The 226,764-nt window shown below is 70.4% G+C and carries 202 protein-coding genes, 5 tRNA genes, 37 pseudogenes, 1 riboswitch and 2 other annotated features (2 of these 247 only partly in view); of the genes and pseudogenes, 105 read left to right on the plus strand and 139 right to left on the minus strand.

From position 1 onward, the window contains the following. A protein-coding gene (locus QQK49_RS07930) for a 5'-3' exonuclease (protein WP_348536134.1) crosses the window boundary here: on the minus strand, positions 1–136 show its beginning. 845 nt of this gene lie to the left of the window's left edge; the window shows 136 of its 981 coding nt (coding positions 1–136); the start codon lies at positions 134–136; the stop codon falls past the left edge of the window. A 54-nt stretch (positions 137–190) separates the two neighbouring features. Then, on the minus strand, positions 191–649 hold the full coding sequence (locus QQK49_RS07935; RefSeq protein WP_348536135.1) for an aminoacyl-tRNA deacylase: 459 nt from the start codon (positions 647–649) through the stop codon (positions 191–193). 389 nt (positions 650–1,038) lie between these two features. Here QQK49_RS07935 and QQK49_RS23200 point away from each other — a divergent pair. From QQK49_RS23200 to QQK49_RS07960, 6 genes and pseudogenes are all read left to right on the plus strand, one after another. Further along, positions 1,039–1,329: pseudogene (locus QQK49_RS23200) on the plus strand (apolipoprotein N-acyltransferase); the annotation flags it as partial. 74 nt (positions 1,330–1,403) lie between these two features. Continuing rightward, the gene (locus QQK49_RS23205) at positions 1,404–1,805 is read left to right on the plus strand and encodes a carbon-nitrogen hydrolase family protein (protein WP_431310578.1); all 402 of its coding nucleotides are present in this window, start codon (positions 1,404–1,406) and stop codon (positions 1,803–1,805) included. Beyond that, positions 1,784–1,939 carry a hypothetical protein gene (locus tag QQK49_RS07945; protein ID WP_284305979.1) on the plus strand — a complete coding sequence of 52 codons (156 nt, stop codon included), beginning with the start codon at positions 1,784–1,786 and terminating at the stop codon, positions 1,937–1,939. Before QQK49_RS23205 ends, QQK49_RS07945 begins: the two co-directional genes overlap by 22 nt. A gap of 56 nt (positions 1,940–1,995) precedes the next feature. Then, a pseudogene (locus QQK49_RS07950) lies at positions 1,996–2,574 on the plus strand (apolipoprotein N-acyltransferase); the annotation flags it as partial. An 85-nt stretch (positions 2,575–2,659) separates the two neighbouring features. After that, complete coding sequence (locus tag QQK49_RS07955; protein ID WP_284303469.1) at positions 2,660–3,421, plus strand: polyprenol monophosphomannose synthase; 762 nt, start codon at positions 2,660–2,662, stop codon at positions 3,419–3,421. 8 nt (positions 3,422–3,429) lie between these two features. Then, entirely contained in the window at positions 3,430–4,002 is a 573-nt protein-coding gene (locus QQK49_RS07960) for an FxsA family protein (RefSeq protein ID WP_284303470.1), read from the plus strand. A 74-nt stretch (positions 4,003–4,076) separates the two neighbouring features. Here the strand turns inward: QQK49_RS07960 and QQK49_RS07965 are convergent, their stop codons facing one another. Together QQK49_RS07965 and QQK49_RS07970 are read right to left on the minus strand one after the other, a co-directional pair. Continuing rightward, entirely contained in the window at positions 4,077–4,433 is a 357-nt protein-coding gene (locus tag QQK49_RS07965; RefSeq protein ID WP_284303471.1) for an RNA polymerase-binding protein RbpA, read from the minus strand. A gap of 98 nt (positions 4,434–4,531) precedes the next feature. After that, entirely contained in the window at positions 4,532–5,767 is a 1,236-nt protein-coding gene (locus QQK49_RS07970) for a M15 family metallopeptidase (protein WP_284303472.1), read from the minus strand. A 204-nt stretch (positions 5,768–5,971) separates the two neighbouring features. On the opposite strand from QQK49_RS07970, the gene QQK49_RS07975 reads away from it, so the two are divergent. Further along, positions 5,972–6,145 carry a CsbD family protein gene (locus QQK49_RS07975; protein WP_284303473.1) on the plus strand — a complete coding sequence of 58 codons (174 nt, stop codon included), beginning with the start codon at positions 5,972–5,974 and terminating at the stop codon, positions 6,143–6,145. 87 nt (positions 6,146–6,232) lie between these two features. Here QQK49_RS07975 and QQK49_RS07980 read toward each other — a convergent pair whose 3' ends face one another. Further along, complete coding sequence (locus QQK49_RS07980; RefSeq protein ID WP_284303474.1) at positions 6,233–6,763, minus strand: glycine cleavage system transcriptional repressor; 531 nt, start codon at positions 6,761–6,763, stop codon at positions 6,233–6,235. Positions 6,764–6,865: 102 nt separating this feature from the next. On the opposite strand from QQK49_RS07980, the gene QQK49_RS07985 reads away from it, so the two are divergent. The 3 genes from QQK49_RS07985 to QQK49_RS07995 all read left to right on the plus strand — a co-directional run bounded on the left by QQK49_RS07985 (position 6,866) and on the right by QQK49_RS07995 (position 10,774). Beyond that, positions 6,866–7,420, plus strand: a complete 555-nt coding sequence (locus QQK49_RS07985; RefSeq protein ID WP_284303475.1) for an NUDIX hydrolase — start codon at positions 6,866–6,868, stop codon at positions 7,418–7,420. Between the two features lie 53 nt (positions 7,421–7,473). After that, positions 7,474–8,319 carry an undecaprenyl-diphosphate phosphatase gene (locus tag QQK49_RS07990; RefSeq protein WP_284303476.1) on the plus strand — a complete coding sequence of 282 codons (846 nt, stop codon included), beginning with the start codon at positions 7,474–7,476 and terminating at the stop codon, positions 8,317–8,319. 82 nt (positions 8,320–8,401) lie between these two features. After that, the gene (locus QQK49_RS07995; RefSeq protein ID WP_284303477.1) at positions 8,402–10,774 is read left to right on the plus strand and encodes an ATP-binding cassette domain-containing protein; all 2,373 of its coding nucleotides are present in this window, start codon (positions 8,402–8,404) and stop codon (positions 10,772–10,774) included. Here the strand turns inward: QQK49_RS07995 and QQK49_RS08000 are convergent. The 3 genes from QQK49_RS08000 to QQK49_RS08010 all read right to left on the minus strand — a co-directional run bounded on the left by QQK49_RS08000 (position 10,728) and on the right by QQK49_RS08010 (position 12,973). Further along, positions 10,728–11,069: a GNAT family N-acetyltransferase gene (locus tag QQK49_RS08000; RefSeq protein WP_284303478.1), complete on the minus strand. Its 342-nt coding sequence runs from the start codon at positions 11,067–11,069 to the stop codon at positions 10,728–10,730. The genes QQK49_RS07995 and QQK49_RS08000 overlap by 47 nt on opposite strands. 633 nt (positions 11,070–11,702) lie before the next feature. Then, on the minus strand, positions 11,703–12,539 hold the full coding sequence (locus QQK49_RS08005; protein ID WP_284303479.1) for a cytochrome P450: 837 nt from the start codon (positions 12,537–12,539) through the stop codon (positions 11,703–11,705). Next, positions 12,458–12,973: a cytochrome P450 family protein gene (locus QQK49_RS08010; protein ID WP_284303480.1), complete on the minus strand. Its 516-nt coding sequence runs from the start codon at positions 12,971–12,973 to the stop codon at positions 12,458–12,460. The genes QQK49_RS08005 and QQK49_RS08010 overlap by 82 nt, the downstream gene beginning before the upstream one ends. A gap of 157 nt (positions 12,974–13,130) precedes the next feature. Between QQK49_RS08010 and QQK49_RS08015 the strand changes: the two genes are divergently transcribed. The 3 genes and pseudogenes from QQK49_RS08015 (at position 13,131) to QQK49_RS08025 (ending at position 17,712) form a co-directional block, all read left to right on the plus strand. Beyond that, positions 13,131–15,140: an ABC transporter ATP-binding protein gene (locus QQK49_RS08015; protein WP_284303481.1), complete on the plus strand. Its 2,010-nt coding sequence runs from the start codon at positions 13,131–13,133 to the stop codon at positions 15,138–15,140. Continuing rightward, positions 15,074–16,839 (plus strand): annotated as a pseudogene (locus QQK49_RS08020) (ABC transporter ATP-binding protein). Before QQK49_RS08015 ends, QQK49_RS08020 begins: the two are co-directional and overlap by 67 nt. Before the next feature lie 12 nt (positions 16,840–16,851). Beyond that, a complete protein-coding gene (locus QQK49_RS08025; RefSeq protein ID WP_284303482.1) occupies positions 16,852–17,712 on the plus strand; it encodes an alpha/beta fold hydrolase in 861 nt (286 codons plus the stop codon). Here QQK49_RS08025 and QQK49_RS08030 read toward each other — a convergent pair. Beyond that, a pseudogene (locus tag QQK49_RS08030) lies at positions 17,693–18,636 on the minus strand (ketopantoate reductase family protein). The gene QQK49_RS08025 and the pseudogene QQK49_RS08030 sit on opposite strands and share 20 nt — an antisense overlap. An 18-nt stretch (positions 18,637–18,654) precedes the next feature. Between QQK49_RS08030 and QQK49_RS08035 the strand changes: the two are divergent. The 5 genes and pseudogenes from QQK49_RS08035 to QQK49_RS08050 all read left to right on the plus strand — a co-directional run bounded on the left by QQK49_RS08035 (position 18,655) and on the right by QQK49_RS08050 (position 21,169). Beyond that, the gene (locus tag QQK49_RS08035; RefSeq protein WP_284303483.1) at positions 18,655–19,323 is read left to right on the plus strand and encodes a class I SAM-dependent methyltransferase; all 669 of its coding nucleotides are present in this window, start codon (positions 18,655–18,657) and stop codon (positions 19,321–19,323) included. Positions 19,324–19,470: 147 nt separating this feature from the next. Next, a complete protein-coding gene (locus QQK49_RS08040; protein ID WP_284303484.1) occupies positions 19,471–19,833 on the plus strand; it encodes a type II toxin-antitoxin system Phd/YefM family antitoxin in 363 nt (120 codons plus the stop codon). Further along, the gene (locus tag QQK49_RS08045) at positions 19,833–20,030 is read left to right on the plus strand and encodes a PIN domain-containing protein (RefSeq protein ID WP_284303485.1); all 198 of its coding nucleotides are present in this window, start codon (positions 19,833–19,835) and stop codon (positions 20,028–20,030) included. Before QQK49_RS08040 ends, QQK49_RS08045 begins: the two co-directional genes overlap by 1 nt. 204 nt (positions 20,031–20,234) lie before the next feature. After that, positions 20,235–20,354: pseudogene (locus QQK49_RS23210) on the plus strand (YbfB/YjiJ family MFS transporter); the annotation flags it as partial. Continuing rightward, entirely contained in the window at positions 20,336–21,169 is an 834-nt protein-coding gene (locus QQK49_RS08050; RefSeq protein ID WP_284305850.1) for an MFS transporter, read from the plus strand. The pseudogene QQK49_RS23210 and the gene QQK49_RS08050, both read left to right, overlap by 19 nt. On the opposite strand, the gene QQK49_RS08055 is transcribed toward QQK49_RS08050, so the two are convergent. The 3 genes from QQK49_RS08055 to QQK49_RS08065 form a co-directional block, all read right to left on the minus strand. Continuing rightward, positions 21,147–22,700 (minus strand): HNH endonuclease, encoded by a 1,554-nt coding sequence (locus QQK49_RS08055; protein ID WP_284303486.1) that lies wholly within the window; start codon positions 22,698–22,700, stop codon positions 21,147–21,149. The genes QQK49_RS08050 and QQK49_RS08055 overlap by 23 nt on opposite strands. A 116-nt stretch (positions 22,701–22,816) precedes the next feature. Continuing rightward, on the minus strand, positions 22,817–25,333 hold the full coding sequence (locus QQK49_RS08060) for a PEP/pyruvate-binding domain-containing protein (protein WP_284303487.1): 2,517 nt from the start codon (positions 25,331–25,333) through the stop codon (positions 22,817–22,819). 93 nt (positions 25,334–25,426) lie between these two features. Further along, positions 25,427–26,107 carry an HAD family hydrolase gene (locus QQK49_RS08065; protein WP_284303488.1) on the minus strand — a complete coding sequence of 227 codons (681 nt, stop codon included), beginning with the start codon at positions 26,105–26,107 and terminating at the stop codon, positions 25,427–25,429. Between the two features lie 144 nt (positions 26,108–26,251). Between QQK49_RS08065 and QQK49_RS08070 the strand changes: the two genes are divergently transcribed. Together QQK49_RS08070 and QQK49_RS08075 are read left to right on the plus strand one after the other, a co-directional pair. Next, on the plus strand, positions 26,252–27,115 hold the full coding sequence (locus tag QQK49_RS08070) for a hypothetical protein (protein ID WP_284303489.1): 864 nt from the start codon (positions 26,252–26,254) through the stop codon (positions 27,113–27,115). Between the two features lie 110 nt (positions 27,116–27,225). After that, a complete protein-coding gene (locus tag QQK49_RS08075) occupies positions 27,226–27,414 on the plus strand; it encodes a PspC domain-containing protein (protein ID WP_284303490.1) in 189 nt (62 codons plus the stop codon). A gap of 67 nt (positions 27,415–27,481) precedes the next feature. Here QQK49_RS08075 and QQK49_RS08080 read toward each other — a convergent pair whose 3' ends face one another. Then, on the minus strand, positions 27,482–27,637 hold the full coding sequence (locus QQK49_RS08080) for a hypothetical protein (RefSeq protein WP_284303491.1): 156 nt from the start codon (positions 27,635–27,637) through the stop codon (positions 27,482–27,484). A 15-nt stretch (positions 27,638–27,652) separates the two neighbouring features. Then, positions 27,653–27,820, minus strand: a complete 168-nt coding sequence (locus QQK49_RS08085) for a hypothetical protein (RefSeq protein ID WP_284303492.1) — start codon at positions 27,818–27,820, stop codon at positions 27,653–27,655. A 126-nt stretch (positions 27,821–27,946) separates the two neighbouring features. On the opposite strand from QQK49_RS08085, the gene QQK49_RS08090 reads away from it, so the two are divergent. Together QQK49_RS08090 and QQK49_RS23215 are read left to right on the plus strand one after the other, a co-directional pair. Then, entirely contained in the window at positions 27,947–28,387 is a 441-nt protein-coding gene (locus QQK49_RS08090; RefSeq protein ID WP_284303493.1) for a hypothetical protein, read from the plus strand. A gap of 44 nt (positions 28,388–28,431) precedes the next feature. Beyond that, positions 28,432–29,193, plus strand: a complete 762-nt coding sequence (locus QQK49_RS23215; protein WP_431310579.1) for a GDSL-type esterase/lipase family protein — start codon at positions 28,432–28,434, stop codon at positions 29,191–29,193. Here QQK49_RS23215 and QQK49_RS08105 read toward each other — a convergent pair. From QQK49_RS08105 to QQK49_RS08205, 21 genes and pseudogenes are all read right to left on the minus strand, one after another. Then, positions 29,121–29,639 carry a MaoC/PaaZ C-terminal domain-containing protein gene (locus tag QQK49_RS08105; protein WP_284303496.1) on the minus strand — a complete coding sequence of 173 codons (519 nt, stop codon included), beginning with the start codon at positions 29,637–29,639 and terminating at the stop codon, positions 29,121–29,123. The two genes, QQK49_RS23215 and QQK49_RS08105, sit on opposite strands and share 73 nt — an antisense overlap. Further along, positions 29,639–30,079, minus strand: coding sequence for an OsmC family protein (locus tag QQK49_RS08110; RefSeq protein ID WP_284303497.1), 441 nt, complete (start codon positions 30,077–30,079; stop codon positions 29,639–29,641). The genes QQK49_RS08105 and QQK49_RS08110 overlap by 1 nt, the downstream gene beginning before the upstream one ends. 65 nt (positions 30,080–30,144) lie before the next feature. Next, entirely contained in the window at positions 30,145–30,396 is a 252-nt protein-coding gene (locus QQK49_RS08115) for a hypothetical protein (protein ID WP_284303498.1), read from the minus strand. A gap of 118 nt (positions 30,397–30,514) precedes the next feature. Next, positions 30,515–31,447, minus strand: a complete 933-nt coding sequence (locus QQK49_RS08120; protein WP_284303499.1) for a cation diffusion facilitator family transporter — start codon at positions 31,445–31,447, stop codon at positions 30,515–30,517. A gap of 82 nt (positions 31,448–31,529) precedes the next feature. After that, positions 31,530–33,473 carry an FG-GAP-like repeat-containing protein gene (locus tag QQK49_RS08125; protein WP_284303500.1) on the minus strand — a complete coding sequence of 648 codons (1,944 nt, stop codon included), beginning with the start codon at positions 33,471–33,473 and terminating at the stop codon, positions 31,530–31,532. A 261-nt stretch (positions 33,474–33,734) separates the two neighbouring features. Further along, a complete protein-coding gene (locus tag QQK49_RS08130; protein WP_284303501.1) occupies positions 33,735–34,964 on the minus strand; it encodes a pyrophosphate--fructose-6-phosphate 1-phosphotransferase in 1,230 nt (409 codons plus the stop codon). Between the two features lie 82 nt (positions 34,965–35,046). Further along, the gene (locus QQK49_RS08135) at positions 35,047–36,537 is read right to left on the minus strand and encodes a glutamate-cysteine ligase family protein (RefSeq protein WP_284303502.1); all 1,491 of its coding nucleotides are present in this window, start codon (positions 36,535–36,537) and stop codon (positions 35,047–35,049) included. A gap of 102 nt (positions 36,538–36,639) precedes the next feature. Next, positions 36,640–39,508 (minus strand): annotated as a pseudogene (gene gcvP / locus QQK49_RS08140) (aminomethyl-transferring glycine dehydrogenase). An 89-nt stretch (positions 39,509–39,597) separates the two neighbouring features. After that, a riboswitch (glycine riboswitch) is annotated at positions 39,598–39,703 on the minus strand. A gap of 45 nt (positions 39,704–39,748) precedes the next feature. After that, a complete protein-coding gene (locus QQK49_RS08145) occupies positions 39,749–40,327 on the minus strand; it encodes a MerR family transcriptional regulator (RefSeq protein WP_431310580.1) in 579 nt (192 codons plus the stop codon). A gap of 294 nt (positions 40,328–40,621) precedes the next feature. Then, positions 40,622–40,960: pseudogene (locus QQK49_RS08150) on the minus strand (bifunctional nuclease family protein); the annotation flags it as partial. A gap of 61 nt (positions 40,961–41,021) precedes the next feature. Continuing rightward, complete coding sequence (ftsR, locus tag QQK49_RS08155) at positions 41,022–41,672, minus strand: transcriptional regulator FtsR (protein WP_284303503.1); 651 nt, start codon at positions 41,670–41,672, stop codon at positions 41,022–41,024. A 55-nt stretch (positions 41,673–41,727) separates the two neighbouring features. After that, positions 41,728–42,126 (minus strand): FHA domain-containing protein, encoded by a 399-nt coding sequence (locus QQK49_RS08160; protein WP_431310581.1) that lies wholly within the window; start codon positions 42,124–42,126, stop codon positions 41,728–41,730. A gap of 227 nt (positions 42,127–42,353) precedes the next feature. Beyond that, positions 42,354–42,743: a glycine cleavage system protein GcvH gene (gene gcvH, locus QQK49_RS08165; protein ID WP_284303505.1), complete on the minus strand. Its 390-nt coding sequence runs from the start codon at positions 42,741–42,743 to the stop codon at positions 42,354–42,356. Between the two features lie 40 nt (positions 42,744–42,783). Next, positions 42,784–43,530, minus strand: coding sequence for a DUF881 domain-containing protein (locus tag QQK49_RS08170; protein WP_284303506.1), 747 nt, complete (start codon positions 43,528–43,530; stop codon positions 42,784–42,786). Between the two features lie 5 nt (positions 43,531–43,535). Continuing rightward, positions 43,536–43,868, minus strand: a complete 333-nt coding sequence (locus QQK49_RS08175; RefSeq protein ID WP_284303508.1) for a small basic family protein — start codon at positions 43,866–43,868, stop codon at positions 43,536–43,538. After that, positions 43,865–44,746 carry a DUF881 domain-containing protein gene (locus tag QQK49_RS08180; RefSeq protein WP_284303509.1) on the minus strand — a complete coding sequence of 294 codons (882 nt, stop codon included), beginning with the start codon at positions 44,744–44,746 and terminating at the stop codon, positions 43,865–43,867. The genes QQK49_RS08175 and QQK49_RS08180 overlap by 4 nt, the downstream gene beginning before the upstream one ends. Positions 44,747–45,053: 307 nt before the next feature. Then, positions 45,054–45,127 (minus strand) — tRNA-Pro (locus QQK49_RS08185). A gap of 102 nt (positions 45,128–45,229) precedes the next feature. Beyond that, a pseudogene (der, locus tag QQK49_RS08190) lies at positions 45,230–46,728 on the minus strand (ribosome biogenesis GTPase Der). A 22-nt stretch (positions 46,729–46,750) separates the two neighbouring features. Further along, positions 46,751–47,497 (minus strand): (d)CMP kinase, encoded by a 747-nt coding sequence (gene cmk, locus QQK49_RS08195; RefSeq protein ID WP_284305852.1) that lies wholly within the window; start codon positions 47,495–47,497, stop codon positions 46,751–46,753. Further along, the gene (locus QQK49_RS08200; RefSeq protein ID WP_284305980.1) at positions 47,494–47,730 is read right to left on the minus strand and encodes a hypothetical protein; all 237 of its coding nucleotides are present in this window, start codon (positions 47,728–47,730) and stop codon (positions 47,494–47,496) included. The genes cmk and QQK49_RS08200 overlap by 4 nt, the downstream gene beginning before the upstream one ends. A 148-nt stretch (positions 47,731–47,878) precedes the next feature. After that, positions 47,879–48,136 (minus strand): annotated as a pseudogene (locus QQK49_RS08205) (pyridoxamine 5'-phosphate oxidase family protein); the annotation flags it as partial. Between the two features lie 194 nt (positions 48,137–48,330). On the opposite strand from QQK49_RS08205, the pseudogene QQK49_RS08210 reads away from it, so the two are divergent. Then, positions 48,331–48,918: pseudogene (locus tag QQK49_RS08210) on the plus strand (carbonic anhydrase); the annotation flags it as partial. A 264-nt stretch (positions 48,919–49,182) separates the two neighbouring features. Here the strand turns inward: QQK49_RS08210 and QQK49_RS08215 are convergent. The 9 genes and pseudogenes from QQK49_RS08215 to QQK49_RS08255 all read right to left on the minus strand — a co-directional run bounded on the left by QQK49_RS08215 (position 49,183) and on the right by QQK49_RS08255 (position 57,438). Then, on the minus strand, positions 49,183–50,274 hold the full coding sequence (locus QQK49_RS08215) for a prephenate dehydrogenase (RefSeq protein ID WP_284303510.1): 1,092 nt from the start codon (positions 50,272–50,274) through the stop codon (positions 49,183–49,185). A gap of 3 nt (positions 50,275–50,277) precedes the next feature. Next, positions 50,278–51,096, minus strand: a complete 819-nt coding sequence (locus QQK49_RS08220) for a pseudouridine synthase (protein WP_348536138.1) — start codon at positions 51,094–51,096, stop codon at positions 50,278–50,280. 131 nt (positions 51,097–51,227) lie between these two features. Next, positions 51,228–51,848 carry an SMC-Scp complex subunit ScpB gene (scpB, locus tag QQK49_RS08225; RefSeq protein ID WP_284303512.1) on the minus strand — a complete coding sequence of 207 codons (621 nt, stop codon included), beginning with the start codon at positions 51,846–51,848 and terminating at the stop codon, positions 51,228–51,230. Then, a complete protein-coding gene (locus QQK49_RS08230; RefSeq protein WP_284303513.1) occupies positions 51,845–52,750 on the minus strand; it encodes a segregation and condensation protein A in 906 nt (301 codons plus the stop codon). Before QQK49_RS08230 ends, scpB begins: the two co-directional genes overlap by 4 nt. Further along, a complete protein-coding gene (locus tag QQK49_RS08235; RefSeq protein ID WP_284305853.1) occupies positions 52,734–53,570 on the minus strand; it encodes a ParA family protein in 837 nt (278 codons plus the stop codon). The genes QQK49_RS08230 and QQK49_RS08235 overlap by 17 nt, the downstream gene beginning before the upstream one ends. A gap of 223 nt (positions 53,571–53,793) precedes the next feature. After that, a pseudogene (locus QQK49_RS08240) lies at positions 53,794–54,746 on the minus strand (site-specific tyrosine recombinase XerD). Then, on the minus strand, positions 54,743–55,360 hold the full coding sequence (locus QQK49_RS08245) for a hypothetical protein (protein ID WP_431310518.1): 618 nt from the start codon (positions 55,358–55,360) through the stop codon (positions 54,743–54,745). Before QQK49_RS08245 ends, QQK49_RS08240 begins: the two are co-directional and overlap by 4 nt. 23 nt (positions 55,361–55,383) lie before the next feature. Then, a complete protein-coding gene (gene hisS, locus QQK49_RS08250; protein ID WP_431310582.1) occupies positions 55,384–56,697 on the minus strand; it encodes a histidine--tRNA ligase in 1,314 nt (437 codons plus the stop codon). A 42-nt stretch (positions 56,698–56,739) separates the two neighbouring features. After that, positions 56,740–57,438, minus strand: a complete 699-nt coding sequence (locus QQK49_RS08255; RefSeq protein ID WP_284303515.1) for an MBL fold metallo-hydrolase — start codon at positions 57,436–57,438, stop codon at positions 56,740–56,742. Positions 57,439–57,618: 180 nt separating this feature from the next. Between QQK49_RS08255 and QQK49_RS08260 the strand changes: the two genes are divergently transcribed. Next, positions 57,619–59,214, plus strand: a complete 1,596-nt coding sequence (locus QQK49_RS08260) for a DUF349 domain-containing protein (protein ID WP_284303516.1) — start codon at positions 57,619–57,621, stop codon at positions 59,212–59,214. Between the two features lie 30 nt (positions 59,215–59,244). On the opposite strand, the gene QQK49_RS08265 is transcribed toward QQK49_RS08260, so the two are convergent. The 13 genes and pseudogenes from QQK49_RS08265 to pgsA all read right to left on the minus strand — a co-directional run bounded on the left by QQK49_RS08265 (position 59,245) and on the right by pgsA (position 71,921). After that, positions 59,245–61,611, minus strand: a complete 2,367-nt coding sequence (locus QQK49_RS08265; RefSeq protein ID WP_431310519.1) for a RelA/SpoT family protein — start codon at positions 61,609–61,611, stop codon at positions 59,245–59,247. Positions 61,612–61,628: 17 nt separating this feature from the next. After that, the gene (locus tag QQK49_RS08270; RefSeq protein ID WP_284303517.1) at positions 61,629–62,156 is read right to left on the minus strand and encodes an adenine phosphoribosyltransferase; all 528 of its coding nucleotides are present in this window, start codon (positions 62,154–62,156) and stop codon (positions 61,629–61,631) included. A gap of 18 nt (positions 62,157–62,174) precedes the next feature. Then, entirely contained in the window at positions 62,175–63,182 is a 1,008-nt protein-coding gene (gene secF / locus QQK49_RS08275) for a protein translocase subunit SecF (protein WP_284303518.1), read from the minus strand. Positions 63,183–63,365: 183 nt separating this feature from the next. After that, on the minus strand, positions 63,366–65,372 hold the full coding sequence (secD, locus tag QQK49_RS08280) for a protein translocase subunit SecD (RefSeq protein WP_284303519.1): 2,007 nt from the start codon (positions 65,370–65,372) through the stop codon (positions 63,366–63,368). Positions 65,373–65,374: 2 nt separating this feature from the next. Continuing rightward, on the minus strand, positions 65,375–65,815 hold the full coding sequence (yajC, locus tag QQK49_RS08285; RefSeq protein ID WP_284303520.1) for a preprotein translocase subunit YajC: 441 nt from the start codon (positions 65,813–65,815) through the stop codon (positions 65,375–65,377). 131 nt (positions 65,816–65,946) lie between these two features. Next, positions 65,947–67,071, minus strand: a complete 1,125-nt coding sequence (ruvB, locus tag QQK49_RS08290) for a Holliday junction branch migration DNA helicase RuvB (protein ID WP_284303521.1) — start codon at positions 67,069–67,071, stop codon at positions 65,947–65,949. Then, positions 67,068–67,669: pseudogene (gene ruvA / locus QQK49_RS23220) on the minus strand (Holliday junction branch migration protein RuvA). The gene ruvB and the pseudogene ruvA overlap by 4 nt, the downstream one beginning before the upstream one ends. Continuing rightward, a complete protein-coding gene (ruvC, locus tag QQK49_RS08300; RefSeq protein WP_284303522.1) occupies positions 67,666–68,205 on the minus strand; it encodes a crossover junction endodeoxyribonuclease RuvC in 540 nt (179 codons plus the stop codon). The pseudogene ruvA and the gene ruvC overlap by 4 nt, the downstream one beginning before the upstream one ends. Before the next feature lie 97 nt (positions 68,206–68,302). Continuing rightward, complete coding sequence (locus tag QQK49_RS08305) at positions 68,303–69,076, minus strand: YebC/PmpR family DNA-binding transcriptional regulator (RefSeq protein WP_284303523.1); 774 nt, start codon at positions 69,074–69,076, stop codon at positions 68,303–68,305. 160 nt (positions 69,077–69,236) lie between these two features. Further along, positions 69,237–69,833, minus strand: a complete 597-nt coding sequence (pdxT, locus tag QQK49_RS08310) for a pyridoxal 5'-phosphate synthase glutaminase subunit PdxT (protein ID WP_284303524.1) — start codon at positions 69,831–69,833, stop codon at positions 69,237–69,239. A gap of 32 nt (positions 69,834–69,865) precedes the next feature. After that, positions 69,866–70,201, minus strand: coding sequence for a hypothetical protein (locus QQK49_RS08315; protein ID WP_284303525.1), 336 nt, complete (start codon positions 70,199–70,201; stop codon positions 69,866–69,868). A gap of 104 nt (positions 70,202–70,305) precedes the next feature. Further along, entirely contained in the window at positions 70,306–71,226 is a 921-nt protein-coding gene (gene pdxS / locus QQK49_RS08320; RefSeq protein WP_284303526.1) for a pyridoxal 5'-phosphate synthase lyase subunit PdxS, read from the minus strand. An 81-nt stretch (positions 71,227–71,307) separates the two neighbouring features. Then, a pseudogene (gene pgsA / locus QQK49_RS08325) lies at positions 71,308–71,921 on the minus strand (phosphatidylinositol phosphate synthase). A 155-nt stretch (positions 71,922–72,076) separates the two neighbouring features. Here pgsA and QQK49_RS08330 point away from each other — a divergent pair. Continuing rightward, positions 72,077–74,182 carry an elongation factor G-like protein EF-G2 gene (locus QQK49_RS08330; RefSeq protein ID WP_284303527.1) on the plus strand — a complete coding sequence of 702 codons (2,106 nt, stop codon included), beginning with the start codon at positions 72,077–72,079 and terminating at the stop codon, positions 74,180–74,182. 51 nt (positions 74,183–74,233) lie between these two features. On the opposite strand, the gene QQK49_RS08335 is transcribed toward QQK49_RS08330, so the two are convergent. Then, the gene (locus QQK49_RS08335) at positions 74,234–74,821 is read right to left on the minus strand and encodes an HIT family protein (RefSeq protein ID WP_284303528.1); all 588 of its coding nucleotides are present in this window, start codon (positions 74,819–74,821) and stop codon (positions 74,234–74,236) included. Positions 74,822–74,964: 143 nt separating this feature from the next. Between QQK49_RS08335 and QQK49_RS08340 the strand changes: the two genes are divergently transcribed. Then, positions 74,965–76,155 carry an NnrS family protein gene (locus tag QQK49_RS08340; RefSeq protein ID WP_284303529.1) on the plus strand — a complete coding sequence of 397 codons (1,191 nt, stop codon included), beginning with the start codon at positions 74,965–74,967 and terminating at the stop codon, positions 76,153–76,155. Positions 76,156–76,190: 35 nt separating this feature from the next. Continuing rightward, a complete protein-coding gene (locus QQK49_RS08345; RefSeq protein WP_284303530.1) occupies positions 76,191–77,759 on the plus strand; it encodes an acetate--CoA ligase in 1,569 nt (522 codons plus the stop codon). Here the strand turns inward: QQK49_RS08345 and QQK49_RS08350 are convergent. The 3 genes and pseudogenes from QQK49_RS08350 to QQK49_RS08360 all read right to left on the minus strand — a co-directional run bounded on the left by QQK49_RS08350 (position 77,713) and on the right by QQK49_RS08360 (position 80,833). Next, complete coding sequence (locus tag QQK49_RS08350; RefSeq protein WP_284303531.1) at positions 77,713–78,216, minus strand: GNAT family N-acetyltransferase; 504 nt, start codon at positions 78,214–78,216, stop codon at positions 77,713–77,715. The two genes, QQK49_RS08345 and QQK49_RS08350, sit on opposite strands and share 47 nt — an antisense overlap. Positions 78,217–78,265: 49 nt before the next feature. Beyond that, positions 78,266–80,352, minus strand: a pseudogene (gene thrS, locus QQK49_RS08355) (threonine--tRNA ligase). A 121-nt stretch (positions 80,353–80,473) separates the two neighbouring features. Beyond that, positions 80,474–80,833 (minus strand): hypothetical protein, encoded by a 360-nt coding sequence (locus QQK49_RS08360; protein WP_284303532.1) that lies wholly within the window; start codon positions 80,831–80,833, stop codon positions 80,474–80,476. 84 nt (positions 80,834–80,917) lie between these two features. Here QQK49_RS08360 and QQK49_RS08365 point away from each other — a divergent pair, with 84 nt between their 5' ends. Further along, on the plus strand, positions 80,918–81,751 hold the full coding sequence (locus QQK49_RS08365; RefSeq protein ID WP_284303533.1) for a putative RNA methyltransferase: 834 nt from the start codon (positions 80,918–80,920) through the stop codon (positions 81,749–81,751). Between the two features lie 20 nt (positions 81,752–81,771). Then, complete coding sequence (locus tag QQK49_RS08370; protein ID WP_284303534.1) at positions 81,772–82,272, plus strand: hypothetical protein; 501 nt, start codon at positions 81,772–81,774, stop codon at positions 82,270–82,272. Here QQK49_RS08370 and QQK49_RS08375 read toward each other — a convergent pair. After that, entirely contained in the window at positions 82,262–82,405 is a 144-nt protein-coding gene (locus QQK49_RS08375; RefSeq protein WP_169516871.1) for a hypothetical protein, read from the minus strand. The genes QQK49_RS08370 and QQK49_RS08375 overlap by 11 nt on opposite strands. A gap of 403 nt (positions 82,406–82,808) precedes the next feature. Between QQK49_RS08375 and QQK49_RS08380 the strand changes: the two genes are divergently transcribed. Beyond that, a protein-coding gene (locus QQK49_RS08380) for an IS3-like element ISTesp3 family transposase (protein WP_284303535.1) occupies positions 82,809–84,070 on the plus strand; the annotation gives its coding sequence in 2 pieces (ribosomal slippage) (positions 82,809–83,157 and positions 83,157–84,070; 1,263 coding nt in all). Here the strand turns inward: QQK49_RS08380 and QQK49_RS08385 are convergent. The 4 genes and pseudogenes from QQK49_RS08385 to QQK49_RS08400 all read right to left on the minus strand — a co-directional run bounded on the left by QQK49_RS08385 (position 84,071) and on the right by QQK49_RS08400 (position 88,000). Next, a pseudogene (locus QQK49_RS08385) lies at positions 84,071–85,360 on the minus strand (IS1380 family transposase). 133 nt (positions 85,361–85,493) lie between these two features. After that, entirely contained in the window at positions 85,494–85,880 is a 387-nt protein-coding gene (locus QQK49_RS08390) for a sulfate permease (protein ID WP_284303536.1), read from the minus strand. Between the two features lie 262 nt (positions 85,881–86,142). Beyond that, positions 86,143–87,278, minus strand: a pseudogene (locus QQK49_RS08395) (sensor histidine kinase). Further along, a complete protein-coding gene (locus QQK49_RS08400) occupies positions 87,275–88,000 on the minus strand; it encodes a response regulator transcription factor (protein ID WP_029212954.1) in 726 nt (241 codons plus the stop codon). The pseudogene QQK49_RS08395 and the gene QQK49_RS08400 overlap by 4 nt, the downstream one beginning before the upstream one ends. Positions 88,001–88,174: 174 nt before the next feature. Here QQK49_RS08400 and QQK49_RS08405 point away from each other — a divergent pair, with 174 nt between their 5' ends. From QQK49_RS08405 to QQK49_RS08420, 4 genes are all read left to right on the plus strand, one after another. Next, positions 88,175–88,411, plus strand: a complete 237-nt coding sequence (locus tag QQK49_RS08405) for an SHOCT domain-containing protein (RefSeq protein ID WP_029212955.1) — start codon at positions 88,175–88,177, stop codon at positions 88,409–88,411. A gap of 28 nt (positions 88,412–88,439) precedes the next feature. Further along, entirely contained in the window at positions 88,440–89,933 is a 1,494-nt protein-coding gene (locus tag QQK49_RS08410; RefSeq protein WP_034254532.1) for a multicopper oxidase family protein, read from the plus strand. 8 nt (positions 89,934–89,941) lie between these two features. Further along, positions 89,942–90,829: a F510_1955 family glycosylhydrolase gene (locus QQK49_RS08415; protein ID WP_029212957.1), complete on the plus strand. Its 888-nt coding sequence runs from the start codon at positions 89,942–89,944 to the stop codon at positions 90,827–90,829. Between the two features lie 116 nt (positions 90,830–90,945). Next, on the plus strand, positions 90,946–91,215 hold the full coding sequence (locus QQK49_RS08420) for a hypothetical protein (protein WP_029212958.1): 270 nt from the start codon (positions 90,946–90,948) through the stop codon (positions 91,213–91,215). Positions 91,216–91,278: 63 nt separating this feature from the next. On the opposite strand, the pseudogene QQK49_RS08425 reads toward QQK49_RS08420, so the two are convergent. Further along, a pseudogene (locus QQK49_RS08425) lies at positions 91,279–92,509 on the minus strand (IS3 family transposase). Further along, positions 92,076–92,210, minus strand: a sequence feature (AL1L pseudoknot). (Overlaps the previous pseudogene by 135 nt.) Before the next feature lie 54 nt (positions 92,510–92,563). Here QQK49_RS08425 and QQK49_RS08430 point away from each other — a divergent pair. The 4 genes from QQK49_RS08430 to QQK49_RS08445 are packed head-to-tail and all read left to right on the plus strand — an operon-like array spanning position 92,564 to position 95,528. Beyond that, a complete protein-coding gene (locus QQK49_RS08430; RefSeq protein WP_284303537.1) occupies positions 92,564–92,905 on the plus strand; it encodes a hypothetical protein in 342 nt (113 codons plus the stop codon). 36 nt (positions 92,906–92,941) lie between these two features. Beyond that, positions 92,942–93,634 (plus strand): RAD23 family protein, encoded by a 693-nt coding sequence (locus QQK49_RS08435; protein WP_284303538.1) that lies wholly within the window; start codon positions 92,942–92,944, stop codon positions 93,632–93,634. Between the two features lie 11 nt (positions 93,635–93,645). Beyond that, complete coding sequence (locus tag QQK49_RS08440) at positions 93,646–95,262, plus strand: M23 family metallopeptidase (protein ID WP_284303539.1); 1,617 nt, start codon at positions 93,646–93,648, stop codon at positions 95,260–95,262. Next, a complete protein-coding gene (locus QQK49_RS08445) occupies positions 95,262–95,528 on the plus strand; it encodes a DUF6112 family protein (protein ID WP_284303540.1) in 267 nt (88 codons plus the stop codon). Before QQK49_RS08440 ends, QQK49_RS08445 begins: the two co-directional genes overlap by 1 nt. Before the next feature lie 14 nt (positions 95,529–95,542). Here QQK49_RS08445 and QQK49_RS08450 read toward each other — a convergent pair whose 3' ends face one another. Beyond that, a complete protein-coding gene (locus QQK49_RS08450; protein ID WP_284303541.1) occupies positions 95,543–96,409 on the minus strand; it encodes a TIGR02391 family protein in 867 nt (288 codons plus the stop codon). Between the two features lie 189 nt (positions 96,410–96,598). Here QQK49_RS08450 and QQK49_RS08455 point away from each other — a divergent pair, with 189 nt between their 5' ends. The 5 genes and pseudogenes from QQK49_RS08455 to QQK49_RS08475 all read left to right on the plus strand — a co-directional run. Further along, on the plus strand, positions 96,599–96,895 hold the full coding sequence (locus QQK49_RS08455; RefSeq protein WP_297105607.1) for a DUF6112 family protein: 297 nt from the start codon (positions 96,599–96,601) through the stop codon (positions 96,893–96,895). Between the two features lie 30 nt (positions 96,896–96,925). Next, a complete protein-coding gene (locus QQK49_RS08460; protein WP_284303542.1) occupies positions 96,926–98,311 on the plus strand; it encodes a conjugal transfer protein TrbL in 1,386 nt (461 codons plus the stop codon). Between the two features lie 3 nt (positions 98,312–98,314). Next, positions 98,315–99,490 (plus strand): annotated as a pseudogene (locus QQK49_RS08465) (SCO6880 family protein); the annotation flags it as partial. A gap of 54 nt (positions 99,491–99,544) precedes the next feature. Further along, positions 99,545–100,812, plus strand: a protein-coding gene (locus QQK49_RS08470) for an IS3 family transposase (protein ID WP_284303543.1) whose coding sequence is annotated in 2 segments (ribosomal slippage) — positions 99,545–99,848 and positions 99,848–100,812 — 1,269 coding nt in all. Because the reading frame shifts where the segments join, the coding sequence is not laid out codon by codon here. After that, positions 99,844–99,978: a sequence feature (AL1L pseudoknot), on the plus strand. (Overlaps the previous gene by 135 nt.) Positions 100,813–100,843: 31 nt before the next feature. Then, positions 100,844–101,140, plus strand: a pseudogene (locus QQK49_RS08475) (SCO6880 family protein); the annotation flags it as partial. A gap of 21 nt (positions 101,141–101,161) precedes the next feature. On the opposite strand, the gene QQK49_RS08480 reads toward QQK49_RS08475, so the two are convergent. Continuing rightward, positions 101,162–101,974: a hypothetical protein gene (locus QQK49_RS08480; RefSeq protein WP_284303544.1), complete on the minus strand. Its 813-nt coding sequence runs from the start codon at positions 101,972–101,974 to the stop codon at positions 101,162–101,164. Between the two features lie 53 nt (positions 101,975–102,027). On the opposite strand from QQK49_RS08480, the gene QQK49_RS08485 reads away from it, so the two are divergent. Genes QQK49_RS08485 through QQK49_RS08500 form a run of 4 tightly spaced genes read left to right on the plus strand, consistent with a single transcriptional unit; the run spans position 102,028 to position 106,662 of the window. Next, a complete protein-coding gene (locus QQK49_RS08485) occupies positions 102,028–102,861 on the plus strand; it encodes a hypothetical protein (protein ID WP_284303545.1) in 834 nt (277 codons plus the stop codon). Then, positions 102,858–104,342 (plus strand): ATP-binding protein, encoded by a 1,485-nt coding sequence (locus QQK49_RS08490; protein ID WP_284303546.1) that lies wholly within the window; start codon positions 102,858–102,860, stop codon positions 104,340–104,342. The genes QQK49_RS08485 and QQK49_RS08490 overlap by 4 nt, the downstream gene beginning before the upstream one ends. Then, positions 104,339–104,890 carry a hypothetical protein gene (locus tag QQK49_RS08495; protein WP_284303547.1) on the plus strand — a complete coding sequence of 184 codons (552 nt, stop codon included), beginning with the start codon at positions 104,339–104,341 and terminating at the stop codon, positions 104,888–104,890. Before QQK49_RS08490 ends, QQK49_RS08495 begins: the two co-directional genes overlap by 4 nt. Then, positions 104,887–106,662, plus strand: a complete 1,776-nt coding sequence (locus QQK49_RS08500) for a type IV secretory system conjugative DNA transfer family protein (protein ID WP_284303548.1) — start codon at positions 104,887–104,889, stop codon at positions 106,660–106,662. The genes QQK49_RS08495 and QQK49_RS08500 overlap by 4 nt, the downstream gene beginning before the upstream one ends. Before the next feature lie 182 nt (positions 106,663–106,844). On the opposite strand, the gene QQK49_RS08505 is transcribed toward QQK49_RS08500, so the two are convergent. Both QQK49_RS08505 and QQK49_RS08510 read right to left on the minus strand, forming a co-directional pair. Then, on the minus strand, positions 106,845–107,780 hold the full coding sequence (locus QQK49_RS08505; protein WP_284302823.1) for an IS3 family transposase: 936 nt from the start codon (positions 107,778–107,780) through the stop codon (positions 106,845–106,847). A gap of 2 nt (positions 107,781–107,782) precedes the next feature. Then, complete coding sequence (locus QQK49_RS08510) at positions 107,783–108,073, minus strand: transposase (protein WP_182818941.1); 291 nt, start codon at positions 108,071–108,073, stop codon at positions 107,783–107,785. A 148-nt stretch (positions 108,074–108,221) separates the two neighbouring features. Between QQK49_RS08510 and QQK49_RS23225 the strand changes: the two genes are divergently transcribed. Further along, positions 108,222–108,494, plus strand: coding sequence for a single-stranded DNA-binding protein (locus QQK49_RS23225; RefSeq protein ID WP_431310520.1), 273 nt, complete (start codon positions 108,222–108,224; stop codon positions 108,492–108,494). A gap of 16 nt (positions 108,495–108,510) precedes the next feature. After that, positions 108,511–108,735, plus strand: a pseudogene (locus QQK49_RS23230) (hypothetical protein); the annotation flags it as partial. 42 nt (positions 108,736–108,777) lie between these two features. Here QQK49_RS23230 and QQK49_RS08520 read toward each other — a convergent pair. Next, positions 108,778–110,015, minus strand: a protein-coding gene (locus tag QQK49_RS08520; protein ID WP_284303549.1) for an IS3 family transposase whose coding sequence is annotated in 2 segments (ribosomal slippage) — positions 108,778–109,700 and positions 109,700–110,015 — 1,239 coding nt in all. Because the reading frame shifts where the segments join, the coding sequence is not laid out codon by codon here. 72 nt (positions 110,016–110,087) lie between these two features. On the opposite strand from QQK49_RS08520, the pseudogene QQK49_RS08525 reads away from it, so the two are divergent. The 8 genes and pseudogenes from QQK49_RS08525 to QQK49_RS08560 all read left to right on the plus strand — a co-directional run. Continuing rightward, positions 110,088–110,456, plus strand: a pseudogene (locus QQK49_RS08525) (hypothetical protein); the annotation flags it as partial. Positions 110,457–110,460: 4 nt separating this feature from the next. Next, positions 110,461–110,688, plus strand: a complete 228-nt coding sequence (locus QQK49_RS08530; protein ID WP_284303550.1) for a hypothetical protein — start codon at positions 110,461–110,463, stop codon at positions 110,686–110,688. Between the two features lie 183 nt (positions 110,689–110,871). Next, positions 110,872–111,750, plus strand: a complete 879-nt coding sequence (locus QQK49_RS08535) for a recombinase family protein (protein ID WP_284303551.1) — start codon at positions 110,872–110,874, stop codon at positions 111,748–111,750. Positions 111,751–111,775: 25 nt separating this feature from the next. Continuing rightward, positions 111,776–112,066, plus strand: a pseudogene (locus QQK49_RS08540) (transposase); the annotation flags it as partial. A gap of 85 nt (positions 112,067–112,151) precedes the next feature. Then, the gene (locus QQK49_RS08545; RefSeq protein WP_182818941.1) at positions 112,152–112,442 is read left to right on the plus strand and encodes a transposase; all 291 of its coding nucleotides are present in this window, start codon (positions 112,152–112,154) and stop codon (positions 112,440–112,442) included. A 2-nt stretch (positions 112,443–112,444) separates the two neighbouring features. Continuing rightward, complete coding sequence (locus tag QQK49_RS08550) at positions 112,445–113,380, plus strand: IS3 family transposase (RefSeq protein ID WP_284302823.1); 936 nt, start codon at positions 112,445–112,447, stop codon at positions 113,378–113,380. Positions 113,381–113,396: 16 nt separating this feature from the next. Further along, positions 113,397–114,260, plus strand: coding sequence for an IS3 family transposase (locus QQK49_RS08555; RefSeq protein WP_284305857.1), 864 nt, complete (start codon positions 113,397–113,399; stop codon positions 114,258–114,260). Positions 114,261–114,331: 71 nt separating this feature from the next. After that, positions 114,332–115,156, plus strand: coding sequence for a recombinase zinc ribbon domain-containing protein (locus tag QQK49_RS08560; protein WP_284305858.1), 825 nt, complete (start codon positions 114,332–114,334; stop codon positions 115,154–115,156). Here QQK49_RS08560 and QQK49_RS08565 read toward each other — a convergent pair. From QQK49_RS08565 to QQK49_RS08595, 7 genes are all read right to left on the minus strand, one after another. Continuing rightward, positions 115,116–115,189 (minus strand) — tRNA-Val (locus QQK49_RS08565). The genes QQK49_RS08560 and QQK49_RS08565 overlap by 41 nt on opposite strands. 67 nt (positions 115,190–115,256) lie before the next feature. Beyond that, positions 115,257–115,781 (minus strand): TIGR02611 family protein, encoded by a 525-nt coding sequence (locus QQK49_RS08570; RefSeq protein WP_284303552.1) that lies wholly within the window; start codon positions 115,779–115,781, stop codon positions 115,257–115,259. A gap of 159 nt (positions 115,782–115,940) precedes the next feature. Next, positions 115,941–116,156: a hypothetical protein gene (locus QQK49_RS08575; protein WP_284303553.1), complete on the minus strand. Its 216-nt coding sequence runs from the start codon at positions 116,154–116,156 to the stop codon at positions 115,941–115,943. A gap of 193 nt (positions 116,157–116,349) precedes the next feature. Then, positions 116,350–116,904, minus strand: a complete 555-nt coding sequence (locus tag QQK49_RS08580; protein ID WP_284303554.1) for a Uma2 family endonuclease — start codon at positions 116,902–116,904, stop codon at positions 116,350–116,352. Between the two features lie 137 nt (positions 116,905–117,041). Next, a tRNA-Val gene (locus QQK49_RS08585) sits at positions 117,042–117,116 on the minus strand. Positions 117,117–117,142: 26 nt separating this feature from the next. Beyond that, positions 117,143–117,213: transfer RNA gene (locus QQK49_RS08590), tRNA-Cys, on the minus strand. Between the two features lie 43 nt (positions 117,214–117,256). Further along, positions 117,257–117,329: transfer RNA gene (locus QQK49_RS08595), tRNA-Gly, on the minus strand. 369 nt (positions 117,330–117,698) lie between these two features. On the opposite strand from QQK49_RS08595, the pseudogene glgX reads away from it, so the two are divergent. Then, positions 117,699–119,989 (plus strand): annotated as a pseudogene (glgX, locus tag QQK49_RS08600) (glycogen debranching protein GlgX). An 87-nt stretch (positions 119,990–120,076) separates the two neighbouring features. Here glgX and QQK49_RS08605 read toward each other — a convergent pair. Genes QQK49_RS08605 through QQK49_RS08615 form a run of 3 tightly spaced genes read right to left on the minus strand, consistent with a single transcriptional unit; the run spans position 120,077 to position 122,239 of the window. After that, positions 120,077–121,009 carry a PPK2 family polyphosphate kinase gene (locus tag QQK49_RS08605; protein WP_284303555.1) on the minus strand — a complete coding sequence of 311 codons (933 nt, stop codon included), beginning with the start codon at positions 121,007–121,009 and terminating at the stop codon, positions 120,077–120,079. Further along, entirely contained in the window at positions 121,002–121,922 is a 921-nt protein-coding gene (locus QQK49_RS08610) for an alpha/beta hydrolase family protein (protein ID WP_284303556.1), read from the minus strand. Before QQK49_RS08610 ends, QQK49_RS08605 begins: the two co-directional genes overlap by 8 nt. Then, positions 121,817–122,239 carry a DUF8805 domain-containing protein gene (locus QQK49_RS08615; RefSeq protein WP_284303557.1) on the minus strand — a complete coding sequence of 141 codons (423 nt, stop codon included), beginning with the start codon at positions 122,237–122,239 and terminating at the stop codon, positions 121,817–121,819. The genes QQK49_RS08610 and QQK49_RS08615 overlap by 106 nt, the downstream gene beginning before the upstream one ends. Positions 122,240–122,333: 94 nt before the next feature. Here QQK49_RS08615 and QQK49_RS08620 point away from each other — a divergent pair, with 94 nt between their 5' ends. Next, positions 122,334–123,395 carry an ATP-dependent DNA ligase gene (locus QQK49_RS08620; protein WP_284303558.1) on the plus strand — a complete coding sequence of 354 codons (1,062 nt, stop codon included), beginning with the start codon at positions 122,334–122,336 and terminating at the stop codon, positions 123,393–123,395. A gap of 16 nt (positions 123,396–123,411) precedes the next feature. Here QQK49_RS08620 and QQK49_RS23235 read toward each other — a convergent pair whose 3' ends face one another. Together QQK49_RS23235 and QQK49_RS08625 are read right to left on the minus strand one after the other, a co-directional pair. Further along, entirely contained in the window at positions 123,412–123,555 is a 144-nt protein-coding gene (locus QQK49_RS23235) for a hypothetical protein (protein WP_431310521.1), read from the minus strand. Between the two features lie 107 nt (positions 123,556–123,662). After that, positions 123,663–124,477: pseudogene (locus QQK49_RS08625) on the minus strand (DNA polymerase domain-containing protein); the annotation flags it as partial. Positions 124,478–124,537: 60 nt separating this feature from the next. Here QQK49_RS08625 and msrB point away from each other — a divergent pair. Then, positions 124,538–124,957, plus strand: a complete 420-nt coding sequence (gene msrB, locus QQK49_RS08630; RefSeq protein ID WP_284303559.1) for a peptide-methionine (R)-S-oxide reductase MsrB — start codon at positions 124,538–124,540, stop codon at positions 124,955–124,957. Positions 124,958–124,970: 13 nt separating this feature from the next. On the opposite strand, the gene hemQ is transcribed toward msrB, so the two are convergent. The 3 genes from hemQ to hemE form a co-directional block, all read right to left on the minus strand. After that, positions 124,971–125,684, minus strand: coding sequence for a hydrogen peroxide-dependent heme synthase (hemQ, locus tag QQK49_RS08635; RefSeq protein WP_284303560.1), 714 nt, complete (start codon positions 125,682–125,684; stop codon positions 124,971–124,973). 11 nt (positions 125,685–125,695) lie between these two features. After that, positions 125,696–127,012 (minus strand): cation:proton antiporter, encoded by a 1,317-nt coding sequence (locus tag QQK49_RS08640; RefSeq protein ID WP_284303561.1) that lies wholly within the window; start codon positions 127,010–127,012, stop codon positions 125,696–125,698. 83 nt (positions 127,013–127,095) lie between these two features. Continuing rightward, a complete protein-coding gene (gene hemE, locus QQK49_RS08645) occupies positions 127,096–128,175 on the minus strand; it encodes a uroporphyrinogen decarboxylase (RefSeq protein WP_284303562.1) in 1,080 nt (359 codons plus the stop codon). A gap of 71 nt (positions 128,176–128,246) precedes the next feature. On the opposite strand from hemE, the gene QQK49_RS08650 reads away from it, so the two are divergent. The 5 genes from QQK49_RS08650 (at position 128,247) to QQK49_RS08670 (ending at position 135,463) form a co-directional block, all read left to right on the plus strand. Then, entirely contained in the window at positions 128,247–128,828 is a 582-nt protein-coding gene (locus tag QQK49_RS08650; protein WP_284303563.1) for a DUF3000 domain-containing protein, read from the plus strand. Between the two features lie 10 nt (positions 128,829–128,838). Then, positions 128,839–130,233 (plus strand): HRDC domain-containing protein, encoded by a 1,395-nt coding sequence (locus QQK49_RS08655; RefSeq protein ID WP_284303564.1) that lies wholly within the window; start codon positions 128,839–128,841, stop codon positions 130,231–130,233. A gap of 106 nt (positions 130,234–130,339) precedes the next feature. Continuing rightward, positions 130,340–131,599, plus strand: a complete 1,260-nt coding sequence (locus tag QQK49_RS08660) for a thiolase family protein (protein WP_284303565.1) — start codon at positions 130,340–130,342, stop codon at positions 131,597–131,599. Continuing rightward, entirely contained in the window at positions 131,596–133,728 is a 2,133-nt protein-coding gene (locus QQK49_RS08665; RefSeq protein WP_284303566.1) for a 3-hydroxyacyl-CoA dehydrogenase NAD-binding domain-containing protein, read from the plus strand. Before QQK49_RS08660 ends, QQK49_RS08665 begins: the two co-directional genes overlap by 4 nt. 205 nt (positions 133,729–133,933) lie before the next feature. Further along, entirely contained in the window at positions 133,934–135,463 is a 1,530-nt protein-coding gene (locus QQK49_RS08670; protein ID WP_284303567.1) for a helix-turn-helix domain-containing protein, read from the plus strand. Positions 135,464–135,490: 27 nt separating this feature from the next. Here QQK49_RS08670 and dxs read toward each other — a convergent pair whose 3' ends face one another. Next, entirely contained in the window at positions 135,491–137,443 is a 1,953-nt protein-coding gene (gene dxs, locus QQK49_RS08675; RefSeq protein WP_284303568.1) for a 1-deoxy-D-xylulose-5-phosphate synthase, read from the minus strand. Between the two features lie 154 nt (positions 137,444–137,597). Between dxs and QQK49_RS08680 the strand changes: the two are divergent. The 3 pseudogenes from QQK49_RS08680 to QQK49_RS08690 form a co-directional block, all read left to right on the plus strand. Continuing rightward, a pseudogene (locus tag QQK49_RS08680) lies at positions 137,598–138,515 on the plus strand (phosphoenolpyruvate carboxylase); the annotation flags it as partial. 149 nt (positions 138,516–138,664) lie between these two features. Further along, positions 138,665–140,325 (plus strand): annotated as a pseudogene (locus QQK49_RS08685) (phosphoenolpyruvate carboxylase). Positions 140,326–140,395: 70 nt separating this feature from the next. Beyond that, positions 140,396–140,967: pseudogene (locus tag QQK49_RS08690) on the plus strand (IS5 family transposase); the annotation flags it as partial. Positions 140,968–141,093: 126 nt separating this feature from the next. On the opposite strand, the gene QQK49_RS08695 reads toward QQK49_RS08690, so the two are convergent. Continuing rightward, complete coding sequence (locus QQK49_RS08695) at positions 141,094–141,333, minus strand: hypothetical protein (RefSeq protein ID WP_284303569.1); 240 nt, start codon at positions 141,331–141,333, stop codon at positions 141,094–141,096. A gap of 358 nt (positions 141,334–141,691) precedes the next feature. Further along, positions 141,692–142,063, minus strand: coding sequence for a hypothetical protein (locus tag QQK49_RS08700; protein ID WP_284303570.1), 372 nt, complete (start codon positions 142,061–142,063; stop codon positions 141,692–141,694). A 68-nt stretch (positions 142,064–142,131) separates the two neighbouring features. On the opposite strand from QQK49_RS08700, the gene QQK49_RS08705 reads away from it, so the two are divergent. Further along, positions 142,132–142,569, plus strand: coding sequence for an HIT family protein (locus tag QQK49_RS08705; protein ID WP_284303571.1), 438 nt, complete (start codon positions 142,132–142,134; stop codon positions 142,567–142,569). On the opposite strand, the gene QQK49_RS08710 is transcribed toward QQK49_RS08705, so the two are convergent. After that, on the minus strand, positions 142,545–143,351 hold the full coding sequence (locus QQK49_RS08710; RefSeq protein ID WP_284303572.1) for an alpha/beta fold hydrolase: 807 nt from the start codon (positions 143,349–143,351) through the stop codon (positions 142,545–142,547). The genes QQK49_RS08705 and QQK49_RS08710 overlap by 25 nt on opposite strands. 159 nt (positions 143,352–143,510) lie before the next feature. Here QQK49_RS08710 and QQK49_RS08715 point away from each other — a divergent pair, with 159 nt between their 5' ends. The 6 genes and pseudogenes from QQK49_RS08715 to QQK49_RS08740 all read left to right on the plus strand — a co-directional run bounded on the left by QQK49_RS08715 (position 143,511) and on the right by QQK49_RS08740 (position 148,070). Then, on the plus strand, positions 143,511–144,515 hold the full coding sequence (locus tag QQK49_RS08715) for an ABC transporter substrate-binding protein (RefSeq protein WP_284303573.1): 1,005 nt from the start codon (positions 143,511–143,513) through the stop codon (positions 144,513–144,515). Further along, positions 144,515–144,910, plus strand: a pseudogene (locus tag QQK49_RS08720) (iron chelate uptake ABC transporter family permease subunit); the annotation flags it as partial. The gene QQK49_RS08715 and the pseudogene QQK49_RS08720, both read left to right, overlap by 1 nt. A gap of 98 nt (positions 144,911–145,008) precedes the next feature. Further along, positions 145,009–145,545, plus strand: a complete 537-nt coding sequence (locus QQK49_RS08725) for an iron chelate uptake ABC transporter family permease subunit (RefSeq protein WP_284303574.1) — start codon at positions 145,009–145,011, stop codon at positions 145,543–145,545. Positions 145,546–145,617: 72 nt separating this feature from the next. After that, positions 145,618–146,553: an iron chelate uptake ABC transporter family permease subunit gene (locus QQK49_RS08730; protein WP_284303575.1), complete on the plus strand. Its 936-nt coding sequence runs from the start codon at positions 145,618–145,620 to the stop codon at positions 146,551–146,553. Then, positions 146,550–147,332: an iron ABC transporter ATP-binding protein gene (locus QQK49_RS08735; protein ID WP_284303576.1), complete on the plus strand. Its 783-nt coding sequence runs from the start codon at positions 146,550–146,552 to the stop codon at positions 147,330–147,332. The genes QQK49_RS08730 and QQK49_RS08735 overlap by 4 nt, the downstream gene beginning before the upstream one ends. Before the next feature lie 63 nt (positions 147,333–147,395). Next, positions 147,396–148,070 (plus strand): hypothetical protein, encoded by a 675-nt coding sequence (locus tag QQK49_RS08740; RefSeq protein ID WP_284303577.1) that lies wholly within the window; start codon positions 147,396–147,398, stop codon positions 148,068–148,070. A gap of 20 nt (positions 148,071–148,090) precedes the next feature. Here the strand turns inward: QQK49_RS08740 and QQK49_RS08745 are convergent, their stop codons facing one another. The 5 genes and pseudogenes from QQK49_RS08745 to QQK49_RS08765 form a co-directional block, all read right to left on the minus strand. Further along, positions 148,091–148,756 (minus strand): HAAS signaling domain-containing protein, encoded by a 666-nt coding sequence (locus tag QQK49_RS08745; protein ID WP_284303578.1) that lies wholly within the window; start codon positions 148,754–148,756, stop codon positions 148,091–148,093. Beyond that, positions 148,753–149,118, minus strand: a complete 366-nt coding sequence (locus QQK49_RS08750) for a PadR family transcriptional regulator (protein ID WP_284303579.1) — start codon at positions 149,116–149,118, stop codon at positions 148,753–148,755. The genes QQK49_RS08745 and QQK49_RS08750 overlap by 4 nt, the downstream gene beginning before the upstream one ends. 107 nt (positions 149,119–149,225) lie before the next feature. Continuing rightward, positions 149,226–152,003: an aconitate hydratase AcnA gene (acnA, locus tag QQK49_RS08755; RefSeq protein ID WP_284303580.1), complete on the minus strand. Its 2,778-nt coding sequence runs from the start codon at positions 152,001–152,003 to the stop codon at positions 149,226–149,228. Between the two features lie 195 nt (positions 152,004–152,198). After that, positions 152,199–153,485 (minus strand): class I SAM-dependent RNA methyltransferase, encoded by a 1,287-nt coding sequence (locus tag QQK49_RS08760; RefSeq protein WP_284303581.1) that lies wholly within the window; start codon positions 153,483–153,485, stop codon positions 152,199–152,201. Between the two features lie 62 nt (positions 153,486–153,547). Further along, a pseudogene (locus QQK49_RS08765) lies at positions 153,548–155,570 on the minus strand (APC family permease). Between the two features lie 70 nt (positions 155,571–155,640). Here QQK49_RS08765 and QQK49_RS08770 point away from each other — a divergent pair. Together QQK49_RS08770 and QQK49_RS08775 are read left to right on the plus strand one after the other, a co-directional pair. Then, positions 155,641–156,306 carry a potassium channel family protein gene (locus QQK49_RS08770; RefSeq protein WP_284303582.1) on the plus strand — a complete coding sequence of 222 codons (666 nt, stop codon included), beginning with the start codon at positions 155,641–155,643 and terminating at the stop codon, positions 156,304–156,306. 25 nt (positions 156,307–156,331) lie between these two features. Beyond that, positions 156,332–157,042, plus strand: coding sequence for a potassium channel family protein (locus tag QQK49_RS08775; protein ID WP_284303583.1), 711 nt, complete (start codon positions 156,332–156,334; stop codon positions 157,040–157,042). A gap of 51 nt (positions 157,043–157,093) precedes the next feature. On the opposite strand, the gene QQK49_RS08780 is transcribed toward QQK49_RS08775, so the two are convergent. The 4 genes from QQK49_RS08780 to QQK49_RS08795 form a co-directional block, all read right to left on the minus strand. Next, positions 157,094–157,273, minus strand: coding sequence for a single stranded DNA-binding domain-containing protein (locus tag QQK49_RS08780; protein WP_284303584.1), 180 nt, complete (start codon positions 157,271–157,273; stop codon positions 157,094–157,096). Positions 157,274–157,473: 200 nt separating this feature from the next. Continuing rightward, positions 157,474–158,220 carry a DUF3710 domain-containing protein gene (locus QQK49_RS08785; RefSeq protein WP_284303585.1) on the minus strand — a complete coding sequence of 249 codons (747 nt, stop codon included), beginning with the start codon at positions 158,218–158,220 and terminating at the stop codon, positions 157,474–157,476. A gap of 73 nt (positions 158,221–158,293) precedes the next feature. Beyond that, positions 158,294–158,764 (minus strand): dUTP diphosphatase, encoded by a 471-nt coding sequence (gene dut, locus QQK49_RS08790; RefSeq protein ID WP_284303586.1) that lies wholly within the window; start codon positions 158,762–158,764, stop codon positions 158,294–158,296. Continuing rightward, the gene (locus tag QQK49_RS08795) at positions 158,752–159,054 is read right to left on the minus strand and encodes a DUF4193 domain-containing protein (protein ID WP_284303587.1); all 303 of its coding nucleotides are present in this window, start codon (positions 159,052–159,054) and stop codon (positions 158,752–158,754) included. Before QQK49_RS08795 ends, dut begins: the two co-directional genes overlap by 13 nt. A gap of 338 nt (positions 159,055–159,392) precedes the next feature. Here QQK49_RS08795 and QQK49_RS08800 point away from each other — a divergent pair, with 338 nt between their 5' ends. Then, entirely contained in the window at positions 159,393–159,584 is a 192-nt protein-coding gene (locus QQK49_RS08800) for a hypothetical protein (RefSeq protein WP_284303588.1), read from the plus strand. A 142-nt stretch (positions 159,585–159,726) separates the two neighbouring features. Here QQK49_RS08800 and QQK49_RS08805 read toward each other — a convergent pair whose 3' ends face one another. Both QQK49_RS08805 and QQK49_RS08810 read right to left on the minus strand, forming a co-directional pair. Then, positions 159,727–160,590, minus strand: coding sequence for an inositol monophosphatase family protein (locus QQK49_RS08805; RefSeq protein ID WP_284303589.1), 864 nt, complete (start codon positions 160,588–160,590; stop codon positions 159,727–159,729). 232 nt (positions 160,591–160,822) lie between these two features. Continuing rightward, positions 160,823–161,686: pseudogene (locus tag QQK49_RS08810) on the minus strand (ferrochelatase); the annotation flags it as partial. A gap of 278 nt (positions 161,687–161,964) precedes the next feature. Here QQK49_RS08810 and QQK49_RS08815 point away from each other — a divergent pair. Both QQK49_RS08815 and sepH read left to right on the plus strand, forming a co-directional pair. Continuing rightward, positions 161,965–162,129, plus strand: a complete 165-nt coding sequence (locus tag QQK49_RS08815; protein WP_284305859.1) for a DUF3071 domain-containing protein — start codon at positions 161,965–161,967, stop codon at positions 162,127–162,129. Further along, a pseudogene (sepH, locus tag QQK49_RS08820) lies at positions 162,123–163,565 on the plus strand (septation protein SepH); the annotation flags it as partial. The gene QQK49_RS08815 and the pseudogene sepH, both read left to right, overlap by 7 nt. Before the next feature lie 62 nt (positions 163,566–163,627). On the opposite strand, the gene QQK49_RS08825 reads toward sepH, so the two are convergent. From QQK49_RS08825 to QQK49_RS08850, 5 genes and pseudogenes are all read right to left on the minus strand, one after another. Continuing rightward, on the minus strand, positions 163,628–164,713 hold the full coding sequence (locus tag QQK49_RS08825; protein ID WP_348536140.1) for an alkaline phosphatase family protein: 1,086 nt from the start codon (positions 164,711–164,713) through the stop codon (positions 163,628–163,630). 4 nt (positions 164,714–164,717) lie between these two features. Further along, complete coding sequence (locus tag QQK49_RS08830) at positions 164,718–165,311, minus strand: DUF5998 family protein (protein WP_284303590.1); 594 nt, start codon at positions 165,309–165,311, stop codon at positions 164,718–164,720. A gap of 29 nt (positions 165,312–165,340) precedes the next feature. Then, positions 165,341–166,605: pseudogene (locus tag QQK49_RS22715) on the minus strand (acetate--CoA ligase family protein). 145 nt (positions 166,606–166,750) lie between these two features. Next, positions 166,751–167,560, minus strand: a pseudogene (locus QQK49_RS08845) (CoA-binding protein); the annotation flags it as partial. Continuing rightward, positions 167,557–168,030: a GNAT family N-acetyltransferase gene (locus QQK49_RS08850; protein ID WP_284303591.1), complete on the minus strand. Its 474-nt coding sequence runs from the start codon at positions 168,028–168,030 to the stop codon at positions 167,557–167,559. The pseudogene QQK49_RS08845 and the gene QQK49_RS08850, both read right to left, overlap by 4 nt. Before the next feature lie 161 nt (positions 168,031–168,191). On the opposite strand from QQK49_RS08850, the gene QQK49_RS08855 reads away from it, so the two are divergent. From QQK49_RS08855 to QQK49_RS08900, 10 genes are all read left to right on the plus strand, one after another. Next, positions 168,192–168,953: a DeoR/GlpR family DNA-binding transcription regulator gene (locus tag QQK49_RS08855; RefSeq protein ID WP_284303592.1), complete on the plus strand. Its 762-nt coding sequence runs from the start codon at positions 168,192–168,194 to the stop codon at positions 168,951–168,953. Then, positions 168,950–169,903, plus strand: coding sequence for a 1-phosphofructokinase (gene pfkB / locus QQK49_RS08860; RefSeq protein WP_284303593.1), 954 nt, complete (start codon positions 168,950–168,952; stop codon positions 169,901–169,903). The genes QQK49_RS08855 and pfkB overlap by 4 nt, the downstream gene beginning before the upstream one ends. Positions 169,904–169,918: 15 nt before the next feature. Next, a complete protein-coding gene (locus QQK49_RS08865) occupies positions 169,919–170,374 on the plus strand; it encodes a PTS sugar transporter subunit IIA (protein WP_284303594.1) in 456 nt (151 codons plus the stop codon). Next, positions 170,371–172,284, plus strand: coding sequence for a PTS fructose-like transporter subunit IIB (locus QQK49_RS08870; protein ID WP_284303595.1), 1,914 nt, complete (start codon positions 170,371–170,373; stop codon positions 172,282–172,284). Before QQK49_RS08865 ends, QQK49_RS08870 begins: the two co-directional genes overlap by 4 nt. Positions 172,285–172,332: 48 nt before the next feature. Then, positions 172,333–172,602, plus strand: a complete 270-nt coding sequence (locus QQK49_RS08875; protein WP_284303596.1) for an HPr family phosphocarrier protein — start codon at positions 172,333–172,335, stop codon at positions 172,600–172,602. 7 nt (positions 172,603–172,609) lie between these two features. Beyond that, the gene (gene ptsP / locus QQK49_RS08880) at positions 172,610–174,328 is read left to right on the plus strand and encodes a phosphoenolpyruvate--protein phosphotransferase (protein WP_284303597.1); all 1,719 of its coding nucleotides are present in this window, start codon (positions 172,610–172,612) and stop codon (positions 174,326–174,328) included. A 226-nt stretch (positions 174,329–174,554) separates the two neighbouring features. After that, positions 174,555–175,319 (plus strand): SDR family NAD(P)-dependent oxidoreductase, encoded by a 765-nt coding sequence (locus tag QQK49_RS08885; protein WP_284303598.1) that lies wholly within the window; start codon positions 174,555–174,557, stop codon positions 175,317–175,319. Between the two features lie 212 nt (positions 175,320–175,531). Further along, positions 175,532–176,035, plus strand: a complete 504-nt coding sequence (locus QQK49_RS08890) for an RNA polymerase sigma factor (RefSeq protein ID WP_284303599.1) — start codon at positions 175,532–175,534, stop codon at positions 176,033–176,035. Continuing rightward, on the plus strand, positions 176,032–176,715 hold the full coding sequence (locus QQK49_RS08895) for a hypothetical protein (protein ID WP_284303600.1): 684 nt from the start codon (positions 176,032–176,034) through the stop codon (positions 176,713–176,715). Before QQK49_RS08890 ends, QQK49_RS08895 begins: the two co-directional genes overlap by 4 nt. Before the next feature lie 130 nt (positions 176,716–176,845). After that, complete coding sequence (locus QQK49_RS08900; RefSeq protein ID WP_431310522.1) at positions 176,846–179,797, plus strand: DNA gyrase/topoisomerase IV subunit A; 2,952 nt, start codon at positions 176,846–176,848, stop codon at positions 179,795–179,797. Here the strand turns inward: QQK49_RS08900 and QQK49_RS22720 are convergent. Continuing rightward, positions 179,781–180,509, minus strand: a pseudogene (locus tag QQK49_RS22720) (methyltransferase domain-containing protein); the annotation flags it as partial. The gene QQK49_RS08900 and the pseudogene QQK49_RS22720 sit on opposite strands and share 17 nt — an antisense overlap. A gap of 522 nt (positions 180,510–181,031) precedes the next feature. Between QQK49_RS22720 and QQK49_RS08910 the strand changes: the two are divergent. Next, positions 181,032–182,597, plus strand: coding sequence for an HNH endonuclease (locus tag QQK49_RS08910; protein WP_284303601.1), 1,566 nt, complete (start codon positions 181,032–181,034; stop codon positions 182,595–182,597). 80 nt (positions 182,598–182,677) lie between these two features. Here QQK49_RS08910 and QQK49_RS08915 read toward each other — a convergent pair whose 3' ends face one another. The 4 genes from QQK49_RS08915 to QQK49_RS08930 form a co-directional block, all read right to left on the minus strand. Then, on the minus strand, positions 182,678–183,958 hold the full coding sequence (locus QQK49_RS08915; protein WP_284303602.1) for an MFS transporter: 1,281 nt from the start codon (positions 183,956–183,958) through the stop codon (positions 182,678–182,680). After that, positions 183,955–185,145: an acetylornithine deacetylase gene (argE, locus tag QQK49_RS08920; protein WP_284303603.1), complete on the minus strand. Its 1,191-nt coding sequence runs from the start codon at positions 185,143–185,145 to the stop codon at positions 183,955–183,957. The genes QQK49_RS08915 and argE overlap by 4 nt, the downstream gene beginning before the upstream one ends. 88 nt (positions 185,146–185,233) lie before the next feature. Continuing rightward, entirely contained in the window at positions 185,234–185,860 is a 627-nt protein-coding gene (locus tag QQK49_RS08925; protein WP_284303604.1) for a helix-turn-helix transcriptional regulator, read from the minus strand. A gap of 58 nt (positions 185,861–185,918) precedes the next feature. Then, positions 185,919–186,155 carry a hypothetical protein gene (locus tag QQK49_RS08930; protein ID WP_284303605.1) on the minus strand — a complete coding sequence of 79 codons (237 nt, stop codon included), beginning with the start codon at positions 186,153–186,155 and terminating at the stop codon, positions 185,919–185,921. 192 nt (positions 186,156–186,347) lie between these two features. Between QQK49_RS08930 and QQK49_RS08935 the strand changes: the two genes are divergently transcribed. Further along, entirely contained in the window at positions 186,348–186,629 is a 282-nt protein-coding gene (locus QQK49_RS08935) for an SRPBCC family protein (RefSeq protein ID WP_348536142.1), read from the plus strand. A 29-nt stretch (positions 186,630–186,658) separates the two neighbouring features. Here QQK49_RS08935 and glpK read toward each other — a convergent pair whose 3' ends face one another. The 3 genes and pseudogenes from glpK to QQK49_RS08950 all read right to left on the minus strand — a co-directional run bounded on the left by glpK (position 186,659) and on the right by QQK49_RS08950 (position 190,914). Next, positions 186,659–188,209, minus strand: coding sequence for a glycerol kinase GlpK (glpK, locus tag QQK49_RS08940; protein WP_284303606.1), 1,551 nt, complete (start codon positions 188,207–188,209; stop codon positions 186,659–186,661). A gap of 123 nt (positions 188,210–188,332) precedes the next feature. Beyond that, positions 188,333–189,091 (minus strand): MIP/aquaporin family protein, encoded by a 759-nt coding sequence (locus tag QQK49_RS08945; RefSeq protein ID WP_284303607.1) that lies wholly within the window; start codon positions 189,089–189,091, stop codon positions 188,333–188,335. A 77-nt stretch (positions 189,092–189,168) separates the two neighbouring features. Further along, positions 189,169–190,914, minus strand: a pseudogene (locus tag QQK49_RS08950) (glycerol-3-phosphate dehydrogenase/oxidase). A 94-nt stretch (positions 190,915–191,008) separates the two neighbouring features. Between QQK49_RS08950 and QQK49_RS08955 the strand changes: the two are divergent. After that, complete coding sequence (locus tag QQK49_RS08955) at positions 191,009–191,974, plus strand: sugar-binding transcriptional regulator (protein ID WP_284303608.1); 966 nt, start codon at positions 191,009–191,011, stop codon at positions 191,972–191,974. Beyond that, positions 191,971–192,996: a ferredoxin family protein gene (locus QQK49_RS08960; RefSeq protein WP_284303609.1), complete on the plus strand. Its 1,026-nt coding sequence runs from the start codon at positions 191,971–191,973 to the stop codon at positions 192,994–192,996. Before QQK49_RS08955 ends, QQK49_RS08960 begins: the two co-directional genes overlap by 4 nt. A 17-nt stretch (positions 192,997–193,013) precedes the next feature. Here the strand turns inward: QQK49_RS08960 and QQK49_RS08965 are convergent, their stop codons facing one another. After that, positions 193,014–194,483, minus strand: a complete 1,470-nt coding sequence (locus tag QQK49_RS08965; RefSeq protein WP_284303610.1) for an APC family permease — start codon at positions 194,481–194,483, stop codon at positions 193,014–193,016. Positions 194,484–194,557: 74 nt separating this feature from the next. Further along, the gene (locus QQK49_RS08970) at positions 194,558–196,666 is read right to left on the minus strand and encodes a DNA gyrase/topoisomerase IV subunit B (protein WP_284303611.1); all 2,109 of its coding nucleotides are present in this window, start codon (positions 196,664–196,666) and stop codon (positions 194,558–194,560) included. A 269-nt stretch (positions 196,667–196,935) separates the two neighbouring features. Between QQK49_RS08970 and QQK49_RS08975 the strand changes: the two genes are divergently transcribed. Together QQK49_RS08975 and QQK49_RS08980 are read left to right on the plus strand one after the other, a co-directional pair. Beyond that, positions 196,936–197,142 carry a DUF7455 domain-containing protein gene (locus tag QQK49_RS08975; protein ID WP_284303612.1) on the plus strand — a complete coding sequence of 69 codons (207 nt, stop codon included), beginning with the start codon at positions 196,936–196,938 and terminating at the stop codon, positions 197,140–197,142. Between the two features lie 80 nt (positions 197,143–197,222). Further along, the gene (locus QQK49_RS08980; RefSeq protein ID WP_284303613.1) at positions 197,223–197,744 is read left to right on the plus strand and encodes a DUF456 domain-containing protein; all 522 of its coding nucleotides are present in this window, start codon (positions 197,223–197,225) and stop codon (positions 197,742–197,744) included. Between the two features lie 60 nt (positions 197,745–197,804). On the opposite strand, the gene QQK49_RS08985 is transcribed toward QQK49_RS08980, so the two are convergent. From QQK49_RS08985 to QQK49_RS09010, 7 genes and pseudogenes are all read right to left on the minus strand, one after another. Next, positions 197,805–198,233, minus strand: coding sequence for an SCO2097 family morphological protein (locus tag QQK49_RS08985; protein WP_284303614.1), 429 nt, complete (start codon positions 198,231–198,233; stop codon positions 197,805–197,807). Between the two features lie 173 nt (positions 198,234–198,406). Then, positions 198,407–199,632: pseudogene (gene dinB / locus QQK49_RS08990) on the minus strand (DNA polymerase IV). Positions 199,633–199,662: 30 nt separating this feature from the next. Continuing rightward, entirely contained in the window at positions 199,663–200,433 is a 771-nt protein-coding gene (locus QQK49_RS08995) for a methyltransferase domain-containing protein (RefSeq protein WP_284303615.1), read from the minus strand. Between the two features lie 252 nt (positions 200,434–200,685). Continuing rightward, positions 200,686–203,886, minus strand: coding sequence for a DNA polymerase III subunit alpha (dnaE, locus tag QQK49_RS09000; RefSeq protein WP_348536143.1), 3,201 nt, complete (start codon positions 203,884–203,886; stop codon positions 200,686–200,688). Between the two features lie 188 nt (positions 203,887–204,074). After that, positions 204,075–204,185, minus strand: a pseudogene (locus QQK49_RS22725) (hypothetical protein); the annotation flags it as partial. A 47-nt stretch (positions 204,186–204,232) separates the two neighbouring features. After that, a complete protein-coding gene (locus tag QQK49_RS09005; RefSeq protein ID WP_284303616.1) occupies positions 204,233–204,649 on the minus strand; it encodes an SAV_6107 family HEPN domain-containing protein in 417 nt (138 codons plus the stop codon). Positions 204,650–204,674: 25 nt separating this feature from the next. Then, entirely contained in the window at positions 204,675–204,974 is a 300-nt protein-coding gene (locus QQK49_RS09010) for a DUF6504 family protein (RefSeq protein ID WP_284303617.1), read from the minus strand. Between the two features lie 265 nt (positions 204,975–205,239). Between QQK49_RS09010 and QQK49_RS09015 the strand changes: the two genes are divergently transcribed. After that, positions 205,240–206,370: a polyprenyl synthetase family protein gene (locus QQK49_RS09015; RefSeq protein ID WP_284305863.1), complete on the plus strand. Its 1,131-nt coding sequence runs from the start codon at positions 205,240–205,242 to the stop codon at positions 206,368–206,370. A 33-nt stretch (positions 206,371–206,403) separates the two neighbouring features. Here the strand turns inward: QQK49_RS09015 and QQK49_RS09020 are convergent, their stop codons facing one another. Next, positions 206,404–206,808, minus strand: a complete 405-nt coding sequence (locus tag QQK49_RS09020) for an Rv2175c family DNA-binding protein (protein WP_284303618.1) — start codon at positions 206,806–206,808, stop codon at positions 206,404–206,406. 76 nt (positions 206,809–206,884) lie between these two features. Between QQK49_RS09020 and pknB the strand changes: the two genes are divergently transcribed. Next, positions 206,885–208,918, plus strand: coding sequence for a Stk1 family PASTA domain-containing Ser/Thr kinase (gene pknB, locus QQK49_RS09025; protein WP_284303619.1), 2,034 nt, complete (start codon positions 206,885–206,887; stop codon positions 208,916–208,918). Positions 208,919–208,950: 32 nt separating this feature from the next. Here pknB and QQK49_RS09030 read toward each other — a convergent pair whose 3' ends face one another. The 6 genes from QQK49_RS09030 to QQK49_RS09050 all read right to left on the minus strand — a co-directional run bounded on the left by QQK49_RS09030 (position 208,951) and on the right by QQK49_RS09050 (position 213,854). Next, on the minus strand, positions 208,951–209,547 hold the full coding sequence (locus QQK49_RS09030) for a molybdopterin-dependent oxidoreductase (RefSeq protein WP_284303620.1): 597 nt from the start codon (positions 209,545–209,547) through the stop codon (positions 208,951–208,953). A 9-nt stretch (positions 209,548–209,556) separates the two neighbouring features. Continuing rightward, on the minus strand, positions 209,557–210,921 hold the full coding sequence (locus QQK49_RS09035) for a class II 3-deoxy-7-phosphoheptulonate synthase (protein WP_284303621.1): 1,365 nt from the start codon (positions 210,919–210,921) through the stop codon (positions 209,557–209,559). Positions 210,922–211,018: 97 nt separating this feature from the next. Further along, positions 211,019–211,222, minus strand: a complete 204-nt coding sequence (locus QQK49_RS22730) for a response regulator transcription factor (protein ID WP_348536144.1) — start codon at positions 211,220–211,222, stop codon at positions 211,019–211,021. Further along, a complete protein-coding gene (locus tag QQK49_RS09040) occupies positions 211,207–211,716 on the minus strand; it encodes a response regulator (RefSeq protein ID WP_348536145.1) in 510 nt (169 codons plus the stop codon). Before QQK49_RS09040 ends, QQK49_RS22730 begins: the two co-directional genes overlap by 16 nt. Then, complete coding sequence (macS, locus tag QQK49_RS09045; protein ID WP_284303622.1) at positions 211,713–212,903, minus strand: MacS family sensor histidine kinase; 1,191 nt, start codon at positions 212,901–212,903, stop codon at positions 211,713–211,715. Before macS ends, QQK49_RS09040 begins: the two co-directional genes overlap by 4 nt. Positions 212,904–212,906: 3 nt before the next feature. After that, positions 212,907–213,854 (minus strand): lysophospholipid acyltransferase family protein, encoded by a 948-nt coding sequence (locus QQK49_RS09050; RefSeq protein ID WP_348536255.1) that lies wholly within the window; start codon positions 213,852–213,854, stop codon positions 212,907–212,909. A gap of 124 nt (positions 213,855–213,978) precedes the next feature. Between QQK49_RS09050 and QQK49_RS09055 the strand changes: the two genes are divergently transcribed. Further along, entirely contained in the window at positions 213,979–214,572 is a 594-nt protein-coding gene (locus tag QQK49_RS09055) for a hypothetical protein (RefSeq protein ID WP_284303623.1), read from the plus strand. 21 nt (positions 214,573–214,593) lie between these two features. On the opposite strand, the gene QQK49_RS09060 is transcribed toward QQK49_RS09055, so the two are convergent. From QQK49_RS09060 to QQK49_RS09075, 4 genes are read right to left on the minus strand one after another with little or no spacing between them, the layout of a single operon-like run. Beyond that, positions 214,594–215,568: an ROK family glucokinase gene (locus QQK49_RS09060; protein ID WP_284303624.1), complete on the minus strand. Its 975-nt coding sequence runs from the start codon at positions 215,566–215,568 to the stop codon at positions 214,594–214,596. Then, on the minus strand, positions 215,565–216,521 hold the full coding sequence (locus QQK49_RS09065; protein WP_284303625.1) for an ROK family glucokinase: 957 nt from the start codon (positions 216,519–216,521) through the stop codon (positions 215,565–215,567). Before QQK49_RS09065 ends, QQK49_RS09060 begins: the two co-directional genes overlap by 4 nt. Then, entirely contained in the window at positions 216,518–216,940 is a 423-nt protein-coding gene (locus tag QQK49_RS09070; protein ID WP_284303626.1) for a hypothetical protein, read from the minus strand. The genes QQK49_RS09065 and QQK49_RS09070 overlap by 4 nt, the downstream gene beginning before the upstream one ends. Further along, positions 216,937–217,377 (minus strand): SRPBCC family protein, encoded by a 441-nt coding sequence (locus QQK49_RS09075; RefSeq protein WP_284303627.1) that lies wholly within the window; start codon positions 217,375–217,377, stop codon positions 216,937–216,939. The genes QQK49_RS09070 and QQK49_RS09075 overlap by 4 nt, the downstream gene beginning before the upstream one ends. An 84-nt stretch (positions 217,378–217,461) precedes the next feature. Between QQK49_RS09075 and QQK49_RS09080 the strand changes: the two genes are divergently transcribed. Next, positions 217,462–219,255, plus strand: coding sequence for an AMP-dependent synthetase/ligase (locus QQK49_RS09080; RefSeq protein ID WP_284303628.1), 1,794 nt, complete (start codon positions 217,462–217,464; stop codon positions 219,253–219,255). Here the strand turns inward: QQK49_RS09080 and QQK49_RS09085 are convergent. Together QQK49_RS09085 and QQK49_RS09090 are read right to left on the minus strand one after the other, a co-directional pair. After that, positions 219,246–220,175 (minus strand): hypothetical protein, encoded by a 930-nt coding sequence (locus tag QQK49_RS09085; RefSeq protein ID WP_284303629.1) that lies wholly within the window; start codon positions 220,173–220,175, stop codon positions 219,246–219,248. The two genes, QQK49_RS09080 and QQK49_RS09085, sit on opposite strands and share 10 nt — an antisense overlap. Before the next feature lie 109 nt (positions 220,176–220,284). After that, the gene (locus tag QQK49_RS09090; RefSeq protein WP_284303630.1) at positions 220,285–220,503 is read right to left on the minus strand and encodes a hypothetical protein; all 219 of its coding nucleotides are present in this window, start codon (positions 220,501–220,503) and stop codon (positions 220,285–220,287) included. A 217-nt stretch (positions 220,504–220,720) separates the two neighbouring features. Between QQK49_RS09090 and QQK49_RS09095 the strand changes: the two genes are divergently transcribed. Both QQK49_RS09095 and QQK49_RS09100 read left to right on the plus strand, forming a co-directional pair. Further along, complete coding sequence (locus QQK49_RS09095; RefSeq protein WP_284303631.1) at positions 220,721–222,514, plus strand: DEDD exonuclease domain-containing protein; 1,794 nt, start codon at positions 220,721–220,723, stop codon at positions 222,512–222,514. A gap of 13 nt (positions 222,515–222,527) precedes the next feature. After that, positions 222,528–222,806 carry an Lrp/AsnC family transcriptional regulator gene (locus QQK49_RS09100; RefSeq protein WP_284303632.1) on the plus strand — a complete coding sequence of 93 codons (279 nt, stop codon included), beginning with the start codon at positions 222,528–222,530 and terminating at the stop codon, positions 222,804–222,806. A gap of 38 nt (positions 222,807–222,844) precedes the next feature. Here the strand turns inward: QQK49_RS09100 and trpD are convergent, their stop codons facing one another. Further along, on the minus strand, positions 222,845–223,921 hold the full coding sequence (gene trpD, locus QQK49_RS09105; protein ID WP_284303633.1) for an anthranilate phosphoribosyltransferase: 1,077 nt from the start codon (positions 223,919–223,921) through the stop codon (positions 222,845–222,847). A 7-nt stretch (positions 223,922–223,928) separates the two neighbouring features. Continuing rightward, entirely contained in the window at positions 223,929–224,414 is a 486-nt protein-coding gene (locus QQK49_RS09110; RefSeq protein ID WP_284303634.1) for a PleD family two-component system response regulator, read from the minus strand. Between the two features lie 234 nt (positions 224,415–224,648). On the opposite strand from QQK49_RS09110, the gene ctaE reads away from it, so the two are divergent. From ctaE to qcrA, 3 genes are all read left to right on the plus strand, one after another. After that, positions 224,649–225,323, plus strand: a complete 675-nt coding sequence (gene ctaE / locus QQK49_RS09115; protein ID WP_431310523.1) for an aa3-type cytochrome oxidase subunit III — start codon at positions 224,649–224,651, stop codon at positions 225,321–225,323. A gap of 79 nt (positions 225,324–225,402) precedes the next feature. Continuing rightward, complete coding sequence (gene qcrC / locus QQK49_RS09120; RefSeq protein ID WP_284303636.1) at positions 225,403–226,197, plus strand: cytochrome bc1 complex diheme cytochrome c subunit; 795 nt, start codon at positions 225,403–225,405, stop codon at positions 226,195–226,197. A gap of 45 nt (positions 226,198–226,242) precedes the next feature. Continuing rightward, on the plus strand, positions 226,243–226,764 hold the 5' end (the start) of the coding sequence (gene qcrA, locus QQK49_RS09125) for a cytochrome bc1 complex Rieske iron-sulfur subunit (RefSeq protein WP_284303637.1). Its footprint extends 612 nt past the window's final position; 522 of the gene's 1,134 nt are visible here — the first part of the coding sequence; the start codon lies at positions 226,243–226,245; its stop codon lies off the right edge, out of view.

The raw sequence follows: 226,764 nt of genomic DNA on the forward strand, positions 1-226,764 counted from the left end.
TCACGAGGGTCGTCATCATGTCGACCAGGCCGGTGATCGCGTTCCTCGGCGGCTCACCGGGTTCGGAGCGATCGGGCACCCCGTAGAAGGCCCGGAAGTACAGCGAGGCGGTGTCGAGCAGCATCAGCGGGCTCATGGGCACACTCCGTGGGTCAGCGGGCGATGGGGTGGACGCGGGCGTCGAGCAGCGTCACGAGGTCGGTGGGGGAGAGTTCCACGTCGAAGCCGCGGCGCCCCCGGAGACGAAGATCGTGGGGTGCGCGAGGGCGCTCCCGTCGAGCACGGTGGGTGAGGGGGTGCGCTGCCCGAGCGGGCTGATGCCACCCACCACGTATCCCGTGGCGCGCTGAGCGGCCTCCGGATCGGCCAGGGCCACCTTCTTGACGCCGAGGGCCGCGCCGGCGGCCTTGAGGTCGAGCTGCCGGTCGACGGGCAGGATCGCGACACCGAGGCCCTTCTCCGCGGACACGACGAGCGTCTTGAAGACCCGGGCCGGCTCGACGCCCAGTTCCGCCGCGGCCTCCAAGCCGAAGGACGTGGCGGACGCGTCGTGCACGTAGTGGTGCTCGGTGAACCACACACCGGCCTCGGACAGCCGGACCACGGCCGGAGTCGCCCCGCCCCGCTGCTCACTCCTGCGTCGGGCCATGGGGGAGTCTCCCACGACCGGCGGGCGTTCTTGAAGCAACCCTTACCATCGGGGCTCGATGCCTCCGGCCTGCGCGTTTACCACATCTGTGCTGGTCCGCGCCATGTTGACGGATTCTCGTGGATGGGTAGCGTGGAGCCGTTGTCACCGACGGGGCCCTGCCAGGCTTGCGGTGGAGACCTCCGATCAGTCGATGCGGCGACGTGCGCGCGCGGTCGTCGATGTCGATGGGGGTGCCTCCGCTCTCGACGGATCCCAGGTGGCTGCGAGGCCCGTGCGCCCAGTAGAAAACAGGCTCACCGCTCACCTGGCGGCGAGAGTCTGGCCCCACCGGCGCGCGGGCCTCGCCCATGTCCTCCCCACTCGACGAGGCCCGCTAGGCTCGACGCGTGCTGCCCATCCGTCTCGCCCTCGCCCTCTTCGGCGGACTGGCGATCTGGGTGGCCTTCCCCGACATCGGCATCTGGCCGCTGGCGCCCGTGGGCGTCGCGCTGCTCGTCGCGGCGACGCGGGGTGTCGGCATCGTCGGCGGCTTCGCGCTCGGGTTCCTCGGCGGGCTCGCCTGGTTCGTGCCCTACGTCTCCTGGACCGGCCTGCACACCGGCGTGCTGCCGTGGCTGGCCCTCGCGACGCTGCAGGCACTGTTCGTCGGCCTCTTCGGGGCGCTCGTGGCGCTGGCCCACCGGGGGCCGCGCGCCGCAGCCCGCTGCTCGTCGCCGCGCTCTGGTCGGCCACGGAGTGGGCGCGGGGCTCGATGCCGTTCGGCGGGTTCCCGTGGGGGCGTGTGGCCTTCAGCCAGGCCGACAGCCCCCTGCTGCACCTCGTCGCGCTCGGCGGGCCGGCGTTGCTGGGTTTCGCCGTCGCCCTCCTCGGGGCGCTCGGGCTGCTCGCCGTCGACGTGCTGCGCGAGCGTCGGGGGATGCATCACCTGGCCGGGGTGGGTCTCGCCGCCGTGCTGCTCCTGCTCCTCCCGCTGCTCATCCCGGCCCCGACACAGGGAACTCCGGCCACCCTCATGGCGATCCAGGGGAACGCGCCGCTGGCGGGCCTGGACTTCAACAAGACGCGCCGCGAGATCCTCGACAACCACGGCAGGGTCACCCTCGAGGCGGCCGCGCAGGTGCAGCGGGGGAGTTGCCGCCACCCGACCTGGTGATCTGGCCGGAGAACGCCAGCGACATCGATCCCTTCGTCAACCCCGACGCCGGCCGCGTCATCGACCGGGCCGTGGACGCCCTCGGGCGTCCGATCCTCGTGGGGGCGGTGCTCGGGGAGGACGCAGCGACCTGACGAACACCTCGATCCTCTACCGACCAGGCGTCGGGGCGACCGAGCAGCGGTACAGCAAGCGTGAACTGGTGCCCTTCGCCGAGTACATGCCCTATCGGGAGTTCTTCCGCGCGATCACCTCGCAGGTCGACCTGCTCGAACGTGACTTCGTGCCCGGCCACGAGGTGGGCGTCGTCCCCGTCGCGACCGACTCGGGCGCCACCATCCGCGCCGGCCTGGGGATCTGCTTCGAGGTCGCCATCGACCACGTGCTGCGGGACACGATCGACGCGGGCGCCAACCTGCTGGTCATCCAGACGAACAACGCGATGTTCGACCTGTCGGCCGAGTCGGCCCAGCAACTCGCCATCAGCCGGGTGCGGGCCGTCGAGTACGGACGCAGCGTCGTCCACGCCAGCAACGTCGGCATCAGCGCCCTCATCACGCCCGACGGCGTCGCCCATCAGGCCACCGAGCTGTTCACCCCCGCGATCCTGGCCGGTGACCTCCCGCTGCGCACCGAGCTGACGCTCGCGACCCGGCTCGGCCCCTGGCCCGACCGCGCACTCGCGCTGGCCGCCCTCGTCGGGCTGGCGCTGCCGTTGCTGCGGCGCCGCCGGGCCCAGGTGGTCCCCAGGTCGCCGTCGCTAGACTGACCGGACTCTTCACCCTGGAGGATCCTTGCCTGCTATCCCTCGCCCGCGGCCGCACCCGCCGGGCCGGTTGCTCTCGCGCCGTCCCGTGGAACGTGTCGTGGTCCTCATCCCGACCTACGACGAGCGGGACTCGATCGCCCGGCAGGTGCAGGGAGTCCGCGCGGTGAGTCCGCAGGTCGACGTGCTGATCATCGACGACGACTCGCCGGACGGCACCGGGGTCGTCGCCGACGAGCTGGCGGCGGCCGACCCGCAGGTCCAGGTGCTGCACCGCACCGCCAAGAACGGCCTCGGCCAGGCCTACCTCGACGGATTCGCCTGGGCGCTGGACGCGGGTTACGACACGGTCGTGGAGATGGACGCCGACGGCTCCCACCGGGCGACCGACCTGCCGGCCCTCCTCGAGGCCGCGCCGCTGGCCGACCTCGTCATCGGCTCACGGTGGGTCGCCGGTGGAGCCATCGAGAACTGGGCCCCGCACCGCAAACTCCTCTCGGTCGGCGGCAACCAGTACGTGCGCATGCTGCTCGGGATGCCAGTGATGGACGCCACCGCCGGATTCCGCGTCTACCGGGCCGAGGCGCTGCGCCACATCGGTCTGGACGCCGTCGCCTCCCAGGGGTACTGCTTCCAGGTCGACCTCACCTGGCGCGTCGTGCGGGCCGGCCTGCGCATCGTCGAGGTGCCGATCACGTTCGTCGAACGCGACGCGGGGGAGTCGAAGATGAGCCGCGACATCTTCGTCGAGTCGTTGCGGAACGTCACGGCATGGGGAATGCGTTACAGATACGAACAGGCGCGCGGGCTCGTGTCGGCCCTCACCGTGGGCAGGTCCGCTCGCCGCTAGGAGTGTCCATGTCCAGCACCCCCGAGATCGGACCGGGCGCGCCACGCGTCCACCGTGTCGGCCCTCATGCCGGTCCTCCGCCGCCCCGGCCGGGCGGGTCCAGGCCGCGCTGGCGGTTCGCCGTGTTCGCCGCCGTGCTGCTCCTGCCGATCGCCGAGATCTTCCTCTTCGTCGCCGCCGGTCGCACGATCGGCATCTGGTGGACGATCGGCCTGCTCTTCCTCATGTCGATCGTGGGCGCGTGGCTCATGAAGCGCGAGGGGGCCTCCACCTGGCGGTCCCTGCACCAGGCCCTGCAGGCGGGGCGCGTGCCCGGCCGCGAGGCCGCGGACGCCGCGCTCATCCTCATCGGCGGCGCGCTGCTGCTCCTGCCCGGGTTCCTCACCGACGTCGTCGGCCTGTTCCTCATCCTGCCCTTCACCCGGCCCCTGGCCCGCCGCCTCCTGCAACGGACCGCGGAGAACCGCGTCATGCAGCAGGCGGGCATCGTCCGGTCCATCCGGGTCGACACCGGCTCGACGACGACCGTGAACCGTGACATGCCGCACATCGATCTGCGCCGGGGCGGCGACACCCGCTGACTCACCCGACACGACGACGGCGGCCACCTGGTCATCCAGGTGGCCGCCGTCGTTCACCTTCTGGGGGAGGAGCCTCAGGCCTTGCTCTTCTTCGGCTTCTCACCACGTGAGGTGCGCAGCAGGTCGAGCCGCTCTGCGAGCAGTTCCTCGAGCTCGGGCACCGAGCGGCGCTCCAGCAGCATGTCCCAGTGGGTACGGGCCGGCTTGGTCGGCTTGCCCTCGGGCTCGGGGCCGTCGACGAGCTTGGCCTCCTGCCCGCAACGGCACTCCCAGACGGGCGGCACGTCGGCCTCGACGGAGAACGGCAGCTCGCTGATGTGCTTGTTCTCGCACACGTAGCGAGTGATCCGGCGCTCACTGAGCACGACGTTCTCGTCGGTCTCCATCGACAGGGCCGACAGATTGGTCCCTCGCAGCGATCGCTCTGCCATTCGAACAGGTCCTCCATCTTCAGGGGCGCGCCCCGAGGGGCGTGTACGTCCACGCTTCAACGCCGCAGCGGGCGTCGTTGTTCCGCTGAGTGCGTAGCTTAGCCCGCGAACTCCCAGTGCCAGGGTTCGGGCTTGGACCCGCCGGCCTGCGCCCAGCTGGGGTGGAAGAAGCCGAACAGCGGTGCGTGCTGCTGCATCCACAGGTGTTGCTGGGTGCCGAAGCTCTCGATGCCGCCGCAGAGGTCGACCGCGAGACCGAGCCCGTGCTGGCTGGTGCCCGGCCTGGCGGCGAGGGTGGGCTTGCGCCGCTTGACGTCGATCTGCGCCGGGAGGCTCCGGTAGCTGTCGGTGATGCAGAGGTTGGTGCCGTTGGCCTTCTGGTAGGCCGCGCTGAGGGCGTCGAACGCCCGGGCCGCCGACGGGCGCAGCATGTGCCCCGGCGCGGACTCCAGTGCGCACAGGGCCGATCCGGGCCATTGGCCGTTGGGGTAGGAGGCGTTCTCCTCGGTGCACAGGGGAGTGGTGGCGATCTTCTCCAGCGAGGCGAGGTCGACACCACCGAGCGTGCCGTCGGCGACGCCGAGGTCCTCGAGCTGACCGCGGCGCCCGGCGGCGAGCTTCTGCAGGGCGACGACCGATTTCTGCTGCTCGGCCACGGCCGTGGCCGCCGCCTTCTGCGCCGCCTCGGCCGCCGCGGTCTTCTTCTCGCGGTCGGCGCGGGCCGCCGCCGCCTTCTTGGCGGACTCCTGCTGCTTCTTCGCGAGTTCGGCGAAGTGCTGCTCGTCCGCCGATCGGGAGTTGGCCAGGTAGTCGGCCTTGGCCGCGGCATCGGCGCCCTCACCGCCGCCCGCGACGATGTCGATGACGGCGGCGACCTGCCGCAGGAGGCCGGGCCCGTTGACGTAGGCGTCCACGGCCATGCCCTCGAGATCCTTCTGCGCCGCGGCCACCTCGGCGGTGAGTCGCTTGAGCCGGGCGAGCTCCGCGTCCTCCTTCTTCTTGGCCTCGGCCTCGGCGGTCCTGGCGGCGCTGACCTTGCTCATCAGCGCATTGGAGGCGGCCGACAGCTTGGCCAGTTCGCTGCTCGCGGCGGCGATGGCGGCGTCGTCCTTCTTCAACTGCTCCTGCAGCGCGGTGGCCTCCTTGACCTGCTCGGCGACCTGCGCCGGGGTGAGGGGCTCGCGTTCGGCGGCGGAGTCACGATCGCCCTCGGCCTGCTGCTTCGAGGAGATCGGCTTGTCGGCCGGGTCACCGGGAGCGGCCACGGCCGGCACGGCGAATCCGATGGACACCATCGCGATCACCGTCGCGGTGGTCCACCTGCGTACCAGCATCCTGTACCGCTCCTCGTGCGTCGTCCGACCCGGCCCCCGGCACTCGTCGTCTCCACGGTAGCCGCGGATTTCCCACTCCGACAAACCCGAACGCGTCGATCGGCGTTTCGACACCCCCGGTCACCCCCCATTCTTCCGGGTGGCGCCGTACATGAACGGGCCGTACGGTCGAAGGGTCAGCAGTTCCGAGACGAAGGAGTGGACATGGGCACGGGTGACAAGGTCGACAACACCGGTCAGGACCTCGGCGGCAAGGCCAAGGAGGCCGCCGGCAAGCTGACCGACAACGAGCGTCTCGAGGCCGAGGGCAAGGGCGACCAGGCCGGCGCGAGCGTCAAGAAGGCCGGCGAGAACATCAAGGACGCCTTCAAGAAGTGAGCACGACCACGACGTGAGCACGGCGTGAGCGGCCGGGGACGAGATCTCGTCCCCGGCCGCATCGCATTCCCGGGGGCGAGGAGGCGGTTACCTCCGGGCCGGCAGACCCAGGGTCAGGCCGACGCGAAGATCGTCGGCGAGCGCCCGCAGGTCGTCCCCGAGTTCGTCGAGGTCGAGGTCGGCCTGCGCCGCGAGCAGGGCCGTGACGTGGAAGGTGCGCTGCCCCTCCGCGTCCTCACGCAGACAGCTGGAGAAGCGCCGGACGTTGACGCGGGGGCGAGCGAGGGCGGCGGCGATGGCCTCCACGATGCCGGGATGATCCCCGCCGTCGATGTCGAGGGTGAAGGTCGAGTCGGTCTCGTGCACCACCTCGGGCGCGTGCACCGACATGGCGCGCACCGTGACCTGCAGCATTCCGTCCAGGCCGCGGAAGTCCTCGACGAGTGCGTCGGCCCGCTCGGCGTCGACGGAGACCTGCAGCGTGCCGGCGAACAGATGCCCGAGGCACCCCATCTGGCTGGTCTCCCAGTTGCCACCGTGGTCGGAGAGGACCTCAGCGAGAGCGTGCACGAGACCGGGTTCGTCGTCACCGATGAACGCCAGTACCAGTGTCTTCACGCCTCCACCTCCGTCTCGACCGGGTTCGGCCCGGCCACCCGACCCACCGTACCCACCGGGTGGCGCCACCGGGCGGGAGCGGACCGGCTCTAGAGTCGGGACATGAGCCCCGACATCCGCTACTGCCGGCTCTGCGGCACACCCGTCGAGCGTCGCGTCCCCGAGATGGAGGACCGCGACCGCGCCGTGTGTCCCTCGTGCGGATACATCGACTACGTCAACCCGATCAACGTGGTCGGCACCATCCCGGTGTGGGACGAGGGCGGTCCGGACGAGCGCATTCTGCTGTGCCGGCGCAACATCGAGCCGCGCAAGGGGTACTGGACCGTTCCCGCGGGGTTCCTCGAGCTGGGGGAGTCCATCGGTGACGGGGCCGCCCGCGAGACCCTCGAGGAGGCCGGCGCCCGCGTCGAGTTGCAAGGCCTGTTCGCGGCCATCGACATCGTGCGGGTGGGGCAGGTGCACATCTTCTTCCGGGCCCGGCTGCTCGACCTCGACCTGAGTCCCGGACCCGAGACGGTGGAGAACCTCCTGGTGGGGATCGACGACATCCCCTGGGACGAGCTCGCGTTCCGCACCGTGCGCCGCGGCCTCGAGCTGTGGGTGGCCGACCGGCGTGAGGGACGGTACGGCGTGCACACCGAGTCGATCACCTGAGGTCAGCGCCTCCCCTGATACGGTCGCGCAGGCGCAGACCGACGGGAGAGGCGATGAACTGGGGAGAAGCGATCACGCTGGGAGTGGTCCAGGGGCTCACGGAGTTCCTCCCGGTGTCCTCCAGCGCCCACGTGTCGATCGTGGGGCGACTCTTCGGTGGCACCGATCCGGGTGCCGCGTTCACGGCCATCACCCAGCTGGGCACCGAGGCCGCGGTGCTCGTGTACTTCCGCAAGGACATCGCGCGCATCGTCACCCGCTGGTGCAAAGCCCTCGCCGGCACGCTGCCGCACAGCGATCCCGACGTCCGCATGGGGTGGCTCGTCATCGCCGGCACGATCCCGATCGGCGTGTTCGGGCTCGCCCTGCGCGACCTCATCACCGGCCCGTTCCGCAACCTCTGGGTGACGGCGACGATGCTGCTCGTCTTCGCCATCGTCATCTGGATCGCCGACCGCCGCGCCACCCAGACCAAGGAGATCACCGACCTCACGGTCAAGGACGGCATCGCCTACGGGTTCTTCCAGGCCCTGGCGCTCGTGCCCGGGGTGTCCCGCTCGGGCGGCACCATCGCCGGTGGCCTGTTCATGGGCTACAAGCGTGAGGCGGCCGCCCGGTACGCGTTCCTGCTGGCCATCCCGGCCGTGCTGCTGTCGGGGTTCGACCAGGTGCTCGACATCGCGGGCGACCCGGTCCAGCCCGCCTGGGCGCAGATCGTGACGGCCACGGTGATCAGCTTCGTCATCGGGTACGCGGTCATCGCCTGGCTGCTGCGCTACATCTCCACGCACGACTTCACGCCGTTCGTCATCTACCGCATCGTCCTCGCGCTCGTGCTCTTCGCCCTGCTCGCCACGGGCATCATCCCGGCCACGGACGCCGCTGCCGCCGCGGGCTGAGCGTCTTCGGATTCTGCGCGTCATACCGCACAATGCACGTGTCGTCCGGTCCGGCGGCCTGCCTCAGCACGGGAGTTCCACGATGACGCAACCGACGGCGCACGCTGCCGACACCCATGACGTGATCCGGGTCGAGGGGGCCCGTGAGAACAACCTCCGCGACATCACCGTCCATTTGCCCAAACGGCGTCTCACGGTCTTCACGGGCGTGTCCGGCTCGGGCAAGAGTTCGCTGGTGTTCGACACCATCGCCGCGGAATCCCAGCGGATGATCAACGAGACCTATCCGGCGTTCGTGCAGGGCTTCATGGCGACCTTGGCGCGGCCCGACGTCGACTCCCTGGCGGGCCTCACCACGGCGATCATCGTCGACCAGGAGCGGATGGGTGCCAACCTGCGCTCCACCGTCGGCACCGCCACCGACGCGAACGCGCTGCTGCGCGTCCTGTTCAGCCGCCTCGGAGACCCGCACGTGGGGTCGCCGCAGGCGTACTCCTTCAACGTCCCCTCGGTGACCGGCGCGGGCGCGGTCACCATCGCCACCGGCGCGAACAAGGGCAAGAAGGAGAAGCGCACCTTCTCGATCACCGGCGGCATGTGCCCGCGGTGCGAAGGCACGGCGTCGGTGTCCGACTTCGACCTCACCGCCATCTACGACGAGAGCAAGTCCCTGTCCGAGGGGGCGCTCATGGTGCCCGGCTACTCCATGGACGGCTGGTACGGCCGCATCTTCTCCGGCTACGGCTTCGACATGGACAAGCCGCTCGCGAAATACACCGCGAAGGAGATGGACGACCTCCTGTACAAGGAACCCACGAAGATCAAGGTCGAGGGCATCAACCTCACCTACGAAGGCGTCATCCCGCGGATCCAGAAGTCGATGTTGAGCAAGGACCGCGACGCCATGCAGGCGCACATCCGCGCCTTCGTCGACCGCGCCGTCGTCTTCGCCACCTGCCCGGAGTGCGGCGGGACCCGCCTGGCGCGGCACGCCCTGGACTCGAGGATCGCCGGCAAGAACATCGCCGACTGCTGCTCCATGCAGATCACCGATCTCGCGGCCTGGGTCGGCGAGCTCGACGAGCCGTCGGTCGCGCCGCTGCTGCGGAACCTGCGACACCTGCTCGAGTCGTTCGTCGAGATCGGCCTCGGGTACCTGTCGCTGGATCGCCCGGCCGGCACCCTGTCCGGAGGAGAGGCGCAGCGCACCAAGATGATCCGGCACCTCGGCTCCTCCCTCAGCGACGTGACCTACGTCTTCGACGAGCCGAGCACGGGCCTGCACCCGCACGACATCGACCGCATGAACGAACTGCTGGTGCGGCTGCGCGACAAGGGCAACACCGTGCTCGTCGTCGAGCACAAACCCGAGATCATCCGCATCGCCGACCACGTCGTCGACCTCGGGCCGGGAGCCGGCTCCGACGGGGGTGAGGTCTGCTTCGAGGGCACGGTCGAGGGACTTGCGGAGTCGGGCACCGTGACAGGACGACACCTGCACGACCGCGCCCGTCTCAAGGACACCGTGCGCGCACCCGCCGGCGTCCACGAGATCCGCGGTGCCTCCACCCACAACCTGCAGGACGTCGACGTCGACGTGCCTCTGGGCGTGCTCGTCGCCGTCACCGGGGTGGCCGGATCGGGCAAGAGCTCGCTCATCCACGGGTCGCTCACGGGCGAGGGCGTCGTCGTCATCGACCAGGGCGCGATCAAGGGGTCGAGGCGCAGCAACCCCGCTACCTACACCGGTCTGCTCGACCCGATCCGCAAGGCGTTCGCCAAGGCCAACGGGGTCAAACCCGCACTGTTCAGCGCGAACTCCGAAGGCGCCTGCCCCACCTGCAAGGGCGCCGGGGTCATGTACACCGAGCTCGGGTTCATGGAGACCGTGTCGAGCCCGTGCGAGGTGTGCGACGCCAAGGGGTTCCAGGCCGAGGTGCTCGATCACCACCTGGGCGGCAAGGACATCAGCGAGGTCATGGGCATGTCCGTGGCCCAGGCGCTGGAGTTCTTCTCCGGCGGTGAGGCCAAGCTGCCCGCCGCCACGAAGATCCTCGCGCGCCTGGCCGACGTGGGGCTGGGGTACGTCAAGATCGGGCAACCGCTCACCACCCTGTCCGGTGGCGAGCGGCAGCGGCTCAAGCTGGCCGCCCAGATGGGGGACAAGGGCGAGGTGTACGTCCTCGACGAGCCGACGACAGGCCTCCACCTCGCCGACGTCGAGAACCTCCTCGGTCTCCTGGACCGGCTGGTGGACTCGGGGAAGTCGGTCGTCGTCATCGAGCATCACCAGGCGGTGATGGCGCACGCCGACTGGATCATCGATCTCGGTCCGGGCGCCGGGCACGACGGAGGCCGGATCGTGTTCGAGGGCACGCCGGCCGACCTCGTGGCGACCGGCGGCACCCTCACCGGGGAGCACCTGGCGCGCTACGTCCAGACATCGGGGGAGTGACCCGGAACTCGGTCTCGTCGCCGAGAGCCTCGTAGCCGAGTCGCTCGTAGATGCGGTTGCTCACCGGGTTGGCCTGATCGGTGTAGAGGCAGACCCGGTGACCGGTGTCGAGCGCCCGCCGGGAGAGCACCGCCACGACGTGTGCCGCGTACCCCCGCCCGCGATGCTCCGCGGGCGTGTAGACGGGACCGATGCGCACCACGCCGAAGGTGGGCGGGTTCGCTCCGCTGAGGTGCACGGGCTGCTCACCCACGACCCACAGCCAGAGCTTGCCGTCCGCGATCCCCTGCAGCACCCGCTCCCGGTCGGCGGGGAGAGCGACCCCGAGCCAGGATGCCGGCCGGCCTGCACGTCGGTGTCGCGGCCGAACTCGTGGATCCACCGCTCGACCAGGTCGGCGTCGTCCGGCCTCGCCCGTCTCAGCGCTCCGTCGGGGACCCGCGGCGGGAGCAGGCTCCTCACCTCGAACATCCGGGTGTGCATCACCACCTCGACGGAGCGATCCGGCCCGGCAGCCTGCGCGCACAGGCGGCGGGCCGCGGCACTGTCCCCGTTCCAGGCCTCCACCACGATGCCGCGGTCGGCCAAAGCGTCTGCCAGAGCATCGAGGGCAGCCGCAGGCATGGCGGCGACGAACCCGGCGTACGGGGGATGGGTGCGGGTGCGCATGGCGACACCGACGACCTCGCCCGTGGCGTCCTCCACGGTGGCGAACCAGTAGGGCCCATCAGGCATGCCGTGCACGGCGAAGCGCGCCGCCACGGTCGCGATGACGCTGGTCCGCACGGGGTCCCCGGCGAGGTGGGCGCCGGCGACATCGAGGAAGGCGCGGGGGTCGCTGTAGAAGGTCGCCTGCATGACGACACAGTAGGGAGGTGGCAACCCGTTGCGCCACGACTTTCGGCAGCGCACGCCGGGTGGTCGAACCTCAGCGGCCGGGGCTGCTCATCCCGGCGAGTTTCACCCCGTCCGCCGGCAGCGCCGGCAGGCGACTCATCGAGTAGTCGAGATCCTGGGGCGGGACCGTCCACTCCCGCACCGACAACTCGGCCACCGTGAGGGCGAGCAGACCGACGACGATGATCTCGCCCGGGCAGCGGTGCCCCGTGTTGACGTCGGCGCCGCCCTGGGGGACGAAGACCTCGCTGTGCTGCATCTCGGTCTCGAGGAAGCGGGCGGGATCGAACGTCTCGGGGTGGTCCCAGTACTCGGGGTCACGCATGGATCCGTAGATGTCGACGAGGACCCGGTCGCCCTTCTTCACCTCGATGCCCTGGTGCTCGAAGTCCGTGCGTGCCACCGAGGGGAGCAACGGGACGAACGGGTAGTAGCGACGCACCTCTTCGGCGAACGCCTCCGCGACGGGGCCGTCCCACGTGACGCCGCGCTCGAGGGCTTCGGTGCGGATCTTCTCGCGCCAGGCCGGGTTCTCGTGCAGGGCCTTGGCGGCGAAGGCGGCGAACCGGGCCGTGGCGATCGTGGGCCTGATGACGTTCTGCACCTCCACGGCCGTCGTCCTGTCCGACAGGGGCCGGCCGTCCGCATCGACGTGGTCGAGCATCTGCCGGAACGGTGACCCGGCCGGGACGTCGAGATCCCCGGCGCGGGCCGCCTTCACCTGCTTCTCGAACCATGCATCGAGCTGGCGGCGACGCAGCCTGTGCCGCACGTACTCCGGACCGATCACTCCGAACCCGTCGACGATCTGGCCCTGCCATCGCGCGATCTCGTCCAGCTTCTCCTTCTCGGGGAAAATCCCGCCCACACGACGGCGGCACGTCCGTAGGCGAGGGTCATGGCGTCGTAGACCGACTGTCCGTCCGACCAGGTGTCGAGGACCCTGCCCACCTCGTCGCGGGCCCGGCTCAGCAGGGCGTCCGAGGCCGCCGGGTCCATCACGGCGCGAACGAACGTCGCCTTGCGGCGGCGGTGCTGTTCGTCGTCGAGGCCGTGCACCGACCCCTGGCCGAAGAGCCCGCCACGGATGACACCGGGCATCGCGCCGTCACGCTTGACCTTGGAGGTGTCGTAGAACAGCCGCACCCCCTCCAGCCCCTTGACGAGGAGGGCATCGCCTCCGACGAACCGGACGGGCAGACGCCGGTCGGCCGCGGCGTCGCGGGAGCGGGCGCGGAGCCGGTCCTGGAACCGGTATCCGTGACGGACGAAATCGAGGGTGCGATCCATGAAGACAGCCATGAGGTCACTGTTCCGCGTTCGCGCGGACGCGGCCACTTCATGCCGTGCCACGACCCTCGTGAGATCCCGGCTTCGCGGGCGACCGGCGCGCGGTCCTCGTAGTGTGGGCCGAGGCGCCCCGAGGGCCGGGACGCATCTCTCCCACCAGGGGCGCTGCGTGATCTCGACCATGGGCAGGCTGTGGGCCACCGTGCGTCCCATCCGGGTCCGCCTCTTCCTCGGTCTGCTCAGCGCGCTGGCGGCCTCGATCGTCGCCCTGCTGATCCCGCAGGTGTTGGAGGGGATGGTCAACCGGCTCGACGCCGAGGCGACGTCGGCCACCGTGCTCACCGCCGGTGCCGTCGTCCTCGGACTCGGCCTCGTCGAGGCCTCGCTGATCTGGTTGCGTCGCATCTTCGCGGTCTCCCCGGCGACGATGACCGAGAAGGACATGCGGGTCGGGTTCTACGCCAAGGTCCAGCACATGCCGGTGGCCTTCCACGACCACTGGGGCTCGGGCCAATTGCTGTCCCGGTCGATGACGGACATCAACCTGATCCGCCGGTGGGTGGCCTTCGGCATGATCATGGTCGTCGCCAGCGCGGTCACGATCGTGGTCGGCGTGCTGCTGCTCTTCCGGTCCAGCGCGCTGCTCGCCGCCATCTTCCTGGCGGCTGCCGCACCGGTCACGCTCATCTCCTATCGGTTCAGCCGGCGCTACCACGCGCTGTCGCGGCTCTCCCAGGACCAGAACGGCGACCTGGCCACCACGATCGAGCAATCCGTGCAGGGGATCCGCGTCCTCAAGGCCTTCGGCCGGGGCCCGACCGCGCTGGAGCAGTTCAGCGGACAGGCGGACGACCTGCGGCGCACCGAGGTCCGCAAGGCCGACGCCATGGCGCGGTTCGACATGGCGATGTTCATGCTTCCCGAACTGGCCCTGGGCGTGGCTCTCTTCGTCGGTCTCCACGAGACGGCGGCCGGCGAGATGAACGTCGGCAGGCTCGCGAGCTATTTCGCCACCGCGACCCTGGTCATCGGGCCCACCCGCATGCTGGGGCAGTTGCTCGGCATGGCGGTCAACGCCTCCACGGCGCTGGAACGCCACTACGAGGTCATGGACGAGGACAATCCCATCACCTCGCCCGAGCCGGCGACTCCGCTCGATCCCGCCCGCATTCGCGGCGAGGTCCGGCTGCAGGGGGTGCGGTTCCGGTATCCCGACGCGCCCGACCGCGTGCGCGACGTGGTGGCCGGAGCCGATCTGCAGATCCGCCCGGGGGAGACGATGGCGCTCGTCGGTGTCACCGGGTGCGGCAAGTCGACCCTGCTGCAACTCGTGCCGCGACTGTACGACGTCACCGGTGGCCGGATCACCATCGACGGGATCGACGTCCGTGACATGTCGCTGGATGACCTGCGCACGATCACCGCGGTCGCCTTCGAGGACGCCACGTTGTTCTCCGACTCGGTACGTTCGAACGTCCTCCTCGGCGCCGACCGGAATCTCGCCCCTGCCGACCGCGAGGAGCTGCTGCGGCTGGCGCTGGATACCGCCGACGCAGGCTTCGCCTACGCCCTGCCCCGCGGCGTGGACACGCGCATCGGCGAGGAGGGGATGAGTCTGTCGGGCGGGCAACGACAGCGGCTGGCGCTGGCCCGGGCCATCGCCGCCCGGCCTGCGGTGCTGCTGCTCGACGACCCCCTGTCGGCGCTCGACACCCGCACCGAGGAGGTCGTCACGGAGCGTCTGCGCCGGGTGCTGGCCGGGACGACGACGCTGATCGTGGCCCACCGCACCTCCACCGTGTCGCTCGCCGACCGGGTCGCCCTCATGGACGAGGGTCGCATCGTGGCCGTCGGTACCCACGACGAACTGCTCGCCACCTCTGCGCGCTACCGGTACGTCCTCACCGACCAGGAGCAGGAGGCGCTGCACAACCGCGACATCGCGGCGGTGGCCGGGGAGAGGGGTACGCCGGCAAGGTCGTGGCCGCGCCACCGTCCGAGGATCCTGGGTCGACAGGAGCGCATCCGTCCGACGACGACCACTCCGACGGCGCCGCCCCCGGCGAAAGCCGACCCGCCGACCGCACGTCGGAGGCCGACGACGAGCAGCGAGTGCTGTCCGCTGAAGAGAACCGGGAGTCGCGGCGGCGTTCGATGCGACTGCTCGGCACCCTGCTGAGCCCCGTGCGGGGGCGGGTCGGCGTCCTGGCCGTCATGGTGATCGTCGCTCAGCTGGCCGTCGTCGCCGGCCCGGCGATCATCGCCTGGGGTATCGACAACGCCCTCCCCGCCCTGCTGGCGGGTGACGCCGGACCCACCCTGTGGGCGACCGCGGCACACGTGGTCGCGGCGATCGTCGGCGGCATCCTGACCTTCGGATACGTGCGCCAGTCGACGGTCATCGGTCAGCGGGTGCTGTTGTCCCTGCGGCGGCGGGTGTTCCACGAGACCCAGCGTCTGGATCTGGAGTTCCACGAGCGGTATACCTCTGGCCGGATCGTCTCCCGTCAGACCTCCGACATGGAGGCGTTGCGCGAGCTGCTCGACTCGGGGATCGACATCATGGTCGGCTCGTTCCTGTCGATGCTGTTCACGGTGCTGCTGATCCTCGGCATGGACTGGGTGACCGGCGCGGTCATGCTCCTCATGCTCGTGCCGGGGGTGTTGCTCACCGTCTGGTTCCAGAAGCGTTCGCGGGAGGCCTACCGCGGCATCCGCACGCATTCGGCGCGGCTCATCGTTCACTTCGTCGAGGCGATGACCGGCATTCGCGCGGTCAAGGCCTTCCGCACGGAGGAGCGCAACCAGGCCACGTACGACGACCTGGCGCAGGCCTACCGGGACGCCTCGCTGCGGTCGATCATGATCTTCGGCATCTACCAGCCGTCGCTGCGCATCCTGGCGAACGCGACGATCGCGGTCGTGCTCGTCGTCGGTGGGTTCCGCGTACTCGGGGAGATCTGCAGGTGGGCGTGCTCGTGGCCTTGGTCATCTACGCGCGCCGCTTCTTCCAGCCCATCGACGAGATCGCCAACTTCTACAACACGTTCCAGTCGGCGGTGGCGGCGCTCGAGAAGATCGCGGCGTTGTTGGCCGAGACGCCCGCGGTCCGTGACCCCGAGGTGCCGACCGCACTGCCCAGAGCGCGCGGCCAGATCGACTTCGAGGACGCCGCGTTCCGATACTCGGCGACCGGGCCGCTGGTACTCAAACCGGTCGACCTGCACATTCCTGCAGGTCAGACGGTTGCCCTCGTCGGGCGAACAGGGGCCGGCAAGTCGACGATCGCCAAGCTCATCGCCCGGTTCTACGACGTGACGCAGGGGAGTGTCCACCTCGACGGCATCGACGTGCGCGAACTCACGGGGGAGGACCTGACTCGCAGCGTGGTGATGGTGACCCAGGAGGCGTACCTGTTCTCGGGCACGGTCGCCGAGAACATCGAGCTCGGACGGCCGGGGGCGAGCCGGGCCGACATCGAGGCCGCGGCCGACGCGATCGGTGCGGGGGAGTTCATCCGTGCTCTGCCCGAGGGCTTCGACACCGACGTCAACAAGCGCGGCGGACGCGTGTCGGCAGGCCAACGACAACTCATCTCCTTCGCCCGGGCCTTCCTCGCCGACCCCTCGGTGCTCATCCTCGACGAGGCGACGAGTTCGCTGGACATCCCCTCCGAACGGCAGGTCCAGGAGGGCCTGACCTCGCTGCTCGGCTCACGGACGGCCGTCATCATCGCCCACCGGCTCTCGACGGTGATGATCGCCGACCGGGTGCTCGTGGTCCACGACGGTCGCGTCGTCGAGGACGGATCTCCGGAGGAACTCATCGCTGCCGGAGGCCGGTTCGCCGCCCTCTACCGGGCGTGGCAGCTGGCGTGACAGGTTGTCCCCATGCCGAGTTTCATCGCCGACGACGACCACCGGATCAGCTACCTGAGCCTGGGGGAGGGGGAGCCCCTGATCCTCGTGCCGGGTGGCCCCGGCCGTGATGCCGCCTACCTGGAAGATCTCGGCGGTTTCGCGCCGGGGACCGGACGCCGACTCGTGATCCTCGAGCCGAGGGGTACCGGCGGTAGCCGCGGCGAGGGGTCGTCCCTGCAGGCAGGAGCCCCCGCCGAACGGATCGCCGCCGACATCGAGGGGTTGCGTCGGCACCTGGGCCTGGAGACGTTCGATCTCGTGGGTCACTCCGCCGGGTGCGCGGTGGCCTACCTCTACGCCGTCGATCACCAGGATCGGCTGCGCCGGTTGGTCCTGCTCACCCCGTCGGGACGGATGATCGGGGTGGAACCGTCCCAGCAGGAGAGCGAGCGACAGGTCGAGCGGCGCCGGGATGCTCCGTGGTACGAGCAGGCCCGCGAAGCCCTCGACCTGGTGGCCACGACGGGGTGGACGGACACCCCCCGTGAGGCGACGTACCCCCTCTACTACGGGCCGTGGACCCGGGCGGCTCGCGCACACGCCGCTGCACAGGAATCACAGCTGAACAGAACGGCGATGGACACGTTCTGGTCGGGCCCGACCGACCGCGACGCCCTGCGCGGCAGGTTGGCGTCCGTCACCACTCCGGTCCACGTCGTCGTGGGTGAGTTCGACCTCGTCTCGGGTCCGGACTCGGGTCCGCGCATCGCGGAGCTGTTCCCCGATGCCCAGCTGCACGTGCTCACGGGGATGTCGCACTACCCGTGGATCGACGACCCTGACGCGTTCGTCGCCTGCATGCGGGGCATCCTCACCGCTGCGGAGTCGTGAGGCGGGCACCCGCCTCGGTCAGCCCGCGCAGCGCCCACGCGGCCGCCTGGTTGTACGGCGTGGCGATGCCGTGCTTGCGTCCGAGGTCGACGACGGTCCCGCCGAACAGGTCGACCTCGGTGGTGCGGCCGGCCTCGACGTCCTGGCGCATCGAGGTCCAACCGTCCGCCGGCTGACCGGCGAGCACCTGCTCCCAGCGGGCGACGTCCTCGGCGTCGAGGGCAACGCCCTCGACGGCCGCGACGGCCAGGACCTCGTGGATGAGGGCCAGCATGAGGTCCCGGGTGCCGCCGGGGTCGCGCAGAGCGCCGTACCCCGAGCGGGTGAGGGCGGTGGCCTGGTTGGCGCCGACGTTGACCATGAACTTCCACCACATGGCGTGCCGCATGTCGACCGGCGTGGTCCACGCCAACCCGGCTCTGTCGAGGGCCTTCTGAACGCGCAGCACGTCGGCGCTCGGGTCTGTGTTGTCGGCCTCGCCGAAGTCGAGGCGTCCGACCTGGGTCCAGAGCACGCCACGCTCGCCGTCGCGGCGGGCGTCCATGGCAAGGGCGATGCACAGCAGGACGTGGGCCTGCGGAAACCGCGCCGCGATGGTGTCTTCGCTGGTCAAGCCGTTCAATACCGAGAGGATCACCGTGCCGTCGCCGACGAGCGGAGCCAGGTCGTCCAGGGCCTCGTCCAGGTGGTGGCTCTTGACCGCCACGACGACGAGGTCGACGGGGAGTCCGAGGTCGACGGCGTGATCACCGGCACGTCCAGCCGGCGCCCGTTGACGGTCAGGCCGGGGTTGCGGAGTCGGTCGGCGCGGAGCCCGGAGGCGACGAGGCACGTCGACAGGCCGCCGGTGCTGAAGTGGTCGGCGTACATGGCGCCCATGGCTCCTGCCCCGAGGACGGCCACGGTGGAGATCTCGGAGGTCATGGCGGCACTCTAGGTCCCATGGGTATCCGGGGGATCGTGCCGAGATGGGGGAGTCGCCTCGCCGGCGCCGTGGCCGAGGTCAACGCCAGGCACCCCTGGAGCCACAACGACCACTTTCATCCGTGGATCGTCAGTCGCCTGCCTGCGCGGCGGGAGCGGGCGCTCGACATCGGTTGCGGCCGGGGCGAACTGCTCGGTGTCCTGGCCGATCACGTGCGCCACGTCGTCGGCATCGACACTGATCAGGCCATGTGCGAAGCGGCCGCTCGCAGGCACGCCGGTCTGGCGAACATCAGGGTCGAGAACGCGACACCCGCGGAGGTCTCGGGGACGTTCGACGTCGTCACGATGGTCGCCGTGCTGCACCACCTCGACCTGGAGAGCGCCCTCACCGACGTCCGAGGGCTGCTCGCCCCCGGCGGCCGCTTCCTCTGCATCGGTCTCGCGCAGCCGGCCTCGGTCACCGACCACGTATGGGACGCGGCATCCATGCTGACCAATCCGGTCATCGGGTACGTCAAGCATCCGTGGGTGTCGAACGCCGGGCCGCAGCCGGATCCGTTCCCGGTCGCCGACCCACTCACGACCTTCGCGGAGATCGCCACCGCAGCGCAGCGGCTCATGCCGGGGGCGCATCTGCGGCGCCGGCTCGGTTTTCGCTACACGCTCGAATGGACGGAGCAGTGACGTCGCGGTCTGCAACCGTGTGAAGCCGGGTGGCGATCTCGAGGCGCTCGCGTTGACCCGGGCCCGACAGGGGCCCTTGCCGGGAGAAGCCCAGCTGAAAGAATGGCCATAATAGAGTGTCGAATTGTGGCCACAGGGGGTCTCTCGATGGATGTCGGCGTCCGCGATCTTCGCGACGGTCTCAGCCGCCACCTGGCGTCCGTGCGCGAAGGCCACACGATCACTGTCACGGATCATGGACGTCCGGTCGCACGCCTCGTGCCGGTCGGCGTCCCCACCAAGCTCGAGCAACTGATCGCCGAGGGTACGGTGACGCCGGCACGTCGTCGGCGTGGTGCTCTGCCACCGCCGATCGAGGCGGCGGGAACGGTGAGCGACCTCATCGCCGAGCAGCGTCGTGATCGTCTACTTCGACACCTCTGCTGTCGTTCCGGTCCTGATCGCAGAGCAGTGACGAGCACGACCGGGCATGGTCGAACTTTCTTGCGATCTGGCCCGACGTCGACGTGATGGATCTGACGGCCGATCTCGTCGTGAGTGCGGCCGACGCCGCACGATCCTCGGCGCTCCGAGGCTACGACGCCGTTCACTGTGCGACGGCTACTGCGCTCGAGGGATCGGATCTGGTGGCGGCAGCCGGCGGCGGCCGGTTGCTCGCCGCGTGGCGTTCTGCGGGTATGAACGTGGTCGACATCGACGATCAGTGACCTGTCGCCCCCTGGCAGGAACGGAGAGTCGGGAGCAGTACGTCGGGCCATGTGCGAGCGCGAAGGCTTCATAGAGGTTCAGTTCCCGGCCATGCGCGCCGACCTGTGACCCGCGGGCCACCGTGTGACACGCTGAGACTCGTGGACAGGCGGACCGTGTCGATCGGGGTGGGTGGGGCAGCAGTCGTCGGAGTCGCCTTCGGCATGGCCCGGTACGCCTACGGGCTCACACTGCCATCCGTGCGCGCGGAGTTCGGGCTCTCGGAACTCCTGTTGGGGTTGATCGCCAGCGGCACCTTCGTGGGATACCTCATCGGGTTGGTGTCCGCGCCACGACTGTCAGCGCGGCGCGGGCCTCGAGCGCCCACCACGGTGGGGGAGTGTGCGGCGTCGTGGGAGCGACGACCGTGGCGCTCGCGCCGTCGCCCTGGATCCTCGCGGTGGGGGCGGTGCTCAGCGGCAGCGCGGCAGGCTGGGTCTGGGCTCCGTACTCCGACATCGTGAGCCGGACGGCGGCGCGGCGTCATCAACCGGTCCTGCTTGCGGTCATCACCACCGGCACCAGCCTGGGGCTGATCGCGCTCGCCGGCGTGGCCCTGGTCGGGTTGTCCAGCTCGTGGCGAGTGACCTGGGCAGGCATCGCGAGCGCCGCCGCGTTGGCCGCCGCTGTGAACCTGCGTGCGGTACCGGCGCTGAAACCTCATGATGACGACCGAGGTCCGACGCAGACACGCTCACCGTGGCGGCGGGCGATGGTCCCGCCCCTGGTGTACGCCGTGCTCTACTTCGCGGCCATCACGGTCTATTTCACCTACGCCAGTGAGTCGGTACGTCTCGGCGGAAACACCGCCTCGGCCACATCGCTGTTGTTCGCTCTCATCGGTCTCGGTGGCCTGGCAGGGCTCGGCACGGCACGGATGACCCGGGCGGCCGGCACGGCGAAGGTCGGGGTCGCCAGTGTCTGGGTCGTCTCTCTTGCACTGGTGCTGCTCGGACTCGGGCGCTCCTCGATCGCGGTCATCCTCGCATCGGCAGTCCTGCTCGGGATCGGGTACATGGTGGGTTCGGCGAGGACGAGGACTGCTTGGACCGCCGCACATAGCGACCCTCTCGTGCTCACATCATCGTTTCGCCGATAATCGACATTATGTCATTTCGTCTGCCGTCGACATACCCCGGTGGTCGTGAGACGTAGGAATGCCCGGTGGGTGTGGTCGTCGTGACGACATGGTCTCGCTGCCCCGGGGGCCCGGTGGCCACGGCGTCGGCGCGCCACCCCGGCGCTTCCTTGGCCAGATTGCATGTCTGACACAGCCCTTGACCGTTCGTCCAGGACTCCCCGCCACCGTCGGCCACGCCGGTGACGTGGTCGACCTGACGCAGTGGCGCCCCGCACCACGGAGTTCGGCAGTGCTGGTCCCGGTAGACGATCGCCGTGCGCAGCGCGCCGGAGAAGTGACCGCGGCGGGTGTCGATGTCCTGCACGCTGCCGTCGCGCGCCGTGAACAACCGCCGCCAGAACGCCTGCTGCTCACCGACGCTGCCCCGATCGCGCTCCTCGGCCCGGATGATCGCCCGCGCCCACGGCGCCGGGATCGGCCCGTACCCGACGAGGTGCGCCGGTTCGTCGACAGCGCCGCCCTCACCGGCGACCTCATGTTCTCCACCATCGCGACCCGAAGCACCCATGCCACCCAGCAGCGCCTGATCGGTGATGACGATGCCGATCTCGATGTCGGGCCCGGCACTCGCCGGGTCGCGTCCGGTCAGGCGCCCCACGAACAGGTCCGCCCGGAGTTGCGCCAGTGACCGCTCATCCCCCGCGGCCTGCGCCGAACGCGCCGCTGAATCCAGCGCCGCCCAGCACGCCACCCCCTCGGCGGCCGGCACGCATCCCGTGACCTGAGCCATCACCGTCGGCACCGGACGGATCGAGACGTACCGCTCCTGCGCCGAGCGCTCCGACGCCGCAGCGAACGCGCGCGGATCCGCCTGATAGGCCAACGCCTGCACCCGTGACCGCACCGCCCGATCCGACAGATCCTTCAACTCCGGACCGATCACCGCATCCACGTCACGACGCACATCCGGCTCGAGCACCGCCGTGGTCCGAGCCACCATCAACGCCCGATACTCCGTCGTCTCCCCCGACGCCAACGCCTCCAACGTAGCGGGCAACTCCGTGGTCAGCGCCGTGGCCAGACCCAGCCGGATCGCCGCCCGCGACGGCGACTCCCGTCGTGCCAATCCCAACTGCGAGGCCACTCCGGTGCCTCGTCGATGCGCCGGAAGGCCGGCCTCGGCCTGCGCATGCCGTGTGTGCGTGTCGACCACCACGGCCAGTCGCGCCTGCGCCGCGACGATCACCCCCGACAGCTCCTCCAGACGCCGCACCAGATCGACGGCCTCCCCCGCGCCGATGCGCCCGGCGATCTCGGAGGTGCCGGAGCGTGCCAGTCTGCCCAGGCTGTCGCCGGCGTACTCGATGTCGGCCTGAATGCCGGGCAGCCACACTCGCCCCAACTGCTCCTCGAGGAAGGTGTCGACCCCGGCGAGGTCGGCGGCCGAAGGGCTGTCGGTGCCCTCGGCAAGACTGTCGACCTCGGCCCTGGAGCCGAGGTCGACCTCGCGCTCGAGGACCGAACCTCGGATGTCGTCGACCGTCGTCATGACCCACACTTTACCCGATCACCAGTTCGACCACAATGGTTGTCAACAGCTGTAACAAGTGACACCATGACGAGACACATGATCGACGAGACACATGATCAGAGGAGCGAGGGCGCTCACTCGACGCGCATGATCTCCCCACTCGACCCGTGCACGGTGATGACCTCGCCGGTCCGCAGCCGTTCGGTCGCGCGACCCACCCCGACCACCGCGGGCAACCCGTACTCGCGGGCGACGACCGATCCGTGGGTCATCAATCCACCGACCTCGGTCACGAGCCCCCCGGCCGTGAGGAACAGCGGGGTCCACGCGGGGTCGGTGCCGCGGCAGACGAGGATCTCCCCGGGCAGCAATCCTGCAGACGCCGGATCGTCGACGACCCGCACGGCCGCCGTGACGACTCCGGGCGAGACCCCGGTGCCGACGAGGTCCGCGTCGCCGCTCCCCGGAGCCGAGGAGAAGGCCCGCCCGTCCCCCAGCAACACGACCGGCAGCTGCCCTCGCCGGCCCTCCCGTTCCCGCGCCGCACGACGCTCCCCCACCAGGCCGCGGTGATCGACGTCGAACGCCGTCCGCAGCTCGTCCACGCGCAGGAAGAACACGTCGTCGGCCGCGTCCAGTCGCCCGGCCGCGACGAGGTCGGCGCCGGACTCCGCCAGGGCCGTGCGCACCAGACCCAAGGTGCGGACCAGCGTGAACTTCGGCGTCTCACGCAGCCCGAACAGGCCACGCAGGCGCCCCGCCAGAAACCGGATCTGCGCCGCCCGGACCGGCGAGGACGCCGCCGCCAGCCGCTCGATCGCCTCCGCCGCAGCACGACGCCCCTGCTCGTAGGACGCCGCGTGGTCGACGTCGCCCAGATAGGTCTGCACGGTGCGCACGACCTGCTCCGGGTGCTCACGCCAGCGGGGTGCGCCGACGTCGATCTCGGCCACGCCGCGCATGCCGTAGCGATCGAGGAACTCCCCCAACACCGCGGTGACGACCGCAGGCAGCTCGCCCGCACGATAGGCGGCGGCGCGCTCGCCGGGTTCGCCGGTCATCGCCCGCACCGACTCCGGATCACCGGCGATCCGCCGGGAAGCGGCGTAGAGCGCGAGGTCCATCTCGGTGGTGACGTTGTCCGGCAGCGAACGGAGGACCGTCAGCGCGAGGGCATCGGCATCCACCAGGCCGGTCCGCGCGGCGAGGGCCCGCAGCCGCACGAGCATGAGCACGCTCGGGCCCATGACCGGCAGGAACTCCGAGAACATCACGGCCAGGGCCCGCGACATGCGTCCCTCGACGACGTCCAGTCGAGCACGGAGACGATCGGCCGGGTCGGACACGGCACCCGCCGCAGCGAAGTCCTCTCGCACGGCCGCGACGTAGTCCTCGACGACGGCGAGGAAGCGGGCGCGCGCGGCCTCGGGGTCACGCAGGTTGCGCCCGATCCGAGGCAGCCGCGGCAGCACGGCCCCCGCGGCCGACCGCCCGACCCCGACCAGCGACGACCGTTCGCGCCGTGGCGCATAGGCCGGTTCGTCCGCCAGCGTGCGCACGATCGTGGCGGCCACCGGATCCCCGATGGGCAGGATCCGCAGCACCAACCGGCGCGCCGGGCCGGTGAGCAGACGGTCGACCCGGACCCAGAGTCGCTCCCCCGCCGCCTGGACGAACGGGTTGGTCCGGTGGTCCACCGTGTGCCCGAACACCGTCGCCGCACCGGCCGCGAAGATCGTCAGGATCTCGCGCCCCAGCGGCGTGAGGGGCGCGAGCACCCCTTGGATCGCACCCACACTGATGTAGACGGCCTCGCGGGGGCCCTCCGGAGTCGGGTAGAGGCTGGTGATCGCCCGCGACTGGACGATCTGCAGCTCGTCACCGACACAGGTGAACTCGATGTCCTGCGGGGCGCCGAAGTCCGTCGCCACGCGCCGGCACAGCCGGACGAGCGCGAGCAGCTGCGCCTCGCTCAACACCGGCGCCTCCCCCTGCACCGCGCGTTCGACGACGACCGGCCCCTCCACCTCGTAGTGGTCGGGAGTGACCTGCCCGGAGACCAGCGCCTCCCCCAGGCCCCGGACCGCATCGACGACGACCCGATCGCGACGTCCGGTCAGCGGATCGGCGGTGAACACCACGCCCGACGCCTCCGCGGCAACCTGCTCCTGAATCACGACGGCGAGGCCGAGGCCCTCGAGGGGGACGTCGTTGCGCGCCCGGTAGGTGATCGCCCGCTCGGTCCACAGGCTCGACCAGCACTCGATGACCTTCTCGAGGATCTGATCGATGCCGGCGACCTCGAGGAACGTGTCCTGCTGCCCGGCGAACGATGCCTCGGGCAGGTCCTCGGCGGTGGCCGAGCTGCGCACCGCCACCGGCGCCGCGGCGAGGTCACCCACCACGTCGGTGAGGCGCGCCCGCTGCTCCCCCGACATCGGACGCCGGAACGCCTGCCGGATGAGGGCCGAGGCGGCCGCCGCACCGCCGGCCCCGAGCGCCTCCGTGATCACCGCGTCCAGCCCGTGGACACGGACGAACTCGTGGTACTCCTCCACGGGGACGACGACGAAGGGCGGAACGGGAACACCCGCGTCGCGCAGCCGGATCAGATTTGCACCCTTACCGCCGACGTCGGCCGAACCCGTCATCGCCGCTCACCTCACCCGTAGATCGTCGAGACGTTGTTCCACAACTGTAGAACTCTTCCCTTGTGGAAGACAGGGGCGTGCGACGGCCCCGCGTCAGTCGTCGGCCCCGGACCTGGCCAGGTCGGCCAGCACCGAGTCATCGAGGTGCGCCAGCAGATCGGCCGGGTCGCGCCACACCTCCACCGCCCCGGCGTCCCGAAGGGCCGCCTCACCGATCCCTCCGCAGGTCAGTGCGATGCATCGGATCCCCGCGCGCGCGGCCGCCTGCACGTCCCAGACCGTGTCGCCGATCGCGACGGTCCGGTCCGGATCGAGGTCGGAGGTGTCCATCGCCACCTGCATGAGGTCGGGTGCCGGCTTGGCGCTGTCGACGTCCGAGGACGTGGACGCGGCCTCCACGATGTCGTCCTCGATCCCGATCGCCGGGAGCATCCAGTCGAGATCCTTCTCCTTGCCGCTGGTCGCGATGACGACCAGCAGCCCCAGTCCGTGACAGGCCCGCATGAGGTCGGCGGCGCGAGGAAAGGCACGCACGTCGTCCTGGAAGGCCTCGTACTCCTGAGAATGGGCGTCGGTGACCGCCTCGTCCTGGCCGCCGGTCACATGCTCGACCAGTCCCGCGCTCGCGATGCCGATGGCGCCGTGAACATGCTCCATCGTCACCTCGTCGTACCCGTGGGACCGCAGGGCGCGTGTCCATGCCACGGTGTGCAGGTAATTCGTGTCGAGCAGGGTTCCGTCCACGTCGAACACCACTCCCGGTTTTCCGGCCATGATCTCCTCCTTCGATATCTCTGCCTCCCCGGTGCCCCGTTCCGCCCACGGCCACACCCACGCACGACCCGTCGGCACCGAGGAACGCTCCCCCACCGCAGTTCGTTGACGAGTCAAGCAGACTGCGCCGAGGTGGGAGGACGCGTGCCGGAGGACGCCGAGCGATTCACTCGACGAGCGCTCCTGACGACGGGAGCCGTGGCCGCCCTCGGCGGTGCGGTCTGGTTCGCCGCCGACCGCGGCATCCACATCGGGGACGTCGTCGACGATCTCAGCGAGGGCCTCGACGGCCTCGAGCGACCGCAGCCGGGCGCGAGCGTGACGCCGGTTCCCGCCTCCGATCTCACGGCCTACGACCGGATCGCCGGATCGCGCCTGCATTACGAGGCCTCCGGCGCCCCGAGCAGCTTTCGGATGGGATCGGGATTCGCCGAGAAGCTCGACGCCTCGCTGACCTCGCACTGGCAGGCCACCCGGTGGGGTGTGCCGAGCCAGGTGTGGTCCTACGGCACGTGGGTGGATCTCGACGCCCGTCCGCGCCCCTCCTGGCACCACGAGGGCAGGGCCTTCGACCTCACGTCGGTCCGCACGAGTGACGACGACGTGCTCGTGAGCTGTCGCTACGACCGCTGGGGCGGCACCTCCGGCCCGGAACGCGCCGACCACGAGCGTGAGTACTGGCGTCTCGCCGCGACGCTGCTGCGCGATTTCGGCACCGTCCTCACCTATCTGTTCGACGAGGCCCACCACGATCACATCCATGTCGACGACGGCCGAACCCCCGAGGGCCGCAGCGAGTTCCGGCGCACGCGCACCCAGGTCCACGGCGTCCAGGCGATCTGCACCCATGTGTGGGGTGTGGACGTGCCGATCACGGGCAGGTGGGATGCCCGGACACGGGAGGCGACCACCGGCGTCCTCGCCGACCTCGGTGTCGGCGGTCGTCTGACGCAGGGTCAGAAGCAGTGGCACGCCTTTCTCGGCGCCGCCGCGGGGTATTCACCCTGAGCCGCTCCGGGTCCGGCCAGGGATCTCCCCGATGGCGACCGGTCGCACGGGCCGGTTGACTGGGGCAGGTCGGGCCGATCAGCGGCCCCCATCCATCACGGAGATCAGCCATGAATCAGGGACTCGTCCGCACCAACCGCACCGACCGTGTCATCGCGGGCGTCTGTGGCGGCCTGGCTCGACGTTTCGGCGTCGACTCCAAGCTGGTCCGGATCCTGTTCGTCGTGTCGTGCCTGCTGCCCGGGCCGCAGTTCCTCATCTACGCGGCCCTGTGGATCATCATGTCCTCGGAGGGCTGAACCCCTCAGGCACGCGTCGGCGGCCGACGCGCCGCGGTGATCAGCGAAGCGACGAACAGCACGCCGATCACGACCGCTCCGACCCACATCCAGGTCTGCAGCGCTCCCCGGTCAGCCCGACCGAGTCGCCGAAGGCGACGCCCAGGCCGTAGACGACGGCGAGCACGCCGGTGAGCATCGTCACCGGCGAGCGCGTCCACCGCTGCACGACATCGGTATCCATGTCAGATCACACCCATCAGGGGAGGAACACGAGGACGACCAGCAGCCCGAGCAGCACGATCGCTCCCCCGTTGACGACCATGTTGCGTGTCGACAGCGACACTCGTTGCAGGCCGAAGGCCACGAGCAACCCGTACAGCACGGCCAACGCCCCGACGATCATCCCGCCCTGTTGCCAGTCCATGGCGGCCAACCTAGAGGCGAGAGTCGAGACCCGCCCCGGTCTCCGAGACCGTTCGCCGGATGTTCATGTCGGCGGGCCACCGCGTCGGAGTTGCTCGGCACGGTCACAACGCCCAGGCTTGGCATCATGACCGATCAGTCGAACCGTGAATGGAACGAGGCCGACGAGGCCCGCCTCGACGAGGACCTGACCCGTAGTGAACACGAGGTGAACGACGTCGACCCCACCTTGGATGAGGCCGACCGGGAGGTCCGTATCGATGCCACCGAGGGCGACGACCTCCCCGTCACTCCCCCGGACATGCAGCCGCGCGCGTCCGAGCGCGAGATGGCGGGCCTGCCCGAGGGCGAGGAGACCATCGACGAGCGCATCGCCCAGGAGGAGCCCGACCCCGGCTCCGCCTACGGAGCCCCGGTCGACGAGGGCGGCCTCGATCGCCGCACCGACGTCGGCGGAGACGACGACGACGCGATCCCCGCCGAGCAGGACTTCGTCGGTGCTCCCGACCCCGTCGACGACCTGGGCCAGTACGAGGGTGTGGTCGAGGTCGAGGAGGACGCGCCCTGAACTCCGCCCCGTACGTCGCCCTCGGCGACTCCTTCGCCGCCGGGATCGGCTCGCAGACCCCGGGTCAGCACTCCCGTCGCGCCGGCGGCTACCCGGTCCTTCTGTCACGAGCCCTCGGACTGGACCTCGACTACCGGGCCTGCCGGGGAGCGACCGTCGAGGATGTCCTGTCCACGCAGGTCGAGGCCGTCGGCGAGGAGACGCGGCTGGTCACCCTCACCGTCGGTGCCTACGACGTCGGGCTCACCGACCTCGCCCTGGCCTGTGTCCTGCCCTGGCGGTCCGCCGGCGCGGTCACGCAGATCGAGGCCGCCGGACGGGAGATCCCGCTGCACTTCCCCGCCCGCCTGGGCACCCTCCTGGTCGAGATCCGTGAGCGCAGCCCCAAGGCCGACGTCGTCGTCACGGGTTATCCGCACCCAACGGCTCCTCGTCGTCGCAGCGAGAGTGCGGTGTCGGCGCACCGGGCGCTCGCGCGCCTCACCGACGACCTCGACGACCTCCTCCTGGAGGTCGCGCGCGGCCAGGGAGCCCTCGCCGTCGACGTCCGTGCCCTGTTCGACGAAGGGGTCGGCGACCTGCATGCGGTGACGACGCCGCTGGAGAACTCGTTCCTGCCCCGGGCCTCCGGTCACGCGGCCTACGCGGAGGCCGTCGCCCGCGCCGTCGAGGGTGCGGGGCATCCTCCGGCGGCCCGCAGCGCCCTACGGCGCGGCATGGCCGTTCCCGCGGTTCAGAGCGGCCCGGACCGCGTCGGATCGGGGCGTCTCGTCTCGCTCGGGGCGTTGTTCCGGCGCCGGACGTAGACGTCGAGGACCAGGGTCAGCACCTCCGCGTCCCCCGCGCGCAGGACTCCGGCCACCGTGACCAGCGATCGGTCGGGTCGGGTCGGCTCGACCGCCTCCACCGTGAGCGTTCCGCTGATGATCGCGCCCGCCCGCACCGGTGCCCGAAACCGGACCTGACGCAGCTCCCGCCCCGCCACGACGGCCCACCGACCGAAGGCGCGCTCGACGGTCAACCTCTGGAAGAGGCTGAGCGTATGGAGCCCACTGGCGATGACCTCGCCGAACGGGCCGCTCGCCGCCGCCTCGTCATCGACGTGGATGGGCAGCGGGTCCCACTGGGTCGCGAAGTCAAGGATCTCCTCGCGGCTGACGACGTAGGTCCCCAGGTCGATGACGGACCCGACACCCAGGTCCTCGGCAGGCACCAGGTGCTCCGGCACCCGGGGCGGATCGGGTCGTGCCATCAGTCCTGCTGCCGCATGGTGATCGGCGTCCCGAGCGAGACCGTCCGCGACACGGTGCACAGCCGGTCGCGTGAGGCCTCGATCGCCCGGGGCGCCATCTCGCGCGCCTTGTCCCCGCCCGGACCCTCGGGAAACCTCAACGTGAAGGTGACCTCGAGGTTGTCCATGTGGTGACCCTGCTCGTCGTTGACCTTGTCGCCCCGTGAGGTGATGGAGAACTCGAGCGGCTCGGCGCGGCGGGCCGTCATGAGGTCGACGTCGACACCGCTGCACCCCGCGATCGCCGCGAGGAGCAGTTCGACCGGGGTGAAGTCCTCGTTCTGCCCCGTGCCGAGCGTGATCCGCCCTCCACGCACGTTCGTCGCCTCGTACTGCTCCGGCCCGATGCGGGTGAGGTCCACCCGCCGCGCGCCGTTCGCGATCGCCTGGTCGTCCGTCATCTCGGCTCCCTCGTCTCGTGGCCGCATGCACGGCCCACCCACACCCTACGAGGCGAGACCGCCGCTCACAGACGGGTGACGAACCGGTCCAGCTCCCCGTGCCCGACCAACGTGATCCGCGAGCACTCCGCCAGCCGCGACGGGTCCCCCGATGTGCCGAGTCGTCCGTAGAACACGGTCACCCGGTCCCCCGCCCCGCCGGGCAGCACCTCGACGATGTGGGTCCGGCCGATGAACCGCCGCGTCCCCTGACGCTTCCAGCCCTTGCTCGTCAACACCGATGTGAGTCGCGTGTCGAGCCTGTCCAGAACCTCCATGTTCCTCACCCCTGTTCGTCCGTCCCCCGCACCCCTGCGGTGCTGTCTCATCGACATTTGGACGTCCGACCTGAGAGTGCCGAGGCAGACCCCCGGTGTGATGCGCGCCACAGCCTGCTCAATCCGTGGGGAGCGCGACCTCCGCGTCGAAGTCGGAGTAGGCCCGCGGGTCCTCGCGCGGCTCGATGTGGCTGGAGATGAGGACGCCGTCGAAGGCCGCATCGATGGCTTCCTCGATGTCCTCGCAGAGGTCGTGCGCCTGCTGCACCGTCCAGGCGCCGGGCACGAGGAGGTGGAACTCGACGTACCGGTGATGGCCCGCCTCACGCGTGCGCAGGGCGTGGATGTCGACCTCCTCGGAGGTGAACGTGCGCATGAGACGGGCGAGTTCGCGGTTCTCCTCCTTGGGCCAGGACACGTCCATGAGCCCGCCGATGGACTCCGACAACAACTTCCAGCCGGTGACGACGATGTTGACGCCCACGAGCAGCGCGACGATCGGGTCGAGCGGCTGCCACTGGGTGACCGCCACGAGGAACACCCCGACGAGCACACCGCCGGTGGTCCACACATCGGTCATCAGGTGCTTGCCGTCGGCGACCAGCGTGTTCGACCGGTAGCGCCGTCCGGCCCGCAGCAGCACCACCGCGACGCCGCCGTTGAGCACCGCGGCCACCACCGAGATCCCGAGGCCGATGCCCACGTTCTCGATCGGCGCGGGATTGATGAGCCGCTCGATCGCCATGACGATGATGAAGATCGCCGCGACGAAGATCATCATCCCCTCGACCGCCGCCGAGAAGTACTCGGCCTTGCTGTGTCCGAAGAGGTGGCTCTTGTCGGCGGGTTTGGCCGCCACCCGCAGCGCGATGAGCGCGACGAAGGCCGCCACGAGGTTGACCACCGACTCGGCGGCGTCCGACAGGAGCCCGACCGAGCCCGTGAGGTACCACGCCCCCGTCTTGAGGGCGATGGTGACCACCGCCGTGGCGATCGAGAGCCAGGCGAACCGGGTGAGGTCGCGCGGAGCCGAAGAACGTGTCTCTGTCACGGATCGAGTATGAGCGATGCCCCCGACAGGCCTTCGGGCCGACCCGCGCGATCGCGGACCGGCCCGAAGGCGTCGAAGTCGATCAGCCGGGGAAGACCGTCAGTCCGCGGAAGTGCGGGGAGACCCGCGTGGCCTTGAGCGAGGTGCCGGAGGACTGCAGCACCGCGGCGGTCCCGTCGCTCTTGATGGCGAGGATCCGGCCGGCGCCGTTCATGCCGACGAACGTGGAGTAGCCCGATGCCTTGCCGAGGTTGACGCGCCCGCCGGGCAGGAACCCGCCGCGACCGTTGCCGCGGTAGAGGTAGACCTGGCCCGCTGCCGTGATGCCCACGATGTCGGGGCGGCGGTCGCCGTTCCAGTCACCGACGGCGAGGATGTGGCGCATCCCGCCCCAGGCGCGGCCGATCTCGAGCTTGCTCGCGAACCGTCCGCCGCCGAGACCGCGGTAGAGGTACATCTTGCCGTTGCGCCGGTCGACCCCGATGAGGTCGGCGCGGCCGTCGCCGTTCCAGTCGCCCGGGGCGACCATGTGGCTCATGACGTTCCACCCGGATCCGATGAACCGGCGCTCCCCCACGCCGGATCCCCTGCCGGGGTGCATGACGAGGCGGCCGTCGGGCAGGCGGGAGATGAGGTCGGGGAACCGGTCGCCGGACATGTCGCCGGTCACGAGCACCGGGTTGTAGCCGCGCCAGTTGCCCGTGTGGATGGAGCGGGCCGAGCTGATGGAGTTCGACCCGGTCGGGCTGACGGCGAACATGCGTCCGGTGCTGCCGAGGACCATGACGTCGGCGACGTTGAGACCTCCGGCCGGCGGCTTCGCGACGGCCGGCGGGCGGGTGGTGCCCGGCGTCTGCGACGAACCGCCGGTGGTGCCGACGCCGCCACGCTGGGCTGCCGCGCGCGCGGCCATCGTCGACAGGGAGTTGTAGATGAGGCCGGGGCAGGAGGTCGACCCGACGTCGCGGTGGCCGCTGACGTTGCGGTAGGTGCCGCCGCGGTGGCTGAACCGGCCGCGCGGGTCGAACCCGTGCACCGAGGCCTTCCAGGCGATGACGCGGGTCATGGCGTCGATCGCGGCGGTGGAGGGCCGGACCTTGCGGTAGTCCCCCATGAGGGAGATACCCATGGTGGCCTCGTTGAAGCCGGAGGCCTGAGCGCCGATGACGGCCCGGTTGGTGCCGCCGTAGCGGCCCTCCCAGATCCGACCCCACTTGTCGACGAGGAAGTTGTAGCCGATGTCGCTCCACCCGCGGTCCTTGACGTGGAAGGCGTAGATGCCGCGCATGATCGCGGGGACCTGGCTCTGGCTGTAGTTGTTCGTACCGGCGGTGTGGTGGACGATCGCGCCGCGCACGACCCCGTAGGAGGGGCGGCCCTTGCGGATCGACTCGTCGGCGCCCCACGCGGCGCGTGACCGGATGCTCGGGCGGGCGGCGGCGGCGTGTGCGGCGTCCGCACGGTCCTCGGTCGCCGCGTCGGCCTCGGCCTGACCCGGGTCGATGACCGACAGCTTCGGGTCGTGCGGCAGGTCGCCCTCGCCGCCGAGGATGCGGGCCTGCACGGCCTTCGCCCCGGTGACGACGATGGGGTCCGAGCCGGCGCGGGCCTCTGCCGACGGCTCGTCCGCCGGGCCCTCGGACTCGGTCTCGACGCCCTGCCACGTGCCCCAACCCTCGGGGCCTTCGGTGCGGTACTGCACCGCGAGGGGCTTCTCGCCCTCCCAGGTGACGCCGATGACGGCGAGGTCGCTGTCGATGGCCTGACGGCCGGTGGCACCGAGCACCTCGAGTTCGGAGGTCTGCGGCACCTCCGGCGTCTTGTCCTTGGCGAGAGCGAGGTCACGACCGGTGGCGACGTTCCCGTCACCCACCGCGGGGTCGGCGGGGTCGACCAGAGGGGCTGCCTCCTGGGTCGTCTCGACGGGTTTGGGGGCGGTTTCACCGTTGGCCGGCATGGGCAGAACCACGAGTACGGGGGCGATCATGGAGGCCGCAGCCAAGGTGGACAGGCGTCGAAAACGCACGGGCAGACTTCTTCCTGTTCGACATCAGTGCACGTCACCGCGTCAGCGGTGCGAATCGGGCCCCCGAGGCGGCCGGCCGGCAGCAGGGCGTGGCCGGTTACCCGTTGACCTATTCGTCACGGCCGATATCGAACTGAGACTTTTCCGCCCACTCACGATGCGCCCACGCGAACGGGGCCGGGCCGATGCCATGTCACTGGCACCTGCCCGACCCCGTTCGGCGTCGAAGCTCAGAGTCCTTCGCTCACAAGGTGATCCGCGTCACTGACCACCCGGGTGCTGCCCCAGGGGGCGGCCCTGACCGATCTGCTCGAGCATCTCGATGTACCACGGCAGCCGGTAGTCGAAGGGCTTGTGGCCGGCGATGCGGTCGAACTCGATCGCGCGGAGTTCGTCGTCGCGGTCCTCGTCGTGGCCGATGACGCCCGGGGTGCCCTCGAGCGCGCGGTCGACCGCCATCGTCGTCATCTGGCGGATCAGGTCGAGGTCGGTCTCGTTGGCCGGTGCGGACCGCGAGAAGTAGCCCGACTTCTGCACGAGGACCTTCTCGGCACCGAGCTTCTCGGCGAACTGCTTGCCGAACCACGCACCCGGGTTGATCTCGTTGAGCCGCACGTGACCGAACGCGTCGCGCGGGACCTCCTCGCCGTTCTTCTCCATGAGGTCGACGATGTCGGACACGCCGGCCCCCTCGGAGAGGAAGATCGTCACGTTGCCGACGGTGTCCATGACCGTCTTGAGGCGCTCGGCCTCCTCGTCGATGTGGATCTCGACCTCGGGCACGTACACGCCGTGCACGTCCCACGCCTCACGGGTGAGCCCGATCTCGGGCAGCCACTCCTGGGCGTCCAGCCACGCCCGGTACTCGCGCGCCGCAGCCGCGGTGAGCCACCCGCAGTTGCGGCCCATGACCTCGTGCACGATGAGCATGCGCGAGCCGGAGTTGTGCTCGGCGACGACGTTCTGCGCGAACTTCGAGGCCTGCTCGGCGGCCGTCTGCGCGCCGAGGCTCTGCCGGATCGGCACGATGTCGTTGTCGATCGTCTTGGGCAGACCGACGACGGTGAGGTGGTGGCCGGTCTTCTCCAGGTGGGCGGCCAGGTCGGCGGCCGTCGTGTTCGTGTCGTCGCCACCGATGGTGTGCAGCACGTCGACGCCGTCCTCGGTGAGGCGCTGGGCCGCGAAGTCCAGCGGGTCGACGCCCTCGGGCACGAGCCCCCGCGCCACCAGGTCCTTGGTGTTGGTCAGCTTGACCCGGGAGTTGCCGATCGGCGACCCGCCGTACCGGTGCAACAGGTGGGCCTTGTCCCGCACGGTGGCGTCGACGGTCAGGTAGTCGCCCGTGAGCAGCCCCTGGTAGCCGTGCTTGTAGGCGATGATCTCCACGTCGGGGGCGACGGCGGAGTACCGCTCGATCAGACCTCCGACGGCGGAGGACAGGCAGGGGGCGAACCCTCCGGCGGTCAACAGGGCAACGCGACGAACAGCCATGGCACCAACTTTCACCAGTTCGTGAACGGATTCGTGCCCAGCCTATCGGCCGCGCCCCGGCGCCCCGGCCGAGGTCGCCCGCTCAGCTCCCGGGGATCTCCCACGTGTGCACCGGCTCGTTCGCCTCGCTGTTCTCGAGGTAGAGCTGGAGCATGCGCCGCAGGGCCGCGGCGCGGTCGAGACCCGACCGTTCGAGCGCGAACACGACGTCCCGCTGCCAGATCGCGCCGTTCTGACGCGAGATCGCCCGCCCTTCGATGACCTTGAGGTAGGTGTCGCGCACCTCGGCCGAGACGCCCCACTGCGAGAGCCCCTCCTCGGCGAGTGGCAGCAGGTGGCGCAGGGTGAGCTCGTCGGGGGAGATCGAGCTGTACCCGGGCCAGTACAGGCGGGCCCCCATCCCGTCGCGGGCGCCGTGCCGGAAGTTGGTGCTCGCGGCCGAGAAGCTCATCTGGGTCCACACGGGACGGTCCTCGTTGGCGAGGTAGATGAGCAGCCCGTAGTAGAAGGCCGTGTTGGCCATGACGTCGATGATCGTCGGCCCGGCGGGCAGCACGCGGTTCTCCACCCGCAGGTGCGGCCGCCCACCGGCGGTGTCGTAGATCGGCCGGTTCCACCGGTAGATCGTGCCGTTGTGCAGGCGCAGCTCGGCCAGCTCCGGCGGCTCCCCCTTGTCCAGCAGGGCGACCGGGTCCTCGTCGGTGGTCTCGGGGAGCAGCGCCGGAAAGTACCGCACGTTGTCCTCGAACAGGTCGAAGATCGAGGTGATCCACCGGTCGCCGAACTCCACGCGCGGACGCACGCCCTGGTTGGCCAGCTCGATCGACCGCGTGTCCGCGGCCTGGGTGAACAACGGGATGCGGGTCTCGTGCCAGAGCATCTGACCGGCGAAGAACGGGGAGTTGGCGGCCAGCGCCAGCTGCGGTCCGGCGATCGCCTGCGCGGCGTTCCAGTAGGCGGCGAAGTCGCCGGGGGCGACCTGCAGGTGCAGTTGCACAGAGGTGCAGGCAGCCTCGGGTCCGATGGAGTCGGAGTACAGCGTGACCCGCTCCCCCGACTCACCCGAGATATCGATGAAGGTGTCCTCGCCGCGGGCCCGCATGATCGCGTCGTTGAGGGCTGCGTACCGCTTCGGCCTGCTCATCCACCCTGGTTCGGTCACGTGCTGAGCCATGAGCGTGGGCAGGATGCCGATCATCCCCAACCGGGCACCCACGTGCCCCGCGGCCGTCTGCGCCGCGGTCAACGCCTCGCACACGTCGTGGTCGAGACCGATGAGACCGTCGCCCTCCAGGGTGCGGGGATCGACGTTGACCTCGATGTTGAAGCGGGCCAGTTCGTGGACGAACGCGTCGTCGTCGATGGCCTCGAGGACCTCCTCGTTACGAAAGGCCGGCCCGAGGTCCTCGTCGATGAGGCAGAACTCCATCTCCATGCCGGTCATGAAGCGTCCGGCCTCGAAACTCGAGACCGAGAGCATGCGCTCGAACACGTCGAGATTCTGACGAACCTTCTCGCGATACTGCTGGCGCTGGGTGTTGCTCCACTCACCGCCTGCGACTTCCTGGCCCATGGACGTCCGTCCGTTCGTTCGGGGGATCGGCCCCGCAACTGTACGGCCCCGGACGCGCGACGCGCGCGTCCGGGGCCGTGTGAAGTCCGCTGGTGGCGAACGTCAGTCCTCGAACGCCTCCGGAGGCGGGCAGGAGCAGATGAGGTTGCGGTCGCCGTACGCACCGTCGATGCGCCGCACCGGCGGCCAGTACTTGGCGCGCGGGTCGACGCCGGCCGGGTAGGCGGCCTCCCTCCGGTCGTACTCGGCGGTCCACTCCCCGCGAGGCACCGCGCGGTGTGCGGAGCTCCGCGCAGCACGCTGGCCTCGACGGCGATCCCACCGTCCATGACCTGCTGGATCTCCGCGCGGATGGCGATCATCGCGTCGCAGAAGCGGTCCAGCTCCTCCTTGTCCTCGCTCTCGGTCGGCTCGACCATGAGGGTGCCGGCGACCGGGAAGCTCATGGTCGGGGCGTGGAAGCCGTAGTCGATGAGGCGCTTGGCGACGTCGTCGACCGTGACACCACTGACCTTGGTGATCTCACGCAGGTCGAGGATGCACTCGTGGGCGACGAGCCCGTTCTCACCCGTGTAGAGCACGGGGTAGTGGTCACCGAGGCGCTTGGCGACGTAGTTGGCACCCAGCACCGCCATCTTGGTGGCCGCGGCCAACCCGGTGCCGCCCATGAGCCGGATGTAGGCCCAGCTGATCGGCAGGATGCTCGCGGACCCGAACGGCGCCGCCGAGATCGGTCCGACGCCGGAGTCCGGCCCGGCCTCGGGTGCCAGCGGGTGGTTGGGCAGGTGGGGCGCGAGGTGCTTGCGCACCCCCACCGGTCCGACACCGGGGCCGCCACCGCCGTGCGGGATGCAGAACGTCTTGTGGAGGTTGAGGTGACTGACGTCGGCCCCGAACTCACCCGGTCGGGCCACACCGACCAGGGCGTTCATGTTGGCGCCGTCGACGTAGACCTGACCGCCCGCCTCGTGCACGAGCTTGCACAGCTCGATGATCGTGTCCTCGTACACCCCGTGCGTGGAGGGGTAGGTGACCATGATCGCGGCCAGGCGCTCGCCGTGTTTCTCGATCTTGGCGCGCAGGTCGTCCATGTCGACCGAACCGTCGGCGGCCGAGGCGACGACGACGACCTTGAGGCCGGCCATGGCGGCGCTCGCGGCGTTGGTGCCGTGGGCGCTGCTGGGGATGAGGCAGACGTCGCGCTCGTGGTCGCCGTTCGCGCGGTGGTAGGCGCGGATGGCCATGAGCCCGGCGAGCTCACCCTGGGAGCCCGCGTTCGGCTGCAGCGACACCTCGTCGTAGCCGGTGATGTCGACCAGCCAGGACGACAGCTGCGCGGCCAGGTCGCGCAGGCCCTCGGTCTGGTCGGCGGGGGCGAACGGGTGCAGCGCCGAGAACTCCGGCCAGGTGATGGCCTCCATCTCGGTGGTGGCGTTGAGCTTCATCGTGCACGAGCCGAGCGGGATCATGCCGCGGTCCAGGGCGTAGTCCCGATCGGCCAACCGGCGCAGGTACCGCAGCATCGAGGTCTCGCTGCGGTAGGCGTGGAACACCGGGTGCGTCAGGTACTCCGAGGCCCGTGCCAGTGCCCCGTACTCGGGCTCGACGATCTCGACCTGTTCCGGCGCGTCGACACCGAAGGCGGAGCACACGGCTTCGAGGTGCGCCGGGACCGTCGTCTCGTCGGTGCTGATCGACAGGTGGTCGTCGTCGACGACGCAGAGGTTGACGCCGTTGGCCAGGGCCTTGGCGGCGATCTCGCGGGCCGCACCCGGCACCGAGACGGTGATCGTGTCGAAGAAGACGTCGGTGAGGACCTCCACTCCCCGGCGCGCAGCGCGTCGGCGAGGGCGCGGGCGTGGGAGTGGGTGCGCACGGCGATCTCACGCAGGCCCACCGGGCCGTGCCACACGGCGTACATCGAGGCCATGACGGCCAGCAGGACCTGGGCGGTGCAGATGTTGCTCGTCGCCTTCTCGCGACGGATGTGCTGCTCACGCGTCTGCAGCGCGAGCCGGTATCCCGGCTCCCCCTCGACGTCGACGCTGACCCCGACGAGCCGTCCGGGCATGGTGCGCGACAACTTCTGACCGACGGCCATGTAGCCGGCGTGCGGGCCGCCGAAGCCCATGGGGACACCGAAGCGCTGGGTCGTGCCGACCACGACGTCGGCCCCCCACAGGGCGGGCGCCTCGAGCACGGTGAGCGCCAGGAGGTCGGCCGCGGCCGTGACGAGCGCACCGAGTCCGTGCGCGCCTTCGGCGAGAGCCCGGTAGTCGCGGATCTGCCCGTCCTTGCCCGGGTACTGCACGATGACGCCGAACACGGGCCTACCGTCCACGGCGAAGGAGAGCGAGTCGGCGGAGTCGATGCCGTCCAGGTCGAGGGTGACGCACTCGATGCCGAGCGGCAGGGCGCGGGTCTCGATGACCGCCGTGGTCTGCGGCAACAGGCGGCTGTCGAGCACGACCACGGCGCCGTCCTTGGCCTTCGCGGCGCGGCGCATGAGCGTCATCGCCTCGGCCGCGGCGGTGGCCTCGTCGAGCATGGAGGCGTTGGCCACGGGCAGGCCGGTGAGGTCGGAGACGACGGTCTGGAAGTTGAGCAGGGCCTCGAGACGACCCTGGGAGATCTCGGGCTGGTAGGGCGTGTAGGCCGTGTACCAGGCGGGGTTCTCAAGGATGTTGCGCTTGACCACCGGGGGCGTGTGGGTGCCGTAGTACCCCATGCCGATCATCGAGGTGACCACGGTGTTGCGGGAGGCGATCCGCCGCAGCTCGTCGATGACGGCCTGCTCGCTGTCGGCCGGTGGGATGTCGAGTGGGGTCTCGGTGCGGATCCCGTCGGGGATCGCCGCGTCGATCAACGCGTCGAGACTCGGGCTGCCGACCGCCTCGAGCATGGCTGCGGTCTCCGCGTCTCCGGGACCGATGTGACGTTCGGCGAATGCCGGAGGAACGGGCTGGGTCATCGACGACCTCCTGGTGGGGCGTGGGCGGGCTTACCTGCCGCCTGCGGCGACCTCCCCACGTGTCACCACCTTCGAGGGCTCCACGGTGCCGATCTCACGCGCTTCGGGTGCCTGAGAGGTTCCGGGGAGTTTTGCCCCTTCGGCGCCGCCCCACCGGTGGATGACCGGCCTGACGAACTCTCACGCGCGAGCATGCAGCCCCCGAAGACTAACACCGGGGGCCGTGCCGCCACGAGCGGTTCAGCCGGTCTTGCGGGCCTTGCGACGAGCGCTGAGTTCGTCGGTGACACCCGCCGGCGCGGCGGTGTCGAGGGCGGCGTCGGAATCGTCGCCCAGACGCTCGGTGGGCAGCATGGCCAGGTCGCCCTCGACCTCGCGCCACACCCGACCCACGGCGATACCGAAGACTCCCTGCCCGCCCTGGAGCAGGTCGATGACCTCGTCGTTGGAGGTGCACTCGTACACGGTGGCGCCATCGCTCATGAGCGTGATCTGCGCGAGGTCGTCGACCCCGCGCTCACGCAGCGTGGACACGGCGACGCGGATCTGCTGCAACGTCACACCCGTCTCGAGCAGGCGCTTGACCACCTTGAGCACGAGGACGTCGCGAAAGCTGTAGAGGCGCTGCGTGCCCGACCCGGTGGCCGTGCGCAGCGACGGCTCGACGAGCCCGGTGCGGGCCCAGTAGTCGAGCTGGCGATAGGTGATGCCGGCGGCGCGGCACGCGATGGGACCGCGGAAGCCCTGGTCGTCGTCGATGCCTTCGTCGGTGGTGAACAGCACGCCCTGGGTGCCCACCACGACCGGAGCGGCGACCACTCCGGACGGCGCACCGTGATCCCTCGAGTTCACGCTGTCCCTCCCTCTCACCGGCGGGCGCGAGGCCCGCGCCCTCGCGCGGGTCCATCGGCCATGCTCGATGTTACGGGGGTGGGGTGCACTGCTCCAATGACATCCCTCGGCGTGCCGCGATTCACTGCGGGCTTCCCCCGGGCCGGTCCCCCTCGCCGGGGTCCTCCCCTCGGGTCCGCCGAAGTCCTCGGCCGAGACCTGGTCGAGGAACTCCCGAAAGCGTTCGACCTCCTCGTCCTCGTCGGCGTCGACGACCACGCCGGCCTCGTCCATGACCGCCTCCTCCACGCGGATGGGGGCGTCGCAGCGCAGGGCGATCGCGATGGCGTCGGAGGTGCGTGAGCCCACCTCGACCCCGCCGGAGAAGTCGAGGGCGGCGTAGAACACCGAGTCGCGCATCTCGACGATCCGCACCTGTTCGAGGGTGTGCCCGAGGGCGCCGACGATGTCGACGAGCAGGTCGTGGGTCAGGGGCCGCGGGGGCACGACGCCCTGTTGCGCGTAGGCGATCGCGGCGGCCTCGGCAGCCCCGATCCACACGGGCAGGTAACGGTCGCCGTCCCGCTCACGCAGCAGGACGATCGGGTTGTTCGTGGGCATTTCCACGCGGACACCGAGGACGTCGACATCGATCACCCCTCCACGCTAGGGGATGCAGCGCTCAGAGTCCGGCTTTGACCAACGCCGTGTGCAGAGCGATGCAGTGATGCAGCACCTCGGCGGCCATCGCCCGCCCCGCGTCGTCGGAGCGTCCGCGGGCGGGGGCCGACACCTGACGCAGCAGCCCGATCTCACGGTCGGCCGCGGTGCGGAAGGGGCGCAGGTGCCGGGGTTCCAGGCCGTACGCGGCCAGCGCGGAGGCCGCGTGGGCCACCTGCAGGGCCCGCGCGTCGAAGTGACCGCCGCTGTCGGGAGTCAGGAGGCCGTAGGTGAGCAGTGCCTCGATCGTCGCCGCGTCCAGCCCGGTGGCCTTCGCCAGTTCGGTTCGCGTCAGGCGCAGCTCACGATCCGGCCCGAGGAGGGTGGACACGGCCGGCACCTCCTCGTCGGCCCCGAGATCGGGCACGTGGGTGCGGGCTCCGAGGGCGTCGGGGACCTCCAGGCCACGGTCGCGGGCGTCCAGGGCCTCCCGGATGACCCGCAGCGGCCAGAACCGGTCGCGTTGGGCGGTGAGGACGAACCGGAGACGCTCGACGTCGTCCTCGGAGAAGGAGCGGTAGCCCGACGGGGTCCGTTCGGGACGGACGAGCCCTTCCGCCTCGAGAAACCGGATCTTGGAGATGGTGACGTCGGGAAAATCGGGACGGAGCACCGCAAGGACGCGTCCGATGCTGAGCCGCGACCCCGGCGCCCCCGGGCGCCGGACATCAGGCGGAGGCGCGAGGGGTGTGGAAGACGAGGCGGAACTTGCCGATCTGGACCTCGTCACCCGCCCGCAGGACCGCGGAGTCGATGCGCTCGCGGTTGACGTAGGTGCCGTTGAGGGAGCCGACGTCGCGGACGACGAACGTGTCGCCGTCCTGCTGGAAGACGGCGTGCTTGCGGGAGACGGTGACGTCGTCGAGGAAGATGTCGCTGTCGGGGTGGCGGCCGGTGGTCGTCATCGCCGAGTCGAGGAGGAACCGGGCGCCGGTGTTGGGTCCGCGCAGGACCAACAGCAGCGCTGTCCCGGGACGCAGCGCGTCGATCGTGGAGGTGTCCTCGGAGGAGAGGCGCACGTCGGAGTCGGCCGGGATGTCGGACTCCGGGACGCCGGTGAACCGCATGGTGGCAGGGTCGGAGCGCGGGGGTTCGTTCTCCTGCTCGCGGTGCTGGGCCTTGTCGTCGGTCACGCAGGCTCACCTGTCCTTTCGATCGTCGCCATCTCACCCTAGACCACAGGTCGACGGTCACGGAACAACGTCGGATACGAGCGGGTCTCGTGCCGCCCCCGGAACGGGCCCGCCCACCTGCGGGAGGTGGGCGGGGGCCGATCGGCGGAGGCGGTGCTCGGTCAGTCGAGGGTCTCCGTGTAGGCGTCGACGTCGAGGAGCTTCTCGAGTTCGGTGGTGTCGGTGACCTTCATCTCGAACATCCAGCCCTCGCCGTAGGGGTCGCTGTTGACCATCTCGGAGGCCGAGTCGAGGCTCTCGTTGACGGCGACGATCTCGCCGGTGAGGGGGCTGAACAGGTCGCTGACCGACTTGGTCGACTCGATCTCGCCACAGGCGTCGCCCGAGGAGACGGAGTCGCCGACGGCGGGGAGGTCGACGTAGACGACGTCGCCGAGAGCGTCCTGGGCGTAGGAGGTGATGCCGACGCGCACGACGTCGTCGTTACCGACTCGCACCCACTCGTGCTCTGCGGTGTAGCGCAGTTCCTGCGGGTACTCCAGGTCGCTCATGGTTCTCCTTCGTGAGGTCGAGACGTGGCTCGACCGCTGGTCACGGGGTCGCGTGCCCCTCGTCCGGGGACACAGCCCGAGCGTATCGGGGCTCACTCGGGGCGTGCAATGCATTCACCACAACCCGGTCGGCGGGATCGACGCGGATCGTGGCTCCGCGGCCTCGGAAGGACTCCTCGACGCCGCCGGGGATCGCCAGGGCGGAGGCCAGGGTGCGCGCGTCACCGATCGCGACGGTCCGCAGCGGCCAGGAGATCGGCGATTTGTCGACGAGGATCGCGCCGTCGCGGTCCTGGAATGCGGTCGAGGCCACGACCCGCACGTCGCCGATCTGGATGGCCTCGGCGCCGGCGTCACGCAGTTCCTGCACGAGGTCCAGCAGTCCGGAGGCGGCCACCACGCCCTCTCCCCCGCTGATCGTCACCGTGACCCCCGGGCCCTCGGCGGGAGCCGTGCCCGCGAGGATCGCGAGGTCGCCCACGCGTTCCCGCGCCCGGGCGAGCGCGTCCTCGGCGGAGCCGCCGGCGAGCCGGGCCCGTTCGGCCTCCAGCTCGCGGGCCTCCTGGTCGAGCCTGGCCGAGCGCTGGGTGACCGTGTCGAGGACGCTGACCAGCTCGTCCTCGCGCAGGGATTCCAGGCCGAGGTCGCGGGTCTGGTTGATCTGCGCGGAGATGGCGAGTCCGAGGGCCAGGGTGAGCACTCCGGCGAGGAGCGCGGACCGGTTGGGGCGCAGGCCGAGCAGACCGCGCCGGTCGCGGGCGGGGGCACTTTCGTCAGTGCTGGACACGGGCTTCACGCCTTGAAGAGGTGACGTCGGATGGCGGCCACGTTGGAGAAGATGCGGATCCCGAGCACGACGATGACGCCCGTCGACAGTTGTGCCCCCACGCCGAGTTGGTCGCCGAGGAACACGATGAGGGCCGCCACGACGACGTTGGAGAGGAAGGACACGACGAACACCTTGTCGTCGAAGATGCCGTCGAGGCTGGCGCGCACGCCACCGAAGACCGCGTCGAGCGCGGCGATCACCGCGATCGGGAGGTAGGGCTGCAGGGCCGGTGGCACGCTCGGCTGGAGCACGAGGCCCAGCACGATGCCGATGAGCAGCCCGATGAGGGGGATCATCCGTCGTCGTCCTTCGTGTCGGGGATGCCGGTGGCTGTGCCGATGCCCGCTCCCGGCGCCCGGGCCGTCCCGGTCGGGACCCGCGCGTACCGCAGGGACACGGACTCGGCGGGAGGGATCGTCAGGGCGCTCTGTGCGGCCGCCTCGGCGCGGACCTCGAACGCGGTGCGCAGGTCGGCCAGGTAGGCGCCGCCGGCACCGGTGAGAAAGGCCGCGCGTTCGCGGTCGCCGATGACCGCGTCGATGACGTAGGGCCTGGCCAGCGGCCGGAACCCCACGAGGATCGCCCGGCCCGCGAACCGGATCGCCGAGGTCGAGGTGAGCCGGTGGCCGTTGATCGAGATGGCCTCGGCGCCGGAGGCCCACAGGTCGTTGGTGAGGTTCTGCAGGTCGCGGTAGACGATCCGACCGGTCTCCTCGTCGCCGCCGGCACGCGGTCCGTCACCGAGGGCGGGCGCGAGGCCGGCCGCATCGTCCAGGGTGATCCGCAGCCCGGGGCCCTCGACGGCGACGTCTCCGGCGGCCAGCCGCAGCCGGTCGATCTCGGCCCTCTCCTGACCGGCCGCGTCGAGAGCACCGGTCTCCAGGGCCCGCAGCTGCGAGCGGGTGCCGACGATCTGCGCCGATCGCTCGTCGACGGCGCGCCTGCGCTCGTCGATCCGGGCGACGAGCTCGGCGCGATTGCCCTCGCGGCCCGACCATCCACGGGCCAGGGTCAGCGTCGAGGTGGCGAACAGGGCGCCGATGACGAGCGCCGCGACGCCGGTGACGACCGTGTTCCAGGGGCGGCGGCGCCTTGGACGATCGCCGCGGGCGGCGGCCGCGGCGGCGTAGGCCGGGTCGAGCGGACGCTCCATGATCTCGACGAGCAGGGTCATCGACTCATCGGGTCTGCGCCCCACTCCTCCCCTCGCCATGCCGACAGCCTAGGACCCCACCGCAAAGGGCTCCGGGAGGCCAGGACCTGCCACTCGGCGATTCCCTTGCGGCGGGGGCCTGGGATTGCCGTCGGCCGCGTCGGCGGACGTCCCTCACGAATGAACTCAACACCCCGAAGTGGCACTTCACCCCCGACATCATCCGGGGTGAAGACCGACTTTCGGGAGTGAAGTCGCAGGCGATGACGGACTGAGCCCGGACACGACGAAGCCCTGGTGGGAAACCTCTCCCACCAGGGCTTTTTCGTCGGGATGACAGGATTTGAACCTGCGACCCCTTGACCCCCAGTCAAGTGCGCTACCAAGCTGCGCCACATCCCGATATTGCGTTGTCCCGCGCAGGCGGCGGGGTGCTTCACCCGGTGTTCACCGCGCGAGCCACCCGAGAGTACCGCACACCGGCGGCGGTCGCCGAATCCGCCCTCAGCCCTTGCGGCGACGCTTCTCGCGCACCCGCACGGAGATCTCGATCGGCGAGCCGGTGAAGCCGAATTGCTCGCGCAGACGCCGCTCGATGAAGCGCCGATAGCCGGCCTCGAGGAACCCCGAGGCGAAGAGCACGAACCGTGGCGGGCGGGTGCTGGCCTGCGTGCCGAACAGGATGCGGGGCTGCTTGCCGCCACGCACCGGGTGCGGGTTGGCGGCGACGAGCTCGCCGAGGAAGGAGTTGAGGCGGGAGGTGGGGATGCGCGTGTCCCAGGAGTCCAGCGCCGTCTCCAGCGCGGGCACGAGCTTGTCCATGTGGCGGCCCGTCGTCGCCGACACGTTGACCCGCGGCGCCCAGGGGACCTGCACGAACTCGCGCTCGATCTCCCGCTCGAGGTAGTAGCGGCGTTCCTCGTCCAGGGTGTCCCACTTGTTGTAGGCGATGACGAGCGCGCGCCCGGCGTCGACCACCTGCTGCACGACCCGCACGTCCTGCTCGGTGATCGAGTCTCCGGCGTCGATGAGGACGACCCCGACCTCCGCCTTCTCCAGAGCGGTCCGCGTGCGCAGCGAGGCGTAGAAGTCGGCCCCCGGGTCTGGTGCACCCGGCGCCGGATGCCCGCCGTGTCGACGAACCGCCAGGTCTTGCCACCGAGTTCGATGAGCTCGTCCACCGGATCGCGGGTCGTGCCGGCGAGGTCGTCGACGACGACCCGCTCCTGCCCGGCCAGCTTGTTGAGCATGCTCGACTTGCCCACGTTGGGACGGCCCACGAGAGCCACCCGGCGAGGCCCGCCACGCGCGTAGGCACCGGCGACCGCCGACTTCTCGGGCAGCACGGCCAGCACGGCGTCGAGCACGTCGCCGCTGCCCCGCCCGTGCAGGGCCGAGACCGGGTAGGGCTCACCGAGCCCGAGGGACCACAGCATCGCCGCGTCCGCCTCGGTGCGGCTGTCGTCGACCTTGTTGGCCACGAGGATCACGGGCTTACCGGCCCGGCGCAGCAACTTGACGACGGCCTCGTCGGTGTCGGTCGCACCGACCACGGCGTCGACGACGAGCATGACCACGTCGGCCAGTTCGACGGCCACCTCGGCCTGTTCGGCGACGCGCAGGTGGATGCCCGTGGCGTCGATCTCCCACCCGCCGGTGTCGACCAGGGTGAACCGGCGACCGGACCACTCGGCGTCGTAGGCCACCCGGTCGCGCGTGACGCCGGGAACGTCCTCGACGACCGCCTCGCGGCGCCCGAGGATGCGGTTGACCAGCGTCGACTTGCCGACGTTCGGGCGCCCGACGATCGCCACGACGGGCCGGTCGGCGTCGTCCTCGTCGTCGACCTGGCGGGTGCGGCCCTCAAGCAGGGCCAGGTCCTCCTCGTCGAGCTCGAACTCCTCGAGGCCGGCGCGCAGCACCCGCTCGATCGACCCGTCGTCCTCACCGTCGATGTGGGTGATGACGATCTCGGGCTCGTCGTGTGAACCGGGTTCGGTCATGTGCGTGGGGTCGGACATTCCCTCATTCTCGCGCATGCGAACGGGCGCGCTCGCCATGCCCGTCCACCACCCCGGCCCGAGCCCGTTCCACCAGCTCCAGCACCGCGGCGATGGTCGTCTCGAAGTCGAGCTCGGAGGTGTCCAACAGCCGCACCCCGTCGGTGGGCTCGAGGAAGGAGGCGACGGCGGAATCGTCGCGGTCGCGCCGCACCACCTGGTCGCGGGTCGCCGCGATGGCGTCCTCGCCGTCGCCGCCGTGGAGTTCGCGGGCCCGCCGCGCCAAGCGCGCGTCCTCACTGGCCGTGATGAGCAGGCGCACGTCGGCGTCCGGGGCGACCACGGTCGTCAGATCACGGCCCTCGGCGACGATGCCGGGCCGGCTGCACCGCTCGATGCATTCCCGCTGCGCCGCGATGAGCACCGCGCGCGTCGGCAGGTGCCGTGCGACGGCCGAGACCACCGAGGAGATGCCCGTCTCACGGATCGCCGCCGTGACGTCGGTGCCGCCCACGTCGACCCGCGGGTCGGTGGGGTCGGTGCCCATCCGCAACGGCATGGACTCGGCGGCGGCCGTCACGGCGTCGGTGTCCTCCAGGTCGACGCCCTGATCCAGGCACCACCAGGTGAGCGCCCGATACATGGCCCCGGTGTCGAGGTAGGCCAGGCCGAGCCGGTCGGCGACGGCCCGGGACACGCTGGACTTGCCCGACCCGGAGGGCCCGTCGATGACGACGACGAAGGGCGCGGTCTGTGCTGGGGTGTCGCTCACCCGGCGCAGCCTAGCGCGGCGACCGACTCCGGCACGGGCAAGTCCGTCGCCCAGGGTGCGGGCTCGGCAGTGCCGTGCCCGCGCACCACGGGCACCACGCCCGCCCAGACATCGGCCTCGGCCCCGGCCTCCTCGTTCGACGACGGCCACCCGGTGCGCGCCTTCATCAGCCAGGAGCCCTCGGTGATGGGCAGTTCCATGGCGAGCGTGGCCTCGATCTCCTTGCGCGTCATGGCCCGCACCTCCGTGGGCCGCCCGGGCAGGATGCGTTCGGAGAGGAGCTCCAGGGCCTCCCGCCGACGGCCCCCTCGAGCGGGCGCGGCACCCCCGGATCACCGCCGAGCGGTAGTTGGCCGAGGAGGAGAACGTCGTGGCCGCCACCACGAGGGCGTCCAGCGCGGTGACGCACAGGGCGACCGGCGCCCCCGCCGCCACGTGCCGCAACGCCCCGGCCCCGGTCGAGCCGTGCAGGAGCACCCGGTCGCCGTCGCGGGCGAACAGCATCGGCACCGCCCAGGGCTGCCCGTCGACGACGGTCGCCAGCGTCCCCACGAGTTCGGAGTCGAGCAGGTCATCGAGACGCTCGCGCTCGGTGAGGCCGCGTTCGGCGTGACGGTGCAGACGGTCCAGGATCTCCATGCCCTCACCTCACCCCATGAGCGGTCTGCGGATCAAGACCGGTTTCGACCGGATTCGCCCTGCTCCCCGACGAGCCGTGACATCGAGGCCCACTCAGGGCCACGGCGCCGGTGACGATAGGGCTGTGCACCGAAGCACTGCCGACGACCCCTCCTCCGGCGCCACACCTGCTGCACCTTTTCCGAAGGAGACCCATGTCCGCAGCTCCGGCCCCCTCTGCCCTCACGCCCGCCGCCGCGTGGCAACTCCTCGCCACCGGGAACGCCCGGTTCGTCGCAGGCAGGCCCCGCCACCCCCACCAGAGCCTGTGGCGCCGCCACGACATCTCCGCCTCGCAGCACCCCTTCGCCGCGGTCCTGAGCTGCTCGGACTCGCGGGTGCCCCCGGAGATCGTCTTCGATCGCGGACTGGGTGACCTCTTCACCGTGCGCACCGCCGGTCACGTCCTCGACGACACGGTCATCGGCACCATCGAGTACGGAGTCCTGCACTGCCACACCCCCGTTCTCGCGGTGCTCGGCCACGAGGGTTGCGGCGCCGTGGCCGCGACCCTGGCCGCGTCCGCCTCGGGCGCCCACCCGGGCGGCTACATCGGACACCTCGTGGACGGCGTCTCCCCCAGCGTCGAGGCCTGTGCCGAGATCGGTGCGACGTGCGTGGGTGAGGTCATGGAGGAGCACGTGCGCCAGACGGTGCGCGGCCTGCTCAACCGTTCGTCGGTGATCGCCGAGGCCGTCGCCGCCGGCACCCTCGCCGTGGTGGGGCTCACCTACCGGCTCTCCGACGGCACCGTCTCCCTGCTCGACTGGATGGGCGACCTCGGACGCCCCGTCCCCGCCACCCCGCAGGTCGAGGTGCCGGCCCCCTGGAGACGGCGCTGGAGGCGCAGGAGGACGCGGCCTCGACGGTGGCGGCGACCATGGCCGCGGCCGAGGGTCTGGACGAGACCCCGACGCAGGACGACGAGGAGCTCGCGAGCCTCGAGGAGCAGATCCGGCGCGAGAGCGGCGCCCTCGCCGAGTGATCACCCCGCCCGGGGGCGGGACTCACTCGGTGATGTTCCACCCCCGGGCGCTCAGACCGGCCTTGAGCGGATCCGCCGACGCGGGCTTGACGAGCAGGTCGACGACGCCGACGAGGCGTCCCACGGCGTGCTCCATCCGCACGTCCTCGATGTTGACGCCCTCGTCGCCGATGTCGGCGAACAGCCGCCCGAGAGTACCGGGTTCGTCGGGGATGAGCACCGTGACGGTGGCGTAGGTGGACGGTGCCGAGCCGTGCTTGCCCGGGATGCGGGCGTGCCCGGCGTTCCCCTCGGCCATGAGCGCGGCGAGCGTCGCGCGCGCACCGGGAGCATCCGCGTCCGGGTCCTCGGCCAGGTCGTCGAGCGCGCCGATCACGCCGGTCAACGAGCTCTGCATGTCCCGCAGCACGGCGGCGACCGCCGCCGCGTTGCCCACGAGGATCTGGGTCCACAGGGTCGGGTCGCTGGCCGCGATCCGCGTGACGTCGCGCACCCCCTGCCCGGCCAGGCCCACGGCGTCGGTGGACAGTTCGCGCAGCCGGGCGGCCACGAGGCTCGCGGCGACCTGCGGGACGTGCGACACGGCCGCGACCGCCTCGTCGTGCTCGCGAGCGGGCATGGCGACCGGCGCCGCTCCCGTGAGCCGCGCCAGGTCGGTGACCGCGCCGACGGCCTCCGAGCGACTCCCCGGATGCCCGACCACGACCCACGGACGGCCCTGGAACAGGTCGGCACGCCCGGCGATGGCACCGCTGCGTTCACGCCCCGCCATCGGATGCGAGCCGACGTACCGGGCGATGTCCGCACCCACCGCCGAGAGCTCGTCGAGGACGGCCCACTTGACCGAGGCGACGTCGGTCACCACGGCGCCCGGATGGGCCGCCAGCTCACGGGCGACGACCGTGGCCACCACATCGGGGGGCGCGGCGACGACGACGATGTCGGGCGCGGGTTCGTCCTCGGCGGCCACCGTTCCGGCCCCGAGATCGCGGGCCAGGGTGCGGGCGGTCGGTGAGGTGTCCTCCAGGCTCACCCGGATGCCCTGAGAGCGCAGCGCGAGCCCGATGCTCGTGCCGATGAGCCCGGTGCCGACGATGCGGACGTGCCGAGACATCGGCTACAGACCTGCGGCCTTGTACAGCGAGGCCACCTCGCGGCTGTTCAGCGGGCGCAACTTGCCCGGCTTGAGATCGCCGAGGAGGACCGGGCCGACCTGCACCCGGGTCAGCGTCTCCACCGGATGGCCGACCTCCTCGAGCAGGCGACGCACGACGTGCTTGCGGCCTTCGTGCAGCACGATCTCGACGATGGCCTTGCCCGGGGCGGAGTCCACGAGCCGGAACGAGTCGACCGCGACGGGCCCGTCCTCGAGGTCGATGCCGGCCCGCAGGGTCCGACCGACGTCGCGCCCCACCGGCCCGGGCACCCGCGCGATGTACGTCTTGGGCACCCCGTAGGACGGGTGCTGCAGACGGTTGGACAGCTCGCCGTCGTTGGTCAGGAGGATGAGCCCGTCGGTCTCGGCGTCGAGACGGCCCACGTGGAACAGCCTCTCGGGCCGCTGCTCCACGAGGTCGCCGATGCACGGCCGGCCGAGGTCGTCCTGCATCGTCGAGACGACACCCAGCGGCTTGTTCAACGCGAAGTAGCGCCGGTCCTCGTCGAGCTGGATGCGTTCGCCGTCGACGTGCACCGTCTGCGTCGCCGGGTCGATCCGCACACCGAGCTCGGTGACGACCTGGCCGTCCACGGCCACCCGGCCCTGACCGATGAGGGTCTCGCAGGCCCGGCGCGACCCGACGCCCGCCGAGGCCAGCAGCTTCTGCAGCCGGACACCGTTCGGGTCGTGCACGTCGACGTCGTGCGGCGACGGCTTCGGCTTGGGCGTCCCCTTGGGCGGCCGGAACCCGAACCCGCGGTCGGGACCTCCAGGCACCTGGGACTTCGGCCCCGCCTTGCGCCGGCCCTTGCCTCCCGCGCTGCCGGCCTTTCCGCTGCTACGTGGGTTGCCGCCACTGCGTGGGATTCCGCCAGAACGACCGCCCTGGCGCCCGCTGCTCCGGTCGCTCATATTCCGCCCCTTTCGGCGATCTCGTCCACTGCGTGTCCCTCGGGCAGATACGGCGCGAGCGCGGGCAGCTCCGAGAGCGAGCCCAGACCCAGCCGGGTGAGGAAGTAGTCGGTGGTGCCGTAGAGGACGGCACCGTGTTCGGCGTCGGTTCCGACCTCCTCGATGAGGCCGCGTGTCGTGAGCGTGCGCACGACACCGTCGACGCTGACGCCTCGCACGGCGGAGATCCGCGCACGCGAGACCGGTTGACGGTACGCGACGACCGCGAGAGTCTCCAAAGCCGCCTGGGACAGTTTCGCGCGCTGCCCCTCGAGGACGAACCGCTCCACGACCGGCGCGTACTCGGCGCGGGAGTACACCCGCCAGCCGGCACCCGTGCGCCGCAGGCTGAATCCGCGACCCTGGTCGTCGTACTCGCCTGCGAGGGACTGCAGGTGCGCGGTCGCCTCCTGCGGGGTGATCTCCAGGGTGCGGGCGATCGTCTCCTCGGTGACGGGTTCCTCGACGACCATGACGACCGCCTCGATCGCGGTCCGGGCGCCTCCGGGCATGGAGGCGAGGTCGATCTCTTCTGTCTCGACCGTCGTCTCGACGTCGGTCTCGGGTTCGGTGCTCATCGCTCCTCCTCGGATCCGGCGGGGGTCGTGGTGTCCTCCTCGTCGAAGTCGGCACCGGCCTCGATCTCGCCGACCTCGGTCCCGGTCCATTCGACGGTGAGGTCGCCGAGGGCCTCGGGCTGGTCGAACACGACCGCGGCCTCGCGGAACAGGTCGAGCAGGGAGAGGAACCGGGCGACGATGACGAGGGTGGAGTCGGCGTCGGCCACGAGGTCGCGGAACGCCACGCGACGCCCGGCGCGCAGACGGCTGACGACGATCTGCGCCTGCTCTCGCACGCTGACCAGGGGCCGGTGCAGGTGCTCGACCCCGACCTGGGGCGGGGTGCGGGTGAGCGCGTCGGCGGCGATCATCGCCAGGTGCTCGGGTGTGATGCCGAGGACGAGTTCCGGCAGGAGCGCGGCGAACTGCGGCTCGAGCTCGGCCTGCCGCGCGACGATGCGCCCGGCCGTCTCCATCCGGTGCTCGCACCATGCCGCGACGTCCTTGAACGCCCGGTACTGCAGCAGCCGCGCGAAGAGCAGGTCGCGGGCCTCGATGAGTTCGAGGTCCTCCTCCTCGGGGTCGAGCGAGGGCAGCAGGCGGGCGGCCTTGAGGTCGAGCAATGTCGCTGCCACGAGGACGAATTCGCTGGCCTGGGAGAGGTCCCATTCCGCGTCGGCCGCCTGTTGGGCGCGGATGTGGGCGATGAACTCGTCGGTGACCTTGGCCAGCGCGATCTCGGTAAGGTCGAGGCGGTGCTTGGCGATGAGGCCGAGCAGCAGGTCGAAGGGTCCGGAGAAGACCTCGAGGTGGACCTCGAACGGCTGGACGGCGGCCCGTCGGGTGATGACGCCGCCGGGGGCCGCGCCGGGCCTCACCTGGTCGGCACCGCCACCCACGACCTCACGCGGCTCCGCCACGGGCGATGAGTTCGCGGGCCAACTGGCGGTACGCCTCGGCGGCGCCGTGACCGGGGGCGTAGGTCGTGATCGGCTCGGCCGCCAACGTGGCGTCCGGGAACTTGACCGTCCGCGTGATGACGGTGTGGAACACCCGGTCCTGGAAGTGGTCGACGACGCTGCCCACGACCTCACGGCTGTGCAGCGTGCGCCCGTCGTACATGGTGGCGAGGATGCCGTCGATCTCCAGGCGGGGGTTGAGCCGGTCGGTGACCTTCTCGATGGTCTCCACGAGCAGGGCGACCCCGCGCATGGCGAAGTACTCGCACTCGAGGGGGATGATGACGCCGTGCGCGGCCGTGAGCGCGTTGACCGTGAGCAGGCCGAGCGAGGGCTGGCAGTCGATGAGCACGACGTCGTACTCGTCGAGGACGGGCCGCAGCACACGCGCGAGCACCATCTCGCGGGCCACCTCACCGACGAGCTGCACCTCCGCCGCGGACAGGTCGATGTTGGCCGGCAGCAGATCCAGACCCGGGGTGCGGCTGCTGCGGATGACGTCGCGGATGTCGTGACCCCGCTCGACGAGCAGGTTGTAGATGGTCAGGTCGAGGTCGTTCGCGCGGATGCCGAGGCCGACCGACAGGGCGCCCTGGGGGTCGAAGTCCACGAGGAGCACCTTGCGCCCGAGTTCGGCCAGGGCGGCACCCAGGTTGATCGTGGTCGTCGTCTTGCCGACGCCGCCCTTCTGGTTGCACATCGCGATGACGCGCGCCGGGCCGTGCGTCTGCAGCGGCGGCGGCTCGGGGAAGTCGGGCATCCGGCGGCCCGTGACGCCCATGTGACCCGAGGCCTCGGTACCGGGCAGACGATCCTGGCTGCCCGTGCCCAATCCCTCGAGGGTCGTCGGTCCACGGGAGGCGCGCTCGTCGTCCTGGAGCGCACGCGCGTCGTCGTCGACCTCCGGGGAGGGATACGCGGGCTGCGTCTCATGCGCGCTCATCGTTGCGTCCTCACTTCGTTCGCGGGGGCACGACCTGCCCTGGTGTTCCCGCCCGAGGCTATCAGCGTGCCCTCGGATGAGCGGTGGCATACGTCTCGCGCAGGTGTGCCGCCGTCACGAGCGTATAGATCTGTGTCGTGGTCACGTTCGCGTGCCCGAGCAGGTCCTGCACCACCCGCACGTCGGCCCCGCCGTCGAGCAGATGGGTCGCGAAGGAGTGCCGCAGGGTGTGCGGTCCGATCCGGCCCGCGAGATCGGCCCGCTCGGCCGCGCCCGCGACGACGGCCCACGCGCTCTGCCGCGACAGCGCCCCGCCACGGGTGTTGAGGAACACCCGATGCTGCGCCGCCCGGCTCCTCCCCCGCCCGGCCAGGACGGGTCGTCCCCGCACGAGATAGTCCTCGAGCGCTCGGGCCGCATAGCTGCCGACCGGCACGATCCGCTCCTTGTCGCCCTTGCCGACCAAGCGGATCTCGGGCAGCCGCGACGCCTCGCGCAGGGTGATCTCGCCCAGGTCGTCGACGACGAGGCCGACGACCTCGCTGATCCGGGCCCCCGTGGCGTAGAGCACCTCGATCAGGGCGCGGTCGCGCAGGCCGACGGGTTCGGGCGCGGCGCCCGCCGCCTCGATGAGCCGCTCCACCTCGTCGCCGGACACGGCCTTGGGCAGCCGCTGCGGCGACAACGGCGGCGAGACGTCGGCGGCGGGATCCTCGGCGGTCATCCCCTCCAGGAGCGCGAAGCGGTGGAACCCGCGCACCGCCGCGAGGAGGCGGGCGGTCGAGGAGGCCGACAGCGGCGTCCCCCGTCGCCGCCCTCGCGTACCGCGGCGACGAAGGAGGTGACGTCGGCGCGCGTCACCTCCCCGGCCTGCGCCCGGCCGGCCCGTTCGAGGTAGGCGTCGTACCGGCGCAGATCGCGCTCGTAGCTGCGCAGGGTGTTGGCCGCCAGACCCCGCTCGATGCGCAGGTGGGCCAGCCACGACGCCCACTGCGCGGGCAGCGCCCGGGTCACCGCCGGTCCCGGACCGGCGGGGGCCTCAGCCCCACGCTGCGCAGCTCGAGTTCGGCCAGAGCGTGCACGACCTCGGTGTCTCCGCGACGCCACGCCGACACGGGATCGGCCGAGATGGCCGCGAGCTTGGGCAGCGGCTGTCGCGACATCGCCCGCAGGGCGAAGAGGTCGAGGTCGGCCTCGGAGTCGAGGAACCGCCGTGCCGCCGACGCGCGGCGGGCGAACCTCGTGCGCATCACCAGCCACGGCACGCCGAGACCCAGGGCGGGGGCCAGCGCCACCACGAGGGCGAGGGCCAACCCGAGATGCTGCACCGTCTGCTCGAACCGCACCCCGGCCGCGTCGGCCTCGACGCCCACGGCCGCGATCCGGCCGAACGTGCCCTGCAACTCGTCCCCCGCCAGCGGGATGCGCGAGACCGACGTGCCGGCGTCGGTCATCGCCGAGGTGAACTCCCCGGCCGCCACCTGCAGTCGTTGCGCCGGCTCGGCGAGCTTGAGGACCAGGTCGTGCACGATCGTGGCCGCCCAGATCCACGCCGCGCACCAGAGCAGGACGGTGAGGTCACCGAGGATCTGGGCGCTCCGACGGGCGGGCGTGAGTGCGTACATCACCCGCCCATCGTGGCACCCCGGGTTCAGACCTCGCGGATGCCGACACGCAGGTCGTCGGCCGGTGGCGTCCACGTCGAGGCGTCGGCGGGCACCTGCTCACCGCTGCGGATGTCCTTGACCGAGTGACCGGCGGTGTCGGGGAACCACACGAACGGGATGCCGCGGCGGTCGGCGAACTTGATCTGCTTGCCGAACTTGGCCGCGACCGGAGCCACCTCGCAGGCGACACCGCGGGCGCGCAACGCGGCCGCCACGCGCATCGACTCCCGACGCTCGTCCTCGCTCGTCACCGCGACGAGCACGGCCGTCGGCGTCGCGCGGGTCGCCTCCAGACCGGGCATGAGCTTGGCCATCAACCGGGAGACGCCGATCGAGATCCCCACGCCCGGATAGGTGTTGCGCCCGTCGTCGGCCAACGCGTCGTAGCGCCCGCCGGAGCAGATCGAGCCGTAGGACTCCTGCCCCACGAGCTGGGTCTCGTACACCGTGCCGGTGTAGTAGTCGAGGCCGCGGGCCACCTTGAGGTCGGCCACGAGCAGACCCGGCGCGTGCTCGGCCGCGGCGTCCATGACGGCCGACAGGGCGAGCAGACCCTCCTCGAGCACGGGGTGCTCCACCCCCAGGGCCCGGACGCGATCCGCGAACGAGGAGTCGGGCGCGTTGATCTCGGCCAGCGCCAGGCACGTGGCGGCCTGCTCGGGGCTCAGACCCGCCTCGGTGAGCATCGTCGCCACGGTCTGCGGGCCCACCTTGTCGATCTTGTCGACGATGCGCAGGACGGGGACGACCTGCTCGGGCGACAACCCGAGCCCGAGGTAGAGGCCCTCGGGGATCCTGCGGTTGTTGACCTGGATGCGGAAAGGCCCGATCGGCAGCCGCGCGAAGGCGTCGGCGATGACCAGGGGCAACTCGACCTCGTAGTGGAAGGGCAGCTCGCCGGAGTCGACGATGTCGATGTCGGCCTGGATGAACTCACGGAAGCGCCCGTCCTGGGGACGCTCACCGCGCCAGACCTTCTGGATCTGGTAGCGGCGGAAGGGGAACGTCAACTTGCCGGAGTTCTCCAGCACGTACCGCGCGAACGGCACGGTGAGGTCGAAGTGGAGCCCGAGGTCAGGGCCCGTGCCGTCGTCCTCGCCGGCCGCCAGACGCGAGAGACCGTAGATCTCCTTGTCGGCGTCGCCGCCCTTGCCGAGCAGCCGGTCGACGGGTTCGACGGCGCGGGTCTCGATACCGGCGAAACCGTGCAGCTCGAACGTGGACCGGATGACGTCGAGGAAGTGCTGCTCGACCGCACGCTGGCCGGGTAGCCACTCGGGAAAGCCGGACATGGGCATGATCTTGCTCTGGCTCAACGCATTTCCTCTGCTGGGTTCGGCTCAGGTCAGGTGGGCGAGGAAGGGGTTCGCCGTGCGTTCACGGGCGATGGTCGTCGCCGGCCCGTGGCCGGGCAGGACGAGGGAGTCGTCGGGCATGGTGAGCACCACGTCCCGCAGGCTCGCCTGCATCGCCGCGTCGTCACCGCCGGGCAGATCCGTGCGTCCGATGCCGCCCGAGAACAGGACGTCACCCGCGAAGATCGTGCGGGCCAGCCCGGAGTCCTCCGGCAGCGAATCGGGCAGGTGCTCGACGGTGAACAGCACGGACCCCTCGGTATGGCCCGGAGCGTGCGCGACCTCGACGGACAACCCCGCGAGGTCGAGCTTCTGTCGGTCGGAGAACGTGACGATGTCGGAGGGTTCGGTCCACTCCAACCCACCGAACTGCGCGGTCAGCATGAGGCGCAGCTCCTCACCGAGTTGATCGGCGGGGTTCTCCAACCGATACCGGTCGTCGGTGTGGATGTAGGCGGCCACGTCACGCTCACCGCACACCGGCGTCACCGAGTAGGTGTGGTCGAGATGTCCGTGCGTCAACAGGACGGCCGCAGGCTTGAGCCGGTGGGTGCGCAACACCTCGGAGAGCCGGTCGACGACCCCGACCCCGGGATCGATGATCAGGCACTCCTCACCCTCGGACGGCGCGACGACGAAGCAGTTGGTCGCGAACGCGGCGGCGGGGAATCCGATCAAGAACACGCCCCCCAGCCTAGACGGCGCCCCGGAATCGCCGTGGATCCCCGTCCCGACGGCGATGTCCGGCCGGTAGACCTGCCCGAATCCCCTGGTCGGCCAGTATCGTGGTGAGGACGGCACCATCTTCCGAACCGTCCGACGCCCCAGCGGCGTCGACGGTGTCCAGACGCAAAGGTCTCCGCTTTGTCCGAGCACACTCCCGCCCCCGCCCACGCCACCCCCGACGCCGGGTCGGCCCCCGACGACATCGCACCCGCGACTCCCGAGGAGACCGCCGGTGTGGCGACCGCGGCAGAGGGCGCCACCGAGTCCGGTGTCGAACCGCAGACCGAGGCAGCGCCGGCGTCCGAGACGGAGCCGGAGCCCGCCCCCGAGCCTCCCGCTGTCTCGACCCCCGTCGAGACCGACGAGGTGCCCGTTCCCGTCCCGACCCCCACCCCCACACCCGCACCCACGCCCGCCCCAGCCCCCGCGCCCTCGGCGGCCCCGGCGCCGCCGCCCGCGCCTTCGGTGGCCACGCACTCCCAGCCGCCGTCGCAGTTCGGGCGCGTCGCCGAGGACGGCACGGTGTTCGTGCGGATCGGCCAGGAGGAGCGCGAGGTCGGCTCCTACCCCGGCGCCACGCCGGAGGAGGCCCTCGCCTACTTCGGGCGCAAGTTCGACGAGGTCGCGGCCCTGGCCGAGCTCCTGCACCAGCGGGTCACCCAGACCGACCTGTCCGCCAAGGAGGGCGCCGACGGCCTGACGCGCCTGCGCGAGGCGGTCGGCGATCTGCGGGCCGTCGGCGACTTCCCCGCGCTGTACGTGCGCATCGAGGACATCGCGACGGCCGTGGAGGTCCGGCGCACCACGGAGGCGCAGGAGCGCACCGCGGCGCGGGCCGAGGCCCTGACCGTGCGTGAGGCGATCGTGGCGGAGGCCGAGAAGATCGCCGCCCAGCCCGAGGAGAAGGTGCAGTGGAAGTCGAGCAGCGCCCGCATGCGCGCGCTGCTCGAGGAGTGGAAGTCCGCCCAGCGTGGCGGACCCAAGCTGGACCGCGAGACCGAACAGGCCCTGTGGCACCGGCTCTCCTCCTCGCGCAACTCCTTCGACAAGATGCGTCGCGTCCACTTCGCCCAGCTCGGCGCGACCCAGGGTGAGGCCAAGGCCCGCAAGGAGGAGCTCGTCGCCCAGGCCGAGGCCCTGCGCGACAGCACCGACTGGGGTCAGACGGCCGGCGCGTTCAAGCGACTCATGGACCAGTGGCGTCAGGCCGGGCGCGCCGCCCGCGCCGACGACGACGCCCTGTGGAAGCGGTTCAAGGCCGCCCAGGACGCGTTCTTCGCCGCCAAGGACGAGGTGGCCGCCGCCGAGAACGTGGAGTTCGAGGCCAACCTCAAGGTCAAGGAGGAGCTGCTCGAGCAGGCCCGGGCCCTGTTGCCCGTCACCGACATCGAGGCCGCCAAGGCCAAGCTCCGCCCGATCCAGGAGAAGTGGGACGCCGCCGGCAAGGTGCCCCGCTCGGCCATGGAACGCATCGAGAAGGGCATGCGCAAGGTCGAGCAGACCATCCGCGACGCCGAACAGCAGAAGTGGAAGCGCACCGACCCCGAGGTCGCCGCGCGCGCCCACAGCATGGTCACCCAGCTCGAGGCGGCCGTGCAGTCCCTGCGTGAGAGCCTCGCCCAGGCCGAGGCCGGCGGCGACACCACGAAGATCGCCAAGGCCAAGGACGCCCTCGAGGCCCGCGAGGCCTGGCTCGCCCAGGCCCGCTCCGGGCTGGAGGAGTTCGGCGGCTGAGCGCCGTCACCACGTTCGGCAGCGGCCCGGTCAGGAGGCGTACTGGCCGGGCTGCTGCTTGACCCCGGAGACGCGGTACACGTCGAAGACGCCGTCGATGCGGCGCACGGCCTTGATGACGTGTTCGAGGTGGCTCGGGTCGCCCATCTCGAAGGTGAACTTGGAGATGGCGAGCCGGTCACGGGAGGTCTGCACCGCGGCCGACAGGATGTTGACGTGGTGGTCGGACAGCACTCGGGTGATGTCCGAGAGCAACCGGCTGCGGTCGAGGGCCTCGACCTGCAGTTGCACGAGGAACATGGTCGCCGCCGACGGCGACCACGACACCGTGACGAGCCGCTCGGGGTGGGCTCGCAGACCGTCGGCGTTCGTGCAGTTGGTGCGGTGGACCGACACGTACCCGCCGCGCGTGGTGAAGCCCATGATCTCGTCGCCGGGCACCGGCGTGCAGCACTTGGCGAGCTTGGTCTCCACGCCGGAGGTCTGTTCGACGACGACGCCGGTGTCGGTCTTGCGGCGGCGTCCGCGGCCGGGGAGCCCGGGCAGTGTCGCCTCGGCGAAGTCCTCCTCGGCGCCGTCCTCGCCGCCGTGTGCCGCGATGATCTTCTCCACGACGCTCTGCGCCGAGACGTTGTTCTCCCCCACCGCCGCGTACAGGGCGTCGATGTCGGGATAGCGGAGTTCGTCGGCGATCGCGCTGAGGGTGCCGGCGTTCATGATGCGCTGCAGCGGGAGGTTCTGCTTGCGCATCGCCTTGGCGATCTCCTCGCGCCCGACCTCGATGGCCTCCTCGCGGCGTTCCTTGGTGAACCACTGCCGGATCTTGTTGCGCGCCCGGGGACTCTTGACGAAGGTCAGCCAGTCGCGCGAGGGGCCGGCGCCGTCGGCCTTGCTCGTGAGGATCTCGACGACGTCGCCGTTCTCGAGGCGCGACTCCAGCGGCACGAGCCGTCCGTTGACGCGGCCGCCGATGCAGTGGTGCCCGACCTCGGTGTGCACGGCGTAGGCGAAGTCGACCGGGGTCGACCCCAGCGGCAGCGCGATCACCCCGCCCTTGGGCGTGAACGCGAACACCTCCTGGGCGTTGATCTCGAACCGCAGCGAATCGAGGAACTCCCCGGGGTCGGCGGTCTCCTTCTGCCAGTCGACGAGTTGCCGCAGCCAGGCCATGTCGGTGGGGTCGCCCGAGGGCGGAGCCGCGACGGCGGGGGTGGCGACGGTGCCGCTGACCTCCTTGTACTTCCAGTGGGCGGCGACGCCGTACTCGGCGCGGCGGTGCATCGTGTGGGTGCGGATCTGGATCTCCACGGGCTTGCCGCCCGGCCCCACGACCGTCGTGTGCAACGACTGGTACATGTTGAACTTGGGCATCGCGATGTAGTCCTTGAACCGCCCCGGCATGGGCTTCCATCGCGCGTGCATCGTGCCCAGCGCCGCGTAGCAGTCGCGCACCGAGTCGACGAGTACCCGGACGGCGACGAGGTCGTAGATGTCCTCGAAGTCGCGGCCGCGCACGATCATCTTCTGGTACACGGAGTAGTAGTGCTTGGGGCGGCCGGTGACGGTGGCCGTGATGCGGGCCGCCTTGAGGTCGTCGCCCACCTGCTTCTTGACCTGGGTGAGGTACTCCTCGCGCGCGGGCGCCCGCTCGGCCACCATGCGCACGATCTCGTCGTACACCTTGGGGTAGAGCGTGGCGAACGCGAGGTCCTCCAGCTCCCACTTGATCGTGTTCATGCCGAGTCGGTGCGCGAGCGGCGCGTAGATCTCGAGGGTCTCGCGGGCCTTCTTGGAGGCCGAGGACGCGGACACGTAACGCCAGGTGCGGGCGTTGTGCAACCGGTCGGCGAGCTTGATGACCAGGACGCGGATGTCGCGGGCCATGGCGATGACCATCTTGCGCACGGTCTCGGCCTGCGCCGCGTCGCCGTACTTGACCCGGTCGAGCTTGGTGACGCCGTCGACGAGCATCGCGATCTCGTCGCCGTACTCCTCACGCAGCGCGTCGAGGGCGTACCCGGTGTCCTCGACCGTGTCGTGCAACATGGCCGCGGCCAGGGTGGTCGGAGGCATGCCGAGCTCGGCGAGGATCGTCGTCACCGCGAGGGGATGCGTGATGTAGGGGTCGCCGTTCTTGCGCAGTTGCCCCTTGTGCCATTCCTCGGCTGTCTCGAACGCGCGCTCGATGACCGAGACGTCGGCCTTGGGGTGCGTGGCACGCACGGCCCGCAGCAGCGGCTCCAGCTCGGGGTGGGCGTAGTGCCGTGATCCGAGCCGCGCCAGGCGCGCCCGCATGCTGGCTCCGACCGAACTCCCGGTGGCCGGCGGTGGCGTCGAGGCAGGGGTACGGGCGGGCGCATCTGCTGCTCCCGACTCCGGCTGACCCGTCACGCTCATGCGGTTCAGTCTACGGGCTACACCTGCAGGAGTGCGTGCAGCGGACGTGCCCCGAGGGCCTCGCGGCCGCCCAGGGCGGCGATCTCGACGACGACGTCGACCCCGGCGACGACGCCACCCAACCGCTCGACGAGATCGCACGTCGCGGCCGCCGTGCCGCCCGTGGCCAGCACGTCGTCCATGACGAGAACGCGCGTGCCGGAGGTGAACGCGTCGGAGTGGATCTCGATGGTCGCGTGGCCGTATTCCAGCGCGTAGTTGGCGGACTCGGTCGCCGCGGGCAGCTTGCCCGCCTTGCGCACCGGCACGAACCCGACACCGAGGGCATAGGCCGTGGCCGCACCGATCATGAAACCGCGGGCCTCGATGCCGACGACCACGTCGACGTCGCCCCGGAACCGGGCCACGACGTCCTCGACGACCGCCGCCAGGGCGTCATGATCGGCGAGCAGCGGGGTGAAGTCCTTGAAGACCACACCCCGTTCGGGGAAGTCCGGAATGTCCCGAAGTCGGGACGCGACGAGCGAGGCGAGGGATTCGGTCACGAGCACCGACCCTACCGCCTACTTCTCGCCCTTCTTCTTCTGCTCGGAGGCCCGTTTGCGCTCGCCGCGCTGCGCCTTCTGGGCGTAAGGATGGATCGGTCGGCCGGTGGCCGTCACGTCTCCGTCGGTGGACACGACCGGCTTCTCGCCGACGGCGACCGCCGAGGAGCCACCGCTCGCCCCGACCGGCGCCTGGACGACACCCGTGGTGCCGGCGTCCTCCGCGTGTGTCGGTGCGGTCACGCGGTTGCGCTCCACCCGTTCGCGTAGGGCGACCACGGACTTCTCCCGGCGGCGCAGGTCCACCAACAGGGGCGTGGCGATGCAGATCGAGGAGTAGGTGCCCACGGCGATACCGATGAACAGCGCCAGCGACAGGTCGCGCAGCGTGCCCGGTCCGATGATGATCCAGGCCGGGATGAGGATGGCCGCCACCGGCAGCAACGCGACGACCGAGGTGTTGATCGAGCGGACCAGGGTCTGGTTGACAGCGAGGTTGCTCGCCTCGTCGTAGGTGAGATTCCCGCGTCTGAAGGCGTCGTCGGTGTTCTCACGCACCTTGTCGAAGACGACCACCGTGTCGTACATCGAATACCCGAGGATCGTGAGGAATCCGATCGCCGAGGCCGGGGTGACCTCGAAGCCCGCGAGGACGTAGATGCCCACGGTGAACACGATGTCGTGCACCAGCGCGACCAGGGCGGCCACCGCCATCTTCCACGTGCGGAAGTACAACGCCAGCACCACCGAGACGAGCACGAGGAACAGCAGCAGAGCCCGGATCGCGTCGTTGGTCACCGACGCACCCCAGGAGGGGCCGATGACCGAGCTGGCGACGGTGTCGCCGGGTACACCGAACTCCTGGGCCAGACCGTCGCGTACATCGATCGCGCGACGGTCGTCGAACCGTTCGGTCTGCACGCGCAGACCGTCGGCACCGACCCGCGTGACCGACGCCTGGTCGACCTTGCCGACCTCGCGGATGACGTCGGTGGCCCGCATCTCGAAGTTCTCGAGGTTGCTCACCCCCGGCACGCGGAAGTCCGAACCCCCGTGAACTCGATCCCGAGGTTGACCCCCGGATCGCCATGCCTCCGACCGTCAGCAGCAGCAACACGAGCGAGGCGGTGTACCACCGCTTGGCGCGACCGACGAAGTCGATCGAGCGCCGCCCGGTGTAGAGGTCGTTACCGAAGTCGCTGAACCGGCTCATGCGTCCCTCCTCGGGGTGGAGCCGACCTGGTCGGCATCGGCATCGGCCTCACCCACGCCGGAACCACCGGCTGTCGTGGACCCGTTGCGCTGCCCCGGGCGACCGAAGCGACCACGCCCCAGGTACCGGGAACGATCGACGCCCAGACTCTCGGCGGACAAGCCGGACATGGGGTGGCCCTCACCGAAGAACGTGGTGCGGGTGAGGACCGTCAGCATCGGGAAGGTGAAGAGGAACGTGACGAGGAGGTCGATGATCGTCGTGAGCATGAGCATGAACGCGAAGCCCCGCACGTTGCTCGCGGCGAGGATGTAGAGCACGAGGGCCGCGAGGAAGTTGACCGCGCCGGAGATGAGGATCGTCCGGCGGGCACGTCCCCACCCGGTGAGCACGGCCGATCCGACCGCGCGCCCATCGCGGACCTCGTCGCGGACACGTTCGAAGTAGACGATGAACGAGTCGGCGGTCGTTCCGATCGCCACGATGGCACCGGTGACACCGGCCATCGTCAGGCGCAGGTTGTAGTGCCAGCCCAGCAGCGTGAGCAGCAGGTAGGTCACCAGCGCCACGAGCAGCAACGAGGCCGTGGTGACGATGCCGAGCACGCGGTACTGCACGAAGAAGTAGACGATGACCAGGCCGAGTCCGATGAGACCGGCGATGATCCCGAGCTGGAGCTGGTCGGCGCCCACGGTCGGGCTGATCTGCTCCGAGCTCTGCACGGTGAACGACATCGGCAGCGCACCGAACTTGAGCTGGTCGGCGAGCGCCTGCGCGCCATCGTTGTCGAAGTCGCCGCTGATGGCGGCCTGACCGTCGGGGATCGGGCCCTGGAAGTAGGGAGCCGAGACCACGCGGCCGTCGAGCACGGTGGCGAGCTGGTTGCGCGGCTCCTGCAGCCCGAGCATGTAGGTGCTGATGATGCGGTAGGGCTCGACCGCCTCACCCTTCATGCGCAGGTTGACCTGGTAGCCGGGCATCGGCTGACCCTGGTTGTTCGTGCGTGGTCCGGCGCTGGCGTCGGCGAGCTGGTCGCCGTCGATGACCGACGGGCCGAGCAGGTACTTGGCCGCACCCGAGGTGTCACAGGCGACCGTCGCGAGATCGGGGTCGACCGCGGAGTCGCTCTCCTGCGGCTTCGTGCAGTCCAGGGCCTGGATCTGCTCGATGTACTGCGGCACCGACATCCACGCCTCGTTGGTGGCGTACTCGATGAGCTTCTGCGGGTCCTGACGATCGGCCGCCGTGATGCGGGTGAGCCCCGGAGCGACCTCCTCCAGCTTGGGCTGGTGCAGCAGGGCGGTCGGGTCCGAGGCCGGGGTCGTGGGCTCCGCGGCGGGCTCGGAGGCGGCCGGCGACTCCGTGCTCGTGGGGGTCGGGCTCGGGGTGGCGTCGACGGCCGGAGCACCGGCGCGGGTGAGCGCCTGGGGTGCGACGACGTCGGCCGTCGTGGTGGGGGCGGGCTCGGCCGGTGTGCCGGACGCCGTCGGGGACCCGGTCGGCGTGGCGGCGGGGCTGGGCGATCCCGTCGGAGCGACGGTCTCGGTGGCATCGCCGGTCGGGGCCTCGGTGGGCTCGCCCGTGACGCCGGGCGTCGGCGCCGGCGCCTGCTGCGCGGGGAGCACCGCGAGCACGGGCCGGAAACGCATCTGCGACGACTGCCGCAGCGCCTCCTCCTGCTCGCGGTTCATCTCACCGGGCACGGCCACGACGACGTTGCTGCCCAGCGTGGCGACCTCGGCCTCGGCCACACCCTGGCCGTCGACGCGGGCGCGGATGATGTCGACCGCCTGGGCCAGTTGCTGCTCGTTGACGCTCTGTCCCTCACCCACCTGGGGCGCCAGCACCATCTGCGTGCCGCCCTCGAGGTCCAGACCCAGCTTGGGGGTCGGTTGACCCCCGCCCCACTGGACCGCCGAACCCACGGCGATCGCCAGGGCCAGCAGGATCGCGGCCATCGCGGCCAGGGATCGCCAGGCCGATCGGGTGTTCACCTTGGCCATGCTCAGTCCTGTCGCGGAGTGTCGGGACGGTCCGAGCGGACGTCGTCCGTGGGTCCCGTCGTGTCCTCGTGCGTCGTGTCGTGCGTGGGATCGGTGAGGCCGGTCGTGCCGAACGCCGGGACGTCGCTGGTGCGACCGGAGACCGTGCGGCGGTCGACGCGCACGACCACGCCGGGGCTGACCTCGAGGCCGAGCACGGGACCCTCGACGGAGACGAGCCGTCCGATGATCCCGCCCACGGTGAGTACCTCGTCACCGACGGCGAGGGACGCCTGCATCTGCGCCACCTCACGCTGGCGGCGGCGTTGGGAGACGATCATCCAGATCATCAGCGCCACCAGGAGCAGCAAGGGCAGCAGGCCGAGCAGTGAATCCATCGAGATCCTCGTCGTCGTGGTGGGCACCCCGTCACGCGCGGCGCCCTCGGTCGAACCGGCGGGCACCCCCTCGCCTCACCAGACGGCCCTCCGATCAAGGAGCGCCTCATCGAGTTTAGGTGACGCTCATCGTCATACGCCAACACGCCGCGCGCATCGGGCGCGGGAGATCCCCGTCGCGCGCGTGTCCTCGCAGCTCAGTCGCCCTGCTGCGGCAGGGCCGGATCCTCGATCGGGAGCGCCTGTTGCAGGCCGGCAGCGGTGGAGGCGGGGGGCCGCAGACCGAGGTGTTCCCACGTGCGTGCCGTCGCCATCCGGCCGCGCGGGGTGCGGAGCATGTACCCCTCGCGCACCAGGTACGGCTCGGCGACGGTCTCGACGGTGTCCGACTCCTCCCCCACGGCCACGGCGAGGGTGGACAACCCCACCGGTCCACCCGCGAAGCGGCTGCACAACGCCTCGAGCACGGCGCGGTCCAGCCGGTCGAGTCCGCGTTCGTCGACGTCGAACAGCGCGAGCGCGGCCTCCGCGGCGCCGAGGTCGACGATGTGGCTCCCGTGCACCTGCGCCCAGTCCCGCACCCGCCGCAGCAGACGGTTGGCGATGCGCGGTGTGCCCCGCGATCGGCGGGCGATCTCGTGGATGCCGGCCGCGTCCTCCTCGATGCCCAGCAGGCCCGCCGAGCGCACGAGGATCGTCTCCAGATCGCGGGTGTCGTAGAAGTCGAGGTGACCGGTGAACCCGAAGCGGTCACGCAACGGCGCGGGGAGCAGCCCGGCGCGGGTCGTCGCCCCGACGACCGTGAACGGCGCGAGCTCGAGCGGGATCGCCGTGGCCCCGGGCCCCTTGCCGACGATGATGTCGACGCGGAAGTCCTCCATGGCCAGGTAGAGCATCTCCTCGGCCGGGCGGCTCATGCGGTGGATCTCGTCGAGGAACAGCACCTCGCCCTCGGTGAGCGAGGACAGGATCGACGCGAGATCCCCGGCGTGCTGGATCGCGGGCCCGCTCGTGATGCGGATCGGCGCCTCGAGTTCGGCCGCGGTGATCATGGCCAGCGTCGTCTTGCCCAGGCCGGGCGGCCCGGACAGGAGGATGTGGTCCGGTGGGGCGCCGCGGCGACGGGCGGCCTCCAGCACGAGCGCCAGCTGCTCACGCACCCGCGGCTGTCCGGGGAACTCCGAGAGCCGCCGGGGTCGCAGTGCCGCCTCGACGCGCTCCTCGTCCCCCTCGATCGACGGGTCGACGATGCGCGCGGTCGCGTCGTAGGAGCCGTCGGCGCACTCCGGCTCCGGGGAGGGGTCGACGTCCGGACCGGTCATCGGCCGAGCTCCCGCAGTGCCGCCTTGAGCAGGCCGGGCACGCCGGCGCCCTCACCCTCGCGGGCGATCGCGGCGTCGATGGCCGAATCCGCCTGCTTGGCGTTCCATCCCAGACCGACGAGCGCCTCGCGCACCGGGTCCCGCGTGGCATCGCCGGAGACCGGCACCGGCGCCGTAGCGCCCCCGCGCCCTGCGGCGGGGCCGCGATCTTGTCGCGCAACTCGAGCACGATGCGCTCGGCACCCTTCTTGCCGATGCCCGGCACCTTGGTCAGCGTGGCCACGTCACCGGAGGACACGGCCCGGCGCAACGTGTCCGGGGGAAGCACCGCGAGCATCGCCAGCGCCAGGCGCGGCCCGACCCCCGAGACGGTCTGCACCGTCTCGAACAGGTCGCGCTCGTCGCCGGATCCGAACCCGAACAACGTCAGGGAGTCCTCGCGCACCACGAGAGAGGTCGCGAGCGTCGCCTCCCGCCCGAGGTGGTGGGCCGCGGCCGTGGTCGGCGTCGTGAACACCGTGAACCCCACACCGCCGACCTCGAGGACCACCCGGTCCAGCCCGACGTGCCGCGTCGTGCCCGACAGACTGCTGATCATCGACGACCTCCCACACCCTGACGCCGGGCCGCCACGGCCACGGCCTCCTCGATCCGCGACCGCGCACCGCCACGCCACACGTGACACACCGCCAGCGCCAACGCGTCCGCCGCATCGGCCGGACGCGGCGCCTCGGTCAGCTTGAGGATGCGCGTGATCATCGACGTCACCTGCGCCTTGTCCGCCCGCCCGTTGCCCGTCACCGCGGCCTTGACCTCACTAGGGGTGTGCATCGCCAGAGGCAGACCCCGCCGCGCGGCCGCCAACATCGGGATCGCACTCGCCTGAGCCGTCCCCATGATCGTGCTCACATCGCCCCGCGCGAACACCCGCTCCACCGCGATCGCATCCGGCGAGTACTCCTCCACCCACCGCTCCAGCTCGACCTGCAACGCCAACAGCCGCTCACCGATCCCGTCCGAGGCCGGCGTCCGCACGACCCCCACCGCCACCATCCGCAGCGGCCGGCCCATGCCCCCGTCGACGACACCCAGACCACACCTCGTCAACCCCGGGTCGACGCCCAACACGCGCATGCGTCACTCCCCTCGTCGATGGCGAACAGTTGTTCGATCGCCACTCTACGGGGACACCCGGTGACAACCGGTCACGACATACCCGGGAGAGGAGACCTCAGTCCTGGTCCTCGTCCAGCTCGGCCGCGACCTCGTCGCTCACGTCCCCGTTCGCGTACACGTTCTGCACGTCGTCGCTGTCCTCGAGGGCGTCGATGACCCGCATCATCTTGCGGGCGCCGTCGGCGTCGAGGGGGACGACGAGGTTGGGGACGAACTCGGCCTCGGCGCTGTCGTAGTCGACGCCGGCCTCCTGCAGCGCGGTGCGGACCGCGACGAAGTCGGTGGCCTCCGACAGGATGCGGAAGCTGTCGCCGTAGTCCTCGACCTCCTCGGCGCCGGCGTCGAGCACGACCTCGAGGAGGGAGTCCTCGCCGATCTCGCCGTCCTTCTGCGCCTTGGGCACCATGACGACGCCCTTGCGGGCGAAGTTGTAGGAGACGCTGCCCGGGTCGGCCAGGTTTCCGCCGTTGCGGGTGAGGGCGACCCGGACCTCGGTGGCGGCGCGGTTGCGGTTGTCGGTGAGGCACTCGATGAGCACCGCGACACCACCGGGCGCGTAGCCCTCGTACATGATCGTCTGCCAGTCGGCGCCGCCGGCCTCGGCGCCGGAGCCGCGCTTGACGGCGCGGTCGATGTTGTCGTTGGGCACCGAGCTCTTCTTGGCCTTCTGGACGGCGTCGAAGAGGGTCGGGTTGCCGTTGATGTCACCGCCGCCGGTGCGGGCGGCGACCTCGATGTTCTTGATGAGCTTGGCGAAGAGTTTGCCGCGCTTGGCGTCGATCGCCGCCTTCTTGTGCTTGGTCGTCGCCCACTTGGAGTGACCGCTCATCGTGATCTCCCTGTCCGTCGCTGTGCGGTGTCGCGCCCTCGACCATCGGGGAGAACGCGTCTCGGGGTCGTCGTCCCCCGTGAAACTCGTCGAAACCTCGTCGAATCCTAAGGGTCGGCTCCGCCTCCGTCGAAACCATGCCCGAAAGCGGGAGCGCCCGCTACCGCGTCATCCGCGCGAACATCTCGTGGAAACGCAGGTCCCCGGTGACCTCGGGGTGGAAGGAGGTCGCGAGTGCGCGTCCCTGACGGACCGCCACCGGCCGCGACCCGCCACCAAAGTCCACCGACGCCAGCACCTCGACCCCGGCGCCGATCTCCTCGACCCACGGCGCCCGGATGAAGACCGCGTGCACCGGGGAGGTGAAGCGCGCGTCGGCCACCTCGAGATCCGCCTCGAAGGAGTCGACCTGACGCCCGAAGGCGTTGCGCCGGACCAGCATGTCGATGCCGCCCAGGGTGCGTTGGCCCCGGTGGGCCTCGACGAGGCGGTCGGCGAGCAGGATCATGCCCGCGCACGACCCGAACACCGGCAGGCCCGCGGCGATCCGGTCCGCGAGCGGCTCGAAGAGGCCGAAGGCCCGCATGAGCTTGTCGATCGTCGTGGACTCGCCTCCCGGCAGGACGATCCCGTCGAGTGCGTCGAGTTCGGCCGGGCGACGCACGAGCACGGCCTCGGCGCCACATGCCCTCAACGCGGCGGCGTGTTCACGTACATCACCCTGAACTGCGAGGACACCGATCCTGGGAGTGGTCACGAGCGCGAAGACTACCCCTCACGCCGGAGCGCCTACGACGCCTGCGCCTCGCCGGCACGAACCCGGCGCACCAGCAGGTACTCCCGAGAACTCGACACGCTGACGACGTCGGCGTCGGCCTCCTGCAACTCGGCGACCACCCACGGGTGCTGCTCGTGCACGACGGGCTGCTCGCGGACGACCTGCCAGCCCTCGTCGCCCATCTCGTTGAGCGCGGCCATCGGCGAGCGCACCTCACCGATCTGCAGGCTGTGCCCGTGACGGGTGGTGAAGCGGCGGAAGTTCGTGGGGCCGGTACGGCGGTGCGCGATCCCGACGATCATCTCCTGGTACTCGAAGCGATCGTGGGGGACGTCGTTGTGGGTCATACCCGCCCATCGGCACGTGGGCTCGGGATGCAAGCCCCGGAACGCGCCGAAACCGCCACCTATCGGCGGCGGTTTCGGCGTGAGTGTGCGGTGGGCGGGAGGAGTCACCAACCCCGCTGCGCGAGGCGGTGCGGCACGGGGATGTCGTCGACGTTGATGCCGACCATGGCCTCCCCCAGACCACGGCTGACCTGGGCGATCGTGTCGGGGTCGTCGTAGAAGGTCGCGGCCTTGACGATGGCCGCCGCGCGCTGGGCGGGGTTGCCGGACTTGAAGATGCCCGAGCCGACGAACACGCCTTCGGCGCCGAGCCGGCGCATCATCGCGGCATCGGCCGGGGTGGCGATGCCACCGGCCGTGAAGAGGACCACGGGCAGCTTGCCGGCCTCGGCGACCTCCTTGACGAGGTCGTACGGCGCCTGCAGTTCCTTGGCGGCGACGTACAGCTCGTCGGTCTCCATCGTGCGCAGCCGGTTGATCTCGCCGCGGATCTTGCGCATGTGCGTGGTGGCGTTGGAGACGTCACCGGTGCCGGCCTCGCCCTTGGAGCGGATCATCGCCGCGCCTTCGGTGATGCGGCGCAGGGCCTCGCCGAGGTTGGTCGCGCCGCAGACGAACGGCACGGTGAAGGCCCACTTGTCGATGTGGTTCTCGTAGTCGGCGGGGGTGAGCACCTCGGACTCGTCGACGTAGTCGACCCCGAGGCTCTGCAGCACCTGTGCCTCGACGAAGTGCCCGATGCGGGCCTTGGCCATGACGGGGATGGAGACGGCCTCGATGATGCCGTCGATCATGTCGGGGTCGCTCATGCGCGAGACGCCGCCCTGGGCGCGGATGTCGGCGGGCACCCGTTCGAGTGCCATGACGGCGACGGCACCGGCGTCCTCGGCGATCTTGGCCTGCTCGGCGGTGACGACGTCCATGATGACGCCGCCCTTGAGCATCTCGGCCATGCCCCGTTTGACGCGGGCCGTGCCGGTCGTGCTGGTGGTGGTGGCGGAACCAGGGGTGTCGCTCGGGGTCACGGTGACTCTCTTCAGGTCGGCGGAACCGCAGCGACGGTCTGCGCTGCGGCTTGGCGAGTCTACGGCCGGGGCGGGTGCCGGTCAGGCGGTTCTCAGTGCCTGGCGCCGCACGGCGAGCATGCGCTGCACGACCGTGACGGCGCTGGCGAGGGCCAGCAGCGCGAGGACGACGGTGAGCACCATGTCGGGCCACCCGAACAGGCCCGTCAGACCGGTGGCCACGAGCACGACGACGAGCCGGTCGGCGCGTTCGGCGATGCCGCCCTTGGCCTCCAGGCCGAGACCCTCCGCGCGGGCGCGGGCGTAGCTGACCATGAACCCGAACACGAGGCAGGCCAGGGCGAACCAGGCCGTGCGGTGACCGTCGGGGCGAGAGGCGAAGTACAGCAGCAGGCCACCGAACACGGCGGCGTCACCGAACCGGTCGAGGGTCGAGTCGAGGAACGCACCCCAGGGGCTGGTGCGGTCGGACAGCCGCGCCATCGTCCCGTCCAGGGTGTCGGAGAAGACGAACAGCGTGATGACGAGGGTGCCCCACCACAACTCACCGCGCGGGTAGAACCACAGCGCTCCGGCGACGACGCCGATGGTCCCCACGACCGTCACGGTGTCGGGACCGATCCCGATCTTGAGGAGGAGTCGTGCCAGGGGGTGAGGAGGCGGCGGACGAACGCCTGCGCGAAACGGCTCAACATGGTGGGGTCAGCCTAACTGCGCCCCGTGGCCTTCCGTCGACGCGAGGCCGCAGGCCGGGGGCTCGGAGCGTGTGTCCGGCAGGCGGATCGGATGTGGCCGATCAGTCATGACCAAGGTCCTGGGCGCTCCCGCGCGCGCGGGAGCACAGTGAGTCATGGGCAGACAAGACCACGCCACCAGCTCCCCCGTCGTCACCTCTCCGGAGGCCCTGCGCAACGTCGTGCTGGTCGGACCGAGCGGATCGGGAAAGACCCGCCTGTTCGATCACCTCATCACGACGACCACGCCCGGGCACCGGCCGCCGAACCGGGACGGCAGCAGATCCACCACTCTCGAGGTGGCCTGCGTGAGTGACGGCGACCTGGTGGTCGACCTCATCGACACTCCCGGCTACGCCGACTTCGTCGGTGAACTGCGCGCCGGACTCCGCGCTGCCGACGCCGCCGTGTTCGTCATCTCGGCCGCCGACGGTGTCGACGCCACCACCCGCGCGCTGTGGCACGAGTGCAAGCAGGTGGGTGCTCCCCTGGCGGTCGTCCTCACCAAGCTGGACACGCCGAACGCCGACTTCGACACCGCGGTCGCGGACGCCCAGAGCGCTTTCGGCGAGGGTGTCATGCCGCTCGGTGTCCCGGTCATGGGCGCCCCCGGCGAGCTCGAGCACATCGTCGACCTCGTCCTGGGCGAGGTGCACGACTACACCGGCGCCGAGCGCGTGGTGCGCCCGACGGCCGAGGAGCACATCGGCTTCTTCGACACCTACCACGGCCCGCTGCTGGAGGGAATCATCCAGGAGGCCGAGGACGACGGCCTGCTCGACCGCTACCTCGGTGGCGAGGAGATCGGCTTCGACGTCGTCGAGTCGGCCCTGCTCACGGCCGTGGCGCGCGGGTCCTTCCACCCCGTGGTCCCCGTGAGCGTGAGCACCGGCGCCGGCATCGACGTGCTGCTGCACCTCATCAAGGCGGCCTTCCCGCCGCCCACGCTCGCCACCCGTCCCACGGCGTACACGATCGCCGGTGCGGAGGCTCCCGAGATCGTCGTCGACCCCGCGGCCCCGCTCGTGGCCGAGGTGATCAAGACCACGAACGACTCCTACGTCGGCCACGTGGCCCTCGTCCGCGTGTTCTCCGGAACCCTGCGTCAGGACGACGTCGTGCACGTGTCGGGCCACCTGGGCAGCTTCACCGGCGCCGAGGTCGCCGGTCACCCCGACCACGACGACGACGTGCGCGTCGGCCCGCTGGCCTCGCCGCTCGGCTCGGCCCTGCGCCCCAAGGACTCCGCTATCGCCGGCGAGCTCGTCGTCGTGCAGAAACTGCCGGGCGCGGCGACCTCGGACACGTTGAGCCCCAAGGAGAACCCGGTCGTCGTGGCTCCCTGGACGATGCCGGAGGCGCTCCTGCCGGCCGCCGTCGAGCCCGCCTCCCGCACGGACGAGGACAAGCTGCCCGGCGCCCTCCAGCGGCTCGCCGGGAGCGACCCGTCGCTGCGGGTCGAGCACAACGCCGAGACCTCCCAGATCGTGCTGTGGACGATGGGCCAGACCCACCTCGACCTCGTCCTCACCCGACTCCAGCAGGAGTTCGACGTCTCGGTGGAGGTCGTCCCCCTGCGGATCGCGCTGCGCGAGACCTTCGTCGGACCGGCCAAGGCCAAGGGCCGTCACGTCAAGCAGAGCGGCGGCCACGGCCAGTACGCGATCTGCGAGATCGAGGTCGAACCCCTCGACCGCGGTGCCGGGTTCGAGTTCGTCGACAAGGTCGTGGGCGGCGCCGTGCCGCGCCAGTACATCCCCAGCGTGGAGAAGGGCGTCCGCGCCCAACTGGAGAAGGGCGTCGTCGCGGGCTACCCGATGGTCGACGTGCGGGTGACCCTCTTCGACGGCAAGGCGCACTCGGTGGACTCCTCCGACGCCGCCTTCCAGCTCGCCGGCTCCCTCGCGCTCAAGGAGGCTGCCGCCGAGTCCGGTGCGACGGCGCTGCTGGAACCGATCGACCTGCTCACCGTCACCGTGCCGGACGACCACCTCGGTGCCGTCATGACCGACATCAGCGGCCGCCGCGGACGCATCCAAGGCAGCGCCCCCGCCGACCAGGCCGGGTTCACGGTCGTCACCGCCGAGGTGCCGCAGACCGAACTGACCCGGTACGCCGTCGAATTGCGCTCGATCACCCAGGGTGCGGGCGTGTTCGAACGCTCGATGACCGGCTACGAACTCATGCCGGCCCACCTCGTGGCCGACCACGCCAAGGTCTGAGGGTCTCGCCGACCTCACGACCCGACGCCGAGCCGGTGGCCGCGCCGGCGCCTACCGGTTCGGCGTCGCCGTGTGCGGCCAGGCCTCGACGATCTCCTGGCGGGTGTCCTCGAGCAGACTGGGCAGGGCCTTGGTCTGGGCGATGATCGGCAGGAAGTTCATGTCCCCACCCCACCGGGGCACGACGTGCTGATGCAGATGCGCCTCGACGCCGGCACCCGCCACCGCGCCCTGGTTCATGCCGAGGTTGAACCCCATCGGGTTCGACGCGGTCTCGATCGCCCGCACCGCGTCCTTGGTGAGGGCGGTGAACTCCAGGGTCTCCTCATCGGTGAGGTCGAGGTAGCGCGGCACGTGACGGTAGGGGCAGACGAGCAGATGCCCGGGGTTGTACGGAAAGAGGTTGAGCACGACATAGCAGTGCTCACCGCGGTGGACGATGAGCCCCTCCTCGTCCGAGCGCCCCGGTGCGGAGCAGAACGGGCACTCCGGGGAGGTCGCCTTCGCGCGGGGACCGGGCCGCGCCGTCGGCTTCTCACCACGGATGTAGGCCATCCGGTGCGGGGTCCACAAGCGTTGGAACCCGTCCCTGACCCGGGCGAACTTGCTGGCCTCCTCGGGAGCTTCCGGCGTCTGCATGCCTTCGATCGTAGGTGGTGCCGGCCCCGGTCGGGACCAACGGCCGCACTCCGCGGCGAACGCCGGCGCGCCGCCCCGAGCGCTCGTTAGCATCGCAGCGCCGCCGGTCACGGGCCCGCGGCAGGAGCGACCGGAAGGGGGACATGGGCGATCCCCCCGCACCGACCACCTGGCCCGGGCACGGTCCGTGGCTCGCGTCCTCGCGTGTCCTCTTCGCGTTGCTCGCCCTGTATGCCGCGCTCGTCGTGCCCTGGTGGTGGTGGATCGCCCCCGCCCGGCCACCCGGCTGGCACGCGCACGAGATGTTCTTCGCCATCGGCGGAGGCGCCCTGGCCGGCTACGTGCCGACCGCGTGCACGAGTTGGACGGGCCGCGCCCCGGTCGCGGGCCGACCGGTCATGGTGCTCGCGGCGCTGTACGTCCTGGCCCGCGGGGTGATGCTCCTGCCGCCGAACGCCTTGCCGCGCTGGGCCTTCGCGTTCGCGACGGGCGCCTTCCTGTGGTGGGTCGTGGTCATCGTCACGCGAGAGCTGGTGCGCAGCGGACGCCCGCCGGCCCGGATCGGCCTCTACCCCTGCGCGGTCGTCGCGTTCTGCGGGGTCGCGGGGACGGCCTCGGCCTGGTTCGGCTCGGCCCTCATGACCCGGCCCGTGGGGTTCGCTCCCGGCGAGACGCTGATCCTGCTGTTCTCGCTCCTGCTCGCCGGAGTCGGCGGGCGGATGGTGCCGGCGTTCCTGTCCACGGCCGACGAACGCGTCGGCAACCCACCGACGCCGCCGTCGCGCTACGGTCGCCTGCCGTTCCTGCTCACCCTCGGCGCGGCGATCCTCGCCGGCGGTGTCCGCCCGGTCTCCGCGGTCCTGGGGCTCGTGGCCGGGTTGCTCATCGCCTGGCACATGCGCACGTGGCCGTGGCGGGCGGCGCGCCACGACGGCCTCGCCGCGATGACGCTCGTCGCCTACACCTGCCTGCCGGTCGGTCTCGTCCTGTGGAACCTGACCCGCCTCACCCTGGCCTGGTTGCCCCCGACCGTGCTGACCTCGACCTCCGTCTCCCATGTCCTGACGATCGGGGCGTTGTGCGGGCTCGTCGTCGCGGTCATGACCCGCGCGCCCGCACGACGCGGCGTCGGGCGGCTGCACGTGCGGATCCCGGCACTCGTCGGTTTCGTCCTCATCCTCCTCACGGCTCTGCTGCGCGTCGCGGGTCTGGACGAGCTCTCCGTGATCCCGTGGACCGCGGGCTGGGTGCTCGTCCTCGTGGCGCACACCCACCACTTCCGCGACCCGTTGCCGCGCCCGGTGTTCAGTGCCCGGCGTCTCCCCCGCGGTTGACCGACCCGCGCGCCTCGTGCGGTTCACTGGTGCCCATGTCCACGCCGACCGGACCTCCTCCCCGCTTCAACCTCACCCGTTACTGCCTCGACGCGGCGCGGGAGCGACCCGAGGAGACCGCACTGCTCGTGGTCCACGGCAGGGAGGGACTCGCGGGTCTGGAGGCCGGCACGGACGCCGGGGTCGAGCGGTGGAGCTTCGGCGAGCTCGACGACGCCGTCCGCGCCGTCGCAGCCGGACTGCTCGAGGCCGGGCTCACGCCGGGCGACCGCGTGATGATCCGCCTCGGCGACACGAGCGACTACGCGATCGTCCACTTCGGGGCGATGGCGGCCGGGCTCGTCTCGCTGCCCTCCTCCGCGCAACTGACGCGATCCGAGGCGGCCTTCCTGCTCGAGGACTCCGGCGCGGCGGCCATCGTCGACGACGGTGATCTCGAGGCGCCGGGCATCCTCCGGTTCACGCCCACCGACGTGGCGCGCCGGCGGGCCTCCGACCGGCGGATCCCCTACGCCGACACCGCTGCCGACGACCCGGCGTTCCTCGTCTACACCTCCGGGACGACGAGCCGCCCCAAGGGCGTCCTGCACGCGCACCGCTCCGCGTGGGGGCGGCGGCCGATGTACGACGGCTGGTACGGCATCGGGTCGGATGACGTCGTGCTGCACGCCGGCGCCTTCAACTGGACCTACACCCTCGGCGTCGGCCTGACCGACCCCTGGGCGTGCGGAGCCCGCGCCGTCGTCGTCACCGGTGAGCGGGATCGGAGCCTGTGGGGACGGCTCATCCGCGCCACGGACGCCACGATGTTCGCCGCCGTCCCGGGCGTCTATCGGCAGATGCTCGCCGCCGACCCCGAGGGGCTCGCCGCACTGCGCGGCACCCGGTTCCGTCACGGCCTCGTCGCCGGTGAGGCCCTGCCCCAGGCCACCCGATCGGCGTGGGAGTCCGCCACCGGGACCCCGCTGTTCGAGGCCCTCGGCATGAGCGAGATCTCGACGTTCGTCTCCAGCTCGCCGTCGGTCCCGGTGCGGCCGGGGTCACCGGGCCGTGCTCAGCCCGGGCGCCGGATCGCGGTGCTCGGGCCCGACGACCGCGAACTCCCCCGCGGTGACATCGGTCGTCTGGCCGTGTCCGCCGACGACCCCGGACTCATGCTGGGGTACTGGAACCGCCCCGACGAGACGCCGATCCGCCAGGGTTGGTTCGTCACGAGCGACCTCGTCAGCCTCGACGAGGACGGGTACGTCACCTACCACGGTCGGGCCGACGACGTGATCACCGCGGGCGGGTACCGCGTCTCCCCCGATGAGGTCGAGGCGGCGTTGTCCCACGTCGACGGCGTGCTCGAGGTGGCCGTGACCGCGATGCAGGTCAAGACCGACGTCTCCGTGATCGCCGCCTTCGTCGTCCCGACACCGGAGGCCGACGAGGCGGACCTGCGCGGCGCCCTCGAGGTCGCCGCGGCCGACCTCGCCGCCTACAAGCGTCCGCGCGAGGTGGTGTTCGTCCCCCACCTGCCCCGCACCCGCAACGGCAAACTGCGCCGCCGCGAACTCAGCGCGGGCCCTCCCGGCGGAACAACGCCTCCCCGCACGGAGTGAACCCGCGCCGCTCCAACAGCGGACGGGCCTCCTCGCTGGTGAGCAACTGCACCCACAGCAGGTTCTTGGCGTCGCACCAGTGCAGTGCCTCGTCCAGCAGGCGGCTCGCCAGGCCGAGTCCACGCGCCTCGGGGCGCACGTAGAGGTTGGTCATGTGCCCCCACGAGCGCGGGATGCGCCCCGGCCGAGGAAGGGACCGCATCAACGCGATCGTGCACGACCCCAACGGGTTTCCGTCGACCGTCGAGGCGATCCAGCTCGGATACCGGCCCCGCTCGCGCAACCACACCTCGGCGTAGCGGTCGAGAAATCCCTCCTCGGCCGCCCGGCCGAGTTCACGGTTGTAGGCGATCTCGAGTGCACCGAGTCTGAAGGCGTCGTCGGGCTCGGCACGAGCGACGCGGGTGAGCTGCGCGCTCAACCCCCGCATACCACCTGCGCCTCTCGTGGCCTTCATACGCCCATGGTCTCATCACGACACGCCGTTTCGAGCTCGACGAGGCAGGTCAGGACTCCACGGCGGGCGCCGTGTCGACCTGGGCGCGGGTCTCGATGGCCGTGAGGATCTCCACGGCGGCGTCCTCGATGGGCACACCGTTTCGCTGCGAGCCGTCGCGGTACCGGAACGACACGGCGCCGGCCGCGCGGTCCTCCTCACCGGCGATGAGCACGAACGGCACCTTCGACTTGCTCGCGTTGCGGATCTTCTTGGGAAAGCGGTCGTCGGAGATGTCGACCTCGACCCGCACGCCCGCCGCCTTGAGCCGGTCGGCGATGTCGTACAGGTACTCGTTGTACTCCTCCGCCACCGGGATCGCGGTGACCTGCACGGGCGAGAGCCACACCGGGAACGCACCCGCGTAGTGCTCGACGAGCACACCCATGAACCGCTCGATCGAGCCGAACTTGGCCGAGTGGATCATCACCGGACGCTGACGCGTGCCGTCGGAGGCCTGGTACTCGAGCTCGAACCGCTCGGGCTGGTTGAAGTCGTACTGGATCGTGCTCATCTGCCAGGTGCGACCGATCGCGTCGCGTGCCTGCACCGACACCTTGGGGCCGTAGTAGGCCGCGCCGCCGGGGTCGGGCACGAGCTCGAGCCCGGTCGAGGTGCAGGCCTCCTCCAGGATCCGCGTCGCCTCCTCCCAGTCCTCGTCGGAGCCGATGAACTTGTCCGCCTTGGGCCCGCTCGTCGCGCGCGTGGACAGCTCGAGGTAGAAGTCGTCGAGACCGAAGTCGCGCAGGAGTCCGAGGACGAAGTCGAGCAGGTGCCGGATCTCGTCCCCCGCCTGCTCCTTGGTGACGTAGGAGTGGGAGTCGTCCTGGGCGAACCCGCGCACGCGCGTCAGGCCGTGGATGACGCCGGACTTCTCGTACCGGTACACCGAACCGAACTCGAACAGACGCATCGGCAGGTCACGGTAGCTGCGCCCACGCGAGCGGTAGATGAGGTTGTGCATGGGGCAGTTCATGGCCTTGAGGTAGTACTCCTGCCCGGCCTTGGTCACCTCGCCCGCCGCGTTGCGCTCCTCGTCGACGTGCATGGGCGGGAACATCGTGTCGGCGTAGTACGGCAGGTGCCCGGAGGTGTGGAACAGGTTCTCCTTGGCGATGTGCGGCGTGCCGACGTAGAGGAAGCCCTCCTCGATGTGGCGGGCGCGGACGTAGTCCTCCATCTCGCGCTTGATGACGCCGCCCTTGGGGTGGAACACGGGCAGGCCCGAGCCGATCTCGTCGGGGAAGGAGTACAGATCGAGTTCGACGCCGAGCTTGCGGTGGTCGCGCTTCTCGGCCTCCTCGAGGCGGTGCAGGTACTCCTTGAGCGCCTCCTTGCTCGCCCACGCCGTGCCGTACACCCGCTGGAGCTGCGCGTTGGCCTGGTCGCCGCGCCAGTACGCGGCGGCGCTGCGCATGACCTTGAACCCGTTGGCGATGAGCTTGGTCGTGGGCACGTGCGGGCCGCGGCACAGGTCGCCCCAGGCCACGGACCCGTCGCGGCGGACGTTGTCGTAGATCGTGATCTCGCCGCCACCGACCTCGACGGAGGCGCCCTCGGCGTTCTCCTCCAGCGCCTCGGAGGCGGAGTCGGCATCCGAGGCGCCGCCGCTGCCGGGGCCGTGGGCCAGACCGATGAGCTCGCACTTGTACGGCTCGCCGGCGAGCTCGGCGAGGGCCTCGTCGGCCGAGACGACCCGGCGGCGGAAGCTCTGCCCCTCGTTGACGATCTTCTGCATCGTCTTCTCGAGCTTCTTCAGGTCCTCGGGGGTGAAGGGCTCGGCGACGTCGAAGTCGTAGTAGAACCCGTCGCGGATGTAGGGGCCGATGCCGAGTTTCGCGTCGGGCCAGAGCTGCTGCACCGCCTGGGCCATGACGTGCGTGCACGAGTGACGCAGCACGTCCAGGCCGTCGTCGGAGGCGATGTCGACGCCCTCGACGGCATCACCGTCGTGCAGTTCGTAGGTGAGGTCCTTGAGTTCGCCGCCCACCCGGGCCACGACGACGCGACGCTCCCCTCGAACAGGTCGGCGGCCGTCGTGCCTGCCGGCACCGATCGCTCGCTCCCGGCGACTGACACGGTGATCTGGGCTGACACGAGTGCTCTCCTCGGTTGGACGACGCGCCCTTCGGCGCAGGGGGACGGCCCCGCAGCGGGGCCGTCATCCCAGGGTAGACGCCCGAGGGTGCCCGGCTCACCGGGGTTTTCCGGCGCGTCGTCAGGAGAGCGCGTCGCCGACGTTGACGACTCCGGCGCGGACGACGTCGGCGTACACCCCGGGGCAGTTCTTCGGCACCTCCGTGAAACGGAGGACGACGCGGCCGACGTGCACCTCCTCGCCCACGAGTCGCTGCAGGTCGACGTCGGACACGTCGAGGAAGAAGTTCGCCCGGGTCGAGTCGGGGTCGTTCTCGCGGCCGACGAGGTGGACGGGGCGCTTCTTGCGGCGATCCCCCTCCAGGCCCTCGGTGCCCACCTGCGCCGTGGTCAGCGGACGGCCGGGCGCCGCCTTCTCGGGATAGACGGCCATGGACAGCACGGTCCCGCCCCGGATCGGGCGGAGCAGGTCGGAGGGCATGGGCTCATCGTGCCCCCTGCCCCGGCCCCACGTCGAGGCGGCGTCCCTGCCTCGCGGGTCGTTCAGGTCCGTAGGGTGAGCGCCATGTCAGCCCTCGCCACCGTCGCCCCCTGGCTCCGCTGTCCGCGATGTGCCCAGGACGTGGGGGTGGAGGACCGGGTCTTGCGCTGCAGTGCCGGTCACAGCTTCGACATCGCGCGGCAGGGATACGTCAACCTCCTGAGCCGCCCCGCGGGCGCGGCCGCCGACGACGCCGCGATGGTGGCCGCCCGGGCGGACGTGCTGGACTCGGGCACGTACACCCCGATCAGCCGGGCGTTGGTCGCGATGGCGACGTCGCTGGCTCTGCCCGACGGAGTGGTGGTCGACGTCGGCGCAGGCACGGGCCACTACACCGCCGCCGTCCTCGACGCCCTGCGGAAGCGGCACGGGGTCGCCCTCGACCTGTCGGCCCACGCCGCCCGTCGGGCCGCTCGCGCCCACCCTCGGTTGGCCTCGATGGTCGCCGACGTGTGGGCGGGGCTGCCCGTGCGGGACGGCGCGGCCGCTCTCGTCCTCGACGTCTTCGCTCCCCGCAACGCCGAGGAGTTCGCGCGCGTGCTGGCTCCGGGTGGCCACGTCGTGGTGGTCACGCCGGCGCCGGATCACCTCACCGAGTTGGTGACCGCGCTGGGACTCCCCCGGGTCGACCCGCACAAGGCCGAACGGTTGGCGCAGACGTTCACGGGTTTCGTTCCCGGGCCGGTGCATTCGGTGCGCCGCACCCTCACGGTGGACGCCGCGACCGCCGCCCTGCTGGCGCGCATGGGTCCCGGTGCCCACCACGTGACTCCGGAGAGACTCGAGGATCTCGCGGGCGGCACCGATCCTGTCGAGGTCACGCTGGCGGTCGACGTCGCCGCGTTCCGGCGGGGGTGACATGCGAAAGGGCCTCCTGCGTGGAGGAGGCCCTGCGCGGAAGGAGAGTGGACCTCGGTAGAGAGTTTGAGAACCCCTACTCGGCATTGAAAACGGTGGTGTCCCGCAGGTCGCGTGGCGTATACAAGCGTTCTTGGCGGCCTTTGGAGCCGTCGGTTGTGGACTCGCGGGGTCGGATGGTGCGTGCAGTTGGGATAGCTCAAACCTTTCTGCGCCCGGCGCAGGTCGACGAGCTGGTGGCCCTGTATCGGGAAGGCGCGACCCTCGTTGAGTTGGGCGAGCGGTTCAGTGTTCACCGCCGCACAGTGGCTGCCCATCTTGTCCGCCGGTCGATCCCGATCCGCAGGCGCGGCCTCGATGAGTCCGACGTGACTGAGGCGGTCGAACTCTACGAGGGTGGTTCGACGCTGATAGAGGTCGGCTTGCGGTTCGGGGTGAGTCAACAGGCGGTCCGGCGCGCGCTCGACGTGGAAGGAGTCACGATCCGTCCGGGCGGCCGGCGCGCTCGGGTCAGTGCTTGATGCGCCTGACCCGGGAGGAAGATGCGTGGATCGTGGCGATCTGGATATCGAGCAGCGTGGTCGTGTCGCCGAGGGGCTGCGGTTCTCGGTCGGCGGTGTAGATGATCACGCCGGCGTCGTGGAGGTCCGCCATGATCTGCGGAACGACCCGGCTGAGCCGGTCCAGGCTGTAGGTCGCCGCAATTAGCCCCGGTCTTTCATGACGGTGCCGACGACGGCATCGCTGCGTGGGGTGAGTCGATGACGGTGCGCGGGTACGACGTTGGGCCGGCTGGCGCTGCCGGGCTGCGGTTCTCCGGGTCGTGATGTCGTGGGCGGACGGGGGGTCAGGCGGGTTGTGGGATCGCGGCGATGTTGGCGAAGACTGCGACGATCGCGGCCGCCCATGGCCACGACTCGGGTATCCGCAAGCGTCGTCGGCGGGCGCTGTGAGTCAGCCGGGCTGGGACGTGAAGGAAGCGGTAGCGGTGCTTGACCCCGGTTCTTGGACACGCTGAATCCAGCACCTGCTGGGGAAGCGAGATGATCCAGGAATCATGGCTAGGAAGAACTATTCCGAGGAGTTCCGTCGTCAGGCCGTCGACTTGTACGAGTCCACCCCGGGTGCCACGGTCCGCGGCATCGCCGAGGATCTCGGCATCGTGCGTGGCACGCTGCGGGGTTGGCTCGAGGTCTACGGGACCGGCAAGAAGACCGCTGCTGACGGGACGTTGACCTCCAGCCCACTGCAGTCCAGGCCGTCGAAGAAGAACTCCTCGGCGCCCGAAGGTGAGACGCCGGAGCAGAAGATCGACCGACTGGAGGCCGAGAACGCGGCGCTGCGGGCCGAGACCACCAAGCTCACCACCGAGCGGGAGATCCTGCAGCGGGCGGCCAAGTATTTCGCCGGGGAGACGCGCTGGTGAGTCGCTTCCAGTTCGTCGCCGACAACTCCGCCACCTTCGAGGTGAAGCGACTGTGCGAGCTCGTCGAGATCGAGCGCTCCTCCTACTACGCCTGGCTCAAGGCAGCCCCGGCACGCGAAGAGCGAGCTCGGGCCGATGCCGAGCTCGTGGAGCGGATCAGGGCCGTCCACGCCGAGGACAACACTTGCGGTGCGCCGCGGATCACCGCCGAGCTCAACGACAACACCCCTGCCGGTGAGCGGGTCAACCACAAGCGCGTCGCGCGGGTGATGCGGGCCGAGGGCATCCGTGGCTACGTGAAGAGGCGGCGGGTGCGGACCACGATCCCCGAGCCGTCGGGGCAGAAGTACCCCGACCTGCTCCAGCGCGACTTCACCGCCGAGCGCCCCAACCGGCGCTACGTCGGCGACATCACCTACCTCCCGCTCGCGGACGGGACGAACCTGTACCTGGCGACCGTGATCGACTGCTACTCCCGACGGCTCGCCGGCTGGGCGATCGCCGACCACATGCGCACCGAACTCGTCGAGGAAGCGTTGAACGTCGCGGCCGCGACCCGAGACAGCCTCAAGGGCGCGATCTTCCACAGCGACCACGGGTCGGTCTACTGCTCCAAGGCCTACGCCCAGCTCTGCAAGAAGTTCGGCGTCACCCAGTCGATGGGCGCCGTCGGCTCGTCGGCCGACAACGCACTCGCGGAGTCGTTCAACGCCACGATGAAGCGCGAGGTCCTCCAAGACACCGCCTGCTGGCCCGACGAGCTGACCTGCCGCCGGCAGGTCTTCAGATGGCTCGTCCGCTACAACACCCGCCGCCGTCACAGCTGGTGCGGCTACCTCTCCCCGTCCACCTACGAGGCCCGCCGGGCCGCTACGCTGCCAACCGCCGCGTAATCACACCCCGTGTCCAAGATCCGGGGGTAAGGCCCAGCGCAGCGCTTTCGGCTCACACGCCGCCAGCGACTTCGCGTCTCCGGTCAGTGCGAGGAGCCGGGTCCATGCGGTCAGGTCGGCAGCGATCTGCACCAGCATCAGCCACACCCGGTTGATCTCGAACTCCCGCGACGGGAACCGCCCCAGCCCCGAGTCCTTGGCGTGCCGGATCCGGTCCTCGACCCGAGCGTGCGCCCGATGCCGGGCCTCGAGGAAAGCCAGTTGTCCGGTCGTGGTGTTGGTGACGAAGGCTTGGTAGCGCCAGCCGTCACGTTCCTCGAACAGCGACAGTTGGGCGCCGGGATGGGGTCGTTCGCGGCGCACGATGACGCGCATTCCGGTCGGTCAGCTGCTCAGGTCCAAGAGCCCGGTGAGCTCGGCGACGTCACCTCCTTCGCGGATCCCACCGTCGGCGTCCAGTGCCGGGGTCCAGACCTTCTTCGGGACCAGGTCGATGGCGTCGCGGATCTTCTCGGTGACCGCGAAACCCACGCTGTGCTCCACGCTGCGGCCACGGACCCGGTTCTGCTCGGTAAGCCAGTCCAGCAGCTTGTGCGATGCGCCCGCGCCGTCGGAGCGGATGAGCAGCTTCTTGCGGTGCGTGCCGGGGATCTGCGCGATCGCGTCGGTGAGGACCTCGATGTGGTCGGCGGCGGTGTTCGAGCCGGCATTGCCAGCGCGGAGCTTGGCGGCGAGGAACTCACTCGTGTTGTCGCACCACACCCCGAGTGGGTGGAACCCGAAGGTCCGCTTGAACGTGGCCGCCGCGTTCTCCTTCTCGCTGTGGCTGATCACGATGGTCGCGTCGGTATCGAGCACGATCAGATCGTCAAGATCGGTCCCGGCGACCTTGCTCGCCGGGACGCCGTCAGGCAGCTGGGACCAGACCTGGCGGCGGACCCGCGCCCGCGCGTTCTGGATCCTCTTCAACCGGCCAGGTGTGACCTCGTCCAGTGCCCGCCACACCGTCGGCGCCGACGCGACACGGCCCAGCACGCTGGACTGGTGGCGCAGCACGTCGATGTCGGCGATCGCCTCCCCGCCGTCGGCGAGCATCACCGCGACGTCGGTCAGCACCCTGCCGCGGTCGTGACCGGGGACGAAGTTGCGGCGGACCATCACCTTGGACAACTCGGACGTGAGGCCGACCCGGTCGGCCAGAAGGCGGGTGGCGACGCTGCCCGCATGGGCCACCACGCCGACACCATCGGAGGTCACGGACAAGCCGGTAGACCACGAAGTACGCTTCACCTACGGAGTGCCTTCCGGTTCGGAGATCTTGAGTCGTCGCAAACCCAAGTTTGCCCTGCTGGACAGGCACTTCCGTGCTTCTACGCGCCGATCACACCCGAGTCTCGTGAACGATCCGGGTTAGTCGCCGCAATTATCGGAGTGCTCCCGCCGATACGGGTTCCTGATTCATCGAGTGGTCGTGGGTGACCTGCTCAGCGCGTGCGCGGCGCCGCGCGACTGCTTCCTGGGTCCGGGCACGGACCAGGAGGGCGAGGCTGACCGGTCCCATGATGACGAACTTCATCGCGTTCCAGATCGCCCAAAATACGACGAGGTGAAGCCAGCCGGGGCCGCCATCATCGATGAGGCGGGTGCAAATGCTCGCGATCAGGAGGTAGGGCGCGGCGATCAGCATTGCCGGGATGCCCCATCTGAGACCGCGTCGCCTGCGGATCGCGTCGAGCAGCCGGTTGCTCGGTATGTAACGGCGCAGGTAGTAGCGGCTGTGGACACTAATCGTCCAGAAAAGGCGGAACATGGCGGGCCTCTCGTCACACGTGCTCTCCGTCGAGAAGGCAGTACGTGTATGAGCGCCCGTGGTGGGCCGTCCCGGAGGACCCGCAGATGAGAAGAACCTGCCTCACGCTCTACTATACTCCCGATCATGGGGTACAGGGGGCTTGTCTGCGTTTGGTTGCTGGCGATTTGATCCTTCAGCGCAGGCTGCAATGTCGCGGACCGAGTACGATCAGCCTGCCAGGTCTTCGACGTTCTCGCGGGCGGCCTCCAGGCTGTACTGCTCAACGGCTCTCGTCATTGAGCGTCGTGGGCAGGCTGACTATGAAGGTGGTCCCGAGGCTGGAACCTGCGCTTGCGGCGGTGATGCTGCCGCCGTGGGCGTCGACGATGGCTTTGCTGATGGTGAGGCCGATGCCGGAGCCGGTGCGGTCGCGAGTGCGTGCCGAGTCCCCGCGGTAGAACCGTTCGAAGGCGTGCTCTAGCTGCTCGGGTGTCATGCCTTCGCCGTTGTCGGTGACGTTGATGCCGACTTCCGCCCCGTCGCGTTGGGCGGCGACGGTGACGGTCGCCCCGGGTGGCGTGTGCCGGAGGGCGTTGGTCAGGAGGTTGGTCAGGACCTGCCCGATGCGGTGCCGGTCAACCTTCACGGCGAGGCCTGCTGCCGCCGTGGGGTCGATGACGAGGCTGACGCCCTGGGCGGCGTAGCGCTCTCGCATTCCTTCGTGGGCGGCCCAGAGCAGGTCGGCAACGGCGTGGTCGTGCAGATCGAGGTCGAGGCGGCCTTCTTCGGCTGTGGAGACCTCGTCGATGTCGTCGGCCAACCGAGTGAGTCGCTCGGTCTGCTCGGTCAGGGCGGCGCGGGAGTCGGGTCCGAGGGAGGCGATGCCGTCGTGCAGGCCCTCGTGGTAGGCGCTCAGGGTGGCGATCGGGGTCCGCAGCTCGTGCGCGAGGTCGGAGAGCATCCGCCGGCGGGTGTCCTCGACCCCTTCGAGCCGGGCCGCCATGGTGTTGAACGCGGTTGCGAGGGTCTCCAACTCGGTGCCGGAACCGACCAGTGGGACCCTCGTGGCGTAGTGGCCTCTGCTGAGCTCTCGGGCGGCGTGGGTTACTTGGTCCAGGGGCGTCGCAGACGCCGGGTGAGGAACCAAGTCACTGCGGTGGCGGCCAGCAGGGAGATGAGCAGCCCCACGCCGACCGAGATGAGTGAGGCGTCCCGGTAGGCCATCTCGATATGGGCCAGCTCGGGCGAGTTCGACGGGTGGCCGGCTTGGAGGAGGTGGTCGTGGAAGATCGGGGGGCCGATGATCGTGGCGACCAGTCCGGCGGTGAGGGCGCCGGCAACGAGGACGATCGACTGCCCGGCCAGCAGTCGGGACCCGAGGCCGTGGGACGCATGGGCGCCGGGTGAGGTGTTCATCCCTTGCCCATCCGGTAGCCGATGCCGCGCACGGTGCTGATGTAGCGGGCCGTGTCCGGGTCATCGCCGAGCTTTCGGCGGAGGTGGGCGATGTGGACATCGACCAGGTGTTCATCACCGACCCAGTCGTCGCCCCAGACCTCGTCGATCAGCTGGCGGCGGGAGAAGGCCATGGTGGGCCGTTCGGCGAGTGTCATCAGCAGGTCTCTTTCCGTGGGGGTGAGCGCCACCGGATCACCGGCGAGGTGGACCTGCTGGCCAACCGAGTCCACGTGAAGTTCCCCGAACACCCACACCGGCTCCTGACGATGGGCACGGGACGTGCCGGTGCGGGGTCGGCGCAGGACGGTCTGAACCCGCGCGACGAGCTCGCGAACACTGAACGGTTTGGTGACGTAGTCGTCGGCGCCGACGGACAGGCCGATGAGGGTGTCGATCTCATCCTTGCGGGCGGTGACGACGATGACGTAGCAGTCCGTGAAAGTGCGGATCTGGCGGCACACCTCGATGCCGTCGAGTCCGGGCAGCCCGAGGTCGAGGATCACCACGTCGGGCGTCTGATCACGCACCGCCTGCACCCCTTCCGGTCCGGTGTGCACGACGCGAGCCTGGTACCCGGCGCGGGACAGGTAGGCGCCGATCATCCCGGCGAGAGTCTTCTCATCCTCGATGACGAGAACACTTGGTCCGGGGGTTGGGTGTGTGGTGCTCACACTCGACATTCTCTCCCACCGTTCTCGCCCACCCGTGCTGTCGACGCCGCCTCGTCGGTAGCGCGTCCCGGATCTTCGTCAAACCTCAACTCAGCGAGAGTCTGATCACGACCTACACCGCACAGGATGGATCGTGTCGACACCACTGGGTTCACGACGACGGCAATGGCAAGGAGCACGCTCATGATGTGGGGCTACGGCATGGAGTGGTGGATGTGGTTGATCATGGGGAGCGGCACTCTCGCGTTCTGGCTCGTCATCGTCCTGGTCATCCGGGCACTGCTTCCCGGACGCGATCGCACGACCGCCGGGGCTGACCGCCCGGACCCGCTGACCCTGCTCAAGGAAGGCCTGGCCCGTGGCGAGGTCACCCCCGAGGAGTACGAACAGCGTCGCCGTCTGATCGCCGACGGCCACTGACTCTCTCTCCCCGACCCGGAAAGGCATCATGACCTCGCCCCTACTGTCCCGCCGCAACGTCCTGCTCGGCGGCCTGGGTGTCGCCGCGACCGCGGCCCTAGCCGCCTGTACATCATCGCCCGGGTCTACCGGTACGCCGTCCCGTACGTTCGGCACGCCGACCCCGATCCCGCCGTCCCCGGGGCAGAAACTGATCGAGAAGACCCTCACAGCGAAACCGGTCACCCTCGACCTGGGCGGACGGCAGGTGTCGACCTGGGCATACGGAGACGTCGCCCCCGGGCCTTTGGTCCGGGCGACCGCGGGTGACTTCCTACGGCTCACGCTGGACAACCAGCTGCCCGCGGACACCACCATCCACTGGCACGGCATCCGATTGCGCAACGCCGCCGATGGGGTCCCTGGCCTGACCCAGGACCCGGTCAAGCCAGGCGCCCAGTACGTGTACGAGTTCACCGTCCCCGACCCCGGCACCTACTTCTTCCACCCGCATGTCGGCGTCCAGCTCGACCGCGGCCTGTACGCACCGATGGTGATCGACGACCCCAACGAACAAGGCGGATATGACGCCGAGTGGATCGTCGTCCTCGATGACTGGATCGACGGGACCGGCACCACCCCCGACGCCGTGCTCAAGAAGCTCATCGCCGACGGCGGCACCGCATCCTCCGGCGACATGGGCGGGATGGACCACGGCTCGATGGGCGGGATGTCGATGGGTGCCGGGCCGTGGGGCGACGCCGGCGATGTCACATACCCGTTCTTCCTGGTCAACGGCAGACCCCCCACCGATCCCGAGGTCCTGACCGCCAAACCCGGCCAGAAGGTCCGGCTGCGGATCATCAACGCTGCCTCCGACACGATCTTCACCGTCGCTTTGGGCGGGCACCGGATGACCATCACGCACACCGACGGGCATGCGGTCCAGCCGAGCGAGGTCGATGCCTTCTACATCGGGATGGGCGAACGCTACGACGCGGTCGTCACCCTCAAGGACGGGGCTTTCCCGCTGGTGGCCAGGCCGTTCGGCAAGACCAGCGGCGGCCAGGCCATGGCCCTGGTCCGCACCGCGGGCGGTGCCGCGCCCGGTGCGGATGTCACCCCACCCGAGTTGTCCGGGCAGGTGCTGATCGGTTCCCAGTTGCAGCCGGCGGAGTCCGCGAAGCTGCCCGCCAAGGCACCGGATGCGACCGTCGACCTGAATCTCCAGGGCTCGATGAAGCCCTACCGGTGGGGCATCAATGGGGCCCAGTTCGGGAAGAACGAACCCCTCACCGTCACGGCCGGGCAACGGCTGCGGATCAACGCCGTCAACATGACGATGATGACCCACCCGCTGCACCTGCACGGTCACACGTTCGCGCTGCCCTCTGGTCTGCGCAAGGACACCGTCCTGATGGCGCCGATGCAGTCCTTCGCGATCGACCTCGATGCCGACAACGCGGGCGACTGGATGATCCACTGCCACAACATCTACCACGCCGAGGCTGGCATGATGATCGCCCTGGAGTATGCCAAGTGAACGGGCCAGTGCTGCGGGCGCTGTCAGCCGGTGCCCTGGTCCTCGCCTTCGGTGGTCTGTCCGCCTGCGTGGCTACGACCGCGCCGGACGCATCCGGCTCCCGACCTGCCGGGACGGCTTCAAGCCCTCCATCGGAAGCGGATGAGTCGAACGCGCCGATCGCCATCACTCACATCCACGCCGTTGCGCGAGACCCGGAGACTGGCGAGCTACTGCTGGCCACCCACGAAGGGCTCTTCCGTCATGTCAAGGGCGAGCTGAGCCAGAACGGGCCGATCATCGACCTGATGGGCTTCGCTGTCGGGCCCAACGGCACCTTCTACGCCTCCGGCCATCCGGGCATCGGGGTCGATCTGCCTCAGCCGGTCGGGCTCATCACCTCCGCCGATGGCGGCCTCAGCTGGCAGGTCACCTCGCGAGGTGGAGAATCCGACTTCCATGCCCTCACCGTCGGACCCAAGGGCGTGACCGGATTCGACGGGACCCTGCGCACCAGCACGGACGGCCGCTCTTGGACAGACCGCAGCATCGCCGCCCCACCCCGGGCACTGGCCGCCTCACCCACCTCCGGGACTCTCCTGGCCACGACCGCTGCAGGCCTGCTCCTCAGCACTGACGACGCAGCGACCTGGCAGAAGCTCACGCCACCGGAGACCGCGGTGCTGGTCGCGTGGGCAGACGAGCAGACCATCGTCACCACCACCAGCGCTGGACGCTTGGCGACAAGTGACGACGCCGGCACGACCTGGACCCTGCACCCCGACACCATCGGCACCGCCGATTCCCTGTTCGCCGAGCGCACCACTGACGGCAAGGTCGAGATCATCGTTGTCGTCGACGGGAAGGTCCTTCGCACCACCGATGCCGGAGCAACCACCGAAGTCGTCGTCCAGTGACCCGGCCGACATCTTGACCCACCCTTCATCAACCCAAGGCCATACCGCCACATCGGGCGACGAGTCTGAAGACACAGGGCAAACGGCCCGGGACGAACATACGAAGGAGACCCACCATGGCCACGCGGCACTCACCGTCCAACGACTACGCACAGTTCACGCAACCTACCCAGACACCCACACCCGAGACCCCGGCTCCCAGCCCCGGGCACGGTCACGGCTGGCTGATGTGGCTCATGTGCGTGCCCATGCTCGTCGTCATCGGAATGCTCATCGCCGCCGGCGGCCTCGGCGCCGGCGGCCTCCTCTACGCCCTGGGCTGCCTCGCCATGATGGGCGCCATGATGCTGTGGATGAACCACGGAAACAGGGGAAACCCATCCTGACGGACCCCCACGACCCGACCTTGCCCTAGTTCTGAATCGCACTGGGTCTGATGGAGGCTCGGGCTATTGGATTCCGACCAGGAGTTGGTCGGTCCGTTTCGTAGCGTAGAACGTCGCCTCGAACTCCGCTGGTTGTGCCAGTGGACCCAGCTCAGGGTGGCGAGCTCGACGTCCTCGACGGTCCTCCACGGCCGTCTCTCGCGTGCGGGACCGCGGATGAGCTCGGCCTTGTAGTAGCCGTTCACGGTCTCGGCCAGGGCGTTGTCGTAGCTGTCGCCGACGGTGCCGATCGACGGCACGGCACCGATCTCTGCCAAGCGCTCGCCGTAGCGAATCGACGTAAATTGACTGCCCGCGTCGCTGTGACACCGCAGACCGGTGAGCTGGGTGCCGCGTGACCAACGGGCCATCTCGATGGCATCGAGGACCATCGTGGTCCGCATGTGGGATGCGACCCGCCACCCGACGATCGCGCGTGAGTAGGCGTCGATGATGAAGCAGACGTACGCGACGCCGGCCCAGGTCGGCACATAGGTCAGGTCGGTGACCCACAGCTGGTTCGGCGCGGAGGCGGTGAAGTCGCGGCCCACCAGGTCGGGGTGGCGAGGCACGTCCGGATCGGGCTTGGTGGTGCGGACCCCCTTGGTGCGCCCGACACCCTCAATGCCTGCGGTGCGCATCAGCCGGGCGACCTGGTCCCGGCCGATGTCGTGACCGCCACGCCGTGCAGCCTTCCAGACCTTCCGGGCGCCATAGACCCGATAGTTGTCGTCCCACAGCTGCCGCACGATCGGGCCCATCACCTCATCGCGCTGGGCGCGAGCCGACGGCCGGCGGTTCTTGAACTCGTAGTAGCTGCTCGGGGCCACCTGCAGCACGCTGCAGATGAGCTCGACCCCCAGACGCCGGCCCGCGACGACATCATCGCGGTTGACGTCGATGAACGCGGCTACCTCTTGTGCTGGCGGTCGAGCTCCGCCCCGAAGAAACTGGCTGCCCTCTTCAGGATCTCGTTGGCCCGCTTGAGCTCCCGGACCTCCTGCTCGAGGGCCTTCATCCGCGCGGCGTCGCTCGTGCTGACCCCCGGCACGTGGCCCTCGTCTATGTCGGCCTGGCGGACCCAGGACCGCACCGATTCGGTGCCGTACCCGAGCTGGGACGCGACGCGCTGGATCGTGCCGTGCTCGGTGCCCAGCTCAGCACGCAGTGTCCTGACCAGCCGCACCGCAGCTGCCTTCTCTTCAGGGCTGTAGCGACGCGTGGTCGGCTTCCCCGGGGTGGTGTCCTTCGGCATGAGTCCATCCTCGTTTCCAAACGATGGAGACTCCAACCAACCCAGTGCGATTCAGTGACGCGAGAACGGCGCGAGGCCGAGCTGCACGCCCGCGCCGAAGCAGCCGTCGCCCACGCGAAGTCACTCAAGAAAGGCAAGCGCACCACACCACGCCCTCTGCCCGTCGTTTCTGACGATGGGCAGCCGGTGCGCTACCCGCTGCGCGCGTTCGTCCAGACCTGGGGCGAACTGGCCAACTGGTGGACCCACTACGACGCCGACACCCTCGCCACCGAGCTGACAGACGAACAGTTCGACAACTTCCTCGCCACCGTCGAAGGCACCACCCACTTCGCCGAGACCCTCCACGCCGCCCGAGAAGACACAGCTATGCGGCCACGCCTGCGCGCCCTCTGACCACCGGCACGGGCAGCGGGTGCGCACCTGCTCGGCATGAGCCCTGCACCCACAGACCCCAAGCGCCGCCGACTCGTCGCCCTCATCGCCGCCGGCATCGTCCTGCTGCTCCTGGCCAGCGTCGGCATCTACGGACTCCTCACCGGCCCCCGCACCACGTCCACGAGCACCGACGATCCGAAACCTGGCCCGTCCGCCACCACGGAACCGCCGACAGTGCCGCCGAGCACGCCCCGAGCTCCGCGAGTGCCAGCGGTGCCGCGTTCCGCCGATCCGGCGATGTTCGCCCAAGGTGTCGCGTCCACCCTGTTCGCCTGGGATACCGCATCAGGGTTGTGGCCGCTGGACTACACCTCGGCGATCCTCGCGGTCGGAGACCCCTCCGGTGACGAACAGGCCGGGCTCGCCTCCGACGTGGCCGCATACCTGCCGAACCGGGACGCCTGGATCGAGCTGCGCCAGTACGCCACCAGCCAGCACCTCACCATCGACCGGGCATTCGTGCCGGGCGCGTGGGCCGATGCCGTCGAGCAGGCACAGCCAGGACAGCTCGCCCCTGGGACGGTCGCGGTCACGATCGAGGGCACCCGCCACCGTGAAGGCGTCTGGAACGGGCAGCCGGTCACCTCGCAGCACGAGGTGGCGTTCACCGTGTTCGTCGTCTGCGCACCGACCTATTCGACCTGCCGCCTGTTGCGGTTGTCGCAGCTCGACAACCCGCTGCGCTGAGAGATGTCGTCGTGTTCCGCAAACTCGCCGTCGCGGCCCTCGCGCTGATGTTCTTCTCGCCCGCGGTAGCACTGCTCGGCATCGGTGTGCTGATGAACCCCGCCGCCGCCCACTGCGCCACCCCCGGAGGGACCGTGAACCTCGGACCCGTCCCGGACTCGCTCACCGTGACCACCGCGAACGGGGAGACTTTCACCCTGAACCGTCAGCAGCTCACACACGCGGCCACGATCATCGCCATCGGCAACGGCCAGGGCGACGTGGGACGGCCCGGGATCAAGGTCGCGCTCATGGCCGCGCTCACAGAGTCCACGCTGCGGATGCTCACCAACACCGGCGCCTACCCAGAGTCGGCGAACTATCCCAACGACGGCAACGGCTCCGATCACGACAGCCTCGGCCTGTTCCAGATGCGCCCCCAATCCGGCTGGGGAACCGTCGCCGAACTCATGGACCCCACCTACCAAGCCCGCGCGTTCTTCGGCGGCCCGACCGGCCCGAACTACCCCTCACCGCGCGGCCTACTCGACATCCCCGGCTGGCAGCAGATGGACCCCGGCGAAGCTGCCCAAGCCGTCGAAGTCTCCGCCTACCCCGACCGCTACCGCAACTACGAACCCGTCGCCGAGAGCATCCTCACCGCCCTCACCAGTAGTAGCGGGCCTGGACTCGGAGCAGGTGGTCCAGCGTCCGCGTCGTCGCGGGTGGTGTTCCCATTGCCGGAAGGCACCTGGGTGCTGACCTCTCCGTTCGGGATGCGGACGCACCCGATTACCGGGGAACAGAAACTGCACACCGGCACCGACTTCGCCGCACCCGACGGTACCCCGATCCTCGCCGCCGCCGATGGTCTGGTCACCGTTGCGGAGTTCTCCGGGGGCTACGGCGGGCTCATCGTCATCGAGCACACCATCGACGGCCAGACCGTCGCGACCGCCTACGCGCACATGTGGCAGCACGGCATCCATGTCCACGCCGGAGACCGAGTGAGCGCCGGGCAGCACATCGGTCATGTCGGCTCCTCGGGCATGAGCACCGGAGCCCATCTGCACTTCGAGGTCCGTCCCGGCGGCACCAATGGCGAAGCCATCGACGCCGCCGCCTGGCTCAACCAGCACGGAGCCGCGAACCTCCCCACCGCGACCAGTGGATCACCAGCCGCCTGCAACACCGCCAGCACGCCTGGCGCGCCAGACGGCGTCGACGGAGACCCCGACGGACTCGTCGATGATCCCACCAGCAACGGCAAGATCACCGCCCGGATGCTGCACCTCTACCAGCAGACCCTCGCCGCGTTCCCCGACACCGGCTGGGGCTGCTACTCACCCCGTCCCGGCACGAAGTCCGAGCATCCTCTCGGACGCGCCTGCGACATCACCTTCGGCAACAAGATCGGCCAACGCCCCAACACCGCGCATCTCGAAGCCGGCTGGCGAGTCACGAACTGGATGAAAGACAACGCCGACGTGCTCGGCGTCCAGTACCTCATCTGGCAAGGCCAAATCTGGTCCCTCGCCAGCGACGCTGATGGCTGGCGGCCCTACAACGGCGGCGGCATGCACGACCCCGCCTCCATCACCGGCGGCCACTTCGACCACCTCCACGTCACAGTCAAGGTTGGTGCGTAATGGGCGTCTTTCCCGACTTCGACGGCCTCGGCGGCATTGGCGACCTCCGCGCCATCGTCGGCGCGCTCCTGACCTTCGTCCTCATCGTCGCCGTGCTCGTGCTCATCGTCTCCGCGATCGTATGGGCCATCGCGACCGCGCACGGCAACTACGCCACCGCCGGCAAAGGCCGAACCGGAGTCCTCGTCTCCCTCGGCGCCGCCGTCCTCGCTGGAGGCGGCGTCGCCTGGATGAACTGGCTCCTCACAGTCGGGTCGAGTCTGTAGCTGAAGGGCTGTGCTTACTCGCCCGGCTGGTCTTCGTCGGCGCTTGAGGGCTCGCACCGATCGAGCAGTCGCGCGAGATAACTGTAGGCGGCGAGGCGTTCCATCGCTTCTTGCTCTGACAGCTCAGTGCGCGTATGCGTCGTCACGTTGCGGACCGTCAGGTTCAGGCCGGTGGCCAGCAAATTGAGTGCCTTCGCGAGCGGTTCGAGACCGCCGCGCATGCTCTTCACCGTCTTGTCGTCCAACGCTCCTGGCCAGGTGAGTTTCGGTTTGCCTGGTTCCGGCGCACCGGGTGAGAGCGTCTGCTGCCAGAAGACCGTGTCATCGACATCGTTCCGGCCGAGCCGTTCCTTCCAGTGGACTGTGAGGCCTTCGGCTGCCTCGCGGACTGCCACTCGGTACTGGTGCGTCGTCCAGTGTGCGGAAGCGCCGGACCAGACCACAGGGTGGAACTGCGCGGGGGCGAAAGTCGGCAAGTCAGAGTCGGTGCGGGACTCTGCGTCCACGATCATCGCGTCCAGTCTGCCCTTGACGTTGGCGGTCGTCGTGCGAATGTCCCGAGGTGCAATCGGAGCCTTTGGTGCAGACATGAACGACCAGTTGGAGATCGGGTCTATCGCTCCGATGCCCGCGATCGCAATGTAGGCGCCAGTTACCGAAACCGCGCTCGCTGCCACGCCGGCAGCCTCCGCGACCGCGAGTTCGAGACGTTGAACCTCGTTCCGATCCTGGCCTTCCTTCGTCCAGACGGTCGGAAAGAGGCCGCGTGCGGACATGTGGTCCGATTCGACCTGCGTGCTCATCCACGCGTTGAACGCCCTCTCGAACTTCTCGACGGCAGTGCGTAATCGCTGGAGGTAGCCCACCCCGTACTGACTCATGTTCCTTGCACCTCTCGATCCCGCGATCCCGTGCGGACGAGCGACGCCCGGACACCTTCAAGGCTACGGGCGGCCACTGACAAGGGCGGGAGGACGGGCGCACCTGTCGCGTGCACCCCGTCTGCGAGTTCGTGGGCGGGCCGCCCGTCGCCAAGGAGACCTACCGTGTTCGATCTGCTCGCCAACGTCATGTCCGCGCCGCTGCTGGTGCCGATGGACATCAACATCGACCCCAACACCAACGGGCTGCCGGGGATCAACCAGCTGCGCACCATCGTCGGCGCGGTGATGACGATCGGCCTGATCCTCAGTGTCCTGGCGTTGATCGTCTCCGCGATCGTGTGGGGCTTCGGCGCCAACAGCAGCAACCCGCACCTCGCCTCGCGCGGAAAGATCGGCGTGCTCGTCTCCTGCGGCGCGGCCGTGATCTGCGGCGCGTCGGTGACGCTCATCAACTTCTTCTGGAACGTCGGCCAGCAGGTCTGAGCCGCCGGTCGTCGAGAGCTGGAGTTCGAGATGGGCGTGTGCGACGTTCCCGTGATCTCATCGGTGTGCGATGCCGTCGGCGAAGGGGCCGCTTCTCTGGTGGCGGCCCCGTTCGACTGGCTCGCCCAGGCGATGGGCGCCGCCGCCGGGTGGCTGTTCGAGGCGGTCTGGTCGGTGTTCGACACCACCACGCTGGTGGATGTCACCAAGCCCGGCTACGTCGCCGTCTACAACCTGCTGTTCGGCATCGCGGTCTTCGTGATGCTGATCTTCTTCTGCCTCCAACTCATCACCGGGTTGGTTCGCCGCGACCCCACCGCGCTCACCCGCGCCGCATTGGGGCTGGCGAAATCCGTCCTCGGATCGTTCGTGGTCATCACGCTCACGGCGCTGCTGTTGGAAGTCGTCGATCAGCTGTGCATCGGGATCGTGCAGGCTGCCGGGGAGACCACTGAGTCGATGGGCGACAAGATCGCCCTCCTCGCAGCGGGACTGGTCGGCATCAATATCGCCGCCCCCGGTGTCGGCGCGATCATTACTATCTTCATGGCCGGCCTCGCGATCACCGCCGCAGCCATCGTGTGGCTCTCCCTGCTCGTCAGGAAGGCACTGTTGCTGGTGGCGGTGGTGTTCGCTCCGCTCGCGTTCAGCGGCGCATCCTGGGACGCCAGCCGAGGATGGGTCGGGAAATGGGCGATGTTCGTCGTCGCCCTGATCTGCTCCAAGCTCGTCCTCGTCGTGATGTTCCTGGTCGCGATCACCCAGGTCTCCGCACCCATCGACGCGGACCTGGCGTCAGTCAGTGATCCCATCGCCGGGATCGTGCTGATGGCGATGGCCGCGTTCGCGCCGTATCTGACCTACAAGTTCATCGCGTTCGTCGGGTTCGACATGTACCACGCGATCGGCTCCGAACAGGACGCCAAGAGCGCGCTCAACCGCCCGATCCCGGTCCCGTCCAAGCCGCAAGGCGGCGGAGACCCGAAGAAGGTACTCGACGGGGCAGGTGGCGGCGGCAACTCCGGTGGGGGCGCTGGCGGAGGGAGCGGGAGTAGCGCGCCACCGCCGCCGAAGACCCTGGTGCCGACACCTGCCGCGAGCAGCGGAGGCGCGGCAGGCGGTGGAGGTGCCGCAGCCGGCGGAAGCGGAGCAGCCGCAGCCGGACCCGTGGCCGCGGGCGTGGTGATTGGAGCGAGCGTCGCCAAGGGCGCCGCCACAGCCGGACCGAAGGCCGGGACAGCACTGGGAGCCCAGGGCGAGCACGCCGCCGACGCTGCCGCGCAGACACCACCACCGCCCGCAACACCAGCGGTGGCACCGCCGTCGAGCCCCGCGCCGCGTCCGCCAAGCGCCGATCCGTCACCGCCGCCGCCTAAGCAGCCCCCGCCGCCTGCGCCACGCCCGACGAAGGAGTAGACGATGAGAAGCACGAACAACGACCGGCAGACTGCGGGCGAGCTGGTGCCGGTGAAGTTCTCCCGCCTCACCCGCCGCGGTGTCCTCCTCGGCCTGTCGCTGACGCAGCTCATCACCCTCGCCATCGGCGGAGCGACGTTGATCGGCGCGTTCTACGCCGGAGGTGGGATGCTGCTGGCCTACACCGCACCGATCTGGGTACTCGCCGCCGCACTGACCTGGATTCCCATCGCGGGCCGACCGATCGTGGAATGGCTGCCCATCGCCTGCTGGTGGCTGTGGCGCACCACCGGCGGGCAACTGCTGTACCGGCGCAGGATCGTGGTGCCGCGCCCCGTCGGGACACTCGCGCTGCCCGGTGACATGGCGCGGTTGCGCGAGTACACCGACCCGGAGACGAGCGCGGGGATGATCCACGACCCGCATGGAGCCACCCTGACCGTGGTGTGCGAGGTTACGCATCCCGCGTTCGTGCTCCTCGATCCCGGCGAGCAGGAACGCCGCGTCACCTCCTGGAGTCGCGTTCTCGCTACGGTCTGCCGGTCCGGGCGTATCGCGACTCTGCAAGTCCTCGAACGCACCCTCCCAGACTCAGGAACCGGCCTCGCCGAATGGTGGGCCACCCACGGCACCCCCGACGGATCGTGGGCAGCCGACACCTACGCCGAACTCATCGACCGCGCCGGACCCGCCGGCGAACGCCACGCCACCACGCTCTCGCTGAGCCTCGACATGAGGGCCAGCGCCAGGCAGATCAGAACCGCCGGCGGTGGGATACGCGGTGCCGCCGCCGTCCTGCGGCAAGAGATGAGCACACTCGTCGCCGCGCTCCGCTCCGCCGACCTGTCACCGTCGGGATGGCTCACCCCAGGGCAGATCGCGGTCATGCTCCGCTCGGCATACGACCCGGCCATCGCAGCGACCCTGGAACGTCACGGCAGGCTCGGCCAGTCGCTCGCCACGGCGGGACCGGTCGCAGTCACCGAAACCTGGGGCCGACTGCGCACCGACTCCGCCCACCACGCGGTGCTCTGGGTCAGCGAGTGGCCGCGGTCGCTGGTGTATCCAGGGTTCTTGTCGCCGGTACTGCTGTCCACCGGCATCCAGCGCTCGTTCTCGCTGATCTGCACTCCGATGCGCTCTGACCAGGCTGCCCGGGACATCCGCAAGAAGAAGGTTTGAATCGCACTGGGTTGGTTGGAGTCTCCATCGTTTGGAAACGAGGATGGACTCATGCCGAAGGACACCACCCCGGGGAAGCCGACCACGCGTCGCTACAGCCCTGAAGAGAAGGCAGCTGCGGTGCGGCTGGTCAGGACACTGCGTGCTGAGCTGGGCACCGAGCACGGCACGATCCAGCGCGTCGCGTCCCAGCTCGGGTACGGCACCGAATCGGTGCGGTCCTGGGTCCGCCAGGCCGACATAGACGAGGGCCACGTGCCGGGGGTCAGCACGAGCGACGCCGCGCGGATGAAGGCCCTCGAGCAGGAGGTCCGGGAGCTCAAGCGGGCCAACGAGATCCTGAAGAGGGCAGCCAGTTTCTTCGGGGCGGAGCTCGACCGCCAGCACAAGAGGTAGCCGCGTTCATCGACGTCAACCGCGATGATGTCGTCGCGGGCCGGCGTCTGGGGGTCGAGCTCATCTGCAGCGTGCTGCAGGTGGCCCCGAGCAGCTACTACGAGTTCAAGAACCGCCGGCCGTCGGCTCGCGCCCAGCGCGATGAGGTGATGGGCCCGATCGTGCGGCAGCTGTGGGACGACAACTATCGGGTCTATGGCGCCCGGAAGGTCTGGAAGGCTGCACGGCGTGGCGGTCACGACATCGGCCGGGACCAGGTCGCCCGGCTGATGCGCACCGCAGGCATTGAGGGTGTCGGGCGCACCAAGGGGGTCCGCACCACCAAGCCCGATCCGGACGTGCCTCGCCACCCCGACCTGGTGGGCCGCGACTTCACCGCCTCCGCGCCGAACCAGCTGTGGGTCACCGACCTGACCTATGTGCCGACCTGGGCCGGCGTCGCGTACGTCTGCTTCATCATCGACGCCTACTCACGCGCGATCGTCGGGTGGCGGGTCGCATCCCACATGCGGACCACGATGGTCCTCGATGCCATCGAGATGGCCCGTTGGTCACGCGGCACCCAGCTCACCGGTCTGCGGTGTCACAGCGACGCGGGCAGTCAATTTACGTCGATTCGCTACGGCGAGCGCTTGGCAGAGATCGGTGCCGTGCCGTCGATCGGCACCGTCGGCGACAGCTACGACAACGCCCTGGCCGAGACCGTGAACGGCTACTACAAGGCCGAGCTCATCCGCGGTCCCGCACGCGAGAGACGGCCGTGGAGGACCGTCGAGGACGTCGAGCTCGCCACCCTGAGCTGGGTCCACTGGCACAACCACGACCGACTCCACGGCTACCTGGCCGACGTCCCACCAGCGGAGTTCGAGGCGACGTTCTACGCTACGAAACGGACCGACCAACTCCTGGTCGGAATCCAATAGCCCGAGCCTCCATCAGACCCAGGGCGATTCAGTTGAGCACATCTCCGACCAAGCCCAGCGGGCGAAGATCGGCCAGATCGAGGACGCCTCGCAGACTGCCGAGTACCACGACGTGCTCCAGCAAGAAGCCGACCTGACCGCCGGCCACGGCATCCTGCGCTACAGCGGCCTCATCGCCGTCTCCGCACCCACCGTGGAAGAACTCGACGCCGCCGTCGCCGCCATCGAGCAAGCCGCGATCCAAGCATCCTGCGAGACCCGGCTCCTCGTCGGCCAGCAAGCCGCCGCGTTTACCGCCGCCGCGCTCCCGCTGTGTCGGCGGGTCTAGGACAAAGGGCGTGGGAGCTACTCAGTCGCGTTCTTGTGGTAGCTGGCGGAACTCTTCCTGGGCAGGGCGATTGACTCTCGCAAGCACGCTTGCCAACTCGGCCAGCGTCTCTTCGCCGAGCATTGAAGGATCAGTGACCATCCTGGACATCAGCTCCCGCACCTCGCTGGGCGGCAGTTCTGCGATCTTCGATTCGATCTCGGTGATGTTCTCCACATCGAGGATGTCCGCGCTCCGAACCATCCTCATCTGCTCCTCGCTGAACGCGCGCGCGGCCATTGCTGCGAGATACCGGGCTTGGGCTTCTGCGCTGGACATCTTCGGGCGAGGTGCGGCTACAGCGATCTCAGCTGAGGATTGATCGGAGTCAACGGGGAGGCGGTCAGATTCGAGGGAAGCGCGGTCTGCCTTCAGCGGGCGTTTTGGACGCAACTGGGACAACCGAGCGCGTTGTTCGCCTACGAATGGACGAACTGACTCCGCCAACCACTTCTTGACGTGGGGTTTGGCTCGCTCGATTCCCTTGGTCATGAACGCGATGAGCACCTCGCCGATGAGATCAGCCAGCTCTTGTTGTTCTGGGGTCAGGCGCCTTTCCTCAGCCGGAACGTAGACGTGCTCTGTGACGTACTCCGTGACATAGACGGGATCGGGGTCAACCTCCTCGGCAGGGACGAACCGCGCACTTCCCTTCAAGCTGCCGTCAGCATCGAACAGGTTCTGGTGAAGCCCGCCCTCCTTCTTGCGCCCCGGGGTCAAGTCATCGTCGTCCCACTCGTAATACCCCGGAATCCGCCCCACGAACCCATCGTATCGAGCGAGTTCGCGAGCCACCGGAGAAGTGGATGACTCAGCGCACCTCCCCGTCATACGCACCAGGGAGGTCCATGATGCCCACGTTCTTCGATTCGACCGCCGACGCCGCTGAGGCGTCCGAGGCCCTGCGGGGGTTGGCTCACGCGAGCCGCACGTTCGATCAGCCCGCGCAGATGTACGGGGTGATCGGTAACCTTTCGTCGGGGATGCGGTCGATTCGGCAGGTGCTCGATCAGATCGCCGATGTGCACGAGCGCAAGGCTGCGCACGCGTTCAACGACGACGGAAGCCACGAGGCCGGCGTACGGGATACGCTGACTGCCGCCGAGGAGTTGCGCCAGGCTGCGAATCTCGTCGACCGGGCCTACGACCGGCTTGCGGAGGGTTTCATCGCGGTCGGCAGGATCGCCTGGCACCCGGAGCCCGTCGTCGAGGAGGCCGCCCCGTCGAGGTGGATCAACGTGGTGTTCCTCCAGGGCGATGAGGCCGACCGGCCGTTGCGCATCCTCGGCGAGCTGGGGCATGTCGATGCGGTGGACTACCTCGCGCAGTGGGACTACGGCGACGAGACCACGCACGCGGCGCTGGAGAACGGGTACGTCTACGACGAGCCCGGCGAGGGCACCAACGACCAGGTGGCGATCTCCGGCGATTACGCGCTGGTCGTCAACCCGCACATCGGCTACGTCTCGTTGCTGCGCCGCTACACCGACCCTGACGCCGAGGCTCAGGATGCCGAGCAGGCAGCGCCGTCTCCGATGCGGGATGGCCCGGAGTTGTTGGTGTCGTACTCGTCGCCGGGCGCCCCGAAGCGGGCCGACCTTCCGGCCTCGAAGCGGGATGGGTCGTGGTTCGAGCCGACGAAGACCGCTGCGGTGAAGCAGGCGCGGGGGCTGGGGCTGTGACCCAGGATCGCGAGCGGCTGCACACCGCTGTTCTGGTGGCACCGTCGAAGGAACGGCGAAAGCTCCGCAAGCAGCGCCGACGCGCAGAAGCCCGCTTGCACGCCGAGCAGCGCACGGCCGCGCTCGCCGCCGCGAAGGTCAAGGCCGAGCAGGAGCGGGCCGAGCGGCGCGCCACGATCTACCTCCCGAAGGCCGGCGAGCCAGGTGCCGCTCGGTTGCGGACGCCCGGCCGGTTCCATCTCACGCGGCATCAGGACACGTCGGCGACATTGGCGGGTGCGTATCCGTTCGTCGCCGAGGGCGGTCTCGGTGCCGATGGGGTGTTCGTGGGGCAGGACCTGTACTCGGGTGGGAGTTTCGTCTACGACCCGTGGGTGTTGTACGCGCGTGGGATCATCACCGCCCCGAACGTGATGCTGGCCGGGATCGTCGGTTCGGGGAAGTCGAGCCTCGCCAAGTCGCTGTACACGCGGTCGTTGCCGTTCGGTCGGCGCGTGTACGTGCCGGGTGACCCGAAGGGCGAGCACACTGCGGTTGCCAATGCCGTCGGCGGACGCGCGATAATTCTCGGCCACGGACTCAACACCCGACTGAACCCGCTCGACGAGGGCCACCGGCCCGCCGGGCTCTCCGACGAGCAGTGGACCAGCACGGTCGCGGCCCGGCGTCGTGACCTGATCGGTGCGCTCGCCGAGACCGTGCTCGCACGAGGGCTGTCGCCGTTGGAGCACACCGCGATCGACATCGCCCTGACCCAAACCGTGCGGGAGAACGACGTGCCGATCCTGCCGATGGTCGTCGAACGCATCCTTGCCCCCAGCTCGGATGCCGACGGAAGGCTGGCAGAGGATGGGCGTCTGGTTGGTCACGCGCTGCGCCGTCTCGTAGCCGGTGACCTGGCCGGGCTGTTCGATGGGCCTTCCACCGTCAGGTTCGATCCGTCGTTGCCGATGATCTCCCTCGACCTTTCCCGTGTCACGGAGAACTCGACGCTGATCTCGGTGTTGATGACGTGCTCGTCGGCGTGGATGGAGTCCGCGCTGCTCGACCCGGACGGCGGGCAGCGGTGGGTGATCTATGACGAGGCTTGGCGACTCATGTCCCACCCGGCGCTGCTGCGGCGGATGGACGCGCACTGGCGACTCGCCCGGCACTACGGGATCGCGAACATGCTGATCTTCCACAAGCTCACCGACCTCGACAACGTGGGAGACCAAGGCTCCGCGATGCGATCACTGGCCAACTCGCTGCTCGCGAACGCGGAGACGCGGATCGTGTACCGCCAGGAGTCCGACCAGCTCGGCCCGACCGCGACCGCCCTCGGCCTGACCGGCACCGAGCAGCAGCTCCTGCCGAACCTCGGCGTCGGTCAAGGGCTGTGGCGGATCAAGGCCAGGAGCTTCGTCACGCAGCATCAGCTGCACCCTGCCGAGCTCGCTCTGTTCGACACCAGCAGCCGCGCAGCGGGAGGCCACCGATGAACCTCACCAGCCCCCGCCGACCTGACCCGAACGACGACGAGACCACGGCGCCGGTCGAGCTGCCCCACGTGCTCGTCACCGTCGCCGCCGACGGAACACTGACCGCGACCGTCGATGGAACACCCTTCCCAGCACCCGGCGAGACCGCGTGGACGCGGACGACGTTCGGGCCGCTGATGGATGCGATCACCAAGGATCGAACCGTCGCGGTGCGGGTGGAGGTGCGTGAGTGCGACGGGAGCGTCTTCACCGACATCATCCGCCCCCGCACACCCCGACGCGCCGCACCCCTGTCTGAGAAGCCGGTGCCGGAGACGCGGCGGAGTCGTCACGCACGCCGGGTGCCGCGCTTGATGGAGGTCACCGCCGACGGGTTCGTCCCCGGCGAGGATGTCGCCGTCGCTGTGATCGTCTGCCACACCGACGCCACCGGCCTCGGCGAGGCCCGCGCGCTCATCGACCTCGACGCCCTCCCTGATGCCGCGGGGCAGGAAGTCATCCTGCTCGGGCGTATCTCGGGCACGTTCGCGGTGCGGCGGCTGACATGAACCAGCGACAGGCAGGTGGCATGGGCGACGAACTCACCAACGCAGCCCTCATCGGGCTGATCGGCATGTTTGGCATCGCGCTCATCCTGCGCGCAGCCGGCAGCGTCACCGCGTTCCTCACCGGACTGCCACAGCCCGACGCCGGCCCCGCCGCGGGCCTCAGAGTGCTGTTCAACCCCGCCGACCCCGCGACCGCACTCGGCGCCGATGGGCTGGACCCGATCCTGTACTGGCTCGTCAGTGCAGTCATGCTCGGCGGGCTCGCCGCCGCCGCGGTGTGGCTGTGGATCAGGCTGCGCCACCACACCAGGAAGACTGAGACCGACCCGCACCGCCTCGCCGGGATCGCCACCAGCCAGGAAGTGAAAACGGCCGCGTCAGCGAAGGCACTGCTACACCGTGCTGGGACGCTGCGGCCGTCGCTGGAAGCCCCAGTCCCGGAGGATGTCGGCTACCTTCTCGGAGCCAGCAGGGGCACGAAGGTGTGGGCATCGGTCGAGGACTCGATCCTGCTGATCGGGCCACCCCGCTCCGGCAAAGGCCTGCACGTTGTCATCAACGCGATCCTCGACGCCCCCGGCGCGGTCGTCACCACCAGCACGAGGCCAGACAACCTCACCGCCACCCTCCGCGCCCGTCGCCGTCGCGGCGGGCCGGTCGCGGTGTTTGACCCGCAACGACTGGCCGAGGGCGTCCCTGCCGGGCTGCGCTGGTCGCCCGTGCGCGGCTGCCACGACCCGCTGACCGCGATGATCCGCGCCAACGGCCTCGCCGCCGCCACCGGACTCTCCGCTGGCGGGGTGGAGTCCGGTGGCTTCTGGGAAGGCAAGACCCGCACCGCGCTTCAGAGCCTGCTGCACGCCGCAGCACTCGACGGCAGACCACCAGCCGAACTGTTCAGATGGACCCTCGACCCCTCGGCTGCGTCCGAAGCGGTCGCGATCCTCAACTCCCACCCGAACGCGGCGATGGGATGGGACGACTCACTAGCCGCGATGATCGACGCCGACCCCAAGACCCGCGACAGCATCTGGCAAGGCGTCTCACTCGCCCTCGCCGCACTTGCCGACCCCCGCGTGCTCGACGCGGTGTCACCCGGACCGCACGAGCAATTCGACCCCGAGTCGTTCCTCACCGAACAGGGCACCCTCTACCTGCTCGCCACCGGCGCCGGCGCGGGCGCGTCCGCGTCGCTGGTCGCGGCGTTCGTCGAAGACCTCATCGAGACAGCACGCAGGCTCGCCGCCCGCTCACCCGGAGCCCGACTCGACCCGCCGCTGCTGCTCGCGCTCGACGAGATCGGGAACCTCGCGCCACTGCCGTCGCTCCCGACGCTCATGGCTGAAGGCGGCGGCACCGGGATCACGACCATGCCCGTGTTGCAGTCGCTCGCCCAAGCCCGCGACCGGTGGAGCGAGCACCAAGCCGGCGCGATCTGGGACGCCAGCATCGTCAAGATCATCCTCGGCGGCGCCTCCAACAGCCGCGACCTCCAAGACCTCTCCACCCTCATCGGCGAACGCGACGAGTACACCGACAGCATCACCCTCGGAGACCGCGGCACCCGCTCCAACCAACGCTCCATCCGCCGCGTCCCGATCCTGCCACCAGACCGCATCCGCACCCTGCCCTTCGGCACCGGCATCACCATGCTCCGCTCCGCACCACCCATCGTCACCGACCTACGAGCCTGGCCCACCCGACAGGATGCCGCGCAACTCCGCGGTGACCGCGCCGAACTCGAAGCCCTCCTGCGCCGCCCCGCACCCTGACAACTCTGGGCGCCGGGGCGCACCTGCCTGACACAGCGACCACATGCAGCTGGCCGCCCAAGTTCAGGAGGACGCCATCATGGCCATTCACACCCAGGAATCACTGTCGGGCTTCATCGCCTCGGAGCCGTTGCTCACCGAGACGGCCAGTGTGGTTCCCCCGGATCGTGGAGGGCTTCGGGCTACGCGGCGTCCGGGACGGACGCTGCGGTGGACTGCTCGTAGTTGACCGGTGACATCATGCCAGCCGCGCTATGCCGGCGTTGGTGGTTGTAGAATCCGTAGGCCCAGTCGATGACCAGGGCCCGGGCCTGGGCTCGGGTGTCGAACGCCTGCCGGGACAGGACCTCCCACTCCAGGGAGGAGAAGAACGCCTCGGCGGCGGCGTTGTCGAAGCACGACCCGACCCGGCCCATCGACTGGCGGATCCCGAGGTCGGCGCAGAGCCGGGTGAACGAGGTCGCCGTGTAGGTCGAGCCCCGGTCGGTGTGGAAGATGACCCGGTCGGACTCGTCCTCGCGCCAGATCGCCTCCTTGCCGCCGCGAGCGGTCACGGCCATCTGGATCGCCGCGCACGCCAGGTCAGCGTCGGGGTGGGCACTGGTGGCCGCGCCGAGCAACCGGCGCGAGTACAGGTCGATCACGGTGGCCAGGTACAGCTTGCCCTCGGCCGTGGGGATCTCGGTGATGTCGCCGACCCACTTGCAGTTCGGCGCCGGCGCGGTGAAGTTGCGACGCACCAGGTCCGGGAACTTGGGTGCGGTCTTGTCCTGCCTGGTCAGGCCGCTGCGCCGCTTGATGACGCGGGCGACCAGGCCTTGGCGGCGCATCGACTCGGCGACCGTCTTCTCGCTGATCTGCCAGCCAGCCTCGCGCAGGTCGGCGTGCAAGCGCGGTGAGCCGTGCAGGCCCTTGGCGTTCTTGAACGCGACGCGCACCGCGCGGTCGACGGTGTCGCGGCGGCGGTCGGTGTCGGTGAACAGCCCGCTGGCAGCGCCGGGACCGTCGGCGCGCTTGATCCACTTGTAGAACCACGCTTCGGAGACTCCGAGCAGCGAGCAGACAAGGGCGTGTGGCACGGCGTAGTTGGTCCTCTGGTCGGCGATGAAGCGTGCCACGCTCACTTCGTCGCCTCCTTCACCCACAGGACCACGGATCGCTTGAGGACATCACGCTCCATCCGCAGCTCGGCGACCTCGGCGCGCAGCCGTTTCAGCTCCTCGTAGTCGTCCTTGGACAGCTCTCCATGACCCTCGCGTGCGGCACGGGCGCGTTGGACCCAGTTGCCCAGCGTGCCCTCGTTCACGCCAAGATCGCGAGCGACCTGCGCGATCGGCTTGTTCGTCTCCTCGACGATCCGGACCGCTCCCTCACGGAACTCCCGGTCGTACTTCTTACGCTTCTCTGGCATCTCGATCCCTCATTGTGGATGCCTCTACGCTCCAGGGGAACTTCACAGGGGCGACGCGAGGTTCTTCGCCCGCATCGGCAAGGAGCACTTCCGCCGGGAGGAAGACGGCTCGTTCACCCAGACCGAGACGACCTACCACCACCTGGTGATGTTCGGACGGTCGGCCGAGCATGCACACGCGAACTTCGCTCAGGGCGACAACTTCGTGGCCGAGGGCTACACGCGCCCGGTCAACTACGAGCGCAACGGCCAGGCGATCGAGGGCGAAGAATTCATCGCCAAGAAGATCGGCCACGACGCCGCGCGAACCCGCTACGAGGTGGACCGCACCCCGCGCAACTCGGCCGGACGAGACGCAGCCGCCTACGAGTCCCCGCGACGGACGAACGCTGCGGCCCAGGCCACGCCGGTCAGCATGTGAGTTCGGGAGCCACGCCATGACGAACGATCAGAACCAAGAACCCACATCACCCGATCTCCCCGTCGGCCCGTCCGAAGTGGATGAGCCCGACGTGTTCGACGGGCCGCCCCGCGTCACCAACGCCGACATGCCCGACCCGCCACACCCGGTGAACTGGAACCTGCTCACCGCTCACGAGCTGGAGCAGGAATGGCTCGCGCTGAACCGGTGGGTGGACTGGCTGCGCCGCACCTACGGACTGCAAGGGCCTTGCCCCCGATCTTTGGACACGGGGTGTGTTGGATTACGCGGCTTCCGGGATGGTAGTCGCGAGGTTGTTCTCGTAGGTGTTCGGGGACACCTGGCCGAGGTAGGAGTGGCGCCGGCGGGTGTTGTAGCGGACCGCCCATCGGAAGACCTCGCGGCGGCATGATGCTTCGTCGGAGTAGGTCGCGGCGCCGGCCAGGGTCTCTCGTTTGAGGGTGGCGTTGAACGACTCCGCGAGGGCGTTGTCGGCGCTCGTGCCGACGGCACCGAGGGACCGGATCACGCCGAGCTGCCCGCAGAGCTTGGCGTAGTCCTTGGAGGTGTAGACCGAGCCGTGGTCGGCGTGGAAGATCGCCCCGCGCAGGCTGCCTCGGTCGGCGAGGGCGGCCTTGAGCGCATCCTCGACGAGGCTGGTGCGCATGTGGTTCGCGACCGCCCAGCCGGCGAGCTTTCGGGAGCAGCAGTCGATCACGGTCGCCAGGTAAAGGTTCGACCCGTCGGCAAGCGGCAGGTAAGTGATGTCTCCGACGTACTTGGTGTTCACGCTCGCGGCGGTGAAGTGCCGCTTCAGCAGGTCGGGCACCTTCTGGTCTGAGGGTTCGGGGATCGTGGTGCGGACCTTCCGCCGGAGCCGGATCCCGGCCAGGCCGTTCTCAGCCATCACGCGTGCGACGCGCTTGTGGTTGACCCGATCCTCGACATCGACGCCGTCGTTGAGCTCTGCGGTCACCCGCGGCGCACCGTAGGCCTTGTCACCGCCCTGGGCAGGGTCCTGGACCGCACGGATCCGGTCCGCGAGCTCATCGTCTGCGGCAGCGCGTTCGGCTCGCGCCGGCGCAGCGTTCTCCCAGGCGTAGAACGAGGACCTGTTGATCTCGATGACCTCACACAGCCGCTTCACCTTGAAGGTGTCTCGGTGGTCGGCAACGAACTGGAAGCGGCTCACCAGTTCGTCTCCCCAGCGAAATACTTTGCCGCCTGACGAAGTATCGACTTCTCGGTCTCGATCTTGGTCTTGTCCGCCTCGAGCTCGGCGACCCGGGCTTCGAGCCGGGCAACCTTCTCGGCCTGTGTCTCCGGCCTTCCGGTCGGCGGCTTGCTGCTGGTGATCGCGGTGGTCGTCGAACCCGTGCCGAACGTCTTGACCCAGTCCGACAAGGTGCCTCGGGAGATCCCAAGGTCGTCGGCGATGCCTCTCAACGTGGCACCGGGTGTGGACTCGTACAGATCAACGGCCTGCCGACGGAACTCGTCGGTGTAGTTCTTCCTGGCCATAGACGGGATCATCTCGCTTCCCCAGCACGATGCTGGATTCAGCGTGTCCAAGATCAGGGGTCAAGCCCCCAAGTCTCGGTGATTCCACCGTTCTGGCACCACCACCCGGAGATGGTCTGGGAGCTGTCGGCACTGCACCTGCACTGGCTTGGGGCCTACGACCCCGAGCAGAACGCGTCCGCACCCCTCGGCTGGCACCGCGACTTCGCCGACGCGCGAGAACGCCTCCGCTACTGGGTCACCGCCTGCAGCACGCGCGGGGACCGCGACCGTCCCACCCGGCAGGCCGCCTGGCCCGGCGAAGAGTCCCCTTCAATCCAGGAGGTGAAGTTCGACGACAGGGACGAGGAGTTCGCGGACTTCGTGATCGCCCAGGTCCGCAAGCGCCAGGAAGCCGAAGACGAGTTCTACGCCAACCTGGCCGACGACGAGGGTCCGTAGACCGATGAGCCGCTATGCCAAGAAGACCGACCGTCGCCCGTACGAGGAGCGGTCGTTCTCCGTCCGGGCCGTCCACCGCGACCGTGCCGACCTGCACAAGCTCGCCGAGGTCCTCATCCGGCTGACGTTGCAGGAGACCGGCGAGAGCCGCGCGGCCCGCGAGGCCACGCGGGTACCCGACACCTACCGGGCGGCGACGGATGGCCTGGCCGCCTCTGAAGCCGCCCGGTAGAATGAACCGTGCAAGCCTCGCGATGCGGGGTGTTGTGGCCTAAACCTCGCCGCTCGGCGGGCAACACGCACCGAGACCATCGGGTCTCGCCCTACAGCCTTCACCGGCTGCTCTCACGATCAACACCCCCTCCCACGAACAGTTGGGAGCGCGAGGGTCGAACCGCGTGAGAGTGAGACCCCGATGACCACCATTGCCGACGATCCGGCAGCCAGCCTCACCGACCCGCCGAAGACAATGGCTGCCGCTGTGTCCTACCTGCGGGTCTCAACCCGCGAGCAGGCTGAGAAGGGCGGCACGGACGAGGGCTTCTCGATCCCAGCCCAACGCGAAGCGACCAGGCGCAAGGCCGAACAACTCGGCGCCGGCATCGTCGAGGAGTTCATCGACGCGGGAGCCTCGGCCAAGTCGTCCGACCGGCCCGAACTGATGCGGATGATCCAGTACGTAAAGACCAACAAGGTCGCATACTGCATCGTCCACAAGGTCGACCGGCTCGCCAGGAACCGCGCCGACGACGTGAGCATCCACCTCGCACTCCAACAGTGCGGGGTCATGCTCGTATCCGCGACGGAGAACATCGACGAGACCCCGTCGGGGATGCTCCTGCACGGCATCATGTCCACGATCGCCGAGTTCTACTCCCGCAACCTCGCCACCGAAGTCACCAAGGGCATGACCCAGAAGGCCATCGGTGGCGGCACGAACGGACGAGCACCCATCGGTTACCTCAACGTCCGCAAGCGCGACGAGTTGGGGCGCGAGCTCCGCACCATCGAACTCGATCCCGAGCGAGCACCGATGATCGAGTGGGCATTCAAGGCATACGCATCCGGGAACTGGAGCGTCAGCCAGCTCCACGACGAACTCACCTCGCGCGGACTGCGCAGCCTGCCCACGCCGAAGAGGCCGGCGAAGCCCTTGGCCGTGTCCACCATCCATCGCCTCCTGATCAACCCGTACTACAAGGGCGATGTCATCTACCGAGGCACCCGATACAAGGGCAACCACCCGGCGGGGACTGCTGCACGGGTAGGTGACACCGAGTCTGTGGTGCTCTGAGGCGCCGCAGGGAAGGATGTGCACCATGCCCAAGCCCTATCCCCAGGAGTTCCGGGACGATGTCGTCCGGGTCGCCCGTCAACGCGAGGAGGGGGTGACGATCAAGCAGGTGGCCAAGGACTTCGGGATCTCCGAGTCGTGCCTGACGAACTGGATGACCCAGGCCGACCGCGACGCCGGCATCAGGCCCGGCGCCGACCGCGAGGAGCTGGCCGAGCTGCGCGAGGCCAAACGGCGCATCCGGCTGCTGGAGCAGGAGAACGAGGTCCTGCGCCGCGCCGCGGCGTACCTGTCTCAGGCGAACATCTCCCCAAAATGATGTACCCGCTCGTCCGCGAGCTGGCCGGCGACGGGATGAAGTTCCCCCTGGAGCGTAGAGGCATCCACAATGAGGGATCGAGATGCCAGAGAAGCGTAAGAAGTACGACCGGGAGTTCCGTGAGGGAGCGGTCCGGATCGTCGAGGAGACGAACAAGCCGATCGCGCAGGTCGCTCGCGATCTTGGCGTGAACGAGGGCACGCTGGGCAACTGGGTCCAACGCGCCCGTGCCGCACGCGAGGGTCATGGAGAGCTGTCCAAGGACGACTACGAGGAGCTGAAACGGCTGCGCGCCGAGGTCGCCGAGCTGCGGATGGAGCGTGATGTCCTCAAGCGATCCGTGGTCCTGTGGGTGAAGGAGGCGACGAAGTGAGCGTGGCACGCTTCATCGCCGACCAGAGGACCAACTACGCCGTGCCACACGCCCTTGTCTGCTCGCTGCTCGGAGTCTCCGAAGCGTGGTTCTACAAGTGGATCAAGCGCGCCGACGGTCCCGGCGCTGCCAGCGGGCTGTTCACCGACACCGACCGCCGCCGCGACACCGTCGACCGCGCGGTGCGCGTCGCGTTCAAGAACGCCAAGGGCCTGCACGGCTCACCGCGCTTGCACGCCGACCTGCGCGAGGCTGGCTGGCAGATCAGCGAGAAGACGGTCGCCGAGTCGATGCGCCGCCAAGGCCTGGTCGCCCGCGTCATCAAGCGGCGCAGCGGCCTGACCAGGCAGGACAAGACCGCACCCAAGTTCCCGGACCTGGTGCGTCGCAACTTCACCGCGCCGGCGCCGAACTGCAAGTGGGTCGGCGACATCACCGAGATCCCCACGGCCGAGGGCAAGCTGTACCTGGCCACCGTGATCGACCTGTACTCGCGCCGGTTGCTCGGCGCGGCCACCAGTGCCCACCCCGACGCTGACCTGGCGTGCGCGGCGATCCAGATGGCCGTGACCGCTCGCGGCGGCAAGGAGGCGATCTGGCGCGAGGACGAGTCCGACCGGGTCATCTTCCACACCGACCGGGGCTCGACCTACACGGCGACCTCGTTCACCCGGCTCTGCGCCGACCTCGGGATCCGCCAGTCGATGGGCCGGGTCGGGTCGTGCTTCGACAACGCCGCCGCCGAGGCGTTCTTCTCCTCCCTGGAGTGGGAGGTCCTGTCCCGGCAGGCGTTCGACACCCGAGCCCAGGCCCGGGCCCTGGTCATCGACTGGGCCTACGGATTCTACAACCACCAACGCCGGCATAGCGCGGCTGGCATGATGTCACCGGTCAACTACGAGCAGTCCACCGCAGCGTCCGTCCCGGACGCCGCGTAGCCCGAAGCCCTCCACGATCCGGGGGAACCACAGGATCCCCGTCACGGTGACGTGCCGGGTGCTGAAGATCGCTCGTCAGCCGTACTACCGGTGGCTGAAGGAACCGGTCACCGACGCCGAGCTGGCGGCCGCCTACCGCGCGAACGCGCTGTTTGACGCCCACCGCGACGACCCCGAGTTCGGGCACCGGCTGCTGGCCGACGAGGCCCGTGAGGCCGGGGAGGGCATGTGCGACCGGACCGCGTGGCGGATCTGCTCGGAGAACGGCTGGTGGAGTGTGTTCGGTAAGAAGCGCGGCAAGAACGGCAAGCCCGGTCCGCCGGCGCATGAGGACCTCGTCGAGCGGGACTTCACCGCGGCCGGCCCGAACCAGCTGTGGCTGACCGACATCACCGAGCACCCCACCGGTGAGGGCAAGCTCTACATGTGCGCGGTCAAGGACGTCTGGTCGGGCCGCATCGTCGGCTACTCCATCGATGCCCGGATGAAGTCACGCCTGGCGGTGCAGGCCCTGGACAACGCCGTGGCGACCCGCGCCGCGCACGGCATGGACGTCGCCGGCTGCATCGTCCACTCCGACAGGGGCAGCCAGTTCCGGTCGCGGAAGTACCTGGCCGCGCTGCGCCGCCACCACCTGGTCGGATCCATGGGCCAGGTCGGCACGAGCGCCGACAACGCCGCGATGGAGTCGTTCTTCGCTCTCCTGCAGAAGAACGTCCTGGACCGCCGCCGCTGGGCCACCCGCCAGGACCTACGCATCAGCATCGTCACCTGGCTCGAGCGGACCTACCACCGCCGCCGGCGCCAGGACCGACTCGGTCGGTTGACGCCCATCGAATACGAGGCCACCATAGCCACAGCCGCCACTCAGGCGGCCTGACCCAACCTGTCACCTACCCGTGCAGCAGTCCCGCGCTCGTGCCTGCCGAGGTCTGGTACCAGGTCCAGTCCGTGCTCACCGCGCACCAGTGCGCCGTCGAGGCGACCCAAGTCCACGGCCACTACCTCAAAGGCACTATCCACTGCGGCCAGTGCGGTTCGCGGCTCATCGTCTCCAACGCGAAGAACCGCCACGGCAACGTGTACTGCTACTTCGTCTGCTCCGGCCGACACTCCAAGCGGACCGACTGCACGCGCCAGGCGATGCTCATCGAGGATGTCGAGAAGCTCGTCGAGGACTACTACTCTCGCGTGCAGATCACGCCGGCTCAGCAGGACGCACTCGCGGGGATGCTCCACCACGAGTTCGACCGGCTCATGGCCGCCGAAACCGAGGAATTGGAACGCCTCACCACCAGCCGCGACCGGCTCGAAAGCGAGCAGGACCGGCTCATGCAGGCGCACTACGCCGACGCGATCCCGCTGACCGTGCTCAAGCGCGAGCAGGACCGAATCGTCGCCGAACTCGACAAGGTGACCCGACGTATCGACGCCCACTTCGGCGACTACGCCGACGCCCGCGCCCACCTCGACGACGCCCTCGGACTGCTCGCCAACTGCGCCGACATCTACGCCCGCTGCGACGACACCAACCGGCGGCTATGCAACCAGGCGTTCTTCACGAAGGTCTACATCGACGAGGACAACGAGCTGCGCGTCGAGCACAACCGGCCCTTCGAAATGCTCCTCGATCCGCAGGTCAACGCCAACGCTCTGACCTGGGCCGCAGACGCACACAAGGCCCGAACCTCCACCAACGTTTCCGTTGGCAAGGGTTCGAGCCTTGTGCGTGGGGTGGACGTAGCAGGACTCGAACCTGCGACCTCTCGCGTGTGAAGCGAACGCTCTAACCAACTGAGCTATACGTCCGTGAACCGCCACGTCACCTTACCCGCCGGTGGCCCCGGTCTCCAACTCGCCTCCGCCGTGGACGGCCTCAGAGGGCGAGATGAGCCTGCATGAACGTGGTGACCTCATCGGGGACCCACGCCGGGATGCCGCTCAGCTTCAGCGTGGTCCACAACACGGCGTTGACGAACAGACACGTGAGCAGCACGATCCCGCCGCGGATCCACAGGCTCTGCTGCTGCACCCAGGCGTTCCATTCGATGACCTTGCCGACCCCGTACCCGTGCAGTCGGCGTGCCCAGTGGAACTCCGAGGCCCAGATGCTGACGCCGATGAACACGATGACCCAGCCGGGGCCGGGCAGCGGGACGAGGGCGAGCCCGACGGCGACGATGACGAACCCGATGGTCGCGATGACGATGCGGTAGATGCGCAGCGACTGCGGGTTGGCGCGGATGCGTCGGCGCCATTCCCAGTCACGCGGTCGCTTGATCCCCGTCGACGTCGATCCGGTACGCCACCGGCGCTTCCGTGTCCTGCCGGCGGGCTCGGCTCCCTCCGCGGGAGGGGTCGGCGAAGCCGTGTCGGTACCGCCGGTCCGCATCTCCGTCATCGCACCCCCTCTCGTCGCGTCCACGCTCAATCATGAACGTGCATCGGCGCCTCTGGGGTTCCCCGGACCGATCGCTCGTCGGAGCCGATGATGCCACCGGTACGCACGCGCCGCGCCGACCTCTCCGAATCATCCTCAGGGGCAGCCCGATCGAGGGGGTCAGTGCCAGGCGAGACCGAGGCATTCCACCGCGGAGACGCGGGCCGCCTGGGCCCACTCCGGCGTGGAATCGCCCCACCAGGGGTTCTCGCGGGCCCGCCGCATGGCGTCGACGAGGTCATCGGCCGCGACGGTCAGCCACGTGCCGGGCCGATCCTCGTGCGAGGTCAGCAGGACGCTGTAGAGACGCGTGCCGACCGGGCTCATGACGCTCATCGGGATGTCACTCCTGAATATCTGGGTATCCGGGTGGGGTGTGTGGCTCGAACAGGCGGATACGAGGTGGTCACCTCCTGTCGGCGCGCGCGTGCGACTCGTGAGGTGAACCGGGGGTCGGCACGCCCGCCACGCCCCCGGTTCTTGCGCAACCTCGGAGACCGCGAGCGACCGCCTCACCCGCTCCCGTCGATCAGGCCAGGAAGTCGGCCAGGACGAGCTCGATGTCGCCGTGGGGCGAGGTCCAGGTGAGCCGGTCACCGGTGGTGCGCTCCCCGTAGCAGCCGAGACCCGGGCCGGTGAGCAGCGCCATCGCGGGGCGACCGGGGTCGACGACGAGCATGGCGGGGATCCCGGCGCGGGCGTACTCGCGTGGCTTGGTGATCCAGTCGCGTTCACCGGAGGTCGGGGAGACGACCTCGACGGCGAGCAGAACGTGCCGGGCCGCGATGCGGGTCGCCTCCGGCGGGGCGTCGCCGGCCAGGACCATCACGTCGGGCCGCCGGACCGTGGGCCGTGGGTCGCCGGAGAGGCTCAGGTGCAGTTCGGAGACCGGCCCCATGCCGGCCGGACAGGCGCGGCGAAGCTCGAAGTACACGTTGTCGCACACGCGACGGTTGCCCAGTGACTCCCCCGGTGACACGACCGGCACCCCCTGCACCAGTTCGATGTCCCGCTGCTCCTCGGGCACGACGAGGTCGTCCCACTCGTGCATCGTCAGGACGGACAACGGTTCGACGACGCTCATCGGGTCGACCTCCTCTCGCGTGAGGCCAGTGTCCCATCCCGGCCCGGATCACGACCAGAGGTTCGAGTGCCGAGCGGTCCCAGGCATGACAAAGGCCCCTGACCGAGCGTTTCCGCTGGTCAGGGGCCTCATACCTCTGGTGGGCGATACTGGGTTTGAACCAGTGACCTCTTCCGTGTCAAGGAAGCGCGCTACCGCTGCGCCAATCGCCCGACGAAGCGCACGAGACGCTTCTGAGAGGTGGAGACGGGATTTGAACCCGTGTACACGGCTTTGCAGGCCGTTGCCTCGCCTCTCGGCCACTCCACCACGAAGGCCGGATGACATGCCTTCCGAGGGAGGCGATCCTCCGAGCGGACGACGGGACTCGAACCCGCGACCCTCACCTTGGCAAGGTGATGCTCTACCAACTGAGCCACGTCCGCATGTGTACTGCTCGTGCTTCTGCGTGATCCGGTGAGTTCACCATCCGTTCTCCGGTGGTGCCCCTCCGGTCTCCCGCAGCGTGCTCGAAGACAGTAACCGATGCCGCACGCCGGAGTCCAACCGGGCCGCCGCGCGCGTGTCCTCGCCGGTGGGGCGAGGTCACCGCCCGGTCCACCGCCTCGTCGCCGAGGCGGGCTCCTCCCCGCCGATGAGGCAGACTCGTCCTGGGCCGCAGCGCCCGTCGACGACGACGGTGGCGCGCGAGGACGGTCGTCGGTGCTGGGCGATAACGTTCTCCTCGCGCGGGTCTCATGCCCGCCCCGACCCCTGACCGAAGAACACCGAAGCACGAAGAACAAGAAGGACCTATGGACATCTGGCCAGGAACCGCCTACCCCCTCGGCGCCACCTACGACGGATCCGGGGTGAACTTCGCGCTGTTCTCGGAGATCGCCGACCGCGTCGAGCTCTGTCTCGTCAGCGAGGACGGCACGGAGACGCGTCTCGAACTCACCGAGGTCGACGGCTACGTGTGGCACGGCTACGTGCCCAACCTGCAGCCCGGCCAGCGCTACGGCTACCGGGTGCACGGGCCCTACGACCCGACCAACGGGCATCGGTGCAACCCCGCCAAGCTCCTGCTCGACCCGTACGCCAAGGCCATCGACGGGCAGGTCACCGGCGACGAGGCCCTGTTCTCCTACACCTTCGGCGACGTGAGCTCGTTCAACGACGCCGACTCCCTCGGCCACACGATGCTCTCGGTCGTCGTCAACCCGTTCTTCGACTGGGGTCACGACCGCCCGCCGCGTCACGAGTACCACGAGTCGGTCATCTACGAGGCCCACGTCAAGGGCCTGACGATGACCCACCCCGACATCCCCGAGGAGATCCGCGGTACCTACGCGGCCATCGCACACCCGGCGATCATCGAGCACCTGACCGAGTTGGGCGTGACCGCCATCGAACTGCTGCCCGTGCACCAGTTCGTCCAGGACACGCACCTGCAGGAGAAGGGTCTGCGCAACTACTGGGGCTACAACACGATCGGGTTCCTCGCCCCGCACAACGAGTACGCGGCCACCGGCACCCAGGGCCAGCAGGTCACCGAGTTCAAGGCGATGGTCAAGGCCCTGCACGAGGCCGACATCGAGGTCATCCTCGACGTCGTCTACAACCACACCGCCGAGGGCAACGAGTACGGCCCGACGCTGTGCTTCCGCGGCATCGACAACTCGGCGTACTACCGCCTCGTCGACGACGCCAAGGACCACTACTACGACACGACCGGCACCGGAAACTCGCTGCTCATGCGTAACCCGCACGTGCTGCAGCTCATCATGGACTCCCTGCGGTACTGGGTCACCGAGATGCACGTCGACGGCTTCCGCTTCGACCTCGCCGCCACGCTGGCCCGCCAGTTCCACGAGGTCGACAAGCTCTCGGCGTTCTTCGACCTCATCCAGCAGGACCCGGTCATCAGCCAGGTCAAGCTCATCGCCGAGCCCTGGGACCTCGGCGACGGCGGCTACCAGGTCGGCAACTTCCCCCGCTGTGGACCGAGTGGAACGGGCGTTACCGCGACACCGTGCGCGACTACTGGCGTGGTGAGGCGGCCGGCCTGGCCGAGTTCGCCTCGCGCCTGTCGGGCTCCTCGGACCTGTACGAGCACAACGGGCGTCGCCCCATCGCCTCGATCAACTTCATCATCGCCCACGACGGTTTCACGCTGCGCGACCTCGTCTCCTACAACGAGAAGCACAACGCGGCAAACGGCGAGGACGGCAACGACGGCGAGAGCCACAACCGCTCCTGGAACCACGGGGTCGAGGGTCCGACCGACGACCCCGACATCCGGGCGCTGCGGCTGCGGCAGATCCGCAACTACATGACGACGCTGCTGGTCAGCCAGGGTGTGCCGATGATCGCCCACGGCGACGAACTCGGCCGCACCCAGGGCGGCAACAACAACGTCTACTGCCAGGACAACGCCATCTCCTGGATCGACTGGGATCTCGGCCGCGAACAGCAGAGCCTGTTCGACTTCTCCCGCCACGTGGTCCAGCTGCGCCAGGACCACCCGGTCTTCCGGCGCCGCCGGTTCTTCCAGGGCAACGCCGACCACGGCGGTCGCTCCGAGGTCGGCGACATCGTGTGGTTCGGCACCCAGGGCAGCGAGATGACCGAGGAGGACTGGCAGACCGGCTACGCCCGCACCCTGGCCGTCCTGCTCAACGGCGACGCCATCCCCGAGCCGGGTCCCCTGGGCCAGCGCATCAAGGACGACGACTTCGTCATGATGTTCAACGCCCACCACGAGGACGTCGACTTCGTCGTCCCCGACGTCATCGCCGACGTGGAGTGGGAGAAGGTCGTCGACACCCAGCTCCCGACCGGCATCCCCGACCCGACCACGGCGCTGCTGGCCTCCGGCGAGACCCTCACCGTCGGCTCCCGCTCGATGGTCGTCGTCAAGAGCCGGCCCATCGAGCGCGACGTGCTCGAGGAGGACGCCGAGGAGGCCGAGCGCGAGGCCGAACTCATCGCGGACGCCGACGAGTCCGAGCGCTCGCCCGAGCTCACCGAGAAGGCGGCAGAGCGCGCCGCCCGCGCCAAGGAGCACGAGAAGGCCGACGGCGGGTCCTCCGGCCAGGAGTGAGGCCGCCCGTTCCCGGGTCGATCCGACACGACAGGGGCGTCGCACCGTGCGGTGCGACGCCCCTGCGTCGTGTCCGGCTGACACCGATCAGCTCTCGGCGAGCCGCGCCTTCTCGACCTCGACGTCGAAGTCGGCCGGCGGCCACTGCGGGTCCACCTCCCGCAGGGCGCCGAGCAGCAGTTGCTGCACCGCCAGGCGCGCATACCACTTGCGGTCCGCGGGGACGACGTACCAGAGCGCGGTGTCCGTGGAGGTCTTGAGCAGCGCCTCCGCGTACGCCTCCTGGTAGGCGTCCCAGTTCAGGCGCACATCGACGTCGCCCGGGTTGTACTTCCAGTACTTGTCCGGCCGGTCCAGGCGCTCGCCCAGCCGCTCCTTCTGCTCCTGCGAGCCGATGTGGAGCATGACCTTGACGATCGTCGTACCGGAGTCGGTCAGTGACTTCTCGAAGGTGCGGATCTGCGAATACCGGCGGCGCCACGTCGAGGCCGGCACGAGGCCGTCGACCCGGGCCACGAGGACGTCCTCGTAGTGGGAGCGGTCGAACACGCCGATCATGCCGGGCTCGGGCAGCGCCTGACGGATCCGCCAGAGGAAGGGGTGGCGCCGCTCCTGCGCGGTCGGCTTCTTGAAGGCCGTGATCGACACGCCCTGAGGGTCGAGCAGGCCGACCACGTGCCGCATGATGCCGCCCTTGCCCGAGGTGTCCATGCCCTGGATCACCAAGAGGACCGACCTCGTGTCGCCACCGCGGGAGGCCGCGTACAGACGCTCCTGCAGTTCGGCGACCTCCGCCGCGCAGACCGCCATCGCGACCTCGGCCTCGGCCTTGCCGCCCTCGAACGCCGGTGTGGCAGAGGTGTCCACGTCGGCGAGGCGGAACCCCTCACCGACGCGCAACGCCTCGGCCACCTGATTCTCGAACTGCCGACCGACCTTCTTCTCGACCTTCTTCTCGACCTTCTTGTCCAGCTTCTTCGCCGACGTCCTCTCGGCCTTCTTCTCTGATTTCTTACCCATGATTCTCCTGTTCGGTCACGGACGAGTAGCCGCCCGGAACGGCGGGCCGCCGCGTGAGGCCCGAGACGAAATCTGCGACGACCGCGTTCCAGCGGTCGGGGTCGACGTTCCACTCCTTGACGTGCCGCGCGTCGTCCCACGGCTCGAAGCGCACGACGTCGGGTCGCAAACCGGCGAGCGTCACCGACGCCCCCACGGGGACGACGTCGTCGTCACGGGAGTGGATGAGCAGGATCGGCCGGTCGAGTTCGTCGGCGCGAACCTGCCACCGCGTCGTCGCCAGGTCGAGGGGTTGTTCGGCGCCGACGAGCAGCCGGGAGGCCCACCGGTCTCCGAGCAGAGCCCGCACCAGGCCGCCGAGCATGCGGGGCAGTCGCCGCAGCCGCGCCTGGTGCTCGATCACCTCCACCCAGTCGATGACCGGGCCGTCGAGGACGATGCCGGGGATCTTGTCGCGGTGCTCGGAGTGCTCGAGCGCCTGCAGGACGATCGCGCCGCCCATCGACCACCCGAAGAGCACGACCTCGCTCGCGCCCTGGTCCAGGCAGTACCGGATGCAGGCGTCCACGTCGCGCCACTCGGTCAGCCCGAGGGCGATGAGCCCGTCGGGGCTCGCGGGGGCCAGGGAGTCGTTGCGGTAGGAGGGCACGAGGCAGGTGATGCCCTGCTCGTGCAGGACGGGGACCGCCCGCAGGCACTCCTCGCGCATCGCCCCACGCCCGTGGACGAGCACGGCCCACGTGCCGCTCGCCTCGGGGCCCGCGTCGACGACCCAGGCCGGCAGCGGCCCGAGTTCACCGTCGACGATCACGTCGCGCGAGGGCAGGCCGAGCGACCGGGCCGGATCGCCGACGAAGATGTGGCTGGTCCAGCGGGCGGGTCCGGGCGCGGGGGTGCCGATGTCGACCCGCACCAACTCCTCACGACGCGCCGCGCCTTGGGGTCGATCTCGAGGATGTCGCCGACCCGCACGTGGGTGCGGCCGCCGTCGAGCCACAGACCGTAGTTGCCGCGGACCGCCGTCTCGGCGTCCAGCCGCAGGGTGATGGTGTCCGCGCCCACCTCGAGCACCGTCGTGTTCTCGGGCTTCTCACGCTCGGGCGTGAGCAGCACGCGGGCGAAGTACCAGGCGATGCCGAACGACGCGGCCACCGACGCGAGAGCCACGGCACCTCCGGTGGCACCCGCCACCTTGGCGACCCCGACCCACGAGACCCCATCCGACTTCATCCGTCCATGGTGACACCGCATCCGAGGAGAAGCCTGGTAGGGCACGCCTGCACGCCGACCGGCGCCCACGGCGATCACCCGTGAGAATGAGCGCATGGACCTCCCCGTGCCACTGCCCCTCGCCCCGATGCTCGCCAAGGCGGTCGCCGACGTGCCCGAGCCCGACTCGGTCGCCGGTGGGCTGGCGTACGAACCCAAGTGGGACGGGTTCCGGGCGCTCATCCTGCGCGACGGCGACGAGCTCGAGCTCGCGAGCCGCGGCTCGAAGTCACTCACACGCTACTTTCCCGAGTTGCGTGAACCGTTGCTCGACCTGCTGCCCGACAAGGGCGTCCTCGACGCCGAGATCGTCGTGCGCACAGGCGAACCCGGCGCCGAACGCCTGCACTGGGAGGCGTTGTCCCAGCGCATCCACCCGGCCGAGTCGCGCATCCGCAAGCTCTCGGTCGAGACCCCGGCGGAGGTCATCGCCTTCGACCTCGTGGCCGTCGGCGACGAGTCGCTGCTCGACGTCGAGTTCGCCACGCGCCGTAGCCGACTCGAGGACGTCTTCGCCCACCGCAGCACCGGGTCGCCCGTGCACCTCACCCGCACGACCCGCGACGCCGACGAGGCCCGCGACTGGTTCACCCGGTTCGAGGGCGCCGGGCTCGACGGGGTCGTGGCCAAGCCGCTCACCGGGGTGTACTCCCCCGGCAAGCGCACGATGCTCAAGATCAAGCACAAGCGCACGGCCGAGGCGGTGCTCGTGGGATACCGGGTGCACAAGTCCGGGCAGGGCGTCGGGTCGCTGCTGCTCGGGCTGTACTCCGACGAGGGCCGGCTGTTCAACGTCGGGGGGATCTCGGCGTTCACGGCCGCCCGGCGTCTGGAGCTCATCGACGAGCTCGAGCCCCTGGTCGTCCGCGACGACGGCGGCGAGGTGGTGCATGCCGAGACCGACCGCTCGCGGTTCTCCTCGAGCAAGGACGTGAGCTTCGTCCCCCTGCGCCCCGAACGGGTCGTCGAGGTCGCCTTCGACCAGTTGGAGGGCATGCGCTTTCGGCACGCCGTGACGTTCCTGCGGTGGCGGCCCGACCGCGAGCCGCAGTCCTGCACGCTCGGCCAGACCGACGTGGCCCCCGCCTACGACCTCGGCGAGGTCCTCACCGCCTGAGGCGGCCGACCTCGGCTCAGGCGCGGGGCGTGACGCCGTCGTCCTCCCAGTTGGCCGCGTTCTTCTTGCTCGGCTGCACACGCGGGGGTTCGCCGGGCATCTTGGGGTGGTCCGGGGGAAGTTCTTCTCCGGCAGGCCCCGCGCCACGTCGGCCTCCCACAGGGCCAGCGCGGGGGCGACGTCCCCGGCGCTCTCACCGGCGTCGGCCCACGCGTCCCCGCGGTCGGCGACGATCCCCGGAACCGTCAGCACCGTGAACAGCTCCGGCCGCGCCTCACGCAGGTCGTCCCACCGCACGGGCATGGACACCGGCGCCCCCGGCAGCGGCCGGGGGCTGTAGGCCGAGGCGATCGTGCGATCCCGGCAGGCCTGGTTGTAGTCGACGAAGATCCGCTCGCCCCGTTCCTCCTTCCACCAGGCCGTCGTCACGAGATCGGGGATCCGCCGCTCGAGCTCGCGGGCGATGCCGATGATCCCGTGACGCACGTCGAGGAACTCGTGCGTGCGGTCCAGGGTGGCGTAGACGTGCAGACCGCGGTTGCCGCTGGTCTTCACGCGGGCGACCAGGCCGAGTTCGGTCATCAGCTCCCGGAGGACGAGCGCCGCCTCGACGGCGTCGGTGAACCCCACCCCCGGCTGCGGGTCGAGGTCGATGCGCAACTCGTCGACGAGGTCGTTGTCGTCGGCGCGCACGGGCCAGGGGTGGAACGTCACCGTGCTCATCTGCACGGCCCAGATCGCGGTGGCGATCTCGTCGATGACCAGTTGCGGGTGCGAACGCCCCGAGGGGTAGGTGCACATGACCGTGCGCACCCATTCCGGCACGCCCTTGGGCGGGTTCTTGCTGTAGAACTCCTCCCCTCGACCCCGCCGCGAAACCGCTGCAGGGTCACGGGTCGATCACCGGCGGCGCGCAGGAACGGATCGGCGACCGCGAGGACGTAGTCCGCGAGGTCGCGTTTGGTGATCGCCACGGACCCCTCGCCCGCGGGCCACACGGCCTTGTCGGGACTGCTCAACCGGACGGCGCGTTCGGCGGAGTCCTGCCCGGGGATGGTCAGCGTCACCGCGTCGGAGGCCATGGACCTCAGCGTAGGCGCCGCCGGGGAATCCTCCGAGGCGACGCGGACGTTGAACGATTCATGGAACCGACATCGCGCACCTACCCCGTCCAGCTCACCGACGCCGAGTGGCGCGAGCGGCTGACCCCGGCCGAGTACCAGGTCCTGCGCCAGGCCGGCACGGAGCGTCCCGGCATCGGGGAGTACACCGACACCACGACCGTCGGCGTCTACAGCTGCCGGGCGTGCGACGCCGAACTCTTCCGCAGCGACACCAAGTTCGAGAGCCAGTGCGGGTGGCCCAGCTTCTACGCCCCGCTGGCCGGCGACTCGGTCGAGTACATCGAGGACACCACCCTCGGGATGCGCCGTGTGGAGGTCCGCTGCGCCGCCTGCGGCTCCCACCTGGGTCACGTGTTCGAGGGCGAGGGCTATGACACCCCCACCGACCAGCGCTACTGCATCAACAGCATCAGCATGCGCCTGACCCCCGAGGCCTGAGGAGCGCGCCGCCTCACGGCAGGCCGGCGATGAGGGTGGCGGCGTCGACCTTGGGGCCGGTGTAGAACGGCGTCTCCTCACGCACGTGGAGACGGGCTCGGCTCGCGCGCAGGTCGCGCATCATGTCGACCATGTCGGGCAGATTGTCGGACTCGAAGGCCAGCATCCACTCGTAGTCGCCCAGGGCGAAGCTCGGGATCGTGTTGGCCCGCACCTCCTGGTAGGGGCGCGCCATGCGGCCGTGCTCGGCGAGCATCTCCCGGCGCTCCTCGTCGGGCAGCACGTACCAGTCGTAGCTGCGCACGAAGGGGTAGACGCAGAGGTAGGCGCGCGCCTGCTCCTCCTTCATGAACGCCGGCACGTGACCCTTGTTGAACTCCGCCGGGCGGTGCAGCGCGACCTGGGACCACACCGGCTCCAGGTGTCGACCGAGCTCGCTGCGGCGCAGCGTCTTGTACGCGGTCTGCAACGCCTCGACCTCCTCGGCGTGCCACCAGACCATGACCTCGGCGTCGGCACGGAACCCGGCCACGTCGTAGAGCCCGCGGACGACGACACCCTGCTCGGCCAGTGCCTCGCACAGACCCTCGAGGTCGTCGGCGAGACGACTGCGCTCGGCGTCCTCGGCCGGCAGCGGCGTCGAGACCCGGAACACCGACCACATGGCGTACCGGATGGAGTCGTTGAGGGCGCGGATCTTCGCGGCGTTGCTCTGGGCGTCAGTCATGGGCCCATTCTTCACACCGGGTCCGACGCGCCGTGAGCGGGCTGCTCCCGCGCCGCTTCCAACCAGCGCATCGCCGGTGTGGCGGCCATGCCGTGCACGACGACCGACAGGAGGATCGTGAACCCGACGGTCGACCACAGGATTTCGGCGTTCTCGATGCTGGTCTCGTGCAGGGCGTAGGCGATGTAGTAGATCGAGCCGATCCCCCGAACGCCGAAGAAGGCGGTGACGAGACGTTCACGAGGCCCGAGGCTCTGGTTCCCGGCCTGGTCCACCTCACTCTGACGGCCCAGGGCGAGCCACGCCGTCACCGGCCGGATGAAGAACACCAGCGCGATGCCCACCAGTGCCCCTTGCCAGGTGAGGTGGCCCAACAGCCCGTCGCCGAGCGCGACCCCGAGGGCGAGGAGCAGCAGCAGCGTCAGGAGGAGTTCGAGGCGTTCGACCATCTCGTGCATGACGCCGTGGTACTCGTCGTGGCGTTCCTGGGCCCGCAGCCGCAACGCGGCGACGAAGACCGCGAGGAAGCCCCATCCGCCGACCAGCTCCGTCAGGCCGTAGACCGCCAGGGTGCCGGCGAGGGCCAGGAGGGGTTCGCCCTGTTCGGCGAACCGGAACACCGCGGAACGGCTCCGGAAGGCGACCCGCCCGAGGGCCCATCCACCGACGTATCCCACGGCGACCCCGATGGCCACCTTGCCGACGAGCTCCCAGGAGAGCCACCGCAGCCACCACTCCGTCACCGGCCCCTTGTCGGCGAGGAAGATCGCGGCGTAGACGAAGGGGAACGCCAGGGCGTCGTTGAGGCCGCCCTCGGAGGTGAGGGCGAAGCGGACGTCGTCGTGCTCGTCGATGTGCTCACCCTCGGTGGTCGTGGGGCCGTCCACCTGCACGTCGGCGGCCAGCACCGGGTCGGTCGGCGCCAGGGCCGCGCCGAGGAGCAGCGCAGCGGCGGGCGGCAGGGCCATGACCCACCAGCCGAGCAGCGCCACACCGGCGATGCACAGCGGCATCGCGACGACGAGCAGCCGCCACGTCGAGCGCCAGGCCCGCCAGGAGGCGCGGGTGCGTTCGAGCGGGCGGTCCAGCGCCAGACCCACGCCCATGAGCGCGATGATGATGCACAGCTCGGCGGCGTGTTCGGTGATGGCCGGATGCTCCAGCGGCGACACGCGGGCCGTCTCGAACGGCGGCAGGACGCCGACGAGCAGCCCCGTCGCCACCAGCGCCATCGGCGCCGAGAACGCCCAACGCTGCAACAGGGTGGGCAGGGCGACGGCGAGGAGGAGTCCCACACCGACGACGAGGTAGGCGGCGTCCGCGGTCACCGCGTCATCGTGGCAGCCCGATGCGCCTCACGCGCGCCGCCGCGCGGTTCAGCCGGTTCTCGCGTCGTACCCGCGCGTGCGCCTCAGCCGAGGGAGTGCACGAGCTCGACGACCCGGGTGAGCACGTCGGGGTCGGTCGTCGGCAACACGCCGTGGCCGAGGTTGAAGACGTGCCCGGGCGCCTGCCGGCCCTCCTCGACGATGCGGCGCACCGCGTCCTCCACGACCGGCCAGGGGGCGAACAGCAGAGCGGGGTCGAGGTTGCCCTGCAGGGCGTGGCGTCCACCGGTGCGTTCGAGGGCGTCGGTGAGCGAGACCCGGTAGTCCACGCCGATGACCTCCACGCCGGCGTCGGCCATCGACCCGAGCAACTCCCCCGTGCCCACGCCGAAGTGGATGCGCGGGACCCGACCCTCGACGGCCGCCAGCACCGTCTCGGAGTGGGGGCGCACGAACGCCTCGTAGTCGCGGCGGGACAGGTACCCCACCCAGGAGTCGAAGAGCTGGACCGCGCTCGCACCCGCGTCGATCTGCACCGAGAGGAACGCCCCCGCGATCTGGGCCAGGCGCGCGCACAGGTCGTTCCACAGCTCGGGGTCGCCGTGCATGAGGGCCTTGGTGCGCTCGTGGTTGCGACTCGGGCCGCCCTCGACCAGGTAGCTCGCCAGGGTGAACGGCGCCCCCGCGAAGCCGATCAGCGGGGTGGCCCCCAGCTCGGAGACGAGCGAACGCACCGACTCGGTGATGTCGGGCACCATGTCGGGGCTCAGTTCGGGCAGGCGGTCGAGGTCGGCGCGCGTGCGGATCGGCTGCTCCACGACCGGCCCCACCCCGGCGACGATGTCGAGGTCGACCCCGACGGCCGACAGGGGGACGACGATGTCGCTGAAGAAGATCGCGGCGTCCACGCCGTGGCGGCGCACCGGCTGCAGAGTGATCTCGGTGACCAGATCGGGGCGCCGACAGGACTCGAGCATCCCCACCCCCTCGCGGACCCTGCGGTACTCCGGGAGCGACCTCCCGGCCTGACGCATGAACCAGACCGGTGGCCGGTCGAGTCGCTCACCCCGGGCAGCACGGACCAGGAGGCTGTCGGTGGCGGGGGGCCCGGTGCGGTCGAGGTCGTCGAGGTCGTCGGGACGGTGGTCGGATCCGGCGCTCATCACCTGGTGATCTTCCCACGGGTCGGCGTGGGAGCGACCGGCTGTCGGTGGCGGGCCGTACATTGCGCGATGTGACGATTCGCCGCGCAGAGCCCCGCGCCGCCTCGGAGTTCGAGGAGGCGGTCGGTCGACTGCGCGACCTGCGACTTCGACCCGAACTCAGCCTGTCCGAGATCCCGGCCCCCCAACGCATCGCGCCCCATTCGGCGGCGTTGTCCGCCGAGGTCTCCCTCGACATGGAGGAGGAGCCGCTCGCGACGGGCCGGTTCATCCTGCTCCACGACGAGGCGGCGCCCGAGGCGTGGGACGGGTCCTGGCGCATCGTCACCCTGTCCCGCGCCCACCTCGAGCCCGAGCTGGCGAGCGACCCCCTGCTGTCCGAGGTCGGGTGGTCGTGGCTCACCGACGCCCTGCACACCGGCGGCGCGGCGCACCGCTCGCTCGGCGGCACGGTCACCCGGGTGGTCTCCGAGAGCTTCGGTACGTTGTCCGACAAGGAGCCTTCCGTCGAGATCGAGATGCGGGCATCCTGGACCCCTGACGGCGACGACCTCGTGGAGCACCTGAGCATCTGGACCGACGTCCTGTGCACGCTCGCGGGCATCCCGCCGATCCCCACGGGCGTCACCCACCTCGACGGCCGCCTCCGGTGAAAGAGCACCGATGTCCTATCTAACCGATCCCTTCGCAGCACCCGAGTACCCCTCGGCCCCACCGCCCGCGGCGCACGACGCCCCCGACCTCGACGACGCCGCCGACCTCCCCGACGCGCCCGAGGTCCCCGACGCCCCCGAGGTCGACCCGCCCGACGAGGACGTGGACGTCGCCCCGTCCGGCGACGACATCACCGCCGAGAAGCCGGCACCGCGGATCCTCACCCAACCTGCCGACGGACTGCCCGACGTGGTCGAGGACGAACGCCACCTGCTCGAGGCGGCCGCCGCGTTGCGCGCCGGAACGGGCCCCCTGGCGATCGACGCCGAACGCGCCTCGGGGTACCGCTACGGCCAGCGGGCCTACCTGGTGCAGGTCCGCCGGCAGGGCTCGGGTACCTGGCTCATCGATCCGATCGGTTGTCCCGACCTCACCCCCGTCCAGGAGGCCACGCAGGGGGTCGAGTGGATCCTGCACGCCTCCACCCAGGACCTCGGGTGCCTGCGCGAGGTCGGTCTCTCCCCGAACGCCTTGTTCGACACCGAACTCGGCGCCCGCCTCGCCGGCCTGCCCCGCGTCGGACTCGCCGCCGTCATCGAGCACTACCTGGGATTCTCCCTGGCCAAGGAGCACTCGGCCGTCGACTGGTCGACCCGCCCCCTGCCCGAGGACTGGCTGCGCTACGCCGCGCTCGACGTCGAGTGCCTGGTCGAGGTGCGCGAGGCCATGGCCGTCGATCTCGAGCAGCAGGGTAAGGGCGAGTGGGCCCGCCAGGAGTTCGCCGCCCTCACCTCGTTCACCGGTCACCCGGTCCGGGTCGATCCGTGGCGCCGGGTCTCGGGGCTGCGCCGGCTGCGCTCGCCCCGCACGGCGGCCATCCTGCGCGAACTCTGGTACGCCCGTGACGACCTCGCGCGCAAGCGGGATATCTCCCCCGGCCGCATCGCCCCCGACGCGGTGCTCGTCGCGCTCGTCACCGCCGCCCCCACCGAGGCCGGTGAGGCGCTGGCCGCCTCGAGTCACAAGGCGGTCAAACGGCAGCCGATGGTGTGGGTCGACGCGGTCCGCCGCGCGCTGGCCCTCCCTGACGACGAGCTGCCGCCCACCTCGCTGCCGAGTCAGGGCCCACCGCAACCCAAGGTCTGGGCCGATCGTGACCCCCTGGCCGCGGCCCGCCTGGCCATGGCACGTGAGTCGCTCGCCGCGGTGGCGCAGGAGCGGTCCCTCCCGGTGGAGAACCTCCTCACCCCCGACACGTTGCGACGGGTCGTCTGGACCCCACCGGCCGACCTCGACGAGGCATCGGTCGGCATCGCCCTCACCGATCTGGGCGCCCGCCCCTGGCAGGTCGACATCGCAGCCCCCCTGATCGCCACGGCGTTCGCGCAGGCGGAGGCCGACTGAACCACGCGGGAGGAGCCCGACGTGTCTCAGCTCTCTGCCGCCACCGCGACAACGGTGATACCGACCAGTAATATAGGGCGGGACATGACTCCGCATGCGATGACGCATGCCCCGAGCCTGTAGGAGGCCTTCCGTGTCACGAGCAGAGGTCGTCTTCGTCGACGGTGTGCGCACACCGTTCGGCAAGGCGGGAGACAAGGGCCTGTACGCCCAGACCCGGGCGGACGATCTCGTCGTCGCCTGCATCCGCGAACTCCTTCGCCGCAACCCCGACCTGCCCCCGGAGCGCATCGGCGAACTCGCCGTGGCCGCCACGACCCAGATCGGCGACCAGGGCCTGACCCTCGGGCGCCTGGCCGTCCTCCTCTCCGGCATCCCGCAGACGACGCCGGGCTACTCCATCGACCGCATGTGCGCCGGCGCGATGACCGCGCTGACCACCGCGGCCGGCGCCATCGGCTTCGGCGCGATCGACGTCGCCATCGCGGCGGGCGTGGAGCACATGGGCCGTCACCCCATGGGCGAGGGCATGGACCCCAACCCGCGGCTGCTCTCGGAGAAGCTGGTCGACCCCGAGGCGCTCTCGATGGGCAACACCGCGGAGAACCTCCACGACCGGTTCCCGCACCTGACCAAGGAACGCAGCGACGCCTACGCCAAGGCCAGCCAGGACAAGACCGAGGCCGCCTACCAGGCCGGGTCGATCCAGCCCGACCTCGTGCCGGTGTCGGTGCGTACCGAGGAGCTCGGCTGGGGCCTGGCCACCAAGGACGAGCCCCCGCGCGCCGGCGTCACGATGGAGGCGCTCGCCTCCCTCAAGACCCCGTTCCGTCCTCACGGCCGGGTCACGGCGGGCAACAGCGCCGGCCTCAACGACGGCGCCACGGCGTGCATCATCGCCTCCGAGAAGGCGGCCCACGAGCTGGGCCTTCGCGCCAAGATGCGCCTGGTCACCTGGAGCTTCGTCGGCTGCGAGCCCGAGGTCATGGGCTACGGCCCGGTGCCCGCCGCCGAGAAGGCCCTGGCCCAGGCCGGCCTCGCCATCGACGACATCGGTCTCTTCGAGATCAACGAGGCCTTCGCCGTGCAGGTGCTGGCCTTCCTCGACCACTTCGGCATCCCCGACGACTCGCCCAAGGTCAACCGCTACGGCGGCGCGATCGCCGTGGGGCACCCGCTCGCGAGCTCCGGTATCCGGTTGTGCAGCAACCTCGCCCGCCAGTTCGAGGAGAGCCCCGAGGTCCGCTACGGCATGACGACGATGTGCATCGGTATCGGCATGGGTGTCGCGGTCATCTGGGAGAACCCCCACCACAGCGAGTACGTCCCCAGCATCTCTGCGTCGACCACGGAGGCCTCCCGATGACCACCGCCGCATCCACCACGAACTTCGCCGAGACCTTTCCCGACGAGGTCGTCGCCAGGAGCATCGTCCGTGACGTCGAGTTGCCGGGCGGCGGTGGCACCTTCGCGCTCATCACCCTCGACAACGGTTTCGACCACACCCGGCCGACGACGCTCGGCCCCCAGACCGTCGCCGGCGTGGGAAAGGCACTGGAGGAGCTGAAGACGCGCGTCGAGGCGGGTGAGATCGTCGGCGTCGGCATCACCGGTAAGCCGTTCGTCTTCGCCGTCGGCGCCGACCTGTCGGGCATCAGCGCCGTCCGCGAACGTGCGCAGGCCCGGGCCATCACCGAACTCGGCCACGAGGTGTTCGCCAGGTTCGGCGAACTCGGTGTGCCCAGTTTCGCGTTCGTCAACGGGGCCGCCCTCGGAGGCGGGCTGGAGATCGCGCTCAACTGCGACTACCGCACCGTCTCCGGCGACGTGGGCATGATCGCCTTCCCCGAGTGCTTCCTCGGACTGCTGCCCGGATGGGGCGGCTGCTGGCTGACCCCCAACCTCGTGGGGCCCCAGAAGGCCGTGACGCTCATCGTCGAGAACGCCCTCTCGCAGAACCGCATGATCAACGGGGCCAAGGCCCACGCACTCGGGCTCTTCGACGAACTGTTCGAGCCCGCCGACTTCCTCATGCGCTCCCTGCGCTGGGCCGAGGGCGTCATCGACGGCTCGATCGTGATCGACCGGCCGGAGGTCGACGGCGACGAATCCGCCTGGGAGGCGGCCGTGGCCGCGGGCCGCGCCATCGCCGATGCCCGCACCGGCGGCTACTCCCCCGCCCCCTACCGGGCCCTGGACATCATCTCGGCGGCCCGCACGTCGACGAAGGCCGAGGGGTTCGAGCAGGAGAACGACGGCCTCGCCGATCTGCTCATGGGCGAGGAGGTCCGGGCCGGCCTGTACGCCTTCGACCTGGTCCAGCGACGCGCCAAGCGTCCGGCCGGGGCCCCCGACAAGTCCCTGGCCCGCAAGGTCACCAAGGTCGGGATCGTCGGGGCCGGGCTCATGGCGAGCCAGCTCGCGCTGCTGTTCATCCGGCGCCTCGAGGTCCCGGTCGTCATGACCGACCTCGATCAGGCGCGCGTCGACAAGGGCGTCGAGTACGTGCACGGCGAACTCGACAAGCTGGCCGCCAAGGGCCGGCTGTCCGGCGACAAGCTCAACCGTCTCAAGGCCCTCATCACCGGGTCGACGAGCAAGGACGGCTTCGCCGACGCCCAGTTCGTCATCGAGGCCGTCTTCGAGGAGATGTCGGTCAAGAAGCAGGTGTGGGCCGAGGTCGAGGCCGTGGTCTCCGGTGAGTGCGTGCTGGCGACGAACACCTCCTCGCTGTCGATCACCGAGATGGCCTCGGAGCTGGCGCACCCCGAGCGGCTGGTCGGCTTCCACTTCTTCAACCCGGTGGCGGTCATGCCACTGCTGGAGATCATCTCCGGTGAGAAGACCGACGACGAGACCCTGGCCACGGCGTTCGCCACCGGCAAGAAGCTCAAGAAGACGACGATCCTGGTCCAGGACTCCCCCAGCTTCATCGTCAACCGCCTGCTCGGCCGGTTCATGAGCGACATGTCGCGCATCGTCGACGAGGGCACGCCGGTGGAGGTCGCCGACGCCGGGTTCGCCGGCATCTCGCCGATGCCGCCCTTCCAGCTCATGGGCCTGGTCGGCCCGGCGATCGCGTTGCACAACAACGAGACCCTCGCGGCCGCCTTCCCCGACCGCTTCTCCGTCTCAGACACGTTCCGCAGGATCGTCGAGATGAAGAAGCCGTCGTTCTACGTCGACCGGGACGGCGAGCAGGTCCTCGACCCCGAGATCCAGGCCTTGTACGACGCCAACGGTGCCGACAAGAACCCGCTCACGGCCGAGCAGGTGCGCGAGCAGGTCCTCAGCGGACTCGCCGAGGAGGCGCGCCTCATGCTCGACGAGGGCGTGGTGCAGGCCCCCATGGATCTGGACCTCGGCATGATCACCGGCGCCGGTTTCCAGTTCTGGAACGGCGGCCTCACCCCGCTGCTCGACCGCAGCGGCGTCGCCGAGAAGGTCACCGGGCAGCGCTTCCTGCCCGTCGGGGTGGCGAGTCTGCCGGCCTGAGCCGGCCCCCGACGAGGGGCGCTTTCGACCGCGACGGCGGGCTGTGATGTGCTTGCAGCCCGCCGTTCGGCGTGCCCCGATGCGAGAACGGGCGACGGTCATGGCAAACTAGGTCGATCGTCCATGACCACCCGAGAGCGACGCGGGCGCGACACGAGCGCACCCTTTTCCCTCATTATCTCACATGTGAGTTACGCTGATTTCCATGACAGAGGACTACCTGGCCCGCATCGGAACGCTCATCCGAGAAGCACGGAGGCACCAGGGGATGACCCAGAACGAACTCGCCGACCTGCTCGGCACGAGCCAGAGCGCCGTCGTCCGCATCGAACAGGGCAAGCAGAACCTCAGCCTGGAGATGCTGTCCCGGATCGGCGAGAACCTCGACTCCGAGTTCGTCTCCCTCGGCACCTCCGGCCCGCAGCACCTGCGGATCGAGGGCGGGACCAAGCTCCAGGGGTCCATCGACGTCAAGACCAGCAAGAACGCGGCCGTCGCGCTGCTGTGCGCCTCGCTGCTCAACAAGGGTCGCACCACCTTGCGCAACATCGCGCGCATCGAGGAGGTCAACCGCATCCTCGAGGTCCTCTCGAGCATCGGGGTGCGCACCCGGTGGCTGCCCGACAGCAGTGACCTGGAGATCATCCCGCCCGCGCAGCTCGACCTCGCGGCCATGGACCAGGACGCCGCGCGCCGCACTCGCACGATCATCATGTTCTTCGGTCCGCTGCTGCACGAGTTCGACTCCTTCGAGCTGCCCTACGCCGGTGGCTGCGACCTGGGGTCGCGCACGATCGAGCCGCACATGACGGCGCTGCGCCACTTCGGACTCAACGTGGAGGCGACGACCGGGCAATACCACGCCAGGGTCAACCTCGGCGACGGCCCCACCCGCGCGATCGTGCTCACCGAGCGCGGCGACACGGTCACCGAGAACGCCCTCATGGCTGCCGCCCGCCACGACGGGCAGACGATCATCCGCAACGCCAGCCCCAACTACATGGTCCAGGACCTGTGCTTCTACCTGCAGAAGCTGGGCGTGGAGATCGAGGGCATCGGCACGACGACGCTCACGGTGCGCGGCAAGAGCGTCATCGACGTCGACGTGGAGTACTCCCCCAGCGAGGACCCCATCGAAGCGATGAGCCTGCTCGCCGCCGCCGTCGTGACCAAGTCGGAGATCACGATCCGCCGGGTTCCGGTGGAGTTCCTCGAGATCGAACTGGCCCTGCTCAGCGAGATGGGCATGCAGTACGACCTGTCCGAGGAGTACTGCTCGGCCAACGGCGAGACGCGCCTGGTGGATCTGACCACGCGCCCCGGTCCGCTCAAGGCGCCGATCGACAAGATCCACCCGATGCCCTTCCCCGGCCTCAACATCGACAACCTGCCGTTCTTCGCGCTCATCGCCGCCTCGGCGCAGGGCCGCACGATGATCCACGACTGGGTGTACGAGAACCGCGCGATCTACCTCACCGAGCTCACCAAGGTGGGCGCCAAGGTACAGCTGCTCGACCCGCACCGCGTGCTGATCGACGGCCCGACCCGGTGGCGCGCCGCCGAGGTCATCTGCCCGCCGGCGCTGCGCCCGGGCGTGGTCGTGCTCATCGCCATGCTGGCCGCCCCCGGCACCTCGGTGCTGCGCAACGTGTACGTCATCAACCGCGGCTACGAGGACCTGGCGCAACGGCTCAACGCCCTGGGCGCCACGGTCGAGACGTTCCGCGACATCTGACGTCACCCACCCGGGGCTGCTCTGCGCTCAGAGCAGCGCCGGGTGGAGCACGGCGACGACCTTCTCGGCGACGACGGGTGCAGTGAGGCCGGCGTCGGCGAGGATCTCGTTGCGACCGGCGTGGTCGAGGAACTCCTTGGGCAGCCCGAAGCGGTGGACGGCCAGCGGTTCGCCGGTCTCGGCGAGGGCTGCGGCCAGGGCCGATCCGATGCCGTTGGCGGCGACGTGGTCCTCGATCACTCCGACGTACCGTGCGGAGCGCGCCGCGGTGAGGAGGTCCTCGGAGATGGGCAGCACCCAGCGCGGGTCGACGACCTGCACCGACGCACCGGAATCGGCGATGACGGACGCGGCGTCCACGGCGACCTGTGCCATGGCTCCGACGCCGACGAGCAGCACGTCGACCGGCTCGTCCAGGGCGAGTGAGGGCACGTCCTCGATCTCGACGCGGGCGTCCTGCACCTGCTGCGCCTGACCCTCCGGGGCGGGGTGGCGCGCCAGGACGTCCAGGGTGCCGCGGCGGGCGACGGCCGGCACGGGCCGCGGCTCGGAGCCCTTGGGGAAGCGCAGGAGCGTCGGCCCGTCCGAGACGTCGACGGCCTCGCGCAGCGCGATCGAGGTCTGCTCGCCGTCCCGCGGCGCCGCGACCCGGATGCCGGGCACGATCGAGGTGAGGGCGAAGTCCCACATCCCGTTGTGCGAGGCGCCGTCGCTGCCGGTGACGCCGGCGCGGTCGAGGACGAACGTGACGCCCTGACGGTGCAGGGCGCAGTCCATGAGCACCTGGTCGAAGGCGCGGTTGAGGAACGTGGAGTAGATGGCGACGACGGGGTGCCGCCCGGCGAACGAGAGGCCGGCGGCCATCGTCGTGGCGTGTTGCTCGGCGATGCCGACGTCGAAGACGCGGTCGGGGTAGGCCTGGGCGAAGTCGCGCAACCCGACGGGGATGAGCATCGCGGCCGTCACGGCGACGACGTCCTCCCGCTCCCGGCCGATCTCGCAGAGGGTCTCGGAGAAGTTCTCGGTCCAGCTGCGGCCGGCGATCTCGAGCGGCAGGCCCGTCTCGGGGTTGATGACGCCGACGGCGTGGAACTGGTCGTCGACGTGGTTGCGGGCGTGTTCGTACCCGCGGCCCTTCTCGGTGATGGCGTGGACGATGACGGGCCCGCCGAAGTCACGCGCGCGCCGCAGGGCGGTGGTGAGGGCGGAGATGTCGTGCCCGTCGAAGGGCCCGAGGTACTTGAGGCCGAGGTCCTCGAACAGCACCTGGGGCGCGATGATGTCCTTGAGCCCCTTCTTCATCCCGTGCAGCGCCTCGAAGGCCCGCTGCCCGACGACCGGGGCGCTGGAGATGGTGCGGCGCCCCCACGACAGGACCTGTTCGTAACTGCGGGTGGCGCGCAGGACCGCGAGGTGCTCGGCCAGCCCGCCGGTCGTGGGCGCGTAGGAGCGCTCGTTGTCGTTGACGACGATGACCAGCGGCAGATCCTTGTGGGCGGCGATGTCGTTGAGGGCCTCCCAGGCCATGCCGCCGGTGAGGGCGCCGTCGCCGATGACCGCCACGGTGCTCGTGCCGGTCTCACCGGCCAGCCGGCGTCCTTTGGCGATGCCCTCGGCCCAGGCCAGCGAGGTCGAGGCGTGGGAGTTCTCGACGATGTCGTGCTCGGACTCGGCACGGCTGGGGTAGCCCGACAGTCCGCCGCGGGAGCGCAGGTGGTCGAAGTCCTGCCGGCCGGTGAGCAGCTTGTGCACGTAGCCGATGTGTCCGGTGTCGAACACGATGGAGTCACGCGGCGATTCGAAGACCAGGTGCACGGCCATCGTCAGTTCGACGACACCGAGGTTGGGGCCGAGGTGGCCGCCGGTGCGGGAGACGGACTCCACGAGGAAAGCGCGGATCTCGTCGGCCAGTTGGTCGAGTTGAGCCTGCGACAGGGAATCCAGGTCCGCAGGTTTCGAGATGGAGGCGAGCAGGCTCAACGGTCAGTCCTTCCACGACGTGTCGATCAGGCGACCATACGTGGTCTTCGACGGGGTGACATGGGCGGAGGCTGGATCACGGCTGAACGCGGCGTCCCGCCAGCGGGGCGAGAGGCCCCGACGTGCCCCCGCCCGGGGTTCCTAGACTGAGGCCATGCCCACGAACGCACCCGTCCTGGGCGCCTCGGAGTCCGAGGCCCTGCGCAGCGATCTCGACCTTCTCACCGAACTCCACGAACAGGTCCTCCACGAGGCGGGCGGCGCCGTCCTGGTCCGCACCGTGCGCGAGCTGGTCGACGCCTGCCGCGAGCCCGACAGCGGCCGCCGGGGGTCGGCCGCGGACGTCATCGTCGACGGACTCGACGCCGCGACGACCGCCGAGGTCGCGCACGCCGTCACCGTCCACCTGCACCTGACGAACCTCGTCGACGAACGCCGCCGGGCCCGCTCGCTGCGGGCCGAGGACGGCGAGTTCACCGGCGGCGTGGAGGCCGGTGGCGTCTCCTCGGCGTTGGCCGAGTTGTCCCGGGGCGACACCTCGATCCTGACCCGGTTGTCGTCCTTGCGGATCCACCCGGTGCTCACCGCCCACCCGACCGAGGCGCGGCGCCGCGCCGTCACCTCCGCGCTGGTGCGCATGGCCCAGCAGCTCGACCGTCACGACGACCCGCACAACGGCGCCTCCGAGCGGGCGCACGCCCGGCGCCGGCTGCTCGAGGAGATCGACATCCTCCAGCGCACCTCCACGCTGCGGCGGGATCGTCCCGAGCCCCGCGACGAGGTCAAGACCATCCTGTCGGTCTTCGACCAGACCCTGTTCCGGGCCGTCCCGCGCCTGTACCGGGCGGTCGAGGCCGCCCTGCCGGGCGACAGCGGACGCAGCAGCGGGCGGGTGCCGGCCTTCGTGCGTTTCGGCACGTGGGTCGGCGGCGACCGCGACGGAAACCCCTACGTCACGGCGGCCGTCACGCGCGAGACCCTCGCCACCCAGGCCCGTGAGGCCCTCACCCTGCTCGCCGGGCACGCCGACCGCGTCGCCCGCACGCTGACCATGGACGTGCGGACCACCCCACCGTCGGACTCGTTGCTCGCGGCACTCGAGGCCGACGCGGTGGCCATGCCGGTGGAGTTCGCCGAGATCGTCAAGAACTCCCCGGCGAGCCGCACCGGCAGAAGCTGCTCGTGGTGGCCGCGCGCGTCGAGGCGACCCTGGCCGAGCGGGTGGGCCTCGCCTACGCCGGCCCGGAGGAGATGCTGGCCGACCTGCGTCTCATCCGCGAGAGTCTCGTCGCCGCGGGCGACCACCGCAGCGCCCGAGGCGAACTGCAGAGCCTCATCTGGCTGGTGGAGACCTTCGGTTTCCACCTCGCCGAGCTCGAGGTGCGCCAGCACAGCCACGTCCACGAGCGGGTTCTCATCGATCTGTTCGAGCAGCTCGGTCCCGAGCACGTGGCGGACCCGGCAGCGGCCGCCGCGGACGCCGAGTTCCTCGACCGTCTGGCCCGGGAGGGTTGGCCGCGGCACGTGCAGCCGACGACCGACATCGGCCGTGAGGTCCTCGACACCATCCGGGTGATCGCGTGGCTGCAGAACCGCTGGGGCGAGCGCAGTTGCGGGCGCTACATCGTCAGCTTCACGCGGCGGGCGGCCGACCTCGCCGCGGTGCGGGCCCTGGCCCGGCTGGCCGGCGGCGACCGCCCACCGGCCCTCGAGGTCATCCCGCTCTTCGAGACCGGCGAGGACCTGGCCAACGCGCCGTCGATCCTCGCCGACCTCGCCGGGCTCACCGGCACCCGCGAGCACTGGGACGCGCGCGGCCGCCGCATCGAGGTCATGGTCGGGTACTCCGACTCGGCCAAGGACGTCGGACCGGCCAGCGCCACGCTGACCCTCGACCGGGCCGAGCGTGAACTCGTGGACTGGGCGGCGCAGGCCGAGGTCGAACTCACCCTCTTCCACGGCCGCGGCGGCTCCCTGGGACGCGGCGGCGGCCCCTGCACCGCGCGATCATGGCCCAGCCGAGCGGATCGGTGGACGGCCGCTTCAAGGTCACCGAACAGGGCGAGGTGATCTTCGCCCGCTACGGCGACGTGATGATCGCCCAGCGCCACCTGGAGCGCCTGACCTCCGCCGTGCTGCTCGCCGACGCGCCCGACGTGGCGACGGAGCGGGAGGAGGCCGCCGAGCGCTATCGCGAGCTGGGCTCGGTGATCGACGCGCAGAGCCGCGGCTGCTACCGGGCGCTCGTCACGCAGGACGGATTCGCCGACCTCATCGCGGCCGTGAGCCCTCTGGACGAGATCGGTGACCTGCGCCTGGGCTCACGGCCCACACGTCGCAGCGGCACCGACTACGGCCGCAGCCTGGACGACCTGCGCGCGATCCCCTGGGTGTTCTCCTGGGCGCAGACCCGGGTCAACCTCCCCGGCTGGTACGGCATCGGCAGTGGACTCGCGGCCATGGGCGACGTCGAGCAACTGCGCCGCGCGTACGCCGAGTGGCCGCTGTTCGCCTCGATGATCGACGTCGCCGAGATGAGCCTGGCCAAGGCCGACCGGGCGTTGGCGGAGCGGTTCCTCGCCCTCGGCGACCGGCCCGACCTCGCCTACCAGATCCTCACCGAGTACGACCTGTCCCGACAGCTCGTGCTGCAGGTGCTGGACCAGAGCGAGCTGCTGGAGCGCAAGCCGCACCTGCAGACGGCGGTCGGTCTGCGGCAGCCGTACATCGACGCCCTCAGCCACCTCCAGCACAAGGCGCTGCGCGTGCTGCGTCTGCCGGCCGACCCCCGCGCCGGTGAGCGCCCCGACCGTGCCGCGTGGAGCCACGCGCTGCTGCTCACGGTCAACGGCGCCGCCGCCGGCCTGCAGAACACTGGCTGACCGGGGTCGGGGTCGACACCTAAGGCGTGTCTCTCAAATGCCTGCGTGACCGCGGGTGAGGGTGGGGGGCATGTCGCGGATGCGGGTGCTGTCTGATGCCGAGTGGGAGTTGATCGAGCCGTTCATGCCGTCCTGCGATGGGCGGCGGGGCCGGCGTTCTCGTGATCACCGTCTCGTGGTCGAGGTGATCATCTACCGGTACCGGACCGGGATCGCCAGGCGCGACCTGCCGCGGGAGTTCGGACCGTGGCAGACCGTGTGGAAACGCCACCGCCTCTTCGCTGGTGACGGGACGTGGGACAAGGTCCTGACCGCCTTGCTGGGAAGGGCGGACGCTGCTGGTGAGATCGATGGGGATGTCGCCGTGGACTCCACCATCGCTCGCGCGCACCAGCACGCAACGAACACCACCCGCCTCGCGGGGGATCCAGCGAATGACATGAAGCAGTTTCCCGAGCCGGGTGATCACGCGATCGGTCGCTCCCGCGGAGGGCTGTCGACCAAGGTTCATCAGTTGTGTGACGGTAAGGGCCGTCCGATGGTCATCGCCGCGGGCCGGGGCAGGGCAGCGACTCCCAGATGTTCCCCTACCTGCTCGCCGCCCTGCGCGTCCCCCGCGAAGGGGCGGGCCGGCCCCGCACCACCCTGATGCCGTGTTGGCCGGCCCGCCACCGATCCGCAGACCGCCCACACCGTGCAGACACCTGAACCCTCCCGGAGCGCACTGTCCCCCGCGGGGACCAACGCACGCTCTTGCCGCGGCGGCGATCAGTCGCGACCGAAGCGTTGGTAGGCGGCCTGGCGGGTGGTGTCGAGTGCGGCACCGATGATGGTCCAGGAGTCTCCAGCTTCTCGGGCTGCACTCACTGCATCGCGGAGTTCCTGCTCGGCGTCCGCGACGCCCTTGCGGGCAGCCAGGATTCGTCGGAAGTGGACCGCGTCGCGCGCCGGGTGCGCGCCGACATCGAGCCGGTCCAGTCCAGTGGAGTCGTCGTGCGTCACAGTCATCGCTCTCACCTCATCTCAGGTAGTCGTAGAACTTCGGTCTCAGTAGATCTGCGTGAATGACGCGTGTTGGCCGGTCGGCGGGCACTGCCACGAGCTCGAGCAGCCGACCGTGCTGATCGGCGCCGATCACCAAGAGGCGGTCTTCCCCGTCGTACTCGTATTCGATGACTCTCATCGCGTTGTGCCATGCCTATTCGACCTCGTCATCCGTGATCCCGTGCTTGCGCGCTGAATCGCGAAGTTCCACTCGTAAAGGTTACCTTTACAAGGCTATGGCGTCAAGACTTGCTTTACACAGGGACATGCCGCGGGGCGCGCACTGCGGATGTCACTTTGTAGCGAATTGAGAGACACGCCCCTAGAGCCGGGGCACGTAGGTCTTGCCGCGGAGCGCGTCGGACACGAGCTCGGTGGCCCGGGCCACCGCCCGCAGGCGCAGACCTTCGGCCTCGAGCGCGGCCAGCACCTCGGGGATCACCTCGGGTTCGAGGTGATCCCCGAGGCCGACGCGGGCCGTGCGATAGCAGGTGCGCATCGCCTCGACCTGCGCGTCGACGTGGTGTCTGGCGATCCAGGCCAGCGCGACGGGCTGCCGCCGCCACACCGGCTGCCCCCGGTGGTCGGCCGGACACTGGTCGAGCAGCCATTCGGTGGCGGCCTGCTCCCACCCGGGGGTTCCGGCCGGGGGCACCCCGACCGGCCAGCCCGGTGGCGTCCGCGAGTCGTTCACCCCTCCAGGATGCCGCAGGGCACCGACGACCCTCCCGAAGGACGCGGCCGCCCGTCTAGGGTGGCGCCATGACGACGATCTTCAGCCGCATCATCGACGGAGAGATCCCCGGCCGGTTCGTCTGGTCGGACGAGAGGTGCGTCGCCTTCCTGTCCGCGGCGCCGCTGCAGCCCGGACACACGCTGGTGGTGCCCCGGCACGAAGTCGACCGGTGGATCGACGCCAACCCCGACCTGTTCGTCCACCTCAGCCGGGTGGCGCAGATCATCGGTCAAGCCCAACAGGCCGAGTTCGACTGCGCCCGACCCGGTCTCATCATTCAGGGCTTCGAGGTCGACCACCTGCACCTGCACGTCTGGCCCACGTGGTCACCGGCCGACTACGACTTCCGCAACGCCGATTCCGACCCGGACGCGGCGATGATGGACCAGGCCGCGCAGCGGCTCCGGGCGCGTCTGCGTGAGGACGGGCAGGCCGCCGCTCACGTTCCGGACGAACCGGCCTGAGCTCGCTCGCGCGTCTGCTCGAGGAAGGCGTCGACCAGCGTGGCCACCCGCACGGGAGCCTCGTCCGGTCCGTAGTGCCCGGCGTCGGGCAACACCTCGATGCGCAGGTCCGGCCAGAACTCACCCCAGGTGGCGCGGATCGTCTCCTCGCCCAGGGCCGGGTCGTGGCCGCCGACGACGACCATCGCCGGCAGCCCCGCCACGCGCTGCACCGCCTCACGCAGTTCCTCGGCGAAGTCGGCCTCGGCCCAGGCCCGCAGGTGCGACCCGAAGGCCTCCTCTCGCGTCGTCGCCGAGTGGGAGACCACGCTCTGCACCCACGTCTGCGTGAGCCGGGTGCCCGTGGTGAGGTCGATGATCGCCGCGCGGGAACCGTGGTCGGCGGGAGCGCCGTAGAACAACCCCCGCGCCCGCTCGTCGAAGGGCGTCGGGGTGGGCCCGGTGGGGCTGATGCCGATGAGCGCCTCGACCCTTTCGGGCGCGTCGGCGACGACCCGCAGGGCCGCTCCACCACCCATCGAGTGGCCGACGAGCGAGAACCGCGGCGCGTCGCGACGGTCGGCCTCCGCGAGCACGTCACCGGCGATCTCGGCCAGGGTGTACTCCCCCGGCTCGTCCCGTCGCTGCCCGTGACCGCGGTAGTCGAGGAAGACGTGCGTGGCCGCCTCGGGGTCGAGGGATCGTGGGACCTCACCCCAGGCGGTGGCGGACCCGAACCACCCGTGGAGCCAGAAGACCGTGCGGGGGCCATGGCCGACGTGGCGGGCGGGGGTGGCGGGCATCGCGACTCCTTCGTCGTGGGAGGGACCGAGCCTAGCCCGGAAGAACCGGGAGGAGCCCGGACGACCGGAGATCTGGGGTGCACCCCCGGCTCGATTCACACCCGCCGTTAGGTTAGCGTTGCCTAACTGCTTCATTCATCCTCTCGATCGGAGTCCTCGATGCGTCGCGTCGTCACCCCCACCGTGATCACCACGATCCTCGCCCTCACCCTCGCCGGATGCGGTGGCCAGGCAGGCGGAGCGGGATCGGGTGGCGCCGACGCGGCCGCACAGTCGCCCGCGGGTGAGGCGGGCACGGTCAAGGTCGAGGCGAACAACGGCACGGTCGAGGTGCCGGCCAACCCCCAGCGTGTCGTCGCCCTCGACAGCACCGCCTTCGAGACGCTCCAGGCCTTCGGCATCACGCCGGTGGCCGCCCCCAAGCAGCTCCTCCCGGCGAACATGAAGGCCTGGGCCGACAACACCGCGATCCTCGACGTCGGCACCCACCGCGAGCCCAAGCTCGAGGTCATCGCCCAGGCCAAGCCCGACCTCATCGTCGGCGGCAAGCGCTTCGAGAAGGTCACCCCCGACCTGCAGAAGCTCGCCCCCGTCATCGACCTCGCGCCGAGCACCGAGAAGGACGGCTACGTCGACGCCCTCAAGAAGCAGACGAACAGCCTGGGCGAGATCTTCGGCAAGAAGGAGCAGGCCGACCAGCTCGTCGCGGGCCTCGACAAGGCCGTCGCCGCCGCAGCCGAGAAGACCTCGGGCCAGAAGGTGTTCCTCGCCAACCACAACGGCGGCAAGATCGACAACGCCGCCGGACGCATCGGCGTGCTCCTGCAGCCGCTGGAGATGACCGACGTGTTCGGGACCAAGGCCGACAGCGAGTCCATCCACCAGGACTCCGGCCTCGCCCCGGAGACGGTGGCGCAGGCAGACCCCGACGTCATGATCGTCATGGACCGCGACGCGGCCACCTCCACCACGCGTGACACCGCCACCCCCGCCAGCCAGACCGTGGCCGCGCAGAAGGCCTGGGCCAACACGACGTTCACCAAGAACGACGCGGTGATCTACCTCGCCGACAACTTCTACGTCACCGAGGGCATCCAGGCCTACACCGACGCCTACACCAAGATCGCCGAGGTCCTCGGCGCATCCGCGACCGCCACCTCCTGATGACCGCGAGCACCACCGACGAGCGGCCGGCGATCACGCCGGCCGCTCTCGGCCGTCCTCGACGCATCGCTGTCCGGCTGTTGCTGGTGGGGCTGTGCATCGCGGCGGCCTCCCTGACCGTCACCTCACTGTTCGTGGGCGGGTACGACATCCGGTTCTCCGAGCTCGCCTCGGACCCCGAACAGCTGCGGATGTTCCTCATCTCCCGCGTCCCCCGCACCCTGGCGCTGGTGTTCGCCGCCACCGCCATGAGCGTCTGCGGGGTCATCATGCAGATGATCACGCAGAACCGGTTCGTCGAGCCCACCACCGCCGGCACGAGCGACTGGGCGGGCCTCGGCATCCTGCTGACCTTCATCCTCTGGCCCGGCGCGCCGGTCATGGCCCGGATGGTCCTGGCCAGCACCTGCGCGTTCCTCGGGACCCTGGCGTTCCTCGCGATCATGCGCCGGATCGCGGTGCGCGACTCCGTCGTCCTCCCCTGGCCGGCATCATGCTCGGCGCCGTCGTCGGAGCAATCTCGACCTTCCTCGCCGGCCGGTTCAACCTGCTGCAGTCGATGTCGGCGTGGCGCTCAGGCGGGTTCAACTCCATCGTCGAGGGGTTCTACGAGCCCTTGTGGGCCGTCGTCGTCATCTCGATCATCGCGTGGATCGCGGCCGACCGGTTCACCGTCGCGGGCCTGGGTGAGGAGACCGCCACCAACCTCGGCCTCAACTACCGCGCCGTCGTGCTCTTCGGCACCGTCCTCGTGGCGCTGGCCACCGGAATCACCTCCGTCGTCGTCGGATTCATCCCCTTCCTCGGACTCATCGTGCCCAACCTCGTGTCGATGCTGCTGGGCGACGACCTGCGCCGCAACCTCCCCTGGGTCGCGCTCACCGGCACCGTCCTGCTGCTCGTCTGCGACCTGATCGGACGCACCGTCATCGCCCCGATGGAGATCCCCGCCTCGGTGATCCTCGGCGTGGTCGGCGCGTGCGTCTTCATCGCCATCGTCGTGAGGAACCGCGCCCGTGTCAGTGCATGAGTCCACCGAAGCCCCCGCCGGCCCGGCCTGCGGTCACGCCCGAACCGGCAGGATCGCCCCGCGCGCCCGTGGGTGCGGGTCGGCATCGCCTGGGCGGTGGCGCTGGCCGCCCTGGCCGCCTACCTGTTCGCGTTCGTCGTCGGTCCGCTCGAGTTCGCGTTCTCGCTGCGGTTCCCGACCGCCGGGGCCATCCTCGTGGCGGCGTTCGCCCAGGCCCTGGCCACGGTGCTCTTCCACACGGTCACCGACAACCGCATCCTCACCCCCTCGATCATGGGGTTCGACAGCCTGTTCGTCCTGATCCAGACGGTGCTGGTCACCGTCTTCGGCGGCATGATCCTCACCGACCTCGACGGCACCGCCATGCTGCTCGCCCAGACGGCGACGATGATCGCGTTCGCCCTCGTGCTCTACCGGTGGCTGTTCTCCGGGACGTTCGGCAGCATGCACGTGCTGCTGCTGGTCGGCGTCGTCATCGGGATGGCCTTCCGCAGCATCTCCACCTTTCTCGAGCGGCTGCTGCACCCGACGGACTACGACCTGCTCTCGGTGGAGCTGTTCGGCCGGATCACCGACGTCGATCCCGCTCAGCTCCCCCTCGCCTTCGCTGTCTGCGCCCTCGCCGGCGGGGTGGCGTGGAACCGCCGGCACACCCTGGACGCGTTGATCCTCGGGAGGGACACCGCCCTGGGCATCGGCGTGGAGCACCGCCGTGAGATGACGCTCGCGCTCATCCTCGTCGCGGTCCTCATCTCGTTCTCGACGGCCCTGATCGGTCCGCTCACCTTCTTCGGGTTCGTCATCGCCACCCTCGCCTACCAGCTCACCGGCACCTACCGTCACGTCGCGGTCGTGCCCATGGCGACCGCTCTCGGTGTCATCGCCCTCGCGGGCGGCCAGTTCCTGCTGCAGCATGTGTTCTACGCGGCGGGGTTCCTCACGACGATCATCGAGTTCGTGGGCGGCATCTGTTTCTTGTTCCTCCTGCTGAGAAGGAGAAGTCTGTGATCCGCTTCACCGACGTCACCAAGACCTACGGGGACCTCACGGTCCTCGGGCCGGTGTCGGGCGAGATCCCCTCCGGCGGTGTCACCTCGCTCGTCGGCGCGAACGGCGCGGGCAAGTCGACCCTGCTGACGATCATCGGCCGCCTGCTGCGGCCGACCTCGGGTCACATCGAGGTCGGGGGCCTCGACGTGGCCACCGCCTCCCGCCGCGACCTGGCACGCACCCTGGCGATCCTGCGGCAGGAGAACCATCTGACGGCGCGGCTGCGGGTCGAGGAGCTCGTCACCTTCGGCCGGTTCCCGCACACCGGCGGGCGGGTCACGCGCGAGGATCGGCAGCACGTGGAGCGGGCGCTGGAGTTCCTCGACCTCGGCGCGTTCCGCAACCGGTTCCTCGACCAGCTCTCCGGCGGTCAGCGGCAGCGGGCCTTCGTCGCGATGACCATCGCCCAGGACACCGACCACCTGCTGCTGGACGAGCCGCTCAACAACCTCGACATGGCGCACGCCGCTTCGATGATGCGGCTGGTGCGGCGCGCCGCCGACGAACTCGGCAAGACCGTCGTCATGGTCGTCCACGACATCAACGTCGCCGCCGCGTACTCCGACCGCATCGTCGCCCTGCGCGACGGGCACATCGTCGCCGACGGCGGGTGTGGGCAGATCATGACCTCGAGTGTCCTCGCGGACGTCTTCGGCCTGCACATCGACGTCCACGAGATCGGTGGGCAGCTCGTGGCGATGCACCACACCGGTGTCCCCCTGAGCACGGTCGCCTGACGCTTTTCGGCTCCGATGGGCAGCGTCGTCACGCGGCTGCGGGACCGGGAGGATCATGGAGACATGAAGCGGCTCCCCCACGACTACCCGTGGACGTCGACGCCGGCGGCCGGGCTCCTCGACCGCGGCCGGTTCCGCGCGCACGCCGATCCGCTTCGGAGCCTCGATCTGCAGGGTCGACGTGCCGTGGTGGCCGTGGGGTCCAACGCCGCGCCCGCCGTGCTCGCCGCCAAGCTGCCGGAGGCGCGGATCCCCCTGCTGCCCGCGGTGATGACCCACCTGGCCGTCGGGCACTCGGCTCACGTCAGCCTCGCCGGATACATCGCGGCCGCGCCCTACCCCTACCCGGGGGCCCGCACGCCCGTGATGGTCTCATGGCTGGAGGCGGCCGCGTTGGCCGAGCTCGACGCGACCGAGCCCAACTACGAACGCGTCACCGTCTCCTCGGTGGGCGGCGACCTCCACGCCGACACCGCCCTGCACCCCGAGGACGTCGACCTGTACGTGTCCCGGCACGGCGTGGTCGGCACGCCGGAGCCCCTCGCCCTCACCACCCAGGAGCGACTCTTCGCCGAACTGGCGCGGGTTCCCGAGCTGTCCTCGGCGCTCGAGGGCGACGTGATCGAGGTCTGCGCCCGCCTGGCCGACGACCCCGACCTGCGGGCCACCGTCACCGGCCGACTGCCCCGGTGGACCCCCGACTCCCCGGAGACGCCCGCCGCCGACGTCCCGGGCTAGGCCGTGCGCGAGTCAGGGAGTCATCGGCTCCGGGCCCGGCGGAACAGGACGACGGCGGTGACGGCCTGCACGACGAGCGGGACGAGCACGACGAGCACGCCGAGGACGAGCTCGCTCGGCATGGGCGAGACCGACCCGCCGTTGCAGACCTCTCCGCCGTTCACGTACACGCATTCCTCCTGAGCGGTCGTGAAGAACATCGCGAGGCCCGCGATCCCCCACACCACGACGCCCAGGGGGAACGCGCTCCCGAGGATCAGCCCGCCCCAGGTCTTCTCGCCCCCCGTCCATGCCGCGCTCCGGACGAACAGCACCAGGCCGATCACCCAGGCCACCCCGGCGATCGGCCACGCGACCGAAAACAACCCCGCCGCGAACAGGAGCACGACCGCCCATCGGGCGCCCGGAACCGGATCACGTCCCGGCGTCACCGCCCTGGCGGCGCCCTCCGACGACGATGCGGCGGCCGCCACGAGGGTCGACGGCTCGCCGAGCCGGTCGAGCACGCTGCGCACCCGGTCGTCCGCGTCGTGCGCGGCGGGATCGATCTCCCCGAGTGCCGCGTCGAGATGCTCGGTGATGTCCGCGACCAGGTCCGCCGCGTCCTCGGGCGGCAGGAGGGCCGCCGATTCACGCAGCCGGGCGAGGTAGGCGACCACCAACGGATGTGACGTGTCGGTCCTCATGACCGGTCCTTTCGTTCGGCGTGCCCGGTGAGCACGGCGTCGACGGAGGTGCTGAACTGCGTCCAGGCGACCCGGAACTCGGCCAGGGCGGCCTCGCCTGCGGGGCTGAGCCGGTAGTAGCGCCGGGCGGGGCCCGACTCGGACTCCCGCCACGTCGTCTGCACGAGGTCCTCCTTGCGCAGGCGACTCAGGAGCGGATAGACGCTCCCCTCGCTCGCCACCAGGCCGGCATCGGACAGCTCGGTGACGAGGTCGTAGCCGTACCGCTCACGGTCGGCGAGCAGCGCGAGGACGGCATGCTCGAGGACGCCGCGACGCAACTGCGTCAGCGCCCGCTCACCCCGCAGCTCCTGACCTGTCATGCGTCACAAGGTACCGCGCGACTACCGTGCACCGCAAGATACCGGATGCACACCGCCCCGGGACTCACTCGGAGTCCCGGGGCGGGCATGTCGCGTGCGGTGGGTTCTCAGGCGTCGACGAGGTTGCGCAGCACGTACTGCAGGATGCCGTCGTTGAGGTAGTAGTCACGCTCACCGGGGGTGTCGATGCGGACGACCGCGTCGAACTCGATGTTCTCGCCGCCCTCCTTGCTCGCGGTGACCTTGACCGTCTTCGGCGTCCTGCCCTCGTTCAGCTCGGTGATGCCGCTGATGTCGAAGGTCTCGGTGCCGTCCAGGCCGAGGCTGTCGGCGCTCTCGCCCTCGGGGAACTGCAGGGGCAGCACGCCCATCCCGATGAGGTTGGAGCGATGGATGCGCTCGTAGGACTCGGCGATAACTGCCTTGACGCCCAGCAGACGCGTGCCCTTGGCGGCCCAGTCACGCGAGGATCCCGAGCCGTACTCCTTGCCCGAGAGGATCACCAGCGGCACGCCGGCCTCCTGGTAGGCCTCCGCCGCCTGGTAGATCGTCGTCTGCTCGCCACCGTCGAGGAAGTTGCGGGTGAAGCCGCCCTCGACACCGTCGAGCAGCATGTTCTTCAACCGGATGTTGGCGAAGGTGCCGCGGATCATGACCTCGTGGTTGCCACGACGGCTGCCATAGGAGTTGAAGTCCTTGCGGTCCACGCCCTTCTCGGCGAGGTAGACACCCGCCGGGCTGTCGGCCTTGATCGAGCCGGCCGGGCTGATGTGGTCGGTGGTGACCGAGTCGCCCAGCTTGGCGAGCACCCGCGCACCGGAGATGTCCTCGACCGGCGTGAGCTCCATCGTCATGCCCTCGAAGTACGGGGGCTTGCGCACGTAGGTCGACTCGGAGTCCCACTCGAAGGTGTTGCCCTCGGGGGTGTCGAGGTTCTTCCAGCGGTCGTCGCCGGCGAAGACGTCGGCGTACTGGGTGACGAACATGTCGCGGTCGATCGAGGAGTCGATCGTCGTCTGCACGTCCTCGGCCGAGGGCCAGATGTCGCGCAGGAACACGTCGTTGCCGTCGGCGTCCTGACCCAGGGCCTCGTTCTCGAAGTCGAAGTCCATCGTGCCGGCGAGGGCGTAGGCGACGACCAGCGGCGGCGAGGCCAGGTAGTTCATCTTGACGTCGGGGTTGATGCGACCCTCGAAGTTGCGGTTACCCGACAGGACCGAGGTGACGGCCAGGTCGTTCTCGTTGACCGCGGCCGAGATGTCCTCGGGCAGCGGGCCGGAGTTGCCGATGCACGTCGTGCAGCCGTAGCCGACGAGGTGGTAGCCGAGGTCCTTGAGCGCGGGCCACAGCCCGGCCTTCTCGTAGTACTCGGTGACGACCTTGGAGCCCGGCGCCATCGACGTCTTGACCCACGGCTTGACCCGCAGACCCTTCTCGGAGGCGTTCTTGGCGAGCAGACCCGCCGCGAGCATCACCGAAGGGTTGGAGGTGTTCGTGCAGCTCGTGATCGAGGCGATCGACACGATGCCGTGGTCGATGTCGAAGGACTGATCGCCGCGGGTCAGCGTGACGACCTTGTGCGGACGGTCATGACCGTCGCCGTCCTCGGCCGGCTTGGAGCCGCCGTTGAGCCCGTCCTTGGTGCCCTGGGGCGAGGGGTCGCTGGCCGGGAAGCTCGAGGCTGCTCCGTCGTCGCCCTCGGCGCCCTTGACGTAGGTCGGCAGCACCTTGCGGAAGGAGTCCTTGGCCTCCGAGAGCAGGATGCGGTCCTGGGGGCGCTTGGGGCCGGCGATGCTCGGGACGACCGTCGACAGGTCGAGCTCGAGGTGCTCGGAGAAGCGCAGCTCCCGGGAGGGGTCGTGCCACATGCCCTGCTCCTTGGCGTACGCCTCGACGAGCGCGACCTGCTCGTCGGAGCGACCGGTGAGGCGCAGGTACTCCATGGTGATGTCGTCGATCGGGAAGATCGCGCAGGTGGAGCCGAACTCCGGGCTCATGTTGCCGATCGTCGCGCGGTTGGCCAGCGGGATCGAGGCGACGCCCTCACCGTGGAACTCGACGAACTTGCCCACGACACCGTGCTTGCGCAGCATCTCGGTGATGGTGAGCACGACGTCGGTGGCGGTGACGCCTGCCGGGATCTCGCCCGTGATCTTGAAGCCGACGACCCGCGGGATGAGCATCGAGACGGGCTGGCCGAGCATCGCGGCCTCGGCCTCGATGCCGCCGACGCCCCAGCCGAGGACGCCGAGGCCGTTCTCCATGGTGGTGTGGCTGTCGGTGCCCACGCAGGTGTCGGGGTAGGCGACGCCGTCACGCTCCATGACGACGCGCGCGAGGTGCTCGATGTTGACCTGGTGGACGATGCCGGTGCCGGGCGGGACGACCTTGAAGTCGTCGAACGCGCCCTGGCCCCACCGCAGGAACTGGTAACGCTCGCCGTTGCGCTCGTACTCGAGCTCGACGTTGCGCTCGAAGGACTGGTTGCTCCCGTAGGAGTCGATCTGCACCGAGTGGTCGATCACCAGCTCGGCGGGCGAGAGCGGATTGACCTTCTCGGCGCTGCCGCCCAGGTCCTCCACCGCCTCACGCATGGTGGCGAGGTCGACGATGCAGGGCACGCCGGTGAAGTCCTGCATGATGACGCGGGCCGGCGTGAACTGGATCTCCGTGTCGGGCTCGGCATCGGCGTCCCACTGCGCGAGCGCGCGGACGTGATCGGCCGTGATGTTGGCGCCGTCCTCCGTGCGCAGCAGGTTCTCGAGCAGGACCTTGAGGCTGTACGGAAGGGTCTCGGCTCCCTCGACGGCGGACAGTCGGTAGATCTCGACCGTCTTTCCACCCGCCTCGAGAGTGCCCTTGGCCTGGAAGCTGTCTTGGCTCACCCTGTGCTCCTTCGCGTTGAGTCATCCGCGTTCGTCATCGCTGCCTCGGCGGGTGATCTGTCGCGGGCGATCAGATCTCTCGATATCGAGACATCTACCCGTATTCAACCACACACGTCGATCGGCGCCCAGTACGCGCCTTCCGTCGATCCTCTCGCAGACCGGCGTGATTCGGGGAGGACTCGCGTGATCCGATCACGCCGCCCGGCGCAGGACGGCGATCGCCTCGACGTGGTGGGTCATGGGGAACGCGTCGTAGCCGGTGACCTCGCCCAACTCGTACCCGTGCTCGGCCGCGATCGCCACGTCGCGTGCGAGCGCCGCCGGGTCACACGCGACGTAGGCGATCGCCCGCGGGCCCAGGGCGCAGACGTCGGTGATCACGGCGCGGCCGGCGCCGACACGCGGCGGGTCCAGCACCACGAGATCGGCCTCGTCCCCGCCTTCGACCAGGGGGATCAGTGCGTCGGCCACCTTCCCGACGCGCACCTCGAGCTGGTCGAGATCGGTGGCGGCTGCGGCCAGCGACGCACACGCCCGGGCATCGGACTCGACCGCGAGCACCGCGCCGTCCTCACCGACCGCGTCGGCGAGGGCGCGGGCGAAGAGGCCGACCCCCGCGTAGAGGTCGAGCGCCCGCTCCCCCGGCTGCGGGTCGAGCACGGTGAGCACCCGGTCGACGAACGTGCTCGCCGCCCCCGGGTGCACCTGCCAGAACCCTCGCGCGTGCACCTCGAAGTCGCCCTGCCAGCGTTCGCCGGTCACGGCCTCCACGACGTAACGCTCCGTCTCCAGCGCGCCGGTGGTGTCGTCGGCGTCGGTGGCGTCGGCGGTGTCGGCCGTGTCGACCTCGGGGGACGTGGGATCGGCGCCGGACTCCTCACCCTCGAGGGGGATCGGGACGACGACGGGCTCGCCGGTCGAGGGCGCGACGACGTCGACCGCGCGCATGCCGCTCCAGTCCCGCTGGAGGACGCCGGTGTCGACGACCCCGTGGGTGGCGATCGGGCAGTCCTCCAACGGGATGACGTCGTGGCTGCGCTGAGGCCGCAGGCCGGCGCGCCCCGCACCGTCCACGGCGAACTCCACGCGGGTGCGCCAGCGCAGGCCGTCCTCGTCGCCGGGAACCGGGTGGACCTGCACGTCGCGATCCACCTTGGCCAGCCGCGACAACTGGGTGCGCAGGACCGAGGCCTTGAGGTCGCGCTGGTGGGCGAGGTCGACGTGCTGGAAGTCGCAGCCGCCGCATCCCCCGGGACCGGCCACCGGGCACCGGGATTCGACCCGGTGCGGGGAGGCCGACAGGACCTCGGTCGCGTCGGCGAAGACGAACCGGTCCCCCTCACGCCCCTTGGTCACGGTCACCAGGACCCGTTCGCCCGGCAGCCCGTGCCGGACGAAGACGACCTGTCCCTCGACGCGGCCCACCGCATGACCACCGTGGGCGATGTCGACGAGGTCGACCTCCGAGGTCGCACCCACGAGCGACTCCCGCGGCGAGGAGTCCCGATGCTCCGGACCCCGGCCACGATCGGCCCGGCGGCTCACCGCGCACCCCGTCCGGGTCCACGCACCGAGGAGGGCGAGGACCGGGCGCCGGTGAACCACTCCTCGGCGCCTTCGGAGGACTGCAACTGCCAGGGAACGCTCACGACCATCACTCCCGGAGTGAACAGCAGCGCGGCCTTCAGACGCAAAGCGCTCTGGTTGTGCAGCACGTGTTCCCACCAGTGCCCGACGACGTACTCCGGCACGTACACGGTCACGACGTCGCGCGGACTGTGGCTGCGGATCGACTTGACGTAGTCGACGACCGGGCGGGTGATCTCGCGGTAGGGAGAGTCGAGGATGCGCAGTTGCACCGGGATCCGGCGCCGGTCCCACTCCTGCACGAGGGCGTCGACCCGCTCGGGCTCCACGGCGACGGTCACCGCCTCCAGGACCGAGGGCCGGCAGGCACGGGCGTAGGCCAGCGCCCGCATCGTCGGCTTGTGGATCTTGCTGACGAGCACGACGGCATGCACGTGCGAGGGCAGCGCCCGCTCCACCCCGGGTCCTCCGGGAGCGCGAGTTCGTCGGAGACGCGGCGGTAGTGCCGGTTGATCGCCAACATGATGAAGAAGAGGATCACCATGGCCACGACGGCGAATCCCGCACCGCGCATGAACTTGGTGAGCAGGACGACCACCAGCACCGTTCCCGACATCGTCGCGCCGACGATGTTGATGAGGCGCGAGCGGTACATCCGACCCCGCTCCTTGGGGTCGACCGACTCGTCCAGATGCCGGTTCCAGTGCCGCACCATGCCGATCTGGCTGACGGTGAACGAGACGAACACCCCGACGATGTACAGCTGGATGAGCTTGGTGACCTCCGCGTCGTACACGAAGATCAACACCATCGCGGCGCCCGCGAGGATGACGATGCCGTTGCTGAACGCGAGGCGGTCGCCGCGCTGGGAGAGCTGGCGGGGCAGGAACCCGTCCTGGGCCAGCACCGAGGCGAGCACGGGAAACCCGTTGAAGGCCGTGTTCGCGGCCAGGATGAGGATGATGCCGGTGCAGATCGCGATGAAGATCACGCCGGGTGCGAAGTTGTCGAAGACCGTGTGGGCCAACTGGCCGATGATCGTCTCCTGCACGTACCCCGGTCCGACGGGCCGGCCGTCGAGGTAGAGCTGGGTGGCGGGATCCTCGGCGAACTGCACGCCGGTGGTGCGGGCCAGGCCGACGATCGACATGAGCATGACGACCGAGATCGACCCCATGAGCAGCAGGGTCGTCGCGGCGTTGTGACTCTTGGGCTTCTGGAACGCGGGCACGCCGTTGCTGATGGCCTCCACCCCGGTCAGGCGGCGCAGCCGGAGGAGAACGCCCGCAGCAGCAGGAAGACCAGCGCGACGCCCGTGAGCATCTCGTAGCCGGGCTCGGGGTGCAGGTCCAGGTGGGCGCTGGGCGCGGGCGGCAGCGTGCCCATGAAGGAGCGGATGTTGCCCCACAACGCCATCCCGAGGATGCCGATCATGAACGCGTACGTCGGCACGGCGAACGCCTTGCCCGACTCGCGCACCCCGCGCAGGTTCATCGCGGTGAGCAGGACCACCAGCCCCAGGGCCACCCACACCTCGTGACCGCGCACGAACGGCAGCGCGGCGCCGGCATTCTGCACCCCGGAGCTGATCGAGACCGCGACGGTGAGCACGTAGTCCACGAGCAGCGCGCTCGCCACCGTCACGCCCGCCTTGGGACCGAGGTTGACGGTGGCGACCTCGTAGTCGCCACCACCACCGGGATAGGCGTGCACGTTCTGCCGGTAAGAGGCGACGACGACGATCATGACGAACACGACCGCGAGACCGACCTGCCAGGAGTGGAGGAAGGCGAAGGCCCCACCGGCGATCGCCAGGGTGAGGAAGATCTCGTCCGGCGCGTACGCCACCGAGGAGAGCGCGTCGCTCGCGAACACCGGGAGCGCGATGCGCTTGGGGAGCAAGGTCTCCCCCAGACGGTCGCTGCGGATCGCGCGGCCGACGACGAGGCGCTTGAGAGCGCGACTCAGATCCGACACGCTGAACAATGTAGGCCCGACGCGCGGATCTGCGTACTGCGGTGAGGCACAGGCGGCGTAGCGTTGCCCCGTGCACTTCGTGATCATGGGTTGCGGACGGGTGGGGGCCGCCCTCGCATCGAGCCTCGAGCAGCGGGGACACGACGTCGTCGTGATCGACCGCGACAGCGCGGCCTTTCGTCGGCTCGGCCCCGATTTCCAGGGCAAGCGGGTCCACGGCATCGGCTTCGACCGCGACACCCTCCAGCGGGCCGGCATCGAGCGCGCGTACGCGTTCGCGGCCGTGAGCAGCGGCGACAACTCCAACATCCTGGCCACCCGTGTGGCGCGGGAGACCTACGGCGTGGAGAACGTCGTGGCGCGCATCTACGACCCCGGCCGCGCCGAGGTCTTCCAGCGGCTCGGCATCCCCACCGTCGGCACGGTGCGCTGGACCGCCGACCGCATCCTGCGCCGGCTGCTCCCCGTGGGTGCGGTGCCCGAGTTCACCGATCCCTCGGGCGGTGTCGTCGTCGCCGAGGTGTCGACCCACCCGAAGTGGATCGGGCGTCGGCTGGCGCACATGGAAGAGATCTGCGGCGCGCGCATCGCCTACGTCACCCGCCGCGACCGGGGTCAGATCCCCGGCCCGACCGCCGTCTACCAGGAGCTCGACGTCCTCCACGTCGTCTGTGCCGCCGAGGACCTCCCGGGTATCGAGCGCATCCTGCTCGACCCGCCGCCGGCCGAGGACTGAGCCTCCCTTTCCGAAAGGACCACCATTGCGAGTCGTCATCGCCGGAGCCGGCAGCGTCGGCCGCTCCATCGCGCGCGAACTCATCCACAGCGGTCACGAGGTCCTCCTCATCGACCAGGACGCGGACGACGTGCAGTCCTCCCGCGTGCCCGACGCCTCCTGGCTGCTGGCGGACGCGTGCGAACTCGCGGCGCTCGAGGAGGCCGGCCTCGAGAACTGCGACGTGGTCGTCGCCGCCACCGGTGACGACAAGGCCAACCTCGTCCTGTCGCTGCTGGCCAAGACGGAGTTCGGTGTGCCCCGCACCGTCGCCCGGGTGAACAACCCCAAGAACGAGTGGATGTTCGACTCCGGGTGGGGCGTGGACGTCGCGGTGTCGACCCCGCGCCTGATGACCGCCCTCATCGAGGAGGCCGTGAGCATCGGCGACCTCGTGCGCATCTTCGAGTTCCAGCAGTCGCAGGCCGTGCTTGTCGAGATGACCCTGCCCGAGGACAGCCCGTGGGCGGCCCAGCGGGTGGCCGAGGTGCCCTGGCCGGTCGACACCGTCCTCACGTGTCTGGTGCGCCGTCAGCGGGCGATCGCGCCCAGCCCCGACGACGTCCTCGAGGCCGGTGACGAGCTCATCCTCGTCACCTCCGCCGACCGGGAACGTGAACTCGAACGTCTGCTCAACCCCGCGGCGATCGAGCACCACGAGGACGACGACGAGGACGAGAACGGCGACGACGACTGACGAGGAGACCGGTGACGCGCTCGACGAGGTCGAACCGCCGGGCGGGCAGTCTCACAACGGCGGGACGATCTCGTAGGCCGGGTTGAACATCGTGCGCTTGGGGCCGCGCAGGCTGACCAGGCCCTCGGCGCGCAGGTGCACCCCAGGCCGGATGCCTGGCACCTCGCGACGTCCGAGCCAGACGACGTCGAGCAGGCCGCTGCCGTCGTCGAGTTCGACGACCACCGACATCGGCCCCGAGGCTGCCGGGGGCGGGTGATGCTGCGGGCGACGCCGCAGACCTCGGCCCGCGTCCGGTCCTCGATGTCCCCGATGGGCATGAGGCCCAGATCGGCCGATCGACGCCGCAGCTCGGCGGCCTCGTCCTGGTCGACGGACGATCCCGAGTACCGGTGCCGCAGGCGGTCCCAGAACGCCATCAGCGCCGCGTCTCAGCGGATCTCGGTGATCTCCGGACCACGGGTGAAGGGGTCGAGGTCGGAGGCTCGACGTCCCTCCTCCTCCGCGGAGCCGTCGGGCTGACCCGAGTCGTCGGGCAGAGTGAGGGTGAGCAGCTCGCGGGGCCCCATGGGGTCTCCCCCGCGGTCGACGACGACGTCGGCGAAGACCTGCCGCAGCCCGGCTCCGGCGTCGGGGTCGACGGCGGCGCGGCCGCTGACGACGCCCCGCAGGAACCACCGCGGCCCGTCGACGCCGAGGAAGCGCATGACTCCCCCGTTGACGTCGACGACGAGTTCGGTGCCGTGGGCGCCGGTCTCCTCGGTGGCCGTGGCGCCCTGGCCCGCGATCCCCTCGGCGATCTCGGCGCGGATCTCCTCCCACAGCCCACCCGACTTGGGGGCGGCGAAGGCCTGGAGCTGGAGCGTGGAGTCACCACGCACGACCTGGACCGCGGTCACCTGGCTCTGGCTCTGGTCCATCTCGAACGTGAGCATCAGGCCCTCGATCGCCGGCACCCAGATCGATCCGAGCTTGAGGTACCCCTCATCGGAGGAGACGTCGGAGGCGTCGAACGGTCCGTGGTCGGAGGCGGGAGCCTGCTCGTCCGCCGCCGCGGTCGTCGCGTCCGTCGGCGTGTCGGGCGTGTCATCGACGGGGGCTGCTCCGGCGGGGGCCTTCGACGGGGTGCGATCGACCTCGTCCTCGGCGGACTTCTTGCCGCGACGGAACCAAGCCATGTGTCTCTCCTCGTGTCCAGATGGTCCGGTGGTCCGGGGTGTGCCGGACCCGAACGGGCCGACGTCGTGCGAATCAGCCCCCGTGAGGGCCGAATCCGCCGCTGTCACCGTGCCCAGTGTCACCCCTGGCGGTCTCCGAAAGCACATCGACCTCCACCAGGCGCGCCGTGGCCACGGGAATCAGGAGCAGTTGCGCCACGCGGTCGCCGCGCCGCACGTGGAACGGCTGGGTGGGGTCGAGGTTGACGAGGTTGACCTTGACCTCTCCCCGGTACCCCGAGTCCACGGTGCCCGGCGCGTTGAGCACCGTGACACCGTGCCGGGCGGCCAGACCCGAGCGCGGATGCACCGAGCCCACGTAGCCGGGAGGGATCTCGAAGGCCATCCCCGTGCCCACCAGAGCGCGCTGCCCCGGCTCGAGGGTGTGGTCCGCCGTGGCCCGCAGATCGAGCCCCGCGTCGCCCGGATGCGCGTACGCGGGCAGGGGCAGGCCAGGATCGAGGCGCCGCACCGCGAGGTCCACCGCGGAGGTCAGCTCCCGCATTCCTTGCACACGGGAAGGCCGTCGATCTCCTTGGCCAGTTGGCTGCGGTGGTGGACCAGGAAGCAGCGGGAGCACGTGAACTCGTCGGCCTGCTTGGGCACGACACGGACCGAGTACTCCTCACCGGACAGGTCGGCACCGGGCAGTTCGAAGCTCTCGGCCTGTTCGGCCTCGTCGACGTCCACGCTGGATGCCGACTTGTCGACGCGCCTCGACTTCAACTCCTCGATGGAGTCCTCGCCGATCTCGTCTTCCTCGGTCTTGCGTGGGGCGTCGTAGTCAGTGGCCATCCGGGTCGTCTCTCCTCGTCTCGCACAACGTCACCGGCACAGTGCGGCCGGTATCGGACCAACGCGCATGGAGGCGCAAGCATTCCGACGCGGGGATTGTGCCCTATCAGCGGCCCGCGAGCACATCGATCACGCGCAAGGATGACACAAGGCACGGGCGCCCGTAGCCGAACACGTGTCGGCCCCGACGACCTGGACGATCGACCCGAAGTCATCGTCTCGTCATCCACAGGTCACTTGCGACGGTCATGACCACACCATCGGAGCGTCTAGGCTCGGTCTGGACACAGCGACCCGCCCGTGTCCCTCCGCACGACAAGCCCCTCAGGAGGTGGGTCTTGACCGAACTTCAGACACAGATCGTCGACCGAACAACCGAAGCGCTCACATCGTTGCGCATCGCCGAGGCGGAGGACGACGACCACCTCGTCGACGTGCGCACCGGCGAACTCGAGTCGCTGGCACGCACCGCCTGTGAGCACGGGCTCGAGATCCCCCAGCTCCGTCCGTTCGCACCGCAGGTCGCCTGACCGCACCGCGTCCTCGCGCAACGCACTCCAGCAGCGCAACGAGCTTCAGCAGCACGACCGGTCCGCCGGTGAAGGGGCGCTCCCGCCGATCTCGGCAGGAGCGCCCCTTCGCGCGTGTCGGTGGCGCTCTCGGTCCCTGGCCCTATCCCTGCCGGACGATGTCGACGACCGAGTCGACGAGCCGGCTGAACTCCTGCCGGATCCCGGGCGCGCCGGCGACGACGCAGTCGCTCGAGGGCGGCCCGCCGTCGGCACCGGAGCAGAATCCCCCGGCCTCGGTCAGCACGAGCCATCCGGCCGCCATGTCCCAGGGGTTGATCCCCATCTCGTAGTAGGCGTCGACCTGGCCGCCGGCGACCAGGCAGAGGTCCAGGGCCGCCGACCCACCCCGACGGATGTCGCGGACGTGACCGATGACACCGGTGAGTGCTCGCGCCTGCCGGACCCGTTTGGCGGTGTCGTAACCGAACCCCGTCGCCACGAGGCTGGTGGCCAGGTCACTCGCGTCGCTGACACGCAGCGGGGTGCTCGTGCCGTCGGCGCCCCGCAGGTGGGCGCCACCCCCGAGTCGTGCGTGGTACACCGATCCGCGGACCGCGTCGGCGACGGCCCCGACCAGCGGACGCCATGCCCCCGGCACGGTGGGGTCGCCCTCGACGAGTGCCACCGACACCGCGTAGAGCGGGTAGCCGTACAGGTAGTTGACCGTCCCGTCGATGGGGTCGACCACCCAGGTCAGTGCCCCTGATCCGGCCGGATTCTCGGGTGCGCCCTCCTCCTCGCCGAAGAAGGCGTCGGCAGGCCGCGCGGCCCGCAGCCGGGAGGCGATGAGTTCCTGGCTGCGGGAGTCCATCTCGGTGACGATGTCGACGTCGGAGGACTTCGTGCTCACCGCCATGTCCGTGCGGTGACGCTGCACGACGAAGTGGGCGGCCTCCGCCGCGACGTCGACGGCGAGCGCCTCGAGTTCGCGCAACTCGTCCTGGTCGATCTCGTGCGTGGTCATCAGCGGCCTTCCCTGTCGTCGGTGACGCCGACCGGATGCACCTCGTCCCGCCCGCAGGCGGCGGGCATCGGACGGCGGAGGTTCGGGCAGCACCCGGGGGCACAGCGCGAGGGCAGCGCGCCGAGCGCGGAGACGCTGGCGGGTTCGACGTCCTCCCCCGGGCCTCCCGGGCCCGCTCTTCGAGGAGGTCGACCAGGCCCGCCACGAAGCGCGGGTCGTCCTGCACGGTCGGGATCCGGGCGAAGGCGAGCCCGAGCGCCTCGGCCGTCTCGGCGGCCTCGGTGTCGAGGTCGTGCACGACCTCCATGTGGTCGGCGACGAACCCGATCGGACTGACCACCACGCCGTCGACGCCGTCGCGGGCCAGGTCCTCCAGGTGGTCGCACACGTCGGGCTCCAGCCACGGCTGGTGCGGCGGGCCCGAGCGCGAGCAGTACACGAGGCTCCACCCGATCTCGCGACCGACCTGCTCACGGATCCGGTCGGCGACGATCTCGGCGATCTCGGTGTGCCGGCGCAGGTAGTCCTCACCGGAGGGGCCCGAGGAGTGGGCCATGGCATCGGGGATCGAGTGCGTGACGAACGCCACGTGCGGCCTGGTCAGGTCGTGGGCGTCGAGGAAGGAGGCCACGCCGTCGGCCGTCCGCCCGGCCACGGCCTCGACGAACCCCGGGTGGTCGGCGTATGGGCGGATCTTGTCCACCTCGATGTCGACGCCCGCGCCGACCGTGACGTTGCCGCCGTCCTGCGCGTCGAGACCCAGCTCGGCCAGCGCCTCGGCGATGTCCTCCCGGTACTGCCGGCAGCCCGAGTAGGAGGGATACGCGCTGGTCACGAGGGCCACCAGGCGGGTCGAGCCGGCAGCGCGCGCCTCCCGTAGGGCCTCGATCGTGAAGGGGGCGGCGTGGCGGTTGCCCCAGAGGATCGGCAAGGACTCACCGCGGCGGTCCAGTTCGGCCCGCAGCGCCGCGATGAGGCGCCGGTTCTCGCCGTTGATCGGGCTGATGCCCGCGCGCATGTCGTAGTGGTGGGCGACCTCGGTCAACCGTTCGTCGGGGATCCCCCGGCCGCCGGTGACGTGGCGTAGGAACGGCATGACCTCATCCGGCCCCTCGGGGCCTCCGAACGAGAGCAACAGCAGGGCATCGTACGGCGCGAGCGAACTCACGGCACTCCTTGCGGGCGAGGGACGGTGATGGGGCGAGCGAGGGCGCGATGGGCGAGGAATGCAGGGCCGAACGTCCGGTCCATCCGGCACGCCTCACCGACATCGCCGGTCGTCACGCTATCGTGGCCCCGTCCGCCGACCGGCGCGAACCCACCGCGGACGGCCCCTGGCCCGCCGGTCCGGTCCACCCCGATGGGAGAGTCTCGATGCACGCACTGCGCCTGGTCGGCGTCACGGACGACGGCACCCGACTGGTTCTCACCGGCGCCGGCGACGAGTTCGTCCTGCCGATCGACGCAGCACTGCGCTCCGCGCTGCGCAGCGACGCCGGGCACCACTCGAGCCACGGGCACTCCCCGAGCGCCCGATGAGCCCGGTCGAGGTGCAGGCGCTCATCCGCAGCGGCGCCGACGCCGAGGAGGCCGCCGAGCGCGCCGGATGGACCGTGGAGAAGGTGCGGCGGTACGAGGGGCCGATCCTCGCCGAACGCGAGCACGTGGCGCGCCTGGCCTCGAACACCCGCCTGCGCCCCCGCGGAGCGACCACCGGCTCCCCCACGTTGCTGAGCCGCGTGACGCGCCGCCTGGCCGACCGCGACGTGTCGATCGACGACGTCGACTGGGACTCCTGGCGCAACGACGACGGCCAGTGGGTCGTCGAGGTCCACTTCGAGGAACAGGGTCACCACCGCCGCGCGTCGTGGAGCTTCGCCAAGAGCTCCATGACCCTGCGGGGACTGGACCAGGAGGCGGCCCGCCTCTCCGACGACGACCCCGACCTGCTCGACCCGGGCCCGGAGTACGACCGGGGCCGCGACGTCACCGACGCCGGGACGCAGTACGGCCACGCGGGCTCCTACGCCCCGCAGGCGCACCGCTCGCCGCTGGCCGAGGACTCCGACCTCATGGCCACGCTGCGGTCCACCTCCCGCGCCCGCAACCGCCGTCGCGGGGGTGGCGCGCGTCGCTCACCGTCCGCGGTGCCTCCCGCGGTGGACACCGAGGACCTGCTGACCACCGCCGGCAGCGGCACGCCCACGACCGCCCCGGCCCAGGACGAGCTGCGCCCCGACCCCGGCCTGACCGGCACCGACGACCACCTCGCCCCCGACCCCGGCTCCCCCGCCGCTCCCGAGCTCGACGAGCCGGAGCAGGACGAGCCCGAGGCGCCCACGCCCGCGCCGACGAGTCAGGGCATCCCCGCCCGCGTCGAGTCCGACCTGCATGCCGACCCCGGACTGGCCGGCACCGAACGGCAGCTCGCACCCGACCCCGGATCGCCGACGCTCACTCCGGCCGACCCGGCTCCGGCGAACGAGGAACCGCTGCTGCCGTTCGAGGACGAGATCACCGAGATCGCCACGCCTGCACCGACTCCCACGCCCACGCCTGCACCGACTCCCACGCCTGAGCCGACTCCGCCGACTCCGGTCACGAGCGAGGCGGCGACGTCGGACGAGACGACGTCGGAGGAGACGCCCAAGCCCCAGCCCGCCCCCCGCGCCAAGAGGACGCGGCGTCGCAAGGCGACCGCGCCGGCGCAGGAGGTATCGCCTCCCCAGAACCAGAACCAGAACCAGAACCAGGGCCTGGCGTCGGCGACGGACATCGCCTCCGCACCCGCTCCGGAGACCCAGCCCGAGCCCGAGCCGGCGGCAGAACAGACCCCGAAGCCGGCCTCGAGGAAGGCGGCGAAGTCGTCGTCCTCGGCCGCGTCGCGTCGGCGCGGGCGGGCGAGCGTCCCGGCGTGGGACGACATCATGTTCGGCGCGAAGGCCGGGGAGGACCCCTCAGCGCGCGACGAGTGAGGCCCGGCCCGGTGAGCGCCGGGGTGGCACCACGAGGAACGGGATGGCGATCTCGTCGGGGGTCAGTGAGCCGTGCAGGCCGATGAGGCTGCGCAGTTCGTGGCGTTGGGTGCGGGAGTCCACGACGGCCTGGGTGCCGCGCATGGCGACGACGACGTCGCCGACCCGCTCGAGCATCGGGGCGTCGATCCCGCCGAAGAGCGCGTCGGCCTCCGAGCGTGGGACGACCCAGGCGTCCTGCCCGAGTCGCGCCGTCCAGGTGGCGACGACGTCGTCGGTGGCGCCCGGCTCGCAGTAGAGCTGCAGCGCGCGGGCCTCGCCCCCACATGGCGCACGCCGGCGGCGAGTTCGGCGTCGTGCGCGAGGTCGATCCGCTCGTCCAACGGTGAGGTGACCATGCCGTGGTCGGCGGTGACGACGATCGCGGTGTCGTCGGGCACGCTGTCCGCGAGGCGGCGCAGTTCGCCGTCGACGGCCTCCAGTTCGGCGCCCCACTGCCAGCTGTCCGGTCCGCGCACGTGACCGATCTTGTCGACCTCGCCCCAGTACAGGTAGGCGAGGCTGCGCGGGTCGCGGCCCAGGGCCGACAGGGTGGCGTCGACGCGGTCGGCCAGGGTCGTGGCGGCGACGAACGACCCTCCGCGCAGGGCGGCGTTGGTCAGGCCGGAGCCGTCGAAGTAGCCGGGTCCGGTCCGGGTGACGCGGACACCGGCCGCCTCGGCCTCGCCGAACAGCGTCGGCCGGGGCTGCCACAGGTAGGGGTCGGGGCCGTCCTCCCAGCTCAGCTCGTTGAGGAGCCGGTCGGCGCCGGGGATCATCACCATGTAGCCGAGCATCCCGTGGGCGCCGGGCGGCAGGCCGGTGCCAAAGGTGCCCATGCTCGTCGCCGTGGTCGAGGGGAATCCCGACAGCAGCGTGGTGCCGGTCGCCAGGAGGGACCGCAGGAAGGGTGCGTGACCGCCGCGGCGGCGCAGCAGGACGTCGCCCAGTCCGTCGACGAGCACGACCACCGCGCGGCGGCATTCGGGGACCGGGAGACGCCCCACCACGTCCGGGACCCCGAGCGCGGCGCACACCGAGGGCAGGACGTCGGCGAGTCCGCCACCGTCGTACGCGGCCGCGGGAGACCTCAGATCGTCGGGGATCACGAGGTCAGCGAGCCGTCGCGGCCTGCAACGCGGAGGCGAAGGCCACGGCCTGCGCGAGGGCGTTGTCCCCGTCGGCGACGGCGCTGACGCGCACGCTGATGTCGTCGGCGGTCAGGGTGCCCTCGTACCCGTGGTCGGCGTCGCACGCGGGGTCGCCGCAGGTGGCGGGCAGCAGGTCGACCCGGCTCACCGAGCCCCACCCGATGGTCACGGTGATCTCGTGGCCGAGGACCCCCGGACGATACGACGCCGGATCGGCCACGACGTGCGTGAGCATGACACCGCGCACGCCCGCCAGCGGCACGCTCTCGGTCGTGGCGGTAGCCGTCCCCACCGGAGCCCCGTCCTCGGTGTGGTCGTCGGCGTGGGCGACCACGAGCCGCGTGGTCGTCAGCACGAGGACCGTGACGTGGCGACGCACCGAGTCGTGGTCGAAGGTCGTCTCCTGATGAACCAGGTGGGAGACCACCTCGTCGCCGGCGAGAGCGGTACCGACGACGTCACGCACGAGGGCCGGGTAGTACCCGGCGCGCTCGATGTCACGGGTCAGCTCGGGAGGCAACCCCTGTGGACCGGGTTGGCGGGAGGTGAAGCTCATTCCTCCAGTGTCTCCGAAACGGCCGCGACTCATGTCATCGCCCGTCGACCCGCGTCGGTGCGCACGTCCGCGGGTGCGAGGACGATCTCCGCTCCGAGCACGTCGGCCCCGGCCGAATGCGCGTTGACCGGGTTGAGTTCGAGGTGGGAGATCTCGGGGATGTCGTCGGCGAGGGCCGCCACGCGGAGCACGACGTCGACGAGCGCGTCCTGGTCGGTGGCGGGAGCCCCCGGTAGCCCTGCAGCAGCGGCGCGGACCGTACCTCGGAGACGAGGCCCCGGGCATCGACGTCGGTGAGCGGCGGGATGCGGTGCCCCAGGTCGCCGAGCAGGTCGGCGGCCGCACCGGCGACCCCGAAGGAGACCACGGGCCCGAACAGGGGGTCCTCCACCGACCGCACGAGCGTCGCGAGGCCGACCGGTGCCATCTTCTGCACGACCAGCATCGGGTCGCCGGTGTAGGCGAACTGCCGGGACATCTCCTCGAACGCCGCGACGACGGCCTCGTCGGTGGTCAGCCCACCGCGGACACTGCCCGGGCGCATCCGGACGCCGGCGAGCATCGATCGCACGACGACGGCCCCCTCGATGCCGGCCGCCGCATCGACGGCCTCCTCCGGCGTCGACACGCGGAACATCGGCCACATCTCGAGGCCGTAGGCGGCCAGCAGGGTCGTGACCTCCTCCATGTCGAGCTGCCGACCGCCGGGGCTGCCGTCGAGGATCCGATCGACCACGCCCCGCGCTGCGACGCGGTTGATCCCCTCGGGCCGGACGAACTCGCCATGATCCTTCTCGCGCCACATCGCATACCGGGTCGCGGCGCCGAGCGCGGCCACCCCGTCGATCGGGGTCTTGTAGACGGGCACGATGTAGCGACCGCTGCCGTCGCTGCGGGGGCGCCCGGCCCGGTGCATGATGTCGGTGACGTCGCGCAGCCCGAAGAACGTGACGATGCACGGCTTTCCGTACGGCCAGGCCGTGTGCGCGACGGCGCTCGCCACGTCCTCGTCGCCCGAACGCATCGGGGGTGTCACGCAGACGATGACGCTGTCGACGTTCTCGTCGGCGAACGCGGCCTCGGTGGCGTCGGCCACCTGCGTGGCGGTGCAGTCCACCCGGAGCGTCACGGGGCCGTGCGAGACGTACAACCCGACCTTGACCGCCTTGTCCGCGACGATCGCGTTCAACCCGTGGGAGTTTCCGACGACGGCGACCCGGGGGCCGGCAGGCAGCGGCTGGTGGCTGACCAACTGGACGATGTCGACGAGTTCGTGGACGCTGTCGGCCTGCATGACCCCGGCCTGGTCGAGCAGGGCGGCGAAGGCCGCGGGGTCGACCCGGGGGCGCGGGCCCGGTGCCCGGGGGCACGGTGCCGATCGTGCCCGTCTTGACCGCGACGACCGGCTTGCGCATGGACAACTGACGCGCGATCCGCGAGAACTTGCGCGCGTTACCGAGCGACTCGAGGTAGAGGCCGACGGTGCGCGTGTTGTCGTCGTCGATGAAGTACTGCATGAGGTCGTTGCCGGAGACGTCGACGCGGTTGCCGGCCGAGGCGAAGATCGAGACCCCGAGGCGACGCCTGACCACCGAGGCCAGCAGGCCCATGCCGATGCCGCCGCTCTGGCTGAACAGCCCGAGGGAGCCCGGCCCCGGATTGTGCCGGGCCACCGTCGCGGCGAGACGGACGTCGGGGTCGTTGTTGACGAGTCCGAAGGAGTTGGGTCCCACGACACGCATGCCGTTCGTCCGGGCACGGTGCAGCAGCGCGGCCTGGCGGGCCTCCCCTTCGGGACCGGCCTCGGCGAAGCCGGAGGAGACCACCACGAGGGACTTCACGCCGGCCTCGGCGCAGTCGTCCACGACGTCCAGCACCCGCTCGGCGGGCACGGCGATGACCGCCATGTCCACGCCGCCCTCGATGTCGGTGACCCGGGAGTGCGCGGGCAGTCCCCGCACCGAGTCGGTCTCGCTGTTGACGAGGTGGACCTGACCGGCGAACCCGCCGTCGAGGAGGTTGTCGAGCAGGATCGATCCCACGGCGTCCGGCCTGCGGCTGGCACCGACGACGGCCACCGAGCACGGGCTGAGCAGCGTGTGCATGCTCTGCGCCTCGGCGCGATGCTCGCGGGCGAGCTGGACGGCCTTGCTCTTCTCGGTGGGCTCGATCGTGAACTCCACGGCGATCACGCCGTCGTCGAACCGGTGCTTGACCTCATAGCCTGCGTCGATGAAGACGTTCATCATCTTGCGGTTCTGGGGCAGGACGTCGGCCACGAAGCGACGGATCCCCCGCTCCTGCGCGACCGCCGCCAGGTGCTCCAGGAGGACCGACCCCACCCCTTGCCCTGGTAGTGGTCGGAGATGTTGAACGCCACCTCCGCCACGCTCTCGTCCTCGAGGCGGTCGTACCGGGCGATGCCGATGATGTCGTCCTTGATCGTGGCCACGATGGCGGCCCGCGCGTCGTAGTCGACGTGCGTGAAACGATGGACGTCCTTGTCCGAGAGCTGCTTGATGGGCGCGAAGAAGCGCAGGTAGATGGACTCCTCGGACTGCCGGCCGTGGAAGATGCGGATACCGTCGGCGTCACCGGGGGTGATGGGTCGGACGTGGGCGACCGACCCGTCCCGGAGCACGACGTCCGCCTCCCAGGCCACCGGGTAGTTCTCGGGAAGGTCGAGCTGATCGGGCGAGGGCAACGCGTCGTCGGCCATGCGGGCAGTATCCCATGCGCAGTCCGGCCTCCAGGGGAGGTCGGGACGCGGCGCACACCACACCCGATGTTGTTTCAGACATCCTCTTCGCGCAAAGTCTGTGAAACCGGGCATGCTCCCACTAGTCTCGGGCGCAACAGCGGACACAAGGGAGTGTGCAGATGCATCAACACGAACGTCATACGTTCATCGTCGATCTGGCACGCCGGACTCCTCGCGTGGAGGTCGGCGACCTGGCCGAGAGCCTGGACGTGACGCCGGAGACGATCCGCCGTGACCTCACCGCCCTCGAACGCCACGGACTGGTCCGCCGCGTGCACGGTGGCGCCATCGCCATCGAACGCTTCGGTTTCGAGCCCACCCTGGAGAGCCGCACCGAACTCCACCGCGAGGAGAAGCGCCGCATCGCCGAGATGGCGATCGGTCTCGTGCCCGAGCACGGCGTCGTGCTCCTCGACGCGGGCACGACCACCGGCGTCATCGCCGAACTCCTCCCCCACGGGCGCGAACTCACCGTCGTCACCGACTCCCTGACGATCGCCGGCGCGCTCGCCCGCCGCACCGACCTCGAACTGCACCTGCTCGGCGGCCGGGTCCGTCACCGCACCCTCGCGGCCGTCGGCCCCTGGGCCGTGCACGCTATCGCCGACGTCCACGTCGACGTCGCGTTCATCGGCACCAACGGCGTGTCGGTGGACCGCGGTCTGACCACCCCCGACGAGGCCGAGGCCGCCACCAAGCGCGCGATGATCGAGGCCTCCGCGTGCCCCGTCCTCGTGTGCGACCACTCCAAGATCGGGACGAACCACTTCCACCGGTTCGGCGAACTGTCCTCGATCGACACCATCGTCACCGACTCCGGTCTCGATCCCGAGACCGCTGCCGCGCTCGGTGCCCACGGACCGGAGGTCCTCCTCGCATGATCGTCACCGTCACCCCCAACCCCAGCGTGGATCGCACCATCGAGGTCGACGTGCTACGCCGCGGCGAGGTCCACCGCGCCACCTCGACCCGGCTCGACCCGGGCGGCAAGGGCATCAACGTCTCCCGCGCCATCGACGCCCATGGCGGCGCCACCCTGGCGGTGCTCCCGGTCGGCGGAGCACACGGCCGCATGATGACCGAACTCCTCGACGCCACGGGCACCCCGGTGCGCGCCGTGCCCATCGAGCAGTCGATCCGGGCCAACGTCGCGATCGTCGAACCCGACGGGTCGACCACCAAGGTCAACGAGCCCGGCCCGCAGTTGTCACCCGCCGAGGTCGAGGCCTTCCTCGCCGCGGCCGGCGACGCGGTGGGCACCTCCCCCGGCGCGTGGATCGTCGGATGCGGCAGCCTGCCGGGTGGTGTCGCGGGCGACTTCTACGCCGGGCTCGTGCGGCTCGCCCACGACCACGGCTGCAAGGCGGCCATCGACACCTCGGGGGCGCCGCTGGCGCAGGCCGTCCCCGCCGGTCCCGACCTCATCAAGCCCAACCGGGTCGAGCTCGGCGAACTCGTCGGCGCCGACCTGTCCAGCGTCGGCGACGTCGTCGACGCCTCCCGCGAACTCATCTCCGGTGGCATCGGCGAACTGCTCGTCTCGCTCGGACGCGACGGCGCCCTGTTGGTCACGGCCCACTCCGTGGCGCTCGCGGCGGCCACCGTCGACCGGCCCGTGTCGACCGTCGGGGCCGGCGACTGCACGCTCGCCGGCTACCTCCTGGCCCTCGACACCGGCGCGGATGCGCCCACGGCGTTGCGTCAGGCCGTGGCCTTCGGGTCCGCCGCCGTGGCGCTACCTGGAACGAAGGTGCCGTCCGCGCGCAACGTGGCGGCAGTCCATGTCAGGCTCGACCTCGCACCGGATCGAACGATCCCCCTCTCCGATTGATCGAAGGAGTACCCCGTGAGCAACGACCTCATCACCACCGAGCAGGTCATCCTCGGACTGGAGAACACCGACCGGCAGGAGGCGACACGGCGCCTCGGTGAGTCGCTGGTCTCCTCCGGCCGCGTGACCGATCTCGAGGGGTTCCTCGCCGACGTGGCCGCCCGCGAGGCGCAGATGGCCACGGGCCTGCCCGGCGGCATCGGCATCCCCCACTGCCGCAGCCCGCACGTGGCGGTGCCCTCGCTCGCCTTCGGCCGCTCGGAGGCCGGCATCGACTGGGGCGCCGAGGACGGTCCGGCCCACCTGATCTTCCTCATCGCGGCCCCCGAGGGCAGCGGCGAGGACCACCTGGCGATCCTCGCCAAGCTCGCCCGCAAGCTCATGCGCGCGGAGTTCAAGGACGCCCTGCGCACGGCGCCCGACGCTGCCACCGTCGTCGAGGTCGTGGAGCGGGAGGTGGTCAACGCATGAAGCTCATCGGGGTGACCTCCTGCCCCACCGGCATCGCCCACACCTACATGGCCGCCGAGGCCCTCGAACAGGCCGCGAAGGACGCCGGGCACGAGATGATCGTCGAGACCCAGGGTTCGGCCGGCTCCGAACCCCTGGACCAGGCCGTCATCGACGCCGCCGACGCCGTCATCTTCGCCCACGACCTCGAGGTCAAGGACAAGTCGCGCTTCGCCGGAAAGCCCACCGTCGACGTCGGCGTCAAGAAGGCCATCGGCGGAGCCGCCGAGCTGGTCGCCGAGGCCGAGCGTCTGGCCACCGAGCAGTCGTCGGGCCAGGCGGGCACCACGTCCGGCGCCGCGGCGTCCTCCGCTGCGCAGGACGGGCCGCTGACCTTCGTGGGGGTGACCTCCTGCCCCACCGGCATCGCCCACACCTACATGGCCGCCGAGGCCCTCGAACAAGCAGCCCGCGAGGCCGGGCACGAGATGATCGTCGAGACCCAGGGCTCGGCCGGCTCCGAACCCCTGGACCAGGCCGTCATCGACGCCGCCGACGCCGTCATCTTCGCCCACGACCTCGAGGTCAAGGACAAGTCGCGCTTCGCCGGCAAACCCACCGTCGACGTCGGCGTCAAGAAGGCCATCTCGGATGCCCCGGCCCTCATCGCCGAGGCCACCGAGCAGGTACGGGCGCGGCGGGCCGAGTCCGTCGAGGCGCCCCCGACCGCCGGTGCCACGGCACCGGTCGCGGCTGCGGGTGCCACCGCCGTCACGGCGGCGGGCGGGAGCGAGGCCCCCGCCGAGCGCCGTCGCGAGGGTGCGGGCGTCGGGACCCGGATCCGGCAGTGGCTGATGACGGGTGTCTCGTACATGATCCCGTTCGTCGCCGCCGGCGGAATCCTCATCGCGCTGGGCTTCATGTTCGCCCAGCTCTTCGGCGGTGAGACCGGCGCCATCGACGTCACGACCAACTACTCGCTCACCGGCGCCGACGGCACGACGAACATCCTCCAGGAGTTCAACCTCCTCGACGGGATGCACTGGGCCGCACTGCTGTTCCTCATCGGCGGGGCGTCCTTCGGGTTCCTCGTGCCGATCCTGTCGGGCTTCATCGCCTACGGCATCGCCGACCGGCCGGGCCTCGTGCCGGGCATCGTCGGCGGCGCCATCGCGAACTCGATCGGGGCAGGATTCCTCGGCGGTATCGTCACCGGTTTCATCGCCGGTTTCGTCGCCCGCTGGATCTCGGGCTGGAAGGTGCACAAGGGTGTCCGCGGGGTCATGCCCGTCGTCGTCATCCCGCTGTTGTCCACGCTCATCACCGGCGGCCTGATGATCCTCCTGCTGGGTCGTCCCATCGCCGCGCTGATGACGCTGCTCAACGACACCCTCAACGGCATGTCCGGCGCCAACGCCATGCTGCTCGGCGCGATCCTCGGCCTGATGATGGGCTTCGACCTCGGCGGGCCGCTCAACAAGACGGCGTACACGTTCGCCACCGCGGGACTGGCCGCCTCGGGCGACATGCCGCTGCGGATCATGGCGTGCGTCATGGCCGCGGGCATGGTCGCGCCGTTGGCCATGGCGCTGGCGACCCAGCTGCGGCCCAAGCTGTTCACCGGACCCGAGCGTGAGAACGGGCGCGCCGCATGGCTGCTCGGCTTCTCGTTCATCTCCGAGGGCGCGATCCCGTTCGCCGCCGCCGACCCCATCCGGGTCATCGCCGGCTCGCTGGCCGGGTCGGCCGTCACCGGCGCTCTGGTCATGGCCTTCGGCAGCACCCTGCGCGCCCCGCACGGCGGCCTGTGGGTCGTCCCGCTCATCGGCAATCCGCTGATGTTCCTCGTCGCCATCCTCGCGGGGATGGCCGTCATGACGGCGATCGTCATCGCTCTCAAATCGTTCGCCGCCTCCCCCGAGCGCGCCTGACACGCGCCTGGAATACTCCCCACAACCCCACCACGAAGGAGAACCATCATGGCTACCCGTCAGGTCAGCATCGCCTCGTCCGTCGGTCTGCACGCCCGCCCCGCAGCGCTGTTCGTGCAGGAGGCGACCGCCACCGGACTGCCCGTCACCATCGCCAAGGAGGGCGCCGACCCGGTCGACGCCCGCAGCATCCTCGCGGTGATGGCCCTGGGCGCCAAGCACGGCGAGCAGGTCACGCTCGAGGCCGACGGCGACGGCGCCGACGCCGCCCTCGACAAGCTCGTCGCGCTGCTCTCCCGCGACCTGGACGCGGAGTGAGCGGACGATGACCACGTCGTCCTCGCAGACCGACACCACGGACGCGCCCGCCCACCAGGTCCTCCACGGCATCGGGGTCTCAGCGGGGACGGCGTCGGGACCGGTCGTCCAGATCCGACCGGCTCCCGGGCCGGTCCCGGACGAGCCGCCCACCACCGACGCGGAGGAGGCCGGCGCGCTCGTGCGTCAGGCCCTCTCCGACGTCGCCGACGGCCTCACCGAGCGTGCGGGGCGTGCCAACGAGCACGCCAAGCCGATCCTCGAGGCCACGGCGATGATGGCCCGTGACCCGGGCCTGGTGTCGGGCATCGATACGCAGCTGGCCAAGGGCACCGGCATCACGCAGGCGGTCCACGCGGCGGTCGAGGAGTACTGCGCGATGTTCGAGTCGCTCGGTGGCTACATGGCCGAGCGCACCACCGACCTGCGCGACGTGCGCGACCGCACCATCTGCCGCCTGCGTGGGGTCCCCGAGCCGGGTGTGCCCGACCTGGCGGTCCCCTCGGTGCTCGTGGCCGTCGACCTCGCCCCGGCGGAGACGGCGACCCTCACGGCGGAGATCGTCCGCGGCATCGTCACCTCCTCCGGGGGGCCGACGAGCCACACCGCGATCCTCGCCGCCCAGCTGGGCATCCCGGCGGTCGTGCAGCTCAAGGGGGCGACCGACCTGCCCGCGGGTACCGTCGTCGCGCTCGACGGCGGTGTCGGCGAGGTCATCGTCAACCCCACGGATGCGGAGCAGGCGGAGCTCGCCGAACGCAGCCGACGCCGGTCTGCGGCTCTCGCGGGCAGCAGCGGCGAGGGAGCCACCCGGGACGGCAAGAAAATCGCCCTGCTCGCCAACATCGGCACCCCCGAGGATGCGAAGAACGCGGCCGGCAAGGACCTCGAGGGGTCCGGGCTGTTCCGCACCGAGTTCCTCTTCCTCGAACGGGACCAGGCGCCCACGCTGGCGGAGCAGACCAAGACCTACACCGAGGTGTTCGAGGCCTTCGGTGACCGCCGGATCGTCGTGCGCACCCTGGATGCCGGCGCCGACAAGCCGCTCACCTTCGCCGACCTCGGCGAGGAGGAGAACCCTGCCCTCGGTCGCCGTGGTCTGCGTCTGGGCATGATCCGCGAGGATCTGCTCGACACCCAGATCGAAGCGCTGGCGGCCGCGTACCAGGCCACCGGTGCCGACGTGCGGGTCATGGCGCCGATGGTGGGCACGTTGGAGGAGACGGAGTACTTCGCCAAGAAGATCCGTGATGCCGGTCTGCCCAAGGTCGGGGTCATGGTCGAGGTCCCGGCCGCGGCGCTGCGCTCGGAGCACATCATGTCGATCGTCGACTTCGTGTCGATCGGCACGAACGACCTGTCGCAGTACACGATGGCGGCGGACCGCATGCAGGGTGAGCTGGCCAACCTGCTCGACCCGTGGCAGCCGGCGCTCCTGCAGTTGGTCAAGGCCACCTGCGAGGGCGGCCGGGCCACCGGCAAGCCGGTCGGTGTGTGCGGCGAGGCCGGCGGCGACCCGCTGCTCGCGCTCGTGCTCGTCGGCCTCGGCGTCTCGTCGCTGTCGATGGCCTCGGGCCGCGTCCCGGCGGTGCGTGCGGCCCTGCGCCTGCACGACTACGCCACCTGTCAGCAGATGGCGGCCTACGCCGTCGCCGCGCGCACGGCCACCGCGGCCAAGGAGGCGGTCATGGGCATCGTCCACCCCAACCTCCTCGACCTGCTCTGAGCGACGCGCTCTTCGTCGGCCGGTCCCGCACCTCGCGGGGCCGGCCGTCGTCGTTTCACGCCATGACGTGCCACCGGTGGTCGACGGTCAGGGTGACTCCCGGCGGGGGATTCCCCCGTCGCGACGGACTTCGGCGGTTAGGTTTGGCCGTGAGGCGTGGCGCGCTCCCCGGCGCACCCGCAGTCCGTCCGCCGCTCTGGCGTTCATCGCCCGAAGGAGCTCGTCCATGCAGATCACCCCGCAGACCGTCGCCGTCGTCACCGGTGGAGGATCGGGCCTCGGTGAGGCCACCGTCCGCCGACTCCACGCCGACGGCGCGGCCGTCGTCATCCTCGACCTGCCCGGCAGCCAGGGTGAGGCGGTGGCGTCCTCGCTCGGGGACCGGGCACGCTTCGCTCCCGCGGACGTCCGTGACGAGGATCAGGTGCAGGCGGCGATCGACGCCGCCCGCGAGCTGGGCGAGCTCCGCATCGCCGTGACCTGCGCCGGGGTCGCGACTCCCGGGCGGGTCGTCGGTCGCAAGGGTCCGCTGCCGCTGGAGACCTACAAGACCGTCATCGATATCAACCTCGTGGGGTCGTTCAACGTCCTGCGGCTCGCCGCCGCGGCGATGGTCGACAACGAGCCGGTCGACGGGGACCGCGGCGTGGTGATCATGACGGCGTCCATCGCCGCCTGGGACGGTCAGGTCGGCCAGGCGGCATACGCCTCCAGCAAGGGCGGGATCGTGGGCCTCACCCTCGCGGCGGCACGCGACCTGGCGGACAAGCAGATCCGCGTCATGACGATCGCCCCCGGCACGATGGAGACGCCGATGATGGCGAGCCTGCCCGAGGAGACCAAGGCGAGCCTCGGCGCGATGGTCCCCCACCCCAGCCGGCTCGGAAAGCCCGAGGAGTACGCCGCGCTGGCCTCCCATATCGTGACCAACCCGATGCTCAACGGTGAGGCCATCCGTCTGGACGGCGCCCTGCGCATGCCCCCACGCTGATCCGCCCGGTCACCCGGTCACCCGGTCACCCGGTCACCCCGAGCCTCCCACCCTCACCCCAACCCAGCTGAGACAGTAAGAGAGGTCTGAAACAGCCCCGCACGCGCGGCTGTTTCGTCCTCGCCTACTGTCTCAGCCGATTGATTCCGGCTGAATGGAACGTTCTCGGGCGAGCCGTGCAACATCCCGGCGAACGGTGGCGTCGAAGGGTCATGACGAGCAGCGACTTCGAGACCTGGGCACGAGCGTCCACACCACGCCTCGTGCGTCTCGCGACGCTGCTCACCGGGAGCGCCGAGGAAGCGGCCGACGTCGTCCAGGACGTGCTCATGCGCGTCTACCGCGACTGGCACCGGATCTCGGCCGTGGAGTACGTCGACGCGTACGTGTCGCGGATGGTCGTCAACCGGCATCTGTCGCGAGCCCGCAGCCTCTCCCGCCGCGACCGCCGGGAACGGCTCGTCGCGGTGCCCGAGGCCGGACCCTCACCGTCGCACGGCGTGGCCGAGCGGATCGCTGAGCGGGACGAACTCGCCACCGCCCTCGCCTCGCTCGGACGCCGGCAACGCGCCATCGTCCTGCTGCGACACGTGGACGGTGTCTCCGACGAGGAGATCGCGGCGAGCTTGGGTTGCTCGACGGTCACCGTACGGTCCCAGGCCTCCCGGGCCCTCGCCCACCTGCGTTCGGCACTGGCCGAAGGGAGCCGACCATGACCCGCGAACCCACCGACCTCGACCCGCGACTACGCGACGCCCTCGAACCCACGGCCGAGGATCACGACGATGCCGACCGCATCGTCGACGCGGTCCTTGCAGACGCCGACCCCGTCGGGGGCGGCAGACGTCGCCGCGGCCGGCTCATCCCGGCGGCCGCCGTCCTCGTCGCCGTCGCCCTCGCCGCCGGGGTCGCGTCATGGCCCATGCCCCGGCACGAGGGGGTCGTGGCGACTCCTCCGACGTCGTCGACACTCGTGATGCCGACGACCCTCGAGGTGTTCCCCCTCGTCGGCCTCGCTTACCCGCTGGTCTCGTGGACCTCGAACGAGCGTCCCGCGATGGTCGCCGCGTACGAGCCCCTGTGCCCCGCCTGCGACGGCATCGACCTGCTCCCGTCCGTCCTGCAGTTCGCGGAGACGCACCCGGACTACTGGGTGGTGGTGGTGCTCGTGAACGCGAATCAGGAGGACCTGAAGGCGACCAGACGCCTCGTCGGAGGTATCCAGCCCGACCGGGCGCCCGTGGCGACGGTGCTGCTGCAGGACGCCACCGAGCGGGGATTGGTGCCGCAGGCGGTTGTCCTAGGTGCTCCGATGGCTGTGCTCGCGACGCGCGACGGCACCGTGACGACTCACGCCACCGGCCTCGACGAGGCGATGGCGCTGCTCGCGAACTAGGCGTACCAGGCCGTGACCTGGCGTGCGTGAACCACCTCCGGCGTGCCGAGTGCTGCGCCGTTGCCCCTGTACGACATGATGAGCGGTCGGGACCTCTGCCGGGGATCCCGGATCGCGAAGGAGGCCGTACGTGGCGCGGGGCAAGCAGCCGTCTCTTCTCGATGAGGACTTCGAGGAGAACATCGTCGACATCGACGTCCAGGACGAGATGGAGAGCGCGTTCCTCGAATACGCGTACTCGGTCATCTACTCCCGGGCCCTGCCCGACGCCCGCGACGGCCTCAAACCCGTGCAGCGGCGGATCCTCTACGGCATGCGCGAACTCGGCCTGCGGCCGGACCGGGGGCACGTCAAGTGCAGCCGCATCGTCGGCGAGGTGATGGGTAAGTACCACCCGCACGGCGACTCCGCGATCTACGACGCCCTGGTGCGGTTGGCCCAGCCGTTCACGATGCGTCTGCCGCTCGTCGACGGGCACGGCAACTTCGGATCGCTCGACGACCTGCCGGCCGCGGCCCGGTACACCGAGGCGCGCATGAGCACGGCCGCGCTGCCCATGGTCGAGGGCCTGGAGGAGAACACGGTCGACTTCGTCCCGACCTACGACGACAGTCACATGCAGCCGGACGTCCTGCCGGCGGCGTTCCCGAACCTGCTGGTCAACGGCGCCAGCGGCATCGCGGTCGGCATGGCCACCAACATGGCGCCGCACAACCTGCTCGAGGTCGTCGGCGCGGCCCGCCACCTCATCGACCACCCCGACGCCACCCTGGACGACCTCATGAAGTTCGTCCCCGGGCCCGACCTGCCCGGCGGTGGACGCATCATCGGCCTCGAGGGCATCCGCGACGCCTACGCCTCGGGGCGCGGCAGCTTCCGCACCCGCGCCACCGTGCGGATCGAGAACGTCAGCCCGCGCCGCAAGGGCATCGTCGTCACCGAGCTGCCTTACCTGGTCGGGCCCGAGAAGGTCACGACGAAGATCAAAGAGCTCGTCCAGGCCAAGAAGCTGCAGGGCATCCACGACCTCGTGGACCTCACCGACGGCGAGAACGGCCTGCACCTCGTCATCGAGATCAAGAACGGGTTCAACCCCGAGGCGGTCCTGCAGAAGCTCTACAAGCTCACCCCGCTCGAGGACTCCTTCGGCATCAACAACGTCGCCCTCGTCGAGGGCAAACCGCGGACGCTGGGGCTGCGCGAACTCCTCACCGTGTACGTCGACTTCCGCCTCGACGTCGTGCGGCGACGCACCGCCTACCGCCTCGACCGCGCGCTCGAACGCCTGCACCTGGTCGAGGGTCTGCTCATCGCGATCCTCGACATCGACGAGGTCATCCAACTCATCCGCGCCGCCGACGACGCGAACATCGCCCGCGCGCGACTCATGGACGTCTTCGAGCTCTCCGAGGCCCAGGCCACCTACATCCTCGACCTGCAGCTGCGCCGCCTCACCAAGTTCAGCCGCCTGGAGTTGGAGAAGGAGGCCGCCGACCTGCGCAGCCGCATCGAGGCGCTGCGCAGGATCCTCGGGGACGACGCCGTGCTGCGTCAGGTCGCCTCCACCGAACTCGCCGAGATCGCAGAGGAACTCGGTACGCCGCGACGCACGGTGCTGCTGGAGTCCTCGGGCGAGACGGCGTCGGCGACGGCCACACCGCTGGAGATCGGCGACGAGCCGTGCTTCGTGCTGCTGTCGTCCACGGGCCTGCTTGCGCGCACGACGGACCGCACCTCCTTCCCGGCGGATGCGGCACGCGCCAAGCACGACGACGTCGCCGCCGCCGTGCCCACCACGACCCGCGGGGACGTCGGTCTGCTGACCTCCGCCGGTCGTGTCGTGCGGCTCTCGGTCCTCGAGCTGCCGACCCTGCCCCCGACCAACGGCGCCGCCACCCTGGCCGGTGGCACCCCGGCCTCGGTGTACGTCGACCTCGCCAAGAACGAGGTGCCCGTGACGATCATCGGCCTCGACGAGGAGGCCGCGAAGCGTCCGGGTGTCGCGCTGGGAACGGCGCAGGGCATCGTCAAGCGCGTGGTCGCCGACTACCCCGCCGGGCGCGAGGAGTTCGAGATGATCACCCTCAAGGCCGGAGACAGGGTCGTGGGCGCGCTCGAACTGGCTACGGGGCGTGAAGAACTCGTGTTCGTCACCTCGGACGCGCAGTTGCTGCACTTCAGTGCCCAGGCGGTGCGGCCGCAGGGACGCCCCGCGGGCGGTGTCGCCGGGATCAAGCTGGCGGCCAAGGCACACGTCGTGCACTTCGGCGCGGTCGATGCCGCGGCCGAGCCCGTGGTCGTCACGGTCGCCGGGTCGTCCTCGGGCGGCGCCAACCAGACCGGCAGCGTCAAACTCACGCCGTTCTCCGAGTACCCGGGCAAGGGACGCGCCACCGGCGGCGTGCGGGCCCACCGGTTCGTGCGCGGCGAGGACGTGCTGCTCGGCGCCTACATCGGCATCGCCCCCATCCGGGCGGCCGCCAAGAGCGGCAAGGCCCTCACCCTCCCCGCCGAGTACGGACGTCGGGACGGCTCCGGAGTCCCGGCTCCCGGCCCGATCGCCGGCCTCGCGCCCGGCAGCGCGACAGGCGTGTGGACCGGGGGCATCAACGACGCCGCGGACTCCCCCGCCGAGGCGACCGGCACCCCCGCCGACCCGTCACCCGGCGGCCTGGCCATGGACGAACTCCCCGGACTGCCCGCCCCCGACCGGCCCGCCCCCGCCCGCAGGTCGACCGCTCCGACTACGACCCCGACTCCCTCGACGACGTCGTCCAGACCGGCGACGAGTAGGTCACCGCACGGGCACGTCACTGCACCTGCACGACCAGGAAGGCCTGGGCGTCGCGTTCGTGGCGGGCGGTGGCGGCGCGGTCGAGGCGGGCCACCTCGGTCAGGCCGGCCGCGGCGAGGACGGCGGCCATGTCGTCCACGGTGCGCAGGTAGCGCTCCAGAACGACCTCGTGGCCGTAGGCGCGGTAGGTGTCGGCCACGTCGCGCACACCACGCCCGCGCTGGAACGCGATCAGGGCCACTCCCTCCGGGCGCAGCACCCGCCTCAGTTCCGTTGCCGCACGGGTGAGCTCGGGCATGGTCGTGTGGATGGTGGAGTACCACGAGAGCACGCCGTCGAACGACGCGTCGGGGTAGGGCAGCGCCGTGAGCGACGCGACCCGCGTCTCGAACTCCGGGTGGTCCTCGTGGGCTCGGCGGATCATCTCCGGCGACAGATCGACGCCCTCGGCCTCACATCCCAGGCCCGCCAGGACCGGCAGCAACCGGCCCGCTCCGCACCCGGCGTCCAGGACGCTCCGCTCCGGGGCCAACAACGACACGAAGTACCCGATCATCGCCAGGTCGATCGGCGCCTCGGCCTCCGTGGTGCGCAGGATGTCGGCGTAGCTGTCGGCGACCTCGTCGTACGCCGCCCGGACACCCTGTTCCGCCTGCTCGGGGCCGGTGGAGGTCGCGACCATGCCGTACTCCTCGTGCACCGTCGCGATGCGGACCCGGTAGTCGAGATACCACCGGTCGCGGCCCATCCGCTGCGCTCCGAGGTGGTCGGCGTCACGCTTCCACGCCGCCGCGCTCGACCGGTCCTTCCAGTAGCTGACGGTGATGCCCTCGCCGTCGGAGCCACGGGCCGACTCGATGCCCAGATAGCCCGGCCGCGTGGCCGCCATCTGCTCCATCCTCACCGCCTCCGCCGAATAGTCCGCGTCGTCGCGCTGCGCAGCACGGACGGAGGTGAAGATCACGGCCACATAGGGAGGCTCGGGCGTCGTCGTGGGCATGGCGCCAGTGTGGCATCGCCGGCGCAGCCCTCGGTGGGCGGCGACAACGGACGGCTTCTCCCACGTAGCGCAGTTTCGACGTACTCGCGATGCTGGGTTGCGCTGCTGTATGCGTTTGACCTGCGTCGATGCGCGCAGAGAGCTCAAGCGGTCGCCGAGAGTACGTCGAAACTGCGCTACGTCTGGCGGGGGCAGGTCGTCGCGGGCGGGTGATTCCAGGTCGTGCACCGGTGGTTCCCGCCCTGCACGATGTCCCGGGCCATCCAGGGGTGAGTGATGCCTTCCTCGACCTGACGCGAATCCACGCGCCGCAGAGGAGGTTCCGCGGACCACCCAGGTGCATCGCTCATCTGTTCGATCTGCGGAGGGGCAGCTGGTGCGACCACGATTCGAGACCGCACCTTTCAACCATTGTCACCACAGTTCATATGGCCTAGAATCGTAAATGTGTCCCATACTCGCACGACAGCGCCAGACGGCCGGGTCAGTAGCCCCTCCGTCGATTCGGCATGGCTGCGCGAGGTGGGTATCGATGACGAGGCATGGCTCTCCGAGCCCGAGCTTCCGGCGAACGAGGCCCTGCGCATCCTCGAACGCGAGTTGCGTGAAGCCCGTAGCGTCGCCCTGCTCTCGTGCGACGTCGAGAGGAGTCGCCAGGGGCTCGCGGATCTGGCACGGCAGCCCACCGCCGAAGCCGTGCGCACGCTCGATGCGGACACGGTCGTCACCCTGATGCGCGATCTCGAAGAACTCACCGGCGTCATCGCGGCAGCCCAGGCGCGGCTCGCCGTCACCCTTGACGCCCACACCCGTGCCGCTCAGGCCGAGGCCGGAGTCCCCGCCGCCCGACGCGGCCGCGGAGTGGCCTCCCAGATCGGCCTGGCGCGGCGCACCTCACCCCACCGCGCGGCCGTGCACCTCGGAGTGGCCCAGGCCCTCACCACCGAACTCCCCGCCACGATGGACGCCCTGATCCGCGGTGAGACCACCGACTACCGAACGACACTCGTCACCCGCGCCACTGCCGTTCTCGATCCGGACACCCGCCGCGACGTCGACGCCGTCATCGGCCCCGAACTCGAGAACCTCTCCGACCGCGGCGTCGAATCCCGCGCACGCGCCCTCACCTACCTCGCCGATCCGCACGCCCACACCGCCGCGGCCGAGCGCTCCGCCGAGGAGCGCTACGTCTCCATCCGCCCCGCGCCCACCGTGATGGCCACGGTCACCGGATGCGTCCCCGCACACGAGGGCGTCGCCTGCTGGGCTGCCCTCGACTCCGCCGCCCGAACCGCACAGGCCACCGGCGACCCACGATCCCTGGCCCAACTGCGCGCCGACCTCTTCGTCGAACGCCTCACCGGCCGCAACCCCGCCACCGACGCACCCGACATCGAGATCGGCATCGTCATCACCGACCAGAGCCTGCTCGGCCCGACCTCCGCCCCCGCCGAGGTCGAGCTGGGTGCCGAGTCCGGTGGCGTCGAGTCCGGTGCCGTCGAGTCCGGAAGCCGGTCCCGAGTCACCGAGTCGGCACCTCCCCCGCCCGTGACGATCCGATCCGGAACCGCCGACTCCCCCGGCGACGCCATCGCTGCGGACCCAGAACCCGTGGACACCCCCGCCCACCTGGTCGGTTACGGACCGGTGCCGGCCCCGTGGGCCAGAGCGGTCATCCGGGGCGAGCACCGCGACCCCGGCAGCGTCACGCAGCAGCGAGCCTTCTGGCGCCGCCTGTTCACCGCCCCCGACGGCAGCGTGCAGAACATCGACACCCACCGGGGCGTCTTCACCGGCGCACTCCGCAGAGCGATCGTCCACCGCGACCGGTACTGCCGAACCCCCTGGTGCGGGGCGCCGGTCCGCGAGATCGACCACGTCACGCCCGCCGCCGACGGCGGCCCCGAGACGTGGACCAACGGCCAAGGCCTCTGCCGCGCCTGCAACCTCGCCAAGACCGCACCCGGGTGGCTGGCCGAGGCCACGGCCACCGGGCCACCCGGCGCCCGATCACACCTCGTCGTCACCACCACCCCGACCGGTCACCGTTACAACTCCCGACCACCGCCCACACTCCCGGGGCGGTAACGAGCGCGCGCGTCCGACATGACACGACGACGCCGCGCACCCCGCAAGGGGGCCGCGGCGTCGTCGTCGGAGCGGGCACGTCAGGGCATGTCGAACACCCGTCGTGCCGTCACCAAACCGATGATCGACACTACGGCGACCCCCATGTAGTAGTAGCTGGGTGCCTGCAGGCTGTAGGTGACCAGCCACGCCAGGACGGTCGGCGCGAAGCCACCCAGCAGGGTGACGCCGATGTTGTAGGCCAGCGACATCCCCGTCGTCCGGATGGCCACCGGGTACATGGCCGCGAGCAGCGAGGGCAGCGGAGCGAAGTAGAGCGCCATCAGTGTGCCGAGGATGATCTCCGCCACGATGAGCGTCGCGACGGTGGGAGCCGTCGTGAGCAGCCAGAACATCGGGTAGGCGATGACCAGGCCGACACAGGCCGCGGTCAGCATGATCCGCGTCTGACCGACCCGATCGGCCAGCATGCCGACGAACGGCGAACCGATGAGCGCGATCAGACCGGCCACGATGGCGCCCGCGTATCCGCTCCACGGCGGCAGTCCGAGGTTGCGCTGCGCGAACGTCGGCAGGTAGGTGATGAGGTACACGCTCATCGTCGCCACACCCACGCACGCGGCGCCGGTGAGGACCCGCAGCATGTGGGTGCGGAACGTGGCGAGCAGCGGTGAGTCCACCTTCTCCGCCTGCTGGAACTCCGGGGTGTCGTCCATGTGCATGCGGATCCACAGGCCGACGGGCCCGATCATCAGACCGAAGACGAACGGCAGGCGCCACGCCCCCGCATCGAGCGTCTGCTGGTCGATCAGGGTGTTGAGCAGGAAGCCCGCAGTGGCGGCCATGAACATGGACGCACCCTGCGTCGCCACCTGCCAGGAGGCGTAGAAGGCCTTGCGGTCGGGGGCGTTCTCCGTCATGAACGCGGTGGCCGACCCGAACTCGCCACCGGCGGAGAAGCCCTGCAGCAGTCGGGACAGCACGATGATGAGCGGCGCCGCCACCCCGATCGTCGCGTACGTCGGAGCGAACGCCATCATCGCCGTGCCGACGGTCATGAGCAGGATCGTCATGGTCAGGGCGGCCTTGCGCCCACGCCGGTCCCCGTAGTTGCCGATGACGACCGCGCCCAGCGGCCGGATGAGGTAGGAGACTCCGAACAGGCCGAACGTGACGATGAGCCCGACGGTGGAGTCCAGCTCGGGGAAGAACAACCTGCTGATCACCGGCGCCATGAAGGCGTAGATGATGATGTCGAACCACTCGAGGGCGTTGCCGAGCGATGCGGCGACGACGGCCTTGCGCGCGGTGCGTCGCTGGTCAGGTGCCCACTGGACACGGGGGTCGGCCGGCACGCTCATGATGCGATCCCTTCGGAGAGGTGGTCGATGAGTCGGTTCATGAACGCCTCGCACTGCTCGATCTGGCTCAGCTCGATGAACTCGTCGGCGGCGTGGGCCTGGGCGATGTCACCCGGCCCGCACACGATGGTCTCGATCCCCGAGCCGGCGAACTGGCCGGCCTCGGTGCCGTAGGTCACCTTCTCGTCGCTGTCGTGCGCGCCCAGCGCGACCGCCAGGCGGCTCGCCGCGGTGTCGGGCTCCGCGTCGAGCCCCGGCACCTGCGCCAGGACGTCCACCTGTACGGACGCCGCGTCGTTCTCGGCCCTCATACGCCTCTCGACCTCCGCGGCGAACCCGCGGATGCGGTCCACGATCTCCGCCGGGTCGTTCGCGGCGATCGAACGGAACTCCAGCTCCACCACGCACCGGTCGGGCACCGTGTTGCCGGCGATGCCGCCGGAGACGATGTTGACGCTGGCGGTCGTGTACGCCAGCGGGTAGGCCTCGTCGTACGGACCCTCCTCGCGCCACCCGTCGGCCATGTCCCGCACGCGGGTGATGAAGCGGGCGGCGTGCTCGATGGCGTTGACGCCCTGCGCGGTGAGCGAGGAGTGGGCGGCGACGCCCGTGAAGGTCACGCGGATGAGGTTGATCGACTTGTGCGCCTTGATGATCCGCATGTTCGTGGGCTCCCCCACCACGCAGACCTCCGGGGAGAGTCCCAGGTCGGCGATCTGCTTGACGATCTCCGCGCCACCGACGCACCCGACCTCCTCGTCGTAGGACAGGGCGAGGTGGATGGGCTCGCGCAGGTCGCTCTCGACCATGCGCGGCAGCAGATGGAGCGCGACGGCGCTGAAGGCCTTCATGTCGCACGTCCCGCGTCCGTACAGCCGCCCGTCCCGGACCTGCGGGGTGAACGGATCGCTCGTCCACTCCTGCCCGTCGACGGGGACGACGTCCGTGTGCCCCGACAGCATGACGCCGCCGGAGCGGCTGCCGTCGGACGCCGGCACGGTCGCCAGCAGGTTGGCCTTGGTCCCCTCGGCGTTGGGGAGGATGTGCGGGGTGACGCCGTGAGACCGCAGCTCCTCCGCCACGAGCTCGATGAGCTCGAGGTTGGAGTCGCGACTGGTCGTGTCGATGGAGACGAGGCGTGTCACCCACGCCAGGGAGGCAGGCTCAGGGCCTTCGCTTCTGTCCATGGGCAGCAACTATGGCACCAGCGGAGAATCGTCCGACTTACGGGGTGAGCGCGTGTTGTCCGGGTTCGGCGGGGAGCCGGTGCGGCCCTCACACCAACCCGCGCCGCGCGGCCTGCAGGCCGAGCTGGAACCGCGAGCGCGCCGCCATCGTCTGCTGCAGCCGCGCGATCCGGCGTGCGACCGTGCGTTCGCTGACCCCGAGGTCGCGGGCGATGGCGTCGTCGGTCAGGCCCACGGCCAACCCGCGCAGGATGGTCGACTCCTCATCCCTCGCCTCACCGCCCTCACCGGCCCGCAGTGGGATGGCCAGCTGCCACAGACTGTCGAAGAACCCCATCAGCGTGTCGAGCAGGAGGCTCGGCTGCACGAGGAACCCCTCGATCTGCCCCGCCGGAGTGACTCGGGCGATGAGCCCGACCGCGTCGTCGGCGAGGACGATCTTCATCGGCACGTCGGGGAGCACCCGCGCCGTCTCCCCCGCACGCACCGCCGCGTCGACCTCGGCCCGGTGCTCCGGATCCTCCACGACGTCCGCGGAGTAGATGACGAAGTACTCCACACCCGCCGACATCGCCTGCAGCTGGGCGGCGCAGGGAGTCGCTTCACGCGAGGGTCGGTACGGGCCCCGATCCATCGCCCGCAACCGCGTGCGAGCCCCACGCTGCACCTGGAAGAACGCCTCGAGCACCGACTCGCCGCCGTGCAAGAACTGCACCGCCGGCTCGTCACCCTCCCCCGTCACCCGGTAGAGGGCCTGCAGCGGCGCGCTGATCTCACGCAGGATGGGCGCTCGTCTCGTGCCGGTGCGCCCACAACGCCATGACCGCCTCAGGAGGCTGCAGGTGGGCCCGTTCACCGTCGCGTTCGGCCAGCCCGACGTCGACCAGGACCTCGGACTCCAGGTCCGTCAGGCCGGACACGCCTTCCTCCAGGCCCCGGACATAGGTGCGTGCCACGACGTCGGACAGACCGGCCTGCACGAGTCGGCGTACGAGATGCGCATGAGGCATGCAGTCCACCGTAGACGCGGCCCGAGCCCACGTGTGGCGGCAGTTCGTCTGACAGGCTTCACGCATGACACCAGACGAGGCACGCCACCCCGAGAGCGACCCGGCCGACCACGTCGTCTCCGCCGAGCGGCACATCCCGGCACCGGCGGAGGCGATCTTCGAGTTCATCGCCGACCCCGCGCTCCAGCCGGAGTGGGACGGCAACGACAACCTCGCCCACGCCGATTCCGGGCAGCGTGGCGCCCGAGCGAGGTCGGGCAGCCCTGTCCCGGTCACCTGTGGCGCTGGGTACTCGAACCGACCACCGACGGAACCCTCGTCCGGCACACCTACGACTGGTCCCGCCTCACCGACGCCGGCCGCATCCCCCGCGCCCGCGCCACCACCGCCGACAGCCTTCTCGCCTCCATCGACTGTCTCGCCGCCCGGCTCTCGGGCCGACAGAGCACGGTCCGCCACACCCGCGCCGGCTGAGCAGCCGGCGCGGGCGGTCGGGCGGTCCCCTACTTCTCGGTGTCCTCGTCCACCCAGTCCAACGTCTTGCTGACGGCCTTCTTCCAGTTGCGCAGCAGCCGCTCACGCTCGTCGTCGTCCATCTGCGGCTCCCACCGCTTGTCCTCGGCCCAGTTGTCGATGACGTCCTGCTCGCCCTCCCAGAACCCCACGGCGATGCCGGCCGCGTAGGCGGCGCCGAGGGCGGTCGTCTCCGAGACCTTGGGTCGCACCACAGAGACGTCGAGCATGTCGGCCTGGAACTGCATGAGCGCGTCGTTGGCGGTCATGCCTCCGTCGACCTTCAGCTCGGTCAGCTCCACCCCGTCGCTCTGGGCGTCGGCGATCATCGCGTCCATGACCTCCCGCGTCTGGAAGGCGGTGGCCTCCAACGCGGCCCGCGCGATGTGGCCCTTGTTGACGTACCTGGTCAGACCCACGAGCGCGCCGCGGGCGTCCGAGCGCCAGTGCGGGGCGAACAGGCCGGAGAACGCCGGGACGAAGTAGGCGCCACCGTTGTCCTCCACGGTCTCGGCGAGCTTCTCGATGTCGGGGGCGCTCTTGATGATGCCCAGGTTGTCGCGCAGCCACTGCACGAGCGAACCCGTCACGGCGATCGAACCCTCGAGCGCGTACACCGCGTCCTGGTCACCGACCTTGTACGCCACCGTCGTGAGCAGCCCGTTCTCGCTGGTGACCGGCTCGGTGCCGGTGTTGATGAGCATGAAGTTGCCCGTGCCGTAGGTGTTCTTGGCCATGCCCTTGGAGAAGCACGCCTGCCCGAACGTCGCCGCCTGCTGATCCCCCAGGTCGCCGGCGATCGGGGTGTCGATGAGCAGGCCGCGCTTGCGCCCGTACCCGTACACCTCCGAGGAGGACTTGATCTCGGGCAGCATCGACATCGGGATCCGCATGTCCTCACAGATGGACTCGTCCCAGGCCAGCTTGCGGTAGTCCATGAGCATCGTGCGCGACGCGTTGGTCACGTCGGTCACGTGCACGCCACCCTCGGTGCCGCCGGTGAGGTTCCAGATGACCCACGTGTCGGTGTTGCCGAACAGCAGGTCACCCTTCTCGGCCTTCTCCCGCGCACCCTCGACGTTGTCGAGGATCCACGTCACCTTGGGCCCGGAGAAGTACGTCGCGAGCGGCAGCCCGCACACGTCCTTGTACTTCTCGGAGCCCTCGTCGCCGGCCAGCTCGTCGCAGATCTTCTGCGTGCGGGTGTCCTGCCACACGATGGCGTTGTAGACCGGCTCGCCGGTGTTCTTGTCCCAGACCACCGCCGTCTCACGCTGGTTGGTGATGCCGACGGCCGCGATCTCGTGCCGGTTGAGCTCCCCACGGGACAGTGCTTGACCGACGGCCTCGCGCACGTTCGACCAGATCTCCTTGGGGTCGTGCTCGACCCACCCGGCCTTGGGGAAGATCTGCTCGTGTTCGAGCTGCCCGACCGACACGATCGACCCGGAGTGGTCGAACACGATCGCTCGCGAACTCGTCGTTCCCTGGTCGATGGCGATGACGTACTTCTTGGGTGTGGTGGTGTCCTCGGGTGCCATGTCGATACCTCTCACGTCGTCGTGGTGGGTGATTCTCTGGTCGGGAACGGTGGGTCGTTGCTGTCACGGTGCCACCGGGGCGGCGGGGATGTGGCCGATCCGCCACCTCGGAACACGGCCGCGTCAGAACACGATGGACAGCAACCCGGCCGCGAGGCCGCCGATGATCGGGCCGCAGACCGGCACCCAGGCGTAGGCCCAGTCGCTGCTGCCCTTGCCGCGGATGGGCAGGAGCGCGTGGGCGATCCGGGGGCCGAGGTCGCGCGCCGGGTTGATGGCGTACCCCGTCGGGCCGCCCAGGGACAGGCCGATGCCGACGACCAACAACGCCACGGGCAGGGCGCCGAGCGCGGCCGGCGTGTTGTCGAACCGCAGGATGATGTAAACGAGCACGAACGTCGCGATCGCCTCGGTGAGCAGGTTCCAGCCGTAGGAGCGCACCGCCGGAGTCGTGCAGAAGACGGAGAGCTTGTCGCCGGGGTCGGCCTCCTCGTCGAAGTGCTTGCGGTAGGCGAGGAAGACGAGGACGGCACCGACGAAGGCACCGACGAGTTCTCCCGCGAGGTAGGTCAGCGTGGAGGCGAACGTCACGGCCACGCCCGGCGCGTACTCCTGCGCGCCGCTGCCCAGGAGCCCGAACGTCACCGCCGGATTGATGTGTGCGCCGGACCGATACGAGGCGTACACCCCGGCGAACACCGCGAACCCCCACCCGAAGGTGATGACGATCCATCCGGCGTCGAACGCCTTGGACTTCGGCAACAGCACTCCCGCGACGACCCCACCGCCCAACAGGATGAGAATCGCGGTGCCGAGTACCTCCGAGAGGAACACATCGGTCAAGGGCACAGGTGCGGCGGCAGCCGCAAGCGTGTTGAGCATGTCGATCCTTTACACGTCGTCGTGTCGAAAATCTCGCAGTCGGGCCGGCTCGGGCCGGCTCGGGCCGGCCGCCCGCCTCAGACGAGAGGCACCAGGTCAGCGGCCTCGAGTCGGGCGGCGATGGCGGCCGCGTCGTCGGTCTCCGCCTCGGCGGCGGCCTCCGCCGCGACCCGGTCGCGGTAGGAGGTGATCTCTCGCTGCAGGCGTTCCTCGTCCCACCCGAGCAGGGGGCGACGATCTCGCCGATCTCCTCCAGCGCGGCGCTGCCGCGGTCGCGCTGCTCGTAGTCGAGCCGCACCCGGCGGCGCACGATGTCCTCCAGGTGCAGGGCCCCTTCGTGCGTCACCGCGAAGGCCACCTCGACCCGCAGGTAGGCCTCCGCCTTCTCCAGCGGCCTGCCGAGGTCGGGGCGCTCGGCGACGAGGTCGAGGATGACCGGCAACTCGTCGCCGTACCGGTCGAGCAGGTGCTGGACCCGCTCGGGGGTCCACCCCTCGTCGGCCGCGATCCGGTCGCGCTGCGCCTGCCAGGCGGCGTACGCCGCCGCGCCCACCAGTGGAGTCCGCTCGGTGACCGAGGGGCGCTTTTTCGCGGCGTCCTTGCCGTGCACGTGCTCGAGGACGAAGTCGACCGCGTCCTCGGCCATGACCCGGTAGGTCGTCAGCTTGCCGCCGGCGATCGCCGCGAGGCCGGGCATGACCTCGGCCACCGTGTGCTCACGCGAGACCTTGGCCGAGGACTCCCCTCCCCTTGGTCTTGGGCTGCAGCAACGGCCGGAGCCCGGCGTAGGTCCCGACGATGTCCTCCCGCGTGAGCGTGCGCGCGAGGACGGAGTTGGCCTGCTCCAGGACGTAGTCGATGTCGGTCGAGGTCGTCACGGGGTGCTGCAGGTCCTCGGTCCACTCGGTGTCGGTGGTGCCGATGACCCAGTGCCGGTCCCACGGGATGATGAACAGCACCGATTTCTCGGTGCGCAGGAAGATGCCGGCCTCGCCGTCGATGCGGTCCTTGGGCACGACGATGTGGATACCCTTGCTGGCCAGCACCCGCAGGCCGCCCTTGTCGGTGGCGAGGTCCTGGGTGCGTTCGGTCCACACGCCCGTCGCGTTGACGACGTAGGTGGCGCGCACCTCCAGGTCGCGCCCGGCCTCCAGGTCACGCAGCACGGCACCGGTGACCCGCTCGGTGCCGTCGACGGTCTCCTTGAGGTACCCGGTCACCTGGGTACGGCTGGCGCACATCGCCCCGTAGCCCCGCGCCGTGCGCACGAGGTCCAGCACGAGGCGGGCGTCGTCCACCCGCGCGTCGTAGAAGCGGATCGCACCGACCAGGGCATCGCCGCGGATCCCCGGGAACAGCTCCCGGGCCCCCTCCTTGGAGTAGTGCCGCTGGCTGGGCACGGCGCTCTGCCCGCCCCCGCCGAACTGGGACAACATGTCGTACATGCCGACCCCGACCGCGCTGTAGGAGCGCTCGACCACCGGAGTCTTGAGCGGCCAGAGGAACGGCTGCGCCTTGACCAGGTGCGGCGCGGTGCGGGTGAGCAGCAGCCCGCGCTCCTTGAGCGCCTCGGCGACCAGGGCGAAGTTCAACTGGTAGAGGTAGCGCAGCCCGCCGTGCACGAGCTTGCTCGACCACTGCGAGGTGCCACCCGCCCAGTCCTGCGCCTCGACGATCGCCACCCGCATCCCGCGCGTGGCGGCGTCCAGGGCGATCCCGGCCCCGGTCACCCCACCGCCGACGACCAGCAGATCGACGGGCTCGCTGCTCATGTCGGACAACGACTGCTCTCGTTGGGCGGGGGTCAGGCTGGTGCGGGGCATCTCGTCTCCTCGATGTCGGTGTCAGGTCCCACCCTGCCTCACCGAGACATTCGTGCACAGGGGATGCACGAACGTTCACGTAGGGTGGCTCGTCGTGAACGAACGCGACATCGTGGAGGCGGCCCACGCCTACTACGTGCTGGACGAGACGATGGAGGGGATCGCCCACCGCCTCGGCGTCTCACGCTCCACGGTCTCCCGCCTGCTCAAGGAGGCCCGCCGTCAGGGCGTCGTCCAGATCACCGTGGACACCGAACCCCGCTCGACGACGACGATCCAGCATCATCTCGACCGGTTCGGGGTCACCGGCCACATCGTGGACCTCCGCTCGTCGGCGACGCCCCTCTCCCGCCTGGACGCCGTCGCGCGTTCGGCCGGCAACCTCGTCACCTCCCTCATGCACGACGGCGCGGGCCTCGGCTTCGCGTGGGGCACGACGATCAGCGCCGTGGTCGACAAACTCCCCGCCAAGCCCCTGCGCGGCGCGACCGTGGTCCAACTGAACGGTGCCGCGAGCGCGGCGACCAGTGGCATCGCCTACGCCGGCGACATCCTGACCCGGGCCGCGCGGGCCTACGACGCCCACCCGCAACACTTCCCCGTCCCCGCGTTCTTCGACTACGCCGAGACGCGGGAGGCGCTGTGGCGGGAGAAGAGCGTGCGGCGCGTCCACGAGATGCACCGGGGTCTGGACGTCGCCGTGTTCAGCACCGGCAGCTTCACCAGCGAACTCCCCTCACACGTCTACTCCTCGCAGTACCTCTCGCGCGACGACGTGGCCGAACTCCTGCGCGCCGACGTCGTCGGCGACGTGTGCACCGTGTTCCTGCGGGAGGACGGCTCCTACGCCGACATCGCCATCAACGACCGGGCCAGCGGACCGACACCGGCCGACCTGCAGCGCCTGCCCCGGCGGATCTGCGTGGTGACCGGCGTGGCGAAGGTGCCCGCCGCCCTGGGGGCCCTGCGCTCCGGTGCGGTGACCGACCTCGTGCTCGACGACCTCACCGCCGCCGCACTCGTCCGACGACTGGAACGCCCGGCTAGGGTGAACCGATGAGACGGCCACGCGTGCGACACCGCCCGGCCCAGCCGTCCTCCTGTGCCGGAATGTGGGCCGACGCCGACGAGCCCGCGTGGGGGTCGGCGGCGCCGGCGACCTTCTGGGTGGCCCTCGAGCAGCGCGGGCCGTGGGGCAACAAGGCCTTCGTCGAGTCCCGTCTCGACCCGAGGACGGGGTCGGCCATCGAGCGGGCCTGCGCGGCGGCCGGCGGACGCGCGCTGCTCATCCGTTCGGCCGACGACCACGTCCTCGCACGTGCGGACGAGTCCGGCACGCGACGGCTCTTCGTCTCCGGCGGCATGTCCTCCCGTGCGCCGTGGTTGCTGGCCGCCGACATCGAGGACCCTGCCCTCGTCCTCGACCTGCCCTTCTCGACACTGGTCGGCCCCGACCCCTCGGCGGCCATCGCCGCGCTGCCGATGCTGCGCCGCACCGGTCAGTCGGTGCTGCTCGTGTGCACCAACGCCAAGCGGGACGCCTGCTGCGCCGTCCTCGGCCGACCGGTGGCACTCGAGGCCGCCGACATGCGCCCGGGCCGGGTCTGGGAGTGCACGCACACCGGCGGGCACCGCTTCTCGGCCACCGGTGTCGTGCTGCCCACCGGCGCGACGCTGGCGCGGCTCACCACCGACCTCGCGGTGGCCTCCCTCGACGCGGCGGCGCGGGGCCGGATCGCCGAGGGCACCAACGACGCCCGGCATCACCGGGGTCTGTCGCACCTCCGGCCTCCGGTCCAGGCGGCCGACGCCTGGGTCCGTGCGACGACCGGTGAGGTCGACGTGACCGCCCTGACCTCCTACTTGGCCCAGGGCGGCGACGGCACCACGGCCGACGCGTGGGTCACCGTCGTCCACCGCGACGGCCACCGGTGGGATCTGCGCGTGCGCAAGCGGTTCGACCCGACCCGCCTCCGGCGCAACTCGTGCATCACCGATCCCGTGCCCGCCGAGCGCTGGGACGTGACCCTGCAGCGGGAGACCGGCCCCCGCACCTACCGGCCGCTCACACCGGAGCTGTAGGACGCCGGCAGCGCACCTCAGATGTAGTCGCGCCCCTCACGCTGGCGGCGCAGCTCCTCCTGCCGCCCGCTGAGGCGGTCGACCTTGTCGGGTCCGTCGTCGTCCTGGCCGAGGCGCAGCAGCCGCGTGAGGGCCCACAGCACCACACCGACGACGAGCAGGATCCCGCCCACCTGGTAGTCCTTGAGGTCACGGCCGCTGAACGGGCTGGCGAGGAACCCCGCCGTCAGCGCGCCCAGCACCGGGATGACCGCGGGGGCCGTGAAGTGCGCATGCTCCACCTCGTCCTTGCGCAGCACGAGCGCGACGACGTTGACGATCGTGAACACCACCAGCAGCAGCAGCGACGTGGTGCCGCCGAGGGCCGTGAGGTCGGCGAACCACACGAGCCCGAACGTCAGCAGGGTCGTGAAGAGGATCGCCACCCACGGCGTGCGGCGACCGGCGTGGACCTTGCCCAGGACCTTGGGCAGCACACCCTCGTGGGCCATGCCGTAGAGCAGCCGCGAGGCCATGAGCATGTTGATGAGCGCGGTGTTGGCCACGGCGAACATCGTGATGAGCGCGAAGATGCCGATCGGGAACGCCGGCGCGCCCGCCTGGACCACCTTGAGCAGGGGCGTCTCGCCCTCCCCCAGCTCGGAGACGGGCACGAGCATCACCGAGGTCACGGCCACGAGCACGTACACGATGCCGGTGATCGTCAGGCCGGTCAGCATGATCTTGGGAAAGATGCGGGCCGGGTCCTTGGTCTCCTCCGCCATGTTCACCGAGTCCTCGAACCCGACCATCGCGAAGAACGCCAACGCCGTGGCCGCCGTCACGGCGCCGAACGCCGTCTCACCCTCGGGGATGTGGATCTGGGTCAGCGGCGCCATGTCGCCGCGCCCACCGGCGATGGCGAACGCCCCGATGGCGATGATGATGAGCAGACCGGACAACTCCACGCAGGTCAGCACCACGTTGACCTTGACGCTCTCGCTGATGCCGCGGAAGTTGATGGCCGCCACCAGCACCATGAATCCGAGGGCCATCGCCAACAGCACGGCGCCGCCGGTCTCCTCTCCCCAGCCGAGCGCCGAGGCCGCGTTGCCCGCGAACGCCTTGGCCGCGCTGCCGGCGGAGGTGAGCCCGGAGGCCATCACCGTGAAGGCCACGAGAAACGTGACGAAGTGGACGCCGAACGCGCGGTGGACGTACACCGCAGCCCCACCGGCCTTCGGGTACTTGGTCACGAGCTCCAGGTAGCTCACGGCGGTGAGGAAGGCCACCGCGAACGCGAGGAGGAACGGCAGCCACACCGCACCGCCGACCTCGGCGGCCACCTTGCCGGTCAGGGCGTAGACGCCCGTGCCGAGGATGTCGCCGATGATGAAGAGCAGCAACAGGCCCGGCCCGATGCGACGCACGAGCCCCGGCTCACCGCCCCGCCCCTCGTCCGGAGCGGAGCCGCCGTAGGCGGCGTTGACGTCGTCTGTTCCGGTCATGCGAGAAACATGAGCCTGCAACGCCACTCGCGTCCATAGGACCAAGGTCCCGATGTGGGCCCCCGACGTGCCGCTCAGGCGTCGATGCGCTCGCGATCGAGGTAGTCGGCCGCGTCGACGAGGAAGTCCTTGCGCGGCGCCACGTCGGTGCCCATCAACAGGTCGAACGTGCGCTCGGCCCGTTCGGCGTCGGCGAGGGTGACCCGGCGCAGCGTGCGCAACCGCGGGTCCATCGTCGTCTCACGCAACTGCGCGGCGTCCATCTCGCCCAGACCCTTGTACCGCTGGATGGGCTCCTTGATGCGGCGCCCCTTCTTGGCCAGGGCGGCGACCGTGCGGCGCATCTCGTTCTCGTTGTAGGTGTAGACGAGCTCGGACTTGCGCGACCCCGCCCCCATGATCTCGATGCGGTGCAGAGGGGGCACGGCGGCGAACACGCGGCCCGCCTCGACGAGCGGACGCATGTAGCGGAAGAACAGCGTGAGCAGCAGGGTGCGGATGTGGGCGCCGTCGACGTCGGCGTCGGTCATGATGATGACCTTGCCGTACCGGGCGGCCGCGATGTCGAACGTGCGGCCCGACCCCGCGCCCACGACCTGCAGGATCGAGGCGCACTCCACGTTCTTGAGCATGTCGGCCACGCTGGCCTTCTGCACGTTGAGGATCTTGCCGCGGATGGGCAGCAACGCCTGGAACTCCGAGCGGCGCGCGGCCTTGGCCGTGCCCATGGCGCTGTCGCCCTCGACGATGAACAGTTCGGTGCGGTCGGGGTCGTTGCTGCGGCAGTCGTACAGCTTGGGCGGCATGGAGGAGTTCTCCAGCGCGTTCTTGGTGCGCTGGTTCTCCTTGTGCTGACGCGCCGAGATGCGCGTCTTCATCTCGGAGACGACCTTCTCCAGCAGCGCCGCGGCCTGCGGCTTGACGTCGCGACGGGTGGAGGTGAGCCGCGCGGTGAGCTCGCGCTCGACCACGCCGGCGACGACCTGCCGGACCGCCGAAGTGCCGAGGACCTCCTTGGTCTGCCCCTCGAACTGCGGCTCGGCCAACCTGACCGTGACCACGGCCGTGAGCCCGGCCAGAATGTCGGTCTTGTCCACCTTGTCGTTGCCGACCTTGAGGCGGCGGGCGTTGTCCTCCAACTGCTTGCGGAAGACCTTGAGCAGCGCGGCCTCGAACCCCGAGTAGTGCGTGCCGCCCTTGGGCGTGGCGATGATGTTGACGAACGAGACGACCTTGGTGTCATACCCCGTGCCCCAGCGCACCGCGATGTCGACCTCGCACGTGCGGTCGACGTCCTGCGCGGTCATGTGCCCGCGGTCGTCGAGGACCGGCACCGTCTCGGTGAACGAGCCCTCGCCCTGCAGACGCCACACGTCGGTGACCGGCGGGTCGGCGGCGAGGAAGTCGGTGAACTCCGCGATGCCGCCGTCGTGCCGGAAGACCTCCTCGTGGGGGCCGTCCTCGCCCGGGGTGCCGGGCAGGCCGCGCTCGTCGCGGACGACGAGGGTGAGCCCCGGCACGAGGAAACTCGTCTGCCGGGCCCGGCCCGCCAGGTCCTCGTAGGAGAACTCGGCGTTGCGCAGGAAGATCTGCTGGTCGGCCCAGTAGCGCACACGGGTACCGGAGACGCCCTTCTTGACCTTGCCGACGATGTCGAGCTCGCCGCGCTCGACGAAGGGCGTGAACGGCGAGGTCGGCGATCCGCCCTCCGGCCCGTCCTCGAACCGCCCCGGCTCGCCGCGGTGGAAGGTGAGGCGGTGGGTCTTGCCGCCGCGGTCGACCTCGACGTCGAGCCGCGAGGACAGGGCGTTGACGACGCTGGCGCCGACGCCGTGCAGACCGCCGGAGGCCATGTAGGAGCCCCCGCCGAACTTGCCGCCCGCGTGGAGCTTGGTGAAGACGACCTCGACACCCGACAGGCCCGTGCGCGGCTCGACGTCGACCGGGATACCGCGACCGTCGTCACGGACCTCGACCGAGCCGTCGGCGTGCAGCACCACGTCGATGCGGGAGCAGACGCCGGCCAGCGCCTCGTCGACGGAGTTGTCGATGATCTCCCACAGGCAGTGCATGAGCCCCCGGCTGTCGGTGGACCCGATGTACATACCGGGACGCTTACGCACGGCCTCGAGGCCCTCGAGGACCTGAAGATGCCGTGCGGTGTACGAATCGCCTGTGCTCAACGCCGTTCCTCCTGCGTGTCTGCGGCCGTGATGCACAGTAGCCCCGCGCACCGACAGCCACCGACCTGGCGCGCCGTGAGGGGCCCGCCGACCGCGACCTGCGCCAGGATTCTCCGACCGGCGCCACTCCGGCCGATGGGAGGACGTGCCCACCGACCGCGCGGGAACGCCCACCTACCGCGCGGGAACAAGGCGGCGTGATTCACTGTTGGCACAAGCGTGACAGCGAAGCGCCGAGGGGCGCACGACGAAGAGAAGGAAGGGTTGACGTGACTGCTGCACTGGCCGCGAGCCTGACCACGGCTGATCGCTGCGATCGCTGCGGCGCCCAGGCCTATGTCCGCGCGCGACTCGAATCGGGCGGGGAGTTGCTGTTCTGTGCGCACCACGCCCGCGCCCACCTGCCCAAACTTGCCGACGTCGCCAGCGAGATCGTCGACGAGTCCGACCGTCTCCACGACGACACCAGCGCCTGACAACCACACGTTCCGACTGCGGACCGTTCCCGAGGGGACGGTCCGCAGTCGTGTTCTGAGCCGGCAGGTAGTGTGCCCTCGTGCTCATCGCCGCCACGGTCATCGCAGGCCTCGTCATCGCCGTCGGACTCGTCGGGATCGTCGTCCCCGTCCTGCCCGGCCTGATCCTCGTGTTCGGGGCCGTCCTCGTCTGGGCGCTCGTGGCCCAGCACGCCATCGGGTGGACCGTGCTCATCGTGTCCCTGGCGCTCGCCAGCGCGGGGTGGGTCCTGCAGTACATCGTGCCCACCCGCCGCATGCGGGCCTACGGCGTCCCCGGACGCACCCTCGTCATCGGCGCGATCGCCGGCGTCGTCGGGTTGTTCCTGCTCCCCCCGATCGGCCTGGCCATCGGGTTCGTCCTCGGCGTCTTCGGAACCGAGTACGCGCGCCTGCGCTCGGTGGACCAGGCGTGGCCCTCGGCCGTCCAGGCACTCAAGGCGGCACTGATCAGCTACGGGATCGAGCTGACCACGGCGCTGCTCATCGCCATCGTGTTCCTCATCGGCGCTTCACTGCTGCTCACCGGCGCGTGGGATTCGACGCCTGCGGCCGTCGTCTGAGGGTCGTCCGTCCAGGGGTCCTCCGGGGCGAGACGTTCCCGTCTCAGAGCGAGTTCAGTCTCAGAGCGAGTCGCCGCGCTTGCGCTCGTCCCAGCGATTCTCCATGCGCTGCATGAAGCCGGTGGAACCGCCGCCGTGGCCGTCCTTCTTCTGCCCCCGTCTACCGCGCGGCTTGCCGATGCGGCGTGTGCGCCCGGTCGAGGTGTCGGTGAGTTCGGTCCCCTCGCCGCTCCCACCACCTCCGAAGGCCCAGGCGACGCCGGCCACCATGATCGCGAAACCCACACCGCCGAGCCAGATGAGTTCGAAGCTCACCCCGGCCACGACGCATGCCAAACCAAGGATCGCGACGACGAGTCCGATGAGTCGTCGCTTGCGGGACGGCCCGTGGTGTCGTCCCTTCATCTGTGAAGCGAACTTCGGGTCCTCGGCGTAGAGCGCACGCTCCATTTGCTCGAGCAGCTTCTGTTCGTGCTCGGACAGGGGCACCGTGACCTCCTCAGGGCAGAACGCCCCCGCGACGCGGAGACGTGGGACTTGGACAACGAGTGAGGTCGTCCGTGGGTTCCTTCGGTCGATCGGTGGATCGACGAGGCTGCAATTCACCGATGAGATCAACGATACGGCTCCGTTCGATCCGGCGGTAGTCGAAGCGGCGTCGATCACGGGTCCGAGTGGGAATCGGGGGCGATCAACGACGCCGGACGCACCACACCGGCCCCGAATCGTGCTCTGGCCCGGTCCATCGCGAGGTCGGCGTCGCGCCAGCCGTGCTCCGGCTCGTCCAGGAGGCCCTGCACCGGGGTGGCGCGCGCATCGGTGAGGCCTTCGAGGCGGACCCCGACCAGCCGGATGCGGGCGCGCTGCAGACCCAGGGCGTCGAAGAGCTCCTTGGCGTGCAGGTACACGTCGCGTCCGACGTCGGTGGCATCCCGCAGGGTGCGCGAGCGGGTGATCGTCGTGAAGTCGGAGAACCGGACGCGGATCGTCACGGTGCGCCCCATCATCCCGGCGTCGCGGGCCCTGGAGGCGGTGCGGTGCGACAGGCGCAGGAGTCGCCGGTGGATCTCGACCGGGTCGTCGATGTCGGCGGAGAACGTCTCGTCGGCGCCCACGCTCTTCTCGGTGTGGACCGGCGTCACCCGCCGGGGGTCGCGGCCCCAGGCGAGTTCGTGGAGGGCGGCGCCGTGCTCGCCGAGCGCCTTGCGCAGTGTCGCCACGGGGGTGTGGGCGATGTCCGCGACCGTCACGAGGCCGAGCCGCAGCAGGTGCTCCTCGGTGCGGTCGCCCACCCCCACAGGGCCCCGACCGGGAGTTGCTGGACGAAGGAGACGACCTGGTCGACCGGGACGACGACCATGCCGTCGGGTTTGGCGAGCCCGGAGGCGAGCTTGGCGACGAACTTGGTGGGCGCGACACCCACCGAGCACGTGATGCCCTGCTCGTCGGCGACGGTGTCGCGGATGGCCGCGGCGATGGTGGCGGGCGACCCGAGCCGGCGGACGGCTCCCGCGACGTCGAGGAACGCCTCGTCGAGGGAGAGCGGCTCGACGTACGGCGTGACCTGGCGGAACGTGGCCATGACCGCCCCGGAGATCCGCGCGTACAGCTCGTGGTCGGGGCGCAGCACCGTGGCCTGCGGACACAGCCGCCTGGCCCGGGCCATGGGCATGGCCGAGGCCACCCCGAACTCACGGGCCTCGTAGGTGGCCGACAGGACGACCCCGCGGTGACCTCCGCCGATGATGACCGGGGTGCCGACCAGGTCGGGATGGGACAGCAGGGTCGCCGAGGCGTAGAACGCGTCCATGTCGACGTGCAGGACCGTGCACCCGGTGTCGTCGAGCACCTCGTCCTGGTGCGGACGCGCGAAACGCCGCCGGCTCATGGTGTCGCCTCGTCGTGCCGGAGGGTGACCTCAGCCGTCACGGACGGCGAGCACGTGCAGGCCCGCACCGAGCCGCCCGAGGAAGGCCGCGGCCTCGCGCTCCGCGACGGCCGCCTCGAGTTCGAGCAGGCTCGTGCGGTCGGCCTCGGAGTCGAGGTAGGCCGAGGGCACGAGGTCGGCGAACACGCGCACACCCTGGGTCGCGACCGGCTTGAGACCGCCGGCCACGAGCTGGGCGTGGATCTGCTCGACGTCGAAGCGGCGGGGCAGCGGGTCGGTCGGCCCCCACCGGCCGTCGGGCGAGACGAGGACGGTGCGGGCCGCCTCGAACTGCCCGGCCAGGGCCCGGGAGAGCACGGCCGCCAGGCGCTGGGCGACGAGCAGGCTGACCACGCCGGCCGGGGCGAGCGCGCCCCGCAACATGGCGATGGTGGCCCCGGCGTCGTCGACGTACTCCAGCACTCCGTGACAGCAGATGAGATCGACCGGCTCGGGGACCACCGAGGCGAGAGAGGTCGCATCGCCCTGGAATCCGTGGACCCGGTCGCCGACACCGGCCTCACCGGCACGCCGGTCGAGGGAGGCGAGGGCATCGGGGCTGGGGTCGACGACGACGACGTCGTGACCGCGTTCGGCCAGGGGGACGGCGAAGCCGCCGCTGCCGCCACCGAGGTCGAGGACCCGAAGGGGACGGCCCAACTCCTCCTGCTGACGACGCGTGGAGGTGTCGATGACCTCCCACACGGCCGCCGTGCGGATCGACGACTCGACACCCCGGCGACTGCGCTGCTCCTCCTGCATGAGGATCCTCCCGTACGTCGGTGCTGTTCGGGGCCCACTCTAGGACCTTCGATCCTCATCGCCCCGCGCTCCCCGGGCTGGAGTGCCATAACTTGCGCCCCACACCCTGCGACGACGCCAACCCGTGCCCCTGGCGCACCGAGCTCCCGGGCGGGGCGACGTCGGCGAACGGCGACTGGCGAAAACCCGACGGGTGACGCAGGACTCGCCTCACGGGCGCCTGACCCGAGGTGGGCACGACCGTCAGCGGGGTCATCTCCGCCTGCGCCGCCTCGATCCCCCCGGCCGACCAGGCCTCCCAGATCGACGACAGGTCGTACGCGGCGCTCGCGCGCAGCGACACCCCCGCGGCCCGGTGCGCCGGGTCACGCCCCGGACGATCAGCAGCCAGGTGTGGAACACCGTCATCGCGTACGGGGCCTGGGCGTCCTCGAAGAACGTGGCGTCGAGCGGGCCGGTGGAGTCGTCCAGGGTGAGGAACAGGACGCGACGGCCGGACCGGACCGGCGGGGTCTGGGTCGCGACCTTGACCCCGGCCACGAGGATGTCGCTGCGGGTGCGCACCTCACGCAGGTCACGGGCCCGGACGACGCCCAGGTCGGTGAGCATCTCCTCGTACGGCTCGAGCACGTGGGCGCTGACGTCGAGACCGAGGACGTCGAGCTCGGCCTGCACGCGTTCGACCGCGTCCAACTCGGGCAACCCGGTGGCCGGGGTGAGGACCGGACCCATGTCGAGCGCGAGCTGCACCGACCGGGTGGCGGCGAGCTCCGCCGGGGCGGCCCCCTGCGACTGCGCGGCGGCCAGGGCCCGCACGTCGCCCCCGGGCGTTCCCGTCGCTCCGATCGCCCGCGGACGCCGGGAGCTGCGCCGCCCCCGGTCGGCCGCCCGGTTCCACCGGTCGAGTTCGGCGACGTGCAACAGCAGGTCGCGGCGGGTGATCGCCCCGCGCCTGCCCAGGCCGCCGCGCGAGGCGACGTCGATGCCGTAGAGGTCGTCGAAGGCGCCCGCGAGGACGAGCCGCTCGAGCACCGGCCTGCTGGGGCGGGCCCGGCGGGCGAGATCCTCGATACCCGAGTAGGGCTGACCCGCGACGATCCGCGAGGTCTCGTCCTCACTGATGCCCTTGACGTCGGCCAGGCTCACCCGGATCCCCAACGTGGACACCGGGGATGCGTCGTCACCGTCCTCGCCGTCTTCGTCGACCTCGCCATCCGGGTACGCCCCTTCGACCCGCTCCACCTGGTAGGTGTCCCCCGAGGCGTTGACGTCGAGCCCGAGGATCGGGATGCCGTGGGTGCGGGCGTCGTCGAGGATGAGCCGTTTGGGGTACATGCCCGGGTCGTGGGTGAGGACGCCGGCGAGGAACGCCGCCGGATGGTGGGCCTTGAGCCAGGCGCTCTGGTAGGTCGGCAGCGCGAACGCCGCGGCGTGCGCCTTGCAGAACCCGAACGAGGCGAAGGCGGCGAGCACCTCCCAGATCCGGTCGCGGTCCGGCGGGGCGTACCCCCGTTCCTGCGCCTTCTCGTGCCACCAGAGGCGCACCTTCTCCTGCCCGGCGACGCTGCCGAGGGCACGACGCACCTCGTCGGCCTCGGCCAGGCTCACCCCGGTCGTCACCGAGACGATCCGCAGCACCTGTTCGTGGAAGACGACGACCCCGCACGTCTCGGCGAGCGCCGGCTTCAGGCTGGAGTGCAGGTAGCGGGGCTCCGCCCATCCCTGCCGCGCCTCGAGGAACGGGGTGATCATGTCGGACTTGACCGGGCCTGGCCGGAACAGCGAGATGTCGATGACGATGTCCGCGAAACTCGACGGCGCGAACTTGCCCACCAGTTCTCGCTGCCCGGGGCTCTCGATCTGGAAGCAGCCGAGGGTGCGCGTGGACCGGATGAGCTCGAAGGTGGCCTCGTCGTCGAGCGGCACGCACGTGCGGTCGTCCAGGTCGACCGTGGTCGACTCCACCCGCGAGATCTCCTGCACCGCATAGGCCATCGCCGACTGCATGCGGATGCCGAGGACGTCGAGCTTGAGAAATCCGAGCGCTTCCACGTCGTCCTTGTCGAACTGGCTCATCGGAAACCCGAGCCAGCTCGCCTCGACGGGCGTGCGGTCCAGCAGACCGAGTCCGGAGAGGACGACCCCGCAGGGGTGGAGCGCGATGTGGCGGGGCAGCCCGTCGAGTCGTTCGACGAGCTCGAACAGCACCTCCATCCGGGGTGCGGTCAGGCCCATGCCGGCGAGTTCGGGCAGTTCGGCGATGGCGGAGCGGGCGTCACGGGCCCGGATGTGCGGGAACGCCTTGGCGATGACGTCGACCTCGACCGCGGGCAGCCCCAGGGCGGAGCCGACGTCGCGGATGGCGTGCCGCACCCGGTAGGTCTCCATCATCGAGACGCAGGTGACGCGCTCACCGCCGAAGTGGTCGAGGATGCGTTCGTACATCTCGGTGCGCCGCGCGGACTCGACGTCGACGTCGATGTCGGGCAGTTGGGCCCGCAGGGGCGAGCAGAACCGCTCCATGAGCAGGTCGTGGCTCATCGGGTCGATGCCGCTGATGCCGAGCAGGTGGTTGACGAGACTGCCGGCACCGGATCCGCGGGCGGCGACCCGCACCCCCGCCTCGCGGATGAGGTCGCAGACGAGGGCGACGGTGAGGAAGTAGGTGGCGTACCCGAGGGAGGCGATCACCCCGAGTTCGTCGTCGAGGCGGTCGTGGATGCGGGTCAGTTCCGCCTCGCGGGCGTGGGGGTAGCAGCGGGCGATCGCCGCCCGGCAGCGGTCGGTGAGGACCCGGTGGGGGTCCTCACCCGGCGCCAGACCGAGGACGTCGGGTTCGGGCAGGTGGACGGCGCCGAGGCCGACGTCGTGGCGCGGGTGCTGCACGCATTCACGGGCGACGGCGAGGGTGACGGCGAGCAGGTCGCGTGCCGCGCCGGCCTCCCCGGTGATCCGCTCGGCGACGCGCCGCATGTGCGCCGCGGGGGCGATGTGTCCCGCCGTGCCGACCCGATCGAGGTGACGGTCGTCGAGGACGGTCAGACGTCGCGCCGCGTCGAGGACGTCGACGGTGACGGCGCCCTGCGGCGTGGCGTGCCGGACCGCGCCGGTGAGCACGCACGGCACCCCGACGTCGCGGGCCAGCTCCCACAGGCGCCGCGCCTGGGATGCGCTGCGGACCTGTCCGGGTGGGGCGTCGTGGCAGGTCAGCTCGACGACGAGGGCGTCCCCGAGCAGCGCCTTCCACTCCCGCAGCAGGGATTCGGCTACTCGGGGCCGCTCGCCGATCGCGCGCCCGACGTCGGAGTCGGGTCCGACGAGGACGGTGACCGGCGAGAGACCACCGGGCGTCCGCGGGTGCGCCGCCTCGGCCAGGAGCTCCCGGGAGGTCCGCGGACGACCGCGTTCACCGCGCAGGTGGGTGGCGGTGACCAGGCGGCAGAGCGCCCCCACCCGGCCCCGGCGGCGACTCCCCCACCCTGGCCACGGGCGAGGACGACCACGCGCGGCGCCCGGTCGTCGACGAGTTCGCCACCCCGGGCGGGGGTGCGCGGCGGGGTGGCGGACGGCCCCACGGCCGGATCGGCGGCGAGATCGACCCCGATGACGGGATCGATCCCCGCCTCGGCCGCGGCGCGGACGAAACGGACGGCGCCGTACAACCCGTCACGGTCGGTGAGGCCGAGGATGCCCTGACCTGCCGCGGCGGCGGCCTCGACGAGCAGGGCCGGGGAGGACGCGCCGTACCGCATCGAATAGCTCGACGCGACGTGCAGGTGCGCGAACGGATCGGGCACGCTCACCCCCGCCCCGCCACGGCGAGTCCGGGGTCGACGGCGCCCGAGTCCAGGGGCAGCCCGAGTGCGGCGAGCACCAGGCCGTGAAAGGTCTCGGCGTCGCGCAGGAGGTCGTCGGCCTCGCGGGGACTCGCGTACTGGCCGCTCTCGAGCGCGCCGCGGCGGGCGCCGCAGAGTGCGAAGTAGTCGGCCCACTCGGTGAACTCGGGTGCGAGCAGGACGAGCACGGCCCAGGTGTCCCGCATGGGCGCACCACGTCGGGAGCGGCGCGGGGTGCGGGCGGCCACCACCGCGGCCGCCGAGCGCAGCGTCGCCAGATGCGCCTGGATGTAGCGGTCGTTCGTCGTCTCGCTCCGGTGCGCGGCCACGAGGGTCGCGCGGGCTCGGTCGAGCAGGTCGAAGGTCGTCGTCGCGGGCATGTCGGCCTCTCTTCGTGGTCGCTGTTCAGTCGCCGACGCGCAGGAGACGCCACTGCCGACCCCGGGAGAGGTCGTAGATGCCGGCCCCCGCCGCACGGGCGCCTCTGGCGACCGCGCTGACGCGCCATACGTGTTCGTCGAGAAGGTCGGGTTCGAGGGCCCACGCCCCGCCGTCGGGGGCGAGGGCACGGCGCCACCACGGCAGGCGGATGACCCACCGGTCGAGGACCGCCTCGATGTCGTAGACGCGGCCGTGCCAGAGGAAGCGGTGGGGCGATTCCTCCTGATCGGTCTGCACCTGGACCGGTTCGTCGTACCTGCGCACGCCGCCCTCCTCACCCACCCGACATCGCGTCGGACACACGTCTCGGCCCGTTCGAGCCAGGGTTTCGAGTCGAACTTTTGTTCGATGCAAAAAGCGTACACCTCACCACCGACAACCTGTCAACGACGACAAATGCGCAGCTCAGAACAGGTGCACGCGACATTCGTACACATCAGGGCCGCGTTCGAATCTTCGTCGGATGTGTTCGACTCCTCCCCACCTGCCGTAGGCTCGTCGCCAGTCCACGATCCGGGAGACCCACGTGATGTCCGCGAGCACGACCACCGACGAGCACGACCCTCAGGCGGAGTTGGACCTCGGGCCGTTCCGCGCCCTGATCACGGGCGAACTCGACGCCGAGATCGAGCGTCAGCGCCGCGTCCTCGCTCCGCTCGGGGCCGACGTCGTGCCGCTGGTCGACGCGATCGCCGACCTGCTCGCCGGGGGCAAACGCCTCCGGGCGGCGTTCTGCGACTGGGGGTACCGCGCCTTCGGCGGAACCCACACCGGCGGGATCCGCACGGTCGCCGCCGCGATGGAGATGTTCCAGGCCGCCGCGCTCCTGCACGACGACGTCATGGACGACTCCCGCCGTCGCCGCGGGCGGCCCACCGCACACGTGGTCTTCGCCGAGGAGCACGCGAGGAGGCAGTGGTCGGGACCTTCGGAGCGCTACGGCCTGGCGGGCGCGATCCTCGCCGGCAATCTCTGCCTGAGCTGGTGTGACGAGATGTTCGCGCGCGCCGATCTGCCCGCCGAAGAACTCGCCCGCGCCCGTGTGGTCTTCGACGAGATGCGCAGCCACCTCATGGCCGGGCAGTTCCTCGACATGCACGTCGCCGTCACGGGGTGGGACGACCTGGACGAGGCGGCGCGCATCTCACGCAGCCGCGAGGTCGTCCGCTACAAGAGCGCCCAGTACAGCGTGGCCCACCCCCTGCTCATCGGGGCGCAGGCCGCCGGTATCGGTACGGACGACGCCGCACACCTGCGCGACTACGGTCTCGCGCTCGGTGAGGCGTTCCAGTTCCGCGACGACCTGCTCGGGGTGTTCGGCGACCCCGAGGTCACCGGCAAACCGGCGGGTGACGACCTGCGCGAGGGCAAGCGGACGGTGCTGCTGGCCCTCGCGTGGGGCGGCGCCCACGCCGACGACGGATCGGCCGGTGCACGACTCCTGCGCGAACGCATCGGCGACCCCACGCTCGACGGCCCCACGATCGAGGCCCTGCGCGAGACCATCACGGCCTCCGGCGCCGTGGAACGCCTCGAAGCACTCATCGACGAGGACACCGCCCGAGCCCGCGACGCCCTGTCGGCCACCACCGGCCTCACGACGGAGGGCCGGAGCGCCCTGGATGCCCTCATCGACCGCGCCACCCGCCGCGACACCTGAGGCGCCTGCTCACGCCGCAGCTGGGCGGGACTCTCAGAAGGCGGTCTCCATCGCCCGGCGGCGCACCTCGGCCTTGTTGTGGCCGGTGAGCAGCGCACCGATCGGGGTGCCGTCACCCGCCAGGCCGTCCTGCGCGGTGAACAGCCAGGTCAGGAGTTCGAGGTCGTCCATGCCTCCGTCGGCCAGGACGGTCACGGTGCCGTGCAGCGCCGACACCGGCCCCTCGGAGGTGAGGAACGCCGCGGGGATGTAGACGGCGTTGTTGGGCCCGCGCCGCACCCCCACGAGCTCGCGGTCCTTCAGTTGCCCCCGCACCGTCGACAGGGATCGTCCCTGGAGTTCGGCCGCCTCCGGGACGCTCACCCAGGCGTCGACGAGGGATTCGAGTGCGGCGCGCCGGTCGTCGCCGTCAGGATCGGAGGAGAGCTGTTCGTTCACGTCGACCAGGGTGCCAGACGCGGCCCTGGCGCGCCGCTTCGCCGGGTGCGTCATGCTGCCGCCTAGACTCACCCCCGTGGCGACCGTGCAGCAGGACGGACTCGTCGGCCGCATGGTCGACGGGCGCTACACGGTGCTCGCGCACATCGCCGACGGCGGCATGGGAAGCGTGTACGCCGCCCTCGACACCCGGCTCGACCGGCAGGTCGCCCTCAAGGTCATGCGGCCCGAACTCGCCCGCGACGCGGACTTCGTCACCCGGTTCCGTCGCGAGGCCCGGTCGGCGGCCAGGTTGTCCCACCCCCACGTCGTCGCCGTCTTCGACCAGGGTGAGGACGACGGGCTGCTCTTTCTCGCCATGGAGTTCGTCGACGGGCAGACGCTGCGTGACCTGCTGAACGAGAAAGACGCCCTCACCCCACGTGAGGCGTTCGAGGTGACCGAAGCGGTCCTCGAGGCGCTGCGCGCCGCGCACCGCAAGGACCTGGTCCACCGCGACGTCAAACCCGAGAACGTCCTGCTGTCGACCGACGACCAGGTCAAGGTCGCCGACTTCGGCCTCGCCCGGGCCATGGGCACCTCGACCGCCACCGGACGCACGGGACCGCTGCTCGGCACGGTCGCCTACCTCGCGCCCGAACAGGTCGAGCACGGCACCGCCGACCACCGCAGCGACCTCTACGGCGTCGGGCTCCTGTTGCACGAGATGCTCACGGGCAGAACGGCCGTCGAGGGCGAGTCACCCATCCACATCGCCTGGCAGCACGTCAACGGATCCCTCACACCTCCCTCGGGCCACGTCGAGGACCTGCCCGGCGCCCTCGACGACCTCGTCGCCACCGCCACCCGCCGCGATCCCGCCGACCGCTACCAGGACGCGGCCGCGTTCCTCGCCGCACTGCGCACCACCCGGCTCGGCCTGTCCGATGAGGACCTCGATCGCCGCCCCCAGATCACGGCCCCCACCACGCCCGCCGCCGGGGATGACGACGCCTCCGACACGGCCGAGGGCGACGACAGGGTCGCGGACGACGGCACCGGCGAGGACGCGGACACCGCAGGCACCGGCGAGGACGAGGCGGGCGAGACGTCCCCGGCCCGTGCCCCTGGGACCCACGACACCCGCACCCTGCACCGGATGACCCGTGCCCTGCCCACCCTGGGTGGCGCGACCGCGGTCACCCCACCCGAGGAGCAGGCCGCCGACACCCCGCGTCGGCGCCGTCGTGGACTGCGCGCCGTCCTCATCGGCCTCCTGCTCACCCTGCTGCTCGCGGGAGGAGGCGCCGCCTACTGGTGGTTCGGACCGCCCGGAGAACGCACCGTGCCCGACGTCGTCGCCACCGAACGCCTCTCCGCGGAGTCGATGTTGCGCGAGGCCGACCTGCTTCCGGTCACCGAGGAGGAGTTCTCCGAGACCGTCCCCCGCGACACCGTCATCAGCGTCGGCGCCGAGCCGGGTTCGGTGGTGCGTCGCGGCACCAGCATCCCGCTAGCCGTCAGCAAGGGACCCGAGCGGTACGCCGTGCCCGACGTGGCCGGACGCACGATCGAGGAGGCCACCGCCCTCATCGCCGAGGGCAAGCTCACGGTCTCCGGCTCCCCGCGCCGCGCCTACGACGAGAAGATCGAATCGGGCCGCGTCATCGGCACGACCCCGGCCGCCGGCACATCCTCCCGACCGGGCACCGAGGTCACCCTCGTCGTCAGCCGAGGACGACAGCCGATCCCCATCGACGACATCGCGGGCCAGCCGCTGGAGAAGGCTCAGGCCCAGTTGGAGAAGGCCGGACTCGCGGTCCAGGTCGCCGACGAGCGCGCCTACAGCACCGGCGTCCCCGAGGGCGCGGTCATCTCCACCGACCCCGCCGAGGGGCCCCTCTACAAGGGCGACACCATCACCCTCACCATCAGCCGCGGACCCGAGATGATCGCCGTCCCGAGCGTCAGCGGCATGAGCGCCCGTGAGGCCCAGGACGCCCTCACCGCAGCGGGATTCAAGGTCGAGGTCAACCGCATCGCCGGCGGGATCTTCGGCACCGCCCACTCCACCGAACCAGCGCGGGGCACCGCACCCAAGGGCAGCACGATCACCCTCAACGTCGTCTGAGTCGTCGGAGTCGTCGGAGTCGTCTGAGGAACTCACTCCTGGTGGGAGTACCGCTCCTCGCGCCACACGTCGCCGGTGAAGTGGTATCCACGCTCCTCCCAGAACCCCCGCTGCGGTGCGGCGAGGTACTCCAGCGCCATGATCCACTTGGGGCCCTTCCACCCGTAGAGGTGCGGGAGGACCAGCCGGACCGGCCAGCCGTGCTCGGGCGAGAGCGGCTCACCGTTCAGATGCGTGGCGAACAACGCCCGCGGCGACAACAGGTCGTCCACGGTGATGTTCGAGTGGTAGCCGTAGGCCGCCGAGGCGAGCACCCACTGCGCCTCGGTCGCGGGAGGCGCGAGTTCGACGAGGACCCGGGCCGGGACTCCCGCCCATACCAGGCCGGTGGCGCTGCGCTTGGCGACGCAGTGGTGATCGGCCCGGACCTCGGTCTGCGGGAGTTTCTGCAGGTCCGGCCACAACAAGCGGGTCATCGACCCGTCGACCGTGGCGCCCTCGATCGTCAACGACCACGACGCGAGATCCAGCCGCGGGACCCGTCCGTAGTGCATCGGGCGCAGCGGTCCCGGCCGCTGCCCCGGAGGCAGCGGCGAGGGGTCCGCCAACGCGTCGACGTGGTCGTTCACGGGTGGGTCTTAGATCCCCGCGTCGTCTCCGGCGACGCCACCGGTCCGTTCCGCCAGCATCTCGGCCACCACGAAGGCCAGCTCGAGACTCTGCTGGTGGTTGAGGCGCGGGTCGCACAACGTCTCATACCGTCGCCCGAGGTCGGCGTCCTCGAGATGCATGACGCCGCCGAGGCATTCGGTGACGTCGTTGCCGGTGAGTTCGACGTGGATGCCGCCCGGGTGCGTGCCGACCTGCGCGTGCGCCTCGAAGAAGCCACGCACCTCCTCGACGATGTCCTCGAAGCGCCGGGTCTTGTACCCGTTCTCGGACTCGAAGGTGTTGCCATGCATCGGGTCGCACACCCACGTGACCAGGCGACCGGAGTCCTTGACCGCCTGCAGGATCGGCGGCAGAGCCTCGCGGATCTTGCCCTGGCCCATGCGGGTGATGAAGGTGAGCCGGCCCGGCACGGCGTCGGGGTCGAGCCGCTCGATGAGTTCGAGGGCGTCGGCGCCGGTGGCCGTGGGTCCGAGCTTGACCCCGATGGGGTTGCTGATGCGCGAGATGTAGTCGAGGTGCGCGCCCTCGCGCTCCCGGGTGCGCTCACCGCACCACAGGAAGTGCCCCGACGTGCCGTACGGACGCCCGGTGCGCGAGTCGATGCGGGTCAGCGGCTTCTCGTAGTCGAGCAACAGCGCCTCGTGGCTGGCCCACACATCGACGCTGCGCAGCGCCTCGAAGTCGACCCGGCACGCCTTCATGAAGCGCATCGCCCGATCGATGTCGTTGGCGATCTTCTCGTAGCGCTTGTTGGCCTTGTTGGAGATGAACCCGCGGTTCCAGTCGTGCACGTGCCGCAGGTCGGCGAATCCGCCCTGGGTGAAGGCCCGCACGAGATTCAAGGTCGCCGAACTCGCGTGGTAGGCCCGCAGCAGCCGCTGCGGATCGGGGATGCGGGAGGGCTCGTCGAACGCGAAGTCGTTGACCATGTCGCCCCGGTAGGCCGGGAGCTCGACACCACCGCGGACCTCGGTGTTCTTGCTGCGCGGCTTGGCGTACTGCCCCGCCATGCGCCCGATCTTGACCACCGGCATGCTCGCGCCGTAGGTGAGGACGGCCGCCATCTGCAGGATCGTCTTGACCCGGTCGCGGATGTTGTCCGCCGTGGCCGAGGCGAACGTCTCGGCGCAATCACCGCCCATGAGCACGAACGCCTCACCGCGTGCCGCCTCACCGAGGCGCTCCAACAGCACGTCGCACTCTCCGGCGAAGACGAGCGGCGGATAGGTCGACAGCGTCTGCTGGGCGGCGTGCAAGGCATCGGCGTCCGGCCAGATCGGCTGCTGACGAGCGGGGAGGTCGGCCCAGGTGAGGGCGTTGTTCGCAGTCACCCGGCCAGGGTAATGCGATGTGGACACCTGCCTCGGGCCGGGTTCGGATGGCGGGCATACAACAGGGCCGCGGGCCCCTGCGCCTCACCGTCCGGGATCACCCCCGGGGATCAGCGGAGGGGCCCATGTCGGGGGCGGTGTCGGACGGGTCGACGATGCCCTTGGCGACGGCGTACCGGGCCAGTTGCACCCGGTTGTGCAGGTGCAGCTTGCCGAGGGTGTTCTGCACGTGGTTCTGCACCGTGCGGTGGCTGACCACGAGCGTCTCGGCGATCTCGCGATAGCTCATCCCCGTGGCCACCAGGCGCAGGATCTCGGTCTCACGCGGCGTGAGTTCGGGGTGGGCCTCGTCCTGGGGCGCCTCCCCGCGAGGCGTCGGTACTCCCCCAGGACCAGCCCGGCGAGCCCGGGCGTGAACACCGCCTTGCCCTCGGCCGTGGAGCGCACCGCCGCGAGGAACTCCTCACGGCCGGCCGACTTGACCAGGTATCCGGTGGCGCCCTCCTTGACCGCCTGCAGCACGTCACCGGCCTCGCCGCTGGCGGACAGCACGAGGATGTGGACCTGCGCGCCGGCCTCCTGCAGGCGCCGGCACACCTGCACGCCGTGCAGGACCGGGAGGTTGAGGTCGAGGACCAGCACGTCGGGGCGCACGGCCAGGGTGCGGTCGAGCGCCGCGCGACCGTCGGCGGCCGTGGCCACGACCTCCATCCCCGCGTCCTGCAGGTCCCGCTCCACCGCGTCCCGCCACATGGGGTGGTCGTCGGCGACGACGACCCTGATCTGCTCGCTCATGCGTCTCCTTCGTCGTCCCGGCCCCGGATGGGGGCCCGCAACTCCACCCTCGTCCCGCTCGCGGACGTCGTGATCTCCGCGCTGCCGCCCAGGTCCTCCATACGGCCCAGGATGCTCGAACACACGCCGAGCCGGCCCTCCTCGCGCGCCTCCTCCAGGCGCCCGGGAGCCATGCCCCGGCCGTTGTCCCGCACGGTCACCATGACGTCCTCCTCGATCTTCTCCACGAGGATCCACGCCCGGGCCCCCTCCCCGGCGTGGCGGGCCACGTTGTCCAGCGCGGCTCCCACCGCCGCGTCGACCTCGCGGGCCCGCGGCCCGGACATGAGGAGAGGCTCGCCGGTGTCGACCACGCTCACCGCCTCCCCGGCGCGCTCGGCCAGGAGGGAGGGGAGGTCGATGCGCGACCCCGTCGGGCTCGCCGTCGCCGTCGCACCGCCGACGCCGCGGCGCAGGGCCGGGCCGGCGATCGGTGTGCGGATGAGGTCGCGCAGACTGCGTTCCTGCTCGGCGGCGAGCCGTCCGAGTTCTGCTGCGTCACCACCGATCTCCAGCCCACGACGGTGCACGTAGCTGAGGGCCTGCAGGACCCCGTCGTGCACGCTGCGGGCGAGCCGTTCGCGTTCCATCGACGCGGCCTTGATCGCCGCGGCCTCGCGGGAGGCCCGCTGCCCGTCCCGCGCGAGCTCGGCGCAGTAGCCGACGAGTGCCCCGAGCAGCAGGAGGATGACGATGTTGTGCATCGTCAGGTCCGAGGGGGTGCCGATCAGCACGATGTCGGCGATCGCGATCACCGCCGCCGCGGCCGTCCCGCCCAACGGCCCGGTGAGCACGGCCCACGAGAGCACGGTGGCCGCCGGCCACATCCCCGGCACGGTCGGCGCACCGTCGGCGATGGCCTGCGGCGAGTCGACGAGGGCCGAGGCGATGACGGCGGCGGCGCCGATGAACAGCTCGACCGCCAGCCAGGTCCGCGTCCTGCGCCGCACGATCAGCGTGAGGACGGTCCAGAGGCCGAGGACCCCGAGGACGACCCACCCACGCTCGGGGTGCTGGACCTCCGGCAGACGTTGGACGTACTGGTAGACGACGTAGAGCAGCACCAGCGGCCGCAGCAGGTCCAGGGCCGACCAGAACGCCACGATGACGCGGCCGTCGTCCTCACCGACCGGGTCGCCGCGACGCACGGCTCAGGAACTCTGCTCGGGACGGGGCCCCTCGACGTCCTCGCCACCGGCATCGGCGGGCGAACCCGTGTCGGGAGGGGCTGCGGCGTCCCCGGCGTCCGGGCGGCGCCTGCGCCGGTGTTCGACCTCGGTGCGCGCGGCCGACATGAGCTCCTCGGCGCGGGCCTGAGCCTTCGCCTGAGCCGCCGCGCCCTCGGCCCTGGCCGTGGCGACGACCCGCTCGGCCCGGGCCTGCGCAGCGGCGCCCTCGGCCTTGGCCGCGGCCACGAACGTCTCGGCCTTGGCCGCGAGCTGCTGCTTGATGGTGGCCGCGTACTCGTCGACGTACTCCTGACCCGACAACTCGGCCAGGGCCGCCATGATCTGGTCGGTGATGTCGCGCAGCACCTCGCGGTCGTCCGCGCGATCGGCGTACCGGCTGAAGTCCAGGGCCGGTCCGACACGCACGCCGACGCGCATGATCGTGGGGATCTTCTGCCCGGTGGGCTGGGCCTTGTCGGTGTCGATCATCGCCACCGGAACCACCGGCACACCGGCCTTCAACGCCAACCGCGCGATACCGGTCTTGCCCTTGTAGAGCCGCCCGTCGGGAGAGCGGGTGCCCTCGGGGTAGATGCCGAACAGCTCACCGCGCTGCAGCACGGCCAGACCGGCGTCCATCGCGACCTGGCTGGCCGCGCCACCCGAACGGTCGATGGGGATCTGCCCGGTGCCGCGGAAGAACGCCGCCTTGAGACGCCCGACCAGGCCGGGCTGGGTGAAGTAGTCGCTCTTGGCCGGGAACGTGATCCGCCGCGGGCACATCAACGGCAGCAGGATCGAGTCGCTGAACGAGAGATGGTTGCTCGCCAGGATGGCGGGCCCGTGCGTGGGGATGTGCTCCTCCCCTCCATCCAGGGGCGGAACAGCACGCGGATCACGGGCCCGATGAGGACCAGTTTGAAGAACCAGTAGAGCACCGCATCCCTCCCGTCGGACCGGGCCACTCTACGGGATGACCACGGGTGGCGGGGGCCCTCACGCGGAACGCCCGTCTCTGCGAGAATCCCCTCCAGAGCGTGTGGAGAGGGGACCCATGTCGACCACCGGCGGCGACGAGCGAGACGACATCGACGCCCAGTTCGCCGACATCATCGCGCGCTGGGACGACCCACCCCAGGAGGCCCTGGATCCGCCTGCCCCCACGTCCGAGGAACGCTCCGTCGACCGATCCGATAGCGATGCGGACGCACGCGCCGAGCGCAGTGCCCCCGACGACGCCCCCGACACCCCTGAGACCCCCGAGACCCCCGAGATCTCGGCGCCCCCTCCCGATCGCGCCGATCCGGTGGACCGGGGCGCCCCGAACACCCTCTCCGCCTCCTCGCAGCTCGGCGAACCGGTCCCGTTCCGGCGTCACGAGATGCCCGAGGACGACGAGGAAAAGGGCTACGAGCCGCCTCCGCCGCGCCCGTTGCCGGCCTTCTTCGACGACTGGCCCTTCTATCTCGCCCTCGTCGGTCTGGTCGGCGGCCCGTTGTGGCTGGTGTACCTCGCGCTCTTCGACTCGACCGAACGCAGCCTCATGTGGGCGGCCGGCGGTCTGACCCTCGCGGGCTTCGCGACGCTCGTCCTGCGGCAACCGAAGGACCGCGACATCGACGATGACGACGACGGCGCCCGCGTCTGAGCGCAGGTCTCGCGTCCGACCTCAGTTCTCCGCGCGCGCGAGGTCGGCCGCCCCGATGAGTCCGGCGTCGGGGCCGAGCGCCGCGGCGACGATCTGCGCCTCGGGGCGGTAGCCGCGACCGGGCAGGTGGCGGCGGTAGGCCAGGCGCGCGGGTTCCAGCAGCAGGTCGCCGGCCGCGCTGACGCCGCCACCGACGACGAACATCCCCGGGTCGAAGGCCGCCGCGAGGTTGGCGAGCCCCACACCCAGCCAGTGCCCGACCTCGGCGAGAAGCTCACGCGCCGTCGGGTCGCCCTCGCGGGCGGCCTCGGTGACCAGGGGCCCGGCCAGGCGTGAGGGGTCCCCGCCGACGCGTTCGAGGAGGTCCTCGGCCACCGGCGAGCGGGCCGACATGAGCCCGCGGGCCTCCCTGACCAGCGCGTTACCGCTCGCGTACTGCTCCCAGCACCCCCGGTTGCCGCACTCGCACCGGATGCCGTCGGGCACGACCTGCATGTGTCCGAACTCCCCCGCGATGCCGTGCCGGCCGCGCTGCAGCACCCCGTCGAAGAGCAGTGCTCCACCGATGCCGGTGCCCAGGGTGATCATGGCCACGTGCGTCTCGCCGCGGGCCGCACCGAACCGCGACTCCGCCCAGGCGGCGGCGTTGGCGTCGTTGTCGACGGTGATCGTGCGCCGGAAGCGGGCCCGCAGCGCGTCGCGCAGCGGCTCGTCCCGCCACGACAGGTGCGGCGCGAAGACGACGGTCGCGCGGTCGGCACCCACGAAGCCCGCGGCACCGACCCCGAGGGCGACGATCTCCTCGCCCTGCTGCTCGGCGTCGGCCAGCAGTTCCTCCACCGCGTCGACGATGGTGTCCTCCACGACGCGGGGGCTGGAGGAGCGTTCCGGGGTGTCGCGGCGTGCCCGCCGGAGGATGCGGCCGGAGGCGTCGACCGTGCCGGCCGCCACCTTCGTGCCGCCGATGTCGACCCCGATGGCCAGCCCGCCACTCACCGTCCGGTCCGAACGAGGTCACGCGCCAGCGCCGCCGCGCCGACGACACCCGCGTCGTCGAGCAGTTCGGCGAGCAGGAGCCTGGCCTGGGGCCGGAACCCCCGGCCGGTCAGGTGTTCGGTGAACGCCTCCCGGGCCGGATCCAGCAGGAGCGCCCCGGCCTGGGACACCCCGCCCCCGATGAGGACGACCTCCGGGTCGAGGATCGCGGCGAGCGAGGCGACACCCTCCCCCAGCCACCGGCCCAACTCGGCCAGGAGCCCGACCGCGGCGGGATCTCCCTGCATCGCCGCGTCTGTGACATCACGTCCGGTGAGCGTGCGCGCGTCTCCTCCGCAGCGGTTCGCCAGCACGGCCGCCTCGGGAGCGCCGGAGGCGACGAGGTGCTGGGCCGAGCGGACCAACGCGGTGCCGCTCGCGTACTGCTCCAGGCAGCCGTGGATACCGCACCCGCACAGCCGGCCGTTCGGGACGACCCGCATGTGACCGAGTTCGGCTCCCATCCCGAAGGCACCGCGCAACAGCTGCCCGTCGGTCACCACGCCGCCACCGACGCCGGTGCCGATGGTGAGGAACAGCAGGTCGTCGACGTCCTTGGCCGACCCGTGGACGAACTCGCCCCAGGTCGCGGCGTTGGCGTCGTTCTCGATGACGACGGGCAGCCGCACCAGCGCGGCCAGGTCGGCACGCAGGCTCTCACCGCGCCAGGACACGTTGGGGGCGAACACGACCCGCTCGCGCTCCCGGTCGAGGAATCCCGCGACCGCCACACCGACGGCCTCGACGTCGCCGTCGCCGGCCAGCTCGTCGACGAGGTCGGCGGCGGCGGCCACGATCGCGGTGGGGTCCTCGGCCGCCGTGTCGCGCTTGCCGCGGGCGAGGATCGTGCCGTCCTCCTCGACGACGGCTCCGAGGATCTTGGTGCCGCCGATGTCCAGTCCCACCGTGGTCATGCCCGCTCCTGCTGCTCGTCGTGGTCACCGGCCGGAGATCGGTCCTGGTCGTCGTGGCCGTCGCGATCCCCTCGGTACTGCAAGGTACCGCCCGCGGGCGCGCCGGCGTCGGCGGATCCGGCGGCTCGGCCCGACTCCTCGATGCCGCCGGCCAGGGTGCGCAGGCCGTCCGCGAGCAGGTCGGCGACGTCGGCGAGACTGCGCAGCGCCTCGGGGGCGTGCATCGTGACCCACGATGGGTCCTGCCTCTGCTCCGAGGTCGGGTCGGACTCCGGCTCCGGCCGCAACAGCCTCAGCGGCGGGCGTTCACGGCCCTCGTCGCCCTCGTCCTCCTGCGGGGTCGGCGCGTTCACCCTCGTCAGGGCCTGCGCCAACAGCCGGGCCTCGGTCTCGACCGACCCGACGCTGCGATCACTCATCCCTGGACGCGCCGGCGCAGCCCGGTCAGTGCGGTGGACACGATCGACTTCTCGGCCTTGCGTCGCAGCATCCCCGGCAGGGGCACGGCCACGTCGACCGTGAGCGAGTAGGTGACCATCGTGCCCTCGTCGTCGGCCTCGATGACGTACTGCCCGTCCAGCGACCTCAGTTTGGCCGACTCCACGAGCGTCCACGACACCTCGCCCGCACCGTCCTCGTCGACGTCCCAGTCGTACTCGAGCACGTAGGTGTCCGACACCACCCCGGCGTCGACCGTGAACCGCACGCGGCGGGGCCAGCCGTCCTCGTCCTCCAGGATCGAGACCTGCTTCATGTCGGGGGACCACTGCGGGTAGGACTCGACGTCGACGATCACGTCGAGCACCTCGCCGGGTGACGCGTCGATGCGGACCGACTCCTTGGTTCCTGAGGACATGTCCGTAGGCTATCGACCCACGCATCGGTATGGTGACCCGACGTCGGGTGTCCGCCCGAGTCCCTGCACCGACGAGGAACTCCCGTGCGTGAATCCAGCGTCCCCCCGGTCGTCCCGCCGACCACCGAGGGCACCCTTGCCGACCTGCCCGCCCGCAACGCCGCGCGCCGCCCCGACCGGGTCGCGTTCTCCGTCAAGGACGGTGGCCTCTGGCGTGACGTCACGGCCCGCGACTTCGCCGCCGAGGTGCGCCTCCTGGCCAAGGGGTTCGTCGCGGCCGGCATCGAGGTGGGCGACCGCGTCGCGATCATGAGCCGCACCCGGTACGAGTGGACCCTGATCGACTTCGCCCTGTGGACCGCCGCAGCCGTGCCGGTGCCCGTGTACGAGACCTCCTCCGCCTCGCAGCTCGAGTGGATCCTGCAGGACTCGGGCGCGCGAGCCCTGGTGCACGAGAACGACACCCACGCCGCGCTCGCGGCCGAGGTCAGGGACGGCCTCCCCGAGCTGGCTCACGTGTGGTCCATCGACGGCGGCGGCCTGGACGACCTGCGCGCGGCCGGGGCCGACATCGACGACGCGACCCTGGACGCCCGGCGGGAGGGCCTGGACCGGGCCGCGCCGGCGACGATCATCTACACCTCGGGAACCACCGGCCGCCCCAAGGGATGTGAGTTGTCGCACGGCAACTTCATGGACCTGTCGGACAACGTCGTCGTGGCCCTCGACGAGATCGTCGGGCCCGACGACGCCTCCGTCCTGCTGTTCCTGCCGCTGGCGCACGTGTTCGCGCGTCTCATCCAGGTCGTCACCGTCGACGCGGGGATGCGCGTGGGGCACACCCCCGACATCAAGTCCCTGCTGCCCGACCTCGGGGAGTTCCGACCCACCTTCCTGCTCGCCGTGCCGCGCGTGTTCGAGAAGGTGTTCAACGCGGCCGATCAGAAGGCCCGCAGCGACGGCCGCGGCGGCATCTTCACCCGCGCGACGCGCACGGCCATCGCCTACAGCCGCGGCCTGGACGAGCCCGGCGGGCCCTCGCTGCGGGTGCGCATCGCCCACCGCGTCATGGAGCGGCTCGTGTACCGCAAGATCCGCGACCGGCTCGGAGGGCGGGTCCGATGGGCGGTCTCCGGCGGTGCAGCCCTCGGGCCACGACTGGCCCACTTCTTCCGCGGCATCGGTATCACGGTCCTGGAGGGGTACGGCCTCACCGAGACCACCGCCCCGGTGGCCGTGGGACTGCCCGACCGGCTCAAGATCGGCGCGGTCGGCCTGGCCCTGCCCGGCACCGCCCTGCGGGTCACCGACGACGGCGAGGTCCTCGTCAAGGGCGTCGGCGTCTTCGGGGGCTACCGGCACGCCCCGGAGGCCACCGCCGAGGCCTTCACCGACGACGGCTGGCTCCGCACCGGCGACCTCGGCGAACTCGACGACGAGGGTTTCCTCACCATCACCGGCCGACGCAAGGAGATCCTCGTCACGGCCGGCGGCAAGAACGTCGCTCCGGCCGGGCTGGAGGACGTCGTGCGGGCGCACCCCGTCGTCTCCCAGGCCGTGGTCGTGGGCGACGGACGCCCGTTCATCGGCGCGCTGGTGACCATCGACGCCGAGATGCTGCCCTCCTGGGCCGAGGCGCACTCGCGCGGCGACCTCACCCCCGAGAGCTGCCTGACCGACCCGATGGTGCGCGAGCACATCCAGAAGGCCGTCGACCGCGCGAACGCGACGGTGAGCCGCGCCGAGAGCATCCGGTCCTTCCGGATCGTCCCCGGCGACTTCACCGAGGCCAGTGGGCACCTCACCCCGTCGATGAAGCTGCGGCGCAAGGAGATCCTGCGCGACTTCGCCGACGAGATCGAGGCCATCTACCGCTGAGATCCGCGCCGCAGGTCAGTCTGCCAGGCAGGCAGCAGCTCGGCCTGGCTCCGGCCGTAGGCGTCGCGGTCACGACCTCCGCCGGGCGGGCCGGTGACGACGAGGCCGACGAGCGCGGACTCGCCGTGCAGACGTGCGTAGGTGGCGGCGGCACTGGAGGCCTCCGCGTAGGTGAGCCGGCGCTGCTCGAGGGATCGGGGCCGGGTTCCCTCGACCGGTTCGAAGTCGTCGGCGGCGGGGAGGGTGTCCGGGACCCCGTCGCGGGTGACCTTCTCGCGCAAGGGCTCCCAGACGTCCTCGAGCGACACCGGACTGTCGCGGTAGGCCACGTACTCGGCCACGCCTTCGACGAGCCAGCGGGGGGCATCGGGTCGTGGCTGCGCAGACAGTGCGACGTGGACGCATTCGTGGGTGAGGACGACGCGCCGGCCCTCGTCGGTCAGAGCGTCCCAGGCACCGGTGCCGAGGTGCACGCGTGCGCGACTATGTGGCGGATCTCCGACGACGACGGTGGTCGCCGCGGCGCCCTCGGCCGCAGCGCCGTCGGTCGCTGCCCCATCGGTCGCAGTGCCGTCGGTCACGGCCTTACCCGAGGAGTCCGGCGGACCCGGTCGTCCGTCGGCGGGGTCGGGTGAGACGAGCCGGGCATCGTCGCGCAAGGCCTTCCCCTGCTCGGAGGTGGCCGGGGCCAGGATCACCGGTGGCGGAGGCTGCTCCGGCCAGACCGCACGACACCGCTGCCACGCCTCGTCCGCGGCCGCCGCGATGTCGCGCAGCTCCGCCTCCGGACGAGCGCCGACGACGACCGCCTCACCTGCCCGGATCACCTGGGCGCTCGGCCACCGGTCGCGCAGATCGGACACGCCGGGGGACGCGTGCCCGGGTGAGGCCGACTCCGCCCTCCCGCTCGGGGAGGTCACCGGCCCACCCTCGCCGGGTGCACCGCACCCCGCGACGACCGGGCCACCGATCAGGCAGCCCACCAGCGCGAGCACCACACGCGAGCGCCTCCGGCGTCGGTCTGCTGAGTCACCCGGCGACGCGAACACCCTCCCAGGGTTCCACCTCGGCGGTGAGCTCGCTCGCATCCTCGGCCCGGAGGAGGCCGGCTCCGACGAACACGTCCACCGCCCGGCGCTCGACCGGGTCGAGTCTCAGACCTCCCACCGGAACCTCCAGCAGGACACGCACCGCGCAATCGGCGCACGCCCACCCGGCCACCGGGCACGTGCCACAGTCCACGATCATGTCGGCCTCCTGTCAGGCTTCTTCGACGGCGGCGACCAGACCGGCCACCGACTCACCCGCAACCTAGAACCCCCACCGACAACCCTTCCCCACCGGCGTCGTCACGGGCCCTCGGCGGCCACCGGTGCACCCCGTCCGGTCGACAGCGACGAACCTCACGTGTGTCGCGGACGCGGGTCGTCGAAGGGTTGTCGGTGGTCTCTGGGACTGTCCAGACATGCACGTCGACGATGCCCGCCGGGTCACCACGGAGCAGTTCGCGAGCCCGCCCTCCCTCGGGGAGAACGCGGGGTCGCCGTACGTCCAGGGAACCCTGGACGAGCTGGGCACCCCGCTGTCCGAGGTCGCCTTCGTCGTGGTCGACCTCGAGACCACCGGCGGCAACCCCTCCGACGCGCACATCACCGAGATCGGTGCCGTCAAGGTCCGGGGCGGTGAGGTCATCGAGGAGTTCCACACCCTGGTCGACCCGCAGGTGCCGGTGCCGCCGTTCATCCGCCTGCTGACGGGCATCACCGACGAGATGCTGCTCGGCGCCCCCCGCATCGATCAGGTACTTCCCTCCTTCCTCGAATTCGCCCGGGGCGCAGTGCTGGTGGCGCACAACGCCCCGTTCGACATCGGCTTCCTGCGGGCGGCCACACGCCGGTGCGGACTGCCCTGGCCCTCCCCCGCCGTCGTCGACACCGTCGTCCTGTCCCGTCGCCTCGTCACGCGGGAGGAGGTGCCCAACCACAAGCTCGCCACCCTCGCCCGGTTCTTCGGCACCGAGGTCGAGCCCGACCACCGGGCCCTGCACGACGCCCGCGCCACCGTCGACGTGCTGCACGGCCTGCTCGCGCGCGCCGGCGGGTCCGGTCCGCTGGCGGCCCGCACCCTCGAAGAGCTCGATCTGCTGGCCTCGCGCGTGCACCCCACGCAGCGACGCAAGCGGCACCTCGGCGAGGGGCTTCCCTCCCGGCCGGGGGTGTACATGTTCACGGGCCTGCGCGGCAAGGTGCTCTACGTCGGCACCTCCACCGACATCCGGCGCCGCGTGCGCTCCTACTTCACGGCCTCCGAGCAGCGCTCGAGGATGACCGAGATGCTCCAGGCCGCCGAACACGTCGTGCCGATCGTGTGCGAGACACGGCTGGAGGCCCAGGTCCGCGAGCTGCGGCTCATCGCCGAACACGACCCGCCCTACAACCGGCGTTCCAAGCGCCCGTCCTCCAAGGCGTGGGTCAAGGTGACCGCCGAGCCGTTCCCGAGGCTGTCGATCGTCACCTCGGTCAAGGACGACGGCGCGGCCTACTGCGGCCCCTTCCCCCGCCGGCAGAGCGCGGTCGACGCCATCGCCGCCGTCCACGAGGTCATCCCCCTGCGCCAGTGCACGACGCGCCTGGCCCGGATCTCCGCCGCCGCCTCGGCCTGCCTGCTCGCCGAGATCGGACGCTGCGGGGCTCCGTGCCGCGGGCAGCAGAGCGTGGCGGAGTACGCGCCTCTCGCCGAGCGGGCCACGGCCCTGGTGGGTGGACTCGACCGCTCCGCCGTCGAGACACTGCACGCCCGCATGAAGACGCTGTCGGCCGAGGAGCGTTACGAGGAGGCCGGCACGGTACGCGAACGGGCCGCCGCGCTCGTCGACGGTCTCTCACGGGCCCAGCGTCTGGCGCCACTCGCCGCGGCACCCGAGATCGTCGCCGCGCGGCGCCGCGACGTCGGCGGGTGGGAGGTGGTGACCATCCGGCACGGCCGCCTGGCCGGCACCACCCTCACGCCACCCGGCGCCGACCCCATGCCCTTCATCTCGGCCATGCGGGCGACCGCCGAGGTCGTGGAGCCCCGCCCCGCCCCCAACCCGGCCACGCACCCCGAGGAGACCGAGATCCTGCACAGGTGGCTCATCGAGGACGGGGTGCGGCTCGTCGACCTCGTCGGCACGTGGAGTTGCCCGGTGGCCGGCGCCGAGGGAGCACCGACTCTGCGACCCGATGATCGCGGCGACCGCCTTGCGCGCCGCCGTCTCTGACTAGAGTGGACGGGTGATCACCGCCATCGTTCTCATCAACGCCGAGGTCAACCGCATTCCCGAGGTCGCCCAGGAGCTCGCCGAGCTCGAGGGGATCACCGAGGTCTACTCGGTCACGGGTGGCTGCGACCTCATCGCCATGGTGCGGGTGTCCCAGCACGAGGACTTCGCCGACGTCATCGCGGACCGCATCAACAAGACCCAGGGCGTGCTGTCCACGGACACGCACATCGCGTTCCGCACGTACGGCACCACCGACCTCGAGGCCGCCTTCAGCATCGGACTCGACTGAGCTGAATCCTGCTCGAGCTGAATCCTGCCCGGGTGAGGTCAGCCCGGGTCGACCTCACGGCTGGCCTCGGTCCACTGCCGGAGCTTGTCGGCTGCCGCGCCGGAGTCGATCGCCGCGCCGGCGCGCTCCACGCCGCCACGCAGACCCTCGACGAACGTCTCCTGATCCCCGACGGTCGTGGTCTCGCCATCGTGGACGACGGTCAGCGCGATCCCGGCGTTGAGCAGCACGGCGTCACGGACGGCCGCCATCCTGCCCTCTGAGTCCCCCGCGAGAAGATCGCGGACGACCTGGGCGTTCTCCTCCGGTTCGCCCCCTCGCAGCGACTCCAGCGAGTGGGTGCCCAGACCGACCTCGGCCGGGTCGGCCACGTACTGCATGACCGAGCCGTCGCGGACCCACCACACGTCGGAGGGCCCGGTGACCGTCAGCTCGTCGAGTCCGTCGCGTCCCCGGAAGACCGCGGCATCGCGCCCGCGCGAGGCGAAGACCCCGGCCACGAGCGGCGCCGCGGGCAGGGCCGCGACCCCGACGGCTGCGAACGTCGGCTGCGCCGGGTTGGTCAACGGCCCCAACAGGTTGAAGACGGTCGGGACGCCGAGCTCGCGCCGTGGTCCGGCGGCATGACGCATCGAGGGGTGGAAGTCCTGCGCGAAGCAGAAGGTGATGCCGACCCGGCGGGCCACCTCGACGACGAGTTCGGGGCCGAGGCTGAGGACGACCCCGAGGGCCTCCAGGCAGTCGGCCGTACCCGACTTCGACGATGCCGCCCGGTTGCCGTGCTTGACGACCGTGGCTCCCGCCGACGCGGCCACGATCGCCGACATCGTCGAGATGTTCACCGTGTTCTGCCGGTCTCCACCGGTACCCACGATGTCGAGGCTCGGCGCCGGGACGTCGATCCGCCGGGCGTGAGCGAGCATCTCGTCGGCGATGCCGACGAGTTCGGAGACCGAGACGCCCTTGGTCTGCAGGGCCATGACGAAACCGGCGATCCGATCGGGCGAGGCCTCGCCGGTCATGATGCGCTGCATCGCCCAGGACGCCGAGGCGGGTGAGAGGTCCTCGCGCGCGATGAGGCTGCCCAGGACGTCGGGCCAGGTGTGCTCCTGCATCACCGGCTCAGGCGTCGTCGGCGTCGGCGTCGGTCCCGGTGCCGATCGAACGGGCGACCTCGGCGATGGCCTCGGCCATGGTGAGGGCGTCGATCGGCTGCGGCACCGCATGGTCGGCGTAGGACCAGGACGCGAGCCAGGCGTCCTGCGGGCGGCCGGTGAGCACGATCACGGGCGGGCAGTCGTAGATCTCGTGCTTGAGCTGCCGGCAGAGCCCCAGACCACCGAGCGGCGCGGCCTCGCCGTCGAGCACGAGCAGGTCGACACGCCGCTCCTTGACCGCCTCGGACACGGCGGGCGCCGTGGCGCACTCGAGCCAGGAGGTGATCTCCACGTCACGCGCGGGGCGCCGTCCCACGGCCAACCGGACGGCGTCGCGGGTGGTGCGGTCGTCGCTGAACAACAGGACGCGCACCGAATGCACGTCACCGCCTCGGCGGGAGGGGTTCTCGGTCGGCTCGGTCACCGTCTCGCTGCTGCTGGGGCCTGTCATGGGACGAATCCTACCGACACCCGGTCCATCCCGACGTCGACCGCCCCGCCCCGACGTGCCGACCCACTCGGCGAGCCCCGCGACCTGCGCGGTCCACCTCGTCGAACGGGGCCGGTGGCGACCCCCGACGCCCCCTCTCCGACCCGGTGCACGGCGCTTCCCACAGGCCCGAATCACACGCGAGGAAGACGCGCCCGAGCCCCAACGTCCCATTCACGCCGAGATCAGGCCATAATGGCGCCCGTGGCGACTGTTTCCTCTGCTCAAGCTCATTCACCAGGTCCCCGCCCGAGTTCTGTTCCGGGCCACGGACCTGTCACCCGACCCGACATGGCCTCCGTGGGGACCATCGTGTGGCTGTCGAGCGAACTGATGTTCTTCGCGGGACTGTTCGCCATCTACTTCACGATCCGGTCGGTGCGACCCGATCTGTGGGAGACCGGCACCGAGCACCTCAACGTGGTGTTCGCGGTGATCAACACGAGCATCCTGGTCATCAGCTCGCTGTGGTGCCAGTTCGGCGTCGCGGCTGCCGAGCGAGGTCAGGGCTCCCGCACCGGCGGGCTGTTCCAGTTCCGTCAGTGGGGCATGCGCGAGTGGTTCGTGCTCACCTACATCTTCGGCTCGATCTTCGTCGCCGGTCAGATCTACGAGTACGCCGAGCTCGTCGAGCACGGCCTGACCCTGTCCTCCGACGCCTACGGTTCGGCCTTCTACATCACCACCGGCTTCCACGGCATCCACGTCATCGGTGGTCTCATCGCGTTCCTGCTGATCATCGGCCGCAGCTTCACCACGCGCCGGTACACGCACCGCCAGGCCACGGGCGCCATCGTCACGTCGTACTACTGGCACTTCGTCGACGTCGTGTGGATCGCCCTGTTCGCAGTCATCTACATCCTCCGGTGACGCCGACTCCACCCGGCCGCACCCCGACCTGCGCCCGTCTCCGCACCGCCCCTGCACCTTCGACGCCAAGGACGCCCTCGTGACTTCCTCCCCCGTCTCCCGCCGCCACCCCGCGGCCATCTTCACGTTGCTCCTCGTCGCCCTGGTCGCCGTGGGCGGTATCTACGCGGTGATCGCCCCCGGCGGCCCTGCCGGCGCGGAGACCCGGCCCTACACGGCGACCGAGGTCGAGGCCGGCCAGCGTCTCTTCAAGGCCAACTGTTCCACCTGCCACGGTCAGCAGGCCGAGGGCACGAGCGCCGGCCCGAGCCTCGTGGGCGTCGGTGCGGCGTCGGTCGACTTCCAGGTCGGAACCGGCCGGATGCCCCTGGCGGGGCCTGCGGTGCAGGCGGGCCGCAACGAGGACGTCAAGTTCTCCGAGGAGCAGATCCGGCAGATGGCCGCCTACGTCGACTCCCTGGGCCCCGGCCCAGATGTGCCCGACGCCTCGATCGCCAGCGGCATCAACGGCGACGTGGCCCGCGGCGGCGAGATCTACCGCGTCAACTGCGCCATGTGCCACAACTTCGCCGGCTCCGGCGGTGCGCTGACCCGCGGCAAGTACGCCCCGCCGCTCAAGAACATCGAAGGCAAGTACATCTACGAGGCCATGCTCACCGGGCCGCAGTCGATGCCGGTGTTCGACGACACCAACCTCGACCCGGAGGCCAAGCGCGACGTCATCGCCTACCTCCACGAGCTCGACAAGAACGAGAACCCCGGCGGTCACAGCCTGGGCAACCTGGGCCCCGTCGCCGACGGCTTCTTCCTCTGGCTCTTCGCGATCCCCCTCATGCTCGGCGCCGCCGTCTGGCTCGCCCGTAAGGCCGCCTGACCCGTGGCCACCCTTCGACCGCACGACAGCGACAGGAACGATGACATGAACGAGACCGGCACCACCCCGGAACAGGAGGGGTTGTCTCACGGCAGCACCACCGCTCCGGTGCGCCGTGACGTCGGGGAGCACTCCGCGGATCTCGAGCGGGCCGATCACCGCTTCGAGAACCCCGGCTTCCCGCCGCACGTCCTTCGCCACGCCGACGTGGACGAGAAGGCCGCCAAGCGCGCCGAGCGGCAGGTCCTGGCCCTCTTCACGGTGTCGATCCTCGCCTCCGTCGGTTTCGTCGTCGCCTACTTCGCCGTCGACCTGCACACCTGGGTCTCCGTACCGCTGTTCGGCCGGATCGACATGCAGCACACCCTCATGGGTGTCTGCCTCGCCCTCAGCCTCCTCGGCATCGGCCTCGGCGCGGTGCACTGGGCCAAGACCCTGATGCCCGATCACGAAGAGGTCGAGGAACGCCACCCGGTGTCGGCCTCCGCGGAGGACCGCGACGGCCTCATCGGCACCCTGAACGAGGGGAAGGACGCGGCCCAGCTCGGCCGCCGTCCGCTCATCGGT

The organism is Mobilicoccus caccae (assembly GCF_030161635.1).
Lineage (GTDB): Bacteria > Actinomycetota > Actinomycetes > Actinomycetales > Dermatophilaceae > Mobilicoccus > Mobilicoccus caccae.

What these genes read in the sequence shown, in the direction of transcription:
- QQK49_RS08780 (WP_284303584.1), bottom strand. Translation starts at nt 157,273, where the DNA reads ATGTCGGTGGTCGTCGAACTCGACGACGGCAGCGGCCTGCTCGACGTC.
- QQK49_RS08390 (WP_284303536.1), bottom strand. Translation starts at nt 85,880, where the DNA reads ATGTTCCGCCTTTTCTGGACGATTAGTGTCCACAGCCGCTACTACCTG.
- QQK49_RS08350 (WP_284303531.1), bottom strand. Translation starts at nt 78,216, where the DNA reads ATGAAGGCCACGAGAGGCGCAGGTGGTATGCGGGGGTTGAGCGCGCAG.
- QQK49_RS08895 (WP_284303600.1), top strand. Translation starts at nt 176,032, where the DNA reads ATGACCCGCGAACCCACCGACCTCGACCCGCGACTACGCGACGCCCTC.
- QQK49_RS08235 (WP_284305853.1), bottom strand. Translation starts at nt 53,570, where the DNA reads ATGGGCGTCACGGGCCGCCGGATGCCCGACTTCCCCGAGCCGCCGCCG.
- QQK49_RS08570 (WP_284303552.1), bottom strand. Translation starts at nt 115,781, where the DNA reads ATGACGGAGATGCGGACCGGCGGTACCGACACGGCTTCGCCGACCCCT.
- QQK49_RS08510 (WP_182818941.1), bottom strand. Translation starts at nt 108,073, where the DNA reads ATGCCAGAGAAGCGTAAGAAGTACGACCGGGAGTTCCGTGAGGGAGCG.
- gcvH (WP_284303505.1), bottom strand. Translation starts at nt 42,743, where the DNA reads ATGAGCGACCTGGAGTACCCGCAGGAACTGCGCTACACCGCAGAGCAC.
- QQK49_RS08340 (WP_284303529.1), top strand. Translation starts at nt 74,965, where the DNA reads ATGGGCGATCCCCCCGCACCGACCACCTGGCCCGGGCACGGTCCGTGG.
- QQK49_RS23205 (WP_431310578.1), top strand. Translation starts at nt 1,404, where the DNA reads ATGCCGTTCGGCGGGTTCCCGTGGGGGCGTGTGGCCTTCAGCCAGGCC.
- QQK49_RS08130 (WP_284303501.1), bottom strand. Translation starts at nt 34,964, where the DNA reads ATGGCTGTTCGTCGCGTTGCCCTGTTGACCGCCGGAGGGTTCGCCCCC.
- ruvB (WP_284303521.1), bottom strand. Translation starts at nt 67,071, where the DNA reads ATGACCGGTCCGGACGTCGACCCCTCCCCGGAGCCGGAGTGCGCCGAC.
- QQK49_RS08450 (WP_284303541.1), bottom strand. Translation starts at nt 96,409, where the DNA reads ATGAGTCAGTACGGGGTGGGCTACCTCCAGCGATTACGCACTGCCGTC.
- hisS (WP_431310582.1), bottom strand. Translation starts at nt 56,697, where the DNA reads ATGCCCATGTCCGGCTTTCCCGAGTGGCTACCCGGCCAGCGTGCGGTC.
- ruvC (WP_284303522.1), bottom strand. Translation starts at nt 68,205, where the DNA reads ATGCGCGTGTTGGGCGTCGACCCGGGGTTGACGAGGTGTGGTCTGGGT.
- QQK49_RS08960 (WP_284303609.1), top strand. Translation starts at nt 191,971, where the DNA reads ATGAGACGGCCACGCGTGCGACACCGCCCGGCCCAGCCGTCCTCCTGT.
- QQK49_RS08060 (WP_284303487.1), bottom strand. Translation starts at nt 25,333, where the DNA reads ATGACGGGTTCGGCCGACGTCGGCGGTAAGGGTGCAAATCTGATCCGG.
- QQK49_RS08965 (WP_284303610.1), bottom strand. Translation starts at nt 194,483, where the DNA reads ATGACCGGAACAGACGACGTCAACGCCGCCTACGGCGGCTCCGCTCCG.
- QQK49_RS08080 (WP_284303491.1), bottom strand. Translation starts at nt 27,637, where the DNA reads ATGGATACCGATGTCGTGCAGCGGTGGACGCGCTCGCCGGTGACGATG.
- QQK49_RS08375 (WP_169516871.1), bottom strand. Translation starts at nt 82,405, where the DNA reads ATGGCGGACCTCCACGACGCCGGCGTGATCATCTACACCGCCGACCGA.
- QQK49_RS07995 (WP_284303477.1), top strand. Translation starts at nt 8,402, where the DNA reads ATGACGCAACCGACGGCGCACGCTGCCGACACCCATGACGTGATCCGG.
- QQK49_RS07965 (WP_284303471.1), bottom strand. Translation starts at nt 4,433, where the DNA reads ATGGCAGAGCGATCGCTGCGAGGGACCAATCTGTCGGCCCTGTCGATG.
- QQK49_RS08315 (WP_284303525.1), bottom strand. Translation starts at nt 70,201, where the DNA reads ATGACCCACAACGACGTCCCCCACGATCGCTTCGAGTACCAGGAGATG.
- QQK49_RS08410 (WP_034254532.1), top strand. Translation starts at nt 88,440, where the DNA reads ATGACCTCGCCCCTACTGTCCCGCCGCAACGTCCTGCTCGGCGGCCTG.
- QQK49_RS08045 (WP_284303485.1), top strand. Translation starts at nt 19,833, where the DNA reads ATGGATCTGACGGCCGATCTCGTCGTGAGTGCGGCCGACGCCGCACGA.
- QQK49_RS07975 (WP_284303473.1), top strand. Translation starts at nt 5,972, where the DNA reads ATGGGCACGGGTGACAAGGTCGACAACACCGGTCAGGACCTCGGCGGC.
- QQK49_RS09090 (WP_284303630.1), bottom strand. Translation starts at nt 220,503, where the DNA reads ATGATCGTGGACTGTGGCACGTGCCCGGTGGCCGGGTGGGCGTGCGCC.
- QQK49_RS08605 (WP_284303555.1), bottom strand. Translation starts at nt 121,009, where the DNA reads ATGGGTAAGAAATCAGAGAAGAAGGCCGAGAGGACGTCGGCGAAGAAG.
- QQK49_RS08495 (WP_284303547.1), top strand. Translation starts at nt 104,339, where the DNA reads ATGAACCTCACCAGCCCCCGCCGACCTGACCCGAACGACGACGAGACC.
- QQK49_RS08670 (WP_284303567.1), top strand. Translation starts at nt 133,934, where the DNA reads ATGACAGAGGACTACCTGGCCCGCATCGGAACGCTCATCCGAGAAGCA.
- QQK49_RS08110 (WP_284303497.1), bottom strand. Translation starts at nt 30,079, where the DNA reads ATGACGGACGACCAGGCGATCGCGAACGGCGCGCGGCGGGTGGACCTC.
- QQK49_RS08885 (WP_284303598.1), top strand. Translation starts at nt 174,555, where the DNA reads ATGCAGATCACCCCGCAGACCGTCGCCGTCGTCACCGGTGGAGGATCG.
- QQK49_RS08265 (WP_431310519.1), bottom strand. Translation starts at nt 61,611, where the DNA reads ATGAGCGTGACGGGTCAGCCGGAGTCGGGAGCAGCAGATGCGCCCGCC.
- QQK49_RS09095 (WP_284303631.1), top strand. Translation starts at nt 220,721, where the DNA reads ATGCACGTCGACGATGCCCGCCGGGTCACCACGGAGCAGTTCGCGAGC.
- glpK (WP_284303606.1), bottom strand. Translation starts at nt 188,209, where the DNA reads ATGGCACCCGAGGACACCACCACACCCAAGAAGTACGTCATCGCCATC.
- QQK49_RS08360 (WP_284303532.1), bottom strand. Translation starts at nt 80,833, where the DNA reads ATGCCCTCCGACCTGCTCCGCCCGATCCGGGGCGGGACCGTGCTGTCC.
- dut (WP_284303586.1), bottom strand. Translation starts at nt 158,764, where the DNA reads ATGCGGGAGCTGACCTCCGCGGTGGACCTCGCGGTGCGGCGCCTCGAT.
- QQK49_RS08815 (WP_284305859.1), top strand. Translation starts at nt 161,965, where the DNA reads ATGCACGCACTGCGCCTGGTCGGCGTCACGGACGACGGCACCCGACTG.
- QQK49_RS07985 (WP_284303475.1), top strand. Translation starts at nt 6,866, where the DNA reads ATGAGCCCCGACATCCGCTACTGCCGGCTCTGCGGCACACCCGTCGAG.
- QQK49_RS08200 (WP_284305980.1), bottom strand. Translation starts at nt 47,730, where the DNA reads ATGACGCGCAAGGAGATCGAGGCCACGCTCGCCATGGAACTGCCCATC.
- QQK49_RS08745 (WP_284303578.1), bottom strand. Translation starts at nt 148,756, where the DNA reads ATGAGGACCGACACGTCACATCCGTTGGTGGTCGCCTACCTCGCCCGG.
- msrB (WP_284303559.1), top strand. Translation starts at nt 124,538, where the DNA reads ATGGAACCGACATCGCGCACCTACCCCGTCCAGCTCACCGACGCCGAG.
- QQK49_RS08995 (WP_284303615.1), bottom strand. Translation starts at nt 200,433, where the DNA reads ATGCAGGAGGAGCAGCGCAGTCGCCGGGGTGTCGAGTCGTCGATCCGC.
- QQK49_RS08400 (WP_029212954.1), bottom strand. Translation starts at nt 88,000, where the DNA reads ATGTCGAGTGTGAGCACCACACACCCAACCCCCGGACCAAGTGTTCTC.
- QQK49_RS08330 (WP_284303527.1), top strand. Translation starts at nt 72,077, where the DNA reads ATGGGCAGACAAGACCACGCCACCAGCTCCCCCGTCGTCACCTCTCCG.
- QQK49_RS09055 (WP_284303623.1), top strand. Translation starts at nt 213,979, where the DNA reads ATGTCGACCACCGGCGGCGACGAGCGAGACGACATCGACGCCCAGTTC.
- QQK49_RS08335 (WP_284303528.1), bottom strand. Translation starts at nt 74,821, where the DNA reads ATGCAGACGCCGGAAGCTCCCGAGGAGGCCAGCAAGTTCGCCCGGGTC.
- QQK49_RS09040 (WP_348536145.1), bottom strand. Translation starts at nt 211,716, where the DNA reads ATGAGCGAGCAGATCAGGGTCGTCGTCGCCGACGACCACCCCATGTGG.
- QQK49_RS08620 (WP_284303558.1), top strand. Translation starts at nt 122,334, where the DNA reads ATGGACCTCCCCGTGCCACTGCCCCTCGCCCCGATGCTCGCCAAGGCG.
- QQK49_RS09015 (WP_284305863.1), top strand. Translation starts at nt 205,240, where the DNA reads ATGTCCGCGAGCACGACCACCGACGAGCACGACCCTCAGGCGGAGTTG.
- QQK49_RS08870 (WP_284303595.1), top strand. Translation starts at nt 170,371, where the DNA reads ATGAAGCTCATCGGGGTGACCTCCTGCCCCACCGGCATCGCCCACACC.
- QQK49_RS08875 (WP_284303596.1), top strand. Translation starts at nt 172,333, where the DNA reads ATGGCTACCCGTCAGGTCAGCATCGCCTCGTCCGTCGGTCTGCACGCC.
- QQK49_RS08215 (WP_284303510.1), bottom strand. Translation starts at nt 50,274, where the DNA reads ATGTCTCGGCACGTCCGCATCGTCGGCACCGGGCTCATCGGCACGAGC.
- QQK49_RS08090 (WP_284303493.1), top strand. Translation starts at nt 27,947, where the DNA reads ATGACCGATCAGTCGAACCGTGAATGGAACGAGGCCGACGAGGCCCGC.
- QQK49_RS08615 (WP_284303557.1), bottom strand. Translation starts at nt 122,239, where the DNA reads ATGAAGTCGGATGGGGTCTCGTGGGTCGGGGTCGCCAAGGTGGCGGGT.
- QQK49_RS08065 (WP_284303488.1), bottom strand. Translation starts at nt 26,107, where the DNA reads ATGGCCGGAAAACCGGGAGTGGTGTTCGACGTGGACGGAACCCTGCTC.
- QQK49_RS08085 (WP_284303492.1), bottom strand. Translation starts at nt 27,820, where the DNA reads ATGGACTGGCAACAGGGCGGGATGATCGTCGGGGCGTTGGCCGTGCTG.
- QQK49_RS08180 (WP_284303509.1), bottom strand. Translation starts at nt 44,746, where the DNA reads ATGACCCTGCTCGTCGAGATCATGGAGCGTCCGCTCGACCCGGCCTAC.
- QQK49_RS08660 (WP_284303565.1), top strand. Translation starts at nt 130,340, where the DNA reads ATGCCCCGAGCCTGTAGGAGGCCTTCCGTGTCACGAGCAGAGGTCGTC.
- QQK49_RS09110 (WP_284303634.1), bottom strand. Translation starts at nt 224,414, where the DNA reads ATGACAGGCCCCAGCAGCAGCGAGACGGTGACCGAGCCGACCGAGAAC.
- secD (WP_284303519.1), bottom strand. Translation starts at nt 65,372, where the DNA reads ATGGCCAAGGTGAACACCCGATCGGCCTGGCGATCCCTGGCCGCGATG.
- QQK49_RS08805 (WP_284303589.1), bottom strand. Translation starts at nt 160,590, where the DNA reads ATGACCACGCACGAGATCGACCAGGACGAGTTGCGCGAACTCGAGGCG.
- QQK49_RS08655 (WP_284303564.1), top strand. Translation starts at nt 128,839, where the DNA reads ATGTCCTATCTAACCGATCCCTTCGCAGCACCCGAGTACCCCTCGGCC.
- QQK49_RS08160 (WP_431310581.1), bottom strand. Translation starts at nt 42,126, where the DNA reads ATGCGGTTCACCGGCGTCCCGGAGTCCGACATCCCGGCCGACTCCGAC.
- QQK49_RS08010 (WP_284303480.1), bottom strand. Translation starts at nt 12,973, where the DNA reads ATGGCTGTCTTCATGGATCGCACCCTCGATTTCGTCCGTCACGGATAC.
- QQK49_RS08695 (WP_284303569.1), bottom strand. Translation starts at nt 141,333, where the DNA reads ATGACTGTGACGCACGACGACTCCACTGGACTGGACCGGCTCGATGTC.
- QQK49_RS08435 (WP_284303538.1), top strand. Translation starts at nt 92,942, where the DNA reads ATGAGCCCTGCACCCACAGACCCCAAGCGCCGCCGACTCGTCGCCCTC.
- hemQ (WP_284303560.1), bottom strand. Translation starts at nt 125,684, where the DNA reads ATGACTGACGCCCAGAGCAACGCCGCGAAGATCCGCGCCCTCAACGAC.
- QQK49_RS08855 (WP_284303592.1), top strand. Translation starts at nt 168,192, where the DNA reads ATGCATCAACACGAACGTCATACGTTCATCGTCGATCTGGCACGCCGG.
- QQK49_RS08890 (WP_284303599.1), top strand. Translation starts at nt 175,532, where the DNA reads ATGACGAGCAGCGACTTCGAGACCTGGGCACGAGCGTCCACACCACGC.
- QQK49_RS07990 (WP_284303476.1), top strand. Translation starts at nt 7,474, where the DNA reads ATGAACTGGGGAGAAGCGATCACGCTGGGAGTGGTCCAGGGGCTCACG.
- QQK49_RS08500 (WP_284303548.1), top strand. Translation starts at nt 104,887, where the DNA reads ATGAACCAGCGACAGGCAGGTGGCATGGGCGACGAACTCACCAACGCA.
- QQK49_RS08915 (WP_284303602.1), bottom strand. Translation starts at nt 183,958, where the DNA reads ATGAGCGTGCCGGCCGACCCCCGTGTCCAGTGGGCACCTGACCAGCGA.
- QQK49_RS09065 (WP_284303625.1), bottom strand. Translation starts at nt 216,521, where the DNA reads ATGACCACGGTGGGACTGGACATCGGCGGCACCAAGATCCTCGGAGCC.
- QQK49_RS08740 (WP_284303577.1), top strand. Translation starts at nt 147,396, where the DNA reads ATGAAGCGGCTCCCCCACGACTACCCGTGGACGTCGACGCCGGCGGCC.
- QQK49_RS09070 (WP_284303626.1), bottom strand. Translation starts at nt 216,940, where the DNA reads ATGAGTGATCGCAGCGTCGGGTCGGTCGAGACCGAGGCCCGGCTGTTG.
- pfkB (WP_284303593.1), top strand. Translation starts at nt 168,950, where the DNA reads ATGATCGTCACCGTCACCCCCAACCCCAGCGTGGATCGCACCATCGAG.
- QQK49_RS08945 (WP_284303607.1), bottom strand. Translation starts at nt 189,091, where the DNA reads ATGCTCAACACGCTTGCGGCTGCCGCCGCACCTGTGCCCTTGACCGAT.
- QQK49_RS08365 (WP_284303533.1), top strand. Translation starts at nt 80,918, where the DNA reads ATGTCAGCCCTCGCCACCGTCGCCCCCTGGCTCCGCTGTCCGCGATGT.
- QQK49_RS08135 (WP_284303502.1), bottom strand. Translation starts at nt 36,537, where the DNA reads ATGGGCCAGGAAGTCGCAGGCGGTGAGTGGAGCAACACCCAGCGCCAG.
- QQK49_RS08485 (WP_284303545.1), top strand. Translation starts at nt 102,028, where the DNA reads ATGATGCCCACGTTCTTCGATTCGACCGCCGACGCCGCTGAGGCGTCC.
- hemE (WP_284303562.1), bottom strand. Translation starts at nt 128,175, where the DNA reads ATGAGCGCCGGATCCGACCACCGTCCCGACGACCTCGACGACCTCGAC.
- QQK49_RS08575 (WP_284303553.1), bottom strand. Translation starts at nt 116,156, where the DNA reads ATGAGCGTCATGAGCCCGGTCGGCACGCGTCTCTACAGCGTCCTGCTG.
- QQK49_RS08785 (WP_284303585.1), bottom strand. Translation starts at nt 158,220, where the DNA reads ATGGCTTGGTTCCGTCGCGGCAAGAAGTCCGCCGAGGACGAGGTCGAT.
- QQK49_RS08345 (WP_284303530.1), top strand. Translation starts at nt 76,191, where the DNA reads ATGTCCACGCCGACCGGACCTCCTCCCCGCTTCAACCTCACCCGTTAC.
- QQK49_RS08545 (WP_182818941.1), top strand. Translation starts at nt 112,152, where the DNA reads ATGCCAGAGAAGCGTAAGAAGTACGACCGGGAGTTCCGTGAGGGAGCG.
- QQK49_RS09005 (WP_284303616.1), bottom strand. Translation starts at nt 204,649, where the DNA reads ATGCCCGCGACGACGACCTTCGACCTGCTCGACCGAGCCCGCGCGACC.
- QQK49_RS08830 (WP_284303590.1), bottom strand. Translation starts at nt 165,311, where the DNA reads ATGAGCTTCACCTCCCGCCAACCCGGTCCACAGGGGTTGCCTCCCGAG.
- QQK49_RS08405 (WP_029212955.1), top strand. Translation starts at nt 88,175, where the DNA reads ATGATGTGGGGCTACGGCATGGAGTGGTGGATGTGGTTGATCATGGGG.
- QQK49_RS08175 (WP_284303508.1), bottom strand. Translation starts at nt 43,868, where the DNA reads ATGATCCCCCTCATCGGGCTGCTCATCGGCATCGTGCTGGGCCTCGTG.
- QQK49_RS08420 (WP_029212958.1), top strand. Translation starts at nt 90,946, where the DNA reads ATGGCCACGCGGCACTCACCGTCCAACGACTACGCACAGTTCACGCAA.
- trpD (WP_284303633.1), bottom strand. Translation starts at nt 223,921, where the DNA reads ATGCAGGAGCACACCTGGCCCGACGTCCTGGGCAGCCTCATCGCGCGC.
- QQK49_RS08530 (WP_284303550.1), top strand. Translation starts at nt 110,461, where the DNA reads ATGAGCCGCTATGCCAAGAAGACCGACCGTCGCCCGTACGAGGAGCGG.
- QQK49_RS08750 (WP_284303579.1), bottom strand. Translation starts at nt 149,118, where the DNA reads ATGACAGGTCAGGAGCTGCGGGGTGAGCGGGCGCTGACGCAGTTGCGT.
- ctaE (WP_431310523.1), top strand. Translation starts at nt 224,649, where the DNA reads ATGGCGCCCGTGGCGACTGTTTCCTCTGCTCAAGCTCATTCACCAGGT.
- QQK49_RS09075 (WP_284303627.1), bottom strand. Translation starts at nt 217,377, where the DNA reads ATGTCCTCAGGAACCAAGGAGTCGGTCCGCATCGACGCGTCACCCGGC.
- QQK49_RS08035 (WP_284303483.1), top strand. Translation starts at nt 18,655, where the DNA reads ATGGGTATCCGGGGGATCGTGCCGAGATGGGGGAGTCGCCTCGCCGGC.
- QQK49_RS08460 (WP_284303542.1), top strand. Translation starts at nt 96,926, where the DNA reads ATGGGCGTGTGCGACGTTCCCGTGATCTCATCGGTGTGCGATGCCGTC.
- ptsP (WP_284303597.1), top strand. Translation starts at nt 172,610, where the DNA reads ATGACCACGTCGTCCTCGCAGACCGACACCACGGACGCGCCCGCCCAC.
- QQK49_RS08850 (WP_284303591.1), bottom strand. Translation starts at nt 168,030, where the DNA reads ATGGCCGACGACGCGTTGCCCTCGCCCGATCAGCTCGACCTTCCCGAG.
- QQK49_RS08580 (WP_284303554.1), bottom strand. Translation starts at nt 116,904, where the DNA reads ATGAGCGTCGTCGAACCGTTGTCCGTCCTGACGATGCACGAGTGGGAC.
- scpB (WP_284303512.1), bottom strand. Translation starts at nt 51,848, where the DNA reads ATGAGCACCGAACCCGAGACCGACGTCGAGACGACGGTCGAGACAGAA.
- QQK49_RS07970 (WP_284303472.1), bottom strand. Translation starts at nt 5,767, where the DNA reads ATGCTGGTACGCAGGTGGACCACCGCGACGGTGATCGCGATGGTGTCC.
- QQK49_RS08040 (WP_284303484.1), top strand. Translation starts at nt 19,471, where the DNA reads ATGGATGTCGGCGTCCGCGATCTTCGCGACGGTCTCAGCCGCCACCTG.
- QQK49_RS08725 (WP_284303574.1), top strand. Translation starts at nt 145,009, where the DNA reads ATGCTCGGCGCCGTCGTCGGAGCAATCTCGACCTTCCTCGCCGGCCGG.
- QQK49_RS08115 (WP_284303498.1), bottom strand. Translation starts at nt 30,396, where the DNA reads ATGGAGGTTCTGGACAGGCTCGACACGCGACTCACATCGGTGTTGACG.
- QQK49_RS08665 (WP_284303566.1), top strand. Translation starts at nt 131,596, where the DNA reads ATGACCACCGCCGCATCCACCACGAACTTCGCCGAGACCTTTCCCGAC.
- QQK49_RS08705 (WP_284303571.1), top strand. Translation starts at nt 142,132, where the DNA reads ATGACGACGATCTTCAGCCGCATCATCGACGGAGAGATCCCCGGCCGG.
- QQK49_RS08055 (WP_284303486.1), bottom strand. Translation starts at nt 22,700, where the DNA reads ATGACGACGGTCGACGACATCCGAGGTTCGGTCCTCGAGCGCGAGGTC.
- QQK49_RS23225 (WP_431310520.1), top strand. Translation starts at nt 108,222, where the DNA reads ATGTTCGGACGGTCGGCCGAGCATGCACACGCGAACTTCGCTCAGGGC.
- QQK49_RS07935 (WP_348536135.1), bottom strand. Translation starts at nt 649, where the DNA reads ATGGCCCGACGCAGGAGTGAGCAGCGGGGCGGGGCGACTCCGGCCGTG.
- argE (WP_284303603.1), bottom strand. Translation starts at nt 185,145, where the DNA reads ATGGACAGAAGCGAAGGCCCTGAGCCTGCCTCCCTGGCGTGGGTGACA.
- QQK49_RS08455 (WP_297105607.1), top strand. Translation starts at nt 96,599, where the DNA reads ATGTCCGCGCCGCTGCTGGTGCCGATGGACATCAACATCGACCCCAAC.
- QQK49_RS08930 (WP_284303605.1), bottom strand. Translation starts at nt 186,155, where the DNA reads ATGCCTCATGCGCATCTCGTACGCCGACTCGTGCAGGCCGGTCTGTCC.
- QQK49_RS08105 (WP_284303496.1), bottom strand. Translation starts at nt 29,639, where the DNA reads ATGGCACGACCCGATCCGCCCCGGGTGCCGGAGCACCTGGTGCCTGCC.
- QQK49_RS08025 (WP_284303482.1), top strand. Translation starts at nt 16,852, where the DNA reads ATGCCGAGTTTCATCGCCGACGACGACCACCGGATCAGCTACCTGAGC.
- QQK49_RS08795 (WP_284303587.1), bottom strand. Translation starts at nt 159,054, where the DNA reads ATGGCCACTGACTACGACGCCCCACGCAAGACCGAGGAAGACGAGATC.
- QQK49_RS07960 (WP_284303470.1), top strand. Translation starts at nt 3,430, where the DNA reads ATGTCCAGCACCCCCGAGATCGGACCGGGCGCGCCACGCGTCCACCGT.
- QQK49_RS08305 (WP_284303523.1), bottom strand. Translation starts at nt 69,076, where the DNA reads ATGAGCGGTCACTCCAAGTGGGCGACGACCAAGCACAAGAAGGCGGCG.
- QQK49_RS08075 (WP_284303490.1), top strand. Translation starts at nt 27,226, where the DNA reads ATGAATCAGGGACTCGTCCGCACCAACCGCACCGACCGTGTCATCGCG.
- QQK49_RS08710 (WP_284303572.1), bottom strand. Translation starts at nt 143,351, where the DNA reads ATGCCCGCCACCCCCGCCCGCCACGTCGGCCATGGCCCCCGCACGGTC.
- QQK49_RS08445 (WP_284303540.1), top strand. Translation starts at nt 95,262, where the DNA reads ATGGGCGTCTTTCCCGACTTCGACGGCCTCGGCGGCATTGGCGACCTC.
- QQK49_RS08535 (WP_284303551.1), top strand. Translation starts at nt 110,872, where the DNA reads ATGACCACCATTGCCGACGATCCGGCAGCCAGCCTCACCGACCCGCCG.
- QQK49_RS08715 (WP_284303573.1), top strand. Translation starts at nt 143,511, where the DNA reads ATGCGTCGCGTCGTCACCCCCACCGTGATCACCACGATCCTCGCCCTC.